This window comes from Methylobacterium sp. CM6247 (assembly GCF_054817925.1).
In genome coordinates this window covers 1,178,957-1,407,062 of the sequence record NZ_JBTXKX010000003.1, presented here as the reverse complement: position 1 = coordinate 1,407,062, position 228,106 = coordinate 1,178,957, and the positions used below count along the sequence as shown (strand labels likewise).

The 228,106-nt window shown below is 66.5% G+C and carries 204 protein-coding genes, 2 tRNA genes and 1 riboswitch (1 of these 207 only partly in view); of the genes, 119 read left to right on the top strand and 87 right to left on the bottom strand.

All coding sequences use genetic code 11. The features are described 5' to 3' along the window. The first annotated feature begins 131 nt into the window (after positions 1 to 131). Genes ACYQOP_RS07420 through ACYQOP_RS07410 form a run of 3 tightly spaced genes read left to right on the top strand, consistent with a single transcriptional unit; the run spans position 132 to position 3,981 of the window. Entirely contained in the window at positions 132 to 1,055 is a 924-nt protein-coding gene (locus ACYQOP_RS07420; protein WP_461221919.1) for a HamA C-terminal domain-containing protein, read from the top strand. Continuing rightward, positions 1,052 to 3,664, top strand: coding sequence for a DEAD/DEAH box helicase (locus tag ACYQOP_RS07415; protein WP_461221918.1), 2,613 nt, complete (start codon positions 1,052 to 1,054; stop codon positions 3,662 to 3,664). Before ACYQOP_RS07420 ends, ACYQOP_RS07415 begins: the two co-directional genes overlap by 4 nt. A 35-nt stretch (positions 3,665 to 3,699) precedes the next feature. Next, positions 3,700 to 3,981, top strand: coding sequence for a DCL family protein (locus tag ACYQOP_RS07410; RefSeq protein WP_461221917.1), 282 nt, complete (start codon positions 3,700 to 3,702; stop codon positions 3,979 to 3,981). Between the two features lie 93 nt (positions 3,982 to 4,074). Here the strand turns inward: ACYQOP_RS07410 and ACYQOP_RS07405 are convergent, their stop codons facing one another. Continuing rightward, positions 4,075 to 4,767 carry a TIGR02391 family protein gene (locus ACYQOP_RS07405; protein WP_461221916.1) on the bottom strand — a complete coding sequence of 231 codons (693 nt, stop codon included), beginning with the start codon at positions 4,765 to 4,767 and terminating at the stop codon, positions 4,075 to 4,077. A gap of 427 nt (positions 4,768 to 5,194) precedes the next feature. Between ACYQOP_RS07405 and ACYQOP_RS07400 the strand changes: the two genes are divergently transcribed. Next, entirely contained in the window at positions 5,195 to 5,995 is an 801-nt protein-coding gene (locus tag ACYQOP_RS07400) for an AbiJ-NTD4 domain-containing protein (RefSeq protein WP_461221915.1), read from the top strand. A gap of 8 nt (positions 5,996 to 6,003) precedes the next feature. Beyond that, a complete protein-coding gene (locus ACYQOP_RS07395) occupies positions 6,004 to 6,948 on the top strand; it encodes a TIR domain-containing protein (protein WP_461221914.1) in 945 nt (314 codons plus the stop codon). Positions 6,949 to 7,649: 701 nt separating this feature from the next. Here the strand turns inward: ACYQOP_RS07395 and ACYQOP_RS07390 are convergent. Beyond that, a tRNA-Lys gene (locus tag ACYQOP_RS07390) sits at positions 7,650 to 7,725 on the bottom strand. A 103-nt stretch (positions 7,726 to 7,828) separates the two neighbouring features. Then, positions 7,829 to 9,403 (bottom strand): 2-isopropylmalate synthase, encoded by a 1,575-nt coding sequence (locus ACYQOP_RS07385; RefSeq protein WP_461221913.1) that lies wholly within the window; start codon positions 9,401 to 9,403, stop codon positions 7,829 to 7,831. A gap of 511 nt (positions 9,404 to 9,914) precedes the next feature. Here ACYQOP_RS07385 and ACYQOP_RS07380 point away from each other — a divergent pair. The 4 genes from ACYQOP_RS07380 (at position 9,915) to ACYQOP_RS07365 (ending at position 13,572) form a co-directional block, all read left to right on the top strand. Then, positions 9,915 to 10,400, top strand: coding sequence for an SRPBCC family protein (locus tag ACYQOP_RS07380; protein ID WP_056422573.1), 486 nt, complete (start codon positions 9,915 to 9,917; stop codon positions 10,398 to 10,400). Positions 10,401 to 10,568: 168 nt separating this feature from the next. Further along, positions 10,569 to 10,931, top strand: a complete 363-nt coding sequence (locus tag ACYQOP_RS07375; RefSeq protein ID WP_461221912.1) for a hypothetical protein — start codon at positions 10,569 to 10,571, stop codon at positions 10,929 to 10,931. A 344-nt stretch (positions 10,932 to 11,275) separates the two neighbouring features. After that, on the top strand, positions 11,276 to 12,643 hold the full coding sequence (locus ACYQOP_RS07370; protein ID WP_461221911.1) for a hypothetical protein: 1,368 nt from the start codon (positions 11,276 to 11,278) through the stop codon (positions 12,641 to 12,643). A gap of 131 nt (positions 12,644 to 12,774) precedes the next feature. After that, entirely contained in the window at positions 12,775 to 13,572 is a 798-nt protein-coding gene (locus ACYQOP_RS07365) for an ABC transporter permease (protein ID WP_461221910.1), read from the top strand. Between the two features lie 16 nt (positions 13,573 to 13,588). Here the strand turns inward: ACYQOP_RS07365 and ACYQOP_RS07360 are convergent, their stop codons facing one another. After that, complete coding sequence (locus ACYQOP_RS07360; protein WP_461221909.1) at positions 13,589 to 16,201, bottom strand: bifunctional acetate--CoA ligase family protein/GNAT family N-acetyltransferase; 2,613 nt, start codon at positions 16,199 to 16,201, stop codon at positions 13,589 to 13,591. A 99-nt stretch (positions 16,202 to 16,300) separates the two neighbouring features. On the opposite strand from ACYQOP_RS07360, the gene ACYQOP_RS07355 reads away from it, so the two are divergent. From ACYQOP_RS07355 to ACYQOP_RS07345, 3 genes are all read left to right on the top strand, one after another. Beyond that, a complete protein-coding gene (locus ACYQOP_RS07355; protein WP_461221908.1) occupies positions 16,301 to 16,963 on the top strand; it encodes a class II aldolase/adducin family protein in 663 nt (220 codons plus the stop codon). A gap of 564 nt (positions 16,964 to 17,527) precedes the next feature. Beyond that, complete coding sequence (locus tag ACYQOP_RS07350; RefSeq protein ID WP_461221907.1) at positions 17,528 to 18,022, top strand: Ros/MucR family transcriptional regulator; 495 nt, start codon at positions 17,528 to 17,530, stop codon at positions 18,020 to 18,022. 804 nt (positions 18,023 to 18,826) lie between these two features. Then, a complete protein-coding gene (locus ACYQOP_RS07345; protein ID WP_461221905.1) occupies positions 18,827 to 19,606 on the top strand; it encodes a restriction endonuclease in 780 nt (259 codons plus the stop codon). Positions 19,607 to 19,843: 237 nt separating this feature from the next. On the opposite strand, the gene zwf is transcribed toward ACYQOP_RS07345, so the two are convergent. Further along, on the bottom strand, positions 19,844 to 21,367 hold the full coding sequence (gene zwf, locus ACYQOP_RS07340; protein WP_461221904.1) for a glucose-6-phosphate dehydrogenase: 1,524 nt from the start codon (positions 21,365 to 21,367) through the stop codon (positions 19,844 to 19,846). Positions 21,368 to 21,641: 274 nt separating this feature from the next. Between zwf and ACYQOP_RS07335 the strand changes: the two genes are divergently transcribed. Next, a complete protein-coding gene (locus ACYQOP_RS07335) occupies positions 21,642 to 23,138 on the top strand; it encodes an endo alpha-1,4 polygalactosaminidase (RefSeq protein ID WP_461221903.1) in 1,497 nt (498 codons plus the stop codon). Positions 23,139 to 23,225: 87 nt separating this feature from the next. Here the strand turns inward: ACYQOP_RS07335 and ACYQOP_RS07330 are convergent, their stop codons facing one another. From ACYQOP_RS07330 to ACYQOP_RS07305, 6 genes are all read right to left on the bottom strand, one after another. Further along, entirely contained in the window at positions 23,226 to 24,662 is a 1,437-nt protein-coding gene (locus tag ACYQOP_RS07330) for an efflux transporter outer membrane subunit (RefSeq protein ID WP_056454636.1), read from the bottom strand. A gap of 281 nt (positions 24,663 to 24,943) precedes the next feature. Next, positions 24,944 to 28,216, bottom strand: coding sequence for an efflux RND transporter permease subunit (locus tag ACYQOP_RS07325; RefSeq protein ID WP_461221901.1), 3,273 nt, complete (start codon positions 28,214 to 28,216; stop codon positions 24,944 to 24,946). Then, positions 28,213 to 28,659, bottom strand: coding sequence for an endonuclease domain-containing protein (locus ACYQOP_RS07320; protein ID WP_461225233.1), 447 nt, complete (start codon positions 28,657 to 28,659; stop codon positions 28,213 to 28,215). Before ACYQOP_RS07320 ends, ACYQOP_RS07325 begins: the two co-directional genes overlap by 4 nt. A gap of 140 nt (positions 28,660 to 28,799) precedes the next feature. After that, a complete protein-coding gene (locus ACYQOP_RS07315) occupies positions 28,800 to 31,913 on the bottom strand; it encodes an MdtB/MuxB family multidrug efflux RND transporter permease subunit (protein WP_461221899.1) in 3,114 nt (1,037 codons plus the stop codon). Positions 31,914 to 32,094: 181 nt separating this feature from the next. After that, positions 32,095 to 33,546, bottom strand: a complete 1,452-nt coding sequence (locus ACYQOP_RS07310) for an MdtA/MuxA family multidrug efflux RND transporter periplasmic adaptor subunit (protein WP_461221898.1) — start codon at positions 33,544 to 33,546, stop codon at positions 32,095 to 32,097. 272 nt (positions 33,547 to 33,818) lie between these two features. Beyond that, entirely contained in the window at positions 33,819 to 33,959 is a 141-nt protein-coding gene (locus tag ACYQOP_RS07305) for a hypothetical protein (protein WP_200919012.1), read from the bottom strand. A 387-nt stretch (positions 33,960 to 34,346) separates the two neighbouring features. On the opposite strand from ACYQOP_RS07305, the gene ACYQOP_RS07300 reads away from it, so the two are divergent. The 8 genes from ACYQOP_RS07300 to ACYQOP_RS07265 all read left to right on the top strand — a co-directional run bounded on the left by ACYQOP_RS07300 (position 34,347) and on the right by ACYQOP_RS07265 (position 41,690). Further along, entirely contained in the window at positions 34,347 to 35,513 is a 1,167-nt protein-coding gene (locus tag ACYQOP_RS07300) for an aminotransferase (protein WP_461221897.1), read from the top strand. A 99-nt stretch (positions 35,514 to 35,612) separates the two neighbouring features. After that, positions 35,613 to 36,098, top strand: a complete 486-nt coding sequence (locus tag ACYQOP_RS07295) for a DUF4112 domain-containing protein (RefSeq protein ID WP_461221895.1) — start codon at positions 35,613 to 35,615, stop codon at positions 36,096 to 36,098. A gap of 25 nt (positions 36,099 to 36,123) precedes the next feature. Continuing rightward, positions 36,124 to 37,299, top strand: a complete 1,176-nt coding sequence (locus ACYQOP_RS07290; protein ID WP_461221894.1) for an ABC transporter permease — start codon at positions 36,124 to 36,126, stop codon at positions 37,297 to 37,299. Between the two features lie 183 nt (positions 37,300 to 37,482). Beyond that, positions 37,483 to 38,703 (top strand): Gfo/Idh/MocA family protein, encoded by a 1,221-nt coding sequence (locus tag ACYQOP_RS07285; protein ID WP_461221893.1) that lies wholly within the window; start codon positions 37,483 to 37,485, stop codon positions 38,701 to 38,703. A 123-nt stretch (positions 38,704 to 38,826) separates the two neighbouring features. Next, positions 38,827 to 40,110, top strand: a complete 1,284-nt coding sequence (locus ACYQOP_RS07280) for a cation:proton antiporter (protein WP_056422631.1) — start codon at positions 38,827 to 38,829, stop codon at positions 40,108 to 40,110. 276 nt (positions 40,111 to 40,386) lie between these two features. Further along, positions 40,387 to 40,596 carry a cold-shock protein gene (locus tag ACYQOP_RS07275; RefSeq protein WP_056423281.1) on the top strand — a complete coding sequence of 70 codons (210 nt, stop codon included), beginning with the start codon at positions 40,387 to 40,389 and terminating at the stop codon, positions 40,594 to 40,596. 176 nt (positions 40,597 to 40,772) lie between these two features. After that, the gene (locus ACYQOP_RS07270) at positions 40,773 to 41,135 is read left to right on the top strand and encodes a DUF6481 family protein (protein ID WP_280136526.1); all 363 of its coding nucleotides are present in this window, start codon (positions 40,773 to 40,775) and stop codon (positions 41,133 to 41,135) included. A gap of 357 nt (positions 41,136 to 41,492) precedes the next feature. Continuing rightward, the gene (locus tag ACYQOP_RS07265) at positions 41,493 to 41,690 is read left to right on the top strand and encodes a hypothetical protein (RefSeq protein WP_056422637.1); all 198 of its coding nucleotides are present in this window, start codon (positions 41,493 to 41,495) and stop codon (positions 41,688 to 41,690) included. 102 nt (positions 41,691 to 41,792) lie between these two features. Here the strand turns inward: ACYQOP_RS07265 and ACYQOP_RS07260 are convergent, their stop codons facing one another. After that, positions 41,793 to 42,329 (bottom strand): Dps family protein, encoded by a 537-nt coding sequence (locus ACYQOP_RS07260; protein WP_056422641.1) that lies wholly within the window; start codon positions 42,327 to 42,329, stop codon positions 41,793 to 41,795. Between the two features lie 202 nt (positions 42,330 to 42,531). After that, positions 42,532 to 43,467: a L,D-transpeptidase gene (locus ACYQOP_RS07255; protein ID WP_056422644.1), complete on the bottom strand. Its 936-nt coding sequence runs from the start codon at positions 43,465 to 43,467 to the stop codon at positions 42,532 to 42,534. 297 nt (positions 43,468 to 43,764) lie between these two features. On the opposite strand from ACYQOP_RS07255, the gene ACYQOP_RS07250 reads away from it, so the two are divergent. The 3 genes from ACYQOP_RS07250 (at position 43,765) to ACYQOP_RS07240 (ending at position 46,719) form a co-directional block, all read left to right on the top strand. Next, positions 43,765 to 44,157, top strand: coding sequence for a hypothetical protein (locus ACYQOP_RS07250; RefSeq protein ID WP_461221892.1), 393 nt, complete (start codon positions 43,765 to 43,767; stop codon positions 44,155 to 44,157). Between the two features lie 109 nt (positions 44,158 to 44,266). After that, the gene (locus tag ACYQOP_RS07245; protein WP_461221890.1) at positions 44,267 to 45,493 is read left to right on the top strand and encodes an exonuclease SbcCD subunit D; all 1,227 of its coding nucleotides are present in this window, start codon (positions 44,267 to 44,269) and stop codon (positions 45,491 to 45,493) included. A 245-nt stretch (positions 45,494 to 45,738) separates the two neighbouring features. Then, positions 45,739 to 46,719 (top strand): catalase family peroxidase, encoded by a 981-nt coding sequence (locus ACYQOP_RS07240; protein ID WP_461221889.1) that lies wholly within the window; start codon positions 45,739 to 45,741, stop codon positions 46,717 to 46,719. A gap of 72 nt (positions 46,720 to 46,791) precedes the next feature. On the opposite strand, the gene ACYQOP_RS07235 is transcribed toward ACYQOP_RS07240, so the two are convergent. The 5 genes from ACYQOP_RS07235 to ACYQOP_RS07215 all read right to left on the bottom strand — a co-directional run bounded on the left by ACYQOP_RS07235 (position 46,792) and on the right by ACYQOP_RS07215 (position 58,937). Further along, positions 46,792 to 48,192, bottom strand: a complete 1,401-nt coding sequence (locus ACYQOP_RS07235; protein ID WP_461221888.1) for a calcium-binding protein — start codon at positions 48,190 to 48,192, stop codon at positions 46,792 to 46,794. A gap of 356 nt (positions 48,193 to 48,548) precedes the next feature. Next, positions 48,549 to 49,955 (bottom strand): calcium-binding protein, encoded by a 1,407-nt coding sequence (locus ACYQOP_RS07230; protein ID WP_461221886.1) that lies wholly within the window; start codon positions 49,953 to 49,955, stop codon positions 48,549 to 48,551. Between the two features lie 357 nt (positions 49,956 to 50,312). Continuing rightward, entirely contained in the window at positions 50,313 to 51,710 is a 1,398-nt protein-coding gene (locus ACYQOP_RS07225; protein ID WP_461221884.1) for a calcium-binding protein, read from the bottom strand. A gap of 211 nt (positions 51,711 to 51,921) precedes the next feature. Continuing rightward, positions 51,922 to 55,452 carry a hybrid sensor histidine kinase/response regulator gene (locus tag ACYQOP_RS07220; protein WP_461221883.1) on the bottom strand — a complete coding sequence of 1,177 codons (3,531 nt, stop codon included), beginning with the start codon at positions 55,450 to 55,452 and terminating at the stop codon, positions 51,922 to 51,924. A gap of 776 nt (positions 55,453 to 56,228) precedes the next feature. Further along, entirely contained in the window at positions 56,229 to 58,937 is a 2,709-nt protein-coding gene (locus tag ACYQOP_RS07215) for a calcium-binding protein (RefSeq protein WP_461221881.1), read from the bottom strand. Positions 58,938 to 59,782: 845 nt separating this feature from the next. Between ACYQOP_RS07215 and ACYQOP_RS07210 the strand changes: the two genes are divergently transcribed. Beyond that, positions 59,783 to 63,538, top strand: coding sequence for an AAA family ATPase (locus tag ACYQOP_RS07210; RefSeq protein ID WP_461221880.1), 3,756 nt, complete (start codon positions 59,783 to 59,785; stop codon positions 63,536 to 63,538). A gap of 121 nt (positions 63,539 to 63,659) precedes the next feature. On the opposite strand, the gene ACYQOP_RS07205 is transcribed toward ACYQOP_RS07210, so the two are convergent. From ACYQOP_RS07205 to ACYQOP_RS07190, 4 genes are all read right to left on the bottom strand, one after another. Next, on the bottom strand, positions 63,660 to 65,648 hold the full coding sequence (locus ACYQOP_RS07205) for a methyl-accepting chemotaxis protein (RefSeq protein ID WP_461221878.1): 1,989 nt from the start codon (positions 65,646 to 65,648) through the stop codon (positions 63,660 to 63,662). A 485-nt stretch (positions 65,649 to 66,133) separates the two neighbouring features. Next, the gene (locus ACYQOP_RS07200) at positions 66,134 to 67,948 is read right to left on the bottom strand and encodes a M10 family metallopeptidase (RefSeq protein WP_461221877.1); all 1,815 of its coding nucleotides are present in this window, start codon (positions 67,946 to 67,948) and stop codon (positions 66,134 to 66,136) included. A gap of 231 nt (positions 67,949 to 68,179) precedes the next feature. Then, positions 68,180 to 68,632 carry a cupredoxin domain-containing protein gene (locus ACYQOP_RS07195; RefSeq protein WP_156467635.1) on the bottom strand — a complete coding sequence of 151 codons (453 nt, stop codon included), beginning with the start codon at positions 68,630 to 68,632 and terminating at the stop codon, positions 68,180 to 68,182. Between the two features lie 140 nt (positions 68,633 to 68,772). Next, entirely contained in the window at positions 68,773 to 69,435 is a 663-nt protein-coding gene (locus ACYQOP_RS07190; protein WP_207411069.1) for an HAD family hydrolase, read from the bottom strand. 236 nt (positions 69,436 to 69,671) lie between these two features. On the opposite strand from ACYQOP_RS07190, the gene ACYQOP_RS07185 reads away from it, so the two are divergent. Beyond that, entirely contained in the window at positions 69,672 to 69,923 is a 252-nt protein-coding gene (locus ACYQOP_RS07185; RefSeq protein ID WP_461221874.1) for a hypothetical protein, read from the top strand. A gap of 71 nt (positions 69,924 to 69,994) precedes the next feature. Here the strand turns inward: ACYQOP_RS07185 and rmf are convergent, their stop codons facing one another. The 4 genes from rmf to ACYQOP_RS07165 form a co-directional block, all read right to left on the bottom strand. Continuing rightward, on the bottom strand, positions 69,995 to 70,183 hold the full coding sequence (rmf, locus tag ACYQOP_RS07180) for a ribosome modulation factor (RefSeq protein ID WP_207411070.1): 189 nt from the start codon (positions 70,181 to 70,183) through the stop codon (positions 69,995 to 69,997). A 77-nt stretch (positions 70,184 to 70,260) separates the two neighbouring features. After that, positions 70,261 to 70,596 carry a hypothetical protein gene (locus ACYQOP_RS07175; protein ID WP_461221872.1) on the bottom strand — a complete coding sequence of 112 codons (336 nt, stop codon included), beginning with the start codon at positions 70,594 to 70,596 and terminating at the stop codon, positions 70,261 to 70,263. Positions 70,597 to 70,672: 76 nt separating this feature from the next. Then, positions 70,673 to 70,960, bottom strand: a complete 288-nt coding sequence (locus ACYQOP_RS07170) for a hypothetical protein (protein WP_461221871.1) — start codon at positions 70,958 to 70,960, stop codon at positions 70,673 to 70,675. Positions 70,961 to 71,055: 95 nt separating this feature from the next. Continuing rightward, positions 71,056 to 71,304, bottom strand: a complete 249-nt coding sequence (locus tag ACYQOP_RS07165; protein WP_461221869.1) for a hypothetical protein — start codon at positions 71,302 to 71,304, stop codon at positions 71,056 to 71,058. 638 nt (positions 71,305 to 71,942) lie between these two features. On the opposite strand from ACYQOP_RS07165, the gene ACYQOP_RS07160 reads away from it, so the two are divergent. From ACYQOP_RS07160 to ACYQOP_RS07110, 11 genes are all read left to right on the top strand, one after another. Next, a complete protein-coding gene (locus tag ACYQOP_RS07160) occupies positions 71,943 to 72,326 on the top strand; it encodes a hypothetical protein (RefSeq protein ID WP_461221867.1) in 384 nt (127 codons plus the stop codon). After that, positions 72,323 to 73,180 carry a bifunctional DNA primase/polymerase gene (locus ACYQOP_RS07155; protein WP_461221866.1) on the top strand — a complete coding sequence of 286 codons (858 nt, stop codon included), beginning with the start codon at positions 72,323 to 72,325 and terminating at the stop codon, positions 73,178 to 73,180. Before ACYQOP_RS07160 ends, ACYQOP_RS07155 begins: the two co-directional genes overlap by 4 nt. After that, complete coding sequence (locus ACYQOP_RS07150; protein WP_461221864.1) at positions 73,164 to 74,573, top strand: phage/plasmid primase, P4 family; 1,410 nt, start codon at positions 73,164 to 73,166, stop codon at positions 74,571 to 74,573. The genes ACYQOP_RS07155 and ACYQOP_RS07150 overlap by 17 nt, the downstream gene beginning before the upstream one ends. A 297-nt stretch (positions 74,574 to 74,870) precedes the next feature. Then, positions 74,871 to 75,290: a hypothetical protein gene (locus tag ACYQOP_RS07145; protein WP_461221862.1), complete on the top strand. Its 420-nt coding sequence runs from the start codon at positions 74,871 to 74,873 to the stop codon at positions 75,288 to 75,290. 121 nt (positions 75,291 to 75,411) lie between these two features. Further along, entirely contained in the window at positions 75,412 to 75,696 is a 285-nt protein-coding gene (locus tag ACYQOP_RS07140) for a hypothetical protein (RefSeq protein WP_461221860.1), read from the top strand. A gap of 197 nt (positions 75,697 to 75,893) precedes the next feature. Beyond that, positions 75,894 to 76,589, top strand: a complete 696-nt coding sequence (locus tag ACYQOP_RS07135) for an HK97 family phage prohead protease (protein WP_461221859.1) — start codon at positions 75,894 to 75,896, stop codon at positions 76,587 to 76,589. Further along, positions 76,586 to 77,857 (top strand): phage major capsid protein, encoded by a 1,272-nt coding sequence (locus tag ACYQOP_RS07130; RefSeq protein WP_461221858.1) that lies wholly within the window; start codon positions 76,586 to 76,588, stop codon positions 77,855 to 77,857. Before ACYQOP_RS07135 ends, ACYQOP_RS07130 begins: the two co-directional genes overlap by 4 nt. 10 nt (positions 77,858 to 77,867) lie before the next feature. Next, the gene (locus ACYQOP_RS07125; protein ID WP_461221857.1) at positions 77,868 to 78,086 is read left to right on the top strand and encodes a hypothetical protein; all 219 of its coding nucleotides are present in this window, start codon (positions 77,868 to 77,870) and stop codon (positions 78,084 to 78,086) included. Positions 78,087 to 78,227: 141 nt separating this feature from the next. Further along, positions 78,228 to 78,875, top strand: a complete 648-nt coding sequence (locus ACYQOP_RS07120) for a hypothetical protein (protein ID WP_461221856.1) — start codon at positions 78,228 to 78,230, stop codon at positions 78,873 to 78,875. Then, entirely contained in the window at positions 78,865 to 79,398 is a 534-nt protein-coding gene (locus ACYQOP_RS07115) for a tail assembly protein (RefSeq protein ID WP_461221855.1), read from the top strand. The genes ACYQOP_RS07120 and ACYQOP_RS07115 overlap by 11 nt, the downstream gene beginning before the upstream one ends. A gap of 25 nt (positions 79,399 to 79,423) precedes the next feature. After that, the gene (locus ACYQOP_RS07110) at positions 79,424 to 79,930 is read left to right on the top strand and encodes a hypothetical protein (RefSeq protein WP_461221854.1); all 507 of its coding nucleotides are present in this window, start codon (positions 79,424 to 79,426) and stop codon (positions 79,928 to 79,930) included. 459 nt (positions 79,931 to 80,389) lie between these two features. On the opposite strand, the gene ACYQOP_RS07105 is transcribed toward ACYQOP_RS07110, so the two are convergent. Continuing rightward, positions 80,390 to 82,942, bottom strand: coding sequence for a hypothetical protein (locus ACYQOP_RS07105; RefSeq protein WP_461221853.1), 2,553 nt, complete (start codon positions 82,940 to 82,942; stop codon positions 80,390 to 80,392). A 503-nt stretch (positions 82,943 to 83,445) separates the two neighbouring features. Further along, on the bottom strand, positions 83,446 to 83,697 hold the full coding sequence (locus ACYQOP_RS07100) for a helix-turn-helix domain-containing protein (protein ID WP_461221852.1): 252 nt from the start codon (positions 83,695 to 83,697) through the stop codon (positions 83,446 to 83,448). A gap of 160 nt (positions 83,698 to 83,857) precedes the next feature. On the opposite strand from ACYQOP_RS07100, the gene ACYQOP_RS07095 reads away from it, so the two are divergent. From ACYQOP_RS07095 to ACYQOP_RS07070, 6 genes are all read left to right on the top strand, one after another. Beyond that, positions 83,858 to 84,115, top strand: coding sequence for a hypothetical protein (locus tag ACYQOP_RS07095; RefSeq protein ID WP_461221851.1), 258 nt, complete (start codon positions 83,858 to 83,860; stop codon positions 84,113 to 84,115). A gap of 12 nt (positions 84,116 to 84,127) precedes the next feature. Further along, positions 84,128 to 84,661 carry a hypothetical protein gene (locus ACYQOP_RS07090; RefSeq protein ID WP_461221850.1) on the top strand — a complete coding sequence of 178 codons (534 nt, stop codon included), beginning with the start codon at positions 84,128 to 84,130 and terminating at the stop codon, positions 84,659 to 84,661. A 1-nt stretch (position 84,662) separates the two neighbouring features. Beyond that, positions 84,663 to 84,914: a hypothetical protein gene (locus ACYQOP_RS07085; protein WP_461221848.1), complete on the top strand. Its 252-nt coding sequence runs from the start codon at positions 84,663 to 84,665 to the stop codon at positions 84,912 to 84,914. Positions 84,915 to 84,993: 79 nt separating this feature from the next. Further along, the gene (locus tag ACYQOP_RS07080; protein ID WP_461221847.1) at positions 84,994 to 85,509 is read left to right on the top strand and encodes a hypothetical protein; all 516 of its coding nucleotides are present in this window, start codon (positions 84,994 to 84,996) and stop codon (positions 85,507 to 85,509) included. 2 nt (positions 85,510 to 85,511) lie between these two features. Next, entirely contained in the window at positions 85,512 to 85,697 is a 186-nt protein-coding gene (locus tag ACYQOP_RS07075; RefSeq protein WP_461221846.1) for a hypothetical protein, read from the top strand. Between the two features lie 79 nt (positions 85,698 to 85,776). After that, positions 85,777 to 86,835 carry a tyrosine-type recombinase/integrase gene (locus ACYQOP_RS07070; protein ID WP_461221845.1) on the top strand — a complete coding sequence of 353 codons (1,059 nt, stop codon included), beginning with the start codon at positions 85,777 to 85,779 and terminating at the stop codon, positions 86,833 to 86,835. A 12-nt stretch (positions 86,836 to 86,847) separates the two neighbouring features. On the opposite strand, the gene ACYQOP_RS07065 is transcribed toward ACYQOP_RS07070, so the two are convergent. Continuing rightward, positions 86,848 to 86,924: transfer RNA gene (locus ACYQOP_RS07065), tRNA-Arg, on the bottom strand. A 189-nt stretch (positions 86,925 to 87,113) separates the two neighbouring features. Between ACYQOP_RS07065 and ACYQOP_RS07060 the strand changes: the two genes are divergently transcribed. Beyond that, complete coding sequence (locus ACYQOP_RS07060; RefSeq protein ID WP_207411073.1) at positions 87,114 to 88,163, top strand: cysteine synthase A; 1,050 nt, start codon at positions 87,114 to 87,116, stop codon at positions 88,161 to 88,163. 188 nt (positions 88,164 to 88,351) lie between these two features. Then, positions 88,352 to 88,507 carry a hypothetical protein gene (locus ACYQOP_RS07055; protein WP_018046049.1) on the top strand — a complete coding sequence of 52 codons (156 nt, stop codon included), beginning with the start codon at positions 88,352 to 88,354 and terminating at the stop codon, positions 88,505 to 88,507. A gap of 66 nt (positions 88,508 to 88,573) precedes the next feature. Here the strand turns inward: ACYQOP_RS07055 and ACYQOP_RS07050 are convergent, their stop codons facing one another. Then, positions 88,574 to 89,998, bottom strand: coding sequence for a serine protease (locus ACYQOP_RS07050; RefSeq protein WP_461221843.1), 1,425 nt, complete (start codon positions 89,996 to 89,998; stop codon positions 88,574 to 88,576). Between the two features lie 280 nt (positions 89,999 to 90,278). On the opposite strand from ACYQOP_RS07050, the gene ACYQOP_RS07045 reads away from it, so the two are divergent. The 4 genes from ACYQOP_RS07045 (at position 90,279) to ACYQOP_RS07030 (ending at position 99,993) form a co-directional block, all read left to right on the top strand. Further along, entirely contained in the window at positions 90,279 to 95,519 is a 5,241-nt protein-coding gene (locus tag ACYQOP_RS07045) for an alpha-2-macroglobulin family protein (RefSeq protein WP_461225231.1), read from the top strand. Between the two features lie 4 nt (positions 95,520 to 95,523). After that, a complete protein-coding gene (gene pbpC / locus ACYQOP_RS07040; RefSeq protein WP_461221842.1) occupies positions 95,524 to 97,728 on the top strand; it encodes a penicillin-binding protein 1C in 2,205 nt (734 codons plus the stop codon). Positions 97,729 to 98,062: 334 nt separating this feature from the next. Then, positions 98,063 to 99,097: a GGDEF domain-containing protein gene (locus ACYQOP_RS07035; RefSeq protein ID WP_461221840.1), complete on the top strand. Its 1,035-nt coding sequence runs from the start codon at positions 98,063 to 98,065 to the stop codon at positions 99,095 to 99,097. 179 nt (positions 99,098 to 99,276) lie between these two features. Continuing rightward, the gene (locus tag ACYQOP_RS07030) at positions 99,277 to 99,993 is read left to right on the top strand and encodes a hypothetical protein (protein ID WP_461221839.1); all 717 of its coding nucleotides are present in this window, start codon (positions 99,277 to 99,279) and stop codon (positions 99,991 to 99,993) included. A 7-nt stretch (positions 99,994 to 100,000) separates the two neighbouring features. Here ACYQOP_RS07030 and ACYQOP_RS07025 read toward each other — a convergent pair whose 3' ends face one another. The 6 genes from ACYQOP_RS07025 to ACYQOP_RS07000 form a co-directional block, all read right to left on the bottom strand. Next, the gene (locus ACYQOP_RS07025; protein ID WP_461221838.1) at positions 100,001 to 100,975 is read right to left on the bottom strand and encodes a sulfonate ABC transporter substrate-binding protein; all 975 of its coding nucleotides are present in this window, start codon (positions 100,973 to 100,975) and stop codon (positions 100,001 to 100,003) included. A 250-nt stretch (positions 100,976 to 101,225) separates the two neighbouring features. Then, on the bottom strand, positions 101,226 to 102,389 hold the full coding sequence (gene ssuD, locus ACYQOP_RS07020; protein ID WP_056422701.1) for an FMNH2-dependent alkanesulfonate monooxygenase: 1,164 nt from the start codon (positions 102,387 to 102,389) through the stop codon (positions 101,226 to 101,228). Between the two features lie 46 nt (positions 102,390 to 102,435). Further along, positions 102,436 to 103,281, bottom strand: a complete 846-nt coding sequence (locus ACYQOP_RS07015) for an ATP-binding cassette domain-containing protein (RefSeq protein ID WP_461221837.1) — start codon at positions 103,279 to 103,281, stop codon at positions 102,436 to 102,438. A gap of 54 nt (positions 103,282 to 103,335) precedes the next feature. Beyond that, positions 103,336 to 104,124 (bottom strand): aliphatic sulfonate ABC transporter permease SsuC, encoded by a 789-nt coding sequence (gene ssuC / locus ACYQOP_RS07010; protein ID WP_056422707.1) that lies wholly within the window; start codon positions 104,122 to 104,124, stop codon positions 103,336 to 103,338. Positions 104,125 to 104,220: 96 nt separating this feature from the next. Beyond that, on the bottom strand, positions 104,221 to 104,844 hold the full coding sequence (msuE, locus tag ACYQOP_RS07005; RefSeq protein WP_461221835.1) for an FMN reductase: 624 nt from the start codon (positions 104,842 to 104,844) through the stop codon (positions 104,221 to 104,223). Positions 104,845 to 105,145: 301 nt separating this feature from the next. Further along, the gene (locus ACYQOP_RS07000) at positions 105,146 to 106,219 is read right to left on the bottom strand and encodes an HD-GYP domain-containing protein (protein ID WP_461221834.1); all 1,074 of its coding nucleotides are present in this window, start codon (positions 106,217 to 106,219) and stop codon (positions 105,146 to 105,148) included. Between the two features lie 340 nt (positions 106,220 to 106,559). On the opposite strand from ACYQOP_RS07000, the gene ACYQOP_RS06995 reads away from it, so the two are divergent. From ACYQOP_RS06995 to ACYQOP_RS06970, 6 genes are all read left to right on the top strand, one after another. Continuing rightward, the gene (locus tag ACYQOP_RS06995) at positions 106,560 to 107,111 is read left to right on the top strand and encodes a SiaB family protein kinase (protein ID WP_056422713.1); all 552 of its coding nucleotides are present in this window, start codon (positions 106,560 to 106,562) and stop codon (positions 107,109 to 107,111) included. Between the two features lie 13 nt (positions 107,112 to 107,124). Continuing rightward, positions 107,125 to 107,520, top strand: a complete 396-nt coding sequence (locus ACYQOP_RS06990) for a DUF1987 domain-containing protein (RefSeq protein ID WP_461221833.1) — start codon at positions 107,125 to 107,127, stop codon at positions 107,518 to 107,520. Next, a complete protein-coding gene (locus ACYQOP_RS06985) occupies positions 107,520 to 108,383 on the top strand; it encodes a GGDEF domain-containing protein (protein WP_156467637.1) in 864 nt (287 codons plus the stop codon). Before ACYQOP_RS06990 ends, ACYQOP_RS06985 begins: the two co-directional genes overlap by 1 nt. Further along, the gene (locus tag ACYQOP_RS06980; protein ID WP_461221831.1) at positions 108,380 to 110,098 is read left to right on the top strand and encodes a SpoIIE family protein phosphatase; all 1,719 of its coding nucleotides are present in this window, start codon (positions 108,380 to 108,382) and stop codon (positions 110,096 to 110,098) included. Before ACYQOP_RS06985 ends, ACYQOP_RS06980 begins: the two co-directional genes overlap by 4 nt. A 184-nt stretch (positions 110,099 to 110,282) precedes the next feature. Further along, positions 110,283 to 110,546, top strand: a complete 264-nt coding sequence (locus tag ACYQOP_RS06975; protein WP_405030624.1) for a hypothetical protein — start codon at positions 110,283 to 110,285, stop codon at positions 110,544 to 110,546. A gap of 25 nt (positions 110,547 to 110,571) precedes the next feature. Further along, positions 110,572 to 111,510 (top strand): ABC transporter ATP-binding protein, encoded by a 939-nt coding sequence (locus ACYQOP_RS06970; RefSeq protein ID WP_461221830.1) that lies wholly within the window; start codon positions 110,572 to 110,574, stop codon positions 111,508 to 111,510. Between the two features lie 152 nt (positions 111,511 to 111,662). Here the strand turns inward: ACYQOP_RS06970 and ACYQOP_RS06965 are convergent, their stop codons facing one another. The 13 genes from ACYQOP_RS06965 to ACYQOP_RS06905 all read right to left on the bottom strand — a co-directional run bounded on the left by ACYQOP_RS06965 (position 111,663) and on the right by ACYQOP_RS06905 (position 125,603). Further along, positions 111,663 to 115,118, bottom strand: coding sequence for an SbcC/MukB-like Walker B domain-containing protein (locus ACYQOP_RS06965; RefSeq protein WP_461221828.1), 3,456 nt, complete (start codon positions 115,116 to 115,118; stop codon positions 111,663 to 111,665). Positions 115,119 to 115,299: 181 nt separating this feature from the next. After that, positions 115,300 to 115,935, bottom strand: a complete 636-nt coding sequence (locus ACYQOP_RS06960; RefSeq protein ID WP_461221827.1) for a DUF4194 domain-containing protein — start codon at positions 115,933 to 115,935, stop codon at positions 115,300 to 115,302. 85 nt (positions 115,936 to 116,020) lie between these two features. After that, on the bottom strand, positions 116,021 to 116,290 hold the full coding sequence (locus tag ACYQOP_RS06955; RefSeq protein ID WP_056422735.1) for a hypothetical protein: 270 nt from the start codon (positions 116,288 to 116,290) through the stop codon (positions 116,021 to 116,023). A 175-nt stretch (positions 116,291 to 116,465) separates the two neighbouring features. Beyond that, positions 116,466 to 117,890 (bottom strand): Wadjet anti-phage system protein JetA family protein, encoded by a 1,425-nt coding sequence (locus ACYQOP_RS06950; RefSeq protein WP_461221826.1) that lies wholly within the window; start codon positions 117,888 to 117,890, stop codon positions 116,466 to 116,468. A gap of 79 nt (positions 117,891 to 117,969) precedes the next feature. Continuing rightward, a complete protein-coding gene (locus ACYQOP_RS06945) occupies positions 117,970 to 118,302 on the bottom strand; it encodes a hypothetical protein (RefSeq protein WP_461221825.1) in 333 nt (110 codons plus the stop codon). Positions 118,303 to 118,307: 5 nt separating this feature from the next. After that, positions 118,308 to 118,775 (bottom strand): PTS IIA-like nitrogen regulatory protein PtsN, encoded by a 468-nt coding sequence (ptsN, locus tag ACYQOP_RS06940; protein WP_056423307.1) that lies wholly within the window; start codon positions 118,773 to 118,775, stop codon positions 118,308 to 118,310. Between the two features lie 219 nt (positions 118,776 to 118,994). After that, positions 118,995 to 119,606, bottom strand: coding sequence for a ribosome hibernation-promoting factor, HPF/YfiA family (gene hpf, locus ACYQOP_RS06935; RefSeq protein ID WP_056422745.1), 612 nt, complete (start codon positions 119,604 to 119,606; stop codon positions 118,995 to 118,997). 136 nt (positions 119,607 to 119,742) lie between these two features. Then, positions 119,743 to 121,290 carry an RNA polymerase factor sigma-54 gene (rpoN, locus tag ACYQOP_RS06930; protein ID WP_207411089.1) on the bottom strand — a complete coding sequence of 516 codons (1,548 nt, stop codon included), beginning with the start codon at positions 121,288 to 121,290 and terminating at the stop codon, positions 119,743 to 119,745. Between the two features lie 516 nt (positions 121,291 to 121,806). After that, a complete protein-coding gene (lptB, locus tag ACYQOP_RS06925) occupies positions 121,807 to 122,661 on the bottom strand; it encodes an LPS export ABC transporter ATP-binding protein (RefSeq protein ID WP_156467647.1) in 855 nt (284 codons plus the stop codon). A 35-nt stretch (positions 122,662 to 122,696) separates the two neighbouring features. Further along, positions 122,697 to 123,437 (bottom strand): LptA/OstA family protein, encoded by a 741-nt coding sequence (locus ACYQOP_RS06920; protein WP_156467638.1) that lies wholly within the window; start codon positions 123,435 to 123,437, stop codon positions 122,697 to 122,699. Then, positions 123,434 to 124,198 (bottom strand): LPS export ABC transporter periplasmic protein LptC, encoded by a 765-nt coding sequence (gene lptC / locus ACYQOP_RS06915; protein WP_056422751.1) that lies wholly within the window; start codon positions 124,196 to 124,198, stop codon positions 123,434 to 123,436. The genes ACYQOP_RS06920 and lptC overlap by 4 nt, the downstream gene beginning before the upstream one ends. 281 nt (positions 124,199 to 124,479) lie before the next feature. Further along, entirely contained in the window at positions 124,480 to 125,106 is a 627-nt protein-coding gene (locus ACYQOP_RS06910) for a ribonuclease D (protein WP_056422754.1), read from the bottom strand. Between the two features lie 107 nt (positions 125,107 to 125,213). Continuing rightward, a complete protein-coding gene (locus tag ACYQOP_RS06905; RefSeq protein ID WP_461225228.1) occupies positions 125,214 to 125,603 on the bottom strand; it encodes a ComEA family DNA-binding protein in 390 nt (129 codons plus the stop codon). Between the two features lie 330 nt (positions 125,604 to 125,933). On the opposite strand from ACYQOP_RS06905, the gene rpmF reads away from it, so the two are divergent. Further along, entirely contained in the window at positions 125,934 to 126,122 is a 189-nt protein-coding gene (gene rpmF / locus ACYQOP_RS06900; RefSeq protein WP_018046018.1) for a 50S ribosomal protein L32, read from the top strand. 110 nt (positions 126,123 to 126,232) lie between these two features. On the opposite strand, the gene ACYQOP_RS06895 is transcribed toward rpmF, so the two are convergent. Both ACYQOP_RS06895 and phaR read right to left on the bottom strand, forming a co-directional pair. Then, positions 126,233 to 126,508 carry a hypothetical protein gene (locus tag ACYQOP_RS06895; RefSeq protein WP_056422760.1) on the bottom strand — a complete coding sequence of 92 codons (276 nt, stop codon included), beginning with the start codon at positions 126,506 to 126,508 and terminating at the stop codon, positions 126,233 to 126,235. 113 nt (positions 126,509 to 126,621) lie between these two features. Then, positions 126,622 to 127,236 (bottom strand): polyhydroxyalkanoate synthesis repressor PhaR, encoded by a 615-nt coding sequence (gene phaR / locus ACYQOP_RS06890; RefSeq protein WP_056423315.1) that lies wholly within the window; start codon positions 127,234 to 127,236, stop codon positions 126,622 to 126,624. A gap of 338 nt (positions 127,237 to 127,574) precedes the next feature. Between phaR and ACYQOP_RS06885 the strand changes: the two genes are divergently transcribed. Both ACYQOP_RS06885 and phbB read left to right on the top strand, forming a co-directional pair. After that, positions 127,575 to 128,756, top strand: a complete 1,182-nt coding sequence (locus ACYQOP_RS06885) for an acetyl-CoA C-acetyltransferase (protein WP_056422764.1) — start codon at positions 127,575 to 127,577, stop codon at positions 128,754 to 128,756. A gap of 204 nt (positions 128,757 to 128,960) precedes the next feature. Further along, a complete protein-coding gene (phbB, locus tag ACYQOP_RS06880; RefSeq protein ID WP_056422767.1) occupies positions 128,961 to 129,689 on the top strand; it encodes an acetoacetyl-CoA reductase in 729 nt (242 codons plus the stop codon). Positions 129,690 to 129,800: 111 nt separating this feature from the next. Here phbB and ACYQOP_RS06875 read toward each other — a convergent pair whose 3' ends face one another. Next, a complete protein-coding gene (locus ACYQOP_RS06875) occupies positions 129,801 to 130,712 on the bottom strand; it encodes a peptidylprolyl isomerase (protein ID WP_311275605.1) in 912 nt (303 codons plus the stop codon). A 232-nt stretch (positions 130,713 to 130,944) separates the two neighbouring features. Between ACYQOP_RS06875 and ACYQOP_RS06870 the strand changes: the two genes are divergently transcribed. The 5 genes from ACYQOP_RS06870 (at position 130,945) to ACYQOP_RS06850 (ending at position 137,281) form a co-directional block, all read left to right on the top strand. After that, on the top strand, positions 130,945 to 131,289 hold the full coding sequence (locus tag ACYQOP_RS06870; RefSeq protein ID WP_207411095.1) for a hypothetical protein: 345 nt from the start codon (positions 130,945 to 130,947) through the stop codon (positions 131,287 to 131,289). A gap of 119 nt (positions 131,290 to 131,408) precedes the next feature. After that, positions 131,409 to 132,251, top strand: a complete 843-nt coding sequence (locus tag ACYQOP_RS06865; RefSeq protein WP_461221823.1) for an aspartate dehydrogenase — start codon at positions 131,409 to 131,411, stop codon at positions 132,249 to 132,251. A gap of 158 nt (positions 132,252 to 132,409) precedes the next feature. After that, positions 132,410 to 135,307 carry a preprotein translocase subunit SecA gene (gene secA, locus ACYQOP_RS06860; RefSeq protein WP_461221822.1) on the top strand — a complete coding sequence of 966 codons (2,898 nt, stop codon included), beginning with the start codon at positions 132,410 to 132,412 and terminating at the stop codon, positions 135,305 to 135,307. Between the two features lie 59 nt (positions 135,308 to 135,366). Beyond that, positions 135,367 to 136,206, top strand: coding sequence for an aldo/keto reductase (locus tag ACYQOP_RS06855; RefSeq protein ID WP_461221821.1), 840 nt, complete (start codon positions 135,367 to 135,369; stop codon positions 136,204 to 136,206). A 202-nt stretch (positions 136,207 to 136,408) separates the two neighbouring features. Continuing rightward, a complete protein-coding gene (locus ACYQOP_RS06850; protein ID WP_405030625.1) occupies positions 136,409 to 137,281 on the top strand; it encodes a cell wall hydrolase in 873 nt (290 codons plus the stop codon). 10 nt (positions 137,282 to 137,291) lie between these two features. Here the strand turns inward: ACYQOP_RS06850 and ACYQOP_RS06845 are convergent, their stop codons facing one another. Together ACYQOP_RS06845 and ispG are read right to left on the bottom strand one after the other, a co-directional pair. Continuing rightward, positions 137,292 to 139,229 carry a potassium transporter Kup gene (locus tag ACYQOP_RS06845; protein WP_207411098.1) on the bottom strand — a complete coding sequence of 646 codons (1,938 nt, stop codon included), beginning with the start codon at positions 139,227 to 139,229 and terminating at the stop codon, positions 137,292 to 137,294. 359 nt (positions 139,230 to 139,588) lie between these two features. Continuing rightward, on the bottom strand, positions 139,589 to 140,911 hold the full coding sequence (gene ispG / locus ACYQOP_RS06840) for a flavodoxin-dependent (E)-4-hydroxy-3-methylbut-2-enyl-diphosphate synthase (protein WP_056422789.1): 1,323 nt from the start codon (positions 140,909 to 140,911) through the stop codon (positions 139,589 to 139,591). Positions 140,912 to 141,327: 416 nt separating this feature from the next. On the opposite strand from ispG, the gene ACYQOP_RS06835 reads away from it, so the two are divergent. From ACYQOP_RS06835 to ACYQOP_RS06825, 3 genes are all read left to right on the top strand, one after another. Then, positions 141,328 to 142,437, top strand: coding sequence for a patatin-like phospholipase family protein (locus ACYQOP_RS06835; RefSeq protein ID WP_461221820.1), 1,110 nt, complete (start codon positions 141,328 to 141,330; stop codon positions 142,435 to 142,437). Positions 142,438 to 142,486: 49 nt separating this feature from the next. Beyond that, a complete protein-coding gene (locus ACYQOP_RS06830) occupies positions 142,487 to 143,128 on the top strand; it encodes a sigma-70 family RNA polymerase sigma factor (protein WP_461221819.1) in 642 nt (213 codons plus the stop codon). 90 nt (positions 143,129 to 143,218) lie between these two features. Next, positions 143,219 to 143,989, top strand: coding sequence for an anti-sigma factor family protein (locus ACYQOP_RS06825; RefSeq protein ID WP_056422795.1), 771 nt, complete (start codon positions 143,219 to 143,221; stop codon positions 143,987 to 143,989). A gap of 37 nt (positions 143,990 to 144,026) precedes the next feature. Here ACYQOP_RS06825 and ACYQOP_RS06820 read toward each other — a convergent pair whose 3' ends face one another. Further along, complete coding sequence (locus ACYQOP_RS06820) at positions 144,027 to 145,040, bottom strand: bifunctional riboflavin kinase/FAD synthetase (protein ID WP_461221818.1); 1,014 nt, start codon at positions 145,038 to 145,040, stop codon at positions 144,027 to 144,029. A 277-nt stretch (positions 145,041 to 145,317) separates the two neighbouring features. Between ACYQOP_RS06820 and ACYQOP_RS06815 the strand changes: the two genes are divergently transcribed. Together ACYQOP_RS06815 and ACYQOP_RS06810 are read left to right on the top strand one after the other, a co-directional pair. Next, positions 145,318 to 145,701, top strand: a complete 384-nt coding sequence (locus ACYQOP_RS06815) for a response regulator (RefSeq protein ID WP_018046001.1) — start codon at positions 145,318 to 145,320, stop codon at positions 145,699 to 145,701. Positions 145,702 to 145,756: 55 nt separating this feature from the next. Further along, positions 145,757 to 146,290 carry a protein phosphatase CheZ gene (locus ACYQOP_RS06810; protein ID WP_056422799.1) on the top strand — a complete coding sequence of 178 codons (534 nt, stop codon included), beginning with the start codon at positions 145,757 to 145,759 and terminating at the stop codon, positions 146,288 to 146,290. Positions 146,291 to 146,333: 43 nt separating this feature from the next. Here the strand turns inward: ACYQOP_RS06810 and ACYQOP_RS06805 are convergent, their stop codons facing one another. Next, positions 146,334 to 147,248 carry a TIGR01459 family HAD-type hydrolase gene (locus ACYQOP_RS06805; RefSeq protein ID WP_461221817.1) on the bottom strand — a complete coding sequence of 305 codons (915 nt, stop codon included), beginning with the start codon at positions 147,246 to 147,248 and terminating at the stop codon, positions 146,334 to 146,336. A 103-nt stretch (positions 147,249 to 147,351) separates the two neighbouring features. Continuing rightward, positions 147,352 to 148,833, bottom strand: coding sequence for an EAL domain-containing protein (locus ACYQOP_RS06800; RefSeq protein WP_461221816.1), 1,482 nt, complete (start codon positions 148,831 to 148,833; stop codon positions 147,352 to 147,354). 285 nt (positions 148,834 to 149,118) lie between these two features. On the opposite strand from ACYQOP_RS06800, the gene ACYQOP_RS06795 reads away from it, so the two are divergent. The 3 genes from ACYQOP_RS06795 (at position 149,119) to ACYQOP_RS06785 (ending at position 152,051) form a co-directional block, all read left to right on the top strand. After that, positions 149,119 to 149,340 carry a heavy-metal-associated domain-containing protein gene (locus ACYQOP_RS06795; protein WP_056422806.1) on the top strand — a complete coding sequence of 74 codons (222 nt, stop codon included), beginning with the start codon at positions 149,119 to 149,121 and terminating at the stop codon, positions 149,338 to 149,340. 237 nt (positions 149,341 to 149,577) lie between these two features. After that, entirely contained in the window at positions 149,578 to 151,251 is a 1,674-nt protein-coding gene (locus ACYQOP_RS06790; RefSeq protein WP_207411104.1) for a formate--tetrahydrofolate ligase, read from the top strand. 113 nt (positions 151,252 to 151,364) lie between these two features. After that, positions 151,365 to 152,051, top strand: coding sequence for a polyamine aminopropyltransferase (locus ACYQOP_RS06785; RefSeq protein WP_311275613.1), 687 nt, complete (start codon positions 151,365 to 151,367; stop codon positions 152,049 to 152,051). 12 nt (positions 152,052 to 152,063) lie between these two features. Here the strand turns inward: ACYQOP_RS06785 and ACYQOP_RS06780 are convergent, their stop codons facing one another. From ACYQOP_RS06780 to ACYQOP_RS06765, 4 genes are all read right to left on the bottom strand, one after another. Further along, complete coding sequence (locus tag ACYQOP_RS06780) at positions 152,064 to 152,282, bottom strand: hypothetical protein (protein WP_056422815.1); 219 nt, start codon at positions 152,280 to 152,282, stop codon at positions 152,064 to 152,066. Positions 152,283 to 152,403: 121 nt separating this feature from the next. Continuing rightward, positions 152,404 to 152,697: a hypothetical protein gene (locus ACYQOP_RS06775; RefSeq protein WP_461221814.1), complete on the bottom strand. Its 294-nt coding sequence runs from the start codon at positions 152,695 to 152,697 to the stop codon at positions 152,404 to 152,406. A 111-nt stretch (positions 152,698 to 152,808) separates the two neighbouring features. Then, positions 152,809 to 153,399, bottom strand: coding sequence for a GNAT family N-acetyltransferase (locus ACYQOP_RS06770; protein WP_461221813.1), 591 nt, complete (start codon positions 153,397 to 153,399; stop codon positions 152,809 to 152,811). Positions 153,400 to 153,514: 115 nt separating this feature from the next. Further along, on the bottom strand, positions 153,515 to 153,643 hold the full coding sequence (locus ACYQOP_RS06765; protein WP_461221812.1) for a hypothetical protein: 129 nt from the start codon (positions 153,641 to 153,643) through the stop codon (positions 153,515 to 153,517). 88 nt (positions 153,644 to 153,731) lie between these two features. Between ACYQOP_RS06765 and zapE the strand changes: the two genes are divergently transcribed. From zapE to ACYQOP_RS06750, 3 genes are all read left to right on the top strand, one after another. Beyond that, positions 153,732 to 154,877 carry a cell division protein ZapE gene (gene zapE / locus ACYQOP_RS06760; RefSeq protein ID WP_461221811.1) on the top strand — a complete coding sequence of 382 codons (1,146 nt, stop codon included), beginning with the start codon at positions 153,732 to 153,734 and terminating at the stop codon, positions 154,875 to 154,877. Between the two features lie 474 nt (positions 154,878 to 155,351). Next, entirely contained in the window at positions 155,352 to 155,831 is a 480-nt protein-coding gene (locus tag ACYQOP_RS06755) for a (2Fe-2S)-binding protein (protein WP_056422827.1), read from the top strand. Next, positions 155,828 to 158,176 carry a xanthine dehydrogenase family protein molybdopterin-binding subunit gene (locus tag ACYQOP_RS06750; RefSeq protein ID WP_461221809.1) on the top strand — a complete coding sequence of 783 codons (2,349 nt, stop codon included), beginning with the start codon at positions 155,828 to 155,830 and terminating at the stop codon, positions 158,174 to 158,176. The genes ACYQOP_RS06755 and ACYQOP_RS06750 overlap by 4 nt, the downstream gene beginning before the upstream one ends. Positions 158,177 to 158,374: 198 nt before the next feature. Here the strand turns inward: ACYQOP_RS06750 and ACYQOP_RS06745 are convergent, their stop codons facing one another. Next, positions 158,375 to 159,160, bottom strand: a complete 786-nt coding sequence (locus tag ACYQOP_RS06745) for a cation transporter (protein WP_461221807.1) — start codon at positions 159,158 to 159,160, stop codon at positions 158,375 to 158,377. A 68-nt stretch (positions 159,161 to 159,228) separates the two neighbouring features. Between ACYQOP_RS06745 and ACYQOP_RS06740 the strand changes: the two genes are divergently transcribed. Then, the gene (locus ACYQOP_RS06740; protein WP_461221806.1) at positions 159,229 to 159,684 is read left to right on the top strand and encodes a MerR family transcriptional regulator; all 456 of its coding nucleotides are present in this window, start codon (positions 159,229 to 159,231) and stop codon (positions 159,682 to 159,684) included. Between the two features lie 73 nt (positions 159,685 to 159,757). Further along, a complete protein-coding gene (locus ACYQOP_RS06735; RefSeq protein ID WP_056422839.1) occupies positions 159,758 to 160,153 on the top strand; it encodes a hypothetical protein in 396 nt (131 codons plus the stop codon). A 301-nt stretch (positions 160,154 to 160,454) separates the two neighbouring features. Here ACYQOP_RS06735 and ACYQOP_RS06730 read toward each other — a convergent pair whose 3' ends face one another. After that, a complete protein-coding gene (locus tag ACYQOP_RS06730; protein WP_018045985.1) occupies positions 160,455 to 160,676 on the bottom strand; it encodes a hypothetical protein in 222 nt (73 codons plus the stop codon). A 395-nt stretch (positions 160,677 to 161,071) separates the two neighbouring features. Here ACYQOP_RS06730 and ACYQOP_RS06725 point away from each other — a divergent pair, with 395 nt between their 5' ends. From ACYQOP_RS06725 to ACYQOP_RS06690, 8 genes are all read left to right on the top strand, one after another. Continuing rightward, positions 161,072 to 161,260 (top strand): hypothetical protein, encoded by a 189-nt coding sequence (locus ACYQOP_RS06725; RefSeq protein ID WP_461221805.1) that lies wholly within the window; start codon positions 161,072 to 161,074, stop codon positions 161,258 to 161,260. Positions 161,261 to 161,317: 57 nt separating this feature from the next. Beyond that, on the top strand, positions 161,318 to 161,473 hold the full coding sequence (locus ACYQOP_RS06720; RefSeq protein ID WP_156652680.1) for a hypothetical protein: 156 nt from the start codon (positions 161,318 to 161,320) through the stop codon (positions 161,471 to 161,473). A gap of 581 nt (positions 161,474 to 162,054) precedes the next feature. After that, complete coding sequence (locus tag ACYQOP_RS06715) at positions 162,055 to 163,071, top strand: sulfate ABC transporter substrate-binding protein (RefSeq protein WP_461225226.1); 1,017 nt, start codon at positions 162,055 to 162,057, stop codon at positions 163,069 to 163,071. A gap of 319 nt (positions 163,072 to 163,390) precedes the next feature. Then, a complete protein-coding gene (gene cysT, locus ACYQOP_RS06710) occupies positions 163,391 to 164,248 on the top strand; it encodes a sulfate ABC transporter permease subunit CysT (protein ID WP_056423334.1) in 858 nt (285 codons plus the stop codon). Next, entirely contained in the window at positions 164,241 to 165,155 is a 915-nt protein-coding gene (gene cysW, locus ACYQOP_RS06705; protein ID WP_461221804.1) for a sulfate ABC transporter permease subunit CysW, read from the top strand. The genes cysT and cysW overlap by 8 nt, the downstream gene beginning before the upstream one ends. 4 nt (positions 165,156 to 165,159) lie before the next feature. Next, positions 165,160 to 166,206 carry a sulfate/molybdate ABC transporter ATP-binding protein gene (locus tag ACYQOP_RS06700; protein ID WP_056422852.1) on the top strand — a complete coding sequence of 349 codons (1,047 nt, stop codon included), beginning with the start codon at positions 165,160 to 165,162 and terminating at the stop codon, positions 166,204 to 166,206. Between the two features lie 102 nt (positions 166,207 to 166,308). Next, positions 166,309 to 166,866: a DUF4337 domain-containing protein gene (locus ACYQOP_RS06695; RefSeq protein ID WP_207411111.1), complete on the top strand. Its 558-nt coding sequence runs from the start codon at positions 166,309 to 166,311 to the stop codon at positions 166,864 to 166,866. Positions 166,867 to 167,162: 296 nt separating this feature from the next. Then, on the top strand, positions 167,163 to 168,509 hold the full coding sequence (locus ACYQOP_RS06690; RefSeq protein ID WP_461221803.1) for an L-serine ammonia-lyase: 1,347 nt from the start codon (positions 167,163 to 167,165) through the stop codon (positions 168,507 to 168,509). Between the two features lie 258 nt (positions 168,510 to 168,767). Here the strand turns inward: ACYQOP_RS06690 and ACYQOP_RS06685 are convergent, their stop codons facing one another. After that, complete coding sequence (locus ACYQOP_RS06685; RefSeq protein WP_461221802.1) at positions 168,768 to 171,101, bottom strand: Tex family protein; 2,334 nt, start codon at positions 171,099 to 171,101, stop codon at positions 168,768 to 168,770. A 211-nt stretch (positions 171,102 to 171,312) separates the two neighbouring features. Between ACYQOP_RS06685 and ACYQOP_RS06680 the strand changes: the two genes are divergently transcribed. Further along, positions 171,313 to 172,422, top strand: coding sequence for an NHL repeat-containing protein (locus ACYQOP_RS06680; RefSeq protein WP_461221800.1), 1,110 nt, complete (start codon positions 171,313 to 171,315; stop codon positions 172,420 to 172,422). Between the two features lie 94 nt (positions 172,423 to 172,516). Continuing rightward, positions 172,517 to 173,080, top strand: coding sequence for a DUF1993 domain-containing protein (locus ACYQOP_RS06675; RefSeq protein WP_461221798.1), 564 nt, complete (start codon positions 172,517 to 172,519; stop codon positions 173,078 to 173,080). Positions 173,081 to 173,120: 40 nt separating this feature from the next. Here the strand turns inward: ACYQOP_RS06675 and ACYQOP_RS06670 are convergent, their stop codons facing one another. From ACYQOP_RS06670 to ACYQOP_RS06660, 3 genes are all read right to left on the bottom strand, one after another. Then, positions 173,121 to 175,133, bottom strand: coding sequence for a TonB-dependent receptor (locus ACYQOP_RS06670; RefSeq protein WP_461225225.1), 2,013 nt, complete (start codon positions 175,131 to 175,133; stop codon positions 173,121 to 173,123). A 241-nt stretch (positions 175,134 to 175,374) separates the two neighbouring features. Next, positions 175,375 to 175,572: riboswitch (cobalamin riboswitch) on the bottom strand. Positions 175,573 to 175,655: 83 nt separating this feature from the next. Beyond that, the gene (locus ACYQOP_RS06665) at positions 175,656 to 176,759 is read right to left on the bottom strand and encodes a catalase family protein (RefSeq protein WP_461221796.1); all 1,104 of its coding nucleotides are present in this window, start codon (positions 176,757 to 176,759) and stop codon (positions 175,656 to 175,658) included. A 167-nt stretch (positions 176,760 to 176,926) separates the two neighbouring features. After that, positions 176,927 to 178,402 carry an OpgD/OpgG family glucan biosynthesis protein gene (locus ACYQOP_RS06660; protein ID WP_461225223.1) on the bottom strand — a complete coding sequence of 492 codons (1,476 nt, stop codon included), beginning with the start codon at positions 178,400 to 178,402 and terminating at the stop codon, positions 176,927 to 176,929. A 238-nt stretch (positions 178,403 to 178,640) separates the two neighbouring features. On the opposite strand from ACYQOP_RS06660, the gene mdoH reads away from it, so the two are divergent. Continuing rightward, complete coding sequence (gene mdoH, locus ACYQOP_RS06655; RefSeq protein WP_461221794.1) at positions 178,641 to 180,548, top strand: glucans biosynthesis glucosyltransferase MdoH; 1,908 nt, start codon at positions 178,641 to 178,643, stop codon at positions 180,546 to 180,548. A gap of 18 nt (positions 180,549 to 180,566) precedes the next feature. Here the strand turns inward: mdoH and ACYQOP_RS06650 are convergent, their stop codons facing one another. After that, positions 180,567 to 181,028, bottom strand: coding sequence for a hypothetical protein (locus ACYQOP_RS06650; RefSeq protein WP_461221793.1), 462 nt, complete (start codon positions 181,026 to 181,028; stop codon positions 180,567 to 180,569). A 98-nt stretch (positions 181,029 to 181,126) separates the two neighbouring features. Beyond that, positions 181,127 to 182,275 (bottom strand): trans-sulfuration enzyme family protein, encoded by a 1,149-nt coding sequence (locus ACYQOP_RS06645; protein WP_461221791.1) that lies wholly within the window; start codon positions 182,273 to 182,275, stop codon positions 181,127 to 181,129. A gap of 166 nt (positions 182,276 to 182,441) precedes the next feature. Between ACYQOP_RS06645 and ACYQOP_RS06640 the strand changes: the two genes are divergently transcribed. After that, the gene (locus ACYQOP_RS06640) at positions 182,442 to 182,960 is read left to right on the top strand and encodes a TspO/MBR family protein (protein ID WP_461221790.1); all 519 of its coding nucleotides are present in this window, start codon (positions 182,442 to 182,444) and stop codon (positions 182,958 to 182,960) included. A 7-nt stretch (positions 182,961 to 182,967) separates the two neighbouring features. Here ACYQOP_RS06640 and hemA read toward each other — a convergent pair whose 3' ends face one another. Further along, positions 182,968 to 184,311, bottom strand: a complete 1,344-nt coding sequence (gene hemA / locus ACYQOP_RS06635) for a 5-aminolevulinate synthase (protein WP_056422893.1) — start codon at positions 184,309 to 184,311, stop codon at positions 182,968 to 182,970. A gap of 333 nt (positions 184,312 to 184,644) precedes the next feature. On the opposite strand from hemA, the gene ACYQOP_RS06630 reads away from it, so the two are divergent. Together ACYQOP_RS06630 and murA are read left to right on the top strand one after the other, a co-directional pair. Continuing rightward, positions 184,645 to 184,821 (top strand): hypothetical protein, encoded by a 177-nt coding sequence (locus ACYQOP_RS06630; protein ID WP_461225509.1) that lies wholly within the window; start codon positions 184,645 to 184,647, stop codon positions 184,819 to 184,821. Positions 184,822 to 184,959: 138 nt separating this feature from the next. Further along, complete coding sequence (murA, locus tag ACYQOP_RS06625) at positions 184,960 to 186,249, top strand: UDP-N-acetylglucosamine 1-carboxyvinyltransferase (protein ID WP_056422896.1); 1,290 nt, start codon at positions 184,960 to 184,962, stop codon at positions 186,247 to 186,249. 45 nt (positions 186,250 to 186,294) lie between these two features. On the opposite strand, the gene ACYQOP_RS06620 is transcribed toward murA, so the two are convergent. Next, positions 186,295 to 186,669 (bottom strand): hypothetical protein, encoded by a 375-nt coding sequence (locus ACYQOP_RS06620; RefSeq protein ID WP_207411126.1) that lies wholly within the window; start codon positions 186,667 to 186,669, stop codon positions 186,295 to 186,297. Between the two features lie 217 nt (positions 186,670 to 186,886). Here ACYQOP_RS06620 and ACYQOP_RS06615 point away from each other — a divergent pair, with 217 nt between their 5' ends. Genes ACYQOP_RS06615 through ACYQOP_RS06600 form a run of 4 tightly spaced genes read left to right on the top strand, consistent with a single transcriptional unit; the run spans position 186,887 to position 189,715 of the window. Then, entirely contained in the window at positions 186,887 to 187,396 is a 510-nt protein-coding gene (locus ACYQOP_RS06615; protein ID WP_461221786.1) for a DUF2948 family protein, read from the top strand. Then, on the top strand, positions 187,396 to 188,691 hold the full coding sequence (gene hisD / locus ACYQOP_RS06610) for a histidinol dehydrogenase (protein WP_461221785.1): 1,296 nt from the start codon (positions 187,396 to 187,398) through the stop codon (positions 188,689 to 188,691). The genes ACYQOP_RS06615 and hisD overlap by 1 nt, the downstream gene beginning before the upstream one ends. Before the next feature lie 7 nt (positions 188,692 to 188,698). Next, the gene (locus tag ACYQOP_RS06605) at positions 188,699 to 189,214 is read left to right on the top strand and encodes a UPF0262 family protein (RefSeq protein ID WP_056422904.1); all 516 of its coding nucleotides are present in this window, start codon (positions 188,699 to 188,701) and stop codon (positions 189,212 to 189,214) included. Positions 189,215 to 189,253: 39 nt separating this feature from the next. Continuing rightward, positions 189,254 to 189,715, top strand: a complete 462-nt coding sequence (locus tag ACYQOP_RS06600; RefSeq protein WP_056422907.1) for an arsenate-mycothiol transferase ArsC — start codon at positions 189,254 to 189,256, stop codon at positions 189,713 to 189,715. On the opposite strand, the gene ACYQOP_RS06595 is transcribed toward ACYQOP_RS06600, so the two are convergent. Continuing rightward, a complete protein-coding gene (locus ACYQOP_RS06595) occupies positions 189,693 to 190,559 on the bottom strand; it encodes a C40 family peptidase (RefSeq protein WP_461225221.1) in 867 nt (288 codons plus the stop codon). The two genes, ACYQOP_RS06600 and ACYQOP_RS06595, sit on opposite strands and share 23 nt — an antisense overlap. Positions 190,560 to 190,850: 291 nt before the next feature. Between ACYQOP_RS06595 and ACYQOP_RS06590 the strand changes: the two genes are divergently transcribed. Continuing rightward, on the top strand, positions 190,851 to 191,183 hold the full coding sequence (locus ACYQOP_RS06590; RefSeq protein ID WP_200919017.1) for a hypothetical protein: 333 nt from the start codon (positions 190,851 to 190,853) through the stop codon (positions 191,181 to 191,183). Between the two features lie 4 nt (positions 191,184 to 191,187). Here ACYQOP_RS06590 and ACYQOP_RS06585 read toward each other — a convergent pair whose 3' ends face one another. The 3 genes from ACYQOP_RS06585 to ACYQOP_RS06575 form a co-directional block, all read right to left on the bottom strand. Continuing rightward, entirely contained in the window at positions 191,188 to 191,874 is a 687-nt protein-coding gene (locus ACYQOP_RS06585; protein WP_461221783.1) for an SDR family oxidoreductase, read from the bottom strand. 88 nt (positions 191,875 to 191,962) lie between these two features. After that, positions 191,963 to 192,679: an MgtC/SapB family protein gene (locus tag ACYQOP_RS06580; RefSeq protein WP_461221781.1), complete on the bottom strand. Its 717-nt coding sequence runs from the start codon at positions 192,677 to 192,679 to the stop codon at positions 191,963 to 191,965. Positions 192,680 to 192,727: 48 nt separating this feature from the next. Then, on the bottom strand, positions 192,728 to 193,630 hold the full coding sequence (locus tag ACYQOP_RS06575) for an alpha/beta fold hydrolase (RefSeq protein WP_461221779.1): 903 nt from the start codon (positions 193,628 to 193,630) through the stop codon (positions 192,728 to 192,730). Between the two features lie 382 nt (positions 193,631 to 194,012). Between ACYQOP_RS06575 and ACYQOP_RS06570 the strand changes: the two genes are divergently transcribed. From ACYQOP_RS06570 to panC, 9 genes are all read left to right on the top strand, one after another. Next, positions 194,013 to 195,026: an AAA family ATPase gene (locus ACYQOP_RS06570; RefSeq protein WP_207411132.1), complete on the top strand. Its 1,014-nt coding sequence runs from the start codon at positions 194,013 to 194,015 to the stop codon at positions 195,024 to 195,026. 26 nt (positions 195,027 to 195,052) lie between these two features. Next, entirely contained in the window at positions 195,053 to 195,985 is a 933-nt protein-coding gene (locus ACYQOP_RS06565) for a DUF58 domain-containing protein (RefSeq protein ID WP_461221777.1), read from the top strand. A gap of 3 nt (positions 195,986 to 195,988) precedes the next feature. After that, positions 195,989 to 196,456, top strand: coding sequence for a DUF4381 family protein (locus ACYQOP_RS06560; RefSeq protein WP_461221775.1), 468 nt, complete (start codon positions 195,989 to 195,991; stop codon positions 196,454 to 196,456). Between the two features lie 4 nt (positions 196,457 to 196,460). Continuing rightward, positions 196,461 to 197,474, top strand: coding sequence for a VWA domain-containing protein (locus tag ACYQOP_RS06555; protein WP_419953195.1), 1,014 nt, complete (start codon positions 196,461 to 196,463; stop codon positions 197,472 to 197,474). Next, positions 197,471 to 198,400 (top strand): vWA domain-containing protein, encoded by a 930-nt coding sequence (locus ACYQOP_RS06550; RefSeq protein WP_461221773.1) that lies wholly within the window; start codon positions 197,471 to 197,473, stop codon positions 198,398 to 198,400. Before ACYQOP_RS06555 ends, ACYQOP_RS06550 begins: the two co-directional genes overlap by 4 nt. After that, positions 198,400 to 199,323: a tetratricopeptide repeat protein gene (locus tag ACYQOP_RS06545; protein ID WP_461221771.1), complete on the top strand. Its 924-nt coding sequence runs from the start codon at positions 198,400 to 198,402 to the stop codon at positions 199,321 to 199,323. The genes ACYQOP_RS06550 and ACYQOP_RS06545 overlap by 1 nt, the downstream gene beginning before the upstream one ends. Before the next feature lie 173 nt (positions 199,324 to 199,496). Further along, positions 199,497 to 200,750: a hypothetical protein gene (locus tag ACYQOP_RS06540; protein ID WP_461221769.1), complete on the top strand. Its 1,254-nt coding sequence runs from the start codon at positions 199,497 to 199,499 to the stop codon at positions 200,748 to 200,750. Positions 200,751 to 200,861: 111 nt separating this feature from the next. Then, positions 200,862 to 201,263, top strand: a complete 402-nt coding sequence (locus ACYQOP_RS06535; RefSeq protein ID WP_246747816.1) for a hypothetical protein — start codon at positions 200,862 to 200,864, stop codon at positions 201,261 to 201,263. A 93-nt stretch (positions 201,264 to 201,356) separates the two neighbouring features. Beyond that, positions 201,357 to 202,220, top strand: coding sequence for a pantoate--beta-alanine ligase (panC, locus tag ACYQOP_RS06530; RefSeq protein ID WP_461221766.1), 864 nt, complete (start codon positions 201,357 to 201,359; stop codon positions 202,218 to 202,220). Between the two features lie 7 nt (positions 202,221 to 202,227). Here panC and ACYQOP_RS06525 read toward each other — a convergent pair whose 3' ends face one another. The 6 genes from ACYQOP_RS06525 to ACYQOP_RS06500 all read right to left on the bottom strand — a co-directional run bounded on the left by ACYQOP_RS06525 (position 202,228) and on the right by ACYQOP_RS06500 (position 207,351). Next, positions 202,228 to 203,460, bottom strand: coding sequence for an extracellular catalytic domain type 1 short-chain-length polyhydroxyalkanoate depolymerase (locus ACYQOP_RS06525; protein WP_461221764.1), 1,233 nt, complete (start codon positions 203,458 to 203,460; stop codon positions 202,228 to 202,230). Positions 203,461 to 203,653: 193 nt separating this feature from the next. Continuing rightward, positions 203,654 to 204,379, bottom strand: coding sequence for a DNA polymerase III subunit epsilon (gene dnaQ, locus ACYQOP_RS06520; protein ID WP_056423355.1), 726 nt, complete (start codon positions 204,377 to 204,379; stop codon positions 203,654 to 203,656). A gap of 35 nt (positions 204,380 to 204,414) precedes the next feature. Next, entirely contained in the window at positions 204,415 to 205,020 is a 606-nt protein-coding gene (gene coaE / locus ACYQOP_RS06515) for a dephospho-CoA kinase (RefSeq protein WP_461221761.1), read from the bottom strand. Further along, positions 205,017 to 205,859: a shikimate dehydrogenase gene (locus ACYQOP_RS06510; protein WP_461221759.1), complete on the bottom strand. Its 843-nt coding sequence runs from the start codon at positions 205,857 to 205,859 to the stop codon at positions 205,017 to 205,019. Before ACYQOP_RS06510 ends, coaE begins: the two co-directional genes overlap by 4 nt. A gap of 26 nt (positions 205,860 to 205,885) precedes the next feature. Beyond that, a complete protein-coding gene (locus tag ACYQOP_RS06505; RefSeq protein WP_461221758.1) occupies positions 205,886 to 206,500 on the bottom strand; it encodes a Maf family protein in 615 nt (204 codons plus the stop codon). A gap of 20 nt (positions 206,501 to 206,520) precedes the next feature. Beyond that, positions 206,521 to 207,351, bottom strand: a complete 831-nt coding sequence (locus ACYQOP_RS06500) for a pyruvate, water dikinase regulatory protein (protein WP_056422951.1) — start codon at positions 207,349 to 207,351, stop codon at positions 206,521 to 206,523. Between the two features lie 604 nt (positions 207,352 to 207,955). Here ACYQOP_RS06500 and hemE point away from each other — a divergent pair. The 4 genes from hemE to ACYQOP_RS06480 are packed head-to-tail and all read left to right on the top strand — an operon-like array spanning position 207,956 to position 210,183. Beyond that, positions 207,956 to 209,026 (top strand): uroporphyrinogen decarboxylase, encoded by a 1,071-nt coding sequence (gene hemE / locus ACYQOP_RS06495; protein ID WP_461221757.1) that lies wholly within the window; start codon positions 207,956 to 207,958, stop codon positions 209,024 to 209,026. Between the two features lie 10 nt (positions 209,027 to 209,036). Next, positions 209,037 to 209,489 carry a protoporphyrinogen oxidase HemJ gene (gene hemJ, locus ACYQOP_RS06490; protein WP_461221756.1) on the top strand — a complete coding sequence of 151 codons (453 nt, stop codon included), beginning with the start codon at positions 209,037 to 209,039 and terminating at the stop codon, positions 209,487 to 209,489. After that, positions 209,486 to 209,845 carry a lysozyme inhibitor LprI family protein gene (locus tag ACYQOP_RS06485; protein ID WP_461221755.1) on the top strand — a complete coding sequence of 120 codons (360 nt, stop codon included), beginning with the start codon at positions 209,486 to 209,488 and terminating at the stop codon, positions 209,843 to 209,845. The genes hemJ and ACYQOP_RS06485 overlap by 4 nt, the downstream gene beginning before the upstream one ends. Continuing rightward, positions 209,845 to 210,183 (top strand): hypothetical protein, encoded by a 339-nt coding sequence (locus tag ACYQOP_RS06480; RefSeq protein WP_461221754.1) that lies wholly within the window; start codon positions 209,845 to 209,847, stop codon positions 210,181 to 210,183. The genes ACYQOP_RS06485 and ACYQOP_RS06480 overlap by 1 nt, the downstream gene beginning before the upstream one ends. A 24-nt stretch (positions 210,184 to 210,207) precedes the next feature. On the opposite strand, the gene hisG is transcribed toward ACYQOP_RS06480, so the two are convergent. From hisG to hemH, 3 genes are all read right to left on the bottom strand, one after another. Beyond that, on the bottom strand, positions 210,208 to 211,227 hold the full coding sequence (gene hisG / locus ACYQOP_RS06475; RefSeq protein WP_461221752.1) for an ATP phosphoribosyltransferase: 1,020 nt from the start codon (positions 211,225 to 211,227) through the stop codon (positions 210,208 to 210,210). Then, the gene (locus ACYQOP_RS06470; RefSeq protein ID WP_461221751.1) at positions 211,220 to 212,374 is read right to left on the bottom strand and encodes an ATP phosphoribosyltransferase regulatory subunit; all 1,155 of its coding nucleotides are present in this window, start codon (positions 212,372 to 212,374) and stop codon (positions 211,220 to 211,222) included. The genes hisG and ACYQOP_RS06470 overlap by 8 nt, the downstream gene beginning before the upstream one ends. 108 nt (positions 212,375 to 212,482) lie before the next feature. Beyond that, entirely contained in the window at positions 212,483 to 213,565 is a 1,083-nt protein-coding gene (hemH, locus tag ACYQOP_RS06465) for a ferrochelatase (protein ID WP_056422969.1), read from the bottom strand. Positions 213,566 to 213,694: 129 nt separating this feature from the next. On the opposite strand from hemH, the gene ACYQOP_RS06460 reads away from it, so the two are divergent. From ACYQOP_RS06460 to ACYQOP_RS06415, 10 genes are all read left to right on the top strand, one after another. Beyond that, positions 213,695 to 214,648, top strand: coding sequence for a class I SAM-dependent methyltransferase (locus ACYQOP_RS06460; RefSeq protein ID WP_056422972.1), 954 nt, complete (start codon positions 213,695 to 213,697; stop codon positions 214,646 to 214,648). Positions 214,649 to 214,769: 121 nt separating this feature from the next. Beyond that, positions 214,770 to 216,290, top strand: a complete 1,521-nt coding sequence (locus ACYQOP_RS06455) for a bifunctional metallophosphatase/5'-nucleotidase (protein ID WP_461221750.1) — start codon at positions 214,770 to 214,772, stop codon at positions 216,288 to 216,290. Between the two features lie 2 nt (positions 216,291 to 216,292). Then, positions 216,293 to 216,976, top strand: a complete 684-nt coding sequence (locus ACYQOP_RS06450; protein WP_461225219.1) for a uracil-DNA glycosylase — start codon at positions 216,293 to 216,295, stop codon at positions 216,974 to 216,976. A 115-nt stretch (positions 216,977 to 217,091) separates the two neighbouring features. Beyond that, positions 217,092 to 217,511 (top strand): hypothetical protein, encoded by a 420-nt coding sequence (locus ACYQOP_RS06445; RefSeq protein WP_461221749.1) that lies wholly within the window; start codon positions 217,092 to 217,094, stop codon positions 217,509 to 217,511. A 94-nt stretch (positions 217,512 to 217,605) separates the two neighbouring features. Beyond that, positions 217,606 to 218,892 (top strand): dual-specificity RNA methyltransferase RlmN, encoded by a 1,287-nt coding sequence (gene rlmN / locus ACYQOP_RS06440; protein WP_461221748.1) that lies wholly within the window; start codon positions 217,606 to 217,608, stop codon positions 218,890 to 218,892. A 9-nt stretch (positions 218,893 to 218,901) separates the two neighbouring features. After that, positions 218,902 to 219,384 carry a hypothetical protein gene (locus ACYQOP_RS06435; protein WP_461221747.1) on the top strand — a complete coding sequence of 161 codons (483 nt, stop codon included), beginning with the start codon at positions 218,902 to 218,904 and terminating at the stop codon, positions 219,382 to 219,384. An 81-nt stretch (positions 219,385 to 219,465) separates the two neighbouring features. Further along, the gene (gene ggt, locus ACYQOP_RS06430; protein ID WP_461221746.1) at positions 219,466 to 221,202 is read left to right on the top strand and encodes a gamma-glutamyltransferase; all 1,737 of its coding nucleotides are present in this window, start codon (positions 219,466 to 219,468) and stop codon (positions 221,200 to 221,202) included. A gap of 72 nt (positions 221,203 to 221,274) precedes the next feature. Continuing rightward, on the top strand, positions 221,275 to 222,054 hold the full coding sequence (locus ACYQOP_RS06425) for a lysophospholipid acyltransferase family protein (RefSeq protein ID WP_461221745.1): 780 nt from the start codon (positions 221,275 to 221,277) through the stop codon (positions 222,052 to 222,054). Positions 222,055 to 222,254: 200 nt separating this feature from the next. Continuing rightward, positions 222,255 to 222,638, top strand: coding sequence for a hypothetical protein (locus ACYQOP_RS06420; protein ID WP_056422994.1), 384 nt, complete (start codon positions 222,255 to 222,257; stop codon positions 222,636 to 222,638). 105 nt (positions 222,639 to 222,743) lie between these two features. Next, positions 222,744 to 223,841: a DUF2125 domain-containing protein gene (locus ACYQOP_RS06415; RefSeq protein WP_461221744.1), complete on the top strand. Its 1,098-nt coding sequence runs from the start codon at positions 222,744 to 222,746 to the stop codon at positions 223,839 to 223,841. Positions 223,842 to 224,053: 212 nt separating this feature from the next. Here ACYQOP_RS06415 and ACYQOP_RS06410 read toward each other — a convergent pair whose 3' ends face one another. From ACYQOP_RS06410 to ACYQOP_RS06400, 3 genes are all read right to left on the bottom strand, one after another. After that, complete coding sequence (locus ACYQOP_RS06410) at positions 224,054 to 225,022, bottom strand: prephenate/arogenate dehydrogenase family protein (protein WP_461221743.1); 969 nt, start codon at positions 225,020 to 225,022, stop codon at positions 224,054 to 224,056. Beyond that, a complete protein-coding gene (locus ACYQOP_RS06405) occupies positions 225,006 to 226,127 on the bottom strand; it encodes a pyridoxal phosphate-dependent aminotransferase (protein WP_461221742.1) in 1,122 nt (373 codons plus the stop codon). Before ACYQOP_RS06405 ends, ACYQOP_RS06410 begins: the two co-directional genes overlap by 17 nt. A gap of 85 nt (positions 226,128 to 226,212) precedes the next feature. Then, the gene (locus ACYQOP_RS06400; protein WP_461221741.1) at positions 226,213 to 227,076 is read right to left on the bottom strand and encodes a chorismate mutase; all 864 of its coding nucleotides are present in this window, start codon (positions 227,074 to 227,076) and stop codon (positions 226,213 to 226,215) included. 301 nt (positions 227,077 to 227,377) lie between these two features. On the opposite strand from ACYQOP_RS06400, the gene metX reads away from it, so the two are divergent. Beyond that, positions 227,378 to 228,106, top strand: partial view of a homoserine O-acetyltransferase MetX gene (metX, locus tag ACYQOP_RS06395; RefSeq protein ID WP_461221740.1) — the 5' portion only. 480 nt of this gene lie beyond the right edge of the window; the window shows 729 of its 1,209 coding nt (coding positions 1-729); the start codon lies at positions 227,378 to 227,380; its stop codon lies off the right edge, out of view.

Here is a 228,106-nt window from a genome sequence, read left to right as displayed (position 1 = left end):
CGCATTAATCGGGACACGCCCTTGTCGCACGATGGACTAATGCCACGTCGGCCATTAGACAGGGATAGATCATCGTTATCGAACGGTCACTTAAATGGGGGGGGCGTCTGTCAAACATAACTGACGCCGATTTGGCTGCCGCGCTGACTGGTGATCCAGAGGCGCTCGATGTTCATCTCTCGTTGATAGAGCGAGACGTATTGATCGACGGGCATGCGGTCAAAATCCACTGTCACTGTCTAGCAGTCGATGGAAACGGCTGGGTCCAGCCGCATCGACTTGCTGAGTTCATGCGTAACGCTGTCGCAGATTATGCAATCCCGAGATCCCAACTCGCGAAAGCGAAAGCGCGGGATCAGAAATACAACAGCACCGAAGCGGTAACCGCGTTGGTTGAACAGGCGAAACGTTCCTTCACGGATCTCGCCAAGACGGGTGAGGGCGGCGAAATGCTTCTCTTCCTGCTGGCCGAGCGCTTCCTGAAACTTCCGCAGATCCTGTGCAAAATGGATCTAAAAACAGACACCCGGATGCATTATCACGGTGCCGACGGCGTGTACGCGGGGGTTACGCCAGGGGGCGTTTTGAAGCTCTATTGGGGCGAATCAAAGATCTACAAGAGCGTGGCCCCAGCCATCCAAGATTGCCTCGCGTCCCTCGCGCCCTTCCTCATCGAGCCCGAACATGAAGATGCCGAGCGGGAGCGCGATCTCATCCTTCTCAGCGACAAGGCAGATCTAAGCGACCCCACGCTCACCGAAGCGTTGAAACGATATTTCGACAAGAACTCGATTATGTCAAAGCGGGTTCAATATTGTGGCGTTGCGCTTGTCGGCTTTGACGCAGGATTTTATCCAGGGGGCGGCGTCAAGGCGATCGCCGACCAACTGGCGGATGCTGCACGCGTCGCACTTGAGACGTGGAGAAAGAAGATTGGCGAGCGCCTACAAACCGAAAAGCTTGGGCTTTTCGAGATCGAGTTCTTTTGCCTGCCGCTCCCATCCGCCGAAGCTTTCCGGAAAGCCTTCCTGAAAGCCATGGGCGTCGCAATATGAGCATCGCCGATCTTCAAAGCTGGCTGATCGAACAGGGCATCGAGGAAGAGCTCAACCAGCTCACGCGCCACACTGTGCGCAACGAAATCGCCAATTTGGTGCCGGAACCCGATGCCGTGACGGCGCCAGTCGATTGGCAACGCCTCATTCTCGCCGCCAGCATTCTCGCGCGGTCCGATACGCGCTTTCACCAAGAGGCCGCGCTTCGGATAGCCACGAGCGCCGTTACAATGTCGAAGAGTGGTGCAGTCATCGATGCCGGCGCTGTCCTTCTCGGCAAGCTGTCTAACTTTCGGGCGGTGGCTCTAGCAGGCAAACGCGCGCTACTTGCGGACGGTCTGAACGGCCGGCTAGGCATGAGCCTGCGCATCGAAACGCAGCGTCGCCAAATGGACCAAGCAGTTCTCGTAGAGTCCAGCGGGCGCTGGCTTCAGGTTAACGACTTCCAGCAACGCTTCTGGGAGAAGGCCGCCGTCAACGGCTGGGTTTCGGCCTCGGCCCCGACCGCGTCCGGTAAGACATTCGTGGTCTTGCAGTGGCTGGTTGATCAGATGCATGGCGGCGGCAAGCGTGTTGCGGTCTATCTTGCACCCACCCGAGCACTTGTCTCGGAAATCGAGACTAATCTCGAACTAATATTGGGAAAGCCCGGATCGATCCAGGTCGCATCGCTGCCGCTAATAGAGAAATACGATGCCGCGCGCGCTGGCGGCGCGCCGCTTATCCTCGTTTTCACGCAGGAGCGCCTACATCTGTTCGTTAATCTCGTTGGCGGCAATATCGCTATCGATCTCCTGATCGTAGACGAAGCCCACAAGATCGGCGACAACCAACGCGGTGTCATTCTACAAGACGCGGTTGAGCGCGTCAGTCGCGCAAATCCCTCGCTGAAGCTCGTCTTCATCAGCCCGGCGACGCAAAATCCCAGTGAGCTCCTGGCGGACGCCCCCGACGGAACGGCGACGGCGCCCGTCGACAGCGATGTGCCGACCGTCTTGCAAAACGTCATTATCGCCGAGCAGGTCGCCCGCAAACCCAAGCTTTGGAAGCTGTCGATCGTCAAAGCCGATACCAAGCACTCGATCGGTACCCTGAGGCTGGCCAGTTCGCCCACTGGCCCGACCAAGAAGCTCGCTTTCATTGCCGCGGCCGCAGGCGAGCAAGGCGGAACCCTGGTTTATGCAAACCGGGCAGCGGACTCAGAAGAGATCGCTGACCTGATTAGCCAGCTTATTCCGGCCATCGACACGATTGATCATGAACTCCTCGAACTCGCGGACCTAACGCGGAAGGGCGTACATCCGCAATACAAGCTGGCGCTCCTCGCGGAGCGCGGCGTCGCATTCCACTACGGCAACATGCCATCTTTGATCCGGCTCGAAATCGAACGCCTCTTCCGAGTTGGCAAAATTCGGTTCCTCGTGTGCACATCGACCCTGATCGAGGGCGTGAACTTGTCCTGCCGAACCATCGTGCTGCGTGGACCGCGTAAGGGGCTTGGTAATCCTATGGAGCCCCACGATTTCTGGAACCTCGCAGGCCGCGCCGGCCGTTGGGGCGACGAGTTTCAGGGCAATATCATCTGTATCGATCCCGGCAACGCGCAGGCCTGGCCGCACGGCGTGCCTGCAAGAGCGCGCTATCCGATCAAGCGCGAGAGCGACGCGGTGATTGAAACGGGCACCGGGCTGGCCGATTATCTCGACCGCCGGGCCACGGCACAGCTCTCGGAGCTTGAAGAGGCCAACCGATACGAACAGGTCGGTTCCTATCTGCTCACGACGTTTCTTCGTCTTGGGTCCATCGCGCAGGCCGGCTTGGCGAAACGGCACGACAAGGACCTCATCGAACGGCTCGACCACAGCCTCGGTGCCATCGCCGAGCAGATCGAGATCGGCGCCGACATTGCACACCGACATCCCGGCATCAGCGCACTTGGTCTTCAGCGGCTGCTCGACGCCTTCCGTCGGTATGAAGGTGACCCTGAAAATCTTTTGCCCGCGCCTGTCGACAGCGAAGACAGCTACGATCGCTTCGTCACAATCATGCGCCGCGTCAATCACAACATGTACCCAGCGTTTGTGCCCGAGGGCTTGATACCGCTCTACGCACGCATTGTAGTTCAGTGGCTCAAGGGGTTTTCTCTAGCCATGATGATCAGGCGCAATATCGAATATCACATCAAAAACAGAAAGTCCTATAAGCTGCCGACACTGATCCGCCAGACAATGGAGCATGTCGAGCAGATCGCACGCTTTAAGGCGCCCAAATATTTCTCCGCATATATGGACGTGCTTCACATTCACTTGCGCGAGATCAGGAGAGATGACCTCGTCGAGGACGACCTTGATATCGGCACGCAGCTGGAGTTCGGCGTGTCGTCTCGAACTCTGTTGTCGCTTATGGAACTTGGCCTCTCGCGCATGAGCGCGGTAGCTCTCTACGAGAAAATCGCTAAGGACGATCTCAACAAGGACCAGTGTCTAGCCTGGGTTGCCGAGCGCGTCGATCAGCTCGCGGGCATGGACATTCCGGCCATCATTCTCCGCGAGATCCTGGAACGATTATACCCCGACGCCGGCGGCCAGACCGTGCCAAGCTCCTCCTGATCTAGAAAGGTGACTGCATGCCCTCTAAGCCAATCATGATCGGTGCGTTCGAGTTCCCTAAACGAGGCGATGCTTACGCCTTCCTAAAAGCGATGCTGGCCCGCTACGACGTAGGCGACAAGGTGAGCGCCGCAGACAGCGACATTCTTAGGGATGCGCTCGCACTTCATCCAGAGTCCGTCGCCAAAATCGACACCGGCATCCAGTCCTTTAGCGTGCGGAGTGCGGATTTCGGAACCAAATGCTTCTGGGTGAACCGGGTCGACGGCTCGACAGAGAAGTTCGCGCTGCGAGCCTGCGTTTACGGCGATAAATGACGCTGATGACCAACAGACCGCGCCGTTTCAGCCGGATCTGATGCTCCGCCCTGTTTTAAGAGATCGTAGCGTAAGCTGTTTCACGTCATCGGTTCAGAACCGCTGCGGCATGTACGATGCGTCGATGCGCCGGTGGATGAGCGATGCGAGCGTGAGCAAGTCCTCAGCGTCCGCCTGCGACATGGCCCAGTTTACCCTGGCCTCATGCGCGGTCGGGTTGCGGAACATGCCGAAGACGCCTTTCAGCAGATTGGCGAAGCCTTTCTGCTCGTCGCGCTCGCTCTTGGTCGCGAGCGAATTAATTGCCAGCATCGGCTGGTCTCCGCCAAGCGCGCGATCAATGAGAACGGCGCCGTCGTCCTGCAGACCAGTTCGCGTCCGGAGCTTGTCGCTGATCGACTTCACCGCCTCGAGCGTTGCGTGGAAATAGTTGTCGACGAGAAGCTCGCTCCGACAGAAGCGCAGGACGTCGGGATGAACGCCGCGCAGTTCAAGGTCGGCGCGCAGCTCCCGCGCGCGGCGCTCAGCTTCGGAAAGGGTCGTGACGGCAGCGGCGGAACCGAGCACCCCGCCGTCGTCGAAGGCGAGGCCAGCGAAGGCCAGCGCCGCGTTGACTTTGGCCCGCAGTGGTTCGAATCGATGAGGCGCAGCGAGGTAGCGCTCGGGTTTCATTGCCTGACGCAGCAACTTCAGAATGGCACCTCGGTCGCCACGTCTATTTTGGCTCTCGACGAAGGCGTTGTGGAGCCGGTGCCGCTTGGTCGCGCCAGTACCGGGATCCGTCATAGTTGCCACCAGTAGGAGGTGGCCGATCTCACTCCCGGTCAGCCCATCGGTGGTATCGCCGAGGGCGGCCGCGAGCGCTTCGATTTGGCTTTGACTAAAGGTGGCCAGAGTCGCTCTCGATCGCTGTTAAGGGTCATACTTATAAGGGTGAGACGCCGTATTCTCTGAGGGCGGCTGGCGGTAGTGGTCGAAGCTTCACCCGCTGAATGCGGGAGGTAGATTTTCGGGGGCGCCCATGCCAAGGCGGTTGAACCGCTAGTCGGGAACGTCCTGCTGAAACGGATTCGGCCCGAGATCCGAGCTGGGGGCGATGAGCATTCAACCCCACCTCTCTCCGGTTATTGCTCGACAATGTAAGCCGAGACCTGTTCGAGTCTCCGGGGCGCGGCAGGTGACCCAAGCCATAATGAGTAGGTGCTGTCTCATCATGTCCGACATGCAGTCCTTTTCTCAACGCTTTGGGTATCGCGCGGAAGAGCCGGCGATCACTGTGCGCGAGGATACGCCGGACGCTGTGCGCTACGGGATCGTCATGCTGGCCGACACCCTCGGCCTTAACCCCAGCAATGCAAGGCTCGAGGTTTGCGGCATCCTCCTAGTCCGCCCCGATTCGAGCAACTGGTCCGAATACCCGAACGTCTTCGGCGAGGTGCTGTCTCTCGTCGAGAGCGCCCCGTGGTATCGTGTCTACGACATCGCCGAAGGCTTTTATGGTCGGCTGGTCTCTTCCGACTGGACGCGCGGCCAAAACTTCCAGAACCGCTTGAACGAGCTTTTCCGGGAGCACGGCGTCGGTTGGGAAATGCGTAACGGTCGCATCGTCGCCCGCGGTTCGGAGGCGTTCGGGCAGGCGCTGACCACGGCGACCGATGCGCTGAAGGCAAGCGGACGCAACACCGCCGCCAGCGAGCTCCACGAGGCGCTTCAAGATATCTCGCGTCGGCCTCAAGCAGATATCACCGGCGCCATCCAGCACGCTATGGCCGCCTTGGAGTGCGTCGCGCGCGATGTGACGGGGCAGCCGTCCAAGACGCTTGGCCAGATCGTTCCCGATCTCCAGCTTCCGAAGCCGCTCGACACCGCGCTTGAAAAGCTGTGGGGGTTCGCGTCCGAGCAGGGGCGCCACATCCGCGAGGGTCGCGAACCTCGCTTCGAGCAAGCGGAGCTCGTCGTCACGGTAGCGGCCGCCGTTAGCGTCTATCTGCTCCGGGCCGTCGAGACGAAGTGAGGTGCCCGATGTTCAATGTGATGGTTACAGCCGGCGACAACGCTTGGGAGGAGGGCGTCTATGTGTGGGATCGTTCGCGCATCCTGGAATATACGGACGGTGCGATCCGTGAGCCGCTGAAGGGGCTGTCGGCTGATGCGCTCGAAGAGCTCGCCAACCTACCGACGCTCTTTATGTACGAGCGCTATGCCGAGGGCACCCAAAGGGTGGGCGCCATCAAGCGCGTCCAGCAGCGAGGGTCCGAGATACGCATCATTTTCGAATTTGACGATACGGTCGGACCGCTCAACCTTGAGCAGATCGAGGCGCTGCAGTGGGATCTTGGCTTGGCCGAGTTCGAGTTCACGCGGACACACTGGGCGGTTAAAAAAGGTGATCTCTACGCGATCCTGCGGGAAGCGGGCCACCTGCTAGAGCCCGTCGCAGCGGCCGCGGCGCCCGCTGCCGAGGCTGAGCCGCCCCCAGCGGTCGACGTCACGCCAGCCAAGGTCTTCCTTGTACACGGTCGCGATGAAGCCGCTAAACATACGGTCGCACGTTTCTTGGAGCGTCGCGTCAGGCTCGATGTCATCATCCTCAGCGAGCGCCCGAACCGTGGGCGCTCGATTCTGACCAAGTTCCGGGATGAGGCGGACGGGGCCAGCTTCGCGATCGTGCTGATGACGCCCGACGATCTCGGCCACCTTCGCCCTGGGCTTCTGCCGGCGGACGTCGCCGCGCCCGCGCCCCAGCCCCGGCCGCGTCAGAACGTGATCTTTGAACTCGGCTTCTTCATCGGCCAGCTCGGAGCCGATCGAGTGTGCGCTCTGGTGCCGCCAGGGGTCGAAAGACCCTCGGATTATGACGGCATCGTCTATGTCCCGCTCGACGATCAGGACGGATGGCAGAAGAAGCTGGTGACAGAGCTCCACGCCGCTAACGTTCCGGTCTCAGCGACATGGTGGCAGGCGTAATCAGTTGAAGCGAAGTCCTAACAAGCCGCCCGTCTCGGTGGCGTCAGTCGCTTGGTCGGGTGCACGAAAGTGTCGACTCCGAACCCTGGATGGAAGCCGACGCGGGGCAGCGTGGCGGACGTCAACTTCCCACGCAGCGGACTTACCAAGCGAACGCCTCGCCGGCTCGTGACGGCAGTTTCGCCATGCACGGGTCGGGATCAGCCCGGCTCCGATGAGCAAGACGCCTCACGCCGCGCTGCACGTCAGCTTTTCTGCTCGGCCCTGTCGGGAGTGGATCATTCCATTTCGGCCACCAGCGTCGCTTGGGCGGCCCACTACACTGCATTGAAGCGGACCTCCCCAGCGCCTCCTTTGGGCCAAAGGCTGCAATCGATCCAAGCAGCCGCTTCTGTTGAATTACGCGAGGCAGCGTTGCCCTGTTGCTTCAATGCGTGTCGGCAGTGAAAAAGGGTGGCCATGCAAATCCGACGGCGCCGCATGCTTCATGAAGCGACCTGCCATTCAAACTCATCCGCCTCAGCTAGGATCGACCCAACTCGCAAAATTGTAGAGTGGTACGAACTCACCGCGCTCAGGCGCTTCAGTCCGCTTAGAGTCAGCCTAGAAACAGGCAGGAACTTCTACAGCGAAATGGTAGCTATGTGGTCGCTAGCGATTTTGAAGGAACTAGCAACCATCGGCTAAGTGATTGAATTATTTGGTGGGTGCACAAGGGTTCGAACCTTGGACCCGCTGATTAAGAGTCAGCTGCTCTACCAACTGAGCTATGCACCCATTGCCTTGCGGCAATCACGGCGGCCACCAAAACCCGCTGCGACGAGGGGGCTGATAGCAAAGGCCCCGGAGGGTGTCCACCCCCGGGGCTTCATTTTCCCGGCTAAACCGATGCGGCGTGCTGGGCGTGGAGGCGGACCGCCGTCGCCGAGAGCTTGTTCAGGGCCGAGAGATAGGCGCGGGCCGAGGCCACGAGCGTATCGGGATCGGCGCCCCGCGCCGTCACGCTGCGGTCGCCGGCCTTGAGGCGGACGGAGACCTCGGCCTGGGCGTCGGTGCCCTCGGTCACGGCATCGACCTTGTAGAGTTCGAGCTGCGCCTCATGGGGGACCAGGGCCTGGATCGCGTTGAACACCGCGTCCACAGGGCCATTGCCGTCGGCCTCCTCGGTGACGATGCGGTCGTCGATGGCGAGCTTCATCGTCGCGCGCTGGGGGCCTCGCGTCCCCGCGATGACGGAGAGCGAGACCAGGCGGATGCGATCATGGGCCGTGGCGAGGTTCTGATCGACCAGGGCCTCGATATCCTCGTCGTAGACGTGCTTCTTGCGGTCGGCGAGCGCCTTGAACCGGTCGAACACGTCCTGCAGCTGATTGTCGGCGAGATGCAGGCCGAGCTCCTCCAGCTTCGAGCGGAAGGCCGCGCGGCCCGAATGCTTGCCCATCACCAGCGACGTCTTGGCGACGCCGACCGAGGCCGGGGTCATGATCTCGTAGGTCTCGGTATGCTTGAGCATGCCATCCTGGTGGATGCCGCTTTCATGCGCGAAGGCGTTCCGGCCGACGATGGCCTTGTTGTACTGCACGGGGAAGTTCGTCGCGTGGGAGACGAGCTTCGAGGCGCGGGTGAGCATCGTGGTCTCGATGCCGGTCTCGTAGGGCATCACGTCGCCGCGGGTTCGGATCGCCATGACGATCTCCTCGAGCGCGGCGTTGCCCGCGCGCTCGCCGATCCCGTTCACCGTGCACTCCACCTGCCGGGCGCCGCCCTCGACACCGGCCAGCGAATTGGCGATGGCGAGGCCGAGATCGTCATGGCAATGGACCGAGAAGATCGCCTTGTCGGCATTCGGCACCCGCTCGCGCACCTGGCGGAACATGCTGCGGTATTCGTCCGGCGTGGCGTAGCCCACCGTGTCGGGCAGGTTGATCGTGGTCGCGCCCGAGCGGATCGCCGCCTCGACGCAACGGCACAGGTAGTCGATCGGCGTACGCGTCGCGTCCATGGCCGACCATTCCACGTCCTCGACGAGGTCGCGGGCCTGCGCCACGGTCTTGAGGATGATCTCGATCACCTCGTCCTGGGATTTGCGCATCTGGTGGGCGAGGTGGATCGGCGAGGTCGAGACGAAGGTATGGATGCGGCCGCGCCGGGCGAGGCGGACGGCTTCGCCGGCCCGCGCGATATCGGCGGGAATGGCGCGGGCGAGGCCGGCGATGGTGGCGCGCTTCGCGCGGCGGGCGATCTCGGAGACGGCCTCGAAATCGCCGATCGAGGCGATGGGGAAGCCCGCCTCGATGATGTCGACCCCCATCGCGTCGAGGAGTTCGGCGACGGCGAGCTTCTCGTCCAGGGTCATGGTGGCGCCGGGGCATTGCTCGCCGTCGCGCAGGGTGGTGTCGAAGATGAGGACCCTGTCCTTCGGAGAGGCCGCGGTTGGGGCGATGATATCGGTCATGGCGTGTCGTCCTGTCGGAGGCGCGGTCGCTTCGGGACGCGGCGCCTTTTAAACCCATCGATCGGCTCGACCGGACTTTTCGGAGTCACGGCCGCGAAACGATCCCCTGAGTGCCCAGGCGCAGGCGCCCGGCCGGCCCTCAGGGGCGGATAAGGAGGAGAAGGCCGGCGGAAAGAGCACCAGGGCGCGCAGAACCGCGCGCGGCCGTGAAGGCAGCGTCGGCGATGTCCTGCGTGGAGCCGGCGGTGGCCAAGGCTCGTCTCTCCCGAATGGCGTGACAGGCGCGCGAAGCACGCGGTCAGGCGGCTACGTAAACCCCGGCGCTTCCGTTGACAAGGATCGCACTGCGACCGCCCCGACCGGTGTCAAATCTTCGTGGGCTTTACTCGGAGCCATTGCGCCGGCCCGGTTCGCGACCAGCCTTACCCCTATCCGCTCGCTGCTCTTTGCACGGTGGCAAGGCGCGGACCCATCCGCGCTTATAAATCAACCGGAAGGAAACCCCTCTCTCATGTCGCGCACCTTCATGCGTCGCCTCGCTCTGCCGGGTCTGGTCCTCATCGCCGGCACCGCTCCGGGCTTCGCCATCGACCTCACCAAGAGCATCGACATCGCGGCTCCGCCGGCCAAGGTCTGGTCGACGATCGGCGATTTCTGCGGCATCGGCACCTGGCACCCGGCCATCGCCAAATGCGAGCCCTCCTCCAAGGGAAGCACGATGCTGCGCACCCTCAGCCTCAAGGGTGGCGGCGCCATCGTCGAATCGCAGACGGCACGCGACGACACGGCGATGCGCTACACCTACGCCATCGTCGAGAGCCCGCTGCCGGTCTCCGATTACTCCTCCACCCTCGCGGTGAGCCCGAAAGGGTCCGGCTCGACGGTGACGTGGACGGGAACCTTCAAGGCGAAGGGCGTCCCGGATACGGTCGCGGCCGATGCCATCACGGGAATCTACGAATCCGGTCTCGCGGCGATCGCCGAGAAGGCGAAATGACCCGCTGACACGAGACTGGAATATGACGACATGGGATCGTCGCCGGAGCCCAGGCCCGGCGATTGACCAGCGGGTTGCGTGAGGGCAAGAACTTGCCCGAAGAGCGAGATTCCGGCGCAGCGGCCACGCTGCGCCGGCCCGTCGCGCCGGAACGTGAAGGAAAGCTCCGTGACCGAGAACCTGGTGCTACCACGACGCGCCGGCCTGACGCTGGTCACCTGCCTTGCCGGTGCGCTCGGCGCCTGCAGTGCATCCGGTCCTTCCCCTAAAGCGGCGGTGGCGCCCATTGCCGCCACGGTCGCTGCCGCCCCCGCCCTGGCCCCCTCGCCGACGGGCTCGGGCTGCGGTCCCAGCATCGCCCGCACCCAGGCCGTGGTCGACAGCGATGTCGCGACCGGCAACCTCAACCCGCCGGTGGGCGCGCGCTTCTCGGCCGACCTCGCCCGCGCTTCCGAAGCCTGCAATGCCGGGCGGGACCGTGAGGCCACCGCCCTGCTTGCCGCCGCCAAGGCGCGTTACGGCTACCCGTAGACCGAAGCGGGTCGTCGTTCGTTGCGCTTCGCCCTTCGGATGCGCATGTCCTGATCTGGCGTTAGCGCTGGCCGCGAGGCGCCCGGATCTCATCACGAAGGCGTGACGGCACCCCACCGGTAAATGGCGCGGCGCGATGGGAGACGTGCGCAGGACATGCGCCAGAGCCGCTCTATCCAGCAGAATACTGCTGGAAATACCTGCCTTTCCCGGCGATCACTTGCAAGCTCTCGTCCGGCGACTTGAAAGCCACACGGGCCACATCCCTGCTGCGCCGCCATAAAAGGGCCGGGAAATGACCTACTGTCAGGGACGACGAATTTTGGTGACAGGCCCCGCGACGCATGAGCTCAGCGCCCAACAACATCACGCGCTTGCCGACCGCGAACGTGACCGCGATCGAGACTAAAGACGCGCTGGCCAAGGAGGAGCGGGCCCGGGCCAACGAACTGGCGTTGAACGACGACCGCGAGATGCTCCCCCAGCGGGACGACGAAGCGCGGCGGGAACTGGCGCTCGAGGGCGCGGATGACGAGACGTTTTCCCTCGTTCCCATGCCACAGCCCGATCACAACTGGAGCTATATGCTGATCAGCTTCGGCATCGTCGTGCTCCTGCCCCTATGCCTGCTGGGAATGTATTTCCTGTTCCTCGCCACGCCGCAATACTTTGCCGAGTTCCGATTTTCGGTGACCGAGGTGACCCCCTCGGCTGGCCCTCTCGGCGGAGGGGCGAGCGGGGGTACGACTGCGGCGGCAGTCGCCAGCGCCATGGGCAGTCACGGCGCTGCAGTGAGCAGCGGCAGCGCGCAGAACTTCGTCGTGATCGACTATCTCAAGAGCCGCCAGGTCATCGACGAACTGTCACAGACCGTCGATGTCCGCGAGATCTATAGCCGCCCCGAGATCGATTGGCCGAATCGGTTCGACAAAAGCCGGTCTACAGAGCACTTGGTGCGATACTGGAACAAGATGGTCTGGGCGAATTACGATCCGCTCACCGGGCTCGCCTCCGTCGAGATCAAGGCGTTCCGTCCCGACGATGCCCTGACCATCGCCAATCAGCTCGTCACCTTGTCTGAGACCCTCGTCAACAAGATCGCCAAGCGTGCCGAGGAAGATGCCGTCAAGTTCGCCGAGAAGGAGGTCGTCCGGGCCAAGGCCAGCCTCGACAAGGCCCGTGCCGCCATGGCCGAGTTCCGTGAAAAAGAGGGTGTGATCGATCCGATACCCAGCGTCGTTTCGGGCAATACCCAGCTCATCGGCACCCTGCGCGGATCGGTGTCACAGCTCGAGGCGGATTACGACACGATCCGCAGGCAGAATCTCAGCGAGACGGCCCCCTCGGTCCTGGCCCTCAAGTCCCGCGTCCAGGCGGCACGCGAGCAACTGGCTTCCGTCGAGCGCGAAGTCTCCGGCAGCCGCTCCGGCCGCAATGTCCTGGCGGGCGTCGTCGCCCGGTTCGAGTCACTCGATATGGATCGGCAATATGCGCAGGCGATCCTGCTCACGTCGTTGCAATCCCTCGACCGTGCGCGGGCCAGCGCGGCCGCCCAGCATCTTTATCTCACGCCTTACGTTCGCCCAGCACTACCCGAAAGTGCTGGCGGCCCGCGCGTCCTCCTGTCGATGATGCTCGGAGGCTTCGTGCTGGCATCGATCTGGTTCATCGGCCTGCTCAGCGTGCGCTCGCTCCTGAATGGTCGCGCCTGACCGAAACAAACCGTCGGCAACAGACAAAATTTCTAGCTTACGACGAGGCAACACTTGGCACGAAGCCCATGAGGGCCAGTCCCGCAACCGGCCCTCGACTAATCTGGTATCCTTGGACCTCGACTAAAACGATGGCAAATTCTTCGATCGCGCTTCCGACCACCTCTTCGAAGCCAAGAGTACGACCATGGCTGACGATCGTGGTCGCGTTGATTATCCGTGATTTCGGACTCCGTTTCCGCAATTACCACCCGGCCATCGGTATTCTACTCTTTATCGAACCGATCGTCGTCATCGCGACCATGTCTGGATTGAAGATCTTTCTCTTCGGAACAGAAGCGCCTTTCGGATCATCAGTCATTCTCTTCATGGGAACCGGCATACTTCCATTTTATATCTTCCGGCGCTGTGCCAGCGGCGTCCGCAGCCTCAAGTCGAGAGCCGCAGAATATTACCTGGTTAAACCATTTGATTTTCTTTTATCTCGCTTCTTGATTCACATTATACAAAATATAATTCTGATGATTATCTTTTTTTCTGCGCTTTATATCTACGGAGTTCGAGAGGCTGCGCCCGGGTCACCCGATATGTGCTTTATCAGCCTCTTTGCCATTGCTTGTTTTTCTATAGGGATCTCACTCATCAATACAAGCATCCAGTCGTATTTCCCTGGCTGGGCGCAAATTTACGGATTCTTGAGCAGACCACTCATGATGTTAAGCGGGGCATTCAAGACAGTCGACCTGTCCCCTGAACCTCTTCGAACGATTTATTCATGGAATCCGCTCTCGCACATGATTGAGCTGTTCCGGCTGGGATTCTATCCGAATTATCCTCACGCGAGCTTCGATGGGATTTATCTGACCAAATGGTGCGCGGGCGTCATCGTCGTCGGGATCCTGTTCTACAACAATAAAGCCAAAGACTGATTCGATTAGTCTTTGGCTACGGCACATCGAGCGCTAGGCTCACCTTCATCACAGTGCCGTCATCCTTGTCCGGATGGGCCGAGAAGCCGAGGTTGCGGCATACGGCCAGCATGGGGCGGTTCTCCCGAAGGACCGTGCCCTCGATGCGCTTCAGGCCCTCCGCCCTCGCCCAGTCGATCATCAACTGCATCAGCGCGAAGCCGAGGCCGGTGCCCTTGCGATCGCTGCGGACCAGGATGGCGTATTCGCCGCTCTCATGGTTCGCATCCGCGTGCAGGCGGACCGCGCCGAGCATCGACGCCGTCTCCGCGTCGATGGCGACGAAGGCGATGGCGCGGGCATAGTCGAGCTGTGTCAGCCGGGCCAGGAAGGCATGGTTGAAGTCGCGCACGGGCATGAAGAAGCGCAGGCGCAGATCTTCGGCGCTGACCTGCTCGAAGAAGCTCTTGAACAGCCCCTCATCTTCTGGCCGCACCGGGCGCACGGTGACCCGCTCGCCCTTCAGCACGAGATTGCGCTCCCATTCCACCGGATAGGGGCGGATGGCGAAGCGCGGGTTCCGGGTGCCGCCGCGCCGTTCCGGGGCGGGGCCGATCATCACGCGGGCATCCAGGGCCAGCACGCCATTGGCATCGGCGAGCAGGGGATTGATGTCGAGTTCGCGCACCTCCGGCAGGTCGGCCGAGAGTTGGGCGAGCTTGACCAGGACGAGGCCGAGCGCCCTCCGGTCCACTGCGGGCACGTCGCGATAGGCGGCAAGCCGCCGCGCCACCCGCGTACGGTCGATGAGTTCGCTGGCGAGCCGGAGATCGAGGGGAGGCAGGCTGAGCGCCCGGTCGTCGATGACCTCCACGGCGACGCCGCCCCGCCCGAACACCACGACCGGGCCGAAGACGGGATCCTCGGCGAGGCCGGCGATGAGTTCCCGGCGCTTACCCTTGCGCACCATGGGCTGGACCGCGAACCCCATGATCCGCGCATCCGGCCGCTGCCGCCGGGCCCGGGTGAGGATGTCGGCGGCGGCGGTGCGCACATCCGCCTCGCTGGTGAGGTCCAGGCGCACCCCGCCGACATCGGATTTGTGGACGATGTCTGGTGAGACCACCTTCAGCGCCACCGCGCCGCCCTCGGCGATGATGGGCCAGGCAGCCGCCGCGGCGGCATCGACATCGGGAGCGAGCGTGAGCGGCACGCTGTCGATCCGGTAGGCCGCCAGGAGGCCCGCCACGGCGAGGGGATCGAGCCAGATCTCCCCCGCCTCAATGGCGGTCGCCACGATGGCGCGGGCGGCCTCGACATCGGGCGAGAATTCCCGCGGCAGAGAATCCGGCGTGCGCATCAGGTCGTCCTGCGCCTCGCGGTAGCGGACCAGATGCATGAAGCCTTCCACGGCATCGGCATCGGTGGCGAAACGCGGGATGCCGGCGGCGGCGAGCACGGCCCCGGCCTCCCCGTCGTCGCCCACCGTCACCGCGAAGACAGGCTTGCGCCGCCCGCCCTTGCGCCGGGCGGCACTGACCGTGTCGGCGATGGCCGAGGCGACACCGGCGCTGTCGGAGCGGGCCGTCGGCACGTGGATCGCCAGCACGGCGTCGTTGGCCGGGTCGGCGAGAAGGGGCCCAAGGGCGTCGGCATAGGCCTGCGCATCCGCCTCGACGCCGAGATCGGCGGGATTGCCGCCGAGCCCCGCCGCGGCCAGCGTGCCGCCCCGGTCCGCGAGCCTGTCGGCGGCGAGCGCGCCGATGCCCTCGCCATTCCCCAGGATGGCGAGGCGCTGGCCGGGGAAGGGGCGCTGCCGGCCCAGCGTCTCCACCGCCGAGAACATGGCGTCGAGCCCGTCGACGCTGAGCAACCCCGCCCGCCGGAACGCCGCCTCGTAGACGGCATCCGGCCGGGCGAGGGCGCCGGTATGGGTCACCGTGTGGCGCAGGGGCGCCTCGTGGCGCCCCGTGCGCAGCACCAGGACGGGTTTGGCGCGCGCCGCCGCGCGGGCGGCCGACATGAACTTGCGCGCATTGGGAATCACGTTCAGCGACAGCAGGATTGCGCGGGTGTGGATGTCCGCGGCGAAATGGTCGAGGCAATCGGCGATGTCGATGTCGCAGGCGGCGCCCAGGGACAGGACGGCCGAGAACCCGACATCACGATGCGCAGCCCATGCGACGATGCCGGCGGCCACCGTGCCCGATTGCGAGATGAGGGCGAGATCGCCGGCTTTCGGCGCCGCCGCGAACAGACTGGCATCCAGTTGGGCACGCGGTACGATCAGCCCCATGCTGTTGGGGCCGAAGAGGCGCATGCCCCATTGCCTCGCACGGTTGCGCACCGCCTCGCAGAGGTCCTGCGACAGGCCGGACGTGAGGATGGCGGCCACGGCGACACCCCGCAGGCCCGCCTTCTCGACCCAGCCTTCCACCGACGCGGCCTCCGCGACGATCACGACGAGATCCGGCGTGTCATCCAGGTCGTCGAGGGTGGGAAGGCCCGCTTCGCCGACGAGATGAACCGGGCCGGCGAACCCGGCCTTCTCCAGATTGCCGACCACGGCTTGGCCGAGCGCGCCCCGGCCGAGGCCGACGACCGCGATCGCCCGTGGCGCCAGCAACGCCTCGAAGCGATAGGTGCTCATGAACTGGCGTGACCTTCGATCAGGCCGGCGCGGCGGAATGCGACATCACGCCGACCGGCACGGTATAGGGCATGGGTCTCTCGCGACTCGGGGAACCACATGTCAGAACCAGAAGCTTACGAGATTTCCTGCGCCATCGTCGAGGCGATGCGGTCCCTGATCTCACTGGGACTGAGCCAGGGCACCGCCGGAAACGTCTCCGTACGCTATCGCGACGGCTTTCTCATGACGCCCTCCGGCATCCCGGCCGACGACTTGCGGCCGGAGGACATCGTGCCGATGACCATGGCGGGCGGTCATGACCATGCCCTCGCCCCTTCTTCCGAATGGCGCTTTCATCGCGATATCCTGCAGCGGCGACCCGAGATCGGCGCCGTCGTGCATGCCCACCCGACCTATTGCACCGCCTTTGCCATCTGCGGACAAGAGATTCCCGCCGTCCATTACATGATCGCGGCGGCGGGCGGCCCGACTATACGCTGCGCACCCTACGCGCCCTACGGTACGGAAGAGCTCTCTGTCGCGGCCGTCGCGGCCCTGGAGGATCGCCTTGGTTGCCTGCTGGCCAACCATGGCATGATCGCCATCGGCAGCAACGTCACGAAAGCGTTGTGGCTGGCGGTAGAGATGGAAGCACTATGCCGACAATATGCAGCCGCGCTGCAGGTGGGCAAACCAATCATACTGTCGGATGCCGAGATCGCCCGAACCGTCAGGCGGTTCGAAAGCTATGGACCGCGAAGCCGGGACGTAGCGCCGTGAGAACATCCGACTCTGTCGGACGGAACCGGGTGCGATGATTACGTAGAACCGACTGCATCGCCCCTCATCTACGGCTTGAACGGTCTTTCGGCAGCAGATTCCCAGAAAAACTTTTCTTCTCCTGCGCAACGGGAGGCTGTTTCGGCAGCCGATTCGACGGACGCTTAGACATTCTTACAAAGCGTGTAGTTTATTTCGGAAGCCTACATTCAAAGTTGCGAAACTGACCTAAAATAGCTCAGACCTGGGCAGCAAGGTTCCAATTCAACAAATAAATTGCCGTTTCTATGGTCGCCTGCAATTTTTTTCAGAGCTGAGGGGATAAAAAAAATCCTCTCCCTCCCGGTAACATCAGCCAATTCTGCGGTGCTTGAAGCTCCCCCAACAGACCCGAAGCTTCATTCCAGTTTTCATTAAGGATGTGGTCTTGCCATAGCCTCTTGCGCTTTGTTAATGGCTGCCCTACGAACTGCCTAGTCAACTCATGTTGATTACAAGACCCTTCCGCCCGCATCGATCGGTGCCTTGGGCCGGTCTAAAACTGTCCTACTTCCGGGGGTGAGCGTGGAACTCGAGAACGACGTTGTAACGGATTACATTGAGCTTACCGCCGACATCGTCTCGGCATTCGTGAGCAACAATTCCGTACCTGTTTCGGATATCGCAGCGCTGATCGCATCGATCCATGCGACCCTGAGCAACCTGACGGCGGCCGCTTCGCCGGAGAAATTCGAGCCGTTGACGCCGGCCGTATCCATCAAGCGTTCGATCACGCCGGACTTCGTCATCTGTCTCGAAGACGGCAAGAAGTTCAAATCGCTGAAGCGTCACCTTCGGACCCGCTATTCCATGACGCCTGACGAGTATCGGGCGAAATGGAGCCTTCCGAGCGACTATCCGATGGTTGCCCCGAACTACGCAGCCGCACGGTCGGAACTGGCGAAGAACATGGGTCTGGGCCAGCAGCGCCGGAAGACCCGCGTAAAGCCCCCCGCCGCCGAAGCCCCGACCTCTCCCGCACCGCGGGGCCGTCGCCCCCGCGCGGCTCTGGCCTCCTAAAGCCTCTCTGCCGAAGCGGATGCCGCTTTGGCTAGAAAGAGCGTGACACAACGAAGGCCTGGAGCTGAAGCAGGATGAGACGACGCGGACAATCGCTTCGTCTAAAGCATGCACGGTAGGACGAACACGGAGAGCTGCATTCGATTTGACACAGTCATGTCGGATGTAGCTCTACGTGTTTTTGATCTACCGTTTCAGGCTTGCGAACGCTTCATCGAGCTTCGTCGCGGAATCAGAGGCTCTCTCGTTTGAGAAGGCGAGTGGTGCCCCGCTCTCTGACGAGCGGACGATAGGTGTGCCGCATCGATGGGGCCGCCGTGAGCGGATTACTCGTTCGGGACGCCAAACGGATGTGCTCGGCGCGGTCGGGGCCGGCACACGGCCCAATGGCATCCTCATCCACAAGAAAACTACACAGATGTCAGCGGTCGCGATCACGGAGCGACCGAACACATCTCCGATGGAACGCTTGCGCTTTCCTGTCTCGAGACTCTCTGGGGCCAATCTGCATGCAAAATAATAAATAATCCCCCAGTTCTAACGGCAACATCATCCACCTTGTGCGTTTCCTCTGCAAATACGCTTCAACGTGAATGAATTCGAACCAATCCAGGGGGATGAATCCAATCATTTTTGCCTGATGTCGATTGACGACATCCGATTTCGTCTCGCGCCGCACGGCACTATCGGAGCAGGCGGTTTTTCTGTCGCGAGCCGGCGTTAGGCCCGTCGCAAGACCCTCCCGGCATTCTGCGAAAGAGGGCGCGGCCGATGGGGGCGCGTTGGCAGCGGGAAAGGGTGCGCATGTCCGGTCGATCGAGCCTTGTCGCGCGCCTGTTCTGGACCACCCTCCTGGGTGGGGGCCTGGCCTTCTGGTTCGGACTCCCCGCCCTGGCGGCGACCGGCCTCTGTCTCTGCCTGATCCTGCTGCATCGCCTCGACAGGCCCCGGCGCTTCAGGCGGACGGTGCGCCGGCTCGCGCGCGCCCATGCCGAGACCCTCGCCCTCCGCCGCCGCCAGGAATGTTTCGAGGACGCCTACGGCAACCGGATCGACGATGGCTGGCTGCGCGAGCGGGATTACTTCGCCGAGCGGACGATCCTGCCGCATCTCGACGCCAAGGGCTTCACCGACCTCGCCGACACCCGCTGGCCGCTCGTCCTCGACATCATCGACGACGTTGCCCTGTCCGTCGCTTTGCCGGACGAGGACGAGGCCCCGGAAGACGGCATCGCCTACGAGCGCTTCTGCGCCGAGGCGCTGCGCGAGGCGGGATGGTCGGCGCGCCCGACGAAGGCCAGCGGCGACCAGGGGGCGGACGTGGTGGCCGAGCGCTCAGGCATCCGCCTCGTCCTCCAGTGCAAGCGCTACACCAAGCCCGTGGGCAACGCGGCGGTGCAGGAGGCCTCGGCGGCAGCGCGCTATTGGCAGGCGGATATGGCGGCCGTCGTCTCCAATGCCGGCTTCACCCCCGCCGCGCGCAGGCTGTCGGGCGCCACCGGCGTTCTCCTCCTCCATCACGATGCCCTGCGCACGCTCGCGCCCATCCGCAGATCCCGGCGGCTCGACGCCGAGCCGGCCTGAGAGCCGTTCATCGGACTTCTCAGCGGCGGCGCATGCCAAAGTCGGCCATCCGCCAAGGTCCATTTTCCCAAGCCGACCACCTCTTCCTGAGGTGCCCTTTGCTTCAGCAAAGGGCTTTGAGGGAGACTTCCAGTGGTCGCGCGATCCCTGGAGGGCTCCTTCGAGGCCGCTACGCGGCACCTCAGGATGAGGGGAAGCCTTGGAACAACACCTCAAACAGGCCCTGACGCGCGAGCCTCACCCCTCCGCGAGAGGCAGCCAAGCCCGCCCGTCGCGGGCAAGCAGAGCATCCGCCCCCGCCGGTCCGTTGCTGCCCGCCGCATAGAGCTCCACCGGGGCGTCGCCCCAGGCCCGGATCAAGGGATCGACGGCGGCCCAGCCCGCTTCGATGGCGTCGGCCCGCTGGAACAGGGTCGGGTCGCCGATCATGCAATCGTAGATCAGGGTCTCGTAGCCGACGCTCGGCGCTTCGGTGAAGAAATCGCCGAACCGCACGGAGGAGGTGACCGCGCCGAGATGCATGTCCGGCCCCGGCCGCTTGGTGTTCCACTGGGTGCTCAAGCCCTGGTCCGGGTCGATATGCACGCGCATGATGTTCGGTGCGAGATCGGTGCCGGCGAACAGGCCATGACTCGGCGGCTTGAAATGCACGGCGATCTCGGTGAGGCGCCCGGCCAGACGCTTGCCCGTGCGCAGGTAGAACGGCACGCCGGACCAGCGCGGGTTATCGATGGAGAGCTTCAGGGCCGCGTAGGTCTCGGTGCGGGAATCGGCCGAGACATCGGCCTCCTCGCGGTAGCCCCGCACGGCATGACCGTGCTCTTCGCCGGGCGCATACTGGCCGCGCACCGCCTGATCCGGCGTCACCCGCCGCACGGCTTCCTCGAGCCGCGCCTTCTCGTTGCGGATCTCCTCCGCATCGAAACTGGCGGGCGGCTCCATCGCCACCATGGACAGAAGCTGGAAGAGGTGGTTCGGCACCATGTCTCGCAGCGCGCCGGTCGGCTCGTAGAAGCCGCCGCGCTGCTCGACGCCGATGGTCTCGGCGGCGGTGATCTGCACGTGGTCGATGTGGTGGGCGTTCCATATCGGCTCCAGCATGGCATTGGCGAAGCGCAGCGCCAGGATGCTCTGCACCGTCTCCTTGCCGAGGAAGTGATCGATGCGGAACACCTGACTCTCGTCGGCCTGGTCCAGGATGCGGGCGTTGAGGGCGCGCGCCGAGGCGAGATCGGTGCCGAAGGGCTTCTCGATCACCACGCGGCGGAAGGCGCCCTCCCCCTCCTTCAGCAGGCCTGCGGCACCGAGATGGTCCACCACCGGGCCGAAGAAGCGCGCGGACACGGCCAGGTAGAAGATCGCGTTGCCGCCGATGTCCTGGGCGAGCCGCCGATAGGTCTCCGCCGCCTCGAAATCCCCCTTCGTGAAGGTCAGGCGCTCACGGATGAAGCCCCAGTGATGGGGGTCGATGGAATCCGGGTGGAATTCGGAGGTTCGGTCCTGGGTGAAGGACTGCATCGTCTGCGAGAGGTCGTCGCGCCAACCCTCGCTCGTCCGGTCGTTATGATCGATACCGACGATCTTCAGCCCCTCGGAGAGCAGCCCGCCGGCGGCGAGATTGTAGAGGGCCGGCATCAGCAGGCGCTTCGTCAGGTCGCCGGCCGCCCCGAAGATCACCAGGGTGCAGGGCGGGGCGGTCTCGACCTCGGAACTGGCGAGCTTCTGCTTGCCGTCGCTCGCTGGGACGTCGGATCGGCTCATGGGACGGATACTCCGGGATGGATCGGCGACGCGGGTCAAACCGGATTTGCGCCGTGCCGTTCCGATCCGTGGTGCATAGCAGCGATCACGCTGCCGTGGTGGCGGAACATGGCCCGTGCCCGGCGCCCGACATCGGACGCATCGCTTGCATCGAAAACGCCGGACCGATCGAAGCCTCCGTTAAGGGCTTGCGACCCCATAGAGAGGCCGAACCTCCGCCACGCCCAGCGGGACGCTCGCCGCGACGCGGCCGAATGCGAGGACCGATCGACCCATGGCCACCTTCAGAACCTCCACCGGGACCGTCGCGGTCGAGACCTGGGGATACGAACTGCAAGGACGCGATGGCGCGCCCCTCGACCGGGACCTGCTCGCCTCGGCGACCCATGACCTCCTCGTCATCGATTCCTCCCGCGACGGCACCAACGCCCTCCGGTTCTCGGCCGATGACGTCACGCGCATGAAGGATGGGATGGGCGGCCGTTCCGTGGTCGTCTCGTACATCTCCATCGGCGAGGCGTCCGACTTTCGCGATTACTGGCAGCCCGGCTGGACAGAGACGGGACTCGCGGAGGGCGACCTCGACGCGCGGGCGCCCGATTGGCTCGGGCCGCTCAATCCCGACTGGCCGGAATCGCGCAAGGTGCGCTTCTGGGACAAGGAGTGGCAGGACATCCTCTTCAACGACGCGCGAACGGGCGATGTCGATGCCATCGTCGCGGCGGGTTTCGACGCCGCCTATCTCGACATCGTCGACGGCTATTATTTCTGGGGCACGGAAGTCGCCGCCAAGGACCGGCAGGCCGGCGACCCCGTCTCGGTGAAGCAGGCGGCGCAGCGCATGGTCGATTTCGTTGTCGCTCTCACGGAACATGCCCGCGAGACCAACCCCGACTTCTTCGTCATCCCGCAGAACGGCGCCTGGATCCTCAACGATCTCGGCAACGACACCGCGCGCAGGGAAGCCTATCTCGACGTCATCGGCGGGATCGCGGTGGAAGACCTCTATTATCGCGGCGCCCGCGACGAGAACAATCCGCTCAGGCCCGATGCCGAGACGATCGAGATCCTGAAGCAGGACTTCCTCGGCAACGGAAAACCGGTCTTCTCCGTCGATTACGTCAACGGTGCCGCGCGCGTGGCGGAGTTCGATGCCCTGGCCCTCGCCGACGGCTTCATCCCCTTCGCCGCGCCGACGCGCGGCCTCGACCGACTGGTCGGCACCCATGACGGCGACCCGGCCTACATCCTGCCGACGGGCAAGGCCGACATCCTGCGGGGCAGCGTCCTCGCCGACCGGATCGACGGGCTCGCCGGCAACGACAGGATCGACGGGAGGGCGGGCGCCGACCGGCTCCTCGGCGGGGCGGGAAACGACAGGCTGTTCGGGGGCGACGGCAACGACACGCTTTTCGGCGGCGCCGGGAAGGATCGCCTGAAGGGCGGGGCGGGCGACGACGTCTTCGTGTTCGCCACCGCCCTCGATGCCCGGAAGAACGTCGATCGGATCACCGACTTTTCGCGGGCCGACGACACCGTCAAGCTGGACGACGACGTCTTCCTCGGGCTTGCCACCGGCCGGCTCGCCAAGGGCGCCTTCGCCATCGGTAGCCAAGCATCTGAGGCGGACGACCGCATCCTCTACGACACGGCGACGGGCGATCTCTTCTTCGACCGGGACGGTTCGGCGGCGACCTACAAACCCGTCCTGTTCGCGCATCTCACCAAGGAGACGGCCCTCGCCGCTTCCGATTTCCTCATCATCGGCTGATCCGCGCGGCGCCGCGCACCGTCACCGCCCGTGCAATCCCTCGCCATCCGCCCGCAGCGGACGGCTCACTCGTCCGTGCGGACGGACTTATTCGTCCGTGCGGACGGCTTGGCCCCGGTCGATCGGCAGGCGGTCGCCCTTGAGTTCGTCGGGTGTCGGAAGGCTGCGCACGTCCCAGCCGCCGCCCAGCGCCCGGATGAGGGACACCGCCGTGGTGAAGCGGTTGAGCCGCACCTGCAGGGCGGTCACTTCGTTGTTCAGTTCCAACGCCTGGGCGGTGATGACGGTGGTGAAGTTCTGGGTACCCGCCCGGTATTCGTTGAGGGTGATCTCCACGGCGCGGCGGGCCGAGGCCACCGCCTCCTCCTGCGCCGCCTGCTGCCGGGCGAGGATGCGCACCCCGGCCAGGCCGTTCTCCACCTCGGCGAAGGCGGTGAGCACGGTCTGGCGGTAGGTCGCCACCGTGGCGTCGTAGGCGGCTCTCGCGATCTGCACGGCGGCGGTGCGGGCGCCGCCATCGAGCAGGGTCTCGCTGCCGGCCGCAGCCACCGACCAGACCTGGTTCGCGGCCGAGAAGACGCCGTTGCTGGTCAGCCCCGAGACGCCGCCCGAGCCCGAGAGGACCAGGGTCGGGTAGAAGGCCGCCACGGCGACGCCGATCTGCTCGCTCTGGGACTGCACGCTGCGCTCGGCCTGCGCGATGTCCGGGCGCCGCTCCAGCAGGGCGGAGGGGATGCCCACCGGAACCGCGGGCGGCGTCTTGGGCAGGCTCCCCTTCGGCAGGGACAATTCGGAGGGAGGCCGCCCGATCAGCGTCGCGATGGCGTGTTCGAAAGTCGCACGCTGCAGGCCCACCGCGATGGCCTGGGCCTGGGTCGACTGTACCTGCGTCTGCGCCGTGATCACGTCGGAGCGGGCCGCCACGCCGGCATTGTACTGGTTCTCGGTGATGGCGAGGCTCTTCTTATAGGCCTCCACCGTCTCGTTCAGCAGGCGCTGCAGCGAATCCTGGTAGCGCAGGCTGAAATAGTTGGTGGCGACCTCGGACTGGATCGCCAGGCGCACCGCCGCCAGATCCGCCGCGCTCGCCTGGGCGTTGGCGACCTCGCTCTCGATGTTGCGCCGGATGCGGCCGAACAGGTCGAGCTCCCACGAGGCCTGGGCCTGGAGCGAGACCGAGGTGCGCTCGGTGCCGAGCGTCCGCGAGCGCGTGATCGTCGGCGCGCCGATGACCGTGGGGTAGAGCGCCGAGCGCGCCTGGGCGACGAGGCCGCGCGCCTGGTCGTAGGAGGCCAGGGAGACGCGCAGGTTCTGGTTGTCCACGTCGACGAGGCGGATCAGCCGGTCGAGGGCGGGGTCGCGGAACACGCGCCACCAATCGCCGCGCTCGGCCCCGTCATTGGGCTGCACCGCTCGCCAGCCCTTCCGCGTGGCGACATGGGCCACGCTGTCCTCGCGCATTCCGCCCTGCTTGAACGCCAGCGGCGTCTCCACGGAGGGGCGGGAGTAATCGGGCCCGACCATGCAGCCGGAGAGGGTTGCGGCGAGGGCGAGGACGGGCAGGCACCAACGCCCCTTCCCTCCCCCCTTTGCGGGGGAGGGTGGCCCTCGCGTCAGCGAGGGTCGGGAGAGGGGAGCGCCCTGACCGGAGAGGTCGGCCCCTCTCCCGCCTGCTCCGCAGGCACCCTCCCCCGCACCAAGTCGGGCCTGCCCGACTTGGCCAGCCAAAGACGGATCTCGGGCAAGCCCGAGGTTCGTGGGGGAAGGGTTGCTACGCGCGGGTCGCATCGTCCGGTCACGCCCGCTCATTCGGCCGGGCTCACCGAAACGCCGGGCGCCGGCTTCCGCCGGCGGAGGCGGTCGAGATAGAGGTAGACGACGGGTGTGGTGTAGAGGGTCAGGAGCTGGCTCACGATCAGGCCGCCGGCGATGGCGATGCCCAGGGGGCGGCGCATTTCCGACCCCTCGCCCCCGGCGAGGATGAGCGGCAGGGCGCCGAGCAGGGCCGCCAGCGTTGTCATCATGATCGGCCGGAAGCGCAAGAGGCAGGCCTCGAAGATCGCATCCTTCGGTGTGGCCCCGCGCGTGCGCTCGGCGTCCAGCGCCACGTCGATCATCATGATCGCGTTCTTCTTCACGATCCCGATGAGCAGAAACACCGCGATCAGCGCGATGATGGTGAATTCCGTGCCGGAGACGAGGAGCGCCAGCAGCGCGCCGATGCCGGCCGAGGGCAGTGTCGAGAGGATCGTCACCGGATGGACGAAGCTCTCGTAGAGGATCCCCAGGATGGTGTAGACGGCCAGCAAAGCCGCCAGGATCAGCAGCGGCTGACGCGAGGACGAGGCCTGGAAGGTCTTGGCGGCGCCCGCGAACTCGCCGTGGATCGTCGCCGGCAGGCGCAGCTGAGCCTCCGCCTCCTCGATGGCGGCGGTGGCGTCCGAGAGGCTCTTGCCCGGCGCCAGGTTGAACGAGAGCGTGGTCGCGACGAACAGGCCCTGGTGGCTCACCTGCACGGGCGCGTTCGCGGTCTCGACCCGGGCGAAGGCCGAGAGCGGGATCATCGTCTCCTTTGCGCTCGAAACGGGTGCGCTGGACGAGGCCCCCGCCCCGCCCGCGATGGCGTTGGAGGCGGCGTTGCGGGCGGAATCGGCGGCGATGGTGGAGGCCGTCGTCCCCGTCGTCGCGGCCCCCGCCACCGTCCCGGCCACCGCGTTGGTGATGGCCGAGCCGCGCGCCTTGCCGCCCGATGTCGAGACGAAGACGGTCTTCAGGGTCTCCGGGCTCTGCAGGTAGCGCGGCGCGATCTCCATCACGACGTGGTACTGGTTGAGCGGGTTGTAGATCGTCGAGACCTGCCGCTGGCCGAAGGCGTCGTAGAGGGTGTTGTCGATCTTGTCCGGCGTGATGCCGTAGCGATAGGCGGTGGCCCGGTCGATGACGAGGCGGCTCTCCAACCCGCCCTCCTGCTGGTCCGAGGTGACGTCGGCGAAGACCGGATTCTTCTGCAGCGCCTCCACGAGCCGGGGCGCCGCCGCATAGAGTTCGTCGGCCGTGTCGCCCTGGAGGGTGTACTGGTACTGCGCGAAGCTCTGGCGCCCGCCCATGCGGAGGTCCTGGCGCGGGAACAGGAACAGCCGGGCGCCCGCCACCTCGGCCAGCTTCGGCCGCAGCCGGGTCATCACCTCGGTGATCGAGGCGCGCTCGCCCCGCGGTTTCAGACCGACGAAGACATTGGCCGAGTTGGTGGCACGCCCGCCGGTGAAGCCGACGACGCTGTCCACCGCCGGATCGGCCTGCACGATGGCGGTCGCCTGTTCCAGCTTCTGCTTCATCGCCTGGAACGAGATGCGCTGGTCGGCCTGGATGCCGCCCATCATCTGCCCAGTATCCTGCTCGGGGAAGAATCCCTTGGGGACGATGATGTAGAGATAGACGTTGAGCCCGATCGTCGCGAACAGCGTGAGCAGCACCAGGCGGCGATGAGCGAGGGCGATCCGCAGGGTCCGCTCATAAGCGCGCAGCGTTCCCTCGAAGGCGCCTTCCAGCCCCCGGATCAGGAAGTTGGGGCGGCGCGGCGCCTCTCCCTCCGGCACGCTTTCGCGCTTGAGCAGGAGCGCGCACATCATCGGCGTGGTGGTGAGCGAGAGGACCAGGGAGATCAGGATCGCCAGGGACAGGGTGACGGCGAATTCCTCGAACAGCCGCCCGACGATGCCGCCCATCAGCAGGATCGGGATGAACACCGCGATCAACGACAGGGTCATGGAGATGACGGTGAAGCCGACCTCCTTCGACCCGGTGAGGGCGGCCTCCACCCTCGGCTTGCCGAGCTCGATATGGCGCTGGATGTTCTCCAGGACGACGATGGCGTCATCCACCACGAAGCCCGTCGCGATGATGAGGGCCATCAGCGACAGGATGTCGAGGCTGTAATCCAGCAGGTACATGGCCGAGAAGGTGCCGATGATCGAGATCGGCACGGCCACGGCCGGGATCAGGGTCGCCCGGCCGGAGCGCAGGAAGGCGAAGACCACGCCGATGACGAGGACGACCGCGATGATCAGGGTCTCCTCGGTCTCGGCGAGGGAGGCACGGATCGTGGCGCTGCGGTCGCCCGTGACGGTGAGGTCGATGTCTCCCGGCAGCGCGGCCTGGACCTGCGGCAGCGCCGCCTTCACCGCCTTGATGGTGTCGACCACGTTGGAGCCGGGCTGCTTGTAGATGAACAGGATCACGCCCGGCCGGCCGTTCACGAGGCCGAGGTTGCGCTTGTCCTCCACCGAATCCTCGACCTTGCCCACATCGGTGAGGCGCACGCCCGCCCCGTTGCGGTAGGCCACGACGATGTCGCGATAATCCGCCGCCACCCGGCCCTGGTCGTTGGCGTAGAGCTGGTAGTGGCGGGTGTCGGTCTCGATCGCACCTTTTGGGGAATTGGCATTGGCCGAGGCGATCGCGGCGCGCACCCCTTCGAGCCCGATCCCGTAATTGTAGAGGGCGGTGGGATCGAGTTCGACCCGCACCGCCGGGAGCGACGAGCCGCCGATATCGACATTCCCCACCCCGGGGAGCTGGGACATCTTCTGCTGCACCACCGTGGCGGCGGAATCGTAGAGCTGGCCCGGCGACAGGGTGTTCGAGGTCAGCCCGAGGATCAGGATCGGCGCATCGGCCGGGTTGAACTTGCGGTAGGTGGGGTTCGAGCGCAGGGCGGTGGGCAGGTCCGCCCGCGCGGCGTTGATCGCCGCCTGCACGTCGCGGGCGGCCCCGTCGATGTCGCGGTTGAGATTGAACATCAGGACGATCCGCACCGTCCCGACGGAACTGGTGGAGGTCATCTCGCCCACATCGGCGATGATGCCGAGCCGCCGCTCCAGGGGCGCGGCCACCGTCGTCGCCATGGTCTCGGGCGAGGCCCCGGCCATCTGCGCCTGCACCAGGATGACGGGGAAATCCACCTGCGGCAGCGGCGCCACCGGCAGCTTGAAGAACGCAAAGATCCCCGCCAGCAGCACCCCGATGGTGAGCAGCGTCGTGGCGACCGGACGGCGGATGAACGGCTCGGAGACGTTCATGGGTGGGGAGCCGGGCGCATACTCCCTCCCCCCTCTGCGGGGGAGGGTGGCCCGGCCGTCAGGCCGGGTCGGGAGAGGGGAGCGACGCGGCCGGACGCGGCGCGAGCCAGCCGCGCCTCGACGGTCGCGCCGACCGTGTCGAGGACCGAAGCGAGATCGCTCAGGACACGGTCATTCGGGAAGCGCAGAATCTCGAATCCCTGCTCCCGCAGCCAGACATCGCGCGCGGCGTCGCGATCACGGCGTTCGGCCTCGTCATGCGGGGCTCCCTCGAGTTCGACGATCAGACGGGCGGACGCGCAGAGGAAATCGGCGATGTAGGGCGGCAGGGGAACCTGGCGTCTGAATTTGAGCCCACGGAAGCGGCTACCGCGCACCTGCTGCCAGAACGCATCCTCGGCAAGGGTACGGAGCCGACGTTGCTCGCGAGCAAACGCACGCAGATGTGGAGTGGGTCTGACGAGGGTCCGCCCATCGTCGCTCTGCGCGTCCGATCCGGAAACCGGGTTCCCCTCTCCCGACCCCCTTCGGGGGCCACCCTCCCCCGCAGAGGGGGGAGGGAGTGCGGCGGCAAGGTCCCAACTCACGGCGTCACCCCCGCCGCCTTCGCGCCGCCGCCGCGCTTGAATCGCCGCTCCAGCCGGTCGAAGGCGAGGTAGATCACCGGGGTGGTGAACAGGGTCAGCACCTGGGAAACGATGAGGCCGCCGGCGATGACGATGCCGAGCGGCTGGCGCAGTTCGGAACCGACGCCGGTGCCGAGAATGAGCGGCACCGCCGCGAACAAAGCGGCCAGCGTCGTCATCAGGATCGGGCGGAAGCGCAGCAGGCAGGCCTCGTAGATCGCGTCGCGCGGGGCCATGCCCTCCTCGCGCTCGGCCTGGAGCGCGAAGTCGATCATCATGATCGCGTTCTTCTTCACGATGCCGATGAGCAGCACGATGCCGATGACGCCGATGATGTCCAGCGGCATGCCGTAGAGCATCAGCCCGACCAGGGCGCCGATCCCGGCCGAGGGAAGGGTCGAGAGGATCGTGATCGGGTGGACGAAGCTCTCGTAGAGCACGCCGAGCACGATGTAGACGGTGACGATGGCCGCGATCACCAGGAAGAGCTGGTTCGAGAGCGCCGACTGGAAGGCGAAGACCGAGCCCTGCGGCACCACGCGGAAGCTCGGCGGCAGGTCGATCTCCTTCCGCGCCGCCTCGATCGTCTGCACCGCATCGCCCAGCGCCGCGCCTTCGGCGAGGTTGAACGAGACGGTGGTGGCCGGGAACTGTCCGAGATGGCTGATGAGGAGCGGCGCCCGGCGCTCGCTGATCCGCGCCACCGCCGAAAGCGGCACCTGGCCCGAGGCCGCCGTGGAGGAGGGCAGGAAGATGCCGTTGAGGCTGTCGAGAGTCTTGTGCAGGTCCGGGTCGGCCTCGAGGATCACCCGATACTGGTTCGACTGGGTGAAGATCGTCGAGACGATGCGCTGGCCGAAGGCGTCGTAGAGCGCGTTGTCCACGGTGGCGGGGGTGATGCCGTAGCGGCCCGCGGTGGGCCGGTCGATGGTGATGTAGGCCGCCAACCCGTTGCCCTGGAGGTCGCTCGCCACGTCCGACAGCAGCGGCGAGCGCTGCAGCGCCTGGACGAAGCGCGGCACCCAGGTCTCGAATTCCGAGAGGTTCGGGTTCTCAAGGATCACCTGATACTGCGTCGCGCTCACCGCCGTGTCGATGGTGAGGTCCTGCACCGGCTGCATGTAGAGCCGAATGCCGGCGACCCCGCGCGTCGCTTCCTTCAGGCGGCGGATGATCGCGCTGGCATCGGTGGCGCGGCCCTCATGCGGCTTCAGGTTGATGAGGAACCGTCCGGAATTCAGCGTCACGTTCTGCCCGTCGACGCCGATGAAGGAGGACAGGCTCGCCACATCCGGGTCCTGCAGGACGATCCGGGCGAGTTGCTGCTGGCGGTCGGCCATCTCGGCATAGGAGATGGTCTGGTCGGCCTGGGTCACGCCCTGGATGACGCCGGTATCCTGGACCGGGAAGAACCCCTTGGGGATGACCACGAACAGGTAGGCGGTGAGCGCGATGGTGCCGAGGGTGACCACCAGGGTCAGGCCCTGGTGGTTGAGCACGATGCGCAGCATCCGCCCGTAGCCGGAGATTACCCCGTCCATGGCCCTACGGCCGGCCCGCGCGATGAATCCCTCGCGGCGCTCCGCCTCCGGGGCGTGCTTGAGCAGGCGGGCGCACAGCATCGGCACCAGGGTGAGCGAGACCACCGCCGAGATCACGATGGTGGCGGCGAGCGTGATCGCGAATTCGTGGAACAGGCGCCCCACCACGTCGCCCATGAACAGGAGCGGGATCAGCACCGCGATGAGCGAGACGGTGAGCGAGATGATGGTGAAGCCGATCTCGCGGCTGCCCTTCAGGGCCGCCTCCATCGGCGAATCGCCCTCCTCCACGTGACGGGCGATGTTCTCGATGACCACGATGGCGTCGTCCACGACGAAGCCGGTGGCGATGGTCAGCGCCATCAGGGACAGGTTATCGAGGGAGAACCCGTAGAGATCCATGATCGAGAGCGCGCCAATGAGCGAGAGCGGCACCGACAGGCTCGGGATTAGGGTCGCGGACAGGCTGCGCAGGAAGAGGAAGATCACCAGCACCACGAGGCCGATGGCGAGCGCCAGTTCCACCTGCACGTCGTGGACCGAGGCGCGGATGGTGGTGGTGCGGTCGGTGAGCGGCGTCACCGTGATCGCGGCGGGCAGCGTCCCCTGCAGCTGGGGCAGCAGCGCCTTGATCTTGTCGACGGTGGCGATGACGTTCGCACCGGGCTGGCGCTGGATGTTGAGGATGACGGCGGGCGTCTCGTCCATCCAGGCGCCGAGCTTGGTGTTCTCCGGGCCGTTGACCACGTCGGCGACGTCCGAGAGCCGCACCGCCGAGCCGTTCTTGTAGGCGATGATCGCCTGCTCGTAGGCCTTCGGATCGCGGATCTGATCGTTGGCGTTGATGGCGTAGGACTGGGTCGGCCCGTCGATCGTACCCTTCGGCGTGTTGACGTTGAGGTTGGTGATCGTGGTGCGCAGGTCGTCGATGTTGAGGCCGTAGGCGGCCAGCGCGCGGGAGTTGAAGCGCACGCGCACGGCGGGGCGCTGGCCGCCGCCCATGCTGACGAGGCCGACGCCGGAGACCTGGCTGATCTTCTGGGCGAGCCGCGTCTCGGCGAGATCCCGCACCTCGGTGAGCGGCATCGTCGTCGAGGTCAGGGCCAGGGTCAGGATCGGCGCGTCGGCCGGGTTGACCTTGGCGTAGATGGGTGGCGCCGGCAGGTCGGAGGGCAGCAGGTTGCCCGCCGCATTGATGGCCGCCTGGACCTGCTGCTCCGCGATGTCGAGGCCGAGATCCAGGCTGAACTGGAGCGTGATTACCGACGCGCCCGCAGAACTCTGCGAGGTCATCTGGTTGAGGTTGGCGAGCTGGCCGAACTGCCGCTCCAGCGGCGCCGTCACCGCCGAGGTCATCACCTCGGGGCTGGCGCCGGGATAGAAGGTCTGCACCTGGATCGTCGGGTACTCCACCGACGGCAGGGCCGAGACCGGCAGGTTCAGGTACGACACCATGCCGACCAGCAGGATCGCCAGCATGAACAGCGTGGTGGCGACGGGACGCAGGATGAAGATGCGGGACGGGTTCATGGGGTAAAGGCCATGACGGGCGCGCCGCCCCTCCCCTCCCCCCTTTGCGGGGGAGGGTGGCCCACGAAGTGGGTCGGGAGAGGGGAGCGCGCGGTCCGGAGAGGTCGTCCCCTCTCCCGCCTGCTCCGCAGGCACCCTCCCCCGCAGAGGGGGGAGGGAGAAACGGCGTCGAGAGTGACCATCACGGCTGCGCCGCCGGCCGCTCTCTGCGGCGCTCGCGCTTCTGCGGCGGGTTTTCGGGAGGTGTCCCGGCGGCGGGCGTCGATGTCGTGGCCGGGGCGTCGGTTGCAGGTGCGGCTTGGCCGGGCGCGGCTTGGCCGGGCGCGGCTTGGCCGGGCGCGGCTTGGCCGGGCGCCGCAGGTTCGCCGGGAGGTGGCGCCTGCCCCTTGCCGCCCTCGGTGACGCGGACCTTGGCGCCGTCGCGCAGGCGGTCGGTCCCGTCGACCACCACCCGGTCGCCGACCGCCAGCCCCTTGGTGACGGCACTGCGCGTGCCATCGGCCTCGCCGACGGTGATCGGCCGGACCACGACCTTGTCGTCGCTGTCGAGCAGGTAGACATAGGCGCCGGGCGTGCCGCGCAGGATCGCGGCGGTGGGGACGATGGGCGTATCCCGCACCGTATCCACGGTGAGCTTGGCGTTCACGAACTGGTTCGGAAACAGGCTCTCGTCCTTGTTGTCGAACAGCGCGCGCAGCTTTACCGTGCCGGTGGTGGTGTCGATCTGGTTGTCCACCGTGTCGAGGGTGCCGGTGGCGAGCACGTTGGCATCGCCCCGGTCATAGGCCGTTACCGTGAGTTTCGCCCCCGAGCGCAGGCGGCGCATGACGCGCGCCACGTCGTCCTCGGGCAGGGTGAACACCACCGAGATCGGATGCAGCTGCGTCACCACCACAATGTTGGTGGAGGCGGCAGTGACGTAATTGCCCTGGTCGATCTGGCGCAGGCCGACGCGGCCCTCCACGGGCGAGACGATGCGCGTATAGGCGATGTTGAGCTTCTGCTGGTCGACCTGGGCCTGATCGATGGCGACCGTGCCCTCGTTCTGCTTCACCAGGGCCGCTTGCGTGTCCACGTTCTGCTTCGAGATCGAATCCTGCAGGCTGAGGCGCTGGAAACGGGCGAGGTCGAGCTTCGAATTCTGCAGCAGGGCCTGATCGCGGGCGAGCTGGCCCTGGTACTGGGCGAGTTGCGCCTCGTAGATGCGCGGATCGATCTGGGCGAGGAAATCGCCCTTCTTAACGGTCTGCCCCTCGCGGAAGCCGATCTCCGTGAGATAGCCGCTGATCTGCGATTGGATCGTCACGGTGGCGAGCGGCGTCACCGTGCCGAGGCCCGACAGCACCACCGGGATCTCGCCAGTGGAGACCGTGGCGACCCCCACCGCCTGTGGCATGTCGCCCGGACGTCCACGGGCGCCCTTGCCGCGGGCGGGCGCGCCGTCGGCCGTGCTCTCCGTCTTGGGAGCGAGCTTGGGCGCGAGATAGAATCTGTAGCCGGCCGCTCCCGCCCCGGCGAGGAGGAGGAGCAGGATCAACCATGTTCCCACACGGCTTCGCCGGCGCGTCGGCGCCGGGGTGTCCGGTCTGAATTCCCGGGCCGTTTCGGTCCGGATGGGCGATTGTTCGTTCATGCCTCGACAATCCAGCCGATCGCTCCCGAACGGCACCGCGCAGTCTGGACGAAATGGCGACGTGAGTCCCGAGGGAACAGGGGGCGCGACCACCGCGCAGCGGGGCGACGATCCGGGACAGTGCCGGGAGCCGCGCTGGGTTGCCGGTGGGTCTTACCCGTCGATCGATCGCTCAGCATCGGGGCCGGACATGCCCGATTATTGCGACGCCAGTGCGGCGCGGAAGTTTCCGGGTTGTTTCCGACGTTCCGGCGGCGGATCGGCGGAAGCCTTCAGGGGAGTGGCTTCGACGGGTAGGCCTCGACCACCGCGTGGTAGGCCGCGTCCGGCGGCGTCACCGGCATGGCGAGGCGCAATCCCGCTCCCGCCAGGGCGATGAGGAAGGCAAGGGCGCAGCAGGCGCGGGTACTCAACGCGGTCGTCCTCGTGATCCGATACGAGGTCGCTACCCCGGAGGACCATCGAAGCACAAGCGAAACGCGGAAAAAGCCGCCGCCCCGAGCCGGAGCGACGACTTCAATCCTTGGGGGATCGGCTTCTTGGGAAGGACCGGAGCGGTACGTCGCCCAACCGAAACGAGGGGGCGGTGTTCCTGTTGAGCGGCGACCGCTCCGGCCATGGCCAGAACCTACGTTACGCCTGATGAATGTCAACAATCGTCAGGCGCGGTCCGGGATTACGGGCGGAGGGGCGTGCGATCGCGCACGTTCCCAAAAGCACGATTTCCGGCCCGAAACGCCCATGCTACCGAGGGAGGCGGACGACGTCAGCTCAGTTTATCGCCCACGAGCGTTTCCCGGATGAACCCTGTTTTCGCCGACCTCCCCAATACCGTGTTCGACGTGATGTCGGTGCTGGCGCGCGAGCTCGGGGCGATCAATCTCGGACAGGGTTTCCCGGACGATCCCGGGCCGGCGGATGTGCGCGAGAAGGCCGCCGATGCCCTGCGCGACGGCTACAACCAATACCCGCCGATGATGGGTTTGCCGGTGCTTCGCCGCGCCATCGCCGCCCATTACGAGCGCCATCAGGCACTCGCTCTCGATCCCGACACCGAGGTGATGGTGACGTCGGGTGCCACCGAGGCCCTGGCCGCGAGCCTGCTCGCCCTGGTCTCGCCCGGCGACGAGGTCGTGCTGTTCGAGCCGATGTACGACGCCTACCTGCCGATCATCCAGCAGGCCGGCGGCATCCCGCGCTTCGTCACCCTGCGGCCCCCGCATTTCCGCCTCGACGAAGAGGCGCTGGCGCAGGCCTTCTCCGAGCGCACCCGCGTCGTCGTTCTCAACAACCCGCTGAACCCGACCGCGACGATGTTCGGGGAACAGGATCTCGCGTTGCTAGCGAGGTTCTGCGAGCGATTCGACGTGACCGCCATCTGCGACGAGGTGTGGGAGCACGTGACCTTCGATGGGCGGCCCCATCGCCCGCTGATCGGGTTCGACGGCATGCGGGACCGAACCGTGAAGATCGGCTCGGCCGGCAAGATCTTCAGCCTCACCGGCTGGAAGGTCGGGTTCGTCATGGCGGCACCGGCCCTGCTCAAGGTGGTCTCGAAGGCGCACCAGTTCCTCACCTTCACCACACCGCCGAACCTGCAGGAGGCGGTGGCCTACGGGCTTTCCAAGGACGAGGCCTATTTCCTCGAGATGCGCGCCCGGTTCGCCCGCTCGCGCGACCGGCTGAGCGCCGGACTCACAGGCCTCGGCTTCTCCGTGCTGCCGTCGCAGGCGACCTACTTCCTCACTGTCGATATCGCCGAGTTGGGGCCGCGCCTCGGCTGCGCGGACGACGTCGCCTTCAGCCAGCATCTCGTGCGGGAGCACGGGGTGGCGGCAATTCCCATCAGCGCTTTCTATGCGCAGGGGGCCGTGCGCAACCTCGTCAGGCTGTGTTTCGCCAAGCAGGACGCGACCCTCGACGCGGCGCTGGACCGTCTCGCGGGTTTGATGCGGAGCAGCTTTTGATGAAGCGGCACGGCCGTGCGGGCCCGGTGCTTGCAGCTTGCCCCGGGCAGGGCCACATCCTGCATCATGACCACGACGCGCATCCCCCGGAGCCCCGCCATGGCCTTCAACGACGCCGTCTTCGCCACTCGCGAATTGCCCAACGGCGCCTTCGGCCGGCGCGATGGGACCGCCACACGCTTCCGCGCCGAGCCCGACAGCCGGGAGGCCTCGCTGCTGCGGCTGGAGCAGTTCGCCCACATCATGGACTCGGCGTTCGTGATCCCCGGCATCAACCGGCGGGTGGGGCTCGACGCCGTGGTCGGCCTCGTTCCGATCATCGGCGATGCGGCGGGCATGCTGCTCGCCTCCTACATCGTCTACGAGGCACGCCGCCTCGGAGCCCCGAAATGGCTGCTCGCCCGGATGGCCATGAACGTGGCCTTCGACGGGGTGATCGGCGCCGTGCCGCTCGCCGGCGACATCTTCGATGCCGCGTTCAAGGCCAATCGTCGCAACGTGCGCCTGCTGCGCCGCCACCTCGAGAAGACCGGCGGCCTGCGCCCCAACGAGATCGAGGGAACGGCCGTCCGTCTCGACGGCTGACGCACAATCCAATAGGGGCGGTCTCATGAACGAGATCGCCCGCCCCGCGGAAGCCGTCCCCGTTGCCGCCCCGCCTCCCCTCGTGCCGACGGCACGGGGGCTGTCGCCGCTGAACCGGCGGCGGCTCTCGAATTTCCGGCGCAACCGGCTCGGCTTCTGGTCGTTCGTGATCTTCGTCGGCCTGTTCACCTTGAGCCTGTTCGCCGAATTCATCGCCAACGACCGGCCCCTTGTGGTCTCGTACAAGGGCGAGATCCTGTTTCCCGTCCTGATCGATTATCCGGACGAGAAGTTCGGCGGGTTCTATGCGCGGCCGAACTACCGCTCGGCGGAGACGCGGAAAGAGATCGCCGATCACGGCTGGGCGGTCTGGCCGCCGATCCCCTATTCCTACGACACGATCATCGACGGGCTGCCGACCCCCTCGCCCTCGCCGCCCACCTGGATGCTCACGGACGAGCAATGCCAGGCGGCTGCGAAGCAGAATGGCGCGGAGACCACGGGCCGGGAGGGGTGCAAGGGCCTGGAGATGCACTGGCTCGGCACCGACAACACCACCCGCGACGTGCTGGCCCGCGTCATCTACGGATTTCGCATCTCGGTGCTGTTCGGGCTCATCCTGGCCATCGTCTCCTCGGTGATCGGCGTGATCGCCGGGGCGGTGCAGGGTTATTTCGGCGGCTGGGTCGATCTGTCCCTGCAACGCTTCATCGAGGTCTGGAGCGGCATCCCGACCCTCTACCTCATCATCATCATCTCGGCCTTCATCGCGCCGGGCTTCTTCGTGCTGCTGGGCATCCTGCTGCTGTTCTCCTGGGTGGCCCTGGTCGGCGTGGTGCGCGCCGAGTTCCTGCGAGCGCGCAATTTCGAATATGTCCGCGCCGCCCGTGCGCTCGGCCTCTCCAACATTCGCATCATGAGCCGGCACCTCCTGCCCAACGCCATGGTCGCGACGCTGACCTTCATGCCGTTCATCCTCAACGGCTCGATCGGCACGCTGACCTCCCTCGACTTCCTCGGCTTCGGCCTGCCGCCCGGCTCGGCCTCCCTCGGTGAGTTGCTGGCGCAGGGCAAGGACAACATCCAGGCCCCCTGGCTCGGGCTGACCGGCTTCTTCGTGGTGGCGGTGATGCTGAGCCTGCTCATCTTCGCCGGCGAAGCCGTGCGCGACGCTTTCGACCCCCGCAAGACGTTCAAGTAACAACCACGTCCCAGTAAAAACCGCCTGTCGCGCGAGACCCGCCGGGGTGGGTCTCGCGTTTTAATCCGCCCCGCGCGCCTCCACCGCAGGTTCCGATGGAATCCGATTGGAGCGTCATGCGTTGTCAGGGGCGGCTTCCTCGATCCGGCCGCGAGATTTAATCCTCATGGATCCGGAGATACGATGTCCGACGCCTCGCATACGACGCCGTCCCGCCGCCTCTTCATGGCCGGCAGCCTCGCCGGAATCGGCGGTGTACTGGCTTCCGAGCGCGCCGCCTCGCAGGCGATCCCAACCACCCCCACCGGCCGGCCCGAGCCCAAGCTCGACCAGCCGCCGCCCCTGCCGCGCGACAAGCATCTCGGCTGGGCCGTGGTCGGCCTCGGCGATTTCACCCAGGCCCAGGTTCTGCCCGCTCTGGAACGAGCCCGTCGCTCGAAGACCGTCGCCCTCGTCTCGGGCAATCCGGACAAGGCCAAGGCCGTCGCGGCCCGCTACGGCGTCGAGGCCGGGGGGATCTACGATTACGGCACGATGGGAAAGATGGCCGACAACAAGGACATTGCGGCCGTCTACATCGTGACGCCGAACTCCACCCATGCCGACCTGACCATCAAGGCGCTGGAGGCGGGCAAGCACGTTCTCTGCGAAAAGCCGATGGCCACCAATTCCGCCGATTGCCAGCGGATGATCGACGCCGCCAAGGCCGCCGACCGCCGCCTGATGATCGCCTACCGGGTCCATTGGGAGCCGCATAACCTGCGCGCCAAGGCGATGATGGACAAGGGCGAGTTCGGCGACGTCCGCTTCGCCTCCTCCGACCACCACCGCCCCCTGGAGCCGTCGCGGCCGCGCGACCAGTGGCGCATGCTGAAGGCCGTGGCCGGCGGCGGCTCCCTCGTGGATATCGGCATCTACGGCCTCAACGGCCTGCAATGGTTCTTCGGCGAGAGCCCGTCCTCGGTCTCGGCCTCGATGCACTCGCCGGAAGGCGATCCGCGTTTCGGGCAGGTCGAGGACGTGTTCACGGCGCAGCTGGTCTTTCCCTCGGGCCGGCGCGCCACGGTGTCGTCGGGCTACAGCTCCGACAAGAAGCGGATCGACATCTGGGGCGAGAAGGGCGTGGCGACCCTCGATCCCGGCACCGCCTACCAGGGCAACCGGCTCGTCGTCAGCGACGCCAAGCGGGCCGACGAAGTGCTGACGGCAGAAGGCGATGCCGTGCAATTCACCGGCGAGATCGACCACCTCTCGCAGATCGTCGCCGAGGGCGGAGAGCTGCGGACGCCGGGCGAGATGGGCCTGCGCGACGTCCGCCTGATCGAGGCGCTCTACCGGGCGGCGGAGACGCGCCAATGGGTCGATCTCAACCCCGACATGACGATGCGGTCGGGCACGCGCTGAGGATGGATCGGGAGCGGCCCGCAACGGCGTCGCTCCCATACGACATGCTGACGGTGAACAATCGGTCTTGCGTATGGGTCGTGGTGATTCCGGCGAAGAGCGTACAGGGACGAATCGCGGGTTATGGACGCCTATGTCATCATGCTCGGGGGCTTTGGCGCCCTCGTGCTCCTCACCGCCTGGCTGCCGATGGTGCTTCGGCAGCTGCCGCTGTCGCTGCCGATCTGCTGCGTCGCGATCGGGGCCGGCCTCTCGCTGATCCCCGGAATCGCCGACTTCTCCCCCCGGCCCCAGCAGCATCTGCGCCTGATCGAGAAGGTCAGCGAATTCGTCGTCATCATCTCGCTGATGGGGGCCGGGCTGAAGCTCGACCGCAGGGTCGGCTGGAAAAGCTGGATGGTGACATGGCGCCTCCTCGCCTTCGCCATGCCGCTGACGATCCTGATCCTCGGGTTCCTGGCCTCGCATCTCCTCGCCCTCGGCCTCGCCTCGTCCCTCCTGATCGCCGCCGCCCTCGCGCCGACCGATCCGGTCCTCGCCTCCGAGGTCCAGGTCGGCCCGCCGTCACAGGGCGTCGAGGACGATATGCGGTTCGGCCTCACCTCCGAGGCCGGGCTCAATGACGGGCTCGCCTTCCCGTTCGTTCACCTCGCCATCGCCCTCGTGGCCGCGAACGGCCTGAGCGCCGCCGGGTGGACCGAATGGGTCGGCGTGTCGCTGGTGTGGAAGATCCTGGCCGGCGTCGCGCTGGGTGCCGCGATCGGACGGGGCTTCGGCTGGCTGACCTTCCATCTGCCGAACCGGGCACGGCTCTCGCGGACGGGCGACGGTTTCGTCGCCCTCGGCATCACCTGCCTGACCTATGCCGCCGTCGAGGCCGTGCATGGCTACGGCTTCATCGGCGTCTTCGTCGCGGCATTGGCCATGCGCTGGTCCGACCACGGCCACGATTACCATCACGCATTGCACGGGTCGGCCGAAGCGTTCGAGCGCCTGACGATGATGATCCTTCTCGTCGGCTTCGGACTTGCCATCGGCGGCGGACTCCTGCGCGACCTCACCTGGGCGGGCGTCGCCTTCGCGCTTCTGGTCATCTTCGTGGTCCGGCCGCTCTGCGGCTGGATCAGCCTCCTCGGGCACGATCAGCCCGCGGCCGAACGGGCGGTGATCAGCATCTTCGGGATCAGGGGGCTCGGCACGATCTACTATCTCGCCTACGCCTCCGGCCATGCGGCCTTCGAGGGGGCGAGCCTGCTCTGGAGCACGGCGGGATTGACCATCCTGCTCTCCATCGTCCTGCACGGGATAAGCGTCTCGCCGATCCTCGGCTTTCTCGACCGCCGCAGCGGGCGCGATACCGAGAGCGCCCAGATGGACCTGCCGCTGGGCTCCTCCCCGGCCGAATGAGACCTCTCGGCAGAGCGAAATCGGCGCCCGTATTGACTGGGCACCGGCGGAAATTTCCCTCCATGCTCGAAAATAAAACCCAAGTTTTTCATGGCATTTGCTAAATCCCGCCATTGAGAGTACATAACAGAGATCGAAGCGTGATCAGATTTTCATCTGTGTGAGCCAGAGAGCTTTCGCAGAGCGGAAGTCGGGTGCGAATCGAGACAACGGAGAAGGCCGTACATCTTCGTGCGGACCTCCGAACTATGATGCCCGCAAGGGCGAAGGATTATGATGGCTGTCGGTACTGTTAAGTGGTTCAACGAGCAAAAGGGCTTCGGCTTCATCCAGCCGGATAACGGCGGCAACGATGTGTTCGTGCACATCTCCGCTGTCGAGCGCGCAGGAATGCGTGGTCTCGCCGAAGGCCAGAAGGTCTCCTACGAAATGGAAACCGACAAGCGCAGCGGCAAGCAGTCCGCCGGCAATCTCCAGGCCGCCTGAACCATATCGCATATGGGCCATGTGAGGCTCCTACGAGAGCCTGACATTGGACAAGGAGCCGCTCTCCATTGGAGAGCGGCTTCCTGCGTTTTTATCCATCTCCCGACCGGTTCGGTTCGGAGCCTCGTCCACTGTCCCGCGGTCGTTCCCGGCCGCTTCCCAGACCAGGATTCTGTGTGAGCCAATTCAACGAAAACTCCATGACCGACCGCCTCAAGGCTTCGCAAGAAGCCCGTCAGGCCGCCCTGGCGCGTTTCCGCGACCGGCCGGCCGCTGACGATCCGACGGTTCTCGCCCGCAAGGCCGAGCGTGAGGCCATTGCCCGTGAGCGCGAGATCCGCGTCGCCGCCCGTGAGGCCGAGCGCGCCGCCGCCGCCGCCCAGGCTGTCGCCGAGGCCGAGGCCGAGCGTGAGCGCCAGGCCATCGAAGCGGCCCGCGTCGCCGAAGAGAAGATCGCCCTCGCCGCCGCCGCTCGCATCGAGCAGAAGCAGCAGCGCGATGCCCGCTACGCCGCCCGCAAGGCGAAGGCGCGCAAGTAAGGCATTCGCCTCCGAAGCCTCCGGCCTCGCGGCGGATTCCGCCCTGCGAGAGCCGATGTTTCGGAACGAACTACCGGACGGCTTTACCGAACATGACGTTCGATGATGGCGCTGTCCGGCTGCGATGTCGTGGCCGCTCCGGCATGATCGGGGCAGCGACGGTCAATGGGTTGGCTCGGTCCTTCGTGTGGGTTCGAGCGCAGGGTGGCATCTCCGGACGGGGTTGCCGCCCATCTCGTCCTTTTCCGCAAGGCAGGCCGATGTTCGGTCCTGTGCCTTCCGGCAAGGCGACGCGCGACCACGAATACCCGTCCGAGGACGCAGAACCGTTTGCGTCCGCTCAGAAAGGCATATCTCATGGCCCATAAATTCAAGCTCGGGCAGCGCGTGCGCCGCGAGCGCATCGGCTATGCCGATCTCAAGGCCGATCCGACCGACGTGTTCGAGATCGTCCGCCTCGTTCCCGAGGACCAGACCGGCGAGCCGTTCTACCGGATCAAGGCCGGCGGAGCCGAGCGCGCCGTCCGCGAAGGCGAGATCACCCTCGCCTTGTGAGGCTGTCGCCGCTCCGGCCACCTGCTGGAGACAATCGGAAAAAGGCCCCGCATCCTTCGATGCGGGGCCTTTTTTCATGTCTCGATACGGAGAAATTAGGGCTTAGTGGCCGCCCTCGGTGGCATTGCGGGTCGCCTCGTAGAGGAACCATGTCCGCTCTTCGGACTGGTTGATCCACTCTTCCAGCAGGCTGGTGGTGGAGACGTCCTTGGCCTCGTCCGTCACCTCGTGGAGCTCACGCATGTTGGCGGTGAGAGTCTTGTTGTCGTCGCGCAGCTCGGCCAGCATTTCGAGGGGGCTGACATACTCGGCGTCGTTGTCCTCGACGCGGGACAGCCGCGAGGCCTGACCGAGCGACCGCAGGGTCGTGCCGCCGATCTTGCGGGCGCGCTCTCCGACGTCGTCGATGATGGCGAAGATCTGCTGCGACTGCTCGTCGAGCATCAGGTGATAGTCGCGAAAGTTCGGGCCGCTCACGTGCCAGTGGAAGTTCTTCGTCTTCACGTACAAGGCGAAGAGGTCCGACAGCAGCACGGTCAGGCCCTCGGCGATCTTCTTCGTCGCCTCGGGGGCGAGATCGGTCGGGGTGTTCAGGCGATCCCCATCGACACGCGTACGCCCGCTCAAACTCTTTGCCATGACGTCATAACTCCGGTTGAATTCCGATCGTGGGCGGCGCTCAGCGCACACCCTGTGACGGGAAGAAGCCAGAGAGGCGAGGGAAGTTCCGATTCCCGGGCCGCAGCACGGTGACGCTCGCGCTGTCGTGACACTCATACGGCCCCGAATGCCGGCGCTGGGGTGTAATCCGGCGGGCGGCGCCCGCCGGCAACGACCGGATTCAGGTCAGCACGACGACCCGCGTGCCGATCTCGACGCGGCCGTAGAGGTCGATCACGTCCTGGTTGATCATGCGGATGCAGCCGGACGAGACGCTGAGACCGATGGATTCGGGCTCCAGGGTGCCGTGGATCCGGTAGAGCGTGTCCTTGTTGTCCTGCCAGAGGTAATGCGCCCGTGCGCCGAGCGGATTGCGGGAGCCGCCGGGCACGCCGAGGCCGCTCTGGAGCTGGGTCACCGACCGGGCGAGCTTGGGCGTCCGCGCGATCATCTCCTTGGGCGGATACCAATCCGGCCACATCTGCTTGGAATTCACCGTCGAGACACCGGACCAGGAGAAGCCCTGCTTGCCGACGCCGACGCCGTAGCGTCGCGCCCGCCCGTTGGGCTGGACCAGGGTGAGGTGGTGCGCGCGCGGATCGACCACGATGGTGCCCGGAGGCTCCGCGCCCGTATAGGCGATCTCCTGGCGAAGGAAGTTCGGGTTCGCTTTGCGCCAGTTGAAGGCATGGACCGGGAAAGGCTCGTCGGTGATCGCCGCATAGGCCCGAGCGTAGTCGATCGGCCCATTGTCCACCGGACGCGAGACGGGGTTGCCCTGGTTCGCCGGCGGCTGCTCGGCACGGCGGCGGGCGTTCGGATCGGCATAGGGATCAGAATCGGGGTCGTCCTCGAAACGCGGTGCGGTGGCGCGCTCACGATAGGGCTCGTAGCGACCGCCACGGCGGCGATAGAGCCGTCCGGCCTCGTCCCGGTAGAGACGGTCGTCGTCATAGGGGCCGTATCCGTCGTCGGATTCGATGGCGAGGCGGCCACGGACCTGGGCCAGAGCGGCGAGCGGTGAACCGGCCAGGACCAGGGTCGCGCCGGCGCCGCTCAGCAGGGTCCGCCGGCTGAAGGGAAGAGTGGGACGCTCGATGAGGGGGCGTTCGGACATGAGGTACTCAAAGATGGGCCGCTCGCCAGGGCGCGAGGACTAAAGCCAAGATTGGGCGGTGACTTAGCAAGACCAGGGGCCGCCGTCACGCCGGGCCGTCGCTCATCAGCATTGCGGTACGATCGGACCGGCGGCACGGTCCGGGAAGGGAGAATCCACCGACCTTTCATCATGCCGCGAGAATATGCGGGAGATGTCCGATTTCATCGATCCTTGCGATTGCAAAAATATCCATCCGCATCGACATAAGGCGCTGCATTTCAACACCATCACATCTTTGGAAGACGGACGAATCCTGTGCCGATCTCTTCTTTCGCACGCCTCGGCGCGTCGGTCCTGACGCTCGCCTTCGGGCTGACACTCGCGGGGGAGAACCCAGCTTTCGCGGGTCCGAAGCCCGCCCTCTCGTCGACGGCGGCCAAGGCCGTCGACTCCGCCAAGGCCGGAGCCTCCCGGACGAAAACCGCCAAAAGATCGCGGACGGTGAAGGCCAACACGGTGAAGACGAAGGCTGCGCCCGTCGCCACCGGATCCGTCGCCAAGGAGGCCGCCGAGACCACCTCGACGGAGGCACCCGGCGTCACCTGGACCTCGGCCGAGCCGGACGAACTCCGCTGCGGTCGCAGCCGCCGCAAGCTGTGGCAGGCGGGCGAAGGCTGGGTGGTCAAGAACGTGACGGTCTGCCGTTAAGCGTCTTTGCGACAAGCCGAGGCGGGCCGCCGGGTAGGACCGGTGGCGGCGGCGCGCTACAAGCCTCCTCGCCGCACAGACGATGTCCGGGCGAGTTGGAGGCGATGACGTGATCCGCGTGCTGCATACGGGCGACTGGCATATCGGGCAGTCACTGCGCGGCTATTCGCGCACCCACGAGCATGCGAGGGCGCTGGCCCATCTCGAAGCCATCGTCGTCGGCCACGAGGTCGACGCCCTCGTGGTGGCGGGCGACGTCTACGACAGCCAGAACCCGTCGGGCGAGGCGCAGGCTTTGCTCTACGAGGTGCTGGTGCGCCTGCACCGGGCGCGCCCTTCCATGACCATCGTCCTCACCGCCGGCAATCACGACGCGGCCGGGCGCCTCGAAGCGCCGAGCCCGATCCTCGAGGCCATCGGGGTTCGGGTCATCGGCAATGTCCGCCGCCGCGACGGCGCCCTGTCCATCGAGCGTCATCTCGTGCCGATCTTCAGGAACGGCGATGTGGCGGCGCAGATCCTGGCCGTGTCCTATCCCACCGCCGCCTGCCTGCCGCAGATGCGCCGGGAGGAGGGCTCCCCCATCGTCCGGGCCGTGCGGGCCCTCTACGCCCAGGTGATGGAGGCGGCGGCCCCGCATCTCTCCGGCCTGCCGCTTCTCCTCACCGGGCATCTGCACGTGGCCGGGGGAACCGAATCGGAGGGGGCCGAGCGCCGCATCCTGGTCGGAGGCGAACATGCCGTGCCGCCCGACGTGTTCCCGGTGGAGGCCGATTACGTGGCGCTGGGCCATCTCCACAAGGCCCAGACCATCGGCGGCGGAATGGTGCGGTATTCCGGCTCGCTGATCCCGCTCTCGGCCACCGAGCAGCCCTACGCGCATGGGGTCAGCCTCGTCACCCTCGGCGACGGACCGGCCCGGGTGGAACACATCCCGATCCCGCGCCCGGTTCCGTTCCTGCGCCTGCCGCCGCGCGGCGACATGCGGCTCTCCGAACTCGGCGACCATCTCAAGGCGCTGGGCCTCGACCCGGCCCTGCCGATGGAGGAGCGGCCCTATATCCAGGTCCGGCTGGCCCGCGAGGGGCTGGGGCCGGGCCACCGCGCGGAGGTGGACCGGATCGCCGAAGGCTTCCCCGTCCGCATCGTCGATACCCGCGTGACGGCAGCGGCCGATCCGGTCGCGGAGGCCGTCGACGCGGCGCCGCTGGTGCGCCTGTCCGAGCGCGACCCGGAAGACCTCTTCCGCCTCGCCTTCGCGCGCGTTCGGGGCACCCCGCCGGAGCCGGCGCATCTGGAGGTGTTCCACCGGGTCCGGGCCGAGGCCGAGGCCTGAATTCGTCAGCTGTTTGATCGGATTGATCGGCTAATGCCCATGGCAAGGTCGATCATCCAAGCCGAGCGCCTCAGGATGAGGTGAAGCCTTGGACAAACACCTTAAACAGGCTCTCGGGGGGTCGGTCCCGACGAACCGGTCCTTGTCACGCCGCCGTTACCCTGTACATATTATAATTCGATTGTGCGCCATCGAGTTTTGCCGGCCTATGCCGATGCGAGCCGGGCGACGGGGGAAACAGCGCCATGAAATCTACGATCGTCGCCACCGGCTGCGCCATGGCGCTCGCCCTCGCCTCTCCGGTTCAAGCCGAGGAGGCGGATGCCGCCGCCATCGTCAACGGCCAGTTCGTGGCCGGTGGCAACAAGCCCGGCGTGCGGGCCAGCGGCGCCAAGGGCGTCTGCCTCACCGGGCAGTTCACGCCCTCGGCCGAGGCTGCGGGGCTGTCCAAGGCACCGCATTTCGCCAAGACTGTGCCGGTGACGGCGCGCTTCTCCATGGGCGGCAGCAACCCGGGCATCTCGGACAAGGCCAAGCCGGTGACGCGGGGCTTCGCCATGCGCCTGCGCGACCCGGCGGGCGACCTCGTCCTCGTCATCATTTCCGCGCCGGTCTTCTCGGCCCGCACGCCCCAGCAGCTGTTCGATTTCGTCTCGGTCCGCGCGCCCGGCCCCGACGGCAAACCCGATGCCGAGAAGGTCAAGGCTTTCGCCGCCGCCCATCCGGAGACCACGAAACAGGCGGCCTGGCTCAATGCGCGCCCGGTTCCGGCGAGCTATGCCGGCGTCGATTACTGGGGCGTCCATGCCTATACGCTGACGAACGCCAAGGGCGAGGCGCAGGTGGTGAAGCTGAAGACCGTCGCGGATGCGGGACAGCTCGGCCTGAGCGAAGACGACCTCAAGGCCAAGCCCGACAGCTTCTATGCCAATGAGTTGAAGGATCGCCTCGCCAAGGGGCCGGCCACCTTCTCCCTGGTGGCGATCCACGGCGAGGCCGGCGACCCCACCGCCGACCCGACCGCCCTGTGGCCCGAAGACAGCCGCAAGAGCACGACGCTCGGCACCCTCGCGATCACGGCTCTCGAGCCCGCCGCCACCTGCGACGCGGCCACGTTCGATCCGGTGGTGGACCTCCCCGCCGGCATCGCCGGCCCGGCTGACGACCCGATGTTCGCGATCCGCTCGCCGGCCTATGCGGTGTCGTTGTCGCGCCGCGCCCAATAGAGAGACGCTCGACCCGCCTGCCCGGTCGCGAGGGGATCACGCGACCGGGCAGGCCGGAGGACGGCGCGGACGTCAGAAGATGAAGCTGCCTTCCGTCACGGAATCGGCCGTGACGCCGAGCAGGATGATCTTGTTCGAGGCTCCGGTGTCACCCGTGAAGGTGATGATCGTGTTGGCCTCGCCGTGGAACGATCCGATCTTCACGTCATCCATGCTGCCCGTGATGACACCGATGTGAAGCACATCCTCGGTCACATCGAACTTGCGGATGACATCGCGGCCATCGCCCGAGACGAACTCGAAGGTGTCGGCGCCCGCGCCGCCGAAGAGGGAATCGCCGCCCTTGCCGCCGGTGATGTAGTCGCTGCCCTTTCCAGCCACGATGCGGTCGGCGCCGTCCGTGCCGGTGATCGTGGAGCCGCCAACGGCCAGGCTCTGCGAATAGATCTTCGCACCGATATCGACGCCCGTCATGCTGAGGGCCGCCCCATCGCGGACATAGACCTTCTCTATGCTGGCCAAGCCGGTGAACGAAGCGTCGGTCAGGGCGACGGCACTGCCTTTGTTTACGAAGAGCAGGTCCGTCCCCTCGCCACCATCCACCATCATGGGCGAACTGCTGATGACGAGGCGATCGTTGCCATCCCGACCGTACAATTCGTCGGAACCGCCATTGCCGTTCAGGGTATTGGCGTCGCCGTTTCCGGACAGGACGTCATCGGTCGTGCTGCCGAGGATGCTTTCGAACCCCCATTGGTCATCCCCCTCCGCGTCGCCACCGGATCCAATTCTTTGCTCAAGATCGATGGTCACGCCTGTTTCGGAATGCGCGTAGCTCAACGTATCGATGCCGCCGCCGCCGGTGAGATAGTCGGCACCATCGCCGCCTTCGATGACATTGTTCGCCGAGTCGCCGTCAATGGTGTCTCCATACTGCGAGCCGCGAATGTTGGCGATGTTCGAGAATGTATCCGCGACGATGGTCCCTAGGCCATCGTTGGCTGTGCCGCGTGCCATGTCGATGCCCAGACCATACGAATCACCGAAACTGGGCGCATCGAAATGCTCATAGCTCAGCGTGTTCGTGCCGGCTCCGCCGTCGAAGGTGTTGGCGCCGCGACCGCCCTCCAGGGTATCGTTGCCGCCGCCGCCGTTCAGGACGTCGTCGCCATCGCCCGTGCGGAACACATCCCCGAAATCCCCGCCGGTGACCCGCGTGATTTTATCGAAGTCGCTGGAATCGCCGTAGAGGCCAGCCATCTGGGTCGTCAGTTGGAAGATCTGGTCCTCATATTCAATCCCCGGCCCATCCAAGAAGTATACAAGAGAAGTTCCAGAATCTTCATATCCATCAATCACGGAACCAGGGCCGAAATCGAGCGTCCTGGCCTCCGTGTTGATTAATGATTGATATCCAATATTGAAATTTTCGGGATCGTAGTTGCCGTTCAACGTATAACGAAATTGAGCCATCTTGATCACCCACAGAACAGGTTCGCGCTAAAACCGCTCTGCTTCGATATGACTCTACCATTTAAAATACAGTTATGGCTTTATCTGGAAAAAGCTGGATAAAGCCCTTCCGAGCCAAAAGCTGCCCCCCTTGCGGGCGGGTGACGAGCGGCGCCACCCTCGCGCCGGGCCGCACCGAAGGGGGGGGCGAGGGCAGGATGCCGTCCTCAGCCCCGGCCGGAGGCGACCGTGTCCTCGATGCGGCCGGCCAGCACCCGCATGCCAAAGGACCGTTGCCGACGACAGTGCTCGGCATAGGCGATAGCCCGGTCGCGCTGGGATCACGCGACCGGGCAGGCTGGATGACGGTTCGGGCGTCAGAGGATGAAGCTACCCTCCGACAGGGTACCGAACGCGACGTCGATCAAGATGATCTTGTCGGTCGGTCCGGATTCGCGGGTCAGGGTGATGAGCGTGCTGTCGCCGCCTTGGAACGACCGGACGTCCAGGCCATCCGTGTCGCCGTCGAGGCTACTGAGGTCGATCTTGTCGTTGATCGCGTCGAACTTGCGGATGACGTCGCGGCCATCGCCCGCGGCGAAGACGAAGGTGTCGGCGCCCGCGCCGCCGAAGAGGGCATCGCCACCCTGACCGCCGGTGATGTCGTCGCCGCCCTTTCCGGCCACGATGCGGTCGGCTCCGTCCGTGCCGGTGATCGTGGAGCCGCCATCGGCCAGGCTCTGCGAATAGATCTTCGTGCCGACATCGACACCCAACATGCTGAGGGTTGCCCCGTCGCGGACATAGACCTTCTCGATGCTGGCCAAGCCGGTGAACGAGACGTCGGTGAGCTCGACGGTGCTGTCCTTGAGAATGAAGAGCAGGTCCGTTCCCTCGTCGCCCTGCACCTTCGCGGGCGAGCTGCTGAGGACGAGGCGATCGTCGCCACGCCGGCCATACAATTCGTCGGAACCGCCATTGCCGTTCAGCGTGTTGGCGTCGCCGTTTCCGTAAAGCACATCATTGGACGTACTGCCGAGGATGTTCTCGAACAATTCGTATGTATCTCCCTCCGCGTCACCGCCGAAGCCGTCACCTTCTCGGAGATCAACAATCACGCCAGCACTCGAATGTTTGAAGCTCAACGTATCGATACCATTGCCACCGATCATATCGTCTACGCCTGCACCGCCTTCGATGACGTTGTTTGCCGCGTCGCCTTCAATGGTGTCGGCATAGTGCGTGCCGCGAATGTTAGAAATATTCGAGAATGTATCCAAGACGATGCTGTCAGTGCCATCGCTGGCTGTGCCGCTCACCATGTCGATGCCCACACCATACGAATCGTCGAAACTGGGCGCATCGAAATGCTCGTAGCTCAGCGTGTTCGTACCCGTGCCGCCATCGAAGGTGTTTCTGCCGCGACCGCCCTCCAGCACATCGTTGCCGCCGCCGCCATTCAGGGCGTCGTCGCCGTCGCCGTCGCCGGTGCGAAACATATCCCCGAAATTTCCGCCAGTGATCCGCGTGACGTAATCGAAGTCGCTGGAATCGCCATAGAGACCGGCAGACCGGGTCGTCAGGTTGAAGGGAAGGGCATGCGCTACTAATTCCGGGCCATCGACCAAGTATATAAATTCGTCTCCAAAAAAATCATACCCTTGCACTGCCGATCCAGGACCAAAGTCGAGCGTCCTAGCTTCCGTGGTGATTGGCTGTTGATATTTTAACTCGGATTTTTCGAAGTCGTAATTGCCGTTCGACGTATAACGAAATTGAGCCATCCTGAATCCCCACAGAACAGATTCGTGCTAAACCCGCTATTATTCAATACGACACACCTATTTAAAATACAAACATGGCCTTGTCTGAAGATAGCCGGATAAAGTCTTTTCGAGCCAAAGACTTTCCTCCCTGCGGGCGGGTGACGAGCGGCGCTACCCTCGCGCCGGGCTGCATCGAAGGGGGCGAGGGCCGGATGCCGTCCTTAAGCCCCGCCCGGAGGCGATCATGTCCTCAATGCGGCCGGCCGGCACCCGCATGCCAGAGGACCGTTGCCGACCACGGTGCTCGGCATAGACGATTGCCCGGTCGCGCTGCTGGGATCGCGCGACCGGGCAGGCCGGAGGAGGGTGCAGACCTTAGAAGACGAAGCTGCCTTCCGTCACGGAATCGGCCGTTACGCCGAGCAGGATGATCTTGTCGGACGGTCCGGAATCGCCCGTGAACGTGATGATCGTGTTGGCCTCGCCGTGGAAAGATCCGATCTTCAGCCCATCCATGCTGCTCGCGAGCATGCTGACGTCGATGACGTCGCTGCCCGCCTCGAACCTGCGAATGACATCGCGGCCATCACCCGAGGCGAAGATGAAGACGTTGGCTCCCGCGCCGGCGAAGAGGGCATCGCCACCCTGACCGCCGTTGAGGGTGTCGCCGCCCTTTCCGGCCACGATGCGGTCGGCACTGTCCGTGCCAGTGATGATGGAGAAACCGTTGGCCTGGCTCTGCGAATAGATCTTCGTGCCGACATCGACACCCGTCATGTCGAGAGCTGCCTGGTTGCGGACGTAGACCTTCTCGATACTGGCAGAGCTGGTGAACGAAAGCTCGGTGAGCTCGACAAGGTTGCCCGTGAGGATGAAGAGCAGGTCCGTTCCCTCGTCGCCCTGCACCTTCGCGGGCGAGCTGCTGAGGACGAGGCGATCGTCGCCACCCCGTCCGTACAATTCGTCAGCGCCGCCATTGCCGTACAGCGTGTTGGCACCGCCGTCTCCGTAGAGTGCATCGCCGAACGTACTGCCGAGAATGTTCTTGAACGATGTAAATTGATCATCCTCCGCGTCGCCTCCGATACCAAATTCTCGATCAAGATCGACATTCACGCTCTCGCTCGAATGCGCATAGCTCAGAGTATCGAGGCCACCACCGCCGATCATTTCGTCATCACCCGCACCGCCTTCTATGACGTTGCTGTGATTGTCACCGGTTACACCATCTTTATACAGCGATCCTCGAACATTTGAGATATTCGAGAACGTATCTTTGACGGCCGTGCCAGTTGACCAATCGCTGGCTTGGCCGGTCGACAAGTCGACAATCATTCCGAACGAGCCGCCGGGCGTATCGAAATGCTCGTAGCTCAGCGTGTTCGTGCCCGTGCCGCCGTCGAAGGCGTTGGCGCCGCGACCGCCCTCCAGCACATCGTTGCCGCCGCCGCCGTTCAGGACGTCGTCGCCGTCGCCCGTGCGGAACACATCCCCGAAATCCCCGCCGGTGACCCGCGTGACGTAGTCGAAGTCGCTAGAATCGCCGTAGAGGCCGACTTCCTGGATCGTCACGCCGGAGGAACGGAATACCGCCTCGAATTCCGGGCCATCTATCAAGTAGATAAACTCGTCTCCATATTGGCTATACCCTGAAATCGCCGATCCGGGACCGAAATCGAGCGTCCTGGCTTCCGTGTTGATTGAATCTTGATATTTTAACTCGGATTTGTCGAAGTCATAATTGCCGTTCGCCGTATAACGAAATTGCGCCATCTTGAACCCCTACAGAACAGGTTTGTGCCGAAACCGATCTGATCCAATATGACTCCGCTATTTAAAATACAGTTAGGTCTTTGTCTGAAAACAGCCGGATAAACCCCTTCCGAGCCAAAGACTCTCCTCCCTACGGGCGGGTGACGAGCGCCGCCACCCTCGCGTCGGGCCGCCCCGAAGGGAGACGAGGGTTCGGGTGCCGTCCTCAGCCCTACCCGGAGGCGATCATGTCCTTGATCCGGCCGGCCAGCGCTTCCATCACGAAGGGCTTGGTCAGCACCTGCATGCCGGGCTCGAGATGCCCGTTGCCGACCACGGCGTTCTCGGCATAGCCGGTGATGAACAGGATCTTGAGGTCGGGCCGCGCCACCCGAGCCGCGTCGGCCATCTGGCGGCCGTTCATGCCGCCGGGCAGGCCGACATCGGTGACGAGGAGGTCGATGCGCACGTCCGATTGCAGCACCTTGAGGCCGGAGGCCCCGTCTGCCGCCTCGATGGCGGTGTAGCCGAGCTCTTCGAGCACCTCGGTCACGAGCATGCGCACGGTGGGCTCGTCATCGACGATGAGCACGGTCTCGCCCCGTTGCGCGCGCGGCGCGGCGGCGAAGGCGCCGGCCTCGTCCACCTCGGAGGCTTCGCCGTAATGGCGCGGCAGGTAGAGGCACATGGTCGTGCCCTCGCCGAGTTCGGAATAGATCCGCACCTCGCCGCCCGATTGCCGCACGAAGCCGTAGATCATCGACAGGCCGAGGCCGGTGCCCTCGCCCAGCGGCTTGGTGGTGAAGAACGGATCGAAGGCGCGGGCGATCACCTCCGGCGTCATGCCGGTGCCATTGTCGCTGACGCAGAGGGAGAGATACTGGCCGGGTTCGAGGTTGCGTTCGCGGGCGGCGTGCCCGTCGAGCCATTTGTTGGCGGTCTCGATGGTGAGGCGGCCGCCATCCGGCATGGCGTCGCGCGCGTTGATGCAGAGGTTCAGCAGCGCGTTCTCGAGCTGGTTGGGGTCCACCAAAGCCGGCCACAGGCCCGCTGCGCCGACCACCTCGATCGTCACCGCCGGCCCGACCGTGCGGCGGATCAGTTCCTCCATCCCCGAGACCAGGGCGTTCACGTTGGTGGGCTTCGGGTCCAGCGTCTGGCGACGCGAGAAGGCCAGCAGCCGATGGGTCAGGGCCGCCGCCCGGCGCGAGGCGCCCTGCGCGGCGTTGATGTAGCGGTCGAGTTCGGTCAGGCGCCCCTGCGCCATGCGGGTCTGCAGCAATTCGAGACTGCCCGAAATGCCGGTGAGCAGGTTGTTGAAGTCGTGGGCGATGCCGCCGGTGAGCTGGCCCACCGCCTCCATCTTCTGCGATTGACGCAGGGCCTCCTGGGTCTGGGCGAGAGCGGCCTCGCGGGCCTTCTCCTCGGTGATGTCGCGCGCCACCGCGTAGAAAACGTCGCCCACCGGCGCGCTGACCCAATCGAACCAGCGATACTCGCCGGCCGCCGTGCGGATCTGGTTCTGGTGCCGCATGGTGCGGCCCTGGCGCATCGCCTCGACGACACCGGCGCTGACATCGAGGAAATCCGGGTGGATGATCTGCCAGAACGGCGTCGCCAGCAGGGTCGCCTCGTCGTAGCCGAGCATCTTGCTCCAGGCCGGGTTCACGCTGAGGAACTGGCCGCCCAGGGTGCCCGACATCAGCAGGTCGGGGATCAGCGTCCAGATCCGCACGCGTTCCTGGATGCGCTCGGCGATCTCGCGTTCGAGCTCCGCCCGCGAGCGGGCCAGCACGTCGCGCGCCTCGACGATGTCCTGGATCTCGGTGCAGGTGCCGAACCAGCGCACGATCCGGCCGCCTGTGTCGCGCACGGGCTGCGCCCGCCCCAGCACCCAGCGGTACTGGCCCGACCGGTGCCGCAGGCGATACTCGATATGGTAGGGCTCGCCCGTCTCCAGGCTATGGCGCCAGACCGTCCAGGCCTTGTCCTGGTCGTCGGGGTGGAAGAGGCCGTTCCAGCCCGCGCCGTCGGTGGAACCCGCCGGGACGCCGGTATAGTCGTACCAGCGTTGATTGAAGTAATCGTGGTGCCCGTCCGGCAGGGTCGACCACACCATATGGTCGATGGAATCGGCGATGGCCTGGAAACGCCCTTCGCTCTGGCGCAGGCGCTCCTCCGCCTCCCGGCGCTCGTCGATGTCGATGACCGAGCCGACATAGCCGAGGAATTCGCCCTCCGTGCCGAAGCGCGGGGTCGCCGCATCGATGGCCCAGCGATAGGTGCCGTCGGCCCGGCGCAGGCGATACTCGACCCGGAAGGGCTCATGCGAAGCATTGGCGGACAGGAAGGTGTCCGCCGCCAGCCCCTCGTCGTCGGGATGCGTCGCCTTGGTCCAGCCGAGGCCGAGGGCCTCCGCCTCGGTCTGCCCGGTGAACTCGTACCAGCGCCGGTTCAGATAGATGCAGGACCCGTCCGGAATCGTGACCCACATCATCACGGGGGCGTGGTCCGCCATGTTGCGGAACCGCGCCTCGCTCTCCGTCAGCGCTTCGGCCTGCGCCCTGCGCTGGGTCTCGTCCCGGGCGATCCGAAGGAAGCCGGGCGAGCGGCCCTGCAGGTCCGGCGGCAGCCGGTGGAGGGAGCCGGCGAGGAACACGCGCGTCCCGTCCGAACGCTGGTGCCAGCGCTCGGCATCGGCGCGGCCGGTCTCGACGGCCCTGGAGATCTCCCCGGCATCGATCCCCTTCGCCCGGTCCTCCTGCGTGAAGATCATCGAACCGTGACGGCCGAGCGCATCGGCGACGCTCCAGCCGAGAACCTCGACGGCGCCCGCCGACCAGCTCGTGATGACGCCCTGCGGGTTCATGGTGAAGACGACGTGGTCGCGCGCGCCCTCCATCACGAGGCGCAGGCGCTCCTCACGCTCGCGCAGGGCCTCTTCGGACGCTCTGCGCTCGCTGATGTCGCGGTAGAAGACCGAGAGGCCGCTTCCCGACGGGTAGACCCGCACCTCGATCCAGATGTCCTGCTGCGTCGAGGTATGGCGGTAGGTGAGTTCGGCCGAGGCCCGCTCGGCCATGGCGCGGCGGTAGAGCGGCCAGGTCGGCATCCGCTCGGCATCCGGCCACACGTCGAGGAGGTGACGGCCGAGGATCGCCTCGGAGGGACGCCCGTCGAGGCGCAGGCCCTCGGCGTTGATGCGGCGGACACGGAAATCGCGGTCGAGCAGGAGGAAGCCCTCGCCCATCCCGTCGAGGACGCCCCGCACCTCGGCCTCGCTCTCGCGCAGCCGGGTCTCGGCGCCGACCCGGCCGGTCGTCTCGGTGCAGGCGCAGAAGAAACCCGCGACGGAGCCGTCCTCTTCCCGCACCGGCGTGTAGGAGAAGGCGAAATGCGTCTCCTCAGGAAAGCCGTTGCGTTCCATGACGAAGGAGACATCGTCCATCTGGATGGAGAGTCCCGCATAGGCATCGGCGACAATGGGCGCGAGGTCGCTCCAGATCTCCGACCAGACCTCCGCGATGGGCCGCCCCATCGCGTCCGGGTGCTTGTGGCCGAGCAACAGCGCATAGGCGTCGTTGTAGAGGACGATCCGCGACGGCCCCCAGGTGATGAACATGGGCTGGCGCGAGGCGACCATCATCGCCGTCAGCGTGCGGAGGGAAACAGGCCAGGACTCGAAGGGTCCGAGGGGCGTCGCAGACCAATCCGCGGCCTCGATCAGCGCGCCGCACTCGCCGCCGTTCACGAGGACACTCACTGCCACCCTTCCTTCGTCGCCATGCTCGATGCAGGATGGCCCGATGCGGGATCGGATCGCGCGCCCGCACAGAAGCGATGCCTCTGCCAACGGCCAAGGTCGACCCGCCGTTCCCCGCCGGAGCCCGTGCCAAGGGGGCCTTCACCGGGGGGAAGGTCTCGCATCGTCATCGCGGCCCGATGACACGAGCCGGTGTCCGATGTCAAAGTCGCGGCGCCTGCCGGTCAGTATCTCCGTTTGAAAGGTCGCCCTGAAAGATCGCCCCCAGGCTCCCGTTCCGATTCCTGGTGGTGGAAATCCGACGCTTGGTACCGATCGCTCAACGTCCGGGAAGGGTGGATTTTCGCCAGTCTGCTTTTGGGCGAGGAACGCCCTTGACGGGCATCATCCAAGGCTTCGTCGGACTCCCACTTGAAAGCTTCGATCAATGAGCGGGAGACGCCGGCACCGATCTGAGGAGCCGACCCCGATGAGGTCCTCACGTCTCGCCCAGCTACGTCCAGACGTTCTGCAACGTCCCCTGTCCGCCGATCCGCTAGGGCTCGCGCCGCTTGCTACAGCACGCCTGAGGTGAGGTGCCGTGACAAGACGGCCAAATGCTTATGAGGGCTCGAGAGCGGAGAACCCATCCCGGCCGGCGGCGACCCGTTCCTGTGAGGCGCGTGCGACGTGCTGGCAGACCACCCACGGCGATATCTTGCGTAGGTGGCCCAGAGCTCTGAGAATCAAGAAGCCCTGGCCGAACGCAAAGTGTCCGGCCAGGGCGTGTCACGGGTTTACGCCACCAGGAAGTCGGCGTGGGTCAGCGTGACCTTGGTGTCGATGACGGCGAACTGGATGGCCGTTTTGGCCGTGCCGCTACCATCGGCGTCGTAGGAGAGCGCACCGGTGACGTGGTTGTAGAGGATGCGGTCGTTGGAATCGACCACGGCGTCGGTATTGCCGAGATCCTTGAAGGCGCTCGACGCGAGGCCACCCGCCGAGAGGGCGGAGAACACGTCCCGCGCCAACTGGATCGTGTCATCCGCCGCCGCGAAATCGGTGAGGCGGTCGATGTTGCTCGAACCTAAGGCCGTCGAGAACACGAAGGTGTCGCTGCCGGCGCGGCCATAGAGCAAGTCAGCGCCAGCGCCACCGTCGAGGGTGTTGGCACCCGCATTGCCCACCAGGGTGTTGGCAAGTTCGTTGCCACTGAGATTGATCGCGGTGGTGGCAGCCGCACTCGTCGTGCCGAGCCGCTCGATCTCCTGACCGACTCCGAGCGTGTAGCTGATGCTCGTCAACACCCGGTCGGTGCCGCCACCCGCCGCCTCGAACACACGGTCGTCGGCAGTGTCGACGAGGTAGGTGTCGTTGCCGGCGCGGCCATAGAGCAGGTCAGCGCCAGCGCCACCGTCGAGGGTGTTGGCACCCGCATTGCCCACCAGGGTGTTGGCAAGTTCGTTGCCACTGAGATTGATCGCGGTGGTGCCGGCCTCACTCGTCGTGCCGAGCCGCTCGATCTCCTGACCGGCTCCGAGCACGTAGCTGATGCTCGTCAACACCCGGTCGGTGCCGCCACCCGCCGCCTCGAACACACGGTCGCCAGCAGTGTCGACATAGTAGATATCGTTGCCGCGGAAACCCTGAAGCGTGTCGGCTCCAGCCTTGCCGTCGAGGATGTTGGCGCCGCCATTGCCCAGGATCGTGTTGGCCAGCGCGTTACCGGTGCCGTTGATGGCGGCGGTGCCGGTGAGTGTCAGGTTCTCGACATTGGCCGCTAACGTGACGCTGACGGACGAGCGGACAGTGTCTGTGCCGGCATTGGCCGCCTCGACGACGACATCCCCAGCGTTGTCGACCACGTAGGTGTCGTTGCCGACGCCGCCCGCCATCCGGTCCGCGCCCCTACCGCCGTTGACAATGTCGTTGCCGGCCAAACCGAGGATGACGTTTTTCCCTTCGTCACCCGTGAGCCGATCGCTGAACTCGCTGCCTTCGAGGTTCTCGATGTTCAGGAGGCGGTCCTTTTCCGCCGGGATCGTTGTTATGATGGGAGGGGGGGTGATGATGACTCCCCCCTCGGAGGGGAAAGGGTCTGGTTGAAACACGATCGTCTTTTCTGGGACGACCGCCTGCCAGTCCTGCTCATCGAGGGACACGATCACGCCGGCCTTCGCCGATTTGTAGCTCGCGATGTCGACGCCGTCGCCGCCGTCCATACGGTCGTCGCCGACGCCGCCGTCGAGCCGGTCGTTGCCCGTGCCGCCGATCAGGATGTCGTCGCCGCCGTTGCCGTGAAGGGTATCGTTGCCGTCGCCCTCTGCGCTGTAGACGATCCCGCCGCCGCCGCCCCGGAGCGTGTCGCCGCCTTGGCCGCCGAAGAGGGTGTCGTTGCCTTTCAGGCCCTCAAGCGTGTGAGGGGCGAGCAACTTCTCACCCCATTTGGTGGTGATCACATCGCGGCTCGAATCAGCCCGAAGATTGGTGTCGTCGTTGTTCGTACCCTTGATATGCTGACCTTGCGTCAAGCTCAGCAGGGCAGCGGCAGATTTTTCGAGCTTTTCAATGCCTCTTGCTTCTCTGAAATAATCGTTGAAGGTATCTTCTTCTAATTTATTGAAATCATTCAAAAAATTCGGTTTTGTTGTTTGCTCTACAGGTGCGCGCCTTATGTATAGATCTTTGATGGCACTATAATCAGTCACTTCTCTTAGGGATTGAGATCCATTGGCGTAAATGAGGGTTGTCGCATCGAGCATCTGCTGTACCGATGCAGTCCCCTTGTCCCCTGCGAATATTTCGGCCTGAAAAATCGATCCGGACGCCGGCTCGTAGGAAACCCTGATCCATACTTGCGTGAAATCACCGGATTGCCTCTCATACACATCGAGCTTCGCCGGCATATTGTTCTGAGCGGACTCTTCGAACTTTTCGATACCCGTGGACAGCGATTCGATTGCCGTCTGCAATGTCTCTTTGTATTGTGCGCTGGACGTTGCCCCATCGCCGATCTCGCGAATGACGGCAATTCGAGTGGTAATTGCGGATAGCAGCGCCGGAACGGCAATGGCGGCATCGGCATTGCTATCCAAAAGATAGTTCTTTGCCCGTGTGACCGCAGATGTCGAGAGTCTTTCCGCCTCAAACAGGTAGCTGTTTGCCAGTTCAGGATCGCTTGTTGTTAGGTACTGATGGACGTAAGTTTTAGCATCGCTTACGTCGGACTTGATATTTGATAGAATATTTCGATCGATATCGTTCCTAACTTCATCGACTGCCGCAAGTACCTTTTTGTTCAGCTCGACGATCTGATCGAGCTGCTCGCTCATTTCATCCAGGCGTTCCACGGTCGGATCCGTGTCTGCACCACCGAAGAGCTGGGTCAATTCTTTAGGGAGTTCGACACCAGGAATCAGCGAGACCAAGTTGACGGCTAGATTTGCAACGTTCAAGGCCGCATCGAAATATTCGAACTTCAGCCCTTTGCTTACCGAGTTAGCCATTGTATTTTCCCCCTCTTAATTAAATATTTCGAGGGGCATTAGCACGATGCGCGACAGACGCATATGAAGGGATTCTACTGTTGCGCTCGGAAGTCTTGGCGTAGCGTCTCATCGCATCGTTTGTGGCGCGATGTCACACTCCAGCCTCCCTTAGGATTGGTGGAGCCATGTTCCTATGTCGGCTTTCGAGCCCGACAAAACCTGCTTCTCACGGTGGTGTTGGGGCGGGACCTGTCTGTCCGTTCCACGGCTGGCTTGGGTGGATTGCGGATGGGTCGTCGGCGATAAGGTCGTGAGATGTGGCCTCATGACAGGCGCCGAAGAGCTTCCAAGCGCGGCACGCGGCAGATGCCACACTCTTCGATCTCGTTTTCTCCTCCGAAGAGACCGCTCGTTTCCTCCCGGCGTTCTCAGAGGGGGCGCAGTCAAGATGAGCGACTTTGCGCGTCCGCCATCCCAAGAGCTCCGAATTCGGGTCGATGCCATCCGGTCTGCGGGACCGTTCACACCGATTTTGGCACCCGCGCCGTCATTCCGGAGCGCCGAAGGCGAGCCCGGCCCCGGAGGGCCGCGCCAGAGGCGTGCGAGCCAGATCCGCCGGGCGTGCCCTATCGAGCCCACGGAGCGGCTCTGGATTCCGGGCTCAGCGATGCGGCCCCGGAATGACGACGTGGCTTGTTCAGTGTCATGCCACATCCCGTTCACCCGAGTTCGAAGCCCTGCCGCCATCCCGCCGCGTGTGGACATCGTTGCGCGGCGTCTGCATCACCCTCGTCCGCTCGTCATCCTGGGCTATGACACCCTTCCCCGCATCCCCCTGACTTCTTGAGACGAGGCCACGACCCTTGCGCATCCTGGCGATACGCGGCGAAAATCTCGCGAGCCTGGCGGCTCCCTTCTCCGTCGACCTGTCCGGCGGCCCCATCGGCGCCACCGGGATCTTCGCCATCACCGGCGAGACGGGGGCGGGCAAGTCGACCATCCTCGACGCCCTCTGCCTAGCGCTCTACGGGCGCTATCCGCGTGTCGCCACGAGCGGCCGCGAGCGCGCGCCCGATCCCGGCGGCGATCCCATCACCATCGGCGACGAGCGGGCGATCCTGCGGCGGGGGGCGACGGAGGGCTTCGCCGAGGTCGATTTCATCGGCCGGGACGGGCAGAGCTACTGCGCGCGATGGTCGGTCTACCGGGCGCGCGGCAAGGCCAATGGCCGTCTCCAGAACAAGACGCGTTCCCTCACCCGGCTCGCGGATGGGAGCTCCGTCGGCGACAGCAAGGCCGGCCTCGTCGACGCCGCGATCTGCGACCTCACCGACCTCACCTTCGACCAGTTCCGCCGCACCGTCCTGCTGGCCCAGGGCGAGTTCGACGCGTTCCTCCTCGCCGCCGAGGGCGAGCGCGCGGAACTCTTGGAGAAGATCACCGGCACGGCGATCTATTCCGAGATCTCGAAACGGGTTCATGCCGGCACCGAGGCGGAGCGCGCCAAGGTGAAGGAGCTGGAGGCTCATCGCGACGCCGTCGGCCTCCTCGACGAGGCGGCGCGGGCGGAGAAACACGCCGAGCGGGCGCGGCTCCTCGCCGAGGTGGCGGAGTTGTCCGGCCGTCTGGCGGAGCTGAACGCGGCGCTGGCCCATGCGCGGCGCATCGCCGACACACGGGGTCAGGTGGCGGCGGCCGAAGCCCGCCTCGCCCTGGCGCGCGAGGCCCTGGACATCCATCGGCCCGACAGCCTTCGCCTGGCCGAGTTCGACGCGGTCGAGCCCCTTCGCGAGCCGGCGAGGAATGCGGCTCGGGCAGAGCGGGATCTCGCCGCCGCCGAAGCCGCCCTGGCACTGGCCCTGACGACGCGCGGCGAGGCCGAAGCGCGGGCCGAAGCCGCGCGGGTGGGTCATGACGAGGCCGCCAAGGCGGACGAGGCGTCGGAGATCGGGTTCAAGGCGCTGGGGCCGGTCTGGACGCGGGCGGCCGAGCTCGACACCCGGATCGGCGAGGCCGCCACCGAATCCGCCCTTGCCGCCGAGGCGGCCGACGCCGCCAAGGCGAAGGCTCTGGAGGCACAGACGGCGCTGGCCCATCTGGATGCCAGTCACGCGGCGGCGGCGATCGCGCGCAGCGACGTCGCCGCCCGGTTCGCGGCCGATACGGGCGGGGCTTTTCTCGCCCATCGGACGAACGAGGCCGAGCAGCTCTTCGCCAAGCGCGCGAGCCTCGGCGCGGAACTGGCCCAGGCCAAGGCCGATCTCCGCAAGGCCACGGACGAAGCCTCCCGCCTCTCGGCATCGATCGCCACGGGGGACAAGGCGATCACACAGGCAAAGGCGGCGCGGACGCAAGCGGCCGAGCGCCGGGCAGCGCTGAGCACCGAGCTCGAACAGGTCGGCGAGGCCTCGGCACGGGCGCGCTCGGGCACGATCGACCGGCTCGCCGAGCAGCTGCGCGAGGCGCTGCCCCTCGCGCGCAGCCACGCGGAGGCGTCCCTCGCCCTCGAACGGGCGCGGAGAGAGGCGGAATCCGCGAGGTTGGCCTTGGAGGCCGCGCGGCTCGCCGGGGAGGAGGCTGCCGCCCGGCAGGCCCGCGCGGTCGAGCTGCGAAAGGCCGTCGCCCCTCTGGCGGAGCTGGCCGAGGAGGCCGTCTCGCAGCAGGCCGCCCATCTGCGCAGCCTGCTGATCGAGGATCAGCCCTGCCCGGTCTGCGGCGCCACCGATCATCCGCATGCCCGGGACCAGGATCAGGATGGGCTCGGGCGGGTGGCGGCGGCGCTGAAGGCGCAGCGCGCGGAGCAGGATGCGGCCATCGCCGCCGCCGGACAATCCCAGGCGGAGGCAGCGTCGGCACGCGCCGCCGCTGGCGCGAGGTTGAGCAATACCGAGCAGGCAGCGGCAGCCGCCATCGAGACGCTGGACCGCGCCAACGCCGCCTATGCTCGTCTCCGCCCGCACCTCCTCGCCACCCATGGCGATGCGGCGGTCGGCGGACATGTCCCGACAAGGCTCGATGCCGAGGCGGTGTCCATGCTCACGGGCCTGATCGACGCCCTCAAGGTCGCACGCGAGCCGCTGCTGGCCGCGCTGGAGCGGGCCGGGACATTGCGCGGCGAGATCGACGCCGTCGCGACGCGGATCGAGGCCGGGGGCCGGGAGATCGAGGCGGCGGAACTGTCCCGCGCCGCCGAGCGCGAGGCCCTGCGTCTCGCCGAACTCACCGCCAACGGCGAGACGGTCCGCGTTTTGGGCCATACGGAGCGGCTCGACTCCCTTGCCCGCGAGATCGCGCCCTATCTCGCTTGCGCCGGCCTGTCGCTGGCCGATCTCGACCGGGACGGGGCTGGCGCGGCCAGGCGCGTGGCCGAGATCGCCGCCGCGCACCGCGCCCTCGACCGGCAGCGCGAAGAGCTCGACCGGGAGGTCCAGGCCCTCGCGTCGCGTCGTGCCGGCGCGATCGAGGCCCTGGGCTTCACCCGTGCCGCCGCGGACGCGGCCGGACGCCAGGCGCTGGCCCGCTCCGAAAAGCTCGCCGACCTGCGGGCCGAACGCACCCCCCTCCTCGGTGGCGAGGAGACCGGCCTGCATCGGACCCGGACCAACGACGCGCGCAAGCTCGCCCGCGATGCGTTGAAACGGGCGGAGGAGGCCCGCGCCGCCGCCCTCGCCGCCCTCGCCTCGGCGGTGACGGCGGCCGAGCACGGGACCTCTTCCCGCGACGCGGCCCGGCGGCTGCGCGAGGAGGCCGATGCCGTCTTCACGGCCGCCTGCGCCCCGCGCAGCGTCGAGGCCGTGCGGGAGGCCCTCGCCCTCGCGCCGGAGATCCGCTCCTCCCTGCGCCTCGCCGTGGAAGCCCGCATGGCGGAAGCCCGCGAAGCGGAGACCGCCCTCGACACGCGGCGGGCCGACCTCGCAAACCTGCTCGACGCGCCCGAGATCGACGGTCCCGCCACGCAAGCGGCGGCGTCCGGCCTCGGCGAGACGATCACCGCCCATCAACAGGGTCTCGGCGCCATCACGGCTGATCTCGAACGGGACGACGCGGCGCGCCTGCGCGCGGCGGGGCTGGAGGCGGCGATCACCGAGGCACGCGCCGACTTCTCTGTCTGGGAGGCGGTGAACGACGCCGTGGGCTCGGCCAGCGGCATCAAGTTCCGCCTCTTCGCGCAAGGGGTGACGCTGGAGCATCTGGTCCGGCTCGCCAACGAGCACCTGCTGGCCTTGAGCCCGCGCTACCGGCTGGTGCGCGGCGACCCGGCCAACCTCTCCCTCCACGTGGTCGACCGGGACATGGGCGAGGAGGTGCGCGCCACCCGCAGCCTCTCGGGCGGCGAGCGCTTCCTCGTCTCCCTCGCCCTCGCCCTTGCCTTGTCCGGTCTGGAGGGCCGCGATTCCTTCGTCGACACGCTCTTCATCGACGAAGGCTTCGGCTCCCTCGACGCCGAGACCCTCGACCTGGCCGTCGACGCCCTGGAGACGCTCCAGGGCCGTGGCCGCAAGGTCGGCGTCATCACCCATGTGGCGGCGATGATCGAGCGCATCGCCGTGCAGGTCCGGGTGGAGAAACGCGGCAACGGCCGCAGCGTGGTCAGGGTCGTGGAGGCGGGGACGGGGTGAGGCCGGGTCTGGCCGGCGCCGTCCGGCTCCTCCAACGGCACGAGGGGTGGGACGCCGTCCCGTGGCGTCCCACCCCTTCCATTTTCGTCCGTCCAAACCCGACGACGTGTTGCCCTCGGGGTCAGGCGGCCCGCACGGTCGCCAGGAAGCGGCCGACCTCGCTCGAGAGATACTCGGAGTGACGCGAGAGTTCGGACGCCGAGACGAGCACCTGGGCGGCGGCGGCTTCCGTTTCCTCGGCGGCGCCTGCCACGCCGGAGATGTTGTAGGTCACCTCCTTCGTTCCGGCGGCCGCTTCGGCCACGTTCCGCACGATCTCCTGGGTGGCCGCCCCCTGCTCTTCCACCGCGGACGCGATGGCGGTCGCGACACCATTGATCTCCTGGGGGCGGCCTGCGATCTCGCCGATCGCATGGACCGTCTGCTCGGTGGAGCCCTGGACACGCGCGATCTGACCGGAGATCTCCTTGGTCGCCTGGGCCGTCTGGTTGGCGAGTTCCTTGACCTCGGCGGCGACGACGGCAAATCCGCGTCCCGCTTCCCCGGCCCGCGCCGCTTCGATGGTGGCGTTGAGGGCGAGCAGGTTCGTCTGGCTCGCGATCGTCGAGATCATCTCGACCACCGCGTCGATGCGCGCGACGCTGCCGCTCAGTTCCTCCACGAGACGGCGGGTCTCGCTGGCCTCGGACACGGCGGATTGCGCGAGATTGGCGGAGCCATCGACCTGACGCCCGATCTCCTGCACGGACGATCCCAGTTCCTCGGCCGCGGCCGCGACGGTGTTGACGTTGGTCGCCGCCTCCTCGGCCGCCGCCGCCACGGTGGTCGACCGACCGGCCGTCTGCCTGGCGGCCGATGTCATCGTCTGGGCCGTGGCCTGAAGCTCCGTGGCCGACGAGGCGACGAGCCCGATGACACTGCTGAAGGACGCCTCGAAATCGTCGGCCATCGCCATCATCGTGCTCTGGCGCTCGCGGAGAGCGGCTTCCTTGGCGATCCGGTCACGGTCGGCCACGTCGGCGGCTTTCTGGGCGACCATCGTCTTGATGCCCTCCACCGCTCTCCCGACCGCGCCGATCTCGTCCTTCCGGGCGGCGGCCTCGATCTCGGTGTCGATGTGACCGGCGGACATGTGCTCCAGAACCTTCACGAGACTTCCCAGCGGACGGGCGACCGTGCGTGACAGGAGCTGGCTGACGACGAGGGCCATGATGACCAGGGCCGAGAGCGTTGCGACGATCATCACGAACTTGAGGCGCTGGACGGGGGCGAACGCCTTGGCCTGATCGATCGACAAGGCGACGTACCATTCCATCGCGGGCGGCAGGTTGGGCACGCGGACGAAGGTCATGAGCGTAGAACGGCCCTCCTCCGTCACCTCCGTGAAAGCCGGTCCGATCGGCGGAAGGGGTCCGGAGACCAAGTCGGAAAGCGGCTTTCCGAGGAGCTCGGCCTTTGAATGGACGAGGATCTTACCGGTCTTCGAGACCAGGTAGGCGTAGCCGAAACCACCGATATCGACCTCGTTGATCATCTTCGAAAGGACATCGACACTGAAGTCGTTGCCGATCACGCCGAACAGCTCCTTCGTCTCGTCATAGACCGGCGCTGAAATCGTGATGGTCATTTCCTGGGTGCTGGCGGCAATATAGGGGTCCGTCATGGCGACGCCCCCGGCTTCGACCGCAGCCTTGAACCAAGGACGCTCGCGTGCATCGTATCCTGGCCGGATGGGGCCCTTCGGGATCTTCGTGTAATTCCCCCGGACGTCCCCGAAGGAACTGAGAATGAACGACTTGGTCATGGCCGGCGATCCCAGAACCTTGTCGATCTGACGGTCGTCCATTCCCTTGACGATCTGCTGGGTGGCCATTTCCGCCAAGTCGGATTTGCCGATCAACCAATTGCTGACGTTCCGGGACGCGGCGTTTCCGAGATTGGTGGCGCTCAGCCTGACCGCCCTCTCGACTTCCTGAGACTGGCTCGTAAACAAGTATAGCGACAGGCAGATCAGGACCAGGAACAGGGAGATCACGATCGACGCCGTCGCTTTGGAGGCGACGCCGGAAAATCCTCCGAAGAGAGTATTGCGAGAGGTGGCTGCTTTCACGGCCCTGTTAAATAGCATTATATAGCCTATTCGTTGCCGTCTTACCCATGGAAGACTGCGCCCTCCATTTGCATGTGCAAGCGCGATATCGCCCACGAAGCTTAAGTATTAATTAATTCTTACTTTATGTGGCGGCTAACATTCAGCAATAGTCATCGGCTTGTTTGCAGACTGAAGAGAGCGAACAGGTCTCACCCGGCATTGCGGGGCTTTTATCGATCGTTGTGGAAGAGCAGCGATGAATCGGCCGCCTTTCCCCTGAGAGCCCCTTGAACAAACGCCCAGCGACCGAGTGACCGGGCTGGAGGGCAATCGGCCGCCATGGCGAGATGGGGTTTGCAAGCGGACCATGCGGCATGAACGGCCTCATACCCGGTCTCACCGACCCTGACCCATAGGTCAGGATGAGTGAGATCCGGCGCACGACCGCCCCCGCGCCGTCGCGCGGGCAGGCCTCGATGAGTCAGACTCAGCGAGGTCTGTTCTCAGACGAAGAAACCCGAATCGACCTGCGAGACTCGGATATGGTCGAGCTCGACCGTACCGCCGCCCGACAGGGTGAGCAGGGCATAGCCGTCGGAGGATCGCCCGACGACATAGCTCTGCCCGGAGAGATCGATCCGGTCACCGCTCGAGGCGCTGAAATCGAACAGCGTGTCGTGTCCCGAATGGATGTCGAAAACCGAGCGGTTGGCTCCCGCGCCGAGGAAGAACTGATCGTCTCCGCGCCCGCCGATCAGGACGTTGTCGCCCCTGTCGCCGATGAGAACGTCGTTGCCCCAACCGCCATAGAGCCTGTCGTTGCCGGCGCCGCCTTCGAGCCGGTCGTTGCCCAGGCCGCCGAGGAGCGTGTCAGCGCCGTCATTGCCGTAGAGCCGGTCGTGTCCGGACCCGCCATTGAGGGCATTGTCGCCCGCATTGCCGCGCAGCGCATTCGCCCCATCGTTGCCGGTGGCCTTCGTCGCGGCATTGCCGATGAGGATCAGGTGCTCGACATTCTCGCCGAGCACGTAGGAGACGCTGCTCCGCACGTAGTCGGTTCCCTGGCCGGCCCACTCCACCACCACGTCGCGCCCGTCATCGACGAGGTAGGTGTCGTTCCCGGTCAGGCCGAACATCTTGTCGGACGAGAGGCCACCGTCGAGGCGGTTATCGGCCGTGTTTCCGACGATCCGGTCATGCCCCCGGCCGCCGATGGCGTTCTCGATCAGGGAGCGGAGATCGCCCTGGTGCAGGAGCGCGTTGGCGACGTTGCCGACCGCGATCGCGTCGCCGCCGCTATAGGCCTGGTGGTTGACGAGCTGCGCGGCGGAGAAGGTCGAGAAAGCCCCCGGGCGGAGATCCACGTCGAGGGCGGTCGCATAATTGGAGAGATCGTAGGTGTCCCGGCCGTTGCCGTCCCAGACGGTCATGGAGATCTTGTTGGCGGTGGGAGCACCCTGGCCGATGCCGTCGATGGACATCTCGCCGGTCTTGGTGTCCCAGCGATAGGTCGTGTTGCCACTCTGGGTCTGGAAATTGGCGCCGTAGAGGAATTGCAGGGCGGCGATGTCGTCCTGCATGTAGGTCTGAGGCTGGTTGAACCCCTCGCCTTCGAACGGATGATCGAAATTGGTCGGGTCGGACCGGTAGGTCATCAGCGACCAATCCTGCCCGTCCTTCTCCAGGGGAAGCGCCGCCGTGCCGTAGCGGGGCGGGCTACCGGCGAGACCGAGGTCGCCATTCAGGGGGACGTAGGTATAATCTTGATGGCCATGCTTCAGGCCGAGCGCATGCCCGATCTCGTGCATGTTCGTTGCCTGGCCCCAGTTTCCGATCGCCGGAACGCTGTAGAACGGCTGGTCGGAGTAGGTTCCGAACCAGACATCCCCGGCTTGGAGATTGCTCGACGGGAAGTTGGCATGGGCCGAGCCCTCCTCTTTCCAGAAGGTCTGGCTGAAGCGCAGCTCGGCATGGGTCGTGGCGGTCTCGGTGATCTCCTGGAAATTCAGGTTAGTGTAGGAAGCCACGAGGTCGAGGGTGTAGCGCGTCGCCTCCTGCTGCTGCGGATTGAAGGCCTGGTGGTAGAGGGGGTCTCCGAACTGACCCGGATTTTCCTCGTAACCGGACCCTTCGTAGAAGCTCCCGCTCGCGGGAAAGCTGTAGGTCAGCGTGCCGATCGTCCATTTCGAGCCGATCAGGACCCCGTCGATATGGTCCTCCCCGGCGAAAAGGTACGTCCCGTCGCGATCTTGGAATTGATACAGCAGGGCGGTCTTGCCGTCGCTGCGGCTGGCTGGTGCTGAACCCGGTACGGCCATTGTCTCGCGCCTTCACAATCGAGCATGATTGTTCGCGCCGTGATGGCCGGTCAGGGCGATGGCTCGCATCGACAGCGCTCAAGACTGGGTTCTTGAGGCTTTCCGGTTAAGACATAGCTTAACGACACTGAGAATGGTGGCCGGACAGGCTGATCTCCGAAGAGTTGCCAGGGGCAGGGCAGCCGGCCAAGAGGATGACGGCGCCCGGCTTTGAGCCGGAGCGCCATCTGGTCATCCGGCGGGTGGCGTCAGGATCAGCTTGCCGACGAAGGGGGCATCGGCATTACGGGTGCTGGTGCAGCCATAGGCGGTCTCGCCCGCCTTCATGGTCCGCAGCCGCAGCACGCCCTTGCCGTTCTGCTTCACGGTGTAGCCCTTCTCGCTCATGACGTGGACGAGGTCGCCATCCGCGTGCAGCACCTTGGCGTTCTCGAACTGTCCCTCGGCGGTGATCGTTACGGGCGCGTTCGCCGTGCTGACGATATGAAGCTCCACATTGGTGTCGGCGGGCAGCCGCAACTCGGCCGGACTGCAGACGGGCTTTCCATTCTCGAGTGCAACCGTCAGCTCGACCGGCGGCATCGCATCGGTTGCCGGTGGCGCCAGAGGCTTGCTTTGGGAATAAGCCGGACCCGCAATGAGTACGGCCGCCGCTACGGCAAGGCTTCGACGAATCGTCATCATCTTTATTGGCTCCATTACTTCGCATCCAGGCGGTGCGCAGCGTCATTCTGATAAGAACGACCACTCGCCCCTGTTCCAGGCTGCGACGAAGCGAGCCCCTGACCTGCGCTCAGACGGAGTGTCGGACCGATGGGGCGATGTCAGGCGACGAGGGGAGAGCGATCGAAACCGGCGAGCAGATCCTGCGGGTCTCGATAGATCGCGATGCAGCCGGCCTTCGACAGGTCCGCAGCGGGGAAGCCGCCACAGAGGACGCCGATCGTCGAGAGACCGGCTTTGGCCGCGGCCTCCGCATCGTAGGGCGTATCGCCGACCACGACGATCGATCGAGGTTCGAGGGGCGCGAGTTTCTTCAGGGCCGATTCGAAGATGTCGGGATGGGGCTTGGAGCGCTCCACATCATCCGAAGACGTAACGACGTCGACGAGGTCGGCGATGCCGAGCAGCTCCTGATAATGCTCGACTTCGTCCTTCTTGCCCGAGGACCCCAGGGCGATCCGTAGATCCGCTGCCCTGATCCGCTCGAACAAAGCTCTCACCCCGGGGAACGGCCGCACCCGATCCAGGTACTCGCGCTTGAACAGGTCGGAGCGGTAAGCCTCAATCGTCTCGCCTTCGCGAGCGACGCGATCCGGCGGCAGGAAGACCGGCATCAGCTCGTCGCCGCCCTTGCCGATCTGGCGCCGGACCAGAGCGGGATCGGTCTCCACCCCGAAATGGGCGAAGGCATCGACCCAGGCCTGGGCATGCAGATCGACACTGTCGAGCAGCGTCCCGTCGATATCGAAAATCACTGCGCGCATTGGTGGCCCTCCGCGCCGACAACCATCGGGAGGATGCGCCGTTCCGCCGGACCGAGGCCAAGGACCGATGGATGGCGGTCGAAGGGGGGGTCGCGTTGCGGTCGAAACGGGGGCCGCGTTGCGGTATCCGACGCTCCGCCGCTCCCCTCCAAAATGGGTCAGAGCGTGGCGGCGTGCCGCCTCGATGCGCGAATAAGCATTATCATGCTATATATTATCCTGGGCTGACCGCGTGTATGGCATTTTGGTTCTTGACCGAAGTGAGCGCCGTTTGCCCAATGATGAGCCATCACTGTCTCGACCCCCATGATCCCTACGCCCAGGCGGAAGTGCTGGTGACGTTCGAGGGAGTTTTCCCCGACATCCGCCTCGTATCGGCCATCGACCGGGAAGGTGACGACATCCTCTCGGATCTGATCGATGAGCAGAAGCGCGATTTGATCGATGAAATTGCCGCGTTCTATTACGAGGCGCGGACGGCAGCCTGACCGTTCATCGCGCTTTGTTTACAGACGCGGCCCTTCGTTCTCTCACGCGATGGGCCGCGCCCGGCTTCCGCTCAAAGACGCCTTTCGTACGATGGCCGGACCGGCTCTTCCTCGCGCGGCGTGCCGTCATACCCTTCCATCCAGGATAAACGCTCCTCGCTATCGCGAGGATAGGGACATGCATCCTTGGGATGACCATGGATGCGGGCTTGCGCGCCCTGCTCGATAGGGTCGGGGCGCGAATGACGGATGTCGGCCATGGAACTGCCTCCGTGCTATGGGTGTGATCGATCAACTCTGACGAACCGGTCGATGATCCCGCGACCAAAGGGTTCTCTCAGCCCTTTGTCCCCTCGGAGTGGGGCGACGGCCAAGCCTGGCGCTCGGCGTCCACCCCCGCACCATCGGCCTTGCAACCCGCCGCCGGATTGTCCCTCTCGTCATCCTCGACCTTGCCGATCATCTGCTCGAGCAGCGGTGGCAGCTTCATCGCATAGGCATCGAGGATGATGGCGGCATCGAGCAGCGCATGGATCTGCGCTTCGGGAATGGGTTGACTGGCGATCTGGGCGCCGAGGACACGGTCTGCCAGCTGGCCCGCGAGCCGAGAAACTTCCGACAGCCGGCCAACCACATCCAGAGCGGTGGAGGAGGTATCCCGGCTCCGGCTCATGGCAGATGGTCTCCCCCGTCAGGTGCTCGACCCATGCCCCCACGCGCGGGACGCTTCTCGCCGGCTGCGCCGACCGTCAGCGCAAAGCCGCCGTGACGGATCTGTCGATCGGGTTCAGGGATGTCATCCTGGGTCCGCGCATCTCGGGGGCGGTCAACTCGACATCGTCGAGTACCGCATTGGCGATCGCGACAAGGTCTTCCGCCGCAGCATCCATCCGGGGACGAATGGCCTCGGCCAGACGCGTGACGAGGGTCTGCTCGACGCCTGGGTGGATCCGCGAATTCACCTGCCTGACATAGGCAGCCAGAACGTTCTCCGCGATGTCGCGCGCGGCCTTATCGGCTTCGGGTGTATCCTGCACGGAAAGCTCCCTGATGGTGGATGGCGGATCTCGCGAGGCGCTTCTCTGACAAGAGCCAGCCTCTGTCGCTTGGCTCGACAAGTCTCGAAACCACATCAGTGTTTCAGCAGGGTCTCGAACTTCTCCTCGGACGGCAGCGTGTTCGAGAATTGCGAAAGGCGGCTCAGGCTGGGCTCGGTCAGACCGCCCGCATTCGCATAGGCGGCAAGTGCGAAGCTCACCAGCAGCTCCGCTTCCTCCTGCGTAACGGCACGTCCGCTCAAGACGCTCGCGGCTCCCCGCACCGCATGCACGGCCTGACCGAATGCCGGATCTCCCCTCAGCTCCGCGACACGTCTCGGCACCCTTCCCTCCTTCGGCTTCGTTCGCCAACGATCGCCAACCCGTGGCGGATCGTAATCGATCAAAGCGTCAGAATAGCCTTGGTTTCATCCGTCCCGAACGGCGCAGCACGGAAGGCCACGCCCGAATCGATCGGACAGCGAGTCAGTCGCTTGAACGATGAAGCAGGATCAAGAACGAGATAGGGTAGGGTGAACTTCCCAGGGCGCTCGCGGTGTTACCCGTGGCATGGCTCTTGGCAGTTTCAGGCTAGACTGGAAACCTAGCTAAGTGTTGGCGCGCCCGAAAGGATTCGAACCTCTGACCCCCAGATTCGTAGATTGGGGCAGGGCACTGAAGACAATGGGAAAGCCTGCAAACCGGGACAAAAACCGGTCCTGAGAAATCAATGGGTTAGCGACCCATTTGCAAACCAAAAAGGGGGACTCTCTACCTCCAAAAAAGGAAACGCCGTCGCGGGGGTTGGAGCCCGCAACGGCGCAAAAAGGAAGGTCTCGGCTAAAAACCTCGAATTGAACAATACCGCCCCGCGCCCTGCGCTGGCAACCCGTCTCGTTGCTCTGATCAGCCGCGAAGGCGTGGTCTGCGGCGTGTTTCACGGACCGGATGAGGTACGTGCCTTCCTGCAGGGAGGCGCCGCATGAGCATCGCCCGCCTTCCCCGCGCCGGCCAGCGCCGCCTGAAGCGCCTCACCGCCGACAACGAGCCCAGCATCCTGTCCGACGCCCGGTTCTTCGAGCGCCGGCCGGATCGGAACCATCGCATCCGCGTCTCCTCCGTGGCCGAAGTCCGGATCATCCGGCTGCTCCATCCCGGCAACGTTCTGACGCCCGGCATGCGCTGGTACACGTCCGTTCGGCAGATCCGGAAGGGCATCCGCTGCCGGGTCTTCACGATCGGGCTGGCTGATCTCGACTGCGACGCACCGGAGCACGTCTGCCTCTGGGTCTACGAGCGTGGCCGCACGAATCGGGATGCGCAGATCGAGACCAGCCTGCGGAAGGCGATGGAGGCGCTGCCATGAGCGATCGTCTCGAAGCCGCTCTCTATCTCGCCAACCGTGGCGGCCGGGTCTTCCCGCTCCATGGAATGCGGCCCGCTAGCGATGGCCGACTCTTCTGCACGTGTGGCAAGGCCGATTGCACCGACGCGGGCAAGCATCCAATGGCGAAGCTGGCACCCCGTGGCCTGACCAACGCGACGAACGAGGAGCATATCGTCCGGCGCTGGTTCACCGCGGCACCGCAGGCCAACATCGGTCTGGTGACGGGTGCGGCCATCGTCCTCGATGTCGATCCGCGTCACGGCGGTGACGAGAGCCTGCAGGCTCTGGAGGAGGAGCATGGTCCCCTGCCGGAGACTTGTCGTTCGATCACCGGCGGTGGCGGCCAGCACATCTTCTTCCGGCCACCGCCCGGCGTCGAGATCCGCAACTCTGCCGGTGACCTCGCCCCTGGCCTCGATATCCGTGGCATCGGTGGATACATCGTCGCCCCGTCGAGCCTCCACGCCTCCGGACGGTCTTACGAATGGTCGGTGGACCATCACCCCGACGAGGTGCCGCCGGCCCCGATGCCGGACTGGATGGTGGCGGCGCTGGCGCAGCCGAAGGCAAGCACCGGCCGCGATCCCTCTTACTGGCGCAAGCTCGTCACCGAGGGCGTCACTCAGGGCGATCGCAACAAGTCGCTAACCAGCCTCACCGGCCACCTGCTGCGCCGCTACGTCGATCCGGAAGTGGCGCATCAGCTCGTCCAGGCCTGGAACATGGTCCGGTGCGTGCCGCCGATGAAGCCGGAGGAGGTGACGAAAACCGTCGGCTCGATTGCCCGAACCGAACTCAGACGCAGGGAGGCGCGCAATGACGGCCGGCGCTGACGATATCTATCGCCTGTTCGACTTCGAGCAGACCCGAACCGCCCGCCCCGGCAACAACGGCGACCTCCTCACCGAGGATCATGCCGCCCGGACCTTCGCCGAGCGTTATACCGGTGAACTGCTGTTCTGCCACGACACCGGCAAATGGCATGAGTGGACCGGAGCGGCCTGGGTGCCGAACCGGCGGGGCAAGGCGTTCCAGTGGGCACGTGAGCTCGCCCGCGAGCTGTGCGCGGACGAGGATCCGAAGACCCGCTTCATCGCCTCGAAGACGAGCTTTGCCGGTGGCGTCGAGCGGTTCTGTCGATCCGATCCTGCCTTTGCGGTGACGATCGAGGGCTGGGACCGTGATCCCTGGCTGCTGGGCACGCCTGACGGCACGGTCAACTTGAAGACCGGCGAGCTCAGGGCCGCCGATCGGAACGACCGCATCACGAAGCTGACAGCGGTCACTCCGGCGGAAGCCCCAGACTGCCCGACCTGGCTGCAGTTCCTGCAAGACGTCACGCAGGGTGATGCCGGTTACATCCGCTTTATCCAGCAATGGGCCGGGTACTGCCTCACAGGCGACACCAGCGAGCAGGCCCTATGTTTCGCCTTCGGTGGCGGCGGCAACGGCAAGGGCGTGCTGATCCACGTGCTTGCAGGAATCCTGCGGGACTATGCCCTGAACGCCGCCATGGAGACGTTCACCGCGGCTAAGCACGACCGGCACCCGACTGAGATCGCGGCGTTGCGAGGGGCCCGCCTCGTCACGGCGTCCGAGACCGAGCAGGGCCGGCAATGGGCCGAGAGTCGGATCAAGCAGCTCACCGGCGGCGACGTCATGCGCGCCCGCTACATGCGTCAGGACGAATTCGAGTTCACGCCGGTTCTGAAGCTGCTCATCATCGGCAACAACAAGCCCGGCCTGTCCAGCGTGGACGATGCCGCGCGGCGCCGGTTCAACCTGCTCCCGTTCCTGTTCAAGCCCGCGGTGCCCGATCCGAGGCTAGAGGAAAAGCTGCAGGCCGAGTGGCCGGCGATCCTTCGTTGGATGATCGAGGGATGCCTGGATTGGCAGGCCAACCGGCTGGTGCGGCCCGAGGTCGTGAAGGACGCCACCGACGAGTATTTCACCGCGCAAGACACCTTCAGCCAGTGGCTGGATGATCGCTGCATCGTCGACAAAGCCAACCCTTACCGGAAGGCCACCACGTCCGAGCTGTTCGCGTCGTGGTCGGATTACGCGAAGTCCAACAACGAGCCGACCGGATCGCAAACAAGCTTTGGCGAGCGGCTCGATAAGCTCGGCTTCAAGAAGAACAAGCACGTCCCGACCGGAGTCGGTGGCCGCGCCCGCGGGTTCGAGGGCGTCGAGGTCAGGCCACGCCCATCCCATGGAGGCGAGTGACATGGGGCGGGTTGGGGCGGGTTCACCGTACTGCACGCACACGCGCACGTGCGCGAATGGCAAGGTAACCGGAAGGGGCGCCCCAACCCGCCCCGACGTCGTTGGCTGGTGGTGGCAAGCCCCGACCAGGCCCGCGACAGGGTGGGGGCACATCAAAGTTCCCAGCCCTAAGACCTCGCTACCGCATGGGATCGCACGCGCAGATTTTTTTGCTGCTGACGGCTTTCGCTGGGGTCTCGGTAAGGACGTCCCGCCGACCGTCCGCCGATTTTTCCATCTTTCGCAGAGGGGAATGCCATGACTGCCAAGGCAGCACTGTGCCCGCCGACCTGGATGAAACGGGCCGAGAAGCGCGAGTTTCGCAGGGTGATCGCAGCCCGTTCGAGCCTCGGCACCCCGGTTTCGGAGGCGGAGCTCGACACCGTGGCCGATTATGTCTTGGCCCGGCTGAGGCTGGTCGAGCTCCGCGATCGAGCAGCGAAGGCCGAGTTTCCCAACAGCTACCTGAAGATCGTCCGAGCCATCGAAGCGACGACGGCGACGAGCCGGAGACTTGCGCAGGATCTTCGGCTGATCGCCCCGCCCTCCCCGCCGCTGGGGAAGAAGGCCGCGGCAGCACTCGCCGCTGAGAAGGCTGCCGGCGGTGGATGGGATGACCTGCTCCATCCCGGTGGCACTGGCAGGTTTCGGACTGCTCGCCCCCCGGCCCCGTCATGAGCTGAGGGACCGCCCGCAACTTTTTGTTTGAAATTCACTCGCGGTGCGAACGCCGCTCCCCATGCGGTCCTGGCCCCAGTCGACCGATCCTTTTCCCCCTCCCCTCTCCAAAGGAACGATCATGTCCGACCATGCCCTGGCGTCCCTCCACGAAGATCTGCGTACCGAACCGCTGCAGGAAGCCATCCGCGACAAGCTCCGCGAGCTCGTCGAGGCCGGTGCTCAGCCCGCCGACGTCGGCGAGATGGCACTCGTTGTTGCCTCCAGCCTGATGCTGGATGTGGAGGGCATCGCGAAGACTGCCGTTCGGCTCATCACTGCAGGCACTTCTCTCGCAAACATTTCCCCTGAACTTCAGGCGATGGCTCGCGACAAGCACGTTGCTTCTGGCAATCGACACCATTGACGGAACCTATGGCTTGCCGTAATGCTTTAGGCGTCATCGATCGGTTTAGCTGTCACTGTGTGGCACGGGGCAGCTTCGACGAAACACCTTCGGCGCACTGGCGGACGCTAGGCGGCAAGGCTGAACTGGACACCTACCGACACCGCTTCCGGCGGTCTGTCTGCTGTGTCCGTCGCTTTGATCCACGAAGGTGATCGATGGACCTCGAAACCCTATCAGCCCCGCTCGAAATCAAGTTCGCGACCGACGCCGACCTCGGCGAGTTCGAAGGCTACGGCTCGTTCTTCGGCAACGTCGATAGTCATGGCGATGCCGTGGCGGCCGGCGCCTTCCGGCAGACTCTGGAGGATCGCGCCCACAAGGGGCTTCCACCCGTCCCGATGCACTTCAACCACGGCATCCCGGAAATGGGTGGCGAGCGTGCGGTGGGCGTCTGGAAGACCATGGCGGAGGACACCAAGGGCTTGCATGTCCGCGGCCGCATCTCCGGCATGAATACCGACAAAGGCCGGCACTACTTCGAGCGCGTGAAGGATGGAGCGATCTCCGGCCTCTCCATCGGCTACCGGATCGCTCCAAACGGGGCGACCTTCGGCAAATCAGCGCGCGAACCCCGTCGTCTCCTGAAGTCCGTCCACCTCCATGAGGTCTCGATCGTCGACGAGCCGTCCAACGCGCTCGCCCGCGTCGAGGCCGTGAAGCTCGCCGACCGTGGCGACCTCGAAAGCCTGCTCCGCAAGAGCGGCCTGTCCAAGGCAGCAGCCCGGCAGATCGTGGCCGGCGGCTGGGCCGCACTCTCCGGCGAAGTCGAACCCTCCTTCGATCCGATGTTGCGCGACCTCGTGAAGGCGCTCGACCGCAATCTCCTCGACCTGAAAGGTTTGAACCGATGAACCGTCATAAGACCCTGGCCGGCGGTTCCGCCGCCTTCCTCGCCGCCAACACCATCGGCCGTTTCCGCATCGCCTTCGATAACCCGGAGAACCTGGGCGCGGCGGTGATGCAGCGGCTCGACGCCAACCACACCGAGACCAAGGGCCTCTTTACCAAGGCTGACGAGCGCCTGGGCAAGACTGAGACTCAGATCGGTGAGGTGAAGGAAAGCCTCCGCGACATGGACGCCCGCATTGCGGATGCCGAACAGAAGGCAGCACGCCGCGGCGGAGGCGGTGGCCTTGCCGCTCCGAAGTCCTGGGGCCAGCGTTTTGTCGAGAGCGACGAGTACAAGAGCGCCGAGGGCCATCGCGACCGACAGGGCCAGCGGTTCCGTGCAGAAGTCGCCTCGACTGAGATCGAGCACAAGAACATCACCAGCGTGACGGCCTCTGGCGGCTCCCTCGTTCAACGGGACCAGCGAGTCAACGATATCTCGTTGCTCCCGTGGAATCAGTTCACGGTTCGCGACCTCGTGGCGCCTGGCACGACGAATTCGAACTCCGTCAGCTATCCCCGGATGACCAGCCGCACCGTCGGCGCGGCCATGGTCGCGGAAGGCGCGCTGAAGCCGCAATCCGACCTGGCATTCGAGGAGGTCACGGCGCCGGTTCGCACGCTCGCGCACTACTTCCTCGCCACTCGTCAGATCCTCGACGATGCTCCGGCCCTCGCCGCCACCATTGACGCGGAGGCGCGTGCCGGCCTCGCTGACGTCGAGGACGCGCAGCTCCTGTTCGGCGACGGCACGGGCCAGAACCTTTTCGGCCTCGTCCCGCAGGCCAGTGCCTTCGTGAAGCAGTGGACGAATGCGATGGGCTCGCCCCTCGACGTTCTGATCCAGGCCATTGCGCAGGTCGAGGCGTTGAACTGGAAAGTGGACGGCATGGTCCTGAACGCCGTCGATTGGCGGATGCTTCAGGCCATGAAGGATACTCAGGGCCGCTACATCGGCAACTCGCCGTTCGAAGCGTCGGTCCTCCAGCGGATCTGGCAGACGCCGGTGGCGACCACGAACCGGATGCCGAAGGGCACCTTCCTCGTTGGCCCCTTCAAGACGCAGGCACAGATTTTCGACCGGATGGGCGTCGAAGTGCTGGCCTCGTCGGAGGATGGCGACAACTTCCGCCGCAACCTCATCACCCTGAGGGCGGAAGAAAGACTGGCCTTCACCGTGAAGCGTCCGGCGTCCTTCGTCACCGGCAGCCTCACCGCCTCGCTGGCGTAAGGGGGCGGTCATGGCCGATGAAGTTACCGTCCAGCCGGTGCGAACCTACCTCGAAGGCTCGGACCTCAAGGAACCGCACCACGACGCCTATCCCGTCTCGCGCTCACGCGCCTTGGAGTTGCGAGGCAATGGCCTCGTAACCTTCGAGGATGTCGCGCTAGAGCCCGCCCCGGCAGAACCGGAGCCGGAGGCTCAGAAATCACGCGGACGGCGCCAGCGCCCCGCGTAACGCGACTGCCGGACCCGTTCGTGCGGGTCAGTCCGGCGGCGGACAAGTCGGCGAGTGTCCGAGACAACCCCGACAGCCGGCGGCCCTTTCGCTTAGGGGGCGCGGCCGGCAATTCCGTCCACATCATCCGCGAGGCGATCCATGACAGCCATCAACGTCATCAAGCAGAGCGATTCGGTTCACATGCTGACCGACGGCGCCACGTGCCGGGACGGCTCGCGCTACGCTGCCAGTACCTGCAAGGCTTTCCCAGTCCCGCACCTCAACGCCGTGATCGCAACGAGCGGCAGCCTGATGTGGTCGCCATTGATCCTGTCGAACCTGCTTCTCTCGGTGACCACCTACGACGAGCTGAAGCAGTGGGCACCGACCCTGCTTCATACGGCCGTCGTGGAGGCATCCCACGTCTTCATCGGCGAAGGGACGCCCGAGGTACTCCTCGTGGTGGCCGGCATCTCCGAGACGACCGGACCCGACGCCTTCAGCGTCACTACCTGTGAGCGGATCGCCGAACCATGGGTCGCGCTTACCCACGGCGATTGCACGCTGTGGCCGAGCACTCCGGAGATCCGAGCCGAGTTTCAGGAGGCTTACGGCGATGTCACGTCGGGCGACGAACTCGACCCGGCCCGTTGGGGTGTTATGGCGATCGAGATGCAGCGCCGACACCCGGAAGCCATCATTGGCGGATTCGTCCAGCTCACCAGCGTGACGCGAGACGGCATCTCGACCCGCATCGTTCACCGTTGGGACGAGCCGATCGTGGGGGTGCACGCCGATGCAGCTTGAGAGCGCGCCGAACACGATCCAGGTTCTCGCCCTGCCGCACGTCCTCGACCCGACCAGGGATCGCGTAGAACTCACGGTTCTACCTGGCCAGACGCTCGCCGAGATGGCGGCCGAGGCTCTCCCGCTCGCTCGCCAGCTCGGCGCCGACTATCTGCGCATCTACATCAACGGACATGTCGTGGAGGCCGAAAATTGGCACCGCGTCCGAGCCAAAGCTGGGATGCACGTCCTCATTCGCGCCATCCCGCAAGGCGACGTGTTCAAGAACGTGCTGTTGATCGCCTTGTCGGTAGCCGCCATCGCGGCGGGCCAATTCTATGCCCCTGAATTGCTTGGCCTCCTATCCATCGGCGTCAACACAGCAACGAGCGCAGCGGCGACTTTCGCGATTAGCAGCCCGATCTTGCGAGAAGGGAGGCTGCTATGGGACGCCATGGGCGCCCACGACTGCAGGCATGCCATTCCGGCCCTTCAGGCAGAGCAGCACGTCAGGGCTGGCGTAACGCCTCATCTGTACCAATGATGCTACTATGGGATGCGAGGCAGCCATGATGACCGAAGCCGATCTCACGAAGCTCGCATTGGATGACGTTCGAGTACGTCAGAAGGCGCTGCTGGATCTAATCCTGTTTCAGGATCAGCAGGCCATGGGACTTTTGCGCCTGTACGTCACGGTAGGGATTGCTGCCGCCTCGGGCTCCCTTGCCACAATCTTCAGCGAAGATGTCTGGAAAATAGCCCTCGGAGCTGGGCTTCTTGCCGCCGTAGTGCCCTTGACTATCGGAACGTCATATTGCTTCCGCGCAGCCTGGGCGGCTGAGGTTGGCTTTCCTGGGCGCGAGCCAAGTTTTTGGCAGTGGGCTTCTCATCCCGGTATAGAGGAGGGTGGCGTCAGAAATGCATATCTGAACCAGCTAGCCGTCGCACTGGAAGTCAATTTTAAGCTGAACGTAAAATCTGCGCATTTTATAAAATCAGCGAAACTATGCGGGGCTCTGACCCCCGCTGTTACTATAATCGTGGGGCTAATAACATTCGGCATAAACACGCAGTGAAGCTGGCTTAGCGCTTCTTGGGAATAATTGTGTCGCCCTTGATGCCCAAGCGATCCGGCGGCGGAGGCGGCGGTTTTCCAGGTGGAGATGTTCCACTTCCAGCAGGCTTACTCGGCTGATGGGGTGGAGGCGAATTCCCACCACCACCTTTTGGGCCGCTATCTTTTGCCATCTGCTCAGCTCCGGTGATTCGGCGACGATCTTACAACGCATTTCCGACACTCGGCCTTTGACCTCTACCCAGACCTGGCCTGCCGTATTGGCACGTTCGGCGGCTTTAGCAGCCCTGGTGTCCTTACGATCCTGAGAACCATCTTTGCTGTCAGTTATAGGAACTCTCCTGCAGCGGCAGGCGTAGCGCGGACGATACGTCAAGCCACCTTCATACGATGCCGTGCTCCTGCCCGCGGACGATGGTGCAGCCCCACGCGATCGTAGGGGCTGCATCAACGGACTTCCTCAGAGGATGAAATCGCCAGCCTGAAGCGTGAGAGCGCCCTTTAGCAGGATGGAGAAATCTGCCACGCCATTGCCGTCCACGTCCCCGCTAACAAGCGTGTTGCTGCCGGAGGATACGGACCGAAGTTCTCCAGCCTTATCGTGGAAGCCAGCAGCTCCAATGAACTTGAAGGCCTGATTGACGACACCTCCGGCTACCGCATCGATCAGGTGGAGGTCGATCCGGTCGCCCTGACTGCGAACGAAATCCTGGATCGTGTCGCGACCGGAGGCAGCCGAAGCGCTGTCGGCCAGAGCCTTAAATAGGAACGTGTCAGCCCCGCCCCGGCCGTAGAGAGAATCCGCAGTACCACCGCCGGTTAGTATGTTGGCGCCGGCGTTGCCTACCAGCTTATTCGCGAGCTCGTTGCCGGTGAGGTTGATGGCGGCTGTCCCAGCCTCAGCCGTAGTCCTCAATGTCTCAATGGATTGGCCGGCTGCGAGTGTGTAGCTCCTCATCGCCTGAACCGTGTCGCTACCCTGCCCAGTTGTCTCGAAAACTTTATCGCCCATCTCTGAAATTATGTATGTATCGTCGCCAGCCTTACCAGACAGAAAATCACCACCTTCGCCGCCGTTTAATATATTTTTTCCTGCATTCCCAGTAATCTTGTTGGAGATCTCATTCCCTGAAAGGTTTATATTAATATTCGCGCTTTCACTTGCAGTCCTAATATTTTCGATTGAAATACCTTCATTCAATGCATAACTCGTCGAAGTTTTAATCGTATCGTTCCCTTCGCCATTTAATTCAATAACTTTATCGCCAGCGTTATCGACGATGTAAATATCGTTTCCAGAAAGCCCAATCAGCGTATCTAGACCTTGCTTACCGTCAATAATGTTATTGCCCCGCGTGGCAGTTATTGTGTTGTTAAGTGTATTTCCTGTAGCAGACCAGCCTCCTCCGCCGGAATTCATCACCATGTCCTCGACATTTAAAGTCAATGCATAACTCAAATGCGCATAAACTTTGTCTAATCCCTGGTTTGCAAATTCCTTTACGATATCCCCCACTTCAGTAACAACAAAGAAGTCATCTCCAGCGCCGCCATACATTACATCTGCGCCACCCATTCCTGAAATAATATTATCCCCGCCATTGCCAGTTAGCCTGTTGTTGAGAGAATTACCTACTACGGAAAGATTTTCCGTGCCAAGCAAAACAATTTTCTCAATATCCTGATCAGAGGCATCGAAACTAACCGTCGATTCAACGGTATCAACCCCTTCATTAGCATATTCGTAAACTCTCATTGACGATTCTTGGATAATAAAAAAGTCATTTCCTGTTCCACCATAAACTATATCGGCGCCAATTTCTGTAAAGATCAAATCATCCCCGCCACCACCATAAATAGTGTCATCTCCTGAATTTCCACGAAGACTATCGTCCCCCTCCCCGCCATACATAATATCGTCGCCATCACTCCCATCTATATTATCGTTCCCCGTCCCACCGTTGACAATATCCCCCCCGCTTCCCGAAATGATTTGGTCGTCGCCGCCGCCACCCGCAATAATATCCCTGACATTCGCAAATGTTTCTGGGTTACGAGTCATTATAGTAGAATTTCCGGCGCCATCTAATACAATATCAAACGGTAGATTGCTTTGTCCCGTCATAAATCCCGACCCGTAATAGCCTAAGTATGATCCTGGACCCGCACTCCATATTTCAATCGCCGATTCTTTATATGTACCGTCTTGATTAACTGAATATCTCTGCGAGATGGAAGTGCCACTAATAATTTCCACAACCTCCCTGGGAACTCCGCCGCCAAGCAAATTTCGAGCAGCCTCATCAAATTCAGCTTGTGATCCAGACATAAAATTTTCTAGAAGGGCGTTGATTTCTTCGCTATTCATATTCCAGGTCATAATTGTATCTATAGTGGCGAATCCATCTTCTTGAACTTTTATAAGTGCATCACGGACCATTTCGACGCGCTTGGCCGCTTCATATGCGTCGGATAACCCAATCTTATCTGCTGCCCATTTGCCAACCTGATCATATGCTTTCGAAATGTCACCTTTCAGGAAATCACGGATATCGCCTGCCGAAACGCTAATATCCGCATAGGTAATCGTCGACCCGTTCCAAAACATGCCCTCAAGTAAAGCTTTCCGACCAATTCCGTCCCCTGACCAACCGTGGCCTAGATTAACGTTCTCGTATTCAGAAGGGATGACATAGTCGTCTGAAACAGAAACTGACCACCACAATTTATAAATACTATTCGTGGTCGTCCCTGGCCCACTTTCCGTCTGGTATGTGCCACTACCATACGGATCATCAGGCCGCGTAAAGGTAACACCGCCGATGCTAAACTCAGAAAAATCAAATGTATCGTTAAGTCTATCTTCCCCGGGATCTCCAAATCCAACCTCAAGAGAGTATTTATTGATAATTTTCTGTCCTTCTATAAATAAGCCTGGCTTGCTTGAATAATCAGATGGAGCTTTTTGATGCAATTTCACAAAATCGATTTTGACATACAGGGTTTTGCTCATGAGAAATCCCTTCTTCAAATGAAGTATCAATTCTAACGTCCGCCGAATCACTGGGGGCAGTGTCCACGCAGTTTATAACAGTTTTTCCTTCAAACGAGCTAACTTCGGTTGGCAAGCATTTGTTTGATGCTTGCCACAGCATCTTACATGAACCCCTGCCCACGTAGACCTACTTAGCTCCAAAAAATCGCACCTACGGCTTTGGCAGCAATCAATGGCTTGGCAGTCGCTCACCGAGAACGGCTGATTACCCGCCTCAGCGACGGCGCTCTTGAACGCCTTGTAGAAGCCAAGGTCATTTATAAGGGTGACTCAGTAGGCAAGGTGCCCGCCGATTTTGCGAACGACCTCCCAGGTGCCACTTACTCTGTCGCCAGTTTTTCAGATCCTTTAGCCACATGTTCGCCTTCAGCGAAAGGAAGCGCAGCTCCAAGACCCGGAAATTTAGGAGTACGCCCATAAGATTGGTGTAAGTGGACCGTGGGCGGCGCCTCGGCGGCAAATCAATCGGAATTGGCCCTGGCTTTCCGCAGCCTCACCCCAGGCCCCTCACCGTTCTGCTCGATGAAGATGACGCCAGCGGCTTCAAGGGCGGAGAGGATTTTGTCCCGTGTGTCAGCGTAGCCGCCCAGATCGCCCTCACCAGTTTCGAGCCGGGCCACGGTAGGCTTCGAGACGCCTGAACGCTCAGCCAAATCGCCCTGCGACCAGCCTAGGAGCGCGCGGGCTGCTTTGACCTGTCTGATCGATGCCATGCCAACCTGATATTTTTGATATTGACTTCGGATCGTTCTGACCTGATATCTAAATTATCAGGTTCGGTGCTGAAGAGCAACGCGGCGGAGGCCCGATGCCTGCGCGAGAGCGCAGCCCCACGCACATCCTGATATCCTTCAGCCCCGGAGCACACCGGTTATGGCAACGCCTTCGCTCGCCCCTCTGCATCTGAAACGCCGCCCGACTGATGGTCTCTACGCCCGCCGGGCACCCATCCTAGAGACCGACGAGCATGGCCCTGACGCCAGGGAGCACTGGCCCGTCATCCGCGCCGATCGGCCGGACACGGACCACGTCCGCGCCCCACGCTTCCTCGATATGGCTGGCGACCTCGTCTCGGCCGTCCTCATCATCGCCGGGGGCGTGCTCGCCTACGGCTTCGTGCATATGGCTTGAGTGGAGGATGGCATGAGCACCGCTCGAAAGAACGCCTCCGACGACCAGAGGCCAAACCTGCGCCAGCGCGCAAAGGCATCGAGGCAATCGGCCGCTTCCATCATGGAAGCCTCGCCCGGAAACGCACCTCGACAGGAGATCTGTGCCGCCGGCCGGCTCGGCGAAATGCTGGCGAAGGTATGGGACCTTCGGGACAAACTGGACGAGGAAACCACACCGGAGAACCGCACAATTCTCCAGCCAATGGAGGACTACTATTTCCGGAAGATCGACGATCTTGAGACTGCCATCAGCTTCGCGCGGGCCACGTCCCCGGCCGGCATGTTAGCGCAGCTTGCTGTAGCTGCGTCAGCTGTTGATTTGGCGTCCAATGGCTCGAACCATGCCATCTGCTCGGCAGCCGGCGAACAAGCAGAACGATGCCTGTTCTCAGTCGCAGCTGCCCTCTGCACGATGTTTAGCCTGGACCGCGTGCGCTTCGGAGCGAGTCGCTATCTGTCAGAGAATTGCGACCAACTCGCTGTCCTCGCGCCCGAGGTGGCCTGACATGACCAACGTCGTTCGCTTCCCGGCCTCTCGCCGCATCCAGGCCACGACCATCCCACGCGAGGAATTCGAGCGCCTAGCCGAGCTCGCCCTCGACATCGTCGACCGCATCGTGGCGCTTCTCGATGAGGCCGACGGTGATGCCGATCGCGAACCGGACGCCGATGGCGAGTCGTCGCTAGCGGCTCCTATCGGTGGGCCGTGCCAGATCGTTTGGGCGAGAGGTGGAGACAAAGATCATGAGATTGGCTGAGAAAAATCTATACATAGGCGCTTGACCTAAAGCGATCGCTTCAGCTAGAACAGCTCAAGCGGTCGCTTTAGGTGCTATCATGCTCGACGATAACCGGTTCACTCTTTCCCAAGTTGCTGAAGCAGCGGGCGTCCAAGTTGGAACCCTGCGCTCCTGGCTTCAGAGGAAGCACTGGCGCCTGGACATGGCCATCGGTGACAACCCGTCGGACATCGCTGGGAGAGCGCATTTAGCCACCTTCCGACGGGCCCTTCAGGTTGGCACGGCCGTAGAACTTGTCCGCAACGACGTTGAGCCTTCGAGAGCGTTTCGAGCAGCGCTTAGTTTCGTTGATGGATTCAGCGAAGTTCTCGATGGTGGGCCTCGACAGGATAATGGTCTCTTTGACGACGGTCTGACTCTGCTGGCCGTTTATCCGGGCCATGACCACGGCGTAATCATGCGCGTCGACCTCGGGGCTACTTCCGGGTCCTCTTCGCTGTCCAACATTCTGTTTCCAAAACTGCCAAGTGGCAGACAAACCTCTGGCACCTTCGTCTGCCTGAACTGGATCTATGACCGGATGGCTTCGCATCTTCTTGGAGGACGCCCCTAACCATGGCCCGCCGCCCCACCATCACCCAAGCTGCCATCTCCCGCGCCGTGAAGGGTGCTCAGGCCGCCGGCCTGAAGGTCGGTCGCGTCGAGATCGAAGGCGGTAAGATCGTGCTCTACTCTGGCGAGAACGTCATTGCTGACCAGAGCCCCCTCGAAAGCTGGAGATCTCGCCGTGGTTCGCGCTGAGTATCCGGGTGTCTTCTGCACCTACAAGAGGCTCAAAGACGGCACACGACGGGCGTACTGGTACCATCGAGCTACCGGTATGCGTCTCACGGGTGATCCAGGCTCACGTGAGTTCATGATGAGCTGTGCCGATGCCGAGCGGACGCTCAAAGCGCGGCATTCCGGCGATACTTTCAACGGCCTCATCCGGGAGTACACAGCTTCACCGGAATTCATGGATAAGCTCTCTGCGAGCACACAGCGCGAGTACAAGCGCATGCTCACGAAGGCCGAGCCCGAGTTCGGCGACATGCCTCGCGAGGTTCTGTCGGACCCGAAGGTCCGCCGGGATTTCCTAGATTGGCGCGCAACGGTCGTTAGGTCGTCAGGCGAGCGGGAAGGCGACAACCGCCTGTCGGTCATCTCAGCGATGCTCACCTGGGCCGTCGAGAATGGCCGGCTTGATACCAACCACATCAAGGGGTTTCGTCGCCTTTATCACTCTGATCGATCGGAGATCATTTGGCTGCCGGAACACGTCGCGGCCTTCATGAGCGTGGCGCCCTTGGAAATGCAGCGAGCGCTGATCATCGCCCTGCACACGGGTCAACGTCAGGGTGATCTGCTGCGGCTACCCTGGTCTGCCTATGACGGTACCGCGATCACTCTTCGGCAAGGCAAAAGCGCGCGGGGCGGTAAGACTGCGCCTCTGGTGACGATCCCCTGCACGTCGGCATTGCGGCGCATGCTGGACGGCATGGATCGCGTCTCACCCCTGGTGCTGACCACTAAGACCGGAAGGGCCCTGCAGAAGCGATATTTCGCCGAACTCTGGGACCGGGCGATGCTCGAGGCTGGGATTGGACAGGTATCCCTCCCCGGCTTGGAAAAACCGGTCAACCTTCACTTCCACGATCTCCGTGGGACGGCCGTGACCATGCTCTCCGAGGCGGGCTGCAATCCTCAGCAGATCGCCACCATCACGGGTCATTCGCTCAAGACGGTGACTGTGATCCTCGATCGCTATCTCGCGCGCACGAGAGCACTCGCAGACCAAGCGATCTTCAATTGGGAGAACTCACCACGAACGGAGTTTGCAAACCGACTGCAAACCAGGGCTCAAGATCCCAAACCCCCGAAGGGAAAAGTTCATGTCTAACAACAAGATGAGTGGCGCGCCCGAAAGGATTCGAACCTCTGACCCCCAGATTCGTAGTCTGGTGCTCTATCCAGCTGAGCTACGGGCGCCGACCTGACCGGGGGAGAGTTGTGCGCTCCGCCGTCGGTGGGGGTGTCTAGAATCTCCTTTTCAGCTTGGCAACCCCTTCTCGACCGATAGGCGTACCTTTCTGCGATCCGCGTGATCGTGGGTGGTCGCGGGACGCCGTGTCGGTCATGCTCGTTGCTCCTCACATCGCAGGAGACGCCCGACCCGTCATGACCACGCGCACCCCTTCCCTCTCCGGCGACGTCCTCGCCGCCATCGGCGGAACGCCGCTGATCCACCTGCGCAGGGCGTCGGACCTCACCGGCTGCACCATCCTCGGCAAGGCCGAGTTCCTCAATCCCGGACTGTCGGTGAAGGACCGGGCGGCCCTGTCCATCGTCGCGGATGCGGAGCGGCGCGGGTCGATCCGGCCGGGCGGCACCATCGTCGAGGGGACGGCGGGTAATACCGGCATCGGGCTCGCCCTCGTCGCCTCGGTCCGCGGCTACCGCACGGTCATCGTCATCCCGGAGACGCAATCGGCCGAGAAGAAGGAGACGCTGCGCCTCGCCGGCGCCCGCCTCGTCGAGGTCCCGGCCGTGCCGTTCTCCAACCCGGACAATTACGTGCATGTGGCGCGCCGGCTCGCCGAGCGCCTCGCTGCCACCGAACCGGCCGGCGCCTTCTTCGCCAACCAGTTCGATAACGTCGCCAACCGCCAGGCGCATGTGGAGACGACCGGCCCCGAGCTCTTCGCCGCGACGGAGGGGCGGATCGACGGTTTCGTCTGCGCCGCCGGAACGGGGGGCACCCTCGCCGGCACCGCCCAGGCCTTGCGGGCGCTTAAGCCCGGAATCACCGTCGCGCTCGCCGATCCAGAGGGATCGGCGCTACATGCCTATTACACCACCGGCACGCTGAAGGCCGAAGGCTCATCGATCACCGAAGGGATCGGCCAGGGCCGGGTGACCGCCAATCTCGAAGGGTTCCGGCCGGACCATTCCTTCCGCATCTCCGACACGGAGGCCCTGGACATCGTGTTCGGGCTGATGCGCGAGGAAGGGCTCAGCCTGGGCGGCTCATCGGGGATCAACGTCGCCGGCGCGATCCGGCTCGCGCGGGTTCTCGGCCCCGGCCACACCATCGCGACCATTCTCTGCGACGGGGCGGCGCGCTACGCATCTAAACTGTTCAACCCGGCTTTCCTCACCGAGCGCGGGTTACCGGTGCCGGCCTGGCTCACGGAAACGGCGGGCGATCTCCCCGACTGGCGGGCCTGATACCGGACGGCGACGGGTGCGTCTCATGGCCGTCCGACCGTGCGGCTGGGGCTGAAATCGACTTTCCTGCAACACCGTCATCAATCTGCATCATCGTGACGCGGTCGCGTTGAACGGAATCGGCGGATGGACGTTGCACCGGTCAAGCTCAAGCAATGTTGGTTGGGCGTGACCGGAGTTTCTTTCCCATGACCCTGACCACCATCCTGCTCATCATTCTGATCCTCGCCGTCCTCGGCGGCGGCAACTTCCTCGGTGGCGGCGCTTATCGCGGGCAGAGCTTCGGTCTGGGCGGTATCCTCATCATCATCCTGATCGTGCTTCTGGTCACGGGACGCCTCTGACCGCACGACCGGATCTGCGGGGCGTTCCGGCGCCCCGCAGGTCATGCATCCGGGACAACGCGATCCTTATGGACAGGTGAGGCCGACCACCGAGTCAGCCACCCTGGAGGCGACCGCGCCGAGGGTGGAACCCGATCCGCCGCTGGCCGCCCCCGGCGAGATGCCGTTCTCGGCCAGGAACGCGAAGGCCACGAGGCCATCGACCATCGGGTAGCTCATTGGCGGCGCCACACCGGCGACGAGACGGGGCGACGACGGATAGCGGGCGACAAGGCCCGCCAGGGCTCCGTCCCGGTCGAGCACGATGGCCCCCGACGATCCGGGCTGTAGCGGCGCGGAGAGCCGATCCCCGGCGGCTTGGCCCGACGAGACGGCGATCCCCCCTCCCGCATCGGCCCCCAGGACCACGAGCGCATCGCCCGGCGTCAACGCGCTCCCTTTCGCAGCCAGGGTGGCAACGCGGCCCTTCGCGCCGGTCCCTTCGAGAAGTGCCAGATCGCGGCCTGAATCCACCTTGACGATGCGTGCTGTCGCGCCGGCGATCCGTGGTGCCGCACAGGTCTCCAGGATCGAGGAGCTTGTCAGGACACGCCCCGGGGCGACGACGAGGCCGATGCCTGTCGTCACAGCGGCGCGGACCAGAGGCGGCAGGGCTTTCACCGCCGGAGCCGGCGTGGACCTGTCGAGTGTCCCACCGGGCTTGGCCGCCACCTGGGCAGGAGCCGCATCGGCCGTCTCCGGGAACGGAACGAAGCTGTTGGCGATGGCGATGACCAGACGGTCCAGATCCGGCCCGAGGGCCTTGTCGTAGCCGATGGTGAAGCCGCGAACTCCCCCCGGGGCGGCGGCATAGCGGATGTAGGATTTGCCGGTCGCGGTCTCGCCAGTGACCACGAGAAAATCCGGTCGCTTAATCTTGTAGGTGACCTTGCGGTCGGCGCCCGGCGCGGTGATGCGGGCGAATAGGGCATCGAGACTGGTCTCCTCCGGGGCGAAGGATTTGGTGTCGAGGGTGACGCGGCCATCCCCGCTCTGCCAGCGGGTTCCGCCGGCCTGAGGGCTGCGCTTGGCGAGCAGGCGCTCTGGCACGCCGATCACGACGCCGCTCGCCGAATCGGGCTTCACGGTGAAGCGCGCCGCCTTCCGGGCGGCATCACCCGCGGCGAGGATCGCCGCCCGCATCCCCGCGTCGGGGAATCCGGGTGCGGGGTGTCCGGCGCGCCTCTGGTAGGAGAGCAAGGCGTCGTAGGTGCGTCGCCCAAACGTGCCGGTGATGACGCTGTTGTAGTCGCCGGTCCAGACCAGGGCGTCCTGCAGGCCCTTCCTGTCCGGCTCCGGCAGGGGCTCGAAAGCCGCCTTCGCCGCCTCGAAAGCGGGGTCGGCCGCCGGTGCCGCACGGGCAGGCGCCTGGGCGGGGCCTTGCGCCTGAACCGGCAGGACGAGGAGGGCCAGAGCCGCCGCAACCCCTGCGAATCGCGTGCGCTGCGTCATGGTCCACGCTCCCAGATGGCCTTTTGCCGATGCCGTTTGCGAAGGTGTGACAGAGGGATCGCCGGATTTCCAGCCGATCGTCAGAGCGAGCGCGTCATTGCGGCGCGCGCGCGAGGTGCTAGGGTCCGGCGCGGCACCGAGGGGGGATCGGATGCCGCCGAAGACGAGGTGGGCGATGTCGGGATCAACCAGGCTCGGGCGCGCGACCGCCCATTTTTCCATAACCGTCTTTGCCAGAAGCGTTCTCGCCGGTACTCTGGCGCTCGGCGGTCTGGTCGCGATGCCGGCTCTCGCCCAGGCGCCCGACCGTCCGGTGGCGCGGATCGCACCCCCGAAACCAGCGCCATTACCCAAGGCTTTTCAGCGTGACGCGCTGGCCAGCGACGGATTCCGTCTCGAGGCGACGTTGCGGTCGGAGGCCGCCCCTGGCCCCGCTAGACCGGCGGCCAAGTTGCGGGCCGAAGGTGAGGCTCTGGTGGAGGCCGAGAAGGCGTCCGACGCCCTCAAGCTCCTCGCCGGGGCCGTCGCCGCCGATGCCAGCGACCCGCAGAACTGGATCGCCTATGCCCGCGCCGCGAGCACGGTGGGCAATGACGACCAGACCGGGGACTACTCCTTCCGCCGACGCCTGCGCGGCCAGGCTCGGGCCGCCGCCTATCAGGCCTATCTGAAAGCGCGCGGTGCCGCCGCCGAGGCCGAGGCCCTGGCGACGCTGGGCGAGGTCTATGCCGATGAATCCGAATGGCGGCCCTCGCTCGAGGCCTACCGCGCCAGCCTCGCGCTCGCCGACGATGCCACGGTGCGCGAGACCTATGAGGGTCTGCGCGCTGAGCACGGCTTCCGCATCCTCGACTACAAGGTTGATTCCGACGCCGCCGCCCCGCGCGTCTGCTTCCAGTTCTCCGAGAGCCTGGCCCCGAAGACCGATTTCACACCCTTCGTCGCCGTCTCGGGCGCCGCCAACGCCGCCGTCACCGGCAATGGCCAGCAGATCTGCGTCGACGGGCTGAAGCATGGCGAGCGCTACGCCTTCGTGCTGCGCTCGGGCATCCCGTCCTCCGTGGGCGAGGCCCTGCTGAAATCGGCCGATTACGAAGTCTACGTGCGGGACCGTTCGCCCCAGGTGCGTTTCACCGGGCGCAACTACGTCCTGCCGCGCACCGGACAGGCCGGCGTGCCGCTGGTCTCGGTCAACGCGCCGAAGATCGACGTGGAGGTGCTGCGCGTCGGCGACCGTGGCCTGCTGCCGTCCCTGCGCTCGGAGGAGTTCCTCGGTCAGCTCAGCGGCATGACCGCGAAGACCATCGCCGATCAGAAGGGCATGCGCGTCTGGAAGGGTACCCTCGACACGGCCAAGGCCGAACTGAACCACGAGGCCATCACTGCCTTTCCGGTGCTGCAGGCGGTCGGCAAGCTGGAGCCCGGCATCTACATCATGCTGGCCCAGGCCAGCGGCGTCGCCGCCTCGACGGACGAGGATGGCGGCTACGAGGCCCAGGCCACGCAATGGTTCGTCGTCTCGGATCTCGGCCTCACCGCCTTCAAGGGCCGCGACGGCATCCACGTCTTCGCCCGCTCGCTCGCCAGCGCGAAGACGGTTCCCGGCGCCGAAATCCGCCTCGTGGCCCGCAACAACGAGGTGCTGGCGACGAAGAAGACCGACGGCCAGGGCCACGTCGCCTTCGATCCGGGCCTCGCGCGGGGCGAGGGCGGGATCGCGCCCGGCCTCGTCGTCGCCCAGCTCGGCGACGATTACGGCTTCCTCGACTTCTCTCAGAGCGCCTTCGATCTCACCGACCGGGGCGTGAAGGGCCGTCCGCAGCCGGGTGCGGTGGAGGCCTATGTCTTCCCCGAGCGCGGTGTCTATCGCTCCGGCGAGACCGTTCAAGTTACGGCCTTGCTGCGCGACGCCGCCGGCATCGCCGTGCCGAACCTTCCCCTCACCCTGGTGGTGAAGCGTCCGGACGGGGTCGAGTATCGCCGCGTCCAGGTCGCCGATGCCGGCCTCGGCGGCCGTGCCCTGCCCCTCGCCCTGATGCCGGGCGCGATGCACGGCACCTGGCGGATCGCCGCCTATACCGATGCGAAGGCGCCGCCTGTCGGCGAGGCAACGTTCCTCGTCGAGGATTACGTCCCCGAGCGCCTGGAGGTCACCCTCACCCCGAAGAGCCCGACCCTGACGAAGGGCGAGCCTGCGACCATCGACGTCGCCGCGCGCTATCTCTACGGCGCGCCGGGCTCGGGCCTCGACGTGTCGGGCACGGTCCTGGTCCAGGCCGCCGCGACGAGCGGGATCAAGGGGCTCGACGGGTTCTCCATCGGCCTCGACGACGAGAAGGTGGAGGCGACCTCGGCCGAGATCGAGGCCAAGGCCACCACGGACGCCAAGGGATCGGCGACCGTGACGGTGCCGGTCCAGGCACTCAGCGCTCCGCGCCCCATCGAGGCGAAGATCACGCTGCAGGTCGGCGAGCCGGGCGGACGGGCGCTGAGCCGAAGCGTCACCCTGCCGATCCTGCCTTCCGGCCCCGTCCTCGCCATCCGCAAGAATTTTTCGGGCGACCTCCCGGAAGGCGGTGTCGCCACGTTCGACGTGGTCATGGCGAGCCCCGACGGACGGAAAATCCCACAGAACGGCGTCGCCTGGACCCTGTCCAAGGTCGACCGGAACTACCAATGGTACCGCGAAGGCGGGCGCTGGTCGTTCGAGCCGGTGACCTCGACGCGGCGCATCGCCGACGGGCGGCTCGACCTCGCCGCCGACGCGCCGGGCCGGGTCAGTTCCACGGTCAGCTTCGGCACCTACCGCCTCGAAGCCCTGGTCGCCGGCCGGCCCGAGGCCACGGTCAGCGTCACCTTCACCGTGGGCTGGGGCGGATCCGAGACCGCGGACGTGCCCGATCTCCTCGACCTGAAGCTCGACAAGCCGAGCTATGCCGCCGGTGAGACCCTGAGGGCCCGTCTCCAGCCGCGCTTCAGGGGCACGGCCACCCTCGCCGTGGTGAGCGACAAGGTCCACGACATCCTCGACGTCACGGTGTCGGACAGCGGGACCACCGTGGATATTCCCGTGAAGGCGGAATGGGGGTCGGGCGCCTATCTCGTCGCCACCGCCTACCGTCCGCTCGACCAGGCGGCCAAGCGCCTGCCGGGCCGGGCACTGGGCCTCGCCTGGTTCTCGGTGGATACCGACAAGCGCAGCCTCGCCGTGACCGTAGGGGCGCCTGCGACCACGCGGCCCCGCGAAACCCTGACCCTGCCGATCCAGCTCGCTGGTCTCTCCTCCGGCGAGGAAGCACGGATCAGCGTGGCCCTGGTCGATGTCGGCATCCTCAACCTCACCCGCTACGAATCGCCCAATCCCTTCGGCTATTTCTTCGGCCAGAAGGCGCTGGGACCGGAGATCCGCGACCTCTACGGATACCTAATCGACGGCATGCAGGGCACGCTCGGCGCGATCCGCTCGGGCGGTGACGGCGGCGCGGCGGAACTATCTGATTCTCCGCCGACCCAGGCGCCGCTGGCGCTCTATTCCGGTGTGGTCCGCGTCGGCCCCGATGGCCGGGCCAGCGTCGACTTTCCCCTGCCGGCCTTCAACGGCACCGGCCGGGTGATGGTGACCGCCTGGAGCAGAGCGAAGGTCGGCTCCGCGCAGGCCGACGTGATCATCCGAGATCCCGTCGTGCTCACCGGCACCCTGCCGCGCTTCCTCAATGTCGGCGACCGCTCGCGCTTCTTCATTGCCATCGACAATGTCGAGGGACAGGCCGGCGATTATACCGTGGATCTCGACCTCACCGGCCCGGTCCTGGTCTCGGCCGGCGCGGTCCACAGCACCATGAAGCTGGAGGCCGGCGCCAAGGGTTCCCTGGTGATCCCGATCACCGCCGCCGGCCCCGGCCTGTCGCGGCTCGACGTCAACCTTTCCGGTCCCGGCATCACCGGCACAGTCGGCCAGAGCTTCTCGCTGAATATCGGTCCCGGTACCGGAGCCCTGGTCCGCCGCTCGGTGAGTTCCCTCGAACCCGGCGCCAGCCTGCAGGTGACGGGCGACCTTCTCACCGACATCCTCCCCGGCACCGGCTCGGTCTCGGTGACGGCCTCCTCGCTCGCCGCCCTCGACGTGCCCGCTCTGCTCCAGGCACTGGACCGCTATCCCTATGGCTGCTCGGAACAGACCGTGAGCCGGGCGATGCCGCTCCTCTACGTCAACAAGCTCGCCTCCCTCGACAGGCTCGGCATCGACGACAAGGTGGACGAGCGGGTGCGCGAGGCCATCGACCGCGTGCTCTCGCGCCAGGACGCTTCGGGCGATTTCGGCCTGTGGAGCGTCGGGGGGTCGAGCGACGTCTGGCTCAACGCCTACGTCACCGACTTCTTGACCCGCGCCCGAGAGCGCGGATTCGCAGTGCCGCAGACCGCCTTCGCCAACGCCCTGGACCGCCTGCGCAATACGGTGGCCAACACCACGGAGGTGCGCGACGGCGGCATGGACATCGCCTACGCGGCCTATGTGCTGGCCCGGAACGGGCGGCCGGTGATGGGCGACCTGCGCTACCTCGCCGACACCAAGCTCGGTGAGTTCACGACTCCCCTCGGACGCGGCCAGATCGCGGCGGCTCTCGCCCTCCTCGGCGACCGGGGCCGCGCGGCCAAGGCGTTCGAGTCGGCGGTGACCGCGCTCGGATCCGCGCGCGACACCTCGACCTATCGCGCCGATTACGGCTCGCGCCTGCGCGACGGGGCCGGCCTTCTCGCTCTCGCCGCCGAGACGGGCCTCGCCCGCGAGACGATCCGGCCGTTGGGTCAGGTCATCACCCAGGAGCGGGCCAGCGGACGCCTCACCAGCACCCAGGAGAATGCCTGGATGGTGCTTGCCGCCGAGGGGCTCGCCAAGGACGCGGACGCGTTGAGCTTCAGCGTCGACGGCACGCGGCAATCGGGCCCGGTCTCGCGGCTCTACCGCGCCCCCGCCCTCGACGCGAGGCCCGTCACCATCACCAATGACGGGACGGGCGCCGCCCAGACGGTGGTGAGCGTGTCGGGCAATCCCATCGCGCCGGAGCCGGCGGAATCACGGGGTTACTCCATCGAGCGGACCTATCATCGCCTCGACGGCACGGTGGTGGATCTCACGCAAGGAGTTCGCCAGAACGACCGCCTCGTGGTGGTGCTCAAGGTGGCCGAGGCCAAGGCCAGCGCCGGCCGCCTCCTGCTGGTGGACCGCCTGCCCGCCGGGCTCGAGATCGACAATCCGAAGCTCCTCGATTCCGATGCCCTGGCGGGGCTCGCTTTCGCCAAGTCGGACGTGCAGCCGGTGAGCACCGAGTTCCGCGACGACCGTTTCGTGGCGGCCTACGAGCGCAGCCCCGAGCAATCCGCCTTCTTCACCGTGGCCTACACCGTGCGGGCGGTCTCGCCCGGCACCTATGTCCATCCCGGCGCCACCATCGAGGACATGTACCGCCCCGAACGCTTCGGCCGCACCGCCTTCGGTTCGGTCGAGGTGAGCGCGAAGTAGGCTCATGGATCGCGACATCCCCTCCCCTCCCCCCTTTGCGGGGGAGGGTGGCCCACGAAGTGGGTCGGGAGAGGGGAGCGCCACGTCCGGAGAGGTCGCCCCCTCTCCCGCCTGCTCCGCAGGCACCCTCCCCCGCAAGGGGGGGAGGGTTTCCGGCGGCGTGATCGCCCTCCTCATCCTCCTCCCCGCCCTCGCCCTCTGGCGCTTCGTCGCGACCCTCCCGCCCCTCGACCTGACCCAGGCGAGCCTCCGATCAACCGTCATCCTCGACCGGGACCGCCATCTCTTGCGCCCCTTCGCCACCGCCGACGGGCGCTGGCGGCTGCCGGTGACGGGGGCGGACGTCGATCCGCGCATGCTCGCCATGCTGAAGGCCTACGAGGACCGGCGCTTTGCCGACCATCCCGGCATCGACCCCGCCGCGACCCTGCGCGCCGCCTGGCAATGGCTCCGCCACGGCAGAATCGTTTCCGGGGGCTCCACGCTGTCGATGCAGGTAGCTCGCCTCGTGGAGCCGCGCCCCGAGCGCTCGCTTAGCGCAAAGCTTCGGCAGATGGTGCGGGCGGTCCAGCTGGAACGCCGGTTGGGGAAGGACGGCGTGCTCGACCTCTATCTCGCGCTCGCCCCCTATGGCGGCCCGGTGGAGGGCTTGCGGGCGGCGAGCTTCGCCTATTTCGGGCGCGAGCCCGCCCGGCTCTCCTTCGCCGAATCAGCCCTCCTCGTCTGCCTGCCGCAGGCGCCCGAGGCGCGCCGGCCGGATCGCTACCCCGCCCGCGCCCGGCAGGCGCGCGACAGGGTGCTCGACATCGCCGCCGCGCGCGGAATCATCACGCCCGCCGAGGCGAAGGCCGCCAAGGCAGAACCGGTGCCGGACCAGCGAAAGCCCTTCCCGATGCTGGCGGCCCATGCGGCAGAAGCGGCCGTGGCCGCCGATCCCGCCGCGCGGGTCCAGCGCCTCTCCCTCGACGGGCGGCTGCAGGCGAGCCTCGAACGGCTGGCCGCCGAGCGCGCCGCGGCCATCGGGCCGGGCATCTCGGCGGCGATCCTCGCCATCGACAACCGCACCGGCGGGGTGATCGCGCAGGTGGGAAGCGCCGGCTATCTTGATGCCAGCCGCTCCGGCGCCATCGACATGACGGGGGCGATCCGCTCGCCCGGCTCGGCCCTGAAGCCGTTCATCTACGCGCTGGCCTTCGAGAACGGCATCGCCCATCCCGAGACCCTCCTCGACGACCGGCCGGTGCGCTTTGCCGGCTCCTACGCGCCGGAGAATTTCGATCTCAGCTACCAGGGCACCGTCACGGCGCGGCGCGCGCTCCAGCTTTCCCTGAACGTGCCGGCGGTGGACCTGCTGGAGGCGGTGGGCGCCGCCCGCTTCATCGCCCGTCTGCGCGGCGCGGGAGCGCGGATCGACCTGCCGCGCGACACGGCACCCGGCCTGCCGGTGGCTCTGGGCGGCCTCGGCATCACCCTCACCGACCTCGCGCGGCTGTTCTCCGGCCTCGCCCGTGGGGGCTCGGTGCCCGACCTGATCCGCCGCCTCGACGGGCCGGCCGCATCGCCCCCGCCGGAGCTGCGCGTCACCGAACCGGTGGCGGCCTGGTACGTCGCCGATACCCTGCGCGGTGCGCCGCCGCCGGAGAACGCGCTACCCAACCGGATCGCGTTCAAGACCGGCACATCCTACGGCTATCGCGATGCTTTGGCGGTGGGGTTCGACTGGCGCGTCACCATCGCGGTCTGGGTCGGGCGGGCGGACGGCAACGCCGTGCCGGGTCTCGTCGGTCGGGCGGTGGCCGCGCCGATCCTGTTCGACGCGTTCTCGCGCTTCGGCGGCGAGCCCGATTCCGTGCCGATGCCCCGCGACGCCCTGGTGACCACCACCGCCGGCCTGCCGCCGCCCCTGCGCCACATCCGCAAGGACGTGCCCAAGACCCTGTCGGCGGCCCTGGGCTCGGCCCTCAAGATCGCCTACCCGCCGGATGGCGCCCGCATCGATCTAGGCCTCGCCGAACCCGGCCCTGCGCCGAGCCTCGCCCTGAAGGCGCTCGGCGGGGTGCCGCCCCTCACCTGGATGGTCAACAGCCTGCCCGTCGCCGAGAGCGCCCGGCGCCAATCGGAATGGTCACCGGACGGCGCGGGCTTCGCCAGGATCTCGGTGATGGACGCGTCGGGTGCCAGCGACAGCGTTGTTGTGAGGCTGGAGTGACCGCCGACCCGGCAGGTCGTGGTGCAACCTTGAAAGTCGCGCGAAAGGCTTACACGCGCTCGACGAGCAACGATACTTCGCGACGACTTAGTGCACCGGCGATGGATTATCCTCGCCCAGTCGCCACGAGCAGAGCGCCGGTATTTATCACATCGCACCGGCCTCGCGACAGTTGTCGCCGGGATTCAGCTGGACCGGATCCTTCGGTGATGCGCTCTTAAGGCTTTGCCGTTAAGACAGTTTCGGTCCGTGCCGCTACGAAGTCGCCTTCATGTTTCCGATTCCCGACGTGCCGACCCTTAGTCTATGCAGCACGCTGATAAGCGTTGCTTTCATGACGGTCTATCTGACGTTGTGGCGTAACCGGACCGGACAATCTTTCCTGCTCGACTGGGCGGGAAGTTCCGGACTCTACGCAGCGATCATGATCGGCTTCGGAGTGGTGGGCGATCATCCGGTTGCGATCGCGGTCCTGCACGCGCTGCTCGGCGCTTCCTCTCTCCTGGTCCTCACCGGTGTGGACCGGTTCGACGGCCTGCCAAAGCGTCGCCCCTGGGCGATCCCCCTGATCCTGCTGCCCGGCCTCGGATATCTCGGCCCCGCCCTTCTGCTGGACCGGACGGCCGCGCAGATGGGCGGCATCCTGGGTTTGGCGGTCGTCATGCTGGCGATCGGCTCGGTTCTCGTGAGCGGCCGGCGCGGCGACGTCATGGGAGGGCGCCGCATCGCCGGACTGGCGCTCCTCGGATACATCCCCGCCTATCTGCTCACGCTCGTCATCCTGACGAACCAAAGTGAGATCCCCTATGCCGTGGCCCTGGTGCCACTGCTGGCGGACCAGATCCTGCTCCCTATCCTCAATCTCGGCCTCATCTCGATGCCGGGCGAACGGGCGCAAGCAGTTCTTCGCCGTCTCGCCCTGCATGATACGTTGACGGGCGCCCTCAATCGCGCCGGCCTCACGGCGGATTCGCCGGCTATTGTCGCCCTGGACACGGCGGTGATCGCCATCGATGTCGATCACTTCAAGTCCATCAACGACCGTTACGGCCATGCGGCGGGCGACGCGGTGCTGGTCGCCCTGGCCACCTGCACCATGCGCCGCCTTTCGGGCCGGGACCTTTTCGTGCGCCTGGGTGGCGACGAGTTCATCGTCGTTCTCGCCGACACCGCCCGCGAGACCGCCCTCGCCTTCGCGGACGATCTACGACGTGCCTTCCGGGCGCTGCCGGACCTGCCGGCCTGGACCGCCAGCATGGGGGTGAGCATGGTCGCGGCGGGGGAAACGTCGCTTATCCGGGCGATCGCGCGGGCCGACGAGGCCCTCTACGAGGCCAAGGCGTCGGGACGCGACCGCGCCGCGGCCTGACCGCCGTGAACGCTCATCGCGGCTTGCATGCGAAGCCGGCCCTCAGCAATGACGCCCCTCGCGTGCGACGCGTCACGCCGGAGGCTCGCGAATTCGTGTGTCCTCCGCCTGGGCCAAGCTTTGAAGCGGCCGATCGATTCGACGGACGAAGGGGCGGCGGACATGAATGAGGATCGGACATGAGCGGTAGCATGGTCCCAGCGACCGATCCCCTCGCGGTCGCGGAAGCGACCCTGGCCGACGCCGCCACCTCTCTCGAACCGGCGAGCGCACAACGCCTGCCGCTAGCCCTCAAGCTCGCCTATACGGCCTTCATGGCGGTGCTCGTGCCCGTCTACTGGAGTTGGTACGGGCCGACCAACTTCCTCTATTTCTGCGACGTCGCCCTGCTGCTCACCCTGGTGGGGATCTGGCGGGAGAGCCCGCTCCTGGTCTCCATGCCGACGGTGGGCATCCTGGCACCCCAGTTGCTCTGGGTGGTAGATTTTCTCGCCGAACTCGGCGGCGTGTCGCTCACCGGCATGACCGCCTACATGGTCAAGGCCGAGAACCCGCTGTTCCTGCGCGGGCTCTCGCTGTTCCACGGCTGGCTGCCGTTCCTGCTCGTCTACCTAGTCTGGCGCCTCGGCTACGACCGGCGTGCCTGGGCGGCATGGTCCGGCCTCGCAGTCGCGGTGCTGTTCGTGTGCTTCTTCCTGATGCCCGCTCCGCGCCCCGATGCCGGGCTGGACCCCGTCAACATCAACTACGTCTGGGGCATGAGCGACGCCGTCGCCCAGACGATGATGCCGGCCTGGGCCTGGTTCGTGAGCCTTCTCGTCGTCATCCCCCTCGTCCTGTGCGGGACGACCCACCTTGTCCTGCGCCGGCTCATGCCGGCGCCGGCCGGACGGTAAAGCCCCATCAACTACCGGATTTCCGCACGGCGTCGGAGACGGTGATGGGCTTGGGCAGCAGACCAAGGCGGTGGAACGTATCGGCCACCTTCTGTTGGTCGGCGATGACGGCCGCGTCCAGCGGGGTCACGCCGTAGGTCAGCCGCTTGAGGGCGATCGTGAGGACCGGCGCCGGGATGCCGATGGCGGGGGCCAGTTCGGCGGCCACCGCGTCGGTATTGTCCTTGGCCCAGGCGTCGATCTCGCCGATCGCGGCGAGGGTGGTATCGAGCGCCTCCTTATTGGCGTCGGAGAATGGGCGGGTCGACAGGTAGAACTGGCGGTTCGGCACGATGTCGGTGCCGTTGACGAGAGTCCGCGCGCCGGTGGCCCGCTCGCCCGAGGCGAGAAAGGGGTCCCAGATCACCCAGGCATCGACGGCGCCGCGCGAGAAGGCCGCGACCGCATCGCCGGGCGCCAGGAAGACCGGCGTCACCGCCTCGTAGGGCACGCCGGCCTTCGCCAAGGCCTCGACCAGGAAGTAATGGACGTTCGAGCCCTTGTTCAGGGCGATCTTCTTGCCGCGCAGATCGGCGACGGTCTTGATCGGGCTGTCCTTGGCGACGAGGATCGCCTCGCCGAGCGGTGCCGCCGGCTCATGGGCGACGTAGAGGAAATCCGGGTTGTTGGCCTGCCCGAAGATCGGCGGCGCCTCCCCGGCCGAGCCGAGATCGATGGCCCCGGCATTCAGCGCCTCCAGCAGCGGCGGCCCCGAGGGGAACTCGGCCCAGCTCACCCGGTAGCCGAGCGGCGCCAGCTTCTTCTCCAGCAGGCCCTTGCCCTTCAGCAGGACCAGCGTGCCGTATTTCTGGTAGCCGATGCGGATGACCTTGTCCTCGGCGCGCGCTAGCAGCGTGCCGAGGATCAGGAATGCGAGGGCGGTGAGGAAGGCGAGGGTCGTCTGCCGAGGCGGGGAGAGGGTGCGCGCGGTGGAACGGGGCATGGAATGTCCTCGTACAGCTTCTGGAACAGATGTCCGGTGAGAGGCCCGCCTCTCCCCGCGGGCGGGAAGAGGACCGGATGCACCTTGTCGTGCATCCGGTGAGTGGAGGCGAAGCCGGAACGAGGGTGAGGGGGACTCACCGGAAAAACCTCCTTCGGCGTCAGCCCCTCACATCGGCTGCCGCCTCGCCGCGCCGACGACGGAGTCGTCGCGGCCCTCTCCCCGCGAGCGGGGGAGACAATGCGTCCTCTCAATGCGCCGCGATCCGGCGACTGGGGACGATGTCGTTGGCGATGACTTCGCCGAACGGGCCGTTGTTGCGGGCGTTGCTCGGGGGAACACCGGTGGTGGCGCGAAGCGGCAGCTTCGGGAAAACGAGTTCGGCGAAGCGGTAGGCCTCCTCCAGATGCGGGTAGCCGGAGAGGATGAAGCGATCGATCCCGAGGTCGATGTACTCCTTCATCCGGTCCGCCACCTGATCGGCCGAGCCGACGAGCGCCGTGCCGGCGCCGCCGCGCACGAGGCCGACGCCGGCCCAGAGGTTGGGCGAGACTTCGAGCTTTGTGCGGTCGCCGCCATGGAGCGCCATCATCCGGCTCTGGCCCACGGAATCCTGGCGCTTGAGAGTGGCCTGCGCCCGCGCGATGGTCTCGTCGTCGAGGCGCGAGATCAGGTTCTCGGCCGCCGCCCAGGCTTCGCCCTCGGTCTCGCGGACGATGACGTGGAGGCGGATGCCGTAGGAGAAGGTCTTGCCCTTGCGGTCGGCGGCTTCCTTCGCCTTGGCGATCTTCTCGGCGACGCCCGCCGGAGGCTCGCCCCAGGTCAGGTAGACTTCGCAATGCTCGGCCGCGACTTCGATGCCGGCCGGCGAGGAGCCGCCGAAATACAGCGGCGGATAGGGTTTCTGGACCGGCGGGAAGATGAGCCGGCCGTCCTCCACCTTGAGATGCTTGCCTTCGTAATTCACCGTCTCGCCGGACATCAGCCCGCGCCAGACATGCAGGAACTCGTCGGTGACAACGTAGCGCTCGTCATGGTCGAGGAAGACGCCGTCGCCCCGCAGCTCCACCGGGTCGCCGCCGGTGACGACGTTGATGAGGAGGCGCCCGTCCGAGATCCGGTCCAGGGTCGCGGCCATGCGGGCGGCCATGGACGGTTCCTGCAGGCCGGGACGCACCGCCACGAGGAAACGCAGACGCTTCGTCAGGGCGGCGAGAGCCGAGGCGATGACCCAGGAATCCTCGCAGGAACGGCCGGTGGGCAGCAGCACCCCGTAATAGCCGAGCTCGTCCGCGGCCTGCGCGATCTGGCGGAGATAGGCCAGCGACACGTCGCGGGCGCCTTCCTGCGCGCCGAGGTAGCGGCCGTCGCCATGGGTGGGAAGGAACCAGAGGACGTCGGTCTCTGCGGTCATGGGATGCTCCTGGTGTTGTGCCGGTGGGATCGCGCGCGTCCGGGGATCAGACCGGGGCGCGGTCCTTCAGCAGATGGTCGAGGATACGGCCTTCCAGCCGCGCGAGTTCGGGGTCGCCGCGCCGGCGCGGGCGGGGCACGTCCACGGTCAGGTCGAGGGCGACGCGGCCCTCTTCCACCACGAGGATGCGGTCGGCCATGGCTGCCGCCTCGGCAACGTCGTGGGTGACGAGGATGGCGGTGAAGCCCTGGTTGCGCCAGATCCGCTCGATCATGTCCTGCATGTCGATGCGCGTCAGGGCGTCCAGTGCACCGAGAGGCTCGTCGAGGGCGAGCAGGCCCGGCCGGCTGACGAGGGCGCGCGCCAGGGCGACGCGCTGGCGCTGGCCGCCGGAGAGGGTGGCCGGCCAGTTGCCGGCCTTGTCGGTGAGGCCGACCTCGGCCAGCACGGACGCGGCCCGCTCGCGCCGCTCCTGGCGCCGCCCGGCCCCGCCGAGCCCCACGGCGACGTTGTCGGCGACCCGGGCCCAGGGCAGCAGGCGCGGCTCTTGGAACATGATGCGCTTGGTAGCCGAGCGCGCACCTGGGTTCTCCAGGTCGATCCGCCCCGCGCTCGGCTGTTCGAGCCCGAGAATCAGGCGCAGCAAGGTGCTCTTGCCGCAGCCCGAACGGCCGACGATGGCCACGAACTGGCCCGCCGGGATGTGCAGGTCGAGCCCCTCGATCACCTGATGACCGTCGAAGGATTTCGCCAAGCCGCGCAGGGTGACGGCGACCCCTGTGCCTGCGGTCGCCGCAGGACGCGTGGACTGGCGGAGCGGGGGAGCGACGGGCACCTCGCGGGGCGGCGCGAGAGGGGCGTCGGACGCCCGAAGCAGGGTGGAGGCGGTCATGGACGTCGTCCGTAGGGTTGATCGAAGAACAGGGGCACGTCGGGTCGATGCCCCTCAGATATTCCGATAGGCCGGGTTCCAGGCGAGGAACGAACGCTCCAGCAGCCGGGTCAGGGTGTCGGCGATCTTGCCGAGGAGGGCGTAGATGACGATGGCCAGCACCACCACGTCCACCAGCATGAACTCACGCGCCTGCATCGCCATGTAGCCGAGGCCGGACGAGGCCGAGATCGTCTCGGCGACGATGAGCGTGAGCCACATGATGCCGAGCGCGTAGCGCAGGCCGACGAAGATCGAAGGCAGCGCACCGGGCAGGACCACCCGAAGGAACAGGGTCGTGGGCGACATGCCGTAGACCCGGCCCATCTCCACCAGTTGCGGATCCACCGAGCGGATGCCGTGCAGGGTGTTGGCGTAGATCGGGAAGAATACGCCGATGGCCACAAGGAAGAGCTTGGCCTCCTCGTCGATGCCGAACCAGAGAATGACCAGGGGGATCAGCGACAGGTGCGGGATGTTGCGCACCATCTGCAGGGTCGTGTCGGTGAGCTTCTCGGAGAGCTGCGACAGGCCGTTGGCGAGGCCGAGGGCGAAGCCGATGCTGCCACCGATGAGGAAGCCGACGGCCGCCCGCAGGAAGCTGATCCAGAGATTGGCCCAAAGCTCACCGGTCTTGCTCGCCTGCCAGCCCGCGGCGATCACGTCCGAGGGCGCGGGCATGAAGCGGGTGGAAACGAGGCCGGTCGAGGCCGCCGCCTGCCAGCCGGCGATGATCGCCACCGGCACGAGCCAGGGTGTCAGGCGGCCGAGGATGTCGGAACCGATGGTTGTCTTCCGTGGCATGTGTCCAGCCCTTGCTGACTGAGGCTCTGTAGGAGGCGCCGATCTCGGCGCCGTCGGGCGCATCGCCCGGCCGGCGCCCCCGGTCGTCCGAGCGGGCTATCGGTTCGGAGCGGCGAAGGCGGCGGCCGGCGCGGCCTCGAACGAAGCCGAGGGCTTCGCCCGTGCGCCGAGCAGCGCAGCGAGCTGGGACGCGGCATCGGAAACGCGGCCCCGCACGCCCTCGTCGACGAGAATTCCGTCGGTGAAATCCACGTCGCTGCCATAGACGGAGGTCGGGACGGTTTGCGCGCTGAAGAAGCCGAAGAGAGGCCGCAGGGAATGCTCGACGACGAGGGCGTGACGCGCGCCTCCGCCCGTGGCCGACAGCACGACGGGCTTGCCCACGAGAGCCGCCGGATCGACGAAGTCGAACAGGTGTTTGAACAGGCCGGTATAGGCGCCCTTGTAGACCGGCGTCCCGACGATGAGCGCATCGGCGTTCTCGATCGCCTCCAGAATGCGCCGGGCCGGCAGCGAAAGCTGATCGCGCGACCAGGCCGCGCCGAGGCCGGTCCCGGCATCGACGACGTCGAACAGGCGGATATCGGCGCGGAGCCGCGCACCGGTCGCCTCGGCCACCGCTTCGACGAGCGCCCGCGTCTTGGAGGGACGCTGGAGATTGGCGCTGAAGCCGACGATGCGGGGGAGCGGGCCTGAGAAAGAGCTGCCTTGTAGAGACATCGAGCGCCTACCGATCGGGTTCGGGAATGTGCCGGGGGCATCGATCAGAACGTTCCGTCCGATCGTCAAATGCGCCCCGGCATCGTTGCCGAACTGTGATCGCAGCGACGATCCGGGTCAACGAAACGTGCTTTTAAAAGAACAAGGCGAGGGAGATGAGTCTTCGCTTAGATCTCACACGAAGAGATAAAACTTTTGAACTAGAACTTTCCTGCAAAAATTGCGGCCGTCCTGCGACATCGATCCAAGTGAACGGGTCCCGCAAACGGGTCCGGGTTCGGTAAACCGAACGCGGCAATCCCTAGACCAGGGCGTCGTCGGGGGTCGAGAGCCTGACGATGGGCAGGAAGGCCCGCAGGAGCGGCATGTCGAGCTTGCCCGTCATCCCGAGCATGATGGCATGGGCTTCGGCATGCGGGAGCGGCTTGCGATAGGCGCGCCGTTCGGTGAGGGCGGAGTGGATGTCGCAGATCGTCACGAGGCGGACGAGATCGGAAATCGCATCGCCGGTGAGGCCGGACGGGTAACCGCTGCCGTCGAGCATCTCATGGTGATGCCTGACCACATCGAGCATCGCTTGATCGAACCCTTCCTGCCCGGTGAGCATGTCGGCGCCGGCGGCGGCATGAGTCCGCATGATAACCAGTTCGTCCGAGGTCAGCGCGCCGGGCTTGTTGAGGATGGCGAGGGGAATCTTGGCCTTGCCGATATCGTGCAGCAGCGCGGCCTTGGTCAGGCGCTTCCGGTCGGCCCGCGGAATCCCGAGGTGGAAGCCGAAGGCCGCGGCAAACCCGGCGACGCTGAGAGAATGCTGATAGAGCAACTCGTCGTAGCGTCCGAGCACGTCGAGCCACGCACGGATCCCCCCCTCCGAGACGGCTTCCAGAATGACGTCTGTGCCGGCATCGACCTCGTCGGCCGAGATCGACTGGTCGAATTGCGCCGCATGGAACATGCCCGCCACGACCGAACAGGCGCGATGCGCCTTCGCTTCCACAGCGGCGTTCTCGCCGTCGCGCCGTGTCCGCATCTTCCGGCCGGCGTCGATCAGGCTGAGGAGGAGGGAGAGGATGGTCGGGCGCGGAGTATCGGCCGCGGCGATGCGCAGGGCCGGATTCGCCTTGTGCGGGATGTCGGCAGGCGAGCCGGTGAGGACAAGGCAGGGCACGCGCAACATGAGGAGGCGGGTCGCCCAGGCTGCCGCCACGCCTTCCCGAGGGTCCATGTCGATGACTGCGACGACGGGGAGGATGGCGGGTATCGACTGGTCGCCGAGGACGCTGCGGCAAGGGAGAATCGTGGTGATGGCGCGCGCCAGCAGCCTTACCCGGTCCGGCCGATCCGATACGATGAGGACGGACTTCTCTTGCGTCACGATCCGATCCACTTCAGACCGACGAGGTCTGGATTCGTGCCCACGCCAACGCGCACCCGCGACTTCTACAGTGTCAAATCCCTATAAATTGTTTCTCTCGACCGGTCGGCTCAACGGCTCATGACTTGACGACAAGACTTCGGAATTGGGAAGTCCCCCTTCCGGAGCATGACGGACCCTGGCCCGGCACACCGTGGTTAATCGGGTGGAACGAATTGTGCTTCTCTCGGGCGAGCGCCGGAGCGATAACTCTCCGTAGACGCTTTGGAGCTAATGCTTCCGGATCGTGTGCTTGGACGCCGCTCCGGCATCACCATCCGCCTTGTCCAGGGAGGACGCATTGCTCGCGCAGGATTTCAAATCCTTCTTCGAGACGTCGAAGCGCAACGGCATCATCCTTTCGTTCGGCGGCGACCTTTCGGAGAATGTCCTGTTCTCGCTCGGGGAAGTCCTGAAGCTTCGGATGATCCAGGGTGAGACGGACGCCACCATCGCCAAGCGGGTGTTCTCGATCTTCGTCGAGCAGGCCCAGAACATCATCCGGTATTCGGCCGACAAACTTCCCACGGACCGGGCCTCCGGCGGTATGATCAGCGCGGGAATGATCGTTGTGGGCGTCGAGAACGGACATTTCTTCGTCGTGTGCGGCAACGAGATTCCCAAGGCCGATGCCGCTATCCTGCGCGAGCGATTGGACCATATTGCCGGCATGTCGAGCGAAGAACTCAAGCGTTTCTACCGCGAAAAGTTACGCCAGGCCCCCGATGAAGGCAGTCTGGGCGGCAGCATCGGGCTGATCGAGATCGCTCGCCGGTCGAGCGCACCGGTCGAGTTCGAATTTCACGACCTTGGCAGCGAGCGCAGTCTGTTCTGCCTCAAAGCCTTCATCTGACGGCGCCCCAGCAATGGACCGGATTCAGATTCCAGCCACCCCCCGATCCCCCGAGGTGAATTTCGACTTCGCCGCCGGCCGTTTCAGGCTGGCCGGTGAATCGTACCCGGAGGATGCCGCGGCCTTCTTCGGCCCCCTGCTCCAGGCCTTGCGGACCTACCTCGCCGCATCGAGCACGGATCCGATCGTGTTCGAAGTCGCCCTCGTCTATTTCAACTCTTCGAGCGCGAAGGGCCTGATGAACCTGTTCATGCCTCTCGAGGACGCCGCCGAGGCAGGCCGTAGCGTCACCATCCGCTGGCTCCATGCCGAGGGGGACGAGACCATCGCCGAGGCCGGGGAGGATTTCGCGTCGGACTTCACCCACGCACGGTTCGATCTCGTCGAGACCGCGCAGACGGGGCACTGATGCGGATGAAGACCAAGCCTGAGATCGTTGCGCAGATCGGCGATCCACCCGCCGTCGGCGAAGCGTTCAGTCTTTACGACACCGAAGAAGCGGTCCTGGTGAAGACCGACGGGATGCTGGCGGGCCTCGCGCAGGTCGCGGGCGGCGTTCAGCAACTCGCCGAGGCCTACCGCCGCAGCTATGACGAGCAGCGCCGCCTCGTGAGGTTGAGTGACCGGATGCAGTTCGACCTGCAGAGGGCGAACCGCCGCCTCGCGGAGCAGCAACGCGACCTCCAGGCCCTCAACGAGGCGCTGTCCGGCGAAATCGAGAATCGGACCCGTCTCGAAGCCAAGCTGAGGAGCCTGGCCGATACCGACGATCTCACCGGCGCGGTGAACCGTCGCCGCTTCATGGAAATCAGCCGGCGTGAATGGCTGAGATACGAACGCGACCGGGTTCCGGCCTGCCTTCTCATGGCGGATCTCGACCGGTTCAAGCGCCTCAACGACGAGTTCGGCCATGCCGCCGGGGACGCGGCCCTCATCTGCTTCGTCGAGACCTGTCGCAAGCGGCTGCGCAAGGTGGACGTGATCGGCCGCATGGGCGGCGAGGAATTCGCGATCCTGCTCACCGAGATCGAACCCGATGCCGGGCTCGTGGTCGCCGAGGACTTGTGCCGTCTCGTCGACGAGACCGGCGTGGAATGGCCCGGCGGACCGCTGGCACTCTCCGTCAGCATCGGCGTCGCGGCCATCGAGGGAACCGAGACCTTCGAACAGACGCTCGGCCGGGCCGATGCCGCGCTTTACGCCGCCAAACATGCCGGACGCGGCTGCGTCCGCTCGTTCCGCAGCTCGATCCGGACCGTCTCGCCGCCATGACCTCCGATCCGGGGGGCAAGGTGGCATCGCCCGCCGTCGGTTCTCCCCCCCGCAAGCGCTCCTTGAGGGGCGGCGGTCCCCTGAGCGGCGACGACTTCCGGGAACTCGCCGGTTTCGCCGACGCCTCGGCATCCGCGCCCGGCACGATGCGGCCTGGGGCGCTGCGCGGCTCTGCGCAGGGACGCGACCTCGACAGTCTGGCCCACACCCTGTTCCTGCGGATCTACCCGGTGATCGCCATCGTCGTGCTGGCGACGCAGATCGGCATCGCCTGGGTGAACTACACCGACAGCCTCAGGCTCTATACCGAACGGGCGAACCTCCTCGTCACCCTGACCGCCCATTCCATCGCCCGCCCCGATTGGAGCGAGCGCCCGGACGTCTACACGGCGCAGATCCAGGCCCTCACCCTCGATCCGGCCTTCCAGTTCGTGCGCGCCTGGAACGCGGCAGGCGGACTGGTGATGTCCGTCGGCGAGATACCGGCCGGTCGGGGCCTCGAACTCATCCGCGCCTCCAGCACCGTCACGGCGGCGGGGCGCGCAGAATCCGCGGGGCGACTGACGCTGGGATTGTCCACCGAAGCCCTGCGCCGCAACGCCGAGAAACAGGCACTCCTGGCGTTGGGGGCGACCCTCATCCTGATGCTCGCCTTCGTGCTGACCCTCCATGCCAATGTCCGCAAACACGTCCTCGCCCCCCTGAAGCGACTGCTGCTCGCCATGCGCGAGGTCGAGCACAAGCGCTGGTCATTGGTGGAGTTCGACGGTGCCGTCCGGGCCAGCAACGAGATCGACGTCATCTCCTCGGCCTTCAACCGTATGGTAGAGGGCCTGCGCGCCGGCGACGAGGCGAAGCAGCTTCTCGCCGAGCTCGAACAGGCTCATGCCAAGCTCGCGGACGCCAACAATCAGGTGATGGAGAGCATTGGCTACGCCCGCCGGATCCAGACCTCCGTCCTGCCCGACCGGGCGGCACTGGCCGGCGCCGGCATTGACGTAGCCGTTCTGTGGGAGCCGCTGCATCAAGTCGGCGGCGACTATTTCTGGCTGGAACGCCTCGACGACCTCAGCATCGTCGTGGTGGCCGATTGCACCGGCCACGGGGTGCCGGGCGCCTTCATCACCCTCATCGTCGCCACCGCGCTCGACCGGCTGCTGCACGAGCGCGGCCTGCGCTCGCCCGCCGAGATCCTGACGGCCCTCGACGAGATGGTCCGCGTCCAGTTGCGCCAGGACGGGCGCGGTGCGGAATCCGACGATGGGCTTGATTGCGGCGTGTGCATCTGGGACCCCGCGGCACGAAGGCTGAGCTTCGCCGGCGCCGGACTGGCGCTCACCAGCATCACGGAAGCGGGCCTCGCCCGGATCAAGGGCGCGCGGCACGGGCTCGGCTACCCACGGCACGGGAGCACCCGGTTCACGACCGAGGACATCATTCTGGACGTGGCGCCGGGCGACACCTTCTACCTGATGACCGACGGCCTCACCGACCAGATGGCCCCCCCCGGCGCGCAACGCCGGCTCCTCGGGCATCGTGGCGTGTCGGATATTCTCCTTCGCAGCCGCGACGAGGAACTCCGCCGGCAGATCAGCATTCTCGAGGCTGAGCTCGTTGCCTATCGGGGGCTCGAGAGCCGCCGGGACGACATGACCCTGGTCGCGTTCCGGCCGATACGTCCCACCTCGCCTGACGCCGCTGAGGACAACCGGTGATCGGCCGGTGCGCTGGCACACGCAAGACCGCGTGAGGATTCGGCACTGTCTGCGCTGTCGTCAGTAGACCGCCTCGGAAAGCCATAACCTTGCCGTCATGGCGGACCAAGCATGGCGGACCGGGAACGCTGGTATCCGCGGCCTGCTACTGCGTCATTATACGTTTCAAAAGTCGAGATTGATCATGACACGCTTCCTTGCCGCGTCCGTCTGTCTGGGCCTGCTCGTCGCCGTGCCCGTTCAGGCGCAGCCCTCGAACATTTCACAGCAGCCTGCGCCGAAGCGCATGACCACTGCCATGGGCGTGACCAAGCCGCCGGGCTCCACCTTCAATCGGGCCTCCACCGAAGCCGACATGCTCAAGGCCCAGAAGATATCCGCAGCGCGCGACAAGGCTTGGGACCGGAAAATGCGGACCACCATGGGCTCGATCTGCCTCGGCTGCTGACGCCAGAGACCGCGAGGCTCGGTCGATGATTCGGTTCGAGGGTGTCTCGCGCCGCTTTGCCGGCGCAGAGCGGCCCGCCGTCGACGGGATCGACCTCGACATCGCCGCCGGGACGACCTGCGTCCTCATCGGTCCCTCCGGCTGCGGCAAGTCCACGACGTTGCGCATGGTCAACCGTCTGGTGGAGCCGGATGCCGGACGTGTCCTCCTCGACGGACGCGACGTGGCGGAGGTCGATCCGGTGCGGCTGCGCCGTGGTATCGGTTACGTGCTTCAGGGCATCGGTCTGTTCCCGCACCGGAATGTCGCCGAGAACGTCGCCACCGTACCCCGCCTCCTGGACTGGACACGCGCCCGGATCGCAGATCGGGTGGACGAGATGCTCGACCTCGTCGGCCTCGACCCGGACGCGTATCGCCAGCGACGGCCCGACGAATTGTCCGGCGGCCAGCGCCAGCGCGTCGGCGTCGCCCGCGCCCTGGCGGCGGACCCTGACGTGCTCCTCATGGACGAACCCTTCGGCGCCGTGGACCCCGTCGCCCGCGACCGGCTGCAGGAAGAGGTCGGCGAGATCCTGCGCCGGCTCAAGAAGACCGTGATCATCGTCACCCACGATATCGACGAGGCGATGCGGATGGGCGACCGCGTCGTGCTCATGCGGGAGGGCCGGATCGTCCAGGCTGACACGCCGGACCGCCTGCTCGCAGCCCCAGCCGACCGATTCGTGGAGAGCTTCGTCGGTGAAGACCGGGCTTTGCGCCGGTTGGCCCTGAGCCAAGCGGGCGCGATCGCGGTTCCGGGCGATCCAGGCGATGCGCCGGGCGTCACCGCGGAAACGTCGTTAAAGGACGCCCTGGCGCTGCTCCTATCCAGCGGCGCCGATCACCTCGCGGTAACCGGGAGCGATGCCCCCGCCATCCTGACTCTTACCGCGATCCGAGACGCTGCCTCGCGTCAGGTCTGATCGCGCCTTCGTCACAGCAAAGCGCATCGCATTAGGCACCCTTTCCCCTCTCTCCGCCTACGGGGAAAGGACCCGAAGGCACCCCGTCATGCCTTCGGTGAGCGAGAGGCGAAGCCAAAGCGACGGTAAGGAGGTGCCTCCGGCCACGCCTCTCACTCCGCCGCGTCGGAGACCTGGAATCGCTCGATACCCTGGCGTTCCGGGTTGATGGCGGCGAGTGCGCGCTTGGCCGTCTCGAGCGGATGCTCGGCCTCGATCCGGACCGAGGTCAGATCCGGGCTCTTGTAGACGGTGACGATGGTGTCCATCACTTCGGTGAGGGTGGTGCGCTTGTCCTCGGGCGCCGCGATGAGAAGCTGTAATCCCCAGGCTTGGTAGAGGTCCACCAAAGCCTGGGAGTTGCGCACGTCGAGTTTCGAGAAGGCCTCGTCGAGGAGACAGAGTCCGAGGCCGGGATTCTCGTCGCCGGGCCGGTCGCCGGGATAGTAGGCCGAGGCGAGTGATGCGGCGATGGCGACGTAGAACGGCGCCTGTGCCTCGCCTCCCGACCCGCGCAAGGCCCGGTTCGACATGGTGGTGCGGTTACCTGCCTTGTCGCGCATGCCGATCTCGTAGACGAAATAATTGCGGTAATCGGCGAGCCGCGCCGCGCTCTCGTCCCCGGCGATCAGGGCGGTGATCTCCTCGATCGCGGCAGCGAGCGGCCCCGGGGGTACGTCCTCGCCCTCCCCCGGCAGGATCGCCTGCGCTGCGTCGGCCGAACGCGCCACCTCGGTGGCGAGGGCATGCACGGCGGCGTAGCGACGATCGACGGTGGCCTCGAAGGCGTAGGTCTGGCCGGTGAAGGTCTGGGTCGAGAGACGTTCGTTCAGGGCATCGAGACGGGTGCGGACCCGCTCGAACTTGTCGGCGAGGCGCGTCAGCAGGTCCTCGGTCATGAGGCGCCGCATCTCGCTCTCCGCGCGCACGGCCTGGTCGCGGTAGCGCCGCAGCTCGTGGCCCGCCACCTCGTCATGGGCGCGGGCGACCCAGGAAAAGCCGAAGGAGGCCGGGGCATCACCGTTGCCCAGGGGGTTCTCGATACGCCACTGGACGCAGTATTCAGCGAGATCGCGCTCGGCGGCACGGCCTTGCGTGCGCGCCGTCTCCATCGCCTCGCGGGCGGCGCCGCGCGCCGCATTGGCCAAAGCCGCCAACTCCTTGGATTCGAGGCCCGCCGCGTCGGCCCGCGCCTTGGCCACCGCCAGCGGATCGAACCCGTCCGGCCGGACGAGACGGATGCGCACGGAATCCCCCGCGATCCAGCGGGCATGGGCGCCGCGCCTTGCGTGAAGCGCGGCGCGGATCGCCTCCCGCGCGGTGGCGACCTTCGCCTTCAGGCCCGCTTCCTCGCCGAGCAGCGCGTCGCGCTTCGGCTCCAGCACCTGAACGAGTTCGGTGAGATAGGCCGATCGCTCCTTGGCGAGCTCCTTGATCTCGGCCTCCAGCGCGCCGGTATCGGCCTTCTCCACGGCTTCGCGCTCGGTGGTGAGGCTGCGTCGCCGCCCCTCCATCGCGTCAGCCTCCTGGCGCAGGGAGACGATGTCGAGATTGGCCTCGGCGAGTCGGACCCGCAGCATGGCGGCAATACGGGCGGCCTCGCGCAGCACGCCGGCCGCGCCGCGCAGGCGCCGTGCCTCATTGACCGCGTGTTCCAGGTTCTGCCGGCTCTCCGCCGTGGGACCGCGGCTGCCACGGGTCATCATCAGTTGAACCGGCCGCACTACGGAATAGGCCATGCCGGAGGTCGAGCGGCCGCTCGGCGCCACGGCGCGGCTCATATGGGCCAAGGCCGCGTCGTTGGGGGCGAGATCGTAGCCGCCGAGCCGTGCCGCGAGAAACGCCTGGGCATGGGGATCGCGAGTCTCGATCAGCGAGATCGGCCCTTCGTCGTCGCGCCCGCCCCGGCGGCGCGCGGTGTCCGTCGTCTTCACCAGCAGGCAGCGATAGAACTGGCTCTTGCGGGCTTCGAGATGGGCGAAAGCCTCATTCAGCCGGTCCGGTTCGACGACGAGAGCTTCGCGGGCGCCTCCGAGCAGGCCCTCCAGAGCCGGTCCCCATTTCGGATCGGTGATCTCGGCGAGTTCGCAGATCGGCGTGGCCTCGATCCCGAGCCGGGCGAGTTCGTCGCGGAAAGCGGCCGTGTCCGAGGAGAGGCGCGCGCCACCCGCGCGCCCGCTGCCGACTTCGGCCGAGAGGGCATGCGCTTCCTTCTCCTGGGCGCGGGCACGCAGGGCCATGTCCTCGGCAGCGGTATCGAGGGGGGTGGCGATGTCGGAGAGAGAGGCGAGGGCCGTGAGAAGGGGGCCGAGCGGTCCGTCCGAGCGAAGCGATTCCTCGGGGGGCGCATCGCGGCGCAGGCCGGAGCGCGAGCAGGCGGCCACGATCCGCGCCGATTCCGGATCGATGCGCTGGATCTCGGAGAAGACGACGTTGAGCTTGCCCGCCTCCTGCACCAGCCCCACCAGATCGGCGACGCGGGTGGCGAGGTCGCGCTTGTCGCGCGCCAGCATGGCGAGGCCGGCATTGGAGGCGGCGAGCCGCCCCTCCCCCTGGCTCCCGGCCAGCATCGCTTTCTTGCCCGCGATCTCGCCGTCGATCTCGCGCACGAAACCCTGGCTGGTGCTCACGCTCTCGCGGGCGATGCGCAGGCGTTCCGCCACGTCGCCGAGGCGAGAGCGGGCCTGGCTGTAATCGAGGATGCGGCGTCGCAGGTCGGCGCCGGCCGCTCGTAACTCGTCGAGGGTGGCCGAGAGGCTGGCCTCCGCCCAGGTTTCGTAGCGTTTGAGGATGCGGCCGAGATGGGAGAGCCGGCGCTCCAACTCCTCGATGGTCTCCAGGAGACGGCGCCAGTTCTCCACCGACTGGCGGATGCGCGCGACGTCCAGGGGCTCGGGTTCGAGGACGAATGAGCGCACGAAGGCGGAGGAATCGAAGATCGGCTTGAACGCCACGGCGTTGGAGAACGTACGCAGGAAGTGGCGCGGCTCGGGGCTCGGCGCGCCCTCGCGCATCAGCGCCAGGACGTCGGAGGTGAAACGCTCGCCCGATGAGCGGAACTCCTCGAACCTGTCCGCCCGGATGCGGAGATCCTTTGCAATCTCCGGCCAGGGCGCCACGTAGCTGCCCTCGGCGGTCTCGCGAACGTAATCGGCGATCTCGAACCGGTGTCCGACCGCGATGAAGCGCGAGAGGGTGGTCTCGCGACTGTCCTCGGCCCGGGCCGCGAGCGCGAGACCGACGGAGACGACGCGTCCGGTGGTCTCGTTCTCGAAGACGAGGACGATGAGGGTCTCGCAGGCCTCGCGGGTGGGACGGCCGCCTTCGGCGGGGTCGCTGATCCAGCCGAGGCAGTAATCGCGGACCGTGCGAGCGCTGCGCCCCGAGGCAGACGCGTTGAGGGCGAGGCGGCTGGCGTTGTTGCCGGCGAGCACGGTGCCGACAGCGTCGAAGATCGTCGACTTGCCGGCCCCCGTCGGCCCCACCAAGGCAGCCGCTCCCCGGATCCGGATCTGTTCGCGGCGGATCAGGTACCAATTCGAGAGGGCGATGTCGGTGAGCCGATACACCGGGCGGGCAAGTCCTCGATGGAAATGACGGAGCCACGGCATGGACGGGGCGGCCCGACGATGCAAGTCGACGGTCCCATCGTCCTCTTTTTCACAGGGAGCGATGTCGGGGCTTCGAGCCGTGCCACGCATGTTTCATGTGAAATCTTAACCCCGATGTGGATGCCGCCCTTGATCGGGCTCAGCCGTCATCGTCCATTCGCGCCGCTGCCCAGGCGCGGACCTGCTCCATCCAGGAATCGGGTGAGAGCACCGCGACACCGGGAAGGATCATCAGCGGCGTGATCTTCTCGACCTTGTCGCGCTCGCCCAGGCGAAGGGCACCCTTGCGGGCGAAAAGGCGCAGAATCTCCGTGAGGCGCGCTTCTTCCGGCGCCTCGCTGCGGGCGGCGGTGCGGATCGATTCGGCGATGTCATCGGTGGTACATTCCACGACACCGTCGGTGGTGACGCGGTGTTCCCGAAGCCCTTCCTCATAGGCGAGGCGCAGGGCCAGCAGCACGAGGGTCTCGTCCTTGCGCAGGCGCTCGGCCTGCCCGTCATGGCGTACGCCGTCGGCAGGCACGCGCAGGAACACCATCTGGTCTCGGGGGGAGACCTCGAACGAGTAGCCGAGACAGGCAAAATAGCTTTTGAGGAACGGCGCGTAATACCGGGCGATCTCGTAGGACCGGCCGATACCGGGCGTATCGGCATAGAGGCACTGGCTCTTCAGCACGACTTGAAGCGCGCGGATGAGATCCTCCTCGGACGGTGCACGGGCACCCGGAGGCGGTGGCTCGTCGCCATCGACGATGGCGCGGAAGGCCTCGATCATTCAGACGGTCCGGTCGAGCGGGACACGGCGCCCCGTCACCCCGCCTCGTTACTCGGATCGCCCTCGCGACACAAAACCCGCTTCCTCACGCGGCTTTCGCCGGGGAGGCCTTGAACAACGACAGGCATTCCGTGTCGCGATGCATGCTCAGGATCGAGGCACGGTCGATAGAGGGGTTCTGGGAGAGCACGCGCTGCACCTCCTCCACCACCTTGGAATAACGGTCACCGTCGAAATTCCGCTCCAGCGGGCTGACGGCGATGTAGGTCTCGACGACGAGAACCCTCTCGGTTCGCTCTTTCCCCACCTCGACGGCGATCCAGGCGGATTTGATCAAGCACTTGCCGGTACTCATGGGTTAACCTCCTTATCAGTCCCGCTTAGATGCGGTTATACCAAGAGGATGATCCGACTCTTCAAGTCTGCCAAGGGCACTGACACGTTTGTGATGACATCTCGTCTGTCGCGACAATTGTGCAATGCACGCAAACATTCGGTCCTCCCCACCGTACGGGACGACGCGTAGGGTCTTATCTCCGCGGTCGCCGTTCGCCCGCGCTCGCTGGCCCGCGTGTTGGGGGCGGGGACGACCGCTCCACCATGAAATCCGGACAATCGAGCCAGCCGTTGGAGACACGGCCCGCGACACGGGTGAGGCGGTAGCGATCGTTGAGGAGCCCGTCGAACAGCACGTCGATCTCGCGCAGACGCTGGAACACCACGAACTCGTCCACATCCGCCACGACGATCTCGGATCCGCGGATGGCGGGGTTCGTCCCGAGCTTGCGCTCGACGAAGGCGATGACGCGCTCGGGCGTCACCATCACCCGCTGGCGGAAGGCGTCCTTGGCCAGGATGAAGGCCTCGATCGCCGGGTCGAGATGGATCTCCGGCAGGGGCTCGGACAGGATCGCTGCCCGCCTCATCCGGGGCGTATAGAAATGCGGCTCCCCGATCGGCGGACGTAGCAGCGAGACCTGGGCGGGGGGCGCCGAATCCGACCATTCGGCAGCCCCCACCGCCCGTAGCGCCGCCGCCGTGCGCTCGATCCGGTCGGAATCGCGGTGATCCGTGTAGCGCAGGGACGCGGCGATCCGGCGCTCCAGCCGGGCGACGATGTCGGCGACGCTGTCGAGATGCCGGTCGAGCCCCTCGAAGATCGACAGGATCTCAGCGAGGTCGCGCCGCACCGCCCGCTCGGCGAGGGGAAGGTCGGCGGCCCGCCCCTCACGCAGTCCCGCTTCGGCGAGGGCCCGGATGGTGAGGGGGTCGCGCAGCGCTCGTCCGGCCTCCCTCACGATGCCGGAGCGGAAGCGGAACGGGTTCAGTCGTGTGTGAAGGGTACGGTAGTCACTGACGAGGTGGCGCGCGACGAACTCCTCGAAATAGAGCCGGAACGCCGTACCCTGGTCCTCCTCGCGCAGGATGCGCTCCTCGATCTTGCGCATGGAGCCCGCGAGGCTGCGCAGGTGTCCGAGGAAGGCGCGGGACGCCTTGGCGGCGTTGACGAGGGCCTCCGAACGCTCGGCCGGGTTGGCCACGGCACTCTCGAGACTACCCAGCACTTCGAGCACGGCGCCGCCATAGGAGCGGGTCTCGCCCCGGTCGATACGGGCCAGTTCCTCGATGACGTGGCGGGCATCGGGGTCGAAATCGACCACCGGCACGTAGCGCTCGCGCCGCTCCACGAGCCAGCCGGCCTCCAGGAGACGCCGATAGACCGCGGAGCGGCGCTCGATCGGATCGGCCGGCGTGGCATCGTCGTCGGCGATCTCGCCCTGGGACCAGTCGGCGGAGAAATCGCCGATGGAGGCGAGCAACTCGCTCTTGCGCAGAGGTTCGGTAGTCTCTGCGAAGACGCGCGCATGCAGATGCAGCAGCAGGGCCGCGTTGAACGCCCGGCTCGGCGAGGCGAGCGGCTTGAACAGGTCGTCGGAGAGGCGGGCGAAAAGCATGGCGGTGTGGACGAGGACAACCGATGCCTCGCCCCTGAGTCAATCGGCGGGCATCAACCGCCTGTGCGTGGTCGTGTCTTCAAAGACCGCGGCAGCGAGTCCGGATGAGCCCCGAGAAATCCTTCTCCGAGGTCTGCACTTCGTTGAGCTTGGCGGCCCGCTCCGCTCCGGAGAGGCAACGGCCGTAGACGCTCGAGACCCGGCGCATGGTCTCCACGTGCCGGCGCCAGACGCGGCACCGGTTGGCATCGTCACCATCGGCCTGTTCGAGCTGGTCGATGGCTTGGCGCTGCATCGAATTGGCGACGAGGACGTCGCGCGCGCACGCGACATCGGCATGGGCGGGCGCGCCCCACAGGATGGCACACGCGACGGCGGCAGCCGCCGAAGACCGGCACTTATCCAAATTCACGCGTTTCATGCCGCTTCGGATTTCGTCGTCTGAGTCAGCAGAGAATAGAGCGCGCTGGAATCCCGCGCCGCGCGGATCCGCTCCAGCATGCCCGGCTCCCGCAGCAACCGCGCCACTTGGGCGAGCGCCTTGAGGTGCTCGGCCCCTGCCCCTTCCGGAGCGAGCAGGAGGAAGGCGATATCGATGGGTTGGCCATCCAGCGACTCGAAATCCACCGGACGCTCCAGGCGGGCGACGAGGCCGAACAGGCGGTCGAGCCCCGGAAGCTTGCCGTGGGGAATCGCGACACCGTCGCCGATGCCGGTAGACCCCAGGCGCTCACGCTGAAGCAGAGTTTCGAACACCTCGCGCTCGTCGAGCGCGGGAAGCTGGCGCACCGCATGGGCGCTCAATTCCTGGAGGATCTGCTTCTTCGCGCGAGCGCGCAGAGAGGTCACCACGGAATCTGGACTGAGGAATTCCAGAACTGGCATGATAAGGACAGTCGCCCCATCGGCGACGGCCAAATGGACGCCGCTCATTTGAAATAGCGCTACGGATGCGTGGTTCCCACGCATCCGGAAACGGCCGATGGTCGACTAACGGCCCTTAGGCCGGATAGCCAGCCGGGATCACGCATCCCGGACGGCCATTCGGCCTCTCGTCACGGACCGGCTTTCTCCGAAGAAGAATCTCCGCTCCGGGCCGATCGATCAGGATGCCGCGTCGGGTGGGTCCACCCATCCGATCGCTCCGTCACTGCGGCGGTATACGACGTTGATCCGTCCGGTGCCAGCATGAACGAACACGATCACAGGGGCGCCGGTGAGGTCGAGGGCCGTCACTGCCTCGCTCACCGAATGACGCTTCAGCGTCTTGGTGCTCTCGGCCACCACGGGAGGATGCGCCTCGTCTTCCTGATCCGCCTCGTCCTCGAGGTCGTCCCCGTCCAACTCGCTCGGCGATTGGAACACCGCATAGGCCGCCTGGACCGTCGCTCCCTCGTGCAGGGCAGCGCCATGATCCTTGAGGCGGTGCTTGTAGCGCTTCAGGCGCTTCTCGAGCTTGTCGGCGGTCTGCTCGAAACTCGAATGCGGGTCATGCGAGGCGCCCGAAGCTTCGAGGGTGAGGCCGGAAACGAGGTGGAGCACGCAATCCGTGCGGTAGGCCGTGCCGTCCCGTCGAAGCGTCACATGGCCGGAGCAGGTGCCGTTCATGTGGCTGTCGAGATACTTCGACAAGGTCCCGGCCATTCGCTCTTCGACGCGCCCGCGAAGGGCTTCGCCAAGGTCCAGGCCATGGCCTGTGACACGCAATGACCCCATGTATCCTCCGGTTTTTCGACGTTCGGCAGGTGAGTAAAGGAGCGTCGGGGAGAGAAGTCAACGGAATGGAAAGCCGGCTCCGCGGGGTGCGCCGCACGCGGTTGCGGGATCGGCTCCGCGCTTCGCGGACCGCGCCTCAGCGGGCGTAGGCGAAATGCTCGCGGCGACGCTCGATCGAGGACGGGATACGCAACGATTCCCGGTATTTCGCCACCGTGCGCCGGGCGATGTCGATGCCCTCGTCGCGGAGCTTCTGCACCAGCGCGTCATCCGAGAGCACGTCGCCGGCCGCCTCGCCGTCCACGAGCTGCTTGATCCGGTGGCGCACGGCTTCGGAGGAATGCGAGGCCGTACCCGCGGCCCCCGGAATGGCGGCGGTGAAGAAGTACTTCATCTCCAGCGTACCGCGGCTGGTGCCGATCGACTTGTTGGAGGTGACCCGCGAGACGGTGGATTCATGCATACCGATGGCCTCGGCGACCGTCTTGAGGTTGAGGGGCCGCAGATGGGCCACCCCGTTGACGAAGAACGCATCCTGCTGGCGCACGATCTCGGAGGCGACCTTGAGGATGGTCCGCGCCCGCTGCTCCAGGCTTCGGGTGAGCCAGTTGGCGGTCTGCAGGCATTCGGACAGGAACGCCTTGTCGCCCTCGGCCGACGCGCCGCGCGAGACGCGGGCATAGTAGCTCTGGTTCACCAGCACGCGGGGCAGCGCCTCGGCGTTGAGTTCCACGAGCCAGGACCCGTCGGAGGCCGCCCGCACGAACACGTCGGGGATAAGAACCTCCACGGCGCGCGAGCCGAAGGCCCGGCCGGGCTTGGGATCGAGACGGCGGAGCTCGGCCAGCATGTCCACGAGGTCCTCGTCGTCGACGCCGCAGAGACGGCGCAGGCTCGGAAAATCGCGCTTGGCCACGAGGTCGAGGCGGGAGACCAGCGCCTGCATCGCCGGATCGAACCGGTCCCGTTCGCGCAGCTGCAGGCTCAGGCATTCGGCGAGATCGCGGGCGGCGATTCCCGGCGGATCGAAGGTCTGGATCAGCTTCAGCATCCGCGCCACCGAATCGAGGCTGGCGCCGAGGCGCTCGGCCACCTCGTCGATGGATTCGCGCATGTAGCCGGCATCGTCCACCGCATCGATGAGGAAGCCGGCGATCAGCCGGTCGCCCGGGTCGCGCGTGGCGAGATCGAGCTGCGCGCTGAGATGCTCGCGGAGAGAGACTTCCGAGGTCAGGGTCGCCTCGAAATCCGGCGCCTCTCCATCGAAGCTGCCGCCGGTATTGCCGTAGGGCGCAGGTGTCAGAGACAGCATGTCGCCGGACGCGGCCTCGCGGGCATGGCTGGGATTCTCGTCGGAAAAGACGTTGTCGAGGCGGGTGTCGAGGACGCTCTCCATCTCGGCACCGCTGGCGGTGAGCTCGGTCGCCATCCAGTTGTCCGGCTCGGACGAATCGAAATCCCCCTCCCCGTCACCCGAGGCGTCCACGGCCGGCTCCGTGCCTACGCGCTCACCGTCCGCATCGCCTTCGACGCGCTCCAACAGCGGGTTTCGCTCGAGTTCGGCGTCGACATAGGTGGCGAGGTCGATCTGGGAGAGCTGAAGAAGCTTGATCGCCTGGAGAAGCTGTGGCGTCATCACCAGGGCTTGGCCCTGACGCATTTCCAGTCGCTGCAGCAAACTCATGGTGTTGCCCCGACGCCTTCAGGTGAGCCCAGCCGAGGGCAGGCACAGAACCCCTACGCCACTCGGCATGAATATTGCTTCTTTTTCTCTTCGCATATGTCTATCGCCATCTCGCCCTGCCGTCAAAGCGCGAAGTGCGTGATTCCCCTGGACTTGCCGCAGTGCAACATCGAAGCGGATAGCTCAGAGTAGTCCCTGTCCGGCCCGGCCAAACCCAAGGCTCTGATATTCCACGTCAAAAAGCCATCGCCTCGCGAGCGACATTGCCGGCTCGCTGAAACAACATGCACAAAACGCATGCACTCCAGAGAAGGCATGAAGTTTGGCGACAAAATAGGCAGTGGGTGGAAGGGTACCGGCTGAGGCCGGGAGGCATCCGTTGCCTCGGGCCATCCGCGAGGCGGCAACGCAGCATCGCGGTCGCCTCGTCTCACCGCATGTCACATCTGGAATGAATCAGGTCGTGCGAGTCGCGCGAAGCTTCGCGGTCCTTGGACCCTACTAGCCAGCGAGGACCTAAAGGCGGAAATCCTCGCCGAGATAGAGACGCCGTGCATCCTCATTGGCAACGATCTCGGCCGGCGTACCCTCGGTGAGGATGCGGCCGGAATGGGCGATATAGGCGCGGTCGATGAGGCCCAGCGTCTCGCGCACGTTATGGTCGGTGATGAGAACGCCGATCCCGCGCTGCTTCAGGTGCTTCACCAGATCCTGGATGTCGCCCACCGCGATGGGGTCGATGCCGGCGAAGGGCTCGTCGAGGAGCATGAAGCTCGGAGAGGTCGCCAGCGCGCGGGCGATCTCGCAACGGCGGCGCTCCCCGCCCGAAAGCGCGATCGAGGGTGATTTGCGCAGGCGCGCGATGTCGAATTCCTCAAGCAGCGAATCGAGCTTGCGCTCGCGCTCCTTGCGGTTCGGCTCCACCACTTCGAGCACCGCGCGGATATTGTCCTCCACCGACAGGCCGCGAAAGATCGACGCTTCCTGCGGCAGATAGCCGATGCCGAGACGGGCCCGCTGATACATCGGCAGGTGGGTGATCGGCAGGCCGTCGAGACTGATCGAGCCGCGATCGGCCGAGACCAGTCCGGTGATCATGTAGAAGATCGTGGTCTTGCCGGCGCCATTGGGGCCGAGCAGGCCCACGGCCTCTCCGTTGCGCACGGTCAGCCCAGCCTCGTGGACCACGGTACGCGCGCCATAGCTTTTGCGGAGGCCCTCGACGTGGAGGATGCCCGGACCGCCGCCATTCCCGGACAGGCCCGTCTCCCCGGCCGCCGGCCGCCCCTTACCGCGGCCGAAGAGGCGCGACAGGAGCGACGGCGCACGCCCGGCTCCGTCTGAGACGGACCCGGCGATTCGCGGGCTGATCGGGTCTGGCACCGAGGCCAGCGGCAGAGCGGAGGTCAATTGGCCTGCGCTCTCGGTTTCGCGGCAGGCTTGTCCGCGCTGGCTTCGGAAGGCTTGGGTGCTGGCTTGCCCGCAGCGCTCGCCGGCTGGGCGCAGCCCTTGGCCCCGCCCTTGGCGGCTTCCTCCTTCTGTGGCACGAACATCGCGGATACGCGGCCGCCGGCCACCGGATCCATGTTCGCCCGGCCGGTATTCATGTCGTAGACGAGGCGACTGCCGCGGGTAACGTTCTGGCACTGGCTCAGCACGACATTGCCGGTGAGCACGATGCGCTTGGCCTCCTGGTCGAATACGGCATTGTCTCCGGTGGCGACCTGATCGTTCTGCACCACGGTGACAGGGCCGGCGCATTCCACCTTCTGGATACCGTTCTCGGCCATACCGGCTGGAGATTTGGCGCCATCGGCGGCAGGCGCGGGTGCCCCGGGCTTGGCATCCTTGCCGCGCTTGTAATGCACCGTCATCGTCGAGCAGCGGATGGTGCTGTCGCCCTGCACGGCCACGACGTTGCCGGCGAAGATCGCCTTGTTCTCCCGGTCGAACACGTCGAGCCGGTCCGCGTCGATCTTCACGGGGTCCTTGCCGCCGCTCGCGCCGAAGGTGCTCCCGGGAGCGGTCGGCTTGTTCGCCTTCGCAGCAGGCGCCGGAGACGTGCCGGACGGAATCTGCGCCACTGCATTCCCCGCCGCGAGGAGGCCGCAGAGGGCGAGGGTGGAGACCAGCGTGGAACGGTTCACCGGCGTGCCTCCCCATCCTGCGGTTCGGCGGCGGAGGTGAGGATGCGCGGCGATTTCACGTCTGGCTTGCTCTCGGAGCCGGCGCCCTCGGCCTTGTCCGATCCGTGGAACACCGCGTGGACGTTGCCGATGAAGGAGATGACGCGGCCGTTATCGACCATGTCGAGGCCGTCGGAGGCCACCGTCCCGGTGGGAAGCGTCACAGCGACGGCCTGGTCGGACTTCACCGTCCCGGCCTTGAAATCGATGGCGGCGGTGAGGAGACGGATATCCTCGCCCTTGTCGGTCCAGAGCTTGATGTCGCGTTCGAGAACCAGGGTCTCGCGTGCCGAATCGAACAGGCCCGAGGCGGCTTCCATATGGGCGAGCCCGCCGGAATCGTCGGTGACGAGATGGCCTTTCATCGCCTGCAGTTCGATCAGGGTCGGCTTGCGCACGTCCTGGAAGGCGGCCGTGGCGATGACCTCGTAGCCCCGATCGTCCTTCCGGAAACCGGACAGACGCGGGTTCTCCATCTTGACCTTGGTGCCCGACAGGGTGACCGGCCCCATGGTGACGGCCGGCAGGACGGTGCCGAAGGGGTTGAACAGCGTCCCCACGACGAGGGCGAGAATCGCCGCACCGGCAGAGAGAGGAATGAGGCGGCGCAGGTAGCGAACCTGCGTACTGTGGTTGCGAGCCCGCTTATGAGCGCGGTTGCGGCGCGCATCGGCTCCCGATCCCGTCGTCCCCGTCGCGTGGATGGCGTCGACCCCGTGCATGGTGATGATCCGAGCCGCTTCGCCTGACCGATCCGATGAGACACCGGCACGTTGCACCCTGCAACATGCCACATCCCGTCAATCATGTGCTGAGCCGTGCCTGCCAGCGTCAACCATGTCGAGCGCCGGATGCGCGCGGCCGATGGCGAAGTTGTGGCCGTGCAACAACCTTATGGGCGGAGCATTGAGGAATCATCAACCGCACGGGGTCGCAGGGGCACGGTCGATGTGCGCCGCCGCACCGTCCCCTGCACACCCTCCTGCGGCATGCGCGTGCCCGATCAGGTGTGGGCGAAGATGTCGGTCTCGGCCCAGCCTTCGAGATCGAGGAGGGAGCGGGTCGGCAGGAAGTCGAAACAGTTCCGCGCGAGATCCGTGCGCCCTTCGCGGGCGAGCATCGCATCGAGGCGGGCGCGCGCCGCATGCAGATGCAGCACATCGGAGGCCGCATACTCCACCTGCGCCTGGCTCAGGGACTCGGCGCCCCAATCCGAGGATTGCTGCTGCTTCGACAGGTCGACGCCCACGAGTTCGCGGACCACGTCCTTGAGGCCGTGCCGGTCGGTATAGGTGCGGGCGAGCTTGGAGGCGACCTTGGTGCAGTAGACGGGGGCCGGCATCACGCCGAAGGCCCTGAACAGCACGGCGAGGTCGAACCGGGCGAAATGGAAGATCTTCGTCACAGCCGGATCGGCCAGCACGCGCTTGAGTATTTCGGGCGGGCTCGAGCCAGGCACGATCTGCACGACATCGGCACTGCCGTCGCCGCGCGAGATCTGGACGACGCAGAGCCGATCACGATGCGGATTGAGACCCAACGTCTCGGTATCGATGGCGATGGCCGCGCCCGGCACGTAATCGGCCGGGAGATCGCCGCGATGGACGCGGATGATGGGCTGAGGAGGCATCGGTTCTGTGTCTTCTGGCGGGGCAATCGCTACCCCGGCCGCGTAACACCGCGCCTGCCCGCGAACAACCCGGCGCCGGACGAGCGCCGGGTCATCGAGCCGGGCGGCTACTTCTGCTTGGCGATGACCTTGTCTTTGATCCCGTCATAGACGCCCTGTGTGAGGATCTTCTTCGACACGAGCTGGTCCTTGCCGTGATAGGGCCGGCCCTTGACGATCGCTGCGGAGCGCGCCGCACCGATACCGGGCAGGGCTTCGAGTTCCGCCACCGAGGCGCTGTTCAGGTCGATGAGATCGACCTTGGCCGATGGCGTGACGGGAGCGACGGGCTTGTCCGCCGTGGGCTTGGCCGGGGCGGCCGGAGCTGTCGGCGCCTTCGGTGCAACGGTGGGAGGGGTGGACGTCGAGGGCGTCGACGGGCTCGGTGCTTGGGCAAGGGCGGGAGCCGCCGCGAGGCAGCCGAGCACGGCCAGAGTGCGGAGCAGAGATGTGGTCATGCGAGATGAAGTCACGGCAATCTCCCGGGATGTGGCGGCGCAGTCTTCGACGAGGCGTCACCGTATCTGCAAAGTGAAGTGCGACGGTTGAACCGGCGCTTAACGGGACTTCACAGACCGGTGAACCTTCCGGCGAGTCCGGACCGGCAGCCTCCCCGCAGGATCGGCGGTTCCTTTTTCCGGACGTCCGACCTCGGGCGGCTCTAGCCAGACGGCCGATGTATCGCTATACACCCGCCATCGAATCTCCGTTTGAACACGGTGCCGAGGTTGCCTCTTCCCTCGCGGGGCGGCGCCCGTGCACCCTTTTTGCCGTAGCAGGACTACCCCATGGCCGTTCCGAAGCGAAAGACCTCCCCCTCGCGGCGCGGCATGCGCCGGTCCGCCGACGCCCTCAAGGCTCCGACCTATGTCGCCGACAAGGATTCGGGCGAGCTGCGTCGTCCCCACCACATCGATCTGAAGACCGGCATGTACCGCGGTCGCCAGGTCCTCAAGGTGAAGTCGGCCGAGGCCTGATTCTTCGCTCCGTCATCGGTCCGATAAGGACCGGGACGAAACGATGTCATGAAACTCTGTCTTGCGAAAACCGCCTTCGGGCGGTTTTTTGCGTTGCCTGCCCCGATACGTCAGGCGCGACGCCGTCCCGTGCCGATCCGCGTCGTCTCGGCGTAGCGCGCCGTGGCGGAGCGCATACGCTCCGTGCGGGAGGCACGCATGGCCGGGTCGCCGCTGATGAGAAGCTGGGTCAGAAACTCGGCGTTCGGCCTGCCATAGGTAGCGCTCGACCTGCGTGAGACTGCCTCGCCGCCATCGACGACCACGAGCGTCCGCGCCGTCTCTCGATCCCCCTCGGGGACCGACTGTCCCGTTTTGGGGCGCTTTCCCGTGCCGTTCTGTGACACTTATCGCCTTTCCGCCTGTGATGGGCAGAAAAGCGCAACGTGCGGGCCGACGTTAACGTTTCGTCAGCGTTCCTTCAGGACGAAATCGGCGATTGGTTATTTGCGCCGCCGAGCTACTTCTTGGCGAGATCTTCCAGACGGTTCCGCATCTCCGCCATCTGCCGCTTCAACTCGTCGAGGTCGCTGTCGGGCGCGGGAGCCGCGCTCGATGGCTGGGTCGGCGTCGGCGCCGATGCGGAGGTCTTCATGCCGGAGAGCGGCCCCGTGCCGAAGGTGGTGAACATCTTCATGGCATCGCCGAAGAAGCTCATATTGGCCCGCACCTGCTCCTCCATGGCGCTCTGGAACACCGAGGGGGCGAAGCTCTGGTTCATCTTCTCGCGCAGGCCGTCCTGGTCGCGGGCGAAATTCGCCATGGAGAATTCGAGGAAGCTCGGCACCATGGTCCGCATGCTGTCGCCATAGAAGCGGATGAGCTGGCGAAGGAAGGCCACCGGCAGCAGGTTGTCCTCGCCCGCCTTGTTCTCCTGCTCGAAGATGATCTGGGTCAGGACGGAGCGGGTGATGTCGTCGCCGGAACGGGCATCATAGACGAGGAAATCCTCCCCGTTCTGCACCATCGTCGAGAGGTCTTCGAGGGTGACGTAGGTCGAGGTTCCGGTATGGTACAGACGCCGGTTCGCGTATTTCTTGATTACGGTTTGCTGCGACTTACCGTTCTCCGCCATCCTCGTGGCCTTTCCCGACACATTCATTCCAGCGCCCAATCCCTTCGAGGCCCGATGCGCCGTCCGGGTATCATTTATCACTGCGCGTAAGCGGACCTTAAGGCTTTCGCCCGCCGACGAAAACAGCAATTTGGCCCTGATCCCCGCAGAATAGTGCCACACGCCGCGCGACGCCTTCGGTAACAAAGACCGGCAGGTCACTCGCCGACGCCCTCGCCGAGCTTCCGCACGCGCTTGACTTCACCTTGCCCAGCGCTTTCATCGCTTCAGTTGGCCTTAAGTGCGCATGCCCATCGGAGGGCTTCAACGTCGCGCGGGCTACCCAGAGGAGAACGTCAATGGCAGCGGAAGACATCGTCATCGTCGGAGCGGCGCGCACCGCCGTGGGTTCGTTCGGAGGTGCCTTCAACACCGTTCCGGCCCATGAGCTCGGCGCCATTGCGATCAAGGCCGCCCTGGATCGCGCCGGCGTCTCCCCCGACGACGTGGACGAAGTGATCTTCGGCCAGGTCCTCACCGCCGGCGCCGGCCAGAACCCGGCCCGCCAGGCCGCCATCAAGGCCGGCATCCCCGAGAAGGCCACCGCCTGGGGCGTCAACCAGGTCTGCGGCTCGGGCCTGCGCACCGTCGCCCTCGGCATGCAGCAGATCGCCAATGGCGACGCGACAGTCATCGTGGCCGGCGGTCAGGAATCGATGTCGCTCTCCCCTCACGCGCAATACCTGCGCGGCGGCCAGAAGATGGGCGACGTGAAGCTCGTGGACACCATGATCAAGGACGGCCTCTGGGACGCCTTCAACGGCTACCACATGGGCACGACCGCCGAGAACGTGGCCCAGGCCTTCCAGCTCACCCGTGAGCAGCAGGACGAGTTCGCGACGAAGTCGCAGAACAAGGCCGAGGCCGCCCGCAAGGAAGGCCGCTTCAAGGACGAGATCGTCCCCGTCACCGTCCCTGGGCGCAAGGGCGACACCATCGTGGACACCGACGAGTACATCCGTGACGGCGCCACCGTGGAGGCGATGGCCAAGCTCAAGCCCGCCTTCTCGAAGGACGGCACCGTGACGGCCGCCAACGCGTCCGGCCTCAACGACGGCGCTGCCGCCATCGTGCTGATGTCGGCCTCGGAAGCCGAGCGCCGGGGCATCACGCCGCTGGCCCGGATCGTGTCCTGGGCCACCGCCGGCGTCGACCCGAAGGTGATGGGCACCGGCCCGATCCCGGCCTCGCGCAAGGCGCTGGACAAGGCCGGCTGGAAGCCCTCCGACCTCGATCTGATCGAGGCCAACGAGGCCTTCGCCGCCCAGGCGCTGGCCGTGAACAAAGACATGGGTTGGGACACCGACAAGGTGAACGTCAATGGCGGCGCCATCGCCATCGGCCACCCGATCGGCGCGTCCGGCGCCCGCGTCCTCGTCACGCTGCTGCACGAGCTCAAGCGTCGCGACGCCAAGAAGGGTCTCGCCACCCTCTGCATCGGCGGCGGAATGGGCGTCGCCATGTGCATCGAGCGCACCTGAAGCGTTCCGGCACGATTGAATACAGTATAACGGCTGCGCCCCCGACAAAAACCTTGGACATCGTCCAGGAGAATTCTTGAGGGCGCAGCAAATTTAAATGGAATGGGCGGAAGGACACGGGTGCGCTAAGCCCCGGCAGTGCCGCTCATGTGCAAGAAATTGCACGTCACGATCCATCAGACGTCAAGAAAATTGGAGGAAGCCATGGCTCAGGAACGCATCGCCCTCGTCACCGGCGGAACGCGCGGCATCGGTGCCGCTATCTCGGCGGGCCTCAAGGCCAAGGGCTACAAGGTCGCCGCGAATTACGGCGGCAACGACGAGGCCGCCAACGCCTTCAAGGCCGAGACCGGCATCCCGGTCTTCAAGTTCGACGTCGGCGACGCCGCCGCCTGCGAAGCCGGCATCAAGGCCGTCGAAGCCGAAGTCGGCCCCATCGACATCCTCGTGAACAATGCCGGAATCACCCGCGACGGCGCGTTCCACAAGATGACCTTCGAGAAGTGGCAGGCGGTCATCAAGACCAACCTCGATTCGATGTTCACCTGCACCCGCCCCGTCATCGAGGGCATGCGCGCCCGCAATTTCGGCCGCATCATCCTGATCTCGTCGATCAACGGCCAGAAGGGCCAGGCCGGCCAGACCAACTACTCGGCCGCCAAGGCCGGCGTGATCGGCTTCGCCAAGGCGCTGGCCCAGGAAAGCGCCTCGAAGGGCATAACCGTCAACGTGATCGCGCCGGGCTACATCGCCACCGACATGGTGATGGCGGTGCCGGAGGACATCCGCAACAAGATCATCTCGACCATCCCCGTGGGCCGTCTCGGCGAGGCCGAGGAGATCGCCCGCGCGGTGGAGTATCTCGCGGCAGAAGATTCGGGCTTCATCACCGGCTCGACCCTGACGATCAACGGCGCCCAGTACATCGCCTGACGCCTCCTCGCGGCATCGACGAGACGAAGGCCTGCCCCGGCGACGGGGCAGGCCTTCTTCGTTTTCGCAGACCGTCCGGATTCGGGAAGCCGAACTTCAGGGAGCCGAACTTCAGGGGGCCTTGGGCGCCGCGGCGGGCGTGGCCGCATCGGTGCGCTCGATCTTGGCGCTCTCGCGCAGCTTCAGGATGAGGTCCTGCTGCGACTTGCGGGTCAGGTACTGGTCCACCTGTTCCTTCATCTCGGCGAAGGTCGGCACCGGCTTGGTGCGCCGCTCCTCGACCTTGATCACGTGCCAGCCGAACTGCGTCTTGATCGGGTCGGAGACCTGACCGACCGGGAGCTTGAAGGCGGCCTCCGCGAAGGGGGCGACCATGCGCTCCTTGGTGAACCAGCCGAGATCGCCGCCCTCGGTCTTCGAGCCCGGATCCTTCGAGACTTCCGCCGCGATCTTGGAGAAGTCCTCGCCACCCTTGATCCGGGCCGAGATCTTCTTCGCCTCCTCCTCGTTGTCGACGAGGATGTGGCGGGCATGCGCCTCCTCCTCCGGCTTCATCGTGGTGAGGGTCTGGTCGTAGAGCGCCTTGGCGGCCTCCGGCGTCACCGCCTTCTTGGCCTCACGCTCCAGGTATTCGTCGAGGAGGAGCTTGCTCTTGAAATAAGCGAGCTTGCGCTGGAACTCGGGCGAGTCGCCGACCTTGGCCGCCTCGGCGGCCTGCGCGCCGACCTTGAGGTCGACCATGTAATCGATGAGCAGGTTCTTCTTCTGGGCCTCGTCGACGCCGGGCAGCGACAGCGCCGGGTCTTCGGCCGCGATGGCGAGATCGCCTGCGGTGACCGGCGAGCCGTTCACCTTGGCCACAACCGTCTCGGGCGGCAGCGCCGGCGCGGCCGGGGCGGAAGCAGCAGCCGGGGCAGGCGGTGTCTGCGCCAGGGCCTGCAGCGGCAGGGCCACGGAGGCGAAGGGCAGCGCAACGGCCAGCGCCAGGGCGCCCGAGCGCCGGAGAAGGAGAGGCGTCGTCATCAATGGGGATTCCTCGAACAGGTGGATGCCACGTCCATGAGGCTCTGTCCGGCCAGGTTGGAGACGTGGCAACAGCGAGCGGCGGGACGCCGCGGGCATCTGTGGGCGAGAGGTGGCGCGGGCAAGGGCGGAAGACAAGCGCATGTGGGGTTTCGGGCGAATCCGTCCGATCACGATAAAGCGGTCTTAAGCCCGCATGCGCCATCCTCTCCGGGCTTCCTGGGAGAGTGGCATGCGGACCAGCGTCATCATCACCACCGCTTGTCTCATCCTGTCCGCCTCGATCACGACGGCGCAGGCCCGCTTCAAGGGCGGACGCTCCGTTTCGGTCTCCCGTCCGGCTCCCTCTATCACTCCCGCCCGATCGGCTGCCCTGGGTGCTGGAATCGGCGCGTCGCGGCCCATCCGCTCCAGTGCACATGCGCCAGAGAACGATACCGTAGCGGGACGGGCCGTGACCTTGCGCCCCGTCCTCCCGGTCCCCGCGCCGGCGGCGAGGGAGATCCGCACGGCCGCGACATGGTGCGCCGACAAGCGCGTCGTCGGCACCGGCATGGGTTTCTGCGAGATCAACTGACGCCTGTATGTCCAGCGGCCGGCAGGAAGCTTGACAGGCCCGCGACCGAAGATTTCTTGAGATCGCGCAGCAGGGCGTTGAGCCGCGTCAGCCTTCGCCAGTCGTGGGGATACCGGCCCTTGTCTCTACTCTCCAATCTTTCGGCGGCGCGGCCGGATCGCCGTCGGCCGCTTCGTATCGCCCTGGTGGGCTGGGGAGCCATCGCGCGTCGGGTGACGCACCTTCTCGACGCTCGGGGCAGCGACGTCGTCCTGGCCGGCGTGGGGACGCGAGTGAGGCCCGATGAGGCCGACCTTCCCGCCTGGATCCGCTGGCTACCCGAACCGGCTGCCCTGGCCGGGGTCGAGCCCGACATGGTGATCGAAGCGGCCGGACGGGCGGCGGTGGAGCCCTGGGGCCTCGTGGCGCTCCGTCACGCCGAGAGCTTCGCCGTCTCGTCGACCAGCGCCTTCTGCGAGGCCGGTCTTCTCGACAGGCTCGTCGCCGCCGCGGAGGCGCATGGAAGCCAGATCCTCGTACCCACCGGCGCACTCGCCGCCGTCGACGCCCTCGCTGCGGCCTCGATCCTGCCGCTGGACTCGGTGACGCATCGCATCGTCAAGCCGCCCGTGGCCTGGATTGGCACCCCGGCGGCAGAGTGGATCGATCTCGATGGCCTGACGGAGGCCACGACCTTCTTCGAAGGGACGGCGCGGGAGGCAGCCCGGCTGTTCCCGGCCAACGCCAATGTTGCGGTCATCACGGCGCTCGCCGGCATCGGCCTCGACAGGACGCGGATCGCCCTGGTGGCGGATCCCCGCGCCACCGGCAATGGACACCGCCTCCAGGCGACGGGCGCTTTCGGGACCCTCGACATGAGCATCGAGAATCAGGCCCTGCCGGCCAATCCGAAATCCTCGGAGCTCACGGCCCTGGCTCTGGTCCGCATCATCGAGAACCAAAGAGCCGCTTTGGCGCTTTAGCAGATCGACTGCCGTCCGGTGACGAGCATGTCGGCCGCGCGCTCACCGGCTTTCGGAGTTGAAGGCAGTCCGCCCTTTCGGATGCGCCGTACAATATTTACCTCTATAAGCCCGGCCAACTCACGCCTTCTGATATTTCGATCGACCGCAGGTTCACGATGCTCGGCGCCCTCGCTAAGAAGATATTCGGCTCGTCCAACGATCGCCGCGTCAAGGGCTATCGCCCCCGCGTCGCCGAGATCAATGCCCTGGAGCCGGAGATCTCCGCCCTGTCGGACGAGGCCCTGCGTGCCCGGACGGACATGCTGAAGGCCGAGCTCGCTGCCGGGAAGACCCTCGACGATATCCTCGTTCCCGCCTTCGCCACCGTGCGCGAAGGGGCCAAGCGCGCCCTCGGCCAGCGCCATTTCGACGTGCAGCTCATCGGCGGCATGGTCCTTCACGAGAGCGGCATCGCCGAGATGCGCACCGGCGAAGGCAAGACCCTGGTGGCGACGCTGCCGGTCTACCTGAACGCCCTGTCGGGCCTCGGCGTGCACGTGGTCACAGTGAACGACTACCTCGCCTCTCGGGATGCGGAGTGGATGGGCCGGGTCTATCGCTTCCTCGGCCTCACCGTCGGCACCATCGTCCACGGGCTCGATGACGAGCAGCGCCGGGACGCGTATGCCTGCGACATCACCTACGGCACCAACAACGAGTTCGGCTTCGACTACCTGCGCGACAATATGAAGTACGAGCTTTCGCAGCTGTCGCAGCGCGGGCACAATTTCGCGATCGTCGACGAGGTCGATTCGATCCTGATCGACGAGGCGCGCACGCCGCTCATTATCTCCGGTCCGGTGGACGACCGCTCGGAACTCTACGTCTCCGTCGACGCGCTGATGCCCCATCTCGAGAAGGAGCATTACGACCTCGACGAGAAACAGCGCTCGGTCTCGCTCACCGAGAGCGGCAACGAGTTCATCGAGGATCTGCTTCGCGGCGCCGACCTGCTGAAGGAGGGTGACCTCTACGACGCCCACAACGTCAGCCTCGTCCACCACGTGAACCAGGCACTTCGCGCCCACACCCTGTTCACCCTGGACAAGGACTACATCGTCAAGAACGACGAAGTGGTGATCATCGACGAGTTCACCGGCCGCATGATGCAGGGCCGACGCTACTCGGAAGGCCTGCATCAGGCGCTCGAAGCCAAGGAGCGGGTGACGATCCAGCCCGAGAACCAAACGCTCGCCTCGATCACCTTCCAGAACTACTTCCGGCTCTATTCCAAGCTCGCCGGCATGACCGGCACCGCCTCCACCGAGGCCGATGAATTCGCCGAGATCTACAAGCTCGAAGTCGTCGACATCCCGACCAACAAAGAGGTCGAGCGCGTCGACGAGGACGACGAGGTCTACCGGACGGTGGGCGAGAAATACGACGGCATCATCGCCGAGATCGAGAAGGCGCATGCGCGCCACCAGCCGATCCTGGTCGGCACCGGCTCCATCGAGAAGTCGCAGCACCTCGCCGAGATGCTGACCAAGGCCGGCTTCCGCCAGCTCGACTATTCCGACCTGAACGCGCTCACCGACGTCTACGCCGCCGCCCGCGAAGGCCGCGTGACCAAGACCTTCGCCGTGCTGAACGCCCGCTTCCACGAGCAGGAGGCCTATATCGTGGCCGAGGCCGGCGTGCCGGGCGCCATTACCATCGCCACCAACATGGCCGGGCGCGGCACCGACATCAAACTCGGCGGCAACTTGGAGATGCGTCTCGAGAAGGAGCTCGCGGGCGTGCCCGAAGGCGCCGAGCGCGACGCGAAGATCGCGGCGATCAAGGCCGAGATCGAGGAGAACCGGGCCAAGGTTCTGGCCTCGGGCGAGCCCGCCGACCTCGCGGCCGGCCGCAAGAAGGCCCTGCCCGGCGGTCTCTACATCATCGGCACCGAGCGCCACGAATCGCGCCGCATCGACAACCAGCTGCGCGGCCGCTCCGGCCGCCAGGGCGATCCCGGCCGCTCGAAATTCTACCTGTCGCTCCAGGACGACCTGATGCGGATCTTCGGCTCTGACCGCATGGACGGGATGCTCACCCGCCTCGGCCTGGAGAAGGGGGAGGCGATCATCCACCCTTGGATCAACAAGGCGATCGAGAAGGCGCAGCAGAAGGTCGAGGCGCGCAACTTCGACATGCGCAAGAACGTGCTCAAGTACGACAACGTCATGAACGACCAGCGCAAGGTCGTGTTCGAGCAGCGCCGCGACTTCATGGGCCAGGACAGCGTGCGCGACACCGTGGACGAGATGCGCCACGGCGTCGTGGACGATCTCGTCGCCATCCACGTGCCCGAGAATGCCTATGCCGAGCAGTGGGACATCGAAGGCCTGCGCCTGCGCGTCGCCGAGGTGCTGAACCTCGACGTGCCGGTTGAGGATTGGGCCAAGGAAGAGGGCATCGCCGACGAGGAGATGCGCGACCGCCTGCGCACCGCCTCCGACGAGGCCTATGCCGCCCGCACCGAGAAGAACACGCCCGAGGTCATGACCTATGTCGAGAAGCAGGTTCTGCTTCAGACCCTCGACCATCTCTGGCGCGAGCATCTCGTGACCCTCGACCACCTGCGCCAGGTAATCGGCTGGCGCGGCTTCGCCCAGCGCGACCCGCTCAACGAGTACAAGTCCGAGGCGTTCGAGCTCTTCAACGGCCTCGTTGGCAGCCTGCGCGAGCAGGTGACCCAGCAGCTCGCCCGTATCGAGATCACCTATCAGGAGCAGGAGCCGCAGGGGGCGAACCCCTTCGCCAGCCCGGAACTGCCCTCCATGTTCGCCCAGCATCTCGATCCCGTCACCGGCGAGAACGAAATGGATTATGCCGGGCGCGGCACGGGCAGCGATGGCGGCGGCGGCCCGGCCTACGGCTATGCCGCGCAGGCGCTCTCCCCGGACACGGCGGTCATCGAGCGTGACCCGAACGACGCCACGACCTGGGGCCGCGTCGGGCGCAACGAGCCCTGCCCCTGCGGCTCTGGCAAGAAGTACAAGCACTGCCACGGCACTCTGACGGCCTGAGGCGGGCCCGCACGGCCGGACCTGCATCCGGCCGTGGGCTATTCGAAGGGGAGATCCGCATGCGGCAGACAACCTTCGGGCAGACCGGACGCCCCGTCTCCGTCATCGGACAAGGCACGTGGTACCTCGACGAGGCACACCGGCCCGACGCCGTCGCCGCCCTGCGGCGGGGCCTCGATCTCGGAATGAGCCATATCGACACCGCCGAGATGTATGGCGAGGCCGAAATCGTCGTGGCCGAGGCGATCGAGGGGCGGCGCGACGAGGTGTTCCTCGTCTCAAAGGTGTTGCCGAACCATGCCTCGGCCCGATCCGTCGTCACCGCCTGCGAACGCTCGTTGGCTCGCCTGAAGACAGACCGGCTCGACAGCTACCTCCTGCACTGGCGGGGTGGGACCCCGCTGGAAGAGACCATCGGTGCCTTCGAGGGGCTGATCCGGCAGGGCAAACTGCTCTCCTGGGGCGTCAGCAACTTCGACGTCTCCGACCTCGATGACGCGCTCGCCGTGGCCGGCGAGGGCCGCATCGCCTGCAACCAGGTTCTCTACCATCTCGGGGAACGGGCGATCGAACATGCCGTCCTGCCCTGGTGCGAGGCGCATGGCGTCGCATTGGTCGCCTACAGCCCCTTCGGCCATGACGATTTTCCGGGTCCGGACTCGGCCGGCGGGCGCGTCCTCGGAGAGATTGCCGCCGAAACGGGGGCGACGCAGCGGCAGGTCGCGCTCGCGGCGCTGACGCAGTCGCCCTCCATCCTGGCGATCCCGAAAGCTTCGCGAATCGCCCATGTGGAGGAGAATGCCGCGGCCGGTGACCTGATCCTGACGGAGAACCACCGGCAGCGTCTCGACGCCGCCTTTCCCCGTGGGCGCAAGCCCAAGCACCTGCCGATGCTCTGACGCAGGCACCCGTTCCGCATCGGCGACGAAGGCCGGGCGTGACCTCAGGACCACAGCGGCGGGAAGAAGCCCCGGTCATTCGAACCGTGTCCGAAAAGAAACCACATTTGCCGTCGAGCTAGACCGTTCGAGAAACGGACGGGAGCGAGACGGCATGGGGTATCCCCGATCGGCGACGACGGGACTTTACGGAGTCCTGCTGATGACGACGATGGGCCTCGGTGCCTGCAATTCCCCCACCACGACCGGCTCCCTCGGCGGCCCGGGCCTCGCGGCCAAACCCATGGCGGTGAGCGACCAAGAGCGCGACTGCCTCGGCCGCGCCATGTATTTCGAATCGAACCGCAGCGATTCCGAGGGCCTGCTCGCCGTCGGCACGGTGGTGATGAACCGCCTCGAAGCCGCCGCCTTCCCGAATGGCGGCATCTGCGCCGTCGTCGGCCAGCCCCGCCAGTTCGCCACCGGCGTGCTCACCAAGCCCATGGCGGAGAAGGACCTGACGAAGGTCGCAGACGCGGCCGACGCGGTCCTGGCCGGCCAGCGCCATCCCAAGGTCGGCCGCGCCATGTACTTCCACACGGCGGGCCGCACGTTCCACTACAACAACATGCATTACGTCGCGGTGGCCGGCGGCAACGCCTTCTACGAGAAGCGCAAGCCCGGCGCCGTAGAGCAGGCCCGCCCGCCGGCCGCCCTGGCCTATGCGGCCGCACCGACGCTCGCCGCCCCCGAGGCGGCCCCGTCCGCATCGGTCCAGGCCGTCGCGAATTCGGCTCCCACCAGCGTTCCCGTGGCAACGGTGGCCGCCGCCGTACCGGAGGTGACGGGCACCCAGCCCGCTCCAGCGATCCAGGCAGTCCAGGCTGAACCGGGTCGCGCCGTCGCCACCTCCCATGCGGCCGTGAGCCAGGGAGCGCATTCCAAAACCTCACCGAAACCGGCGACGACAACGCGGGTCGCTCATGCCCAGGGTCCGGCTGCCAGAGGCTCGGCGGGCAAAAGCCCGGCGACGCTGGCAGCGCTCGCCCCGGAAGCGCCCCCGCCGCCGCCCATCATCAACCTGCCGAGGCCGTGACCCGGCCGGTTCAGACGGTGACCTGAGTCCCCACTTCCACGACACGGCCGGTGGGGATCTGGAAGAAGTCGGTGGCGTCGTTGGCGTTCTTGGCCAGCGTGATGAAGATCCGGTCCTGCCAGAGCGGCATGCCGGAATGTGCCGCCGGGCGGATCGAGCGGCGCGACAGGAAGAACGACGTCGCCATGATGTCGAACTTGAAGCCCTGCTTCTTCAGGAGCGTCAGCGTCCGCGGGATGTTCGGCGTTTCCATGTAGCCGAACTTCATCACGATCTTCGAGAAGTGCGGGCCGATCGGTTCCATGCGGATGCGGTCCGCATCGCTGGAGCGCGGCGTGTCCACGGTCTCCACCGTCAGGATGACGTTCTTCTCGTGCAGCACCTTGTTGTGCTTGAGGTTGTGCAGCAGGGCCGCCGGAGCGATCGACGGGTCGCTGGTGAGGAACACCGCCGTGCCGCGCACATGGTGGGGCGGGCTCTTCTCCAGCATGCCGACGAGTTCGAGCAGCGGCACGTCGGTCTTGCGGGTCTTGTTGAACAGGATGTTCACACCCCGCACCCAGGTCCACATCACGATGATGAGCATCCCGGCCAGCACGAGTGGCACGTAGCCGCCCTCGAACACCTTGAGCATGTTCGAGAGCAGGAACAGGAACTCGATGACGATGAACGGCATGATCGCGGCGGCGGCGGCGATCGGCGACCATTTCCACGACTTCCAGAGCACGATGAAGCCCATGCTCGCGGTGAGCAGCATCGTCCCCGTCACGGCGATGCCGTAGGCGGAGGCCAGCGCCGAGGAGGAGCGGAACAGCACGGCCAGCACCACCACGCCGATCAGCAGCAGAATGTTCACCTGCGGCAGGAAGATCTGGCCCGAATGCGATTCCGACGTGTGGCGGATTTCGAGGCGTGGCAGCAGCCCGAGCTGGATCGCCTGGCGCGACAGCGAGAACGCACCGGTGATGACAGCCTGGCTCGCGGTGACGGTGGCGATGGTCGCCAGGATCACCATGGGCAGAAGACCCCATTCGGGCACGAGCTGGTAGAACGGGTCGGTCGTGTCCGGCGCGTTGAGGACCAGCGCCGTCTGGCCGAGATAGTTCAGGGTCAGGCACGGGGCCACGAGGCCGAGCCAGGCCACCTGGATCGGCCGGCGTCCGAAATGCCCGAGATCGGCGAACAGCGCCTCGGCGCCGGTCACCGCCAGGAACACCGCGCCCAGCGCCACCAGGGCCCCGGTACCGTGGCCGAGGAGGTAGTGCAGCGCGTACCAGGGATTGAAGGCCTGGAAGACCTCCGGGCGCGAAACGATGTGCGGCAGGGCCGCGAGCCCCAGCGCCAGGAACCACACCACCATGATCGGGCCGAAGAAGGCCGCCACCTTGCTGGTGCCCCGGCTCTGCACCATGAACAGGGCGAAGATGATCGCCACCGTGATCGGCAGGACGTAATGCTCGAAGGCCGGGGTGACGAGCTTCAGCCCCTCCACCGCCGAGAGCACGGAGATGGCCGGCGTGATGACGGCGTCGCCGTAGAACAGGGATGCGCCGAGCAACCCGAGCATGAACACGATGCGCGACCCGCCCAGCGCCTTGCGGGCCAATGCCATCAGCGAGAGGATGCCGCCCTCGCCGTTATTGTCCATGCGCAGCAGGATGACGACGTACTTGATCGTGACGATCAGCAGCAGCGCCCAGAGGATCAGCGACGTCGTGCCGAGAACTTCCTCGGTCAGCAAGATGCCGTCGGCCCTCGCCGGGCCGAGCGCCTCGCGGAACGCATAGAGCGGGCTGGTGCCGATATCGCCGTAGACGACGCCGACCGAGCCGACGACCAGCGTCCAGAAGCTCGTCTTCCCATGCCCATGCTCGCTTGGCCCTGTCTCGGGACGAGCCGCGGGGTCGGGCTGAGCGCCGGGTACGCTCGGGGTGGCGGTTTGCGTCATGCGCTGTGATCAGGCTTCTGCGACGGGAAAGGGAATCGAACGAGGAGGCTTGGCTTTACGCTGGACTTCGACCGAGGGACCTTGGCGACCGACCTAGCGACCATCCGGATCGTGGAGGCCCTGTCTCCCGCCTCGCCCCGGCAACTCGCTGCCAGCCTGGCGACCCAAATCAGTGAGCGCGCATCTCCGCAGGACACCTCTGGGGAGGAGACCTGCGCGAAGCATGCCAGATCCGTATCACGCGGGCAGGGGGTCGAGAACGACGAACCCGTGACGAAGAAACCCTCTCCCGCGGTAGGTCGAGCGAATGCGTCCCGCGGCTGCACGACGCGGGACGCTAATCCTCACGACGGAGGATCTCACTCGGCGGCGGTGCGGGCACCCTGGCCGAAACGGCGCTCGATGTAATCGATCACCACCGTCTCGAAATCCTTGGCGAGCGTGGCACCGCGCAGGGTCATCGCCTTCTTGCCGTCGATGAAGACCGGAGCGGTGGGGGTCTCTCCGGTGCCGGGAAGCGAGATGCCGATATCGGCATGCTTCGATTCGCCGGGGCCGTTGACGATGCAACCCATCACCGCGACGTTCAGACCTTCGACGCCCGGATAGGTCTTCTTCCATTCCGGCATCGAGGTGACGATCCAGTTCTGGATGTCGCGGGCGAGTTCCTGGAACGTCGTCGAGGTGGTGCGGCCACAGCCGGGGCAGGCAGCGACCATCGGCACGAAGGTGCGGAAGCCCATCGTTTGCAGGAGTTCCTGAGATGCCTTGACCTCGACGGTCCGGTCACCGCCGGGCTCGGGCGTCAGCGAATAACGGATCGTGTCGCCGATGCCTTCCTGCAGAAGCACGCCGATGGCCGCCGAGGCCGCCACCAGCCCCTTCGAGCCCATGCCAGCTTCGGTGAGGCCGAGATGGATCGCGTAATCCGAGCGCCGGGCGACTTCGCGGTAGACCGCGATCAGATCCTGCACCGCCGAGACCTTGGCCGAGAGGATGATCCGGTTCTTGGGGAGACCGAGCTCTTCGGCCCGCTGGGCCGAGGACAATGCCGAGCGCACCATGGCCTCGCGCATCACGGCGCGGGCATCGATGGGACGCGCGGACCGGGCGTTCTCGTCCATCAGATGGGTGAGCAGCGCCTCGTCGAGGGAACCCCAATTGGCGCCGATGCGAATGGTCTTGCCGTAGCGGACCGCCTGCTCGACGATGGTCGAGAACTGCGTGTCCTTCTTCTCCTTGAAACCGACATTGCCCGGATTGATCCGGTATTTCGCCAGTGCCTCGGCACAGGCCGGATGATCGGAGAGGAGCTTGTGGCCGATATAGTGGAAGTCGCCCACCAGCGGCACGTGAACGCCGATGCGGGCGAGACGGTCACGGATCTTCGGGACGGCGGCGGCGGCCTCGTCGCGGTCGACCGTGATGCGCACGAGTTCGGAGCCCGCCCGCGACAGGGCGGCGACCTGTGCCACGGTGGCGTCGATATCCGCCGTGTCGGTATTGGTCATCGACTGGACGACGACCGGAGCGCCACCGCCGACGGTGACCGCTCCCTCGCCCTCGCCGACAGTCACGCCCACCGTGCGGTGGCGCGGCGCGGGACCGGCGATCTCCGGGCCGGTAATCGAGATGCCGGGGCCGAACGAATCGGCTGGGGTGGCTTCCATCATGGCGTCCATCGCTGACCTTACCTATGGCCTGGCCTGCCCTGGAGCGAGCGCCCGGCCATGGTCGTCTGGTATCGAATTCTACCGATCCTTTGCGAAGATCGGGTGAAGAGCCCGGTGACCGAGGGCTCTGCCGGTTAGCTGAGATGGGGCGTCGCGTGCGTCAAGCCCGCTGACCGCATGGGAGAACCACGGGGCAGGACGGACCGCGCACGAGACTTTGGCCCAGCGTCGGGTGACATGTCTTATCCCATGGGCGATGTCGAGGGAATTGGCGCAGTGCGACATGTGAGTCACAGGGGCGTCCCACGCGGAACCGATCCATGCAGCCACCGGTTTGCTGCCCTGCGACCTTTGATGCTGCATTGCAGCATGCCCATGTGCACCCTCTCGATGCGCCTGTGCAAACCCGCCACGTGGAGCTGACGATGCTCGAATCCGAACCTTCCTCCCCGGTCGATTCGCCCTCTACCGATAGGGAAGTGGCCCAGTCGCGGCCCGTCTCGCGTCCAGCCGTCAGCCTTGCCGGTCCGAAAGCCGAGAAGACCGTGGCCCTGGCCCTGCAGGGCGGCGGCGCCCATGGCGCCTTCACCTGGGGCGTGCTGGATGCCCTGATCGAGGATGGACGTCTCGCCTTCGAGGCTGTCACGGGTGCCAGCGCCGGCGCGATGAACGCGGTCGTGATGGTCGACGGATGGATCGCCGGAGGGCCGGAGGGCGCCCGCGCCGCTCTCGACCGGTTCTGGCGTGAGGCGAGCCTCGACGGCGATTTGTGGCCGGCCCAGCGCGGGCTGTTCGACCAGCTGTTCGATCTCTGGAGCCAGAACCCGATCCTGGACTTCTGGACCAGGGCGCTCAAGACCAGCCCATACGTCTCCAACCCGCTCAACGTGAACCCGCTACGCAAGGCCCTGGCCAAGCACGTGGATTTCGAACGCCTCCGGGCGGCGGAGACCGCCGGGATCTATGTCTCGGCCACCAATGTCTGGACGGGCAAGCTGGCCGTCTTCGAGCGGGATACCTTGAGCATCGATCACCTGATGGCCTCGGCCTGCCTGCCCACGGTGTTCCAGGCGGTGGAGATCGACGGCGTGCCCTATTGGGATGGCGGCTATCTCGGCAATCCGCCGATCTACCCACTCTTCCACGGTGCCCAGACGCGCGACGTGGTGCTGGTCCAGATCAACCCCGTGGAGCGCCGCGAAACTCCGCGTTCGCGCGAAGAGATCCAGGACCGGCTCAACGAGATCACCTTCAACGCCAACCTGATGCGTGAATTGCGCGCCATCGATTTCGTCGACGGCCTGATCGAGGACGGGGTGCTCGGCCGCAACGACTACCACCGCATGCTGGTCCATCGCATCGACGGGACCGGCGCCCTCGACGATTACAAGGCGTCCTCGCGGATGGATGCGCGGCTCGGCGTGTTCGAAGGCCTCCGCGACAAGGGCCGCGCGGCGGCGCAAGCCTGGCTCGCCGAGCATTACGAGGGGATCGGACGGACTTGCACGCTGAATCTCAAGGCGACCTATCAATAGGGTGCCGCCCGGTCGGATTAGCCGGCCGGGCTCGCGCGTTAACTGATTCATGACGGCCGAACCGACTCAGACCGCCTCCTCCATCGTCGACCTTCTGGTCCCCTTGCGACGCTATGCGCGCTCGTTGACGCGCGACACGCTGAAAGCCGACGATCTCGTCCACGACACCCTCGTCCGCGCGTTGGAATCCGGCCTCTCCGTGAGGCCGAACACCAACCTGCGGACCTGGATGATGACGGTCCTGCACAACGTCTTCATCGACGACCAACGCCGCAAGCGGGTGGAAGCCCGCCACGCCGAATCCCTCGTCCAGATGAGCGACGAGAGCGTACCGCCGTCCCAGGAAGGGCAGGTGCGCCTCGCCCAGATCCGCCAGGCCTTCCTCACATTGCCCGAGGAGCAGCGCGCCGCGCTCCATCTCGTGACCCTCGAGGGCATGGCCTATGCCGACGCGGCGGCGGTGCTCGGTATTCCCATCGGCACTCTGATGTCGCGACTCGGGCGTGGCCGCGCGGCCCTGCGCGCTTTTGAGGAAGGCGAGGCCAGCAGCGGCCGAAGCCGTTCCGGTTCTTCGCCCGGATCAGGTTCGGGCAAGCCCGAGCGGCCGCATCTCCGCCTCGTCAGCGACTGGAACGGCCAGGATACGAGGCAGGACATCCGGCTCGCATCCAAGGCCATGGGCGGTCCGTAACCGCACCGAATTCGAGGGCACTCGGTGACGAGTGTCAGGACTGCATGAAAGCGTCACCGCTTTCGATCGTTGAACTGGATACCGACCGTCATGATCGACCCGATCACCGACAGTGACCTCGCCGCCTTCGTCGACGGACAGCTCGACGTCATGCGCCGGCTCGAGGTGGAATCCTATCTCGCCCAAACGCCGGCGGCTGCCGCGCGGGTGATGGCCGAGATGCATGACAGGGACGCCCTGCGTCAGGCCTTCGCGCAGCTGCCCGGGCCGGGTCCGGAGCGCAACCGCGCGGCGGCCCGCCGCCTCGACCGATCCATGGCATGGCGGCGCGCCGGTGAGCGGCTGAAGCGTGCGGCGGTGATCGTGCTCCTCGTGGGCGCCGGCTGGATCGCGCATTCGGATACGGGCGTGTTCGGCGTGCCCGACACCTTCGCCGCACCGGTCGACCCTGCCCTGGTCGCCGATGCGCGCCAGGCCAGGGAAGTGGCCCATATCCGCGCCCGCCTCGGCTCGCCCGCCTCGCCGAGCTACGACAAGGCTGGCATCTCGAGTGCCACCGGCATCGTCCTGCCGGACCTGCCGGGGGATTGGTCGGTGCGCGATGTCCAGATCGTGCCCGCCCGTCACGGGGCCGGGGTGGAGGTCATGATCGACGCCCCCGATCTCGGCGAAGTCTCGCTGTTCGCAGCGCGGGGCACCAGCGAGGCGGCCTTCACCGGCGAGGTGGCGAGCCCGGGCGACGGGGAGACCGTCTACTGGACGGCGGGCCGCTCGGTCTATGCTCTCAGCGGCAACGGCCACCAGAGCGCGCTGCAAGAGGCGGCGCGTCGCCTCGCCTCGATCGATCCCGCCAAGCGCTGAGCCGGCGGATATCGCGACCCGGTGGCCGCGACGGAATTCAGCCGATCATCGACGGAACGCGGTCGCTTGCGATGAGCGCGCGCGCCTCGGCCGCGTCCACATCCATCCGGGCAATCAGGGCCTCGGCGCCGGAGAAGCGTTCCTCGCCGCGGATGTAGCCCAGGAACTCCACCGCGATGGTCTGTCCGTAGAGATCGCCAGAGAAGCCGAACAGGTTGACTTCGAGCAGGGGAGCGCCGTCGTCGAAGGTCGGGCGCCGCCCGTAGCTCGCGACGCCGTCCCGGACCGATCCATCGGGTAGCCCGATTCGGACGGCGTAGATGCCGTGGGCGAGGCCACAATCGGGCAGCGCCACGTTCGCCGTGGGATATCCCAACGTACGGCCGCGCTTGTCTCCGTGCCGGACCTCCCCGCAGACGAACCAGCGGTAGCCGAGCAGCCGGTTCGCTAGGACGATGTCGCCCTGCCGCAGGGCTTCCCGGATCGCGCTCGACGAGACGGGGGCCTCCCCCTCCCCGATGGAGACGGCGGGAATGATCCGGCATGCGAGGGAGGCCTCCGCGCAGAGCCGAGCCAGCACCTCCGGCGTTCCCTCCCGCCCGCGCCCGAAATGGAAGTCGTGGCCGATCACGACGCCGGACACGCCAAGTTCGCGCTTGAGCAGTTCGTGGACGAAACCGGCGGCAGTCGTCCCCGCCATGAGCGCGTCGAAACGGCGCACGATCAGGCCGTCGAGGCCGAGACGGGCGAAGACGATCTCCTTGGCGGCCGGGCCCGTCAGCCGGAACATCGGCAGGTCGGGAGCGAAATAGGCGCGTGGATGCGGCTCGAAAGTCAGCATCACCGCCGGGAGGCCGCGCTTGTCCGCCTCCTCGCGGACGGCCTCGACCAGGGCGCCATGGCCCCGGTGCACGCCGTCGAAGTTCCCGATCGCCGCGATGGCCCCCGCGAGGGATGCCGGCACCGCCTCGTCCTCGCGGCAGATGATGAAAGGCCGCCCCGACGGGGAGCGGGCTGCGGGACGCGCGGAAAGGTCGTCGGCAGGCGCCATCAGGTTCAAGCGGTCTCGAAAATGCAGCGGCCGAAGGAGCGACCGAAGGGGGAATTCGCGCCGGAACCTGTCGAAAAGCCGGGGGAGGGTCAAGGGAAGTGACGGTCGATCAGTGCGGGATGCAAGATCCCCTGTCCAATTAACCGCTTCGCAATGCGGGGTGCGGTACTTTCACGAACGAGAGGCGGCGCGTGGCGGCGCTTCCCCAAGAAATATTGCCACTGATCCGGTCCGCGGCGCGCCGCACCGGCCCTGCACCGACGGAGCACCCCGACCCATGGCCCTCGATCTCGGCATGCCGATCCTCGTCGTGGACGATTATCAGACGATGGTCCGCATCATCCGCAACCTGCTCAAGCAGCTCGGCTTCGAAGAAGTCGACGATGCCTCTGACGGAACAGCGGCCCTGGCTCGGCTGAAGAACCGCAAATACGGTCTCGTGATTTCCGATTGGAACATGGAGCCGATGACGGGCTACGAGCTGCTGCGCCACGTCCGTGCCGACGAGGCCCTGCGCACCACGCCGTTCATCATGGTCACCGCCGAATCGAAGACCGAGAACGTGATCGCGGCCAAGAAGGCCGGCGTGAACAACTACATCGTCAAGCCCTTCAATGCGGCAACCCTGAAGAGCAAGATCGAGGCTGTCTGCGGCGCTTGAGCCGCAGACCCGCTTTCCCTTCTTCGACGAAGCAGAGTGTCGTGGAGCGATAGGCATGGGCGAGAAAGCACGGACGAACGGCCCTACGCTGGCATCGACACGCCCATCGCTGATCCGCGAGCTGGTCGAGATCGCCGACTACATCGCGCATGTCCGCAAGGAGATCGCGGCCCTGCGGGCGAACGAGCTCACCCGCGACCGGCTGCCGATGGCCCATGTGGAACTCGGCAGCGTCGTCGAGGCGACGGCCGGCGCGACGAACTCGATCATGACGGCAGCCGAGGAAATCCTCAGCCTGCCCAACGACAAGAACTACCGTGCCTCGGTCGAGTCACGGATGAATGATATCTTCGAGGCCTGCACGTTCCAGGACATTACTGGGCAGCGGATCGCGAAGGTCAGCGAATCCCTGCGGCAGCTCGAAAATCGGCTGTCGCGCTTCGCCACCGCCGTGAAGGCGAAGGACGAAAGCGGCACAGATCCGGCGGAGGTGGAGCGCCGGGTTCGGGCCGAGCTCCTCCTCCTCAACGGACCACAGATCAAGGGCCCCGCCACGGCCCAGGACGAGATCGACGCTCTGTTCGCGTGATCAGTCGGGCCTCGCGGCTTTGGAACGATCAAGCCGCGGGAGCCTACCAGACCAATCGTTCGATGACGGCATCCGGGTGGACCTCCTGGCGGGCCAGCCATTCGGCCACCTCGCCGAGCGTGTCGTGTTCGGCCAGGACGCCGAGCTCCTCCGCGTGGATGCCGCGCGCCACCAGCAGGTTCGGGATTCCGTAGGCCGCCGCCCCCGCGATATCGGTACGCAGGGCGTCGCCGACGGCGAGGACGCGGGCGACGTCCGGCGCGGTGCCGCCATCGAGGTCCGCCGCCATCGCGAGCGCCGCCTCGTAGACGGGACGGTACGGCTTGCCGGCATAGGTCACTGAACCACCGATCTCCGCATAGGCTTGCGCGATCAGGCCGGCGCAGGGAATCAACTTCTTCTGGCGCTCGACCACGAGATCGGGATTGGCGCAGATCATCGGCACGTCCCGTGCCCGGAAGCCGGCCAGCGTATCCCGGTAATCCTCCGCCGTCTCGACCGTGTCGTCGAACAGGCCGGTGCAGAGCACCCGCTCCGCCTCACCGGCCGCCACGAGGCGGATATCGAGGCCATCGAAGATCGTCGCGTCGCGTTCCGGCCCGAGATGGTGGATGCGCTCGCCCGGATGCTCCGCGATCAGGCGCCGGGTCAGGTCGCCGGAGGTAAGGATGGCGTCATAGGCCTCGCGCGGCACGCCGTAGCCATCGAGGATGGTCTGGACGCCGGCCCAGGGGCGTGGGGCATTCGAGACGAGGATGACGCGCCGTCGGCGACCGGCTTCGGGCAGGGTGCGGAATCGGATCAGCGCCTCGCCCGCCCCCCGATGAGCCCGCGTCCCGTCATGGAGCACACCCCAGACGTCGCACAGAATGAGGTCGTAGCGCTCGGCGACGTCTGAAAGACCGCCCAGGGTCGGGATCTGCGCCGGCGTTGTGGCGCGCGCGAACGGTTCGCTCATGGATCTGGCCTGACTGGCAAGGAATTCGGGGCATGACGGGATGGCCGACCGGTTAGGCCCGCCGGACTCCGAAATCAACGCATCGGGATCGAAGCAGGGGGCTTCAGCCGGCCCGGCGCAGGAAGTCGCGGAACGGCCGGCGCTGCGGCGGCGGTTCGGGATCGTCGCCGGGTTCCTGAGGTGATGGTGGCGTCTCTGGCGGCGCGGCTTGAACCGGAGCGGCGGCAAGGACCTCGGCCCGCACTGCTCGGGCCGGGGCGAAGACCGAGCCCTGCGCCAGCGGCACGTCGAGGTCGATGAGATCGGGAACGTCGCTCTCGCGCTCGACGGCGTCGGCGACGAGCCGGATGCCGGCCCGGGACAAGGAGGCGACGAGATCGTCCAGGGCGATATCGGGCATGGCCTGGCGGGGATCGGGTCGCAGGAGAAGATCGGCGGGCACCTTGACCTGACTGACGCCCCGATCGGCCAGGGCCAGGGGGTCGAGGCGCAGGTCGACGGGACGGTCCAGGGCGAAGCCCACGCGACCGCGCAGTTCTGCCAGGGCGCCGGCTTGCTCCGCGTCGAGGCTGCGCCAGCTCGACTGGGGCAGTGCGATCACGAGGCGTCCCGACTGCGCGGATTCACCGGCGAGCAGCCGCGGCAGCGTGCGCAGGAAGCCGGGCTCGAACAGGGAATGCGGCGACAGGCCGTACGTCACAGCAGCCTGACTGCCGCGTCCGCTGAGGTGGCGGGCCACCGTGGCGACGAGGGGAAGCATGCGGCGATCGAGTTCGGTGGTTCGCCCATGGCGTTCGAGGGCCGGCAGGAACAGTTCCGGCTTGAGAATGTCGGCGCCGAGTCGCAGGCGCGCCAGCGCCTCGTAGGACACGACCTTGCGTTGCGGCAGAGAGACGATGGGTTGGAGATGGACTTCGAGCCCGCCGCCGTCGAAGGCCGCGACCATGACCGCATCCCGGCTCCGGTCCGGCCGTACCCGGTCCGCGACCGTCTCGGACCGCTCCTGCGGTGGCCAGGCGCGCGGCACCCAGGGCGCCGCAGCGGTCTCGGTTCTCGGCGGCGGGGAAGGCGGCGGGACGATGGAGGCATCCGCGGCGTCACGACGGGCGATCGGGGTCGGAGCGGGAGCGGCCGGTGGCGTTGCCTTCAGGCGGGCGATCTCTCCGTCCTGCGTGGCGACCACGGCGGCGAGTTCGCGGACGATGCCACTGAGCAGGCCGATTTCTGCAGTGACCTCCTCCACGGCGGCATCCACCGAGGATTCCTTGGGGGCCTTGGCCTCCGCCGGGCCGTCCTCCTCGGCGCGGGCGCGCTCGATCCGCATCTGCTGGTCGGCGATGAGCCGGGCCACCGTCTCCAGGCGCACCAGGCGTTGGGACAGGATATCCAGCTCTCCCGAAAGCTTCTCGCACCGCAGGTCGAGCGTGCGCGCCCGGCGCGCGGCCAGGATGGCGACGAGACCACTCATGGCCGCCAGTCCGAAGGCGCCGCCGAGGGGGGAGATCACTGCGAGCGGCGCCAGGACCACGAACCCGATGAGACTCAGGAGCCACGGGCCCGTGCGTCGGCCGACGATCCGGGCCATCGGAATACTCTTATCCTCACGACGATCGAGCGGAGATCACGGGGCCTCGCTCACGGTTTACGCAAATCGAGACAGGCTCCGTTTGTCGCCGAGGCGACGAGGTCCCACAAGATGGGCGCGGGCTGCGTGAACCGGTTTTTTGCCATGTGTTGCATGAGCTTCGAAGCTTGGCTTCAGCCAGCTTGGCAGCGCCCCCGAGGCCTCCCGGACCATCCCCCCTCGCGGCGGGAGGGGATTTGGCTCTACATGAGGTGCGAGACGTGACCCAGCGACGGGAGCGGTTGGATGGATACGAGACGGGTAGACCTGCTGATGCAGGTGGACGGCATGACCTGCGACGGGTGCGCTGAGGCGGTGCGCAAGGCCATTCTGCGGATCGATCCGGAGGCGCATGTCGCCGTCGACCGCGATCACGGCCGCGTGGCGATCACCACCGACGCCCAGAGCCTGACGATCGCCGAGGCGCTGAACCAGGCCGGCTACACGGCGACGGCGATGTCGGGCTGACTCCGCCCCGCACACCGCCTAGGCGGGCGGCCCGCCTGAGCCTCGGCGCTCTCAAATGAAATTTTGCAGACGCGTTGAAAAATTCCGACGCGCTTTTGCTTGCTCCATCGCTCACAGTGATGGCAACGGTGAAGCATGGATTGTTCGCGGGTCGCCGCCGGACGCCGCGAACCCACGATCGTCCACAAGAAGCGTTAAGCGCGACACGCCATCGCGACGACAGACCGGGAGAGACCAATGCCCTCAGACATCGAGATCGCCCGCGCGGCTACCCTGCAGCCGATCACGCAGGTGGCCGAGAAGATCGGCGTGCCGGAAGATGCCCTGCACCATTACGGCCGGCATATCGCCAAGATCGACCATGCCTTCATCAAGTCGCTGGAATCGAAGCCCGAGGGTAAGCTCGTCCTTGTGACCGCGATCAGCCCGACCCCGGCGGGCGAAGGCAAAACCACGACCACGGTCGGCCTCGGCGATGCGCTGAACCGCATCGGCAAGAAGACGGTGATGTGTCTGCGCGAGCCCTCGCTCGGCCCGTGTTTCGGCATGAAGGGGGGTGCCGCCGGCGGCGGCAAGGCCCAGGTCGTGCCGATGGAGCAGATCAACCTGCACTTCACCGGCGATTTCCACGCCATCACTTCGGCGCACAGCCTCGCCGCCGCGCTCATCGACAACCACGTCTACTGGGCCAACGAGCTCAATATCGACGTGCGCCGCATCCATTGGCGCCGGGTCGTCGACATGAACGATCGCGCCCTGCGGTCGATCACCCAGTCGCTGGGCGGTGTCGCCAACGGCTTCCCGCGCGAGGACGGGTTCGACATCACCGTGGCATCGGAAGTCATGGCTGTGTTCTGCCTCGCCCGTGATCTCGACGACCTCGAGGCGCGCCTCGGCCGCATCGTCATCGCGGAGACCCGCGACCGCAAGCCGGTGACGCTGGCCGACGTCAAGGCTACCGGCGCGATGACCGTGCTACTCAAGGACGCGCTGCAGCCGAACCTGGTCCAGACCCTGGAGGGCAACCCTGCCCTGATCCATGGCGGCCCCTTCGCCAACATCGCGCATGGCTGCAACTCGGTGATCGCCACCCGCGCCGGCCTCAAGCTCGGCGATTACGTGGTCACCGAAGCCGGCTTCGGCGCGGATCTCGGTGCCGAGAAGTTCATCGACATCAAGTGCCGGCAGGCGGGGCTGAAACCCTCGGCGGTGGTCATCGTCGCCACGGTGCGCGCCCTCAAGATGCATGGCGGCGTGTCGAAGAAGGAGCTCGGCTCCGAGAACCTCGACGCCCTGGAGAAGGGCTTCGCCAACCTCGCCCGGCATGTCGCCAATGTGCGCGGCTTCGGCCTGCCCGTGGTCATCGGTGTGAACCACTTCTACGCCGATACCGACGCGGAACATGCCAAGCTCAAGGAGCTGTGCCGCGAGAAGCTCGATGTCGAGGCCATCACCTGCAAGCATTGGGCGGAAGGCGGAGCCGGCGCTGAGGAGCTGGCGCAGGCCGTGGTCAAGCTGGCCGAAGGCGAGCAGAAGCCGCTGACCTTCGCCTACGAGACCGACACCAAGCTCACCGACAAGGTCAAGACCATCGCCACCAAGCTCTACGGCGCGGGCGACATCCAGGTGGAATCGAAGGCCGCCACCAAGCTCGCCCAGTTCGAGAAGGACGGCTACGGCAACCTGCCGGTCTGCATGGCCAAGACGCAGTACTCGTTCTCCACCGACCCGAACCTGATGGGTGCTCCCTCGGGCCACCTCATCTCCGTGCGCGACGTGCGGCTCTCGGCCGGCGCCGGCTTCGTCGTGGTGATCTGCGGTGAGATCATGACCATGCCCGGCCTGCCCAAGGTCCCCGCCTCGGAGGGCATCCATCTCGATGCCAACGGGCAGATCGAAGGCCTGTTCTAGCCGGATGCCAATGGCCCCTCCCCTGTCGGGGGAGGGGCGCCTGCCCGGCATCGCGTGATCCCCCGCCCCAGCTGTGATAGCCGGGTCGGCATGCAGTCCCGCCGGCCCCGCTCATGATTCCCTGGCTCGTCCTCGACACCGCACCGATCCCCGGGGACGAGGGCCAGTTGCGGCTGCTTCAGCGCGGCAGCGAATTCTCGATCCAGCTCGGACATAACGAGCTGATGAACAGCCGCCTCAGCGGCTCGGAGAAGGCGCTCGCGACACTCGCGGCGGAGCGGGTCGGAGGCCGCGCGGGCGCGCGTTTCCTGATCGGTGGTCTCGGCATGGGTTTCACCCTGCGCGCGGCCCTCGATGCGTTGCGCCCCGACGCCGCGATCGTCGTCGCCGAACTCGTGTCGAACGTCGGGGAATGGGTGCGCGGGCCATTGAGCGCCCTGTCGGCGAATGCCCTCGATGATACGCGGGTGGACCTGCGGATCGGCGATGTCGTCGGCGCGATCCGCTCGGCGACCGCCGCCTACGACGCCATCCTCCTCGACGTCGATAACGGCCCCGACGGGCTCACCCGGGCGGCCAATGACAGGCTCTATGACGGGGCGGGATTGGGCGCGGCCATGACGGCCCTGCGGCCCGGCGGCGTGCTCGCCGTATGGTCCGCGCATCCGGACCGGACCTTTACTCAGCGCCTTCGCCGGGGCGGGTTCGCCGTGGAGGAGGTTCCTGTCAGGGCCAATGTCACCAGCGGCGCCCGCCATACGATCTGGCTGGCGATGAAACCGGGGCGTGCGCCGCGCTGAACGCCGCCGGATTCACGCCGAATGTCGATTGCGCTCCAGGCGTCGGTTGAGCCGCGTGACGCCGTAGATTTCCGCCAGATGGCGACGGGCCGCCTTCACCGGCGCATCCTCCCGCTCGATGCGGGCCGCCTCGATGACGCGGAGTGTATGGGCGACGCAATGCTCTAGGCGCGTCGTGGCGTGTCCCTCCCGGGAACGCCGATCCTGTGCCGAATTCTCGCCGATGGTCATGAGAAGCCCCCTCCCCGATCGTGATCGAAGGAGCTTCGTTAGCGCCGTGGTGCGGCGGCCATCGGGTGGAGACTTGGCTTCAACAAGGCAGCTTGGCCGTGGCCCTGAACCGCGACCGGACTCAGTCGCGCGTGCTGCCCTCGTTGAACTTGTCGCGGCAGACATACCCGACGAAGCATTTCGCCACGTCCTGGGTGAGTTCGTAGGCGGGTTTGGGCGCTTCCGGCAGGGGACAGAACCCACCGTCGCGGACGATCCTGTCGTAGGTGATCGGCCCCGTCGTCATCACGATGGCCCCGACGCGGTTCACCAGGGCGGCGGCGTCGGCGCAGAGCATGGCGGGGGTCGCTGGCCGCTCCTGCGCCGAAACGGCGAGAGGAGCCAGGACGATGCAGGCAACGAGCACGGATCTCATGGCGGAGTGATCTTTTCGAACAGGGAGCCGGGCGAATGCGAAGCCGACGGCGACGCCCGAGAGTAACCCAGGATAGCGTCCGGCGACCTCGCCGCCAATCCGCTTGATCTCTCACGCCGCTCGTTTCAGCGGCTCGGCGGCGGCGGCCACCGCCAGGGTGAAATCCAGCGCCTCGTCGATCCCCTCGCGCCAGAGGGAGGCGGGCGTCGGACGGGCGAGGACGAGCGCCCCCTCCGCTTCGCCATCGGCCAGGGTCACTTCGGCGCCGAGCTTGGTGGCGAGCCCGCGCATCGGGCCGTTCCGGCTCAGACAGCGGACATGAAGATCGCGGACGCCGCGGTTGCGCGCCGCCGAGACGATCCGCCGAAAGAGGGCATGGCCGAGGCCGTTGCGGCGGAACCCGCGCTCCACGGCGAAGGCCGCCTCCGCATCGCGGCCGAGGCTCAGCCCCGGCACGGGGCCGGTGAGCGGGCGCAATTCGCCGAGCGCACGCAAGGTCCCCTCGACGAAACCGCCGAAGACCAGCCCTTCGACCTTGAGGGCGCGGGCCGCGTAGGCAACGGCCGCGGCATCGCTCACGGCGGCCATGAACCGATTGGCTCTGGTATCGGGGTCGAGCCGCAGGAAATAGGCCTCGACCATGGCTCGGTCGCTGGGCCAGAGGCGCCGGACATTCGGTCCGGTCGAAATGGTGTCGGGCATTGTGCCGTCGTACTCCGGATGACATCGCGCTGATGTGCGCTGGCTCCGGGCGTGACCTCCCTCGAGGAGGCCACGAGATGGCATTGCCGCCGATTTTGTGCAATGCAACAAAACGTCATCCGGCCGTCATGCCGCGCTTGATCCCTCCGGCGACGCGCGGCAGACCGGTCTTCGGGCCTGTCGCCGGACCGGTTCCATCGACGCGCACGCGGCCCTTGCGCCGTCCCGTATCCAAGGTCGCCATCGCCGTGAGTCCCCCCTCAGGTTCCGCATCCTCCGCCGGTTCGCAGGGCAGTGATTCTCCTGCCGGTCCGGTTTCGGCGCGCTACGACATGCTGGTCTCGACGGGCGCCATCGAGCGCGACCCGGCTCAGATTCATCTGGTCCAGGCCCTCGACAGGCTGGTCCAGGATCTCGACCGGCGGCGTCGGGCGAAGAAGGGCAGCGCGCTCGGCTGGCTGTTCGGCCGCAGCGGCGACAGCGAAGGTCCGCCCAAGGGCCTGTACATCTGGGGCTCCGTCGGCCGCGGCAAGACCATGCTGATGGACCTGTTCCACGAGGCGGCGCCGGGCAAGAAACGCCGCGTTCATTTCCACGGCTTCCTGTCGGATGCCCATGAGCGCATCCATGCCCACCGGCAGGCCCTCAAGGCGGGCACGGCCAAGGGTGACGACCCGATCCCAGTGGTGGCCGACGCCCTGGCGGACGAGGCGACGCTGCTGTGTTTCGATGAGTTCACCGTGACCGACATCGCCGACGCGATGATCCTCGGCCGGCTGTTCGGGGCGTTGTTCAAGCGCGGCGTCACCGTCGTCGCGACGTCCAACGTCGAGCCCGACCGGCTCTATGAAGGCGGGCTCAACCGCGCGCTGTTCCTGCCCTTCGTCGCGGAGTTGAAGAGCCGGGTCGAGATCCTGAAGCTCGATTCCCGCACGGATTTCCGCCTGGAGAAGCTCGGTGGCGCTTCGGTCTATCATGTGCCTGCCGACGAGACGGCCGCCGCCGCCCTCGATCAGGCCTTCAAGGGGCTCACCGGCAAAGCCCGGGGCAAGCCTGCCACGATCCGCGTGAAAGGCCGCGAGGTGGCCGTGCCGGAGGAGGCCGCCGGCGTCGCCCGGTTCGGCTTCGCCGACCTTTGCGCCCAGCCGCTGGGCGCCGCCGACTACATGGCCATCGCCCATTCCTTCAAGACGGTGATCCTCTCGGACATTCCGGTGATGGGCGAGGCGAACCGCAACGAAGCCAAGCGCTTCATCACCCTCGTCGACACGTTCTACGATGCCCACGTGAAACTGATCGCCTCGGCCGCTGCCGAGCCGACCGGTCTCTACACAGCGACCGAGGGCCGAGAGGCGTTCGAGTTCGACCGCACGGTCTCGCGCCTCATCGAGATGCGCTCATCGGAATACCTCGCTCTGCCCCATGGGCGCGGTGATTCCGAGGCGAGCGGGTCCAGCTTCGGCCTCGTGGAGACCTGATCGAGGCGAAGTGCCGGACGGTTCAAGCACCGTTATGTCGAAGCGATTCGAAAGGTTTGGCGCTTCACCGAGGCCCGCTGGAGCGATGTCTGCAGAGCCGGCATAAACAACGAGCGACATTCGAAAGCGTCCCAGACGCCCGATACGTACTGTGCGCAACAGCACATCGAATCCTCGGCCGAGCTTCACGAAAGTGACGCCCGTGGCTGCCGGCCGTTGCACCGCAGCACCCCTACCGTTTAATTGGATTCATTATGAGGTACGGGGCGTGGGGGCTTCGTGCACTGCGACGGTTCCCTGTCGAGGGGCGCCGGATCCGCTGCCGCACCTCAGGGACGTTTCGATGCGGGACGGCGACGATGTCGCGCGCGCCCCGCGCCTGAGTGACGACCTCCAAGGTATTCGCGAGCCCAACGGATCGGTAGCCCGCCGATCTCGACCGGTCCGTGGCCTGATCGATGACAGGATAGACCGATGATCAAACTCACCGTGAACGGGGCTGAACGCAGCTTCGACGGCGATCCCGACATGCCGCTGCTGTGGTTCCTGCGTGACGAAGTCGGCCTCACCGGCACCAAGTTCGGTTGCGGCCAGGCCCTGTGCGGCGCCTGCACGATCCATCTCGGCGGCACTGCCGTGCGCGGCTGCGTCACCCCCATCTCCGCAGCCGAAGGCCAGGAGGTGGTGACCATCGAGGGGCTTTCGCCCGATGGCAACCATCCGGTCCAGGTGGCCTGGCGCGACCTGAACGTCTCGCAATGCGGCTATTGCCAGTGCGGGCAGATGATGCAGGCGGCCTCCTTCCTGAAGGAGACGCCGAAGCCCAACGACGCCCAGATCGACGAGGCCATGAGCGGCAACCTCTGCCGCTGTGGCACCTATCCGCGCATCCGCGCCGCGATCCATCAGGCCGCCGGAAACGCGCCGGCTGCCAACAAGGGAGAGCGCCTGTGATTCACGACGCACAGATCATGGCCGACCTCGCCACCGAGACGACCGCCGCCCCCGAAGCGCCCAGCGCTCTCGCCAATGTCAGCCGCCGCGCCATGCTCGGCGGCATGGGCGCCCTGGTGCTCGCCCTGTCCTGGCGTGATTCCGCGCGTGCCGAGGACAAGAAGGACGAGCCGAAGAAATTCGGCGCCGATGCCATGCCGCATGGCTGGCAGGACGACCCGAAGGTGTTCGTGGCCATCGCGCCGGACGGCACCGTGACCATCACCTGCCACCGCTCGGAGATGGGCCAGGGGGTACGCACCTCCGTCGCCCTCGTCGTCGCCGACGAGCTCGAGGCGGATTGGGCCAAGGTGAAGGTCGCCCAGGCCTGGGGTGACGAAGCTCGTTTCGGCAACCAGGACACCGACGGCTCGCGGAGCTTGCGCCACTTCTTCCCGCATCTGCGCCATGCGGGTGCGGCGGCGAAGGCCATGCTGGTCCAGGCCGCCGCCAAGCAATGGGGCGTGCCTGCAGCGGAAGTGAAGGCCGAGAACTCGGTCCTCAGCCATGCCAAGTCGAAGCGCACGCTCGGTTATGGCGACGTAGCGGCGGCAGCCTCCGAACTCGCCGTGCCCGCTCGCGAGAGCGTGACCCTGAAGGATCCGAAAGCCTTCAAGTTCATCGGCAAGGGCAAGATCGGCCTCATCGACAACCAAGACTTCACCACCGGCAAGGCCATGTACGGCCTCGATACCCGTCTCGACGGGATGCTCTACGCCCTCGTTGCCCGCCCGCCGGTCTTCGGCGGCAAGGTGGCGAGCTACGACGATGCCGAGACCATGAAGGTCCCCGGCGTGGTCAAGGTGTTCAAGATCGACACGCCCGAGATCCCGTCCGAGTTCCAGCCGATCGGCGGCGTCGCCGTCATCGCCAAGAACACCTGGGCGGCAATGAAGGGCCGCGACGCCCTGAAGATCACCTGGGACGACGGCCCGAACGCCCATTACGATTCGGTCGCCTTCCGCGGCGAGTTGGAGAAGGCGGCACGCGCGCCCGGCAAGGTCGTTCGCAACCAGGGTGACGTCGACGGTGCCATGGCCAAGGCCAAGCAGCGGATCGAGGCCGAATATTTCGTGCCCCATCTCGTCCAGGCCCCGATGGAGCCGCCGGCCGCCACCGTGCGGATCAAGGACGGGTTCTGCGAAGCCTGGGCCTGCACACAGGCTCCCCAGGCGACCCATGACCGCCTGGCCAAGAAGCTCAACCTGCCTGCCGACAAGGTGCGGGTGAACGTGACGCTGCTCGGCGGCGGCTTCGGCCGCAAGTCGAAGCCCGATTACGTGCTCGAGGCGGCCCTGTGCTCCCAGGCCGTGGACGGTGCGCCGGTCAAGCTCACCTGGACCCGCGAGGACGACCTCCATCACGGCTACTACCACACGATCTCGGTGGAGCGCCTGGAGGCCGGCCTCGACGACAAGGGCATGCCGGTGGCCTGGCTCCACCGTTCGGCGGCGCCCACGATCGGCTCGATCTTCGCCGCCGGCGCCAAGAACGAGCTGCCCTTCGAGCTCGGGATGGGACTGACCAACACGCCGTTCGCCGTGCCGAATATCCGGCTCGAGAACCCGGCGGCCGACGCGCATGTGCGCATCGGATGGTTCCGCTCGGTGTCGAACATCCCGCACGCCTTCGCGATCCAGTCGTTTGTCGCCGAGTTGGCGCACGCGGCGGGCAAGGACCCGAAGGAGTACCTGCTGGCCCTGATCGGCCCCGACCGGGTGATCGACCCGACCACCATCGGCGATGTGTGGAATTACGGCGAGGACCCGGCCCGCTACCCGATCGAGACCGCGCGCCTGCGCGGCGTCATTGAGGCGGCGGCCAAGGGGATCGGCTGGGGCCGCAAGCTGCCGAAGGGACGGGGCCTCGGCATTGCCGGGCATTACAGCTTCGTCACCCACACGGCGGTCGCCGCCGAGGTCGAAGTGGGCGCCAAGGGCGAAGTCTCGGTCAAGCGCATCGACATCGCCGTCGATTGCGGGCCGCAGGTCAACCCGGAGCGTATCCGCTCGCAGATGGAGGGTGCCGTCGTCATGGGAATGGGCTTGGCCTTGTCGGCCGAAATCACCTTCAAGGACGGGCGCGCGCAGCAGAACAACTTCGACGGTTACGAGATCACCCGTCTCGACGCCGCCCCGAAGGAGCTGCACGTCCACCTGATCCAGAACAACGACTACAGCCGTCCGCTCGGCGGCGTCGGTGAACCGGGCGTCCCCCCCGTGGCGCCGGCCATCGCCAACGCGGTCTTCGCCGCCACCGGCCGCCGCATCCGGCAGCTGCCGATCCGCGACCAGCTGAGCTCGTAAGACCGCAACACTCTTCGGCCCCTTTCTTGTAAGGGGCCGAAGATTTTCCGGATCAGCGACGTCATCCCGGGGCTGCGCAGCAGAGTCCGGGATCTAGAAACGCCGACAGCGCAAGGTCCTGTACCTTTGGTGGCTCTGGATTCCGGGCTCGCCTTCGGCGCCCCGGAATGACCACGTCATATCAAGGTGGTCCCCCCCTCACTCGGCCGCCAAGACCCGCGCCTCCCGGTTCCCCTCGCGATACTCGCCCCAGGCCTGTTTCAGGATCTGGACGGAGGAGGTGAGGAAGATACCGGCCATCAGGGCGGCGACCGCGAGGTCCGGCCAGGCGGATGTGGTGCCCCAGACGGCGAGCGCCGCGCCCATCACCACGATGTTGCCGATGGCATCGTTGCGCGAGCACAGCCAGACGGAGCGGACATTGGCGTCGCCGTCCTTGTAGCGCATCAGCAGCAGCACCGAGGCGACGTTGGCGGCCAATGCCAGCAGGCCGATCCCGCCCATCCATTCCGCGCTCGGCACGCCGAGGACGAGCGTCTGGTAGATCGTCGAGCCGAAGACCCAGACCGCCATCAGGCTGAGGCTTACCCCCTTGGCCAGAGCCGCCAACGAGCGGGTGCGAAGGCTCGCACCGATGACCGCGAGGCTGAGGCCGTAGGTGACGGTATCGGCCAGGAAGTCGAGGGCGTCGGCCTTCAGCGCCTGCGAACCAGCCGCCTGGCCGGCCGCCATCTCGGTGACGAACATCGCACCGTTGAGGGCGATGACGAACCACAGCACCCGTTTATAGCGCGGATCGACCCCGTCGAAGACCGGAACGCCGCCGCTGCAGCCGCAGGATTCCTCGTGGGGCGAGGCCTTCGGAGCCTGCGTCGCCACGGCGTGGTCGTGCGCGCCCCCCGTGCCAGGGGCATGATCGTGGGAATGCACATGCGTGTGGGTTTCAGTCTGGTTCAGGCTCGTGCCGCAGCAGGATTCGGCCATGGCTCTCTCCTCGTTTCGTCGTTAAACAGGAGCCTACAAGCTCTAGCGACTAGAGGATCAAGCGGAAAATGACGTTCCCGATCGGAATTCTGTCGCGCCGCGCCGGAGTGAAGGTGCCGACGATCCGCTATTACGAGCAGGTCGGGCTGATGCCGTCGCCCCCGCGTACCGACGGGCAGCAGCGCCGTTATGGCGACGCCGAGGTGGCAAGGCTCAACTTCATCCGTCACGCGCGCGAACTCGGCTTCGAGGTCGATGCGATTCGCGAACTTCTCGCCATGAGCGCGCAACCGGAGGAATCCTGCGCCGAGGTGGACCGCTTGGCGCGACGGCACCTCGCGGAGGTGGAGCAGCGCATCACCCGGCTGATCGCCCTGCGTACGGAGCTGCAGCGCATGGTGACGGAATGTGGCCACGGGCGGGTGGGGGAGTGCCGGGTCATCCAGGTGCTGGCCGACCACGGTGAATGCGACCACGACCATGGCGGTGGGCGGCCGGGATCGACAGGGTTCGCCGAGGCGTAAACTTCGCCGCGTCAGGGGAGCCGAAGGGGACGGACACGGGTTGTCCCGTCACAGCCCCCCTTGAGGATACCCCATGATTCAGAAATCCCGTCCCCTCGCCGTGTTGCTGGCTGCCGGCTTCACCGTCGGCCTCGCGGCGGGCCCGGCCCTCGCCTCACCTTGTTCGGAAGAGATCGCGCGCCTTGAGACGCGGGTGAAGGACGAGGCGACGGGCGCCATCTCCGCCTCGACCTCGGGTAAGGCGGCGGCCGGCGCGCGCGAAGGCCAGGGAGAAACCGCGCAGGGAGGCAATGCCTCCACCCCGGCCGCTCCGCCGGAGAAATCCGCTGAGGCGGGAAAAGGCGCCGATGCCGCGATGCAGGCCAAGGTCGCCCTGGACGAGGCGCGCACCGCCGACGGCAAGGGCGACGCCCAGGCCTGCAACGCGGCGGTCGAGCGGGCCAAGAATCAGCTCGCCAAGGCTCCGTGAAGCGAAGGGCCGATGGGTCCGGTCGAGCTTTCGGGCATCGTCGCGGCGCACCGGCCGGGGGAGCCCGGCACGGTGCCTGCGGCCTGCACGTGGGCCGGATGGGTGATGGCCCAGCGGGTCGTGAAGGATGTCCTGGCAAATCGTGAAAAGAGAAGGTTTTTCTTTTTGAGGCCGTTTCGGACATCCGCCCCGACCAGCGTCGTCTTGGCGAAGACGTGGAGTGTGCGGCGCTCGGCCCATCCCCGTCTTTAGGCGGCGCAGGAGGGCCGCAGCCGACGTATCGAGGACCCCTGTGGGGGTGTTACGCAGCCGCGCTCAAGGCGTGTTTGTTGCCCTGAATGCCGGCACAAAGATCGTCGATCTCCGCAAGATCTAGACTTTCACCTGAGTGACTTGCAATTGCATCGATCAGGTGATCTTGCCGAGGATCGAAAGGATGGCCCTGAAGGCGATAGAATTGATAGTAACGCAGCGCCGCTAATACGGTGTCACGTTCTCGCACTGTGATGGTGATGGTCTGCATTCTTTGAAGATCTCCCCTTCATGCGATTTTTGCTCTCCGAACACTTGAATCCGACTCAGTGAGCGAGAGCGTTGTAACCCCGCTTCGGCGCAGCCGTCCACAGCTGGAAACCATTCGGTAACCCTGTTTGCGGATCGGCAGGGGGCTTGGCCGGACGCAACCCTTTGCACCCGCGCCGTTTCCTCCCGGAGGTATGGCTGGCGGATTTATTTCGCTTCGAAAAATGTAAAATGTCATTGACAGATAAGGGAAAACGGGACGCTCGCCCTAGAAGCTTGGCCTTACAGACTTTTTACGGAAATGGATAAAATTGTTCTTAACCATTCCCTGGCAGCCTACCGGTCAGGGCCGACCCAGTCCCTCCTTGGGAAGTCGGCATGAGCGGAGTTCCCCTCATGACCAAAATGCAGCCGGATGACGGGCAGGACGGTCGGACGCCGCGGGGCAGGCCGGTATCGCTCACGGCGAGCGTGCGACGCCATCTCGGTTTGAACCTGCGGGCCCATTACGCCGATTCGCTGATCGAACTGGTTGGCGAACGCATCGAATCCCTGCTGTCGAAGCTCGGTCGGCGGAAGGGGTGACCCGTTACAGGCGCGATCCGTCAGAGGGATGAGCGAGACGACACACAGCGTTCAGAATTGCGGTGCTATCGGTCGCGCCTACGTGCTGGACCTGCCCGGCCCGTCTTCCGCCAACCCGCGAAATCCCATCCCATGACCGTCCTCGTTCTCGTCGTCGCCGGAAACATCCTGCTCGCGACCCTGTTCTCCCTGGTCGCCCTCGCCTCCGACTGAGCCGTTCCTCGAAGGGACGCCTGCGCAGGCACTGCTCCTTCTAGACCAAGCCTGTCCCGATCTCCTGATTCTCAGGCGTTCGGGAAGCCCTTCTGCCAGCATAACCGGCTGTGGGTTCCCGCATCCGGTTTTCCGTCGTGTCTGGCCGGAATGGCGCGCTATCGCTGCTCCATGACCGACCCCACCTATGAGACACTCCGCGCGTACGAACCCGGGAAACCGGGCCGGATGCTGCAATGCACATTGGCGCCGGAAATGTTACGGAACGTTCGTTCTATAGAACCAGCCGACCGAGGCTATATATTCTACTTTAGCGGATATAGATAGAACATATTTCTATAGCAAATGTTTTCCTCCTCACGCCTTCGCTTTCGTAAGGAGAATTGCCTATCTAGAACGAAAGAGGCACCCCTCGGTCAAGCTTGACATTGTTCTTTAAAACGAACGAAACCTAGCGCCACCGAGGCGTCGGGACGGCTTTGTCCCGCAGCCGCGATGTAGCCGGAGACGAACCTGTGAGCTCGAACCTATCCTCCCCGCCGAATGCCCGCCGTCTGTCCAGCCGCAGACGTGTCATTGCCCTGTGCGCCGGTTCGCTCGGCCTAGTCTCGGCAGGGTTCGGGTCCGCGCTGTTCGCCACCGGCAGCGCCCAGGCGCAGACCGAACTCCTCAACGTCTCCTACGACCCGACGCGGGAACTCTATAAGGAGATCAACGCGGCCTTCATCGAGGAGTGGAAGGCGAAGACCGGCGAGACGGTCACCATCCGCGCGGCCCATGGCGGCTCAGGCTCGCAGGCCCGCACCGTCATCGACGGCATCCCGGCCGATGTGGTGACCCTCGGCATCCCCTCCGACATCGACGCAATCAGCCGCATCTCGAAGAAGATTCCTGCCGATTGGCGCACCAAGCTGCCCAATGAAGGCCTGCCCTACACCTCGACCGTGGTGTTCCTCGTGCGCAAGGGCAACCCGAAGAACGTGAAGGATTGGGGCGATCTCGTGAAGCCCGACGTGAAGGTAATCACCCCGAACCCGAAAACCTCCGCCGGCGGCCGCTGGAACTTCCTCGCGGCCTGGGGCTACGCCTACGAGAAGGAAGGCAAGAACGCGGACAAAGCCAACGCCTTCGTCGGCCAGCTCTACAAGCAAGTGCCGGTGCTCGATACCGGCGCGCGCGGCTCCACCGTGACCTTCGCCCAGCGCGGTCTCGGCGACGTGCTGCCGACCTGGGAGAACGAAGCCTATCTGGTGTTCGAAGAGTTCGGCCGCGACAAGTTCGACGTGATCGTTCCGCCGACCTCGATCTACGCCGAGCCGCCGGTCGCCCTCGTGGATGCCAATGTCGACAAGAAGGGCACCCGCAAGCAGGCCGAGGCCTATCTCCAGTTCCTCTATTCGGACGCGGCGCAGGCGATCTTCGCCAAGCATCATTACCGCCCGATCAAGCGTGAGGCCGCCAAGCCCGAGCATCTGGCGCAGCTGCCCGAACTGAAACTTTTCAAGATCGAGGATCTTCAGGGCAACTGGGACGATATCCAGAAGAAGAACTTCGACAATGGTGGGCTGTTCGACCAGCTGAGCAAGCCGGCGCCGTAGCGCGCCCCCCCGGCCGACTATAGGCACACATGTCGCGGTATGCGCGCTACCCTGCCCTCCTCCCCCTTGCGGGGAGGAGTAGGAGGTGGGGGTGGTTGTGCGACCCTGATGCTGCGGAGGCTGGCGGAGCCACCCCCACTCCTAGCCTCTCCCCACAAGGGGGAGAGGGACGCGCTCTGCCTTGAAGAGCAGGTGTGTGAATCTAGCAGCCGTCACGGGGAGGGTGCCCAGGGAGCAGGGGGCGACCTCAGCCGGACACCGTGCCCGCTTCCCGACCCGCCGATGCGTGAGCGAGGCGATCCATTATCAGGACCACCCCATGGCAGAGCCCCCTCTGCGTCCGAGACGACGCTTCCGTCAGCCCAGTGTGATTCCCGGCTTCGGGATCACCTTCGGTTATACCCTGACCTGCCTCGGCATCATCGTGCTGCTGCCCCTGGCCGCTCTCGTCGCCCGCGCCTCCGGCCTCGGCCTGTCGGGAATTTGGGCGGTCGCCACCGATCCGCGCGTCGCCAGCGCCCTGCGCGTAAGCTTCGGGGTTTCGCTCCTCGCGGCGCTGACCGCCTCGGTCTTCGGCTTCCTCATCGCCTGGGTTCTCACCCGCTACCGGTTTCCCGGCCGCAAGATCGTGGACGCGGTGGTGGATCTGCCCTTCGCCCTGCCGACCGCCGTCGCCGGCATCGCCCTGGCCTCCCTGTATGCCCCCAACGGTCTCGTGGGCGAACAGCTCGCCAAGCTCGGGATCGAGGCCGCCTATACGCCGGTGGGCATCTACATCGCCATGGTCTTCATCGGCCTGCCCTTCGCCGTACGGACGGTGCAGCCCCTGATCGTCGAGATCGACAAGGAGATCGAGGAGGCATCGGCTACCCTCGGCGCCGGCCGCTGGCACACGCTGGTGAAGGTGGTGCTACCGCCCCTGATCCCGGCCGTGCTCACGGGCTTCGCCCTCGCCTTCGCCCGCGGCGTCGGTGAATACGGCTCGATCATCTTCATCGCCGGCAACCTTCCCTACGTCTCCGAGATCGCCCCGCTCCTCATCGTCATCAAGCTCTCGGAATTCGATTATGGGGGCGCCTGCGCCATCGCGACGATCATGCTCGGGATCTCGTTCCTGACCCTGCTCGCCATCAACCTGATCCAGGCCTGGAGCCGCAGGAGGTTCGGTTATGTCTAGCGCCGTCGTCGGAAACCCGGATGTCCGGGATCCCGATCTCCAGGCCGGAGGTCCGCCCGCCCGCGCACGGAGCGTGGTCACGGAAGGCCGTGTCGTCCGGGTGGTGTTGATCGGGGTCGCGGTGGTCTTTCTCGCCCTGTTCCTGGTGCTGCCGTTGGTGACGGTGTTCATCCAGGCCTTCGCGAAAGGCTGGTCAGCCTATCTCGCCGCCTTCACGGAGGCGGATGCACGCTCGGCGATCCGCCTGACCCTGCTGACGGCGGCCATCGCCGTGCCGTTCAACCTCGTCTTCGGCATCATGGCCTCCTGGGCCATCGCCAAGTTCGAGTTCCGCGGCAAGAACCTGCTCGTGACCCTCATCGACCTGCCATTCTCGGTCTCGCCGGTGGTCTCGGGGCTGATCTACGTACTCGTCTTCGGGGCCCAGGGCCTCCTCGGCCCGTGGCTGATCGCTCACGACATCCAGGTGATCTTCGCCGTTCCCGGCATCGTGCTCGCCACGATCTTCGTCACCTTCCCCTTCGTCGCCCGCCAGCTGATCCCGTTGATGCAGGAACAGGGAACCGCCGAAGAGGAAGCGGCGCTGACCCTCGGCGCTTCGGGCTGGCACGCTTTCTGGACCGTGACGCTGCCCAACATCCGCTGGGGCCTGCTCTACAGCGTGCTCCTCTGCAACGCCCGGGCGATGGGCGAATTCGGCGCGGTGTCGGTGGTCTCAGGCCATATCCGCGGATTGACAAATACGCTGCCGCTCCACGTGGAGATCCTCTACAATGAGTACAACTTCGTTGCCTCTTTCGCCGTCGCTTCCCTCCTTGCCGGCCTCGCTCTTGTCACCCTCCTCGTCAAATCACTCCTCGAATGGCGCTTCAGTGCCGAGATCGCAGCGGGCGCACGGGGTCACTGACCCGGTGGGTTCGTCCACGGCGATCCGGGTCGAGAACCTGTCGAAGACCTTCGACACGGCGGCGGTGCTGCACGACCTCTCCCTCGACGTGCAGGCGGGCGAATTGCTGGCGCTGCTCGGCCCCTCGGGCTCGGGCAAGACCACGCTGCTACGCATCATCGCCGGGCTCGATTTTCCCGATCGCGGCCGCATCATCTTCGGCGGCGACGATGCCACGCGGGTTCCGGTGCAGGAGCGGGCCGTCGGCTTCGTGTTCCAGCATTACGCCCTGTTCAAGCATATGAGCGTGGCCGAGAACATCGCCTACGGCCTCAACGCCCGGAAGCGTGCGGACAGGCCGGCCAAGGCCGAGATCAAGCGCCGGGTCGGCGATCTCCTCGATCTCATCAAGCTCTCGGGCTTCGCCGACCGCTACCCGTCGCAACTCTCCGGCGGCCAGCGCCAGCGCATCGCGCTCGCGCGCGCCCTGGCCGTGGAGCCCCGCGTGCTGCTGTTGGACGAGCCCTTCGGCGCCCTCGACGCCCAGGTGAGGAAGGACCTGCGCCGCTGGCTTCGCGAGATCCACGACCGCACCGGCCAGACCACGATCTTCGTGACCCACGACCAGGACGAGGCGCTGGAGCTCTCCGACCGCGTCGCCGTCCTGTCCAAGGGCCGACTCGAACAGATCGGCACCCCGGACGAGGTCCAGGAAAACCCGGTCTCCTCCACCGTGCTCAAGTTCCTCGGCGACACGATCGAAGTCGAGGCGATCGTTCAAGGGGGCGAGGTGCGGGTCAACGGCCGGCTGACCCCGGTCAAGGCACCGGCCGGCCTCGTCGGCCCGGTCAAGCTCTATGCGCGACCGTGGCAGCTGCAATTCGCCGAGCCCGACCAGGCCCATCTCGAAGGCCATGTGCGTTCGTCCTACCGCAGCCAGGGCCGCCAGCGGATCGAGGTGGACCGCCCCGAAGGCAAGACCGTCGTGGTGGAGGCCTCCGATACCCACCGCCTCGCCGCCGGCCGCCCGGTCGGGCTCAAGATCATCGCCGGCTACGTCTTCAAGGATTGAGGAGCCGGACGATGCGGCCCCGAAACCGCCGAGGAAACGGTTGCGCTTCCTCGGCGGATCGGCTGTGACTCCCGCCGTCGAACACGAGAGGGAGCATCCGGCATGTCGGGTCACGGAGCCATCGAAGGCTCGAACAAGAAGGTCGCGCTGCTGATTTCGGTGCTGGCGCTGTTCCTGGCGCTGGCCGAGACCCTGGCCAAGGGGGCGCAGACCGAGGCGCTCAGCGCCAATGTCGAATCCTCCAACCAATGGGCCTATTACCAGGCCCGCACCATCCGCGGCACCATCCTCAAGACTGCCGACGAAACCCTCGCCCTGATCCCTCCGGAGACGGCCAACGCACCGGCCATCGCCGCCAAGCGGGCCGAATGGGCCAAGACCATGGCGCGCTGGGAATCGGACCCCGCCACCGGCGACGGGCGCAAGGAGCTGCAGGAGAAGGCGCGGGCCTCGCAGGAGCATCGCGACCTCGCGCTCCACCGCTACCACCATTACGAATTCGGCTCGGCCGCCTTCCAGATCGGGATCGTGCTCGCCTCGGCCCAGGTCATCACCGGCATCGCCGCACTGACGCTGGCGGGCGGGTTCCTGGGCGTCGCCGGCCTCGTGATGCTGGGCTTCGGCCTCTACGCGCCGCACTTTCTGCCGTTCTTCCACTGATACCGGACCTCGATGAGCCGGACTCATCAAGGTCTGCCCGCGCGACGGCGCGGCGGCGGTCGTCCGCAAGACCTCACCGGCCCTGGTCTTTGGGTCAGGTTCAGTGAGGCCTGATATGAGCCGGAGCATCGCCCCGCCACGCGGCCCGTCGGGGCGGAACGTGCCCGGCCCGGATTTCGCAGGTCGGACGGCGCACTTGCGAAGACGGGGCGCGATCTTCAGATCACGGTCCGTCTGATGAGCGATCGCACTGCCGCGTGGTGGCGCGACGCTGCGGATGAGGCGGACCGGGACCGATGATCAGCGCTTTCGACCTGTTCAAGATCGGGATCGGCCCGTCGAGCTCGCATACGGTGGGGCCGATGGTGGCGGCCCTCGATTTCCGCGAGCGGACGCGGCGGCGTACCGGCCTCGCGCGCATCCGCGCCGAGATCTTCGGCTCCCTCGCCTGGACCGGGCGCGGGCACGGGACCGATGTAGCCATTCTTCTCGGCCTGCTCGGTCATAGCCCCGCCGGGATCGACCCCGACCGGGTCGACGAATACGTGGCCGAAGCGAAGCGGACGGGCAGGCTCGGCCTCGGCGGACCGGCTTTCGCCCTCGAGACCGATCTCGTCTTCAACTTCACCGAGGTGCTGCCGGTCCATACCAACGGCATGCGGTTCCGCGCCCTCGACGAGCATGGCGGCGTGCTCGACACGGTCACCTGCTATTCCATCGGCGGCGGCTTCGTGGTCGGCGAGGAAGCGGCGGCGGTGGGCGAGGCAATGACGTTTCCGCTGCCCTATGCCAGCGCCGCCGATCTGCTGGCGACATGCCTGCGCACCGGCTTTTCCATCGCCCAGGTCCAGCGCGCCAACGAGGGCGCGAGCCGCAGCCGCGAGGCCATCGACGAGGGGCTGGACGCCATCCGCGACGCGATGTTCGCCTGTATCGATCGGGGGCTTCGCCAGACCGGCGAACTGCCCGGCGGCCTCAAGGTGCGGCGGCGGGCCAAGAAGCTGTTCGAGGATCTGGAGGCCAACCGCCACCTCAACGCCCGGCCGGCCCACGAGATCATGGACTGGATCAGCCTGTTCGCCCTCGCGGTGAACGAGGAGAACGCTGCCGGCGGCCGGGTGGTGACAGCCCCCACCAACGGCGCGGCCGGGATCGTCCCGGCCGTCCTGCGCTACGCCCGCGACTTCTGCCCCGGCTGGTCGGACGAGCGCGGCCGCGAATTCCTGCTGGTCGCGGCCGCCATCGGCGGCCTCATCAAGAGCCGCGCCTCGATTTCCGGCGCCGAGGTCGGCTGCCAGGGGGAGGTCGGCTCGGCGGCGGCCATGGCGGCGGCCGGCCTCGCCGCGCTGCTCGGCGGCTCGACCCTGCAGATCGAGAACGCCGCCGAGATCGCCATGGAGCATCATCTCGGCATGACCTGTGACCCGATCGGCGGCCTCGTCCAGATCCCCTGCATCGAGCGCAACGCCTTCGGCGCCAACAAGGCGGTGGTGGCCGCCTCCCTGGCACTACGCGGCGACGGCATCCATCGGGTCAGCCTGGACGAAGTCATCGAGACCATGCGCCAGACCGGCAACGACATGCAGGCGAAGTACAAGGAGACCTCGCTCGGCGGTCTCGCGGTGAACGTGGCGGCGTGCTGAGGGGGATATTCTCCTCGCTGTAAAGGAGGCGGTCGGTCGACGAGCATCCCCCCTCTCCCCGCTCGCGGGGAGAGGGCCGCGACGACCCCGTCGTCGGCGAGGCGAGGCGGCAGCCGACGGTGAGGGGGGCGATTCCGAAGGAGCCACGTCCGGAATCGCCCCCTCACCCTCGCTTCGGCTTCGCCTCTCGCTCACCGAAGGCACGACGAGGTGCCTTCGGTCCTCTCCCCGCGAGCGGGGAGAGGGGAATGCGCACCGTCAGCGGCGTCCCCGGTCCTTGCCCTCCGCCGCCCGGCGCAGGGCCTCCGCCAGGGCACCGTCGGGGGCCGGGCCGCGTGGCGCCGGGGCTGGTGCAGGTCGCTGCTGGGGCCGTGACGAGGACGGGCGTTCCTCCGGCCGCCCGCCGCGCGGCGCACCCGCTTCCTCCGAGCGCATGCTGAGCGCGATGCGCTTGCGGTTGGCATCCACCTCGACGACGCGCACCTGCACCACGTCGCCGGGCTTCACCACCTCGCGCGGATCCTTCACGAACCGGTCGGCCAAGACCGAGATGTGGACGAGACCGTCCTGGTGGACCCCGATATCCACGAAGGCGCCGAAGGCGGCGACATTGGTGACGACGCCTTCGAGGCGCATGCCGGGCCGGAGGTCCGAAATCTTCTCGACGCCCTCCTGGAAGGTCGCGGTCTTGAAGGCCGGGCGCGGATCGCGGCCGGGCTTTTCCAGTTCCAACAGAATGTCGGTGACGGTGGGCAGGCCGAAGGTCTCGTCGGTGAAGCGCTTCGGGTCGAGGCTCTTCAGGACGGGACCGTTGCCGATGACGGCCTGGATGGGCTGTCCGGCGGCGGCGAGGATGCGGCGCACCACCGGATAGGCTTCCGGATGCACGCCCGACGCGTCGAGGGGATCGTCGCCGTCGCGGATGCGCAGGAAGCCGGCGGCGAGCTCATAGGCCTTGGGCCCGAGGCCGGCCACCTTCTTGAGGCTTGCGCGGGTGCGGAACGGACCCTTCTCGTCCCGCGTCGTCACGATGTTGGCCGCGACCCGCTCGGAGAGACCGGAGACGCGGGCGAGCAGGGGCGCGGAGGCGATGTTCACGTCGACGCCGACGCCGTTCACGCAATCCTCCACCACCGCATCGAGGGCCTTGGAGAGCTGGCCCTCGCCGAGATCGTGCTGATACTGACCGACGCCGATGGCCTTCGGCTCGATCTTCACCAGTTCGGCGAGCGGGTCCTGCAGGCGCCGGGCGATGGAGACAGCCCCGCGCAGGGTCACGTCGAGGCCCGGCAATTCGGCACTGGCATAGGCAGAGGCCGAGTAGACCGAGGCGCCGGCCTCCGACACCATCACCTTAGTGAGGTTCAGTTCCGGCTGTTTGGCGATGAGTTCGGCGGCGAGCTTGTCGGTCTCGCGCGAGGCGGTGCCGTTGCCGATCGCGATGAGTTCGACCTTATGGGCGCGGCAGAGCTTGGCCAGCGCGACGAGCGCGCCGTTCCAGTCGCGGCGGGGCTCGTGCGGGTAGATCACGTCGGTGGCCGCGACCTTGCCGGTGGCATCCACCACCGCGACCTTCACCCCGGTCCGGAACCCCGGATCGAGGCCGAGAGTCGGCCGGGCTCCAGCGGGAGCAGCCAGGAGCAGATCGCGAAGGTTGCCGGCAAAGACGCCGACCGCGCCGGTCTCGGCCACCTGTTTCAGGCGTCCGCGCAGATCGGTGTCGAGGGCGGGTTTCAGCTTGGTGCGCCAGGTCCGGCGCACGGTCTCCATCAGGAAACGGTCCCCCGGCCGGCCGTGATCGCCGATGCGGAAGGCGCGGGCGATGCGGAGTTCCTGCCAGGAGGGCACGCCCTTCTCGGCCACGTCGCCGGGGGCGTCGGTGATGTCGAGGTCGAGGATGTCCTCCTTCTCGCCCCGGTACAGGGCCAGGATGCGGTGCGAGGGCAGGCGCGTGAGCGGTTCGGAGAAGTCGAAATAGTCGGCGAACTTCTCGCCGGCCGCTTCCTTGCCCTTCTTGACGCTGGAGGTCATCCGGCCGCGCTGCCAGACCGTGTCGCGCAAGGCGCCCACCAGTTCCGGGTCTTCGCCGAACCGCTCGATCAGGATCGTGCGGGCGCCTTCCAGGGCGGCATCCACGTCGGCGATACCCTTGGCCGCATCGACGAAGGCGGCGGCGGCCTGTTCCGGCGCGCGTTCGGGATGGGCGAGCAGCGCCTCCGCCAGGGGGCCGAGCCCGGCCTCGCGGGCGGCTTGCGCCTTGGTGCGGCGCTTCACCTTGAACGGCAGGTAGAGGTCTTCGAGCCGTGCCTTTGTGTCGGCGGCGAGGATGCGCGCCTTCAATGCCGGGTCGAGCTTCCCCTGGCCGTCGATGCTCTCGAGGATGGCGGCGCGGCGCGCCTCCAGGTCGCGCAGATAGGCGAGGCGCTCTTCCAAATCGCGGAGCTGGGAATCGTCGAGGCCGCCGGTGACCTCCTTGCGGTAGCGCGCGATGAACGGCACCGTCGACCCGCCATCAAGGAGTTCGACGGCGGCAGCGACCTGCCGCTCGGCGACCTTGAGCTCCGCCGCGATGGTTGCAGTGATGGCGGCCATGGAATCCTCGCGCGCGTGAAGGGGCCGCGGTGTCTACAGGCCGGGCCGGAGAGCGGTCAAACCGGAGGGGTGATCCGGTGGATTCTCGAAGGCCGATCCTGGTGACAAATGCCGCGTGTCGATACCGATCGGTCAGGTGCGGTCGATGGACAAAGGCCCCGGCCCGGCGGAGACTTACTTCAACAAAAAACGGGTTTGGGAGAGAAATGCCATGAGGCTCAGGCTTGGTCTGGCCGTGCTCGCTGTCGCCTTCGCGGGGGCGGCCTCAGCGGAGCCCCCGAAGTTCCAGGTCGATCCCGTATGGCCTAAACCCTTGCCGAACAACTGGATCATGGGTCAGGCGTCCGGCGTCGCGGTGGATGCCGAGGACCGGATCTGGGTGGTGCAGCGCCCGCGCTCCCTCACCGATGACGAGAAGGCCGCCAGCCTCACGCCGCCACGTACCAAATGCTGCCACCCCGCTCCGCCCGTGCTCGTCTTCGACCAGGCGGGCACCCTCGTCCGGTCATGGGGCGGGCCGGGCGAAGGCTATGATTGGCCGCAGAACGAGCACGGCATCCATATCGACCACAAAGGCTTCGTCTGGCTCGCCGGCAACGGCGAGCAGGACGGGCTGATCCTGAAATTCACGCCGGAGGGGAAATTCCTCCTGCAGATCGGCAAGCAGGGTCCCCAGACCAACAGCCTCGACACGACCCGCCTCGGACGGCCCGCCGCCATGCAGGTGGACCCCGAGACCAACGAGCTCTTCGTCGCCGACGGTTACTTCAACCACCGGGTCATCGTGTTCGATGCCGAGACCGGAGCGTTCAAGCGGATGTGGGGCGCCTACGGCAAGCCGCCCACCGACGAGACCCTGCCCGCCTACGACCCGGCCGCCGCCCCGGCGCAGCAATTCCGCAACCCGGTCCATTGCATCCAGATCGCCCGCGACGGGCTGGTCTATGTCTGCGACCGGGCCAACGACCGGGTCCAGGTGTTCCGCCGCGACGGCAGCTTCGTGAAGGAGTTCTTCGTGGAGAAGACCACCCGCGCCAACGGCTCGGTCTGGGAACTGGCGCTCTGGCCCGACCCCGACCAGACCTACCTCCTCAACGCGGACGGCGCCAACAACGAGGTCCGCACCCTCAAGCGCGACACCGGCGAAGTGCTCGGCGCCTTCGGCCGCAACGGCCGCATGGCCGGCGACTTCCACTGGGTCCACAACCTCGCCGTGGACAGCAAGGGCAACGTGTTCACCACGGAGGTGGACACGGGCAAGCGCGCGCAGAAGTTCTTGTTCCGGGGGGAGATGGTGGTGCGGAAGCGGGTGGGGCCGTAGGGGTCGGAATGGGAAAAAGTGGGCCTCGACTTATGGTGTTCGCTCTCGCGGAAATAGGGTAGGCGTTGAAGTAGCCGTCGCCGCGAGACTGATTATGTCGCTGACTAACCTTCTGGTACCGACCTACAGGAACATGTTGCGGACGCTGGCCGGGCTGCTGGACAAGGCAGAGCATCAGATGGTGGATCCCGCCAATGGTCTGCTTTCGGCGCGTCTGGCACCAGACATGTATCCGTTGGCGTCACAAGTGTGCTTTGCCGCCTACCAAGCTCAGGAGGCGACGTTCCGCCTTCGCGGTGAGGACATTCCCCTATCGCTCGCCGCCGTGGCGGCCGAAGGGCGTAATGCCGGCGAGGTGCCCGGATCAATGGCGGATGCACGGGCTCGTATCACCGAGGCATTGGCGCTTTTGGACGGCCTCCCGAACGATGCCCTCGATGCCGGCGCGACTCTGCCAATCGTGATCGAGCTTCCGGGTAACGTCACGTTCGACATGACCGGTGAACATTATGCTCGGGATTGGGCTCTGCCTCAGTTCTACTTTCACATCGTCACCGCCTACGCCATCTTGCGGCATCACGGCATCACACTCGGCAAAGCCGATTATGTGCCTCACATGTTCGCATATCTCCGGCCCGGATCACTGCCATCAGCATGACCGGAGAGCGGCTTGGCTGCCCGCAACCCGCTCCCATTCTTCAAAACCGCCCTGCCACCGTCAACCGCACCGCCATCGGCTCCACCGGATGCAGATGCGTGTCCGCTACACCGTCGGCCGGCTCGCCGCGCAGGCGCGACTCGTAGAAGTAATCGATCTGGCTCGCCTTGACGTTGAGCAGGTTGAGGATGTCGAGCTGCACCGTGAGGCCGTTCTCGAAGTTGTAGCCGATGCGGCCATTCACCAGCGTGGTCGGCTTCGAGCGGACGGAATTGTCCTCGATGAGCGGGCGCGGCCCGAAATAGCGAAGCCGCATCGTGCCGAACCAGCCGAGCGCCTCACCGAGGGTAAAGCCGGCCGCCGCGATGGCGGTTGGGGCGGCGGGAATGCGGCTCCCCGCTGGGTCGCGATCGGCGAAGCGGGCATGGGTGACGGTAAGGTCGGCATCGACGGCGAGCCAGGGCGTGACCGCGTAGTGGTTGGTCCACTCGATGCCGGTGCGCCGGCTCGGGCGGCTCGGCTCGGTGGTGCCGGCATCACCCACGAACAGGTTCTCGGAATCGAAATCGAGCTGGAACAGGGTCACGGTCGATTCGAGGCCGGCGATGGAGCGGTTGCGCAAGCCCACCTCCGAGCCCACGGAGCGCACCAGCAGCGGCACCCGGTCGAGGGGGAACAGAGGGTTGCCCGGATCGACCGTAATGGTCGCGCCCCGCGCGTCGTTGGAATGGAAGCCCTCGCCGTAATTCACGAACAGTTCGGTCTCGGCCCAGGGGCCGAACACGACGCCGAGCTTGGGGCTGACGATGCCGTCCCGCGCATGGCCTGAGTTCAGCGGATTGTTCGATCTCACGCTCGCGTCGTAGGCGTCGGCGCGAAGGCCGACGCTGGTGCGCAGCCAGTCGGTCCAGCGCAGGCGATTCTCGAAGTAGAGCGCGGCGCTGCCCTCCTGCACGCGGTCGTCGCGCACGGTGGAAAGCGAGGTGCGCGCCCGCGTGTTGAACAGGCCCACATGGATGTCGTCGAACCGGGTCTGCACGCCGATCTCGTTCTCCATGGGCAGGCCGAGCAGTTCGCCCTTGAACACCCTGGCGATCTCGCCGCCGGCGACGGTGCGGCTGTCGAGCTGGCGGAACTGGTCGCCGTTGACCGGGTCGTTGAGGAAATAGGTGAAGTTGTTGAACAGGTTGAGGTTCGAGCGGATGACGTAGGCGCTGGCGCGGGTGACGCCGCCGTCGTCCGACCGGCTCCAGCGGCCCGACAGGGAGAAGCGGCTGGCATCGCCGCCATCGCTCGGATCGAGAGTGCCGAAGCGGCCGATCACGCCTTCGGAAATGGCCCGCTGCGGAACCTGGTTCGTCGCCGTCCAGCGGTTGGAATAGGCCATGCCGGTGAGGGAGAACCCGTCGAGGGCAGTGCCCTGGCTGTAGCGGAGAACGCCGTTGAGCTTGCGGATGTCGTCCGGCACCACCCAGGGGCCGTCATAGACCTGAGCCTCGCCGGCGGCGAGGAGCGTCCCCTCCCCGAGGGGTGCGGAGGCGATGGTGAGGGCCCGCTTGTAGCCGAAGCTCCCGATGGAGGTGAGCGCGAGTGGGCGGGGCACTGCGTCGATCGTGTCGATCCGCACCGATCCGGCGGAGGCGAAATCCCCGTCACGGGCGAGATACGGGCCCTTGTGGAACTCCACCGCGCCGACGAGTTCGGGAATGAGGAAGTTGATGTCGGCATAGCCCTGGCCGTGGCCATGGGTGCGCATGTTGGCCGGCATGCCGTCGATGGTGATGGCGATGTCCGTGCCGTGGTCGAGGTTGAAGCCGCGCAGGAAGTACTGGTTGGCTTTTCCCTCGCCGGAATGCTGCGTGACGATGAGGCCGGGCACGGCCTCCAGCACCTCGCCGGGGCGGGTCACCGGGCGATCGTTGAGGGCCCTGCCGGTGATGACGCCCGAACTCGACGTCAGCGCGGGAGCGGACAGGGCGCCAAACGCTTCGGCCCCGCCGGCTCCGCCCGTGGCTCCGCCGAGACCGGGACCGGCGGCAGGGGGCGGACGCATGTCGGCGGCCACGGAGAGTTCGTCGAGGGTCGCCTCGGCGGTGGTGGCCGTCCCGGACTGGGCAAGAACCGGCGAGGCGGATGCCAGGAATCCGAGGGCGAGGAGCGGAGGGACGAGACGAACGGACACAGGCGGAGACCTCGGGCAACGGCAGTGGCACGTCACCGCGAACGAAGCCGATCCCTGCGCGCGAGCGCAGGCGCCGACACCCCACCAGGACACCCCGCCCGATGCGTTTCGCGTGTGACCACGACTGACGGCAGGTCTCCTGGCTCACGGGTCGACGCCCTCTCATCGTCTTCCCAGGTGGATCACCCAGTGACGTGTTGATGATGGGCTCGCCGCTTACAGTTGCGGGGGCAGCCGCGGCATCGGGCCAAGACCCTCACCGCGTTCCCTTTTGATCCTCGCAAGAGGAACCGTCAGCGTCAGGCTAGGTCGGCCGCGACGAGACGGTCAATTGCGAGATGATCCCGCACCGATCATCGCCGCTGCCCTGTCGCATTGCAGCAACGTCCGGCGTCACTCCGGCAGAGCGTCGAGATTCTTTGGCTCCTCGATGCGGCGGCCGTTCTTCTCGGCCCGGAAGCGCTTGCCCATCTCGTAGGCCGATTTGCGCATGCGCATGATCCCGCCGAGCGGCCGGTGCGCGGCCAACCCGTGCCAGGGGCTGAACGATAGACCGTCATCGACGTAAGCCGCGCGGGCCTCGCTCCAGCTCGCCTGCGGCGCGGCGGTGAGGGTGGCGATGGTGCGGTAGGGGCTCGCGGTCTCAGGCCAGACCACGGAGGCGTCCTCCACCGGCATGTCGTCGAGGTTCAGGCACAGCTGCGCCCGCAATTCCCAGGTGCCGCCGTGGATGCGAAAATGCTCCATCACCGCCTCGCGGATCGCGTCGGCGGCGCTCGTGTCGTCCAGAGGCTTGTTCGCCAGCGCCCTCATTTCGGGAGAGACCGGGACGAGGGAGATCTTGGCGATGTGATCGCCGAAGCGCAGCGGGACCTGACTGTAGAAACTGTCGCCGAGGAGATGCGTCTCGGGCTGCCCACCGAGGGTCGCCAGGGTCGGGCTCGGCGAACCGGTGGTCGCGACGACCGCGCTCTGCACACCCCGAAGCGCCGCCGATGCGGCCTTCTTCAGTCCCTCCGCCCGATCGGTGGTCTTGGCGAGGCGCTTCAGCGTCGCGAGGAACGGCTTCGGTCCCGGCGCCGAGAAGGCCGGCCCATTGACGAGCACGAAATCCTGCGTGGCATCCCCTTCCGACCCTTCGAGACGCTCTCCCTCGACACCGAGGACCTTGATCGCCGTGCCGCGCGGGGTGGAGACGCTGTCGTCCAGGATATCACCGGGGATGGTCGAGAAGCGCATCACCACCGGATAGCGCCCCGGCTTCGCGAACAGGCCCTGCGCCAGTTCGGGGGACAGGTCGGTCGCCACCTCCAACTCGGCCCTCAGCGCGCCATGCGCCTTGGCATGGACGCTGCGGATAGCATGACCGCCATCGGCGAGCGTCTTCTCGCTGATGGAGCGCATGGTCTCGTTCAGGGCCCGGCTGGTCTCGGCCTCATCGGCTTCGGGGATCTCGACGGCGGGCGTGTAGCGCAGGTAGGGGGTCTCGGTCGCCAAGGGTGCTGCTCCGGGGAATGGCGGATTCCGCGCCCCGAGGCGTTTCGACGGCCTCGAGAGAACCGTGCGGCTCCGCAACTTGGTGTTGTTCCAAGGTAGGACTCCCCGGCCGGTACTCTCGTTCCGATCCCTGTCGCACCTCGCCAAGTCGTGAGGTTGCCCGGCGATCAGGCGGCGTTGTCCCAGGTCTCGCTGATCGGGCGACCGGCGCGCATGAGGCGCGCGCGCAGGACGACGTCGCCGGGCGGCAGCGGCGTCGGCGGGCGCCATTCTACGTAGAGACGCCAGCCACCCGTCTGGGGCACCCGTTCCACCACCGGATCGACCATGGTGCCGGCACTGGCCGAGACCTCGGCCGCGATGTCACCGTCAGGGCCGGTGGGCAGGCCCGGCCCTTCGAAATCGATGACGTAGAGGCGCCGCTCCGGGCTCGGCGGCGTGGTCGGGCGCAGGCGCTCGGCCGAACCGACGCGGGTGGAGACCACCCGGGCGAGCGCGCTTAGCACGGCGGTATCCGGTTCGGCCCCCACGGTGGCGAGGGTGTAGGCGAGGTCGAGGGCACTCCCCGCCGCGACGGCAGCATCCGGCACGAAGGCAGCGACGATGTTGTCCATGTACTCCTCGCGGGACGGGATTTCGAAGAGTTGCACCGCTCCGGCGCCGAACCCCGCCTGGGGCGTGACCCAGAGGCCGGGCCGGGCCTCGTGCCGGGCCTGGACATCAAGATAGGCGGCAAAGCTTCGCTCGCGCTGGAACAGCCCGAACCCGTCGAGGGGATCGGTGCGGAAAGCCGAGATCTGCGGCTCTCTCCGTCCGTTGCTCAGGGGGCGCCACAGGCGATCGTCCTTGGTCGCCACCACGAGCCCGTCCGAATCGTGAACCTGGGGCCTGAAATCGTCGAACGGCTCGGCTCCGCGCGCGCCCGGACCGTTCGCGCCATGCAGGAACATGCTGGTGAGTGGCGCGAGGCCGAGACGCGGGATCGCGGCGCGGGGATGCAGCGAGGCGGTGACGACCATTCGCGAGGTCTCGCCGGGTTCCACCACGAAGCGATAGGCACCCGCGAGACTCGGTGAATCGAGGAGCGCCAGGATCGTGACGCCGCGGGAATCGGCCTTCGGCTCGCAGATCCAGAACGCCGTAAAGTCCGGAAATTCCTCCGCGCCTGGACCGCCGGTCTGGATCGCGGCACCGCGCGCCGACAGGCCGTATTCCTGCGTCTTTCCGCGAAGCCGAAAATACGAGGCGCCGAGGAAGACTAGGAATTCTTCCTGATTAGCCGGCTTCGCACCATCGAAGGCGTGATGCAGCCGGAAGCCGGCAAAGCCAAGATCGCGCGGAAAAACCTGCCCTGCGAGATCGGAGCCGAGATCGAACAGGCCCGACTGGTAGAGGATCGGCTGCGGCGGCCCGTCCGGCGGCTGAAGGAACAGGGCGACGCGCTTCTTCTGCAGGAAGCCGCGATGGAACAGCTGCAGCGAGAATGAACCGCTGAGGCGCGGGGCTGCGTCGGGACGGAAGGTGATCGCGCGGTAACCGTCGTAGCTGAGGCCAGCGAGGGGTGCCGGGAGATCCTCCAGAGCGGGCCGGTAGGGTGCGCCTGCGAGGCGGCGGGCCTGGGCCACGACGCCCTCGAAGGTCATCGGCCCGTCACGGGGAGGGTCGACTTTATCGGCGGCCATCGTTCTGGCGGTATTCAGGTCGACGGCACTAGGCATTATCATGCCTGCGGCCACGCTGAGCGCGGTTTGCAAGGTCTGTCGCCGCGAGGGGGCATCACGCTCCGAACGCTCGTCTTCACCGTCGCCCCGTATCATCGATGTCCTTCGCTTCATGATGGACGACGGCCCCTCTCAGCCTCGATCGAGTGTCCAGCGCCCCATGTCCATCACGCGGTTGTCGCACGACGCATCCCCGGTCGGAATCCCGAACCCGGCGATTCCCGAAAGTCAGTCCGGCGAGGCCCCTTCGCTGCTGATGCGGCGGCTCCTGCTGGCCCTGCCGACCCTGGCCACCGCGGCCGCGATCTCCTGGCTCGCTTTGTCCGCTTACGGACGCCCGGACGGCATTCTGGGTTGGACCGTGCTGGTCCTGTTCGGCCTCGTGATGACGTGGCAATCCTTCGTCGCCTGGCAATACGTCTACGGACTCGTGGCGGCGGGGCTCGGCGATGACGCCAAATCCGCGATCGAGATCCGCTCGGCCACGGTTCCGGCCACCGCCTCGGGCCTCAGCCGCACGGCTGCCGTGGTGGCGATCCATGCCGAGGATGCGGTGGCGGTGTTCGCCGCGTTGCGTGTCATGGCCCGCTCGCTTCAGCGTGGCGGCGGCGACGGGTCCGATATCGACATCTTCGTCCTCTCCGACACGCGTGACGGTGCCATCGCGGCGGTGGAGGAGCATGAATTCGCCCGGATCGAGGCATGGGCGCGTCTGAACGGCCCTGGCCTGCCGCGCGTCCGCTACCGGCGGCGCCAGGACAATGCGGGCCGCAAGGCCGGCAACATCGCCGAGTTCTGCAAGTCCTACGGCTCGGAATACGATTTCATGATCGTGCTCGATGCCGACAGTCTGATGACCGGCGCCACCATGCGCCGCCTCGCCCGGTTGATGGAGGAAGCGCCCAAGGTCGGGCTGATCCAGACCGTCTCCTACGCGACCGGCCGGGACACGCTGTTTGCCCGCATCCAGCAATTCGCCGTGCGGCTCTACGCGCCGCTGTCGATCCGCTGCCTCGAGACCTGGCAGGGCGCGGATGGAAGCTATTGGGGCCACAACGCGATCCTGCGGGTCGCGGCCTTCGCCGACAATGCCGAACTGCCGGTGCTGCCCGGCAAGGCACCGCTCGGCGGCGAGATCCTGTGCCACGACATCGTCGAGGGCGCGCTCCTGCGCCGGGCCGGCTGGGAGGTCCGCCTCCTGCCGGAGATGGGCGGCACCTGGGAGGAGATGCCGACGAACCTCGTCGATCTCCTCGGGCGTGAACGGCGCTGGTGCCAGGGCAACATGCAGCACCTGCGCATCGCCACCCTGCCGGGTCTTCGGGCGGCGAGCCGCTGGCACCTGATGGTCGGGATCCTGTCCTACCTCGCCTGCCCGCTCTGGGTGCTGTTCCTCGCCACCGCCTCGATCCAGGCCGCCGTGACCGGCGATCTCGGCCTCATGGCCTATGGACTCACCGGGACGGGCCTCGCCGCCCACGCGCTGGCTGCCCTCGTTGTCGCCGTGCTGGCCCTGCCGAAGCTTCTCAGCCTCGGTCACGTCCTGGCGTCGTCGACCCGCCGTGCGGCCTTCGGCGGCACGGCCTCGCTGCTGAAGAGTGCCGTGCTCGAACAGATCGTCTGGGTGCTGCTCTGGCCGATCATGACGGTCTTTGCCGCCGGCGCCGTCGCCACCACCTTCATTGGCCGCGTGGTGCGCTGGGATTCGCAGGTGCGCGACGACCGTCAGGTGCCGTGGTCCGAGGCGATCCGCCTGCAGGTGGACGCCCTGGTGGCGGGCGCCCTGCTCGCCGGCCTGCTGGTCTATGCCGGCGACCCCTGGCTCGCCCTGTGGATGGGGCCGGTGGCCCTCGCCCTGCTCACGAGCCCGGCCTTCAGCGTGCTGACCAGCCGTGCCGATCTCGGCCGCGCCTCGCAGAGGAACAACCTGTTCCTGTCTGTCGACGATACGGACCGTGCCGCCGAACTCCTGGACCTCGCATCGGTCCGCCGGGGCGAAGAGCGCAGCAAGCCCGTTCGCCCGGACGTCTGGGCAAGCGCGGAGGCGGAAATCTCCGCACCGCGATGAGGTCAGAGGAGTGAGAGGCTAGGGTTTCTCCAGCACTTCGATCGGGTTGGTGCGCTGGCTCGGCTTCGGCTCGGCGGTGGCGGCGCCGGCATTCCCATCCGCCTTTTCGCGCCGGGCGCCGGAACTGGTATCCGCGCCCGGTCCGGTGCCCTGGGTCGGCACCGTGCCGCTCGCCAGTTCGAGGCAGGTCACCATCTCCACGTAGGACGGGAAGCCGCCGGCCTCGAACTGCTTCTCGCACTGCCTCTTGGCGGCTGGTGAATAGTCGCCCCATCGGCGCTGGGCTTCCTTGCGCGCCGCCTCCTCCGAACGGAGGCAGCCTTCGACGGTGGAAGTGTCGCTGACGCTGGCTTCCGCGCGGACCGACGACTTGCAGGTCGCCTGCACGTCGAGCTTGGGCGGCCCATCGGCGGCCAAGGCGGCCCCGGTGAGAGCGACGAACGCGAGGGCACCGGTCAGAAGGGGAACAGGGTATCGCATCGGCTCGTCCTCGCTCGCATCGCGGCGACCGCCCGGCGGCGGTCCGTCCCTCGCACAATGCGCGAAGGGCGGGATCGCACCAAGAACCGACGAGGAAATCAGCCGAGGGCCGCGTCCAGATCGGCGTACAGGTCGTCCGCATGCTCGATCCCCACCGAGAGCCGCAGCAGATCGGGCGGACATGGCGTGCCCGGTCCTTCCACCGAAGCGCGGTGCTCGATCAGGCTTTCGACGCCGCCGAGCGATGTGGCGCGCTTCCACAGGCGCACCCGCGCCGCCGTGGCGATGGCTGCCTCCTCGCCGGCCGCGACTCGGATCGACAGCATGAAGCCGAAACCGCCCTCCATCTGGCGTGCCGCCACCGCATGGCCGGGATCGTCGGGGAGGCCGGGATAGAGCACCGACGCCACGCGCGGATGCGCCGAGAAGCGCCTGGCGAGGTCCGCCGCATTGGCCGATTGCGCGGCGACCCGCAGAGGTAGGGTCCGCAGCGAGCGCATGAGGAGATAGGCCTCGAATGGCCCGAGGATCGCCCCACCGCCGGCACGGATCGCGCCGATCCGCTCCCAGAACGCATCGGTGCGCGCTGAAGCGAGGACACCGGCGACAACGTCCGAATGACCGTTCAGAATCTTGGTGGCCGAATGCATGACGATGTCGGCCCCGAGCGTCAGGGGCCGCGTGTGGATCGGCGAGGCGGCAGTGGAATCGATGGCGAGACGCGCCCCCGCTCCGTGCGCGATCTCGGCCGCGGCGGCAATGTCGGTGATGGTCCAGAGCGGATTGCCGGGTGTTTCCACCCAGACGAGCTTCGTCGTGCCCGGCCTGATCGCAGCCCGCAGGGCGTCGAGATCGTCCATGGCGACGAAGTCGAGGCCCCAGCCCCGGCGCGGCGCTTCCTGCTGGAGCCAGCGCTTGAGCGCCCAGTACATCACGAGGGGGGCGACGATATGGTCTCCGGGCTCCAGGGCCGAGAAGACGGCCGTGGCCGCCGCCATGCCGGAGCCGAACAGCATCGCGCCGGCCTCCGCCTCCTCCAGCATGGCGATGACGGCCTCCGCCTCGCGGGTCGTGGCGTTGTCGGGCCGGGCATAGGAGAAGCCCGAACTGTAGCCGTTGTCGGGATCGCGGATGAACGTCGTCGAGACATGGAGCGGTGCCACCACCGCCCGCGTCACCGCATCGACATGGCCCATGGCCTGCGCGGCGAGGGTACGCTTGGTGAAGGGAGTGGTGGACTCAGTCATCGGACCATCCGTACGTTGAGGACGTTGGGGTGTCATCGCCAAGAAGCTCGGGCAAGAAACCTGGGCATGAAACCCGGGCATGAAACCGGCCTCGGCGAAACCCTCGCCAACAGAGAACGCCCTCGCGCCCTCGCGTTTCGAAGCCTCAGAGGAATGATCTACGCCGATGACGTCCGCCCTCGATGTTCCGGAACGGCCCGCCTTCTCCTTCTGGCCTCGCCTCGCGATCGCCATCCTGCCCGTGGTGGCCACATCGGTGATCGGCTCGCTCAGCACCACGCCGAACATCGAGGGCTGGTATGCCGGCCTGACGAAGCCCGGCTTCAACCCGCCGAACTGGCTGTTCCCGGTGGCTTGGACGATCCTCTACGCGATGATCGCGCTGTCGTTCTGGCGTTTGCTCGGAGCGTCTCCGGCGACGGGTCCGATGCGGCGGGGTTGGTGGCTGGCGGTCGGTGCCTTCCTCGCCCAGCTCGCGCTCAACGCAGCCTGGTCGCCGGTCTTCTTCTCGGCCCATGCCCTCGGCTGGGCGGGAATCGTCGCCGGGGCGATGCTGGTGATGATCCTTTGGACCATCCGCCTGTCCTGGCGCTTCGACCGGTTCGCGGCGTGGCTGCTCGTGCCCTACGCCGCCTGGGTCGCCTTCGCGACTCTGCTCACCGTCACGCTCTGGCGGTTGAACTGATCGATTCCTACTCCGCCGCCTCGACGAACACCGTGCCGGCGCGCGGCAGGTCGAGCGTGTCCCAGGTCTCCGTCAGGGCCGCCGTCAGCTTGGCGATGCGGGCTGCGTCGTGGAACGGCGAAGGCGTGATCCGCAGGCGCTCGGTGCCGCGCGGCACGGTGGGGTAGTTGATCGGCTGGATGTAGATGCCGTGCTGTTCGAGAAGGTGGTCGGCCGCCGCCTTGCACAGCTCGGCATCGCCCACCATCACCGGCACGATATGGGTCTCGGTGGGGAGGACCGGCAGGCCCGCCTCTTCCAGCGCGGCCTTGGTGAGGGCGGCCTGGCGCTGATGCGCCGCGCGCTCCACCTGCGAGCGCTTGAGGTAGCGCACCGAGGCGCGGGCCGCCGCCGCGATGGCCGGCGGCAGGGCGGTGGTGAAGATGAAGCCCGGGGCATGGCTGCGCACGGCGTCGCACAGCACGGTGGAAGCGGTGATGTAGCCGCCGACACAGCCGAAGCCCTTGGCCAGGGTGCCCTCGATCACATCGACCCGGTGCATCACCCCGTCGCGCTCGGCGATGCCGCCGCCGCGCTCGCCGTAGAGCCCCACCGCATGGACCTCGTCGAGATAGGTCATGGCGCCGTACTTGTCGGCGAGGTCGCAGATGGCGGTGATGTCGGAGACGTCGCCATCCATCGAATAGACGCTCTCGAAGGCGATCAGTTTGGGGCGGTCGCCCGCTGCGATCAGCAGTTCCTCGAGATGGGCGAGATCGTTGTGGCGGAAGATGCGCTTCTCGCAGCCGGAATGGCGCACGCCCTCGATCATCGAATTGTGGTTGAACGCATCCGACAGGATCAGACAGTTCGGAATCAGCTTGGCGATGGTGGAGATGCCGGCCTGGTTCGAGACGTAGCCTGAGGTGAAGACGAGGCCCGCCTCCTTGCCGTGCAGATCGGCGAGCTCACGCTCCAGATCCACCAGCGGCGAGTTGTTGCCGGCGATGTTGCGGGTGCCGCCGGCGCCGACGCCGCATCGGGCGGCGGTCTTGGTCATGGCCGAGACCACGTCCGGATGCTGGCCCATGCCAAGGTAATCGTTCGAACACCATACGGTGATTTCGCGGGTGCCACCGTCGGGACGGCGCCAGTTGGCGGTGGGAAAACGTCCGGCGATCCGCTCGATATCGGCGAAGACCCGGTAGCGCCGCTCGTCGTGCAGCCGGTCCACCGCCCTGCGGAAGTAGCCTTCGTAATCGGTTCGTCCGTGCCCGAACGACGCGCGGGTAGAGGATCCTTCGGACGAAGGATCACGGGGCGTCGTCGTATCGCTGATCATCGTCATCGCGGGCATCCGATTCACGGGCATCCGTCCTTCACGCTATGGCCGACCGCATGTCAGCGCCGCTCTAGGCGGCCTCGGCATCCGCTCGTCTGCATTCAGCAGCAGCATCGTTACAAAGGGCTTGTTCCGAAGCACCAAACTCTCCGCTGCAGGCCTCGTCGATATGAGTCCCGCTGGCGCAACGATCTCGCTTCGCATGGCGCGGAAGGAATCAGACGGTGCTGATTTCGACGCCACGGCCCTGACGATACAGGCGAACTTGGAATTGGTTCAAGTCGACTCCTGCATTCCAGCTCTGCGCCTGTTGAGACCGGGTCGCAAAGCCGGTATTTCGCCCTGGCGACGAAGGGTCGCGCAGTGATCGCCATGAAGAACGACGCCACGCGGAACGAGCGATTGAAGGCGGCCCTGCGGGACAACCTGAAACGGCGCAAGGCGCAGACGAGGATCCGTGGGCAGGCAGCGACTGCAACGGAAACCGGCGATGCCGCCGAGCGACCGGACGCGAAGCCGGATCGCGACGGAGACGGCTGACGATCCTTTTTCGGACAAAACTCACGTATAGGCGGCTCGATAAGGCCGTGCCGCGAGCGCACCGCTACCGTTTGCAGAACCAGGATGGCGCCGCCCTCTCGTTACGGGGAGGGGCGTGACGCCGCGCGAAGGACGACGATGGACCGGATCAACATCATCGGCGGAAAGCCGCTCCACGGCGTCATTCCGATCTCGGGCGCCAAGAACGCCGCCCTGCCGCTGATGATCGCGAGCCTGATGACGGGGGAATCCCTCGAACTCATGAACGTGCCGCGCCTCGCCGACATCCACGCCCTGCTGCGCATCCTCGGCAATCACGGTGTCGACCACATGGTGGTGGGCAAGCGCCCGGGCGATACGACGGAGACCGGCCAGACCATCCGGCTCACCGCCTCCAACGTCATCGACACCACCGCGCCCTACGAACTCGTCTCCACCATGCGGGCGAGTTTCTGGGTCATCGCGCCGCTGCTCGCACGGTTCGGCGAGGCCCGTGTCTCGATGCCCGGTGGCTGCGCCATCGGCACCCGCCCCATCGATCTCATGCTGATGGCCCTGGAGCGCCTCGGCGCCACCGTGGAAATCGACGGCGGCTACGTCGTGGCGAAGGCCAAGAGCGGCCTGCGCGGCGGCGAGATCCATTTTCCCAAGGTCACGGTGGGCGGCACCCATGTGGCGCTGATGGCGGCGGCGCTCGCCAACGGATCGACCCTTATCGAGAATGCCGCGCGTGAGCCGGAAGTCGTCGATCTCGCCGATTGCCTCATCAAGATGGGCGCCAGGATCTCGGGGGCCGGCACCCCGCGCATCACCATCGAGGGTGTCTCGCGCCTCAACGGCGCCCGCCACACCGTCCTGCCGGACCGGATCGAGACCGGCACCTACGCCATGGCGGCCGCCATGGTGGGGGGCGACGTGACCCTGGAGAACACCCGGGCCGACCTGCTGCACAGCGCGCTCGACGTGCTGACGACGACGGGCGCCGAGATCACCAGCACCGCCGACACGATCCGCATTCGGCGCAATGGCGGCGGCATCGCTGCGGTGGACGTGACCACGGACCCGTTCCCCGGCTTCCCCACCGACCTCCAGGCGCAGTTCATGGCGCTGATGACCCTCGCCAAGGGCCAGTCCCACATCCGCGAGACCATCTTCGAGAACCGCTTCATGCACGTGCAGGAACTGGCGCGCCTCGGGGCCAGGATCCGGCTCGAGGGCGATCTCGCCATCGTCGACGGGGTGGAGCGCCTCAAGGGCGCGCCCGTCATGGCGACCGATCTGCGCGCCTCGGTCTCCCTCGTCATCGCCGGCCTCGCCGCCGAGGGCGAGACCAGCATCAACCGCGTCTATCATCTCGATCGCGGCTTCGAAGCGCTCGAAGCCAAGCTCGGCCGCTGCGGCGCCGAGATCAGCCGCATCCGCTCCTGAGCCTCTCCTGTCCGGGAGGCGGTCCTCGCCTCCCGGACAAGGACACTATTCCAGTACGTTGCCGCGCTTGGGGCCGAATCCCGGGATGTCGCAGCGGCAGGGCGACTGGATCGGGCTCGGATAGGCGGGGCAATTGCCGCGCGCCGTGACGCAGACGCTACCCATGCGCTGGCGTCCGTATCGCTGCTGCTGCACCGGCCGACGCTCGCCATCCTCGTAGGGCCGGGCATAGCCATCGTAGCGATCATAGCCCCGCGGCCGGTCGTCGCCGTAGGGCGAACGGCCACGAGGCGACCTGTCGTAGCCATCGTCGATGCGGAACTGGACCTGCGCCTGGGCCTGCCCCAGGCCGAGGGCCGTCGTCGCCGCCAGGGCGGTCAGGGCGGCGAAGGCGATGCGGCATACGGGTCCGAGAATCATGGTGGTGGATGTCCCAATCGAGAGTACGGCGAAAGACTAACCTGTTCCGCATGAACGCCGTCTGACGTCGCCCCCCGCAAACGGCCCATATCGCCGGCACGCCGTAATTGTTCCGGGCCGCGCAGTTGCCGCAGGGCGGCCGCCTCGCTACCTACGGCCGACCCTCTTCCACATCCGGCGCCCGATCCGGCGGCGTCCGGCCAGATGCGAACCCGACATGGAGCTCCTCAAGCTCGCTGCCCTCGACGCGGAGGATCTCGCGATCCTCTCGGCCCATCTTCAGGATGCGGTCCTGCTCCCGCAGGATCTCGCTTATCTCGCACCGTCACACCGCTTCGTGCTGGTGGGGCGGCGTTTCGACTGGTCGGCCCCGGAGGGGGAGGCCCCGCGCCGTCGCCTCACCGGCCTCCATTTCGAGCGGGTCATGGCCGTGCGCGCGCGCGGAATCACGCCCGGCTCCACCTCCGACGAGCCTCTCAACCTTCTGGCCGTCACCTTCCAGCCGAAGGAGGAACCCTCCGGCACCATCACCCTGGTCTTTGCCGGCAAAGTAGCGATCCAGCTCGATGTGGAATGCATCGAGGCGCGGCTGAAGGATCTCGGTCCGGTCTGGGAGGTGGAAGGCCGCCCCGATCACGAGGCGGCGCAAGCCGGCCGTGCCGCGATCCAAGGTCATGCGGGTACGGCTCCCTCCGACAAGGACAACGTCGTGAAAGATTCTGCCTGATGGTGCGCCTCGACAGCCGCGACGCCGATTTCGCCGCCGCCTTCGCCGGTCTTCTCAGCGTCAAGCGCGAGATCTCCGAGGATGTGGACGAGACCGTTCGCGGGATCATCGCCGGTGTGATCTCCGGGGGCGACGCCGCCCTGGTGGACTACACCCGCCGCTTCGACCGGCTCGGCGAGGACTTCTCCGCCGCGACCCTGCGGGTGACCCCGGATGAGGTACGGGCTGCCATCGCCGCCTGCCCGGCCGAGTCCCTCGATGCCCTGCGGCTCGCCGCGACCCGCATCGAGGCGTTCCATCGCGGCCAGGTACCCGGCGACCACATGGCCACCGACGATCTCGGCGTGACGTCCGGCTGGCGTTGGACGTCGCTGGAATCGGTGGGGCTCTACGTGCCCGGCGGAACGGCGAGCTACCCCTCTTCCGTCCTCATGAACGCCATTCCGGCTCGCGTCGCCGGGGTCCCGCGCGTCGTCATGGTCGTGCCGATGCCCGAGGGACAGATGAACCCCCTGGTCCTGGCCGCGGCGGACCTTGCCGGCGTCACCGAGATCTACCGGATCGGCGGAGCCCAGGCCGTGGCGGCGCTCGCCTACGGCACCGAGACCATCGCCCCCGTGGCCAAGATCGTCGGACCGGGCAATGCCTGGGTGGCCGCCGCCAAACGCCGGGTGTTTGGGCAGGTCGGAATCGACATGATCGCTGGTCCGTCCGAGGTGCTAATCCTCGCCGACGGTCATGCCAACCCCGATTGGGTCGCCGCCGACCTGCTGGCCCAGGCCGAGCACGATGTCGCCGCCCAGTCGATTCTCATCACCGATTCGCCCGCCCTCGCCGACGCCGTGGAGAGCGCCGTGGAACGGGCTCTCGCCACCCTGCCACGGGCCGACATCGCTAGGGCGAGCTGGCGCGATTACGGCGCGATCGTCCTCGTCTCGGATTTCGAGGAGGCCGTGCCCCTGGTCGACCGCCTCGCCCCGGAGCATCTGGAGATCGAGACCGCCGACCCGGAGGCCCTGGCCGCCAAGGTCCGCAATGCCGGTGCGATCTTCCTCGGCAGCCATACGCCGGAAGCCATCGGCGATTACGTCGGCGGCCCGAACCACGTCCTGCCCACCGCCCGCTCGGCACGGTTCTCCTCGGGCCTCGGCGTGCTCGACTTCATGAAGCGGACGACGATCCTGCGCTGCGATCCCGCCGCGCTGAGGGCCTTGGGGCCGGCAGCCATCGCGCTGGGACGGTCGGAGGGCCTCGACGGCCACGCCCGCTCGGTCGCGATCCGCCTGAATCTGTGAGGGGACGATGGCCGGCTCAGAACAACCAGAAACGGGACAAGCGGCAGAGAAAGCGTCGTCCATCCACCGCCTCGCGGCGGTGACCTTCGACGAGGATTCCATCGGCCGGGGCAATCCCGATCAAGAGCACGAGCGCGCCATCGCGATCTTCGACATCTTGGAGGAGAACCACTTCTCCATTCCCGGACGCGAGGGCCCGTACGCCCTCACCCTCGGCCTCGTGGAGAACAAGCTCTCCTTCGCGATCCGCCGGCAGGACGGCGAGCCGGTGATGACCCATCTCCTGTCGCTGACCCCGTTCCGCCGGGTGATCCGCGACTACGAGATGATCTGCGAGAGCTACTACAACGCGATCAAGACCGCCTCGCCGACCCAGATCGAGGCGATCGACATGGGACGGCGCGGCCTGCACAACGAAGCCTCCGAACTCCTCCGGCAGCGCCTCGAAGGCAAGGTCGATCTCGACCACGACACCGCGCGACGCCTGTTCACCTTGGTCTTCGCCTTGCACTGGAAGGCGTGAGCGCCCTCCCCGTCGTTTGAAGCCCGAGGTAGTCACCGGATGGCGGAAGAGGCCGGCCCGAAGAAGACGCGCGTGCAGTCGGTGCTGTTCATGTGCAACTTCAACGCTGTGCGGTCCCTCGCGGCGGAGGCGGTGGCGCGTCACTATTTCGGCAAGTCCACCTATGTGCAGTCGGCGGGCGTCCGTTCGGGCGAGCCGGCAGACCCGTTCATGGTTGCGGCCCTCGACGAGATCGGCATCAACGCCTCGAAACACCGGCCCCGGACGCTCCTCGAACTCGAGGAGTGGGAGGGGCTGAATTTCGACCTCATCATCACCCTGTCGCCGGAGGCGCACCACGCGGCTCTGGAGGTCACGCGGACGAACGCCGTCGATGTGGAATATTGGCCGACGCCGGACCCGACGCTGATGCAGGAAGCCTCGCGCGATCAGCGCCTCGAAGCCTATCGCGACGTCCGTGACGGGTTGATCACCCGAATCAAGGCCCGGCTGAAACCGTGATGCGCCGGAGCGAGGTCACCGCGCCGTAGCTCTTCTCGGCGATGCGCTCCACCGCCACCGCCAGGGGCTCCACCGCCACCGCCATGTGGTGGCCGTTGGCGTGGATGAGGCGGGTCTCGTCCAGCATCATCCCCACATGGCCGCGCCAGAAGACGAGATCGCCCCGGACCAGGCCGTCGAGGTGCTGGGGCAGCGCCGTGCCGAGAGCCGCTTCCTGCTGGTCCGCGTCGCGGGGAGACGGAATGCCCGCCATGGCGAGGCAAAGTTGGACGAGGCCCGAGCAATCGAGCCCGAGACTGGTGCGCCCGCCCCAGAGATAGGGGGTGCCCACGAGACGCTCGGCGGTTGCGGCAGGGTCGGACTCCACTGTGCCGACCGGGACGCAATGATCGGCGAAGACGTAAGAGCCCTCCGCCAAGCGCAGGAACTCGCCCTCCTGCTCGGTGACGCCCAGCCCTGCGCCGAGGCTCACGTGCCGGAGTGGTGGCCGCTTCATGTTTGCGGCCGGATAGAGGAAAGTCCGAATGGCCGTCACCCGATGGGTCGGGGACGGGACGCCCGGGGCGCAGGATTCCGCCGGCAGGTAGCCGACATAGCCGTCGGATTCGAACTGTACGAAGGTGAAGCCGTCGCTCGTGTCGTAGAGGGTCAGGGGATCGCCCATGACCGCTTCGGTCTCGATGCCGGCGTCGAGACTCGGTCGCCGCCGCAAGGGCGCGGATGCCACGATGAGCCGGCCGGGCTGCCCGGCTACATAGCGGTCGGCGTCGATCCGGCCGCGAAGGCGGAGATCGGCGAGGTCGGGGCGGGCCGGGACCAGCCTGGAATCGGTGAGATCGGTGATGGGAAACATGATGGGCGCAGTATCGACGGGAGCCTGACGGCGCGCAACGCATCGGACGAGGCCCCAACGGAGCCACTGGAATATGCGTCATAATGACGCGTCTTTTGCTCCTCCGATGGGCATTCGCTCAGGCAATCGAATAGGGAAATGGCATCCCGGCCTCGATCTGGCGGAAATTCCGACTCCAACGATGGGGAATGCGCGAAACGCGTGGGTGCATCGTTAAAATGGTGCAATGCACCGGAGCCCCTGTCGCGCTATCCTCGGCTTATGTCGAGCGTGGGCCGAGTCGTGAAGAAGACGCCGAAATCCTTCCAAGACCTGCCCCCGATCCGCGTGCGGCGCGAACCGCCCACGATCCCCGAGGCGGTCGCTGCCGCGCAGGATCTCGCGGACGATCTCGAACAGCAGGTCGAGATTGCCGCTGGCCTGATCGGACTTCCCCTCGACGAGGTGCGCCCGCACGTGCTCGCCGCCGGGAAGCAGAAGCCCGAGAAGATCTCCGAGCGCATCCTCACCGCCGGCAGCCCGAGCCGGGCGCCGCGCACCGTCATCGTCGAGCGTCGTACCCGCCCGCCCGTCGTGGTGGAACGGCGCGGCCGTCCCCTCGACGGGCGGCGCTGACCGCCTACCAGGTCAAGGTCGCGCCGGTATAGTCGAGATAGGCGATGCCGGGTTTGCCGAGCCGGTTCTCGATGACGTCGGCCAGACCGGCGACGCTCGTCGCCACGTCGAGATCCGCCTCCTCGCCGCCCATCTCCGTGCGGACCCAGCCGGGATGGAGAAGGACCACGCCGAACCCTTCGTCGCGGTGACGGATCTCGAAACTGATGGCCAGCGTGTTCAACGCCGCCTTGCTCGCGCGGTAGGTCTCCCATCCGCCACTCTCGTTGAGGGAGACGCTGCCGAGGACGGAGCTCATGAAGGCGATGAGACCGTTGCCCGCCAGCCGATCGCGAAACCGTTCGGCGAAGCGGATCGGGCTGATGGCATTGGTGAGGTAGACATGCGCGGCGACCTCGCGTGGGACCTCATGAGCAGGATCGTGCGCCTGGGTCGCCACGCCGGCCACCACGAAGATCAGGTCGTAGCGTTGGTGAGCGAGCCGATCGTGGAGAGTGGCAACCGCCGCGTCATCATCGATATCGGCGGTCTCGATGCCGAGCGCGTCGGAGGCCAAAGCCGCCAATCCGGCGGAAGGCGAGCGCTGGGTGGCGGTGACCGCCCAGCCGCGCGCGAGGAACGTCTCCACCAATCCGAGGCCCAGGCCGCGCGAGGCCCCAACGATCAATGCGTTCCTGCGTGTTCCGGCCATGGTTGGGGTCCTCCATCGCCGGGGCGAAGCCCGGCATCACGGGCCTAGGTTGGTCTTTTCCTCACAGCGGCAATGGCGGCGGACGCGCTCAATCGGCGGTCTGGACCGACCAGGTGGCGTGGCTGATCCGCTCGTCGCGCTCCAGCCCGGCCACCACCGCGTCGAGTTCGGCGGACTCCACCGCCGTCGCCACCAGGGTCGCCACCACCTCAACCGTCTCCTCGCCGCGTTCCACCACCTCGGTGCCTCCAACAGGATAATGCGCCGCCTCCAGCCGTTCCACGAGAAGGTCACGGGCGGGGCCGGCATGCTCGGCCGGCACCGTGACCTGAACCTCGTAGGTGGCCTCGGTCTGGCTCTCGTCGATGGGGACGCGGTTGATGGCGTTGACGAGGGGCCGCAACAGGGTGTTGCCGGACAGGATTGCCACCGTGACGAAACAGGCCTCCAGGGGGAAGTCGGCCCCGGCGAAGGCCCCCACCGCCGCCGAGCACCAGAGGGTGGCCGCGGTGTTGAGGCCACGCACGTTCATGCCCTCCTTCATGATGACGCCGGCCCCGAGGAAACCGACGCCGGAGATGACGTAAGCGACCGTGCTCACCGCGCCGCGCGTGCCTTCGAGGCGCATGCCGAGATCGACGAAGGCCGCCGCCCCCACCGCCACCAGCACATTGGTGCGCAGGCCCGCCGTACGCTGGCGATATTGCCGTTCGGCCCCGATCATCGTGCCGAGCACGAAAGCGACGATGAGGCTGACGGCGGAATTCACGAATTCCGGCAGCGGCGAAGCGAGAAGCGCAGTCATGGGCGCTGCATGTCGCCCGCCCATGACGAAACGGTGACGCTTCGCGCGTCAGCCACCGAGGAAGGCCCGCAGGGCCTCGAGCGTCTCGGGGGCATTCTCCTCCGCGAGGAAATGCCCCGATGTGATGTCCACGGCCTCGGCCTTCGGCGCGAAGGTCCGCTGCCACGCCGCCAGCGGGGTTTCATGAGAATGGTCGAGATAGCCGTCGCCGGTGAGGATCAGCGTCGGGCAGGAGAGGGTCTTTCCTGCCGCGAGGTCGTCGAGGTCGGCCTCGCGGTCGCGGGTCGCGCCAGCGCGGTAATCCTCGCAGAAGGCGTGGATGCGCTCGGGCACGTTCCAGTTCTCGCGATAGAGGCTCAAGGCTTCCGGGGCGAAGGGGTCGAGGCTCCGGGCATTGCTCCATTGCCGAAGGAGGCCTTCGAAATAGGCGACCGGATCGCGGCCGATCTCCTCCTCCGGACCGGGGGCCGGTCGGGCCAGGGATGCCCAATGCGACGACACGTCGGGATCGGCTTCGATCCGCTCCCACTGAACGAGGGTGGGTAGGATGTCGAGAAGGGCGAGGCGCTCGATCCGGCCCGGCTCGTCGAGGGCGAGTCGGTAGCCCACGCGCGCGCCGCGATCGTGACCCACGAGTGCGAAGCGGACATGGCCGAGCCGCTCCATGATCGCCACCACGTCGCGACCCATGCGGCGCTTGGAATAGGCCTCGTGATGGGCATCACCTTTGGGCGCTTCCGACCAGCCGTAGCCTTTCTGATCGAGGCACACCACGCGATGGGTCTCGGCCAAAGCCGGCGCGATGCGGTGCCAGCAGGCATGGGTCTGCGGAAATCCATGGAGGAGGATCACGGGAGGTGCATCCTCACGACCGCCGCTGCGGGCGAAGAAACGGCCCTCCTGAATGTCGATCCAGTCCGCGCTGAAGCCGGGGAAGAGGTCTGTACTCATGGTCTGCTCCAGTCTGCCCGCTGGGTTGGCACGGAAACCGGGAGGTCGGCCCTCGGTTTCCACCGACGTCTAGCAGGATGCGACATAACGCCGAATTCCGGCTTAGATCCTCGGGATCGGCAGAGAAATCCGCTCTGCATGCATTCGACTTCATGAAATCCCGGTGGTCGGGCATTCTGCCCGATCTCACCCTCGTGTTTCACGGGAAACGTCCCACGGGATTGACGCCGGTGCTCCGCTGCATGCACACCCAATCGATATAGGGATCTCTTAAGAATCCGCCCGAGGAGACGCGCATGGTGCTGTACGCCGGCCCTGCCACGATCATGCCCCGCTTATCCGTTGCGGCAGCCCTGCGGGCGGCTCCGGCCGACGCGCGCTCATGAGCGACGCGACACTGGCCATGCGTCCCGCTACCTCGGCGGCGCCGGCCGCCGACGAGGCGCTTCGCGCACGCATCCTCGCTTTGCGGGATGGCCTGAGCCACGGACTCATCGGCGCCGAAACCCTCGTGGAGCGTCTGCTCATCGGGCTTCTCACCGGTGGCCATCTCCTCATCGAGGGCGCGCCCGGCCTCGCCAAGACGCGCGCGGTCAAACGCCTGTCGGACGGGCTCGACGGCAGCTTCGCCCGCATCCAATGCACGCCCGACCTGATGCCGGCCGATCTCACCGGCACCACCGTCTGGCGCCAGGATGCCGGCGATTTCGAGTTCTTGCCCGGTCCGCTGTTCCACTCCCTCATCCTCGTGGACGAGGTGAACCGCGCCCCGCCCAAAGTGCAGTCGGCGCTGCTGGAATCCATGGCAGAGGGCCAGATCACGGTCGCCGGCCATACCCATGTCCTGCCCGACCCGTTCATGGTGGTGGCGACCCAGAATCCCATCGAGCATGCGGGCACCTTCCCGCTACCGGAGGCACAGCTCGACCGCTTCCTCCTCCATGTGGTGGTGGAGATGCCCGACGAAGCCTCCGAGCGCCGCATCCTCGACCTCGTCGAGGGCGAACTGAACCACCATGCCGAGGCGATGCCGGTGAAGCTCACCGTGGCGGAGATCCGCGCCGCCCGCGCGGCGGCCCTCAACGTCCACGTCTCGTCGGCCCTCAAGGATTATCTGGTGCGGCTCGTGGCCGGCACCCGCACCGACAAGGCCGCCCCGGATCTCCGCGCCTCGATCGAGCACCCGGCCTCCCCGCGCGGGACGCTGGCGCTGATGCTCGCCGGCAAGGCGCGGGCCTATCTGCGCGGCCGCGACCACGTGATCCCGGAGGATATCTCGGATCTCGCCGCCGACGCCCTGGCGCACCGGATCGGCCTCACCTGGCGCGCAGCAGCCGAGGGACAGACGGCGCGGGGAATCATCACGGGCCTCGTCCAGCGGGTCCGGGCGCTCTGAAGGCGGAATGGTCGGGTAGCACAGCCATGGCGTCCCCCTCCGGCCCGAGCACGGGCTCCGCACACGGCCCCGGTATCCATCTGTCGGGCGAGGCCCTGATGGGGCTACGCCACCTCGCCCGACGCGGCGTCTCCCCGGCCACCCGCACCCTGGCGGGCCTTCCCGGTGGCATCGTCACCCGGCGGCGCGGACGCGGCTCGGAGCCCGACGACGTGCGGCTCTGGTCCGAGGGCGACGACCGCCGCCATATCGACCGCAACGCCACCGCCCGCACCGGCATCCTCCACGTGCGGACCCACCATGACGAGCGCGACCGCGCCGTGGTGCTGCTGGCGGATTTCCGCCCTTCCATGCTGTTCGGCACGCGTCGCGCCCTGCGCTCGGTGGCGGCGGCCGAAGCCCTGGTGCTGCTCGGCTGGCGCATCGTCGGCGATGGTGGCCGGATCGGCCTCGTGGCCGCGTCCTCGGGGGAGCCGGTGGTGGTCCGTCCCGGCGGCGGCGAGCGGGCCATGACGGCGGTGACGGGTGCGCTCGCCATGGCCCATGCCCAGGCGCTCGCCGCCTCGGACAGGATGGACCCTCCCCTCGACCGCAGCCTCACCGTGGCGGCGAGCCTGCTTCCGTCCGGCGGCCATCTCGTCATCGGCAGCGCGCTGGACGCGCCGGGGCCTGAATTCGACCACCTGCTCACCGTGCTGGCCGAGCGCCTGTCGATCCGCCTCGTCCTCGTCAGCGATGCGTTCGAGCGCAGGAAGCCGGCGGGGTTCTTTCCGTTCGCCACGCCGGACGGGCAGCGCGGCACGGTTCAGGTCGGGCGCTCCGCCGCCAATACGGACGGCGCGCCCGACGACCGACTCATCGCCTATGCGCGGCGCGGCATCGAAGGGTTGCGCCTCGATGCCGAGGCCGGCCCCGAAGCCTATGCTCCGCTGATGGAACGTCTCGATGCGGTGCTGTAGCGCGTGAACCCGCTTAGCTCCCCCACCGATCTCACCCAGCTGCGCGGCCTGCACCTCCCGGCCGATGCGGGTAGTGGCGCGCAGGGCGAAGTGGTGCTGGCCATCGCGCTGGGCTTCGTCGCGGCCCTTCTCGTCGGCCTCGTCAGGCTGTTGCGGGCACGGGCGAAAGCTTCGGTGCGGGCGTCGGCCCTGCGCGGCCTCGCCGAGACGCGCACACTCGCTCCGGACGCACGCCTCATCGCGCAGGCCCGCCTGTTGCGGCGCCTCGCCCGGACGCTCGTCGGCGACGAGGCCGCCTCGACCCAGGGACGCGACTGGGCGGCCACCCTCGACCGCCTCTTCGCCACGGATGTCTTCAGCAAGGGCGCAGGCAGGGTCGTGACGGAGGGCCTGTACCGGCGCTCCTCCCCGGCCGACGTCGAGATCCTCGATTCCGAACTCAGCCGTCTTTTCGCGCGGATCAGGGCCTGAGCCGATGCCAGCCTGGTTCACCGCTTTCCTCTCGGCCTTCGATCTCGCCGCGCCCCTGGCGCTGCTGCTCCTGCCGCTGCCCTTTCTCGCGGCACGGCTGCTGCCGCCCGAACGGATGGGATCGAGCGGCGCCTTGCGCGTTCCGGCCACCGTCGTGATGGGCTCCGCCCGAGGGGACGGCGTGGCGGCGCGCGGGCGCGGGCGCTCGCTCCTGATCTGGACCCTGTGGGCCGCCTTGGTGGCGGCGCTCGCCGGCCCCCGCCTCGTCCTGCCCGCCACCGCGCTTCCGGCCTCGGGTCGCGAGATCATGCTGGTGATGGACCTGTCCGGCAGCATGGAGCGGCGCGACTTCGCCATCGACGGCGAGACCGTGACGCGGCTCACCGCGGTGAAGCGGGTGGGCACCGACTTCATCCGCCGCCGGGCCGGGGACCGGATCGGCCTCGTGATCTTCGCCAACGAATCCTACGTCGCCGCGAGCCCGAGCTTCGACACCAATACCGTGGCGCGCGCCCTCGACGAGGCGACGATCGGCCTCGTCGGCCGCTCCACCGGCATCGGCGACGGTCTCGGCCTCGCCCTCAAGCGACTGGTGCCGGCCACCTCCGGCGAGGCGTCCGATATCCCGCAGGCCACATCGAAGGTGGTAGTGCTGATGACGGACGGGGCCAACAATGCCGGCCAGACCACGCCGCGCGACGTGGCGGCTTTGGCCAAGGAGCTCGGCGTCAAGGTCCACACCATCGCGCTCGGCCCCCGTGACATGTCCAATGCCGACGGCGAGCAGGATGTGGTCGATGCCGAGACCTTGCGGGACATCTCGACTCTCACCGGGGGCACCTTCTTCCGGGTGAAGACCACCGACGACCTCATCGCCATGGCGGATTCGATCGATGCCATCGAAGGGGGTCGGGCCAAGGCTCCCCCGGTCCCCCTGCGGCAGGACCTGTGGCCCTGGCCCGCCGGCCTTGCTCTCCTCTGTGCGGCGGGCCTGCTGGTGGCGAGGCGCAAGGCATGAGCGACCTTCTCTCCCTCGCCATCCTGCGGCCCTGGTGGCTCCTGGCGATTCCCGTCATCCTCGTCCTCGCCCTGCGCGCGGCCTGGCGCTCGGCCCCGCTGGGCGATTGGGCGAAGGCGGTCGATCCCGGCCTGATGGCCTTCCTCGAGACGCGCGGAGCCGTCCTCGGCGGGCGGCGCCAGGCCAACCTCGCCGCCGCTATCGCGGCCGGTCTCATCGCCGTCGCCCTCACGGGACCGGCCATCGAGCGCCCGGACGCGGCGACCTTCCGCAACCTCGATGCGACGGTGGTCGTCATCGATCTCTCGCGCTCCGTGGCCGAGGGCGGCCACCTCAAGGAGGTCCGCCAGATCGCCGACAGCGTGGCCCAAGCGGCGGGCACCCGCAGTGTCGCCGTGGTGGTCTATGCCGGCGATGCCTATCTCGCCGCGCCGCCGACCACGGACCGCGACGCCCTGAGCCTCGTCCTGTTCGCCCTCGACGGCGACACCGTGCCCGATCGCGGCACCCATCCCGAGCGCGGCCTCGCCATCGCGCGCCGGACCCTGGAGGAGGCCGGCGTCATCGCCGGCGACGTGGTCCTCGTCACCGATGGCGACGGGATCGGCGATGCCGCCATGCGCGAGGCCACTGCGATCCGGAACAAGGGCTGGCATCTCCATGCGGTATTCGTGCCGGCCACCAAGTCCCTGCCGGGCGGTTCGCCCAAGCCCGACCGGGCGGCCCTCGACCGCGTCACCGGCGCGGGCGATGGCGTGACCGTCGATCTCGACAGGCCCGCCGCCCTCCTCGACATCGTCGGCGCCAGCACGGCGCAACATCTGGCGGCGGGCGGCTACACCGTGCTCGCCTTCGCCGATCTGGGACGCTGGCTGATCCTCCTCGCCCTGCTTCCTGCCCTCGCCTTGTTCCGCAGGAGCGCCTGATGAGCACCGCGCGCCTCTCCTTGCCCGATCGTCTTCCCTTCGCCCGTTACTTGCCCCGGCATTGGACCGGCTGGGCCAGGATCGCCGGCATCACGCTGGCGGGGGCCGGCATTCTCGGCCTCACCCTGGTTTCGGAGCCGCGCACGACGCTCGGTCGCAGCCTGATGAGCCTCGGCCTGCCCGGTGCCGCCGCCACCATCCTTGCCGATCCGGCTTGGCGCGGGGCGGCGCTCTACGAGGCCGGGCGCTACGAGGAGGCCATCGCGATCTTCCGGAACGGCGGCCGGCGCAACGCCTACAATCTCGCCAATGCGCTCGCGCGCTCGGGCGACTTCCAGGGCGCCATCGACGCCTACGACGTCGCCCTGCAATACAATCCACGCGATGCGGATGCGCAGGCCAATCGTTCCCTCGTCGCCCGCCTCGTGGCCGAGGGGCCGGGCGATCCGGGCAAGGGCGGCGGCCTCGCCAATGCCACCGCGACCGTGGGCTCGCGCTACAACAAAACCTCGAATCAGGATCCCAACGACGACATGAAGGCCTCCTCCGTCGGCGAGGGACTGGCCGGCAACAAGGAGGGGGGCACCTCCTCCTCGACGCCGGGCAACAGCAAGGTGGCGCGGCGGGGCAAGGCCGAGCAGCAATCGGTGGATTCCGGCAAAGGTGAAGCAAGAGGCTCGGCCAGCGATGCAGCCGGTCGTGGACGCACGGGCGCCGGTTCCGCCATGGTCGCCGCCGCCCCGGAGCGGGAGGCGCGGCGCGTGACGAAGAGTTTCGAGGCGCACGAAATCCGCCCCGACCGCCTCTGGCTCCAGACCCTGCCCGACGATCCGGGCCGGTATCTCAAGCTGCGCCTGAAAGCCGAGCAAGCGGTGCGTGTGGAAGCGGGCACGGCGGTCCCGGCGGGAAGCAACCCATGGTGAGCGGAGTGTATCGCCCGGATACCAACCCTCCCCCCTCTGCGGGGGAGGGTGCCTGCGGAGCAGGCGAGAGAGGGGACGACCTCTCCGGAACTGGCGCTCCCCTCTCCCGACCCGCTTCGCGGGCCACCCTCCCCCGCAGAGGGGGGAGGGATCACGGACGGCGTGGCGTCCTCGTGCTCGGCGCGTTCCTATTCCTCGCCGCTCCGGCGCATGCCGAAATTTCCCCCGGCGACCTCACACTGACGGTGACGCCGGAGCTCAACGGAAATGCGGCGCCGTTCTCGCGGGAAATGGTGCTTCTCCATATCCGCGGCGTCTACCGGCAGGCGATCCTGCTGGAGGAAGTGGTCCAGCCTTCGCTCGCGAATTTCAGCTGGACCCAGCTCGGCCGGGACACCTGGTCGAAGACACGCCTGCCGGACGGACAGGTGGCGGTGGCCTTCGACCGCACCATCGCGATCTTCCCGCACCATCCGGGCGACTTCACCATCGACCCGTTCATCCACCGCCTCACCATCAACGACGGCGGCACCCGCAAGGTGGTGGACGTTCCCTCCGTACCGGTCTCGCTGCCCGTCGCCACCTGGACGAAGCCGGTGGGCGGCCCCGACGTAAAGGAGCCGTGGTGGCTACCGGCGCGGGACGTCACGATCACGGATTCCTGGAGCCCCGATCCCGAAACGGTGAAGATCGGCGAGACCACGAGGCGCATCGTCACCCTGGAGGCGCAGGGGCTGGTGGCCGAAGGGCTGCCGCCAAGGCCGGTCATGCGCACACGCGGTATCCTCACCTTCGCCGGCCCCGTGACCCGCGAGACGATCATCACCCCGACTGGTCCGGTGGCGCGGGCGACCTATCAATGGGACGTGCGCCCTGCCGTCACCGAGATCGTCCCGCTGGATGCGATCACCATTCCCTGGTTCGACACCGTCTCGCGGACCTTGCGGGAAGCGGAAATCCCGGCCCGCCAGATCGGCGGCGGCCTGCCCGACCGGGACGAGGACGCCAAACCCGTCGCTCCGGCCTCGCCGATGGTCGTTGCGGCTGCGGCCGTGGGAGCTTTCGGGTTCGGCCTCGCCCTCATCGGCTTTGGCGTTCCGAGGCGCTCTCGGACCCTGCGCCTCGACCGTGCGACGCGTCGCGAACTCGCACGCCACGCGGAAGCCGGTGATGGGCCGGGTTTCCGCGCTGCCCTCGGCCCGGTCTTCGAGCGCGAACCCGAACTCGCGCGGCTCTGGCGCTCCATTTCAGTCATCTCCGAGGCACTGGCCGCCCTCGACGCCTCGCTCTATGGCCGAACCAAGGAAACGACACCGGACCTGGCTCTGTTAGCCGGCAACCTGTCGAAGCCGTTCAAGATCGACAGGCCTTCCGCCGAGCCGGTCAACCCTTTGGCGGATCTCGATGGTCGGGCTTTGCGACGGTAACCTTTCGTTCACCCTGTTCTGAGAATTTCGAGCCTCGTCCACGGACGGGGAGTTGGGCGGTGAACGCCCATCGACAGGGCTTCCGGCGACGGGAGCACGCAGCGGGATGACATGAGCCGAGGGCGCGAGACAGCAGGAGGCCATGCCGCGAGGGTGCTGATCGCGGCAAGTTTCGTCGCGTCCGTCTTGGACGGCCCGGCCCGGGCTGCAGACGCGCGGGAGCGTTGGTCCACCCCCTACGGCGTGGAGGCCAACCGCCCTGTCCCGGGAGCCGAGCCGCCGCCGCGTTACTTCCCGCGCGCGGACGAGGACAGCACGCCGCGACGGGAGCGTGCGAGACCCCGACGGGTCGCCTGTATCCCGAGAAGCGTACCCATCCCCACCGACGCGCCGGACGATCCGAGCTATGTCGGATCGACCTACGGGCTCGGGAAACCGAGCTATTACGGCTTCAAACCGGCACTGGGCGTGGACGATCCCTTCGGTCGGTCCCTCCTACCCTATTGCAACTGACCTCGGGCGCTCGCGGCATCTGGCCTTCCGGCGCCGAGTTGGGATAGTCGGAGGACAGCCCGACATCCCTTAGAGCCCTGCCGAAGAGCCCCGATGAGCAGCCAAGCCTCGCCCGTCACCCCGGTCCGGTTCGACACGGTGGACCCCATGCGGACCTGCATCCGCGCCTGGAAGGCGGCGGGCGACCGTGTCGTCTTGGTGCCTACCATGGGTGCCCTGCACCAGGGCCACCTCTCCCTCGTGACCCGGGCGCGGGAACTGGGGGAGCGGGTCGTGGTCAGCATCTTCGTCAACCCGACGCAGTTCGGGCCGAGCGAGGATTTCTCGCGCTATCCGCGCGATACCGAGGCCGATCTTGCGCTGCTGTCGGAGGCGGGCGTCGATGCCGCCTACCTTCCCACCGTGGAGACGATGTACCCGGCGGATTTCTCCACCAGCCTCACGGTGGCGGGCATCAGCGAGGGATTGTGCGGCGCGTTTCGTCCGGGCCATTTCTCCGGCGTCGCCACGGTGGTGACGAAGCTCGTCAACCAGGTCCAGCCCGATACCGCCCTGTTCGGCGAGAAGGATTTCCAGCAATTGCAGGTCATCCGCCGCGCGGTGCGTGACCTCGACATCCCCGTCGCCATCGGCGGCGTCCCGACATTGCGAGAGGAGGACGGCCTCGCCCTCTCCTCGCGCAACCGCTACCTCAATGCACAGGAGCGACGGATCGCCCCTCTTCTGCACCGCGAGCTGTCGATCATCGCCGAAGGATTGCGAGCGGGGAACGCCGCGTCCCCCCTCGTCTCCGCCTCCACCGATCGGCTGATCGCGGCCGGGTTCAGCACGATCCAGTATCTCAGCGTGTGCGATGCCGACACGCTGGCCCCGGTGGAACACGCCACGGGAGCGACCAGGATTCTGGTCGCCGCCTATCTCGGCTCGACGCGACTCATCGACAACGTAGCGGTCTAACAGCGATTCACTGGCGCGGTCGGTCGAGGCGGTGGGCCATGAAGAAATCGACCATCGCCCGTGACGCATCGGGTCCGCGACGGTCGGTGTAGCTGCCCGACGGGTCGCCCCCCGACCAGGCATGGTTGAGGCCGCGCACGACCCAGCTTTCCACCACCACACGATCGGTCTCGTCGGCATAGCGCGTGCGAATATAGGAGAGCCCGCCCGGACTCACGCCGTCCGAGACGGAAGGCGTGAGTGCATCGACGCCGGCCTGGAGCAGGACCTGCTCGCCATTGCGCGGGTGGACGGTGCTGTCGTTCTCACCGTGAACCATGATGGTCGGAACGCGGGGCGTCCCTCCCTGCAGAGTGGCGGCGGCTCCCGAAGGCCCGAGACGCATCGTCGTCAGCGCCGAGGAGACGTCGCCGGCGCATCCGGCCGCAAGGCCGGAATGCACGCCGACAGCGGCGTAGAGATCGGGATAGGCCAGGGCCACGTTGGCAGCGGCCGCGCCACCGGCGGAGAGGCCAGCGATGTAGACCCTGCGCGGATCGACATCGTGGTTTTGCATCACCTCACGGGTAAGGCCAGCGATGATCTCGGCCTCGCCCAGGCCCCGTGCCTGATCGCCGGGCTGATACCAGTTCCAACAGCGCTGGCCGTGGTCCCTCGTGCTCTGGCCTGGATAGGCGACGAGGAACCCTTCCTGCTCGGCAAGGAGGTTCATGCCGGTTCCGGCAGCGAAATCGTCCGGTGACTGGGTGCAGCCATGCAGCATCACGACCAGGGGAGGATGGGTGACCGTACGGCTGGGAATGTAGAGCTTGTAGTCGCGCGCACCCGCTTCGTTGGCGAAGGAATGCGCGGTGAAAGTTCCCTCTCCCGTGGTGAGAGACGGAACGTTTCCGTCCCGGAACAGCGTCGCGGGATCGAACCCCATGAAGCCGGACGTCGCCGGAGCGGGAGCATTCGCGCCTTGAGCGACCGCGCCGGATGGCGACGACAGGCCGAATTTCCGCGCGACCTGATCCAGGGCCCCACGAAACTGATCGTGCAGACCTTCCGCGATCCCGCCTGCCGAATGCGTGGAGGTTGCGGCGTCCGCTGTCTGACCGGAATGGCTGGCGCCCTGGCTCCCGAACAGGCCGCGCTGGATGAGATCGGACGCTTCCTGCAAGCGGCCCGCCCCCGTCAGCTTGGTGGCTTCGACGAGATCGGCCAGACGTACCTGTGTCCGGTTCGGGTGATCAGCCATCGCATGATCGCTTTCTTGGGTGTTGGACATGTGTGTCGACGAGCGGCCAGCGGATCTGATCGATGCAGGATAAAAGCTGATCCGGCATCGACGGTGGGCTCGATTCGCCTCCGCGCCGACTCGTTGTGCAAAGATGTAAGCTGGTTCTGTTGCAATGCAATATGTGTTTTATTGCATTGCACCTAGGCGATATTTACTCGCCTTCGCTCTCGCTGACATAGTCGCGCCAGATCGGGCTTGCACTGAGAGACGAGACGAACGCAGCATGCTGGCTAACGTCCAAGGGGTTCAAGCGGTTGCGCAATCGGCGCGGCCCCGTGGCGACGGGACCGTCGCCGGAGGCAACGATCTGGATCGGTTCGGCGGCCTCGACCATCGCCAGGCCAAGGCTTGTCTGCTTGCCGCCCAGCAGCTCGATATAAACCTCGGCCAGGATCTGAGCGTCGAGAAGCGCACCGTGTTTGGTGCGCCGCGTCGTATCGATCCCATAGCGGACGCAAAGCGCGTCGAGGCTGTTGGAAGCGCCGGTATGCTTGCGCCGCGCCATCTGCAGCGTGTCGACCACCGCCCCCAAGTCGATCTGCGGCGGCCCGCCTTCGCCGAGCCGGGCGAACTCCATGTTGAGGAAGCCCACATCGAAGGGCGCGTTGTGGATCACGAGGGGGGAATCGCCGCAGAAGGCGACGAAATCGTCCACGATCGCCGAAAAGACGGGTTTGTCGGCCAGAAACGCGTCGGAGAGACCGTGGACGCCGAACGCGCCCTGCGAGACCGGCCGCGTCGGGTTGACGTAACGGTGGAAGGTCACCCCCGTCTGGATATGGTTGATCAGTTCGACGCAGCCGATCTCGATCAGCCGGTCCCCGTTCTTGGCATCCGTACCGGTGGTTTCGGTGTCGAGGACGATCTCACGGAGCATGGTGCGGTCCATTCGAGGAGAAACGAAGCGGTCGGTCAGGCTTGGCCTGCGCCGGCGAGCCGTTCGATGAGAGCGTCGACCTGATTTTCGGCGCCAGCAAGGCCAAGCCCGGTATCGATGAGGAAGTCGGCACGGGCGCGCTTATCGGCATCGGGCATCTGCTTAGCGAGGATCGCGGCAAAAGCCGCCTCGGACATGCCCGGGCGCGCCAGCACACGCTTTCGCTGAATCTCGGGATCCGCCGTCACTACCAGAACGGCATCGCATCTCGCCTCCCCGCCGGTCTCGAACAGGAGGGGGATGTCGAGGATCACCAGGGAGGCGTCGGCGTACTCGTCGAGGAAGCGCTGCTCCTCCGCGCGGACGAGGGGATGAATCGCGGCTTCCAGCCGGCCGAGAGAATCCGGCCGGCCGAGCACATGGTCCCGCAAGCGCGCGCGGTCGACGGAGCCGTCCTCCGCGATGGCGTCGGGGAACAGGTCGGCGATGAAGCGGGCGCCGGCTCCACCCGCCGCGTAGAGGCACCGCACCGCCGCATCCGCGTCGTGGATCGGAATGCCGCGCTGGGCGAACATGGCGGCCGTGGTCGATTTCCCCATGCCGATGGAGCCGGTGAGGCCGAGAATAAACGCCCGGGTCATCGCTTCGCGACCAGATCGGCGACGATCAGGGCACGCAGCTCCGGCGTCACCACGGGACGGGTCCCGAACCAGCGTTCGAAACCGGGAACCGCCTGATGCAGCAGCATGCCGAGCCCGTCGACCACGCGATGCCCTCGCGCAGCTGCCGCTGCGAGGAGCGGCGTCTCCAAGGGCGAGTACACGATATCGGCGACGGCACATTCAGCCGGCAAACGATCGAGAACGATGTCGAGGGGCGGCTTTCCGGTCATGCCGAGTGAGGTGGTGTTGACGAGAAGCCGCGCGCGGCGGAGGGCATCGTCGAGCCCGTCCCAGTCGATGGCCTCCACGCGGGACGGATCGAGTTCCACGATGGCCTCGGCCCGCGAGCGCGTGCGGTTGGCAACCCGGATGCGGCTCGCCGGCCGGTCGAGGAGGCCCGCGACGACGGCCCGTGCCGCCCCTCCCGCTCCGAGGATCACGACATCGCCGGCATCCGCACGGAGCCAATCCACCCCAAGGGTCTCGTCGAGATGGGCGGTGAAGCCGACGGCGTCGGTGTTGTCGCCGACGAGACGTCCCTGCGCGTCGAAGGAGAGCGTGTTGACCGCGCCGATCCGCCGGGCGGACGCCGTCAGCACCTCGGCCCCGGCGAAGGCGGCTTCCTTATGTGGCAAAGTCACGTTTCCGCCGGCGAACCCGGCAGCCTTCAGGCCGCGCAGGAAGGCCTCGAAATCCTCCGGCGCCACGTCGATCCGCTCGTAGGACCCGTCGAGCCCGAGGGTCGAGAGCCAGTGTCCGTGGATCATCGGCGACCGGGAATGGGCGATCGGATGACCGACGACGAAGGCTTTGATCATGAATGGGTCTCGCGGGGCGTTCGGGATCAGAAGGCAAGGCAGCCATGGCAGCGCAACCGGTCGAGCAATCCGGTTAGCGGCAGGCCGAGGATCGTGGCATGGGCGCCTTCGATTTCCGCGAACAGATGGATGCCGAGGCCTTCCAGCTGGTATCCCCCCACCGTGCCGGTGACGCGGTCATGCCCGGCAATCGCCAGATAGGTGTCGATGGCGACCGCGCTCAGATCCCGCATGGTCAGACGGGCCTCGTCATGCATCACGTCCGGCTCCCGTCCCGGTACGATGAGGGCGGCGGCGGAATGAAGCGAATGCGTCCTGTTGGATAGCCGGCTCAGCTGATGTTTCGCCGCGTCGAGGGAGGCGGATTTGTGAAACACCTCCCCCTCGCAGGCGAGAACCTGGTCCGCGGCCAGGACGATCCTGTCTCGGGCCTTTTCCGCGACCGCCCGTGCCTTGGCCAGGGCCAGCCGGCGGGCGAGATCAGCGGGGGCGAGGGGGCCTGAATCGGCCTCGATGCCGCGCTCGTCGACATTCGGGATCACGACCTCCACGTCGAGGCCGGCGGCTTCGAGGAGATGCCTGCGCGTCGGCGAGCCGGAGGCAAGAACCAATGGACGTTCGGGAAGCCAGAGACGGGTCATGACGGTGCTCGCTTCGCGTTTCAGGCGACGATGAACTTGAGCCGGTGCTCGCGATGGAGATCGAGGATCGCGGCGGCGGTCTCCTCGATGGACCGCCTCGTGACGTCGATGGTCGGCCAGCGATGTCGGCTGCAGAGTTTGCGGCAGGCGGCGATCTCGTCGGCGACGGCGTCGCGATCGACATAGAGAGAGGTGTCGTCCGCCTTCAGGCTCAGCAGACGGTTCTGACGAATCTGCACGATCCGCTCAGGAGACGCGAGAAGGCCGACCACGAGGGGCTTGCGGGCGTTCTCGAGATTGGGCGGCACCGGCATGCCGGGCACGAGCGGGAAATTCGCGGTTTTCAGCCCACGATTGGCCAGATAGATCGCCGTCGGGGTCTTCGAGGTGCGGCTGACGCCCACGAGGATCACGTCGGACTCGTCGATGTCGAAGGGCAGGTTGCCGTCGTCATGCGCGAGGGTGAAGTTCATCGCGTCGATGCGCTTGAAATATTCGGCGTTCAGCATGTGCTGCGCCCCGGGCCGCGCCGTCGTCTCCGCACCGAGATAGGATTGGAGCAGGGCGTGGACCGGCTGAAGCACGGATAGGCAGGGCGAGCCGGTCTCGCGACAGGCCGCTTCCAGACGCTCGGTCAGGTCGTGCCCGACGAGCGTGTAGAGAACGAGGCCCGGCGCCGCCTCGATCTCGGAAATCACCCGTTCGAGCTGGGCCGAGGATCGCACCAGCGGATAGACATGCTCGATGGCCGAGACGCCTTCATACTGGGCGGCGGCGGCGCGACCCACATTGATGAGAGTCTCACCGGTGGAATCCGACACGAGATGGAGATGGAAGTAGCTGCGACTCATCGGAAATTCCCATCCCAGGCCGGCGGACGGGCTCGAGGGATCTCCGGGTTATCCACCACACCTGAAGGCCGGAGTCGACAGGTGGGGATAAAGCACCCCTGTCCGGGCCGGGGGCGGAACCTTCCCCCGCGTTGTCGACTCTCACGTCAACATGCAGACCAACGACCCTCGTCCCGATCCCGGTTTGGGAGATTCAGGGAGGGTTCGGGCACGGGAGACCCATCACGGCGCGCAAGTCGCTGATTAGACTTCCCGTTCTCGAAAGTTAGCGCGAACCCGTTAAAGCCCCGTTAACGGCGGTGGCGCGGGGATGGGGTGTGGACAAGTTCGCGGTCCCGTCATCCCCCGTCTAAAAGAAAAAACAGAGTCCTAGAATCTCTCTTTTCTTATTAGATAGACGGGACGGGGACAGGGATTTTCGGCCACCCCAGAAGCTCTCGCAGGGAACAGGGCTTTCGGAAGTGGGCATCGGAGAAGCGGGGACGTCCTGCGGTAAAACAACGTCCCTCGGCAAAAGATCTTCCCGAGAAGGGGCCGGGACGTCATAGCTCTGTTCCAAGGGGGAGGGTCTCCCCCCATCAAGATGGACCGGGCGGATACGCGCATGACTCGACGTGACGGCACCGATCGTGCGCTGCTTCAGGTTCTCGACGGCAAACCGTCCCGGATCCCTCCCGCCTGGATGATGCGGCAGGCCGGGCGCTACCTGCCGGAATATCGCGAGGTCCGGGCCAGGGCCGGCTCCTTCCTCGACCTCTGCTACAATCCGGACTTCGCCACCGAGGTGACCCTGCAGCCGATCCGGCGGTTCGGCTTCGACGCGGCGATCCTGTTCTCCGACATCCTCGTCGTGCCGGACGCCCTCGGGCAGAATGTCCGCTTCGTCGAAGGGGAAGGCCCGCGTCTCGATCCGGTCCATGGCCGGGACGAGTTCGCTCGCCTGAAACAGGCCGATGATCCGAGCATCTTCCAGCATCTGGAACCGGTCTTCGAGACCGTCCGGCGCCTGCGCTCCGAATTGCCGGCCGAGACGACGCTTCTCGGGTTCTGCGGCGGTCCCTGGACGGTGGCGAGCTACATGATCGGCGGACGCGGCACGCCCGATCTCGCTCCGGCCCGCGCGCTCGCCGATACCGAGACCGCCCTGGTGGAAGCGCTCATCGACCGCTTGGTCTCGGTGCAGATCGAGTACCTGTCGCGCCAGCTCGAAGCCGGCGCCGATGCGGTCCAGATCTTCGAATCCCATGCGGGTTCACTGCCGCAGGCACCGGGTGACACGGCGGATGCCCTGAAACATTGGAGCTTCGCCCCCATCGCCCGCATCGTCGACGAGGTCAGAGCCCGCGTGCCGGGCGCGAAGATCATCGTCTTCGCCCGGGGCTCGGGCCTGGAAGGCCATGCCCGCGTGATGGCGGAGACCGGGGCGGACGCCGTCGGCGTCGATTGGAGCGTCGACCTGAAGGCCCTGCGCGGTGCCGTCACGCCCCGCACCGTGACCCAGGGCAACATCCACCCCGAAACGCTGATCGAGGGCGGTGAGGCCCTCGACGCGGCCGTGGACGGGGTGCTCGAGGCGACGGAGGGGCTGCCGCACATCTTCAACCTCGGCCACGGCATCACCCCGCAGACGCCGATCGCGCATGTGGAGCAGATGCTCGCCAGATTGCGGCGCTGACGGCCTGACCATGGCCGACACGCTCTATCCCTGGATCAAGGCGATCCACGTCATCGCCGTCATCTCCTGGATGGCGGGGCTGCTCTACCTGCCGCGCCTTTTCGTCTACCACGCGTCCCTGCCCGAGGGGCCGGCCTCCTCGGTCCAGTCCGAGACGTTCAAGGTCATGGAACGGCGCCTGATGATGGCGATCATGAACCCGGCCATGATCGTCACCTGGCTGCTCGGCCTGTTCCTCGTCTGGCAGAGCGGGTTCTACGTGTCGGGTTGGATGCAGGCGAAGTTCGCCCTGGTCCTCGCCATGAGCGGCTGCCACGGCTGGTTCTCGCGGATGGTCAAGGATTTCGCCGCCGACCGGAACGCGCGGCCCCACCGCTTCTACCGGATGGTCAACGAGGTCCCGACGCTTCTCATGGTGGCCATCGTCATCCTCGTCATCGTCAAGCCGGGATTCGGATCATGATCGCATCGCATCCTCGTTACAGAGCATGGAGCCTTGCCGCTGTCATGATGCTGGCCGCATCCGGTGCCGAGGCCGCGAGCTTCCCGTGCGAGAAGGCGGAGACACCCGACGAAAAGGCGATCTGCGGCCATCTTCCCCTCAACGATCTCGACGTGGAGATGGCGGTCCGGTTCGAGATCCTGCGCGGGCTCCTGCCCATGGGCGGAAACGCCAAGCTGCGCGACGACCAAGAGGCTTGGCTGCAGGAACGGCGCAGCTGCGCAGCGGACGTCGCCTGCCTGACCAAGGCCTACGAGGCGCGCCTGAAGACCCTACGCGGCGTCTTTTCGGAATTCGCCAAGCAGGGGCCGCTGTAGTGGAATGGCTTGATCCGTGGGAGTCGGTGAATTCAGGGCAAACGGATGACGTCTCCGCCCTTGGCCAGGGCTGGGAAGCTGAACTCCGCAAGGAGGTCGCACCGGCGCACATCTTTTACGGGCTGGCGATCACGCTGATAGCCCGTCGATACGATCGGGACGACGCCCTTTTTCAGCTGCATGACGGCCGGGTGGCGCAAGTTCACTTGACCTGGAAACAGGCGCAAGAGCCCGACCCACGCTGGCCTAAAACCGTTATCTACGCGTCGTTGCAGTCCTGGGCGGATACGGACCAACGATGTGATCATGCCGCATGGGTCGCAGCGCCCGATCCTTGAGGCGTCGTCGTCGTCGGCCGGGCCTCAGCCCAGCCGCGTGAGCAGCCGGTCGATCAATGGGTTGTCCGGGCCGAAGGCGTAGTCGATCCGCCTGACGCTGACCGCGCTCGCTCCGGATTTCACGAGATCGTCCACGAGGTCGAACGTGGCGTCCACCGGGCAGTGGAGCACGATCTCGGCGCTTCGGTTCTCCGGCATGCCGTAGGGCAGCTGGGCATCGTGCAGGGCGCTGATCCCAGCGAGATCGAGATCGCCGTCGGCCGGCATCGCCGCCCGGATCTCGCGGGTGAGGCGCGCGCGCTCCTCCGCCGCGATCCGGCCGAGCACGGTGCGCAATGCCTTCTTCTGGCTCTGGCCCCAGGGCGCCGTCAGCGAGGCAACGAGATTGGCCTCCGAACGCAGGATGATGCCGTCGTCGAGGATCTTCAGAGCGTTCGCGGCGAGCGTCGCCCCCGTGGTGGTGATGTCGACGATGATCTCCGCCGAGCCCGAGGCGGGGGCGCCTTCCGTGGCGCCGAGGCTCTCCACGATGCGGTAATCGGCCACCCCGTGCTCGGCGAAGAAGCGCCGGGTCAGGTTCACGTATTTCGTGGCGATGCGCAGGCGGCGCCCGTGGCGGATGCGGAGTTCGGCCGCGACCTCGTCGAGATCGGTCATGGCGCGGACGTCGATCCAGGCCTGCGGCACCGCGACGACGACCGTGGCCTGGCCGAAGCCGAGCGGCGTCAGCAACTCGACCTGTCCTCGCGCGTCGGGAAGGCTCTCGCGGATCAGATCCTCCCCGGTGACGCCGAGATGGGCGCTGCCGCTGGCGAGCTGGTTGGCGATCTCGGAAGCCGAGAGGTAGCGCACCTCCACATCCGGTACGCCGACGAGCTTGCCGCGATAGTCGCGCGCGCCAGCGCCTTGCGCGAGCTTCAGTCCCGCCCGGGCGAAGAAGGCGGAGGCATTCTCCTGCAGGCGGCCTTTCGAGGGCACGGCGAGAACGAGGGGGCCCTCGGCTGGGCTTTGCGAAGCCTGGTGAGTCGGAACGGTCTCAGCCACGGGACGATCCTTCCGACGTGAGGACACGGGACAGCCAAACGGCGCAGCCCACCGCCGGGATCGGCGTGGGGCTGCCCAGATGCTGGAGCAGTCCGTCGTAGCGGCCGCCGCCGACGAGGGGGGCGGCGCCTTGCCCTCGCGTCACCTCGAAGATGAAGCCGGTATAATAATCGAGGTTGCGGGCAAAGCTTCCCGAAAACCGGAACCGCTCCACGTCGAGACCACGCGCGGCCATGAAGCCGGTCCGTTCCTCGAACAAGGAGAGGGCGGCTTCCAGCGGCGCGTAAGTGACGCCCGCCGAGGCGGCGAGCTCGCGCATGGAGTTGGCGGCCTGATCCGGATCGCCCGAGATGGCGCGGTAGCGCTCGACGATGGCGCGGTTCTCAGTGTTGAGCCCGGCGCCGCCATTGGCTCGGGCCGAGGCCTTGGCGAGGAAGCGTTCCGCGATCTCGCCGGCGCTGCGTCCGCCCACGCGGGAGATGCCGGCGATGGACAGAACGTCCTCGACGAAGGCGCGCACGCCCTTCGGATCCTGGCCCTGGATCGCCGCCAGGAGGCCGGCATGCGGGTCTTCCACGGTCGCCACGGTGGTGACGTCGTCCAGGGAACGGCCGGCTGCCAGCGCTCGCAACGTCCGCCGCTTGGCGGCCGGCGGCACGTTGAGCCCATCGAGCAGCGCGTCGATGACGCCCATGTCGCCGAGCCTTACCGAGACCTCACCGGCTCCGAGCAGGTCGAGGCCTTCGAGGGCGAGGCCGAGCACCTCCGCATCCGCCGCCGGGATGTCGGTGCGGCCGATGGATTCGATGCCCGCCTGGAGGAACTCCTCCGCCTCGCCGGAGCCGAGCCGGAAGACCGGGCCGAAATAGCTGTAATCGGCGGTCGTCCCGACGCCCCGCGCCAGATGCTGGCGGCAGACCGGAATGGTGAATTCCGGCCGCAGGCACAGTTCCGCGCCCGATGCGTCCTGCGTCACGAAGATGCGCCGGCGGATATCCTCGCCGGAGAGTTCGAGGAACGGCTCCACCGGCTGCAGCACGGCGGGCGTCACCGGGCCGTAGCCTCCGTGCGAGAAATGCGCGAGGAGCCGCGTTCCCTCATCCGCTCGCACGGTGTCGATCGGATCGACTGCCTCCGGTCTCGTCATGGTTCACCCGCCGCCTGATGCCGCGTCCTTTATCAACAGCATCCGGACTTGGCGACCACCCACAGAGCGGGAAGTCCGCCGACCTCCCATGCGGGCGGTGTCGGCGTCTCAGATCCAGCCCTGCAATTCGCGGCGGACCACGTTCTCGATCACCTTCATCCCGAGGTCGCTGTCGTTGAGACAGGGGATGTAGGCGAAGCGCTCGCCGCCATTGTCCTCGAAATAATGGCGGTTCTCACCGTCGAGCTCCTCCAGGGTCTCGAGGCAGTCGGCGGTGAAGCCTGGCGCCACGATGGCCATGCGCTTCACACCGGATTTGGCGAGGGTCTGCACGGTCTCGTCGGTATAGGGCTTGAGCCATTCCTCGTTGCCGAAGCGCGACTGGAAGGTCGTGCGCATCCGTTCCGTCGAGAAGCCCAGGGCCTCGCGGATCAGCCGCCCGGTCTTCACGCATTGGCAATGGTAGGGATCGCCCTTGAGAAGATAGCTCTTCGGCACGCCGTGGAACGAGGTGAGGATCACCTCCGGCTCGAAATCGAGCTTGGCCAATCCCTCGCGGATCGAGGTGGCCATGGCCTCGATATAGACCGGGTCGTCGTGATACGGCGCCGAGACCCGGACGGTCGGCTGCCAGCGCATCTGCATCAGCGCCTTGAAGGCCTGGTCGCAGGCGGTAGCCGACGTGGCGGCGGCATATTGCGGGTAGAGCGGTACCAGCAGGATGCGGTCGCAGCCCTGGTCGAGGAGCGCCTGGATGCGCAGGGAGACTTCCGGCTTGCCGTAGCGCATCGCCCAGTCGACCACGACGGAATCGCCCATCGCCGCCTGCAACCGCTCGGACTGTCCGCGGGTGATGGTCTTGAGCGGACCCTCGTTGCGCTCGTTGTTCCACACGCTGGCATAATCGCGACCCTTCGGACCGGGGCGCTTCGTGAGGATGATGAGGTTCAGGATGGGCCACCAGATCAGACGCGGCACCTCGATGACGCGCCGGTCGGACAGAAACTCCTTGAGGTAGCGGCGCATGGGCCAGTAGCTCGTGCCCTCCGGCGTGCCGAGATTCATCAGAAGCACGCCGACCCGGCCCCAGCGCACGGGCGGATGGTCGGAGGGCAGGCTGGCGGTCGCGGAGGAGCTGGTCTGCAACGGCTTGATGTCCTTGAGGGACGTCGGTTCGACGCGTTCGTTCATCGGGTTTCCGAAGCGCCGACGTGAGGCGCGGTTATCTGAATGACGCCATTCCGGCACAGTTGTACCAGACGGCATATCTATCTAGAGCACGAGATCTGCCAGCGACCATCTCGTCAATGAAGGCGCGACATGCCGTCTCCCCGGTACTTCTTCAACCACTTCATGCCGTTCACCGGCTACCCCTATAAGGGGGCGCCGACGGTCTGCAATCTGTGCGGATCGGGCGAGACCGTGACGGTGGCGGAGACCGACCGGCGGCTGAAGACCCTGAAATCCATCGCCTGCGCGCAATGCGGGCTGATTCGCACCGACCCGATGCCGACGCCGGACGAATTGGCGCATTACTACGCCCATGCCTACCGGGCGGATTATCAGCTCGCCTTCGCCGGTGGGCCGCCGCGCCACCACCTCAACCGCTCGGCCCGCGAGGCGACCTTCCGCGCCGACTTGCTGGCGCCGAAGCTGAAGCCCGGTGCCCGGGTGCTCGATTTCGGTTCGGGTTCGGGCGAGTTCCTGGCCGCCGTCCGCGCCCGGGGCTGCGAGGCGGTCGGCATCGAGCCCGGCCGGGACTACGCCGCCTATGCCCGCCAGCACCACAAGGTCGAGGTTCTCGACGATGCCAGCGACGAGCGTTTTCCGCCCGGGCATTTCGACGTGATCTCGACGCATCACGTGCTCGAGCACCTGCGCGATCCGGCCGTGGTGATGGAGCGCCTGTCGCGCTGGCTGAAGCCCGACGGGGTGCTCTATGCCGCCGTGCCGAACATGGCCGCCACCGGCAAGCCGCCGCACGAGCGTTTCCACTTCGCCCATGTCCACGGCTACGTCCGGGAGACCTTCGACCTTCTCGCCCGTCGGGCCGGCCTCGTCCCCCATCCCGAATATTGGCGCGAGGACACGACGGTCGTCTACGTGAAGACCGACGCCCCGGTGGGCGAACTCGCCAATCCCGGCCTCGCCCAGCGCCTGGCCGTCGATCTGAAGCCGATGCCGGCCGCCGCCTATCTGGTGTCAGGCGCCTGGATCTGGCCAATGATCCGCCGCAACGCCAAGGCGGTGCGCGACGGTTTCGCCTCTCGCTGAGTTCGGCGTTCCGGCCTGATGCCGGAACCGGTGCCCCGTTGTTGCATCGGCTTCATCGATCGCGTCCACACTGGATTTCGGGTGGAAACTCCGCCGCCCGGCCCCTCGGAGACCTGTCGCGATGCCACGTCCTACCCGTCGTCAGACCCTGAGCCTCGGTCTCGGGGCCGGTCTCGCGGCAGGCTTGGCCGCGCCCGCCCGTGCCGGGGCGATCGAACCGACCTTCACGCTCCTCCTCGTCAACGACATCTACCTGATGTCCGAGGTCGAGGGCCGTGGCGGTTTCGCCCGCCTCAACGCTGTGGTGAAGGCCGAGCGGGCGCGCGGCGTGCCGATGCTCTACGCCCATGCCGGCGACACCCTGTCCCCCTCGCTGATGTCGGGGTTCGACCGCGGCGCGCATATCGTCGAACTCCTGAACATCGCGCCGCCGGATGTCTTCGTTCCGGGCAACCACGAATTCGATTTCGGCCCCACGACCTTCGCCCAGCGCATGGGCGAGGCGGCCTTTCCGGTCTTCGCAGCCAATCTGCGCGGTGCGGACGGCAAGCCGCTCAAGGGGATCCGCGACCGGATGATCGTGACGCTCGGCGGGATCCGGGTTGGCATCGTCGGCATCGCCCTCGCCAGCACGCCGGAGAAATCGCAATCCGGCGATCTCGTCTTCGGTCCCGAGATCGAGACGTTGCGCGCGGCGGCCCAGGCCCTTCGCGACGAAGGGGCCGAGCTCATCGTCGGCATCTGTCATACGGCACGGATCACCGACGAGGCCATCGTAGCGGCACGGATCGTCGACATTCTGCTCTCTGGCCACGACCACGACCTCGTCGTGCAGTATGACGGGCGCAGCCTGCTGGCGGAATCGAGCTTCGACGCGCGCTACGTCACCGCTATCGACGTCGCCGTGACGGTGAAGGGGGCGGGCAAGGCCCGGACTCTGTCCTGGCACCCGACCTTCCGCATCCACGACACCGCCGACATCACCCCCGATCCCGAGACCCTCGCCCTGACACAGCGGCTCGAGGCCCGGCTGGCGAAGGAACTCGATGTGCCGGTGGGGACGATCAGCACGCCCCTCGACAGCCGCATCTCGACCGTGCGCCTCCGCGAAGGCAGCTTCGGCAACCTCGTCGGCGATGCGCTCCGGGCGGCGACGGGGGCGGAGATCGCCCTCACCAATGGCGGCGGCATTCGCGGCAACCGGCTCTATCCGGCCGGTACCGTGCTGACCCGGCGCGACATCCTCACCGAGCTTCCCTTCGGCAACACCACGGTTCTGGTCTCGCTGACGGGCGCACAGGTGCGGACCCTGCTGGAATCGGCCCTTGCCGATCTCGGCCGCCCGGCGGGTCGTTTCCCGCAGGTCTCGGGTCTCGTCGTCACGGTGGATCCGGGGGCGAATGCGGGACACCGGATTCAGTCCATCCTCGTGGACGGACAGCCCCTCGACGAGACGCGGACCTATACGGTGGCTTCCAACAACTTCCTCTACGATGGCGGCAACGGCTACGGCCTCCTCGCGGACGGGCGCACCCTGATCGGCGCCACGGACGGCAAGCTCGTGGCCAACGAAGTCATGGCCTATATCGCCCGACATGCTCCCCTCTCCGTTCCCGAGGACGGCCGGATCGTGATCCGGTGACGATGCCCGGCCCGCTGAGCCTGGCCCTCCACGAGTTCCGCGCCTCGGGCTCGTCCTGGCTGGCACTGCCGTTCTTTTCCGATGGAGCGGCGGATGCCGTCTGCGCGCGGGTCGATCGCCGGATCGCCGAGGGGGCGGCGGTCCTACCCTCCCCCGATGCCGTCTTCCGTGCCCTCACGCTGACTCCGCTGGAGACGGTGAAGGCCGTGATCCTCGGGCAGGACCCCTATCCGACGCCGGGCGATGCCAACGGCCTCGCCTTCTCCTATGTCGGTCCCCGCCGGCTTCCGGCCTCTCTCAAGGTGATCCTCGCCGAACTGCCGGGCGCGCCGGCGAGCGGCGATCTCACGCCCTGGGCCGCAAGGGGCGTGCTGCTTCTGAACTCGGCCCTCACCGTGGAGGCCGGCAAGTCCGGCGCGCATCTGCGCTACGGCTGGTCCGCCCTCACCAACGACGCCGTGACGGCGGTCTCTGCCCGCTCGACCCCCGCGATCTTCCTGCTCTGGGGCGCACAGGCCCGCGCGCGGGCGGCTCTCATCGATCGCGAACGATGCGGGGTGATCGAGACCGGACATCCCTCGCCGCTCAACCGGCTGCGCGATTTCCCGGGCACGCGGCCCTTCGACGAGGCCAATGCCTGGCTGGCGAGCCGGGGCCTCTCCCCCATCGACTGGTCGCTCGCTTGACGCGGTGAAACGGTCGCTTTGACAGGACGGCCCGGCGGTCTATCTCGGATGGGCTGCATAAGCGGAACGTAAGAATCCGCGCCGCCCCAAGAATGCTTCCGAGGAAACGCCGTCCATGCGCCTGAAACCCGTTCTCACCCTGTGCCTTGCGGCCGGCCTGTTCGCACCGACCCTTGCGCAGGCCCAGATCCGCAACGCGCCTCCGCCCCGTGCCCTGGAATTCGCCGCCTATATCTTCGCCGCCGCGAATGTCTGCGGCTACCAGATCGGCGTCGAACAATTCGATGCCCTGCTCCAGAAGCAGAATGTCAGCGCCGCCGATGTCGGCCCGCGTGGACCTTTCGGCAACAAGGTCCAGACGATCTTCGCGCTGATGTCGAATCAGATGCAGCTGAACCGGGAGCAGGCCTGCCTGGCGGTCGCCGGCGAATACGGCCCCGAGGGCAATGTCGTGAAGAACGTTCTGCTTCCCATGGGCGCGGGCTCCCCACCCGCCGAGGCGAAGCCTCCGGCCGAGCCCAAACCGGCTCAGTAGACCCCGCCATTCCATGCACGCATCGGGACGCATTCGCGTTCCGGTGCGGGATCGCCTATATCGGATTCGTTCCAAGTCCGAAGGTTAGAGATCCATGGCGACGGCGTCGTTCGACACCGCCGGTCGCGACGTCAACGTCGTGGCCGCAATCGAGAAGCTTCCCGAGTTCCAGCCGGACGCCGTTCCGCCGGGCCGCTCGTCCCTCATCGGCCTCACCCGCGAGGAATTGAAGGGTCGCCTTGCCGCCATCGGCGTATCGGAGCGCGAGCAGCGCATGCGCTCGGGCCAGCTCTGGCACTGGCTCAACGCGCGCGGCGCCACCGACTTCGACCAGATGACCAATGTCGGCAAGGGGCTCAAGGCCGATCTGGCGCGCGCCTACACCTTGGAGCGGCCCGAGGTCGTCACCGAGCAGATTTCCCGCGACGGCACCCGCAAGTGGCTGCTGCGCATGGCGCCCACCGGCAAGCACGACCACAATCGCGGCGCCGAGATCGAATGCGTCTACATTCCCGGACGCGGGCGGGGGACGCTCTGCGTCTCGTCCCAGGTCGGTTGCACGCTCACCTGCAGCTTCTGTCACACCGGCACGCAGCGTCTGGTGCGCAACCTGACCGCCGCCGAGATCACCGCCCAGGTGGTCGTGGCCCGCGACCGGTTGAACGACTGGGTCGGCCAGAACCCGGTGGCCGCTGGCGAGGACGAGACCCGCCGCGCCGTCACCAACATCGTCTTCATGGGCATGGGCGAGCCCCTCTACAACATCGACAACGTCATCGATTCCGTGGGTGTCATGTCGGACCAGGAAGGCCTCGGCCTTTCCCGTCGGCGTATCACCGTCTCGACCTCCGGCGTGGTGCCCCAGATGCAGCGGCTCGGAGTCGAGGCGCATGCCATGCTGGCGATCTCGCTCCACGCGGTGCGGGACGACCTGCGCGACACGTTGGTGCCGCTGAACCGCAAGTACCCCCTGGCCGAACTGCTTGCGGCCTGCCGCAATTATCCCGGCCTCAACAATGCCCGCCGCATCACCTTCGAATACGTGATGCTCAAGGGCGTCAACGATTTCGATGCGGATGCGCGCGAACTGGTGCGGCTGCTCAAGGGCATCCCGGCCAAGATCAACCTGATCCCGTTCAATCCCTGGCCCGGCAGCATCTACGAATGCTCCGATTGGGAGCGGATCGAGCAATTCTCCGAAATCGTCTATGAAGCCGGCTACGCGTCGCCGGTGCGGACGCCGCGCGGCCGAGACATCCTCGCCGCCTGCGGCCAGCTCAAGAGCGAGACCGAGAAGCTGCGCGCTCGCGCCCGGATGATGCTGGAAGACGGGATCGGCGCCGAGGGCGTCTATGCCGGGGCCGATGACGACGAAGGCTGAGCGCGTCCCATGCGGCTCGTCGGCCGCCTGATCTGGGCGTCTCTCGCCCTGTGTCTGGCCATTCCCTGCGGGGCCCTGGTGCTCGTCGTCGCCATCCTGTTCGATCCGGTCTCCAGCGAGGCGCTGACCCGGCTCGGCCTGTTCGGCTTCCTGCAGGGGATGACCGACCTCGCCTCCGGGATCGGACCCGACGCACTCCTCCTGCTGGCCGCCGGTATCGCCCGCGCCGGGTTCGTCCTGCTGGTGCTGCCGCCCCTCGCCATGGCGCTCATCGGCGAGGCGATGAACCTGCGCAGTGCTCCGGCCTATACCGTCGGCACGGGGCTCGCCACCGCCCTCGTGCCGTGGCTGATGCGGGGCGCGCCCGCCTCCCTCGCCGCCCACAACCTCGCCGTCGAAGGACGGGTGACGGCCCTGCTTTTCCTTGCCGGGGCGGCCGCCGGGTTGGTCTATGGCTGGATCGCCATACGCGACCGGCCCGTGGACGCCTGAACGGGCACCGCTGCCGCTGCGTTGGCTGCGACGGGCATCGGCGCAGGATGCCGTGGGAGAGCCTCGCATGACGGATTGGGCATGACCGGACATCGCTTCAGCCTCGCCTTGGCGCTTTTCACGCTCCTGTCAGGACCGGCCCTCGCGCAGGCGGTTCCGGAACTGCCCCCGATCCCTTCCGACGATGCCCGTATCCTCCCCGTTCTCGGGACTCACGGCATGGTGTCCTCGCAGGACGCCCTGGCGACCCGCGTCGGTGTCGCGATCCTCAAAGGCGGGGGCAACGCCGTGGATGCCGCCGTGGCGGTGGGCTTCGCCCTCGCGGTGACGCTGCCGCAGGCGGGCAATCTCGGAGGCGGCGGGTTCATGCTCGTTCGCCTCGCCGGGACCGGCGAGACCGTGGCCATCGATTTTCGCGAGACGGCACCCGCCGCGGCGACGGCGGACATGTTCCTCGCGCCCGACGGCCAGCCCGATCGCGGCGCATCCATCCGCACCGGCAAGGCCGTCGGTGTCCCGGGCTCCGTGCGCGGATTGGCCGAGGCGCACCGCCTCTACGGGTCGGGACACTTCACCCTCGCCGATCTCGTCGCTCCCGCCCGCGCGCTGGCCAGGGACGGGATTCCCGTGGAGGGCGGGCTCGCCGATTCGTTGTCCCGCGCCGCCGACCGCCTCGGAAGGTGGCCTTCGAGCCGAGCCGTGTTCTTCCGAGACGGCCGACCGCTCCAGCGGGGCGAGACCCTGGTCCAGCCCGATCTCGCCGGGACCCTCACGGCCATCGCCGAACAGGGGCCCGATGCGTTCCATACCGGCCCGATCGCGGAGCGGATCGCGGCGGCGGCGAGAGATGTCGGCGGGGTGATGACGCCGGGCGACCTTGCCGCCTATCGGCCCGTGATCCGCCAGCCGGTGAAGGGCAGCTATCGCGGCTACGAGATCGTCTCGATGCCGCCACCGAGTTCCGGCGGCGTTCATCTCATCGAGATCTTGAACATCCTCGAAGGGTTCGACCTGGCCTCAATGGGCGCGGGCAGCGCCCAGGCCCTCCACACCCTCGCCGAGGCGATGAAGCCGGCCTATGCCGACCGGGCCACCTGGCTCGGCGACCCGTCTCGTTCGGAGGTGCCGGTGCGGGGCCTCACCGCCAAGGCCTATGCCGAGACCCTGCGCGCCGCCATCGACCCCGCTCGCGCCCGCCCGGCCGACGCGGTGAAGGCGGGCGACCCGCTGCCCTACGAATCCGACCAGACTACCCATTACTCGGTGGTGGACCGCGCCGGGAACGCTGTCTCCACCACCACGACCCTGAACTTCTCCTACGGGTTCGGGCTCGTGGCGGAAGGGACCGGCGTCCTCCTCAACAACGAGATGGACGATTTCTCGGCCAAGACCGGGAGCGTCAACGCCTACGGCCTCGTGGGTGGCCCGGCCAATGCCGTGGCGCCCGGGGCCCGGCCGCTTTCCTCGATGACGCCGGCCATGGTGCTCAGGGACGGACGCCTCGTCCTCGTCACCGGGAGCCCAGGCGGCAGCCGCATCATCTCCACGGTGCTGCAGGTGATCGTCAACGTCATCGATTTCCGCATGAACCTCGCCGAGGCGGTCACCGCCCCGCGCATCCATCATCAATGGCGCCCGGACGTGCTGTTCGCCGAAGACGGGCTCTCGCCGGACACCCTCGCTCTGCTTCGGGCGAAGGGGCACGCGGTGCGGGTGGGGTCGAGTTCGGGCTCGGCCAATTCGGTGATGATGGGAAAGGGATTCGTGGCCGGGGCCGCCGATACACGCCAGCGCGGAACCCTGGCCGAGGGCGAATAGGGCAGTTCGGGCCCGGCGGATGGTGCGGCGGGACTGCGCGCGCTACAGGAAGGGCATCATTCCGGGTTTCCGATGCACATCCTCCGCTCCATCGCCTTCAACATCGTCTTCTATCTCGCCACCGCCCTCATCGCGATCGGCGGCCTGCCGGCCCTCGTCTCGGAGCGGGCCTGCATCCGCGTCGCCCGGTTCTGGGCCCATGTGAGCCTGTGGCTGTTGCGCGTGGTCGGGGGTGTGCGCGTGGAGTTCAGGGGGCTGCACCACCGCCCACCCGGCGCGCTGCTGGTGGCGTCCAAGCATCAATCCGCCCTCGAGACCCTGGCCCTCGTCACCGCCTTCCCGGACTTCGCCTATATCCTCAAGCGCGAGCTGCTCTGGATCCCGCTCTTCGGCTGGTTCCTTTCCCGCTCCGGCATGGTCGCCATCGACCGGTCCAAGGGCACCCGCGCCATGGCCGCCATGAACGAGGCGGCGGCCCGCGCCATCCGCGATGGACGCCAGCTCATCATCTTCCCCGAGGGCACCCGCAAGGCGCCGGGTTCATCCCCCGCCTACAAGCTCGGCATCACCCATCTGTACGCGGCCCTGGGCGTGCCCTGCCTGCCCGTCGCCCTCAACAGCGGTCTCTACTGGCCCCGCCGCCAGCTGACCCGCCGCCCCGGCACCACGGTGATCGAGTTCCTCCCCCCCATCGCTCCCGGGCTGGACCGCACGGCGTTCCTGGAGGAGATGCAGACTCGGATCGAAGCTGCCTCCGACGCCCTCCTGGCGTCCGGCCGGGCGGATCTGGCGGCACGCGGTCATGCCGTGCCCGAGACCGGTGCCGTCGCAGAACAATCCAGGACCGCGTGAGCGCTCAGTCTATCCACAGGCTGTGGATAAGCCGGTCGGAGGCACCCTGCGGAGAGCGAAAGCGCGACTCTTGACGGGTGGAAATTGTTAAGATTATTCTGGAACAAATGGCGAACGAGAAAGCCGTCTCCGTTCTTGTGCCGCAAGGCGCGGAACACGGCTTTCACCGACGCCCATCCTCTGATCCGGAGATCCCACCGATGCGCGAAGTACGTCTCAGGACGGCGGCCAGCCTGCGTGGAACTCCTGCCCTGGTGCTGAGCGCTTGGCGCGGACGGTCCGGGCGCCGCTACGTCGTCGGCATCCACGAATTGGTCGAGCGCGAACTCGACGACATGGGCGAGGCGGTGGTGATGGCCGTGCGCCGGGATTCCGCCGGGGTCGGCGAACTCATCGCCGTGACTGCGGCGGGGTCGAGCCCGCGCGAACGGCTCACCCGTAACTGGATCGCTCGTGCGCGCCATGGCGGTGCGAACGAGATGCATGTTCACCGCCTCGCCGAGGATGAGGCCGAGCGCTGCGAGATCGTGGCCGATCTTGAGGTGGACCATCCCCTGGATCAGATGATGGGCGTCGCGGCCTGAATCGGCGGGCGGCCATGCTTTCGCCGCGTTGAGACCCGCCAAAGCTCTGTCACGAAGGACCCCCTGTCGACGGCGACGGGGCTTCGAGATCGAGGCGAGCGGACGATGGCGCAGGCACCGGATTTGACGGCCAGGAAACGGCCATCGCGGACCGGCCTGTTCCTGCCCTACATCCTCCTCCTCGCCGTGGTCCTGCTCTGGAGCGCGGGCTGGTTCTGGATTCGCGGCAAGGCCGGCTCCGAGATGGATGCCTGGATCGCCCGCGAGGCTTCGGCCGGGCGCAACTGGACCTGCGCCGATCGCTCGATCACCGGCTATCCCTTCCGGATCGAACTGCGCTGCGCCTCCCTCGCCTTCTCGCGGGCCGATAGCCGCTTCACTCTCGGACCGTTGACCGCGGTCGTGCAAGTCTACCAGCCGCGCCAGGGCATCCTGCAGGCGAGCGGGCCGTTCCACGTGGAACAGGACGGCCTCGTCGCAGACGCCACCTGGACGTCGTTGGAGGCGAGTTTCCACGGTACCTCCGACGGGTTCACACGGGCCTCCCTGGCGGTGGATGGACCGAAAGTCAGCGTGAAGAATGCCGCGCCGCAGCCCATCGACGTGGTGGCCAAGCACCTCGAATTCCACGCCCGGCCGACACCCGCCCGTTTCGCCACCGAGGGGGCTGTCGATACCAGCCTGCGGCTGACCCAGGCGAACGTGCCGGTCCTCGATCCCCTCCTCGGCAATACCGCCCCCGTCGACGCGGCGCTCGATGCCACGGTGAATCGGGCCACCACCTTCCGGACCGGGCAGGTGGCGCGTGAGCTCGAAACCTGGCGCCAGGCCGGCGGCAGCCTCGACATCGCCCTGCTTTCCCTGGCGAAGGGAGATCGCCGCCTCCAAGCTCAAGGGAAGATCGCCCTCGACGACGAGCACCGTCCGGCCGGCCAGATCGATATCCGCGCCGCCGGGGTGGAGGCCCTGGTCGGTCAGATCATGGGCCAGCGTTTCGGGGCGGAGAAGGGGGCTCTGATCGGAGGCTTGGTCGGCAAGCTGCTCGGTGGCGGAAGTCGCCGCCCGGACGCCGAAGCGGCCGCAGCGTCTGCTGCGACGGGAGATCCGTCGCTCAAGGCTATGCCGCCCCTTCGGCTCGCCGACGGCCGCCTGATGCTCGGCCCGTTCCCGATTCCCAATGTTCAGGTACCACCGCTGTACTGAGAGGCCGGTAGACGGATTCGTCCTGCTGCGGATGAGGTCATCATCCCACCCACGACCTCATCCTGAGGCGCGGCGACAGCCGCCTCGAAGGAGGCTTCCAGAACCCGTTGCGCGAACTGGAACCCTCCGTCGAGGCCTCCGCTTCGCTTCGTCGCCTCGGGATGAGGTGGTGGGCGAGAGACGGGCAGCGCTTGCCTCAGCCGGATGAAACCCTACCGCCCCGAGACCGGTTCGTCCTTCGCCGGCTCCGGCGGGGTGCGGCTGCGGCCGAAATCCGCTTCCGCCGTCTCCTGTCCGAGGGCGACGATGCCCCTGCGGATGGCGCGGGTGCGGGTGAACAGGTCGAACAGCGCGTCCCCGTCACCCCAGCGAATCGCGCGGGCGAGGGCCGAGAGATCCTCGTTGAAACGGCCGAGCATCTCCAGCACCGCGTCCTTGTTGGTCAGGAACACGTCCCGCCACATGGTCGGGTCGGAGGCGGCGATGCGGGTGAAGTCGCGAAACCCGCCGGCCGAGAACTTGATGACCTCCGATTGCGTCACGGCTTCCAGATCGGCGGCGGTGCCGACGATGTTGTAGGCGATGAGATGCGGCACGTGGCTGGTGATGGCCAGGACGAGGTCGTGATGCTCCGGCGTCATGCTCTCGACGATGGCACCGAGCCCCTCCCAGAAGGCCTGGACCTGCGCCGTGGCGGCCTCGTCGGTGCCCTCCGGCGGAGTGAGGATGCACCAGCGGCCCGAGAACAGGGTCGAGAAGCCGGCATCGGGTCCGGAATATTCGGTGCCCGCCACGGGATGGGCCGGCACGAAACGGACGCCGTCCGGCAGATGGGGCGAGACGGCGGCGACCACCGAGGCTTTCACCGAACCGACATCGGACAGGATGGCACCGGGTTTCAGATGTGGCGCCATCGCCTCGGCGACGGCCCCCACCGCCCCCACCGGCACGCACAGGATGACGAGGTCGGCACCGGCAATGGCTTCGGCCTCGCCCGTCGCTTCGTCGGCGAGACCGAGGGCCCGCACACGCTCGATCACGGCCGGGTCGCGGTCAATGGCGACGATGCTCCGCGCCAGCCCGTATTGCCGTGCTCCTCGCGCGATAGAGGAGCCGATCAAGCCGAGGCCGACGATGGCGAGGCGTTCGCAGACGGGGTTCGCCTCAGGCACGGATGCCATCCTTCACGAAGGCGGTGAGCACCGTGACGAAGGCCCGGTTCGCCTCTTCGCTGCCGATGGTGACGCGCAGCGCGTCCGGCAGCCCGTAGGAGGTAACCCGTCGGACGATCACCCCGCGTGCGCTGAGATAGGCATCGGCCTCCGCCGCGCTGCGATTCGGCTCGTCGGGGAAATGGACGAGGATGAAATTCGCGACGCTCGGGGTGACTACGAGGCCGAGCGAGGACACGACCTCGGTCATCCAGGCGAGCCACGTCTCATTATGAGCGACCGCCGCCGCTACATGCGCCTCGTCGGCGATGGCCGCCGCCCCGGCCGCGATGGCGCTGCCCGACAGGTTGAACGGGCCGCGAATGCGATTCACCGCGTCGATCACCCCCGCCGGGCCCACCATCCAGCCGATCCGCAGGGCCGCGAGGCCGTGGATCTTCGAAAAGGTGCGGGTCATCACCACGTTTTCGGATTCGAGGACCAGTTCGAGGCCGGCGCTGTAATCGTTCGTCCGCACGTACTCGGCATAGGCCCCGTCGAGGACGAGGAGGACGTTCGGCGGTAGGCCCGCATGCAGGCGCCGGATTTCGGCGAAGGGCAGGTAGGTGCCGGTCGGGTTGTTGGGATTGGCGAGGTAGACGATCTTCGTGCGCGGCGTGACGGCGGCGAGGATCGCGTCGACATCGGCGTGAAGATCGCGCTCGGGCACCACCACGGGCGTGCCGCCGGCGGCCAGGATGGCGATGCGGTAGACCAGGAATCCGTGCTCGGTGAAGATCCCCTCGTCGCCCTCCGAGAGATAGGCGTAGGCGAGGAAGGAGAGGAGTTCGTCCGATCCGGCGCCGCAGACGATGCGGGCGGGATCGAGCCCGTAGCGGAAGGCGATGGCCTCGCGCAGGCGTGTGGAATTTCCGTCCGGATAGAGGGCGAGGCGGAACGCTTCTTCGCGCATTGCCTCGATGGCCAGCGGGCTCGGGCCGAGGGGCGTCTCGTTCGAGGAGAGCTTATGGACCTTCACCGCGCCGGGGGCGCCGCTCTTGCCGGGCACATAGGCCTCGATGGCGAGGATGCCGGGGCGGGGGACGGGACGGGACACGGAGGGAGCGGAGGACATGAGCGCGGGCCGGCTGGAGTTCAGTCTGCCCGTCTAACGCAGCTTGTCCGCCTTGACGAGAGAACCGGCCCTCGCCTGCCCTGCGTCACACCCGGAACCGGGCGGCGTGGCTGCCGATCTCGTCGAGGCTTTCCACGCTCGCGCCGGCCCGTTCCAGGGTCTCCCGCAACTGCCGGCCGCCGACCCCGCCCGGCACCGCGAGAAGAAGGCGGTGCCCGTCCGTGACAGCTGCGCGCGCCACCACCTCGCCGTAGAGGTCCTGCAGGGCACGGGCGCTCTCGGGAGACCAGCTCTCCAGCCGGGCCGCATGGAGCACCCAGTCGCGCTGGGCCGCGGCCGGATCGTCGAGGGGGTTGGCCACCACGAAGACCGGGGTTCCGGCGGGATGGGTCGGCCGCTCGATGAAGGGCAGGCGCGCGATCACCTTGGGCCGGCCTTCACCGACGAGACCCTCCCACCACGGCGCCTCCGGGCTCGGCGGTGCGGAACCTTCGGGGTCGAGGCGGAAGATGCCGAGATCGCCGCGCGAGGCGGCCAGGGCCTCGACCACCGCCGCGCAGGTGGGATGCGGCCGGTAGGGCACCGTGAATCCGAAATGGAATCGCGCCGAGTCGCGCATCGGTGCGTCGCCGCCGGACACGTCGGCATGAACGCTGAACGGGGCCTGGACCCAGGTGAAGGTGGCGATGATGACGCGCCATATCCCCTCCACGGTGTCGAGGGGGAGGAGCCCGCGATGGCGCTCGGCCACGCGCCGCATCATCGAAGCCTCGCGGCCGGGCCGGAAGGCGGAGCCGCTGGCCGAGGTGCGCTTGACCGCGATGAGCCGGTCGATGATCGAGCCGCGCTGGATCAGCAGGGCGTGCATCTCCGCGTCGATCCGGTCGATCTCGGCGCGCAGCTCGGCGAGGTTGTCGAGGGGCGGTGCGGGTCTCGTGGTGAAGCGCATGCGGGCTGTCGCGTCCGGCGGCGGGTATGGATCGGGTATGGATCTTGCCGACCCCGCATGAGGGAGACGGCCGATCGTGTCTACGTTTCCCGAAGCCCGAGGACCAGAGCACCGGTTGTGACCTTCTCGCGCGCGGCCCCTTTCGTTGACGCCCGTGCATACGCACATTACGCCCATCGCTACCCGGCTTCGTCGGGCACCGATGGGAATGGACCTTCGCGAAACGTCGATGGAGCGGCACCCGGCTGTTTCTTCGCATCTCCGCGGAAGCAAATCGGCGAATGACGCGCGAAGACGCCTGATGACCATGTCGCTCGATAGTCTCGCAAAGCCCGACGACGGCAATACCCGGCCGGAGGGCATCCCGGCGGATGCGCCGCTCTCCCGCGACCCGCGAAGCCCGGTGGCCCTGTTCGGGCTCGACGAACCCCTGGCGATGGATGCCGGCGTCGATCTCGCGCCGTTCCGGATCGCCTACCAGACCGCCGGCACCCTCAATGCCGACCGGTCGAACGCGGTGCTCATCTGCCATGCGCTCACCGGGGACCAGCATTTCGCCCATACCCATCCGGTGACGGGAAAGCCCGGCTGGTGGGAGACGCTGGTGGGACCGGGCAAGCCCGTGGACACCGATCGCTACTTCGTCATCTGCTCGAACGTGATCGGCTCCTGCATGGGCTCCACGGGGCCGGCCTCCACCGATCCCGCAACGGGCAAGCCCTACGGCCTCGATTTTCCCCTGGTGACGATCCGCGACATGGTGCGGGGCCAGGCGATGCTCCTCGACCGGCTCGGCATCCGCGACCTGTTCCTCTGCGTCGGCGGATCCATGGGCGGCATGCAGGTGCTGCAATGGGCGGCCCTCTACCCGGACCGGGTTTTCTCGGCGCTTCCCATCGCCACCGGCGCCCGCCACTCGGCCCAGAACATCGCCTTCCACGAGGTCGGCCGTCAGGCGATCATGGCCGACCCCGCCTGGGCGGAAGGACGTTACCTCGAAGCCGGCACGCGCCCCGCCAAGGGACTCGGG

Coding starts and splice junctions, on each gene's coding strand:
- ACYQOP_RS06850 (WP_405030625.1), top strand. CDS start 136,409: ATGACGACGATGGGCCTCGGTGCCTGCAATTCCCCCACCACGACCGGC.
- hemH (WP_056422969.1), bottom strand. CDS start 213,565: ATGAACGAACGCGTCGAACCGACGTCCCTCAAGGACATCAAGCCGTTG.
- ACYQOP_RS07385 (WP_461221913.1), bottom strand. CDS start 9,403: ATGACCGATATCATCGCCCCAACCGCGGCCTCTCCGAAGGACAGGGTC.
- ACYQOP_RS07050 (WP_461221843.1), bottom strand. CDS start 89,998: ATGACGCAGCGCACGCGATTCGCAGGGGTTGCGGCGGCTCTGGCCCTC.
- ACYQOP_RS06695 (WP_207411111.1), top strand. CDS start 166,309: ATGTCGGGTCACGGAGCCATCGAAGGCTCGAACAAGAAGGTCGCGCTG.
- zapE (WP_461221811.1), top strand. CDS start 153,732: ATGCTGGTCTCGACGGGCGCCATCGAGCGCGACCCGGCTCAGATTCAT.
- ACYQOP_RS07240 (WP_461221889.1), top strand. CDS start 45,739: ATGAAATCTACGATCGTCGCCACCGGCTGCGCCATGGCGCTCGCCCTC.
- ssuD (WP_056422701.1), bottom strand. CDS start 102,389: ATGACCGCAGAGACCGACGTCCTCTGGTTCCTTCCCACCCATGGCGAC.
- ACYQOP_RS07130 (WP_461221858.1), top strand. CDS start 76,586: ATGAACCGTCATAAGACCCTGGCCGGCGGTTCCGCCGCCTTCCTCGCC.
- ACYQOP_RS07290 (WP_461221894.1), top strand. CDS start 36,124: ATGAACGAGATCGCCCGCCCCGCGGAAGCCGTCCCCGTTGCCGCCCCG.
- ACYQOP_RS06455 (WP_461221750.1), top strand. CDS start 214,770: ATGCCACGTCCTACCCGTCGTCAGACCCTGAGCCTCGGTCTCGGGGCC.
- cysW (WP_461221804.1), top strand. CDS start 164,241: ATGTCTAGCGCCGTCGTCGGAAACCCGGATGTCCGGGATCCCGATCTC.
- ACYQOP_RS06435 (WP_461221747.1), top strand. CDS start 218,902: ATGCGGCTCGTCGGCCGCCTGATCTGGGCGTCTCTCGCCCTGTGTCTG.
- ACYQOP_RS06555 (WP_419953195.1), top strand. CDS start 196,461: ATGCCAGCCTGGTTCACCGCTTTCCTCTCGGCCTTCGATCTCGCCGCG.
- ACYQOP_RS06725 (WP_461221805.1), top strand. CDS start 161,072: ATGACCAAAATGCAGCCGGATGACGGGCAGGACGGTCGGACGCCGCGG.
- ACYQOP_RS06955 (WP_056422735.1), bottom strand. CDS start 116,290: ATGAGTACCGGCAAGTGCTTGATCAAATCCGCCTGGATCGCCGTCGAG.
- ACYQOP_RS06445 (WP_461221749.1), top strand. CDS start 217,092: ATGCGCCTGAAACCCGTTCTCACCCTGTGCCTTGCGGCCGGCCTGTTC.
- ACYQOP_RS06535 (WP_246747816.1), top strand. CDS start 200,862: ATGAGCCGAGGGCGCGAGACAGCAGGAGGCCATGCCGCGAGGGTGCTG.
- ACYQOP_RS06960 (WP_461221827.1), bottom strand. CDS start 115,935: ATGATCGAGGCCTTCCGCGCCATCGTCGATGGCGACGAGCCACCGCCT.
- ispG (WP_056422789.1), bottom strand. CDS start 140,911: ATGGACGCCATGATGGAAGCCACCCCAGCCGATTCGTTCGGCCCCGGC.
- ACYQOP_RS06805 (WP_461221817.1), bottom strand. CDS start 147,248: ATGAGCGAACCGTTCGCGCGCGCCACAACGCCGGCGCAGATCCCGACC.
- ACYQOP_RS07275 (WP_056423281.1), top strand. CDS start 40,387: ATGGCTGTCGGTACTGTTAAGTGGTTCAACGAGCAAAAGGGCTTCGGC.
- ACYQOP_RS07140 (WP_461221860.1), top strand. CDS start 75,412: ATGTCCGACCATGCCCTGGCGTCCCTCCACGAAGATCTGCGTACCGAA.
- ACYQOP_RS07085 (WP_461221848.1), top strand. CDS start 84,663: ATGACCAACGTCGTTCGCTTCCCGGCCTCTCGCCGCATCCAGGCCACG.
- ACYQOP_RS07225 (WP_461221884.1), bottom strand. CDS start 51,710: ATGGCGCAATTTCGTTATACGGCGAACGGCAATTATGACTTCGACAAA.
- ACYQOP_RS06405 (WP_461221742.1), bottom strand. CDS start 226,127: ATGTCCTCCGCTCCCTCCGTGTCCCGTCCCGTCCCCCGCCCCGGCATC.
- ACYQOP_RS06770 (WP_461221813.1), bottom strand. CDS start 153,399: ATGCCCGACACCATTTCGACCGGACCGAATGTCCGGCGCCTCTGGCCC.
- ACYQOP_RS06615 (WP_461221786.1), top strand. CDS start 186,887: ATGGAGCTCCTCAAGCTCGCTGCCCTCGACGCGGAGGATCTCGCGATC.
- ACYQOP_RS06660 (WP_461225223.1), bottom strand. CDS start 178,402: ATGACCTTCGAGGGCGTCGTGGCCCAGGCCCGCCGCCTCGCAGGCGCA.
- ACYQOP_RS06735 (WP_056422839.1), top strand. CDS start 159,758: ATGATTCAGAAATCCCGTCCCCTCGCCGTGTTGCTGGCTGCCGGCTTC.
- ACYQOP_RS06485 (WP_461221755.1), top strand. CDS start 209,486: ATGATCGCATCGCATCCTCGTTACAGAGCATGGAGCCTTGCCGCTGTC.
- ACYQOP_RS07325 (WP_461221901.1), bottom strand. CDS start 28,216: ATGAACGTCTCCGAGCCGTTCATCCGCCGTCCGGTCGCCACGACGCTG.
- ACYQOP_RS06820 (WP_461221818.1), bottom strand. CDS start 145,040: ATGGCGCCTGCCGACGACCTTTCCGCGCGTCCCGCAGCCCGCTCCCCG.
- ACYQOP_RS06450 (WP_461225219.1), top strand. CDS start 216,293: ATGCCCGGCCCGCTGAGCCTGGCCCTCCACGAGTTCCGCGCCTCGGGC.
- ACYQOP_RS07265 (WP_056422637.1), top strand. CDS start 41,493: ATGGCCCATAAATTCAAGCTCGGGCAGCGCGTGCGCCGCGAGCGCATC.
- ACYQOP_RS06910 (WP_056422754.1), bottom strand. CDS start 125,106: ATGCCTCCTCAGCCCATCATCCGCGTCCATCGCGGCGATCTCCCGGCC.
- hemE (WP_461221757.1), top strand. CDS start 207,956: ATGACTCGACGTGACGGCACCGATCGTGCGCTGCTTCAGGTTCTCGAC.
- ACYQOP_RS06565 (WP_461221777.1), top strand. CDS start 195,053: ATGGCGTCCCCCTCCGGCCCGAGCACGGGCTCCGCACACGGCCCCGGT.
- phbB (WP_056422767.1), top strand. CDS start 128,961: ATGGCTCAGGAACGCATCGCCCTCGTCACCGGCGGAACGCGCGGCATC.
- ACYQOP_RS06845 (WP_207411098.1), bottom strand. CDS start 139,229: ATGACGCAAACCGCCACCCCGAGCGTACCCGGCGCTCAGCCCGACCCC.
- hemJ (WP_461221756.1), top strand. CDS start 209,037: ATGGCCGACACGCTCTATCCCTGGATCAAGGCGATCCACGTCATCGCC.
- ACYQOP_RS07150 (WP_461221864.1), top strand. CDS start 73,164: ATGACGGCCGGCGCTGACGATATCTATCGCCTGTTCGACTTCGAGCAG.
- ACYQOP_RS06775 (WP_461221814.1), bottom strand. CDS start 152,697: ATGAGATCCGTGCTCGTTGCCTGCATCGTCCTGGCTCCTCTCGCCGTT.
- ACYQOP_RS07095 (WP_461221851.1), top strand. CDS start 83,858: ATGGCAACGCCTTCGCTCGCCCCTCTGCATCTGAAACGCCGCCCGACT.
- ACYQOP_RS06640 (WP_461221790.1), top strand. CDS start 182,442: ATGACGTCCGCCCTCGATGTTCCGGAACGGCCCGCCTTCTCCTTCTGG.
- ACYQOP_RS07045 (WP_461225231.1), top strand. CDS start 90,279: ATGCCGGCTCTCGCCCAGGCGCCCGACCGTCCGGTGGCGCGGATCGCA.
- ACYQOP_RS06680 (WP_461221800.1), top strand. CDS start 171,313: ATGAGGCTCAGGCTTGGTCTGGCCGTGCTCGCTGTCGCCTTCGCGGGG.
- ACYQOP_RS07405 (WP_461221916.1), bottom strand. CDS start 4,767: ATGACGGATCCCGGTACTGGCGCGACCAAGCGGCACCGGCTCCACAAC.
- ACYQOP_RS06545 (WP_461221771.1), top strand. CDS start 198,400: ATGAGCACCGCGCGCCTCTCCTTGCCCGATCGTCTTCCCTTCGCCCGT.
- ACYQOP_RS07255 (WP_056422644.1), bottom strand. CDS start 43,467: ATGTCCGAACGCCCCCTCATCGAGCGTCCCACTCTTCCCTTCAGCCGG.
- hpf (WP_056422745.1), bottom strand. CDS start 119,606: ATGGGGTCATTGCGTGTCACAGGCCATGGCCTGGACCTTGGCGAAGCC.
- ACYQOP_RS06460 (WP_056422972.1), top strand. CDS start 213,695: ATGCCGTCTCCCCGGTACTTCTTCAACCACTTCATGCCGTTCACCGGC.
- ACYQOP_RS07125 (WP_461221857.1), top strand. CDS start 77,868: ATGGCCGATGAAGTTACCGTCCAGCCGGTGCGAACCTACCTCGAAGGC.
- ACYQOP_RS07345 (WP_461221905.1), top strand. CDS start 18,827: ATGTCCGGTCGATCGAGCCTTGTCGCGCGCCTGTTCTGGACCACCCTC.
- secA (WP_461221822.1), top strand. CDS start 132,410: ATGCTCGGCGCCCTCGCTAAGAAGATATTCGGCTCGTCCAACGATCGC.
- ACYQOP_RS07260 (WP_056422641.1), bottom strand. CDS start 42,329: ATGGCAAAGAGTTTGAGCGGGCGTACGCGTGTCGATGGGGATCGCCTG.
- pbpC (WP_461221842.1), top strand. CDS start 95,524: ATGGATCGCGACATCCCCTCCCCTCCCCCCTTTGCGGGGGAGGGTGGC.
- ACYQOP_RS06510 (WP_461221759.1), bottom strand. CDS start 205,859: ATGATCAAAGCCTTCGTCGTCGGTCATCCGATCGCCCATTCCCGGTCG.
- ACYQOP_RS07230 (WP_461221886.1), bottom strand. CDS start 49,955: ATGGCTCAATTTCGTTATACGTCGAACGGCAATTACGACTTCGAAAAA.
- msuE (WP_461221835.1), bottom strand. CDS start 104,844: ATGTCTCTACAAGGCAGCTCTTTCTCAGGCCCGCTCCCCCGCATCGTC.
- ACYQOP_RS07215 (WP_461221881.1), bottom strand. CDS start 58,937: ATGGCTAACTCGGTAAGCAAAGGGCTGAAGTTCGAATATTTCGATGCG.
- ACYQOP_RS07030 (WP_461221839.1), top strand. CDS start 99,277: ATGAGCGGTAGCATGGTCCCAGCGACCGATCCCCTCGCGGTCGCGGAA.
- ACYQOP_RS06605 (WP_056422904.1), top strand. CDS start 188,699: ATGGCCGGCTCAGAACAACCAGAAACGGGACAAGCGGCAGAGAAAGCG.
- rlmN (WP_461221748.1), top strand. CDS start 217,606: ATGGCGACGGCGTCGTTCGACACCGCCGGTCGCGACGTCAACGTCGTG.
- ACYQOP_RS07075 (WP_461221846.1), top strand. CDS start 85,512: ATGGCCCGCCGCCCCACCATCACCCAAGCTGCCATCTCCCGCGCCGTG.
- ACYQOP_RS07190 (WP_207411069.1), bottom strand. CDS start 69,435: ATGCGCGCAGTGATTTTCGATATCGACGGGACGCTGCTCGACAGTGTC.
- ACYQOP_RS07395 (WP_461221914.1), top strand. CDS start 6,004: ATGTTCAATGTGATGGTTACAGCCGGCGACAACGCTTGGGAGGAGGGC.
- ACYQOP_RS06875 (WP_311275605.1), bottom strand. CDS start 130,712: ATGACGACGCCTCTCCTTCTCCGGCGCTCGGGCGCCCTGGCGCTGGCC.
- ACYQOP_RS06550 (WP_461221773.1), top strand. CDS start 197,471: ATGAGCGACCTTCTCTCCCTCGCCATCCTGCGGCCCTGGTGGCTCCTG.
- ACYQOP_RS06830 (WP_461221819.1), top strand. CDS start 142,487: ATGACGGCCGAACCGACTCAGACCGCCTCCTCCATCGTCGACCTTCTG.
- ACYQOP_RS06620 (WP_207411126.1), bottom strand. CDS start 186,669: ATGATTCTCGGACCCGTATGCCGCATCGCCTTCGCCGCCCTGACCGCC.
- ACYQOP_RS06755 (WP_056422827.1), top strand. CDS start 155,352: ATGATCAAACTCACCGTGAACGGGGCTGAACGCAGCTTCGACGGCGAT.
- ACYQOP_RS06675 (WP_461221798.1), top strand. CDS start 172,517: ATGTCGCTGACTAACCTTCTGGTACCGACCTACAGGAACATGTTGCGG.
- ACYQOP_RS07315 (WP_461221899.1), bottom strand. CDS start 31,913: ATGAACCCGTCCCGCATCTTCATCCTGCGTCCCGTCGCCACCACGCTG.
- ptsN (WP_056423307.1), bottom strand. CDS start 118,775: ATGCCAGTTCTGGAATTCCTCAGTCCAGATTCCGTGGTGACCTCTCTG.
- ACYQOP_RS07415 (WP_461221918.1), top strand. CDS start 1,052: ATGAGCATCGCCGATCTTCAAAGCTGGCTGATCGAACAGGGCATCGAG.
- ACYQOP_RS06765 (WP_461221812.1), bottom strand. CDS start 153,643: ATGGCGACCTTGGATACGGGACGGCGCAAGGGCCGCGTGCGCGTCGAT.
- ACYQOP_RS07035 (WP_461221840.1), top strand. CDS start 98,063: ATGACGGTCTATCTGACGTTGTGGCGTAACCGGACCGGACAATCTTTC.
- ACYQOP_RS06800 (WP_461221816.1), bottom strand. CDS start 148,833: ATGGCCCGGATCGTCGGCCGACGCACGGGCCCGTGGCTCCTGAGTCTC.
- ACYQOP_RS06825 (WP_056422795.1), top strand. CDS start 143,219: ATGATCGACCCGATCACCGACAGTGACCTCGCCGCCTTCGTCGACGGA.
- ACYQOP_RS06810 (WP_056422799.1), top strand. CDS start 145,757: ATGGGCGAGAAAGCACGGACGAACGGCCCTACGCTGGCATCGACACGC.
- ACYQOP_RS07100 (WP_461221852.1), bottom strand. CDS start 83,697: ATGGCATCGATCAGACAGGTCAAAGCAGCCCGCGCGCTCCTAGGCTGG.
- ACYQOP_RS06580 (WP_461221781.1), bottom strand. CDS start 192,679: ATGACTGCGCTTCTCGCTTCGCCGCTGCCGGAATTCGTGAATTCCGCC.
- hisD (WP_461221785.1), top strand. CDS start 187,396: ATGGTGCGCCTCGACAGCCGCGACGCCGATTTCGCCGCCGCCTTCGCC.
- ACYQOP_RS07175 (WP_461221872.1), bottom strand. CDS start 70,596: ATGAGCCGGAGCCGGGATACCTCCTCCACCGCTCTGGATGTGGTTGGC.
- rpmF (WP_018046018.1), top strand. CDS start 125,934: ATGGCCGTTCCGAAGCGAAAGACCTCCCCCTCGCGGCGCGGCATGCGC.
- ACYQOP_RS06570 (WP_207411132.1), top strand. CDS start 194,013: ATGAGCGACGCGACACTGGCCATGCGTCCCGCTACCTCGGCGGCGCCG.
- hemA (WP_056422893.1), bottom strand. CDS start 184,311: ATGCCCGTGAATCGGATGCCCGCGATGACGATGATCAGCGATACGACG.
- ACYQOP_RS07110 (WP_461221854.1), top strand. CDS start 79,424: ATGATGACCGAAGCCGATCTCACGAAGCTCGCATTGGATGACGTTCGA.
- ACYQOP_RS06730 (WP_018045985.1), bottom strand. CDS start 160,676: ATGCAGACCATCACCATCACAGTGCGAGAACGTGACACCGTATTAGCG.
- ACYQOP_RS07135 (WP_461221859.1), top strand. CDS start 75,894: ATGGACCTCGAAACCCTATCAGCCCCGCTCGAAATCAAGTTCGCGACC.
- ACYQOP_RS07410 (WP_461221917.1), top strand. CDS start 3,700: ATGATCGGTGCGTTCGAGTTCCCTAAACGAGGCGATGCTTACGCCTTC.
- ggt (WP_461221746.1), top strand. CDS start 219,466: ATGACCGGACATCGCTTCAGCCTCGCCTTGGCGCTTTTCACGCTCCTG.
- ACYQOP_RS07380 (WP_056422573.1), top strand. CDS start 9,915: ATGTCGCGCACCTTCATGCGTCGCCTCGCTCTGCCGGGTCTGGTCCTC.
- ACYQOP_RS07335 (WP_461221903.1), top strand. CDS start 21,642: ATGGCCACCTTCAGAACCTCCACCGGGACCGTCGCGGTCGAGACCTGG.
- ACYQOP_RS07360 (WP_461221909.1), bottom strand. CDS start 16,201: ATGAGCACCTATCGCTTCGAGGCGTTGCTGGCGCCACGGGCGATCGCG.
- ACYQOP_RS06985 (WP_156467637.1), top strand. CDS start 107,520: ATGCGGATGAAGACCAAGCCTGAGATCGTTGCGCAGATCGGCGATCCA.
- ACYQOP_RS07355 (WP_461221908.1), top strand. CDS start 16,301: ATGTCAGAACCAGAAGCTTACGAGATTTCCTGCGCCATCGTCGAGGCG.
- mdoH (WP_461221794.1), top strand. CDS start 178,641: ATGTCCATCACGCGGTTGTCGCACGACGCATCCCCGGTCGGAATCCCG.
- ACYQOP_RS06980 (WP_461221831.1), top strand. CDS start 108,380: ATGACCTCCGATCCGGGGGGCAAGGTGGCATCGCCCGCCGTCGGTTCT.
- ACYQOP_RS06525 (WP_461221764.1), bottom strand. CDS start 203,460: ATGGCTGATCACCCGAACCGGACACAGGTACGTCTGGCCGATCTCGTC.
- ACYQOP_RS07115 (WP_461221855.1), top strand. CDS start 78,865: ATGCAGCTTGAGAGCGCGCCGAACACGATCCAGGTTCTCGCCCTGCCG.
- ACYQOP_RS06740 (WP_461221806.1), top strand. CDS start 159,229: ATGACGTTCCCGATCGGAATTCTGTCGCGCCGCGCCGGAGTGAAGGTG.
- ACYQOP_RS06575 (WP_461221779.1), bottom strand. CDS start 193,630: ATGAGTACAGACCTCTTCCCCGGCTTCAGCGCGGACTGGATCGACATT.
- rpoN (WP_207411089.1), bottom strand. CDS start 121,290: ATGAGTTTGCTGCAGCGACTGGAAATGCGTCAGGGCCAAGCCCTGGTG.
- ACYQOP_RS06470 (WP_461221751.1), bottom strand. CDS start 212,374: ATGACGAGACCGGAGGCAGTCGATCCGATCGACACCGTGCGAGCGGAT.
- ACYQOP_RS07055 (WP_018046049.1), top strand. CDS start 88,352: ATGACCCTGACCACCATCCTGCTCATCATTCTGATCCTCGCCGTCCTC.
- ACYQOP_RS07070 (WP_461221845.1), top strand. CDS start 85,777: ATGCGTCTCACGGGTGATCCAGGCTCACGTGAGTTCATGATGAGCTGT.
- dnaQ (WP_056423355.1), bottom strand. CDS start 204,379: ATGCTCCGTGAGATCGTCCTCGACACCGAAACCACCGGTACGGATGCC.
- ACYQOP_RS07145 (WP_461221862.1), top strand. CDS start 74,871: ATGACTGCCAAGGCAGCACTGTGCCCGCCGACCTGGATGAAACGGGCC.
- ACYQOP_RS07025 (WP_461221838.1), bottom strand. CDS start 100,975: ATGCCCCGTTCCACCGCGCGCACCCTCTCCCCGCCTCGGCAGACGACC.
- ACYQOP_RS06500 (WP_056422951.1), bottom strand. CDS start 207,351: ATGAGTCGCAGCTACTTCCATCTCCATCTCGTGTCGGATTCCACCGGT.
- ACYQOP_RS06670 (WP_461225225.1), bottom strand. CDS start 175,133: ATGCGTCCGCCCCCTGCCGCCGGTCCCGGTCTCGGCGGAGCCACGGGC.
- murA (WP_056422896.1), top strand. CDS start 184,960: ATGGACCGGATCAACATCATCGGCGGAAAGCCGCTCCACGGCGTCATT.
- ssuC (WP_056422707.1), bottom strand. CDS start 104,124: ATGCCACGGAAGACAACCATCGGTTCCGACATCCTCGGCCGCCTGACA.
- cysT (WP_056423334.1), top strand. CDS start 163,391: ATGGCAGAGCCCCCTCTGCGTCCGAGACGACGCTTCCGTCAGCCCAGT.
- ACYQOP_RS06780 (WP_056422815.1), bottom strand. CDS start 152,282: ATGACCATCGGCGAGAATTCGGCACAGGATCGGCGTTCCCGGGAGGGA.
- lptC (WP_056422751.1), bottom strand. CDS start 124,198: ATGCACGGGGTCGACGCCATCCACGCGACGGGGACGACGGGATCGGGA.
- ACYQOP_RS06420 (WP_056422994.1), top strand. CDS start 222,255: ATGCGCGAAGTACGTCTCAGGACGGCGGCCAGCCTGCGTGGAACTCCT.
- ACYQOP_RS06815 (WP_018046001.1), top strand. CDS start 145,318: ATGGCCCTCGATCTCGGCATGCCGATCCTCGTCGTGGACGATTATCAG.
- ACYQOP_RS07195 (WP_156467635.1), bottom strand. CDS start 68,632: ATGATGACGATTCGTCGAAGCCTTGCCGTAGCGGCGGCCGTACTCATT.
- ACYQOP_RS06970 (WP_461221830.1), top strand. CDS start 110,572: ATGATTCGGTTCGAGGGTGTCTCGCGCCGCTTTGCCGGCGCAGAGCGG.
- ACYQOP_RS07365 (WP_461221910.1), top strand. CDS start 12,775: ATGGCAAATTCTTCGATCGCGCTTCCGACCACCTCTTCGAAGCCAAGA.
- ACYQOP_RS06785 (WP_311275613.1), top strand. CDS start 151,365: ATGATTCCCTGGCTCGTCCTCGACACCGCACCGATCCCCGGGGACGAG.
- ACYQOP_RS06795 (WP_056422806.1), top strand. CDS start 149,119: ATGGATACGAGACGGGTAGACCTGCTGATGCAGGTGGACGGCATGACC.
- ACYQOP_RS06990 (WP_461221833.1), top strand. CDS start 107,125: ATGGACCGGATTCAGATTCCAGCCACCCCCCGATCCCCCGAGGTGAAT.
- ACYQOP_RS07295 (WP_461221895.1), top strand. CDS start 35,613: ATGGCCTTCAACGACGCCGTCTTCGCCACTCGCGAATTGCCCAACGGC.
- ACYQOP_RS07285 (WP_461221893.1), top strand. CDS start 37,483: ATGTCCGACGCCTCGCATACGACGCCGTCCCGCCGCCTCTTCATGGCC.
- ACYQOP_RS06505 (WP_461221758.1), bottom strand. CDS start 206,500: ATGACCCGTCTCTGGCTTCCCGAACGTCCATTGGTTCTTGCCTCCGGC.
- phaR (WP_056423315.1), bottom strand. CDS start 127,236: ATGGCGGAGAACGGTAAGTCGCAGCAAACCGTAATCAAGAAATACGCG.
- ACYQOP_RS06745 (WP_461221807.1), bottom strand. CDS start 159,160: ATGGCCGAATCCTGCTGCGGCACGAGCCTGAACCAGACTGAAACCCAC.
- ACYQOP_RS06975 (WP_405030624.1), top strand. CDS start 110,283: ATGACACGCTTCCTTGCCGCGTCCGTCTGTCTGGGCCTGCTCGTCGCC.
- ACYQOP_RS07300 (WP_461221897.1), top strand. CDS start 34,347: ATGAACCCTGTTTTCGCCGACCTCCCCAATACCGTGTTCGACGTGATG.
- ACYQOP_RS07015 (WP_461221837.1), bottom strand. CDS start 103,281: ATGACCGCCTCCACCCTGCTTCGGGCGTCCGACGCCCCTCTCGCGCCG.
- ACYQOP_RS06415 (WP_461221744.1), top strand. CDS start 222,744: ATGGCGCAGGCACCGGATTTGACGGCCAGGAAACGGCCATCGCGGACC.
- ACYQOP_RS06835 (WP_461221820.1), top strand. CDS start 141,328: ATGCTCGAATCCGAACCTTCCTCCCCGGTCGATTCGCCCTCTACCGAT.
- ACYQOP_RS06905 (WP_461225228.1), bottom strand. CDS start 125,603: ATGACCACATCTCTGCTCCGCACTCTGGCCGTGCTCGGCTGCCTCGCG.
- ACYQOP_RS07090 (WP_461221850.1), top strand. CDS start 84,128: ATGAGCACCGCTCGAAAGAACGCCTCCGACGACCAGAGGCCAAACCTG.
- ACYQOP_RS06400 (WP_461221741.1), bottom strand. CDS start 227,076: ATGCGCTTCACCACGAGACCCGCACCGCCCCTCGACAACCTCGCCGAG.
- ACYQOP_RS07400 (WP_461221915.1), top strand. CDS start 5,195: ATGTCCGACATGCAGTCCTTTTCTCAACGCTTTGGGTATCGCGCGGAA.
- ACYQOP_RS07120 (WP_461221856.1), top strand. CDS start 78,228: ATGACAGCCATCAACGTCATCAAGCAGAGCGATTCGGTTCACATGCTG.
- ACYQOP_RS07310 (WP_461221898.1), bottom strand. CDS start 33,546: ATGAACGAACAATCGCCCATCCGGACCGAAACGGCCCGGGAATTCAGA.
- ACYQOP_RS07105 (WP_461221853.1), bottom strand. CDS start 82,942: ATGAGCAAAACCCTGTATGTCAAAATCGATTTTGTGAAATTGCATCAA.
- ACYQOP_RS07080 (WP_461221847.1), top strand. CDS start 84,994: ATGCTCGACGATAACCGGTTCACTCTTTCCCAAGTTGCTGAAGCAGCG.
- ACYQOP_RS06650 (WP_461221793.1), bottom strand. CDS start 181,028: ATGCGATACCCTGTTCCCCTTCTGACCGGTGCCCTCGCGTTCGTCGCT.
- ACYQOP_RS06645 (WP_461221791.1), bottom strand. CDS start 182,275: ATGACTGAGTCCACCACTCCCTTCACCAAGCGTACCCTCGCCGCGCAG.
- ACYQOP_RS06585 (WP_461221783.1), bottom strand. CDS start 191,874: ATGGCCGGAACACGCAGGAACGCATTGATCGTTGGGGCCTCGCGCGGC.
- ACYQOP_RS07155 (WP_461221866.1), top strand. CDS start 72,323: ATGAGCGATCGTCTCGAAGCCGCTCTCTATCTCGCCAACCGTGGCGGC.
- ACYQOP_RS06410 (WP_461221743.1), bottom strand. CDS start 225,022: ATGGCATCCGTGCCTGAGGCGAACCCCGTCTGCGAACGCCTCGCCATC.
- ACYQOP_RS07370 (WP_461221911.1), top strand. CDS start 11,276: ATGAGCTCAGCGCCCAACAACATCACGCGCTTGCCGACCGCGAACGTG.
- ACYQOP_RS07060 (WP_207411073.1), top strand. CDS start 87,114: ATGACCACGCGCACCCCTTCCCTCTCCGGCGACGTCCTCGCCGCCATC.
- rmf (WP_207411070.1), bottom strand. CDS start 70,183: ATGGCCGACATCCGTCATTCGCGCCCCGACCCTATCGAGCAGGGCGCG.
- ACYQOP_RS07160 (WP_461221867.1), top strand. CDS start 71,943: ATGAGCATCGCCCGCCTTCCCCGCGCCGGCCAGCGCCGCCTGAAGCGC.
- ACYQOP_RS07235 (WP_461221888.1), bottom strand. CDS start 48,192: ATGGCTCAATTTCGTTATACGTTGAACGGCAACTACGATCCCGAAAAT.
- ACYQOP_RS07200 (WP_461221877.1), bottom strand. CDS start 67,948: ATGGCCGTACCGGGTTCAGCACCAGCCAGCCGCAGCGACGGCAAGACC.
- ACYQOP_RS06600 (WP_056422907.1), top strand. CDS start 189,254: ATGGCGGAAGAGGCCGGCCCGAAGAAGACGCGCGTGCAGTCGGTGCTG.
- zwf (WP_461221904.1), bottom strand. CDS start 21,367: ATGAGCCGATCCGACGTCCCAGCGAGCGACGGCAAGCAGAAGCTCGCC.
- ACYQOP_RS06425 (WP_461221745.1), top strand. CDS start 221,275: ATGCACATCCTCCGCTCCATCGCCTTCAACATCGTCTTCTATCTCGCC.
- ACYQOP_RS07330 (WP_056454636.1), bottom strand. CDS start 24,662: ATGGTCGGGCCCGATTACTCCCGCCCCTCCGTGGAGACGCCGCTGGCG.
- ACYQOP_RS06885 (WP_056422764.1), top strand. CDS start 127,575: ATGGCAGCGGAAGACATCGTCATCGTCGGAGCGGCGCGCACCGCCGTG.
- coaE (WP_461221761.1), bottom strand. CDS start 205,020: ATGACCCGGGCGTTTATTCTCGGCCTCACCGGCTCCATCGGCATGGGG.
- ACYQOP_RS06690 (WP_461221803.1), top strand. CDS start 167,163: ATGATCAGCGCTTTCGACCTGTTCAAGATCGGGATCGGCCCGTCGAGC.
- ACYQOP_RS06790 (WP_207411104.1), top strand. CDS start 149,578: ATGCCCTCAGACATCGAGATCGCCCGCGCGGCTACCCTGCAGCCGATC.
- ACYQOP_RS06950 (WP_461221826.1), bottom strand. CDS start 117,890: ATGCTTTTCGCCCGCCTCTCCGACGACCTGTTCAAGCCGCTCGCCTCG.
- ACYQOP_RS06855 (WP_461221821.1), top strand. CDS start 135,367: ATGCGGCAGACAACCTTCGGGCAGACCGGACGCCCCGTCTCCGTCATC.
- ACYQOP_RS07280 (WP_056422631.1), top strand. CDS start 38,827: ATGGACGCCTATGTCATCATGCTCGGGGGCTTTGGCGCCCTCGTGCTC.
- ACYQOP_RS06685 (WP_461221802.1), bottom strand. CDS start 171,101: ATGGCCGCCATCACTGCAACCATCGCGGCGGAGCTCAAGGTCGCCGAG.
- ACYQOP_RS07185 (WP_461221874.1), top strand. CDS start 69,672: ATGGCATTTTGGTTCTTGACCGAAGTGAGCGCCGTTTGCCCAATGATG.
- panC (WP_461221766.1), top strand. CDS start 201,357: ATGAGCAGCCAAGCCTCGCCCGTCACCCCGGTCCGGTTCGACACGGTG.
- ACYQOP_RS06870 (WP_207411095.1), top strand. CDS start 130,945: ATGCGGACCAGCGTCATCATCACCACCGCTTGTCTCATCCTGTCCGCC.